Annotated in this window: 200 protein-coding genes, 1 tRNA gene and 2 pseudogenes (2 of these 203 running past the window's edge); 88 read left to right on the forward strand and 115 right to left on the reverse strand. The window is 71.0% G+C overall.

The genetic code is table 11. The annotated features are described in order from the left end of the window. From pheT to infC, 7 genes are all read right to left on the reverse strand, one after another. On the reverse strand, positions 1-603 hold the 5' end (the start) of the coding sequence (gene pheT, locus AB5J55_RS07785; RefSeq protein WP_369269942.1) for a phenylalanine--tRNA ligase subunit beta. The gene continues 1,911 nt to the left of window position 1, outside the view; the window shows 603 of its 2,514 coding nt (coding positions 1-603); the start codon lies at positions 601-603; the stop codon falls past the left edge of the window. Further along, positions 603-1,724, reverse strand: coding sequence for a phenylalanine--tRNA ligase subunit alpha (gene pheS, locus AB5J55_RS07790; RefSeq protein ID WP_363035999.1), 1,122 nt, complete (start codon positions 1,722-1,724; stop codon positions 603-605). The genes pheT and pheS overlap by 1 nt, the downstream gene beginning before the upstream one ends. Before the next feature lie 147 nt (positions 1,725-1,871). Beyond that, complete coding sequence (locus tag AB5J55_RS07795; protein ID WP_369269943.1) at positions 1,872-3,008, reverse strand: ATP-binding protein; 1,137 nt, start codon at positions 3,006-3,008, stop codon at positions 1,872-1,874. 53 nt (positions 3,009-3,061) lie between these two features. Further along, on the reverse strand, positions 3,062-3,910 hold the full coding sequence (locus AB5J55_RS07800; protein ID WP_369269944.1) for a TrmH family RNA methyltransferase: 849 nt from the start codon (positions 3,908-3,910) through the stop codon (positions 3,062-3,064). A gap of 101 nt (positions 3,911-4,011) precedes the next feature. Beyond that, complete coding sequence (gene rplT / locus AB5J55_RS07805; protein ID WP_030744620.1) at positions 4,012-4,395, reverse strand: 50S ribosomal protein L20; 384 nt, start codon at positions 4,393-4,395, stop codon at positions 4,012-4,014. A 101-nt stretch (positions 4,396-4,496) separates the two neighbouring features. Further along, entirely contained in the window at positions 4,497-4,691 is a 195-nt protein-coding gene (gene rpmI / locus AB5J55_RS07810; protein ID WP_003977225.1) for a 50S ribosomal protein L35, read from the reverse strand. Between the two features lie 110 nt (positions 4,692-4,801). After that, positions 4,802-5,476, reverse strand: coding sequence for a translation initiation factor IF-3 (gene infC, locus AB5J55_RS07815; protein ID WP_369276123.1), 675 nt, complete (start codon positions 5,474-5,476; stop codon positions 4,802-4,804). 392 nt (positions 5,477-5,868) lie between these two features. Here infC and AB5J55_RS07820 point away from each other — a divergent pair, with 392 nt between their 5' ends. After that, the gene (locus AB5J55_RS07820) at positions 5,869-6,237 is read left to right on the forward strand and encodes a DUF1844 domain-containing protein (RefSeq protein WP_369269945.1); all 369 of its coding nucleotides are present in this window, start codon (positions 5,869-5,871) and stop codon (positions 6,235-6,237) included. Positions 6,238-6,259: 22 nt separating this feature from the next. Here AB5J55_RS07820 and AB5J55_RS07825 read toward each other — a convergent pair whose 3' ends face one another. Beyond that, positions 6,260-6,991 (reverse strand): SseB family protein, encoded by a 732-nt coding sequence (locus AB5J55_RS07825; RefSeq protein ID WP_369269946.1) that lies wholly within the window; start codon positions 6,989-6,991, stop codon positions 6,260-6,262. Positions 6,992-7,139: 148 nt separating this feature from the next. Here AB5J55_RS07825 and AB5J55_RS07830 point away from each other — a divergent pair, with 148 nt between their 5' ends. Beyond that, a complete protein-coding gene (locus tag AB5J55_RS07830) occupies positions 7,140-8,051 on the forward strand; it encodes a serine hydrolase (RefSeq protein WP_369269947.1) in 912 nt (303 codons plus the stop codon). On the opposite strand, the gene mycP is transcribed toward AB5J55_RS07830, so the two are convergent. After that, entirely contained in the window at positions 8,048-9,211 is a 1,164-nt protein-coding gene (mycP, locus tag AB5J55_RS07835) for a type VII secretion-associated serine protease mycosin (protein ID WP_369276124.1), read from the reverse strand. The genes AB5J55_RS07830 and mycP overlap by 4 nt on opposite strands. A gap of 104 nt (positions 9,212-9,315) precedes the next feature. Next, positions 9,316-10,128: a hypothetical protein gene (locus AB5J55_RS07840; RefSeq protein ID WP_369276125.1), complete on the reverse strand. Its 813-nt coding sequence runs from the start codon at positions 10,126-10,128 to the stop codon at positions 9,316-9,318. A 1,321-nt stretch (positions 10,129-11,449) separates the two neighbouring features. Between AB5J55_RS07840 and AB5J55_RS07845 the strand changes: the two genes are divergently transcribed. Beyond that, positions 11,450-12,652 carry an amino acid deaminase/aldolase gene (locus AB5J55_RS07845; RefSeq protein ID WP_369269948.1) on the forward strand — a complete coding sequence of 401 codons (1,203 nt, stop codon included), beginning with the start codon at positions 11,450-11,452 and terminating at the stop codon, positions 12,650-12,652. 82 nt (positions 12,653-12,734) lie between these two features. On the opposite strand, the gene AB5J55_RS07850 is transcribed toward AB5J55_RS07845, so the two are convergent. The 3 genes from AB5J55_RS07850 to AB5J55_RS07860 are packed head-to-tail and all read right to left on the reverse strand — an operon-like array spanning position 12,735 to position 16,278. Continuing rightward, on the reverse strand, positions 12,735-13,535 hold the full coding sequence (locus AB5J55_RS07850; RefSeq protein ID WP_369269949.1) for a 3-oxoacyl-ACP reductase: 801 nt from the start codon (positions 13,533-13,535) through the stop codon (positions 12,735-12,737). Continuing rightward, positions 13,532-14,905, reverse strand: a complete 1,374-nt coding sequence (locus tag AB5J55_RS07855; protein ID WP_369269950.1) for an aldehyde dehydrogenase — start codon at positions 14,903-14,905, stop codon at positions 13,532-13,534. The genes AB5J55_RS07850 and AB5J55_RS07855 overlap by 4 nt, the downstream gene beginning before the upstream one ends. Before the next feature lie 8 nt (positions 14,906-14,913). After that, a complete protein-coding gene (locus tag AB5J55_RS07860) occupies positions 14,914-16,278 on the reverse strand; it encodes a glutamine synthetase family protein (protein WP_369269951.1) in 1,365 nt (454 codons plus the stop codon). Between the two features lie 86 nt (positions 16,279-16,364). Between AB5J55_RS07860 and AB5J55_RS07865 the strand changes: the two genes are divergently transcribed. The 3 genes from AB5J55_RS07865 to AB5J55_RS07875 all read left to right on the forward strand — a co-directional run bounded on the left by AB5J55_RS07865 (position 16,365) and on the right by AB5J55_RS07875 (position 19,444). Next, positions 16,365-17,111: a FadR/GntR family transcriptional regulator gene (locus tag AB5J55_RS07865; protein ID WP_369269952.1), complete on the forward strand. Its 747-nt coding sequence runs from the start codon at positions 16,365-16,367 to the stop codon at positions 17,109-17,111. 168 nt (positions 17,112-17,279) lie between these two features. Continuing rightward, entirely contained in the window at positions 17,280-18,725 is a 1,446-nt protein-coding gene (gene eat, locus AB5J55_RS07870) for an ethanolamine permease (protein ID WP_369269953.1), read from the forward strand. Between the two features lie 26 nt (positions 18,726-18,751). Next, positions 18,752-19,444, forward strand: coding sequence for a gamma-glutamyl-gamma-aminobutyrate hydrolase family protein (locus tag AB5J55_RS07875; protein ID WP_369276126.1), 693 nt, complete (start codon positions 18,752-18,754; stop codon positions 19,442-19,444). Between the two features lie 216 nt (positions 19,445-19,660). Here the strand turns inward: AB5J55_RS07875 and AB5J55_RS07880 are convergent, their stop codons facing one another. After that, the gene (locus AB5J55_RS07880; RefSeq protein ID WP_369269954.1) at positions 19,661-20,584 is read right to left on the reverse strand and encodes a LysR family transcriptional regulator; all 924 of its coding nucleotides are present in this window, start codon (positions 20,582-20,584) and stop codon (positions 19,661-19,663) included. 70 nt (positions 20,585-20,654) lie between these two features. Here AB5J55_RS07880 and AB5J55_RS07885 point away from each other — a divergent pair, with 70 nt between their 5' ends. Next, positions 20,655-21,779: a TDT family transporter gene (locus AB5J55_RS07885; protein WP_369269955.1), complete on the forward strand. Its 1,125-nt coding sequence runs from the start codon at positions 20,655-20,657 to the stop codon at positions 21,777-21,779. On the opposite strand, the gene AB5J55_RS07890 is transcribed toward AB5J55_RS07885, so the two are convergent. The 4 genes from AB5J55_RS07890 to AB5J55_RS07905 form a co-directional block, all read right to left on the reverse strand. Continuing rightward, positions 21,691-22,413 (reverse strand): helical backbone metal receptor, encoded by a 723-nt coding sequence (locus AB5J55_RS07890; protein ID WP_369269956.1) that lies wholly within the window; start codon positions 22,411-22,413, stop codon positions 21,691-21,693. The genes AB5J55_RS07885 and AB5J55_RS07890 overlap by 89 nt on opposite strands. Next, the gene (locus AB5J55_RS07895; RefSeq protein WP_369269957.1) at positions 22,413-22,982 is read right to left on the reverse strand and encodes a helix-turn-helix domain-containing protein; all 570 of its coding nucleotides are present in this window, start codon (positions 22,980-22,982) and stop codon (positions 22,413-22,415) included. The genes AB5J55_RS07890 and AB5J55_RS07895 overlap by 1 nt, the downstream gene beginning before the upstream one ends. A gap of 533 nt (positions 22,983-23,515) precedes the next feature. Next, positions 23,516-25,339 (reverse strand): ABC transporter permease/substrate binding protein, encoded by a 1,824-nt coding sequence (locus AB5J55_RS07900; RefSeq protein ID WP_369269958.1) that lies wholly within the window; start codon positions 25,337-25,339, stop codon positions 23,516-23,518. Continuing rightward, the gene (locus tag AB5J55_RS07905; RefSeq protein WP_369269959.1) at positions 25,332-26,408 is read right to left on the reverse strand and encodes a glycine betaine/L-proline ABC transporter ATP-binding protein; all 1,077 of its coding nucleotides are present in this window, start codon (positions 26,406-26,408) and stop codon (positions 25,332-25,334) included. The genes AB5J55_RS07900 and AB5J55_RS07905 overlap by 8 nt, the downstream gene beginning before the upstream one ends. A gap of 171 nt (positions 26,409-26,579) precedes the next feature. On the opposite strand from AB5J55_RS07905, the gene AB5J55_RS07910 reads away from it, so the two are divergent. From AB5J55_RS07910 to AB5J55_RS07920, 3 genes are all read left to right on the forward strand, one after another. Further along, entirely contained in the window at positions 26,580-27,509 is a 930-nt protein-coding gene (locus tag AB5J55_RS07910) for a 5'-3' exonuclease H3TH domain-containing protein (RefSeq protein WP_369276127.1), read from the forward strand. 170 nt (positions 27,510-27,679) lie between these two features. Next, the gene (locus AB5J55_RS07915; RefSeq protein ID WP_369269960.1) at positions 27,680-28,525 is read left to right on the forward strand and encodes a siderophore-interacting protein; all 846 of its coding nucleotides are present in this window, start codon (positions 27,680-27,682) and stop codon (positions 28,523-28,525) included. Between the two features lie 243 nt (positions 28,526-28,768). Then, positions 28,769-30,325 (forward strand): amino acid permease, encoded by a 1,557-nt coding sequence (locus AB5J55_RS07920; RefSeq protein ID WP_369269961.1) that lies wholly within the window; start codon positions 28,769-28,771, stop codon positions 30,323-30,325. 33 nt (positions 30,326-30,358) lie between these two features. Here the strand turns inward: AB5J55_RS07920 and AB5J55_RS07925 are convergent, their stop codons facing one another. Continuing rightward, positions 30,359-30,940, reverse strand: coding sequence for a GNAT family N-acetyltransferase (locus tag AB5J55_RS07925; protein ID WP_369269962.1), 582 nt, complete (start codon positions 30,938-30,940; stop codon positions 30,359-30,361). A gap of 67 nt (positions 30,941-31,007) precedes the next feature. On the opposite strand from AB5J55_RS07925, the gene AB5J55_RS07930 reads away from it, so the two are divergent. After that, positions 31,008-31,982, forward strand: coding sequence for an RluA family pseudouridine synthase (locus AB5J55_RS07930; RefSeq protein WP_369269963.1), 975 nt, complete (start codon positions 31,008-31,010; stop codon positions 31,980-31,982). On the opposite strand, the gene AB5J55_RS07935 is transcribed toward AB5J55_RS07930, so the two are convergent. From AB5J55_RS07935 to AB5J55_RS07960, 6 genes are all read right to left on the reverse strand, one after another. After that, the gene (locus AB5J55_RS07935) at positions 31,976-33,451 is read right to left on the reverse strand and encodes a cytochrome P450 (RefSeq protein ID WP_369269964.1); all 1,476 of its coding nucleotides are present in this window, start codon (positions 33,449-33,451) and stop codon (positions 31,976-31,978) included. The genes AB5J55_RS07930 and AB5J55_RS07935 overlap by 7 nt on opposite strands. A 112-nt stretch (positions 33,452-33,563) precedes the next feature. Then, a complete protein-coding gene (locus AB5J55_RS07940) occupies positions 33,564-34,184 on the reverse strand; it encodes an ATP/GTP-binding protein (protein ID WP_369269965.1) in 621 nt (206 codons plus the stop codon). After that, entirely contained in the window at positions 34,165-34,569 is a 405-nt protein-coding gene (locus AB5J55_RS07945; protein ID WP_328428876.1) for a DUF742 domain-containing protein, read from the reverse strand. The genes AB5J55_RS07940 and AB5J55_RS07945 overlap by 20 nt, the downstream gene beginning before the upstream one ends. Then, positions 34,566-34,973: a roadblock/LC7 domain-containing protein gene (locus tag AB5J55_RS07950; RefSeq protein WP_328428875.1), complete on the reverse strand. Its 408-nt coding sequence runs from the start codon at positions 34,971-34,973 to the stop codon at positions 34,566-34,568. The genes AB5J55_RS07945 and AB5J55_RS07950 overlap by 4 nt, the downstream gene beginning before the upstream one ends. Next, positions 34,970-36,568 (reverse strand): sensor histidine kinase, encoded by a 1,599-nt coding sequence (locus tag AB5J55_RS07955; protein WP_369269966.1) that lies wholly within the window; start codon positions 36,566-36,568, stop codon positions 34,970-34,972. The genes AB5J55_RS07950 and AB5J55_RS07955 overlap by 4 nt, the downstream gene beginning before the upstream one ends. A gap of 325 nt (positions 36,569-36,893) precedes the next feature. Further along, entirely contained in the window at positions 36,894-37,529 is a 636-nt protein-coding gene (locus AB5J55_RS07960) for a TetR/AcrR family transcriptional regulator (RefSeq protein ID WP_369269967.1), read from the reverse strand. Positions 37,530-37,722: 193 nt separating this feature from the next. On the opposite strand from AB5J55_RS07960, the gene AB5J55_RS07965 reads away from it, so the two are divergent. The 6 genes from AB5J55_RS07965 to helR all read left to right on the forward strand — a co-directional run bounded on the left by AB5J55_RS07965 (position 37,723) and on the right by helR (position 48,037). Then, entirely contained in the window at positions 37,723-38,547 is an 825-nt protein-coding gene (locus AB5J55_RS07965) for an urea amidolyase associated protein UAAP1 (RefSeq protein ID WP_369269968.1), read from the forward strand. Then, entirely contained in the window at positions 38,544-39,146 is a 603-nt protein-coding gene (locus tag AB5J55_RS07970) for an urea amidolyase associated protein UAAP2 (protein ID WP_369269969.1), read from the forward strand. The genes AB5J55_RS07965 and AB5J55_RS07970 overlap by 4 nt, the downstream gene beginning before the upstream one ends. Continuing rightward, positions 39,143-42,685, forward strand: coding sequence for a 5-oxoprolinase/urea amidolyase family protein (locus AB5J55_RS07975; RefSeq protein ID WP_369269970.1), 3,543 nt, complete (start codon positions 39,143-39,145; stop codon positions 42,683-42,685). The genes AB5J55_RS07970 and AB5J55_RS07975 overlap by 4 nt, the downstream gene beginning before the upstream one ends. After that, positions 42,672-44,375: an allophanate hydrolase gene (gene atzF / locus AB5J55_RS07980; protein ID WP_369269971.1), complete on the forward strand. Its 1,704-nt coding sequence runs from the start codon at positions 42,672-42,674 to the stop codon at positions 44,373-44,375. The genes AB5J55_RS07975 and atzF overlap by 14 nt, the downstream gene beginning before the upstream one ends. Positions 44,376-44,538: 163 nt before the next feature. Next, positions 44,539-45,741, forward strand: coding sequence for a glycosyltransferase (locus tag AB5J55_RS07985; protein WP_369276128.1), 1,203 nt, complete (start codon positions 44,539-44,541; stop codon positions 45,739-45,741). A gap of 100 nt (positions 45,742-45,841) precedes the next feature. Next, a complete protein-coding gene (gene helR, locus AB5J55_RS07990; RefSeq protein ID WP_369269972.1) occupies positions 45,842-48,037 on the forward strand; it encodes an RNA polymerase recycling motor ATPase HelR in 2,196 nt (731 codons plus the stop codon). A 132-nt stretch (positions 48,038-48,169) separates the two neighbouring features. Here the strand turns inward: helR and AB5J55_RS07995 are convergent, their stop codons facing one another. From AB5J55_RS07995 to AB5J55_RS08045, 11 genes are all read right to left on the reverse strand, one after another. Then, the gene (locus AB5J55_RS07995; protein ID WP_369269973.1) at positions 48,170-51,022 is read right to left on the reverse strand and encodes a DEAD/DEAH box helicase; all 2,853 of its coding nucleotides are present in this window, start codon (positions 51,020-51,022) and stop codon (positions 48,170-48,172) included. Positions 51,023-51,137: 115 nt separating this feature from the next. Beyond that, a complete protein-coding gene (gene tatC, locus AB5J55_RS08000; protein WP_369269974.1) occupies positions 51,138-52,088 on the reverse strand; it encodes a twin-arginine translocase subunit TatC in 951 nt (316 codons plus the stop codon). A gap of 47 nt (positions 52,089-52,135) precedes the next feature. Next, positions 52,136-52,432, reverse strand: coding sequence for a Sec-independent protein translocase subunit TatA (gene tatA, locus AB5J55_RS08005; RefSeq protein WP_369269975.1), 297 nt, complete (start codon positions 52,430-52,432; stop codon positions 52,136-52,138). Positions 52,433-52,692: 260 nt separating this feature from the next. After that, positions 52,693-52,887, reverse strand: coding sequence for a hypothetical protein (locus tag AB5J55_RS08010; protein WP_328428866.1), 195 nt, complete (start codon positions 52,885-52,887; stop codon positions 52,693-52,695). 20 nt (positions 52,888-52,907) lie between these two features. Beyond that, complete coding sequence (locus tag AB5J55_RS08015; protein WP_369269976.1) at positions 52,908-53,201, reverse strand: hypothetical protein; 294 nt, start codon at positions 53,199-53,201, stop codon at positions 52,908-52,910. Positions 53,202-53,249: 48 nt separating this feature from the next. Then, positions 53,250-54,266 carry a helix-turn-helix transcriptional regulator gene (locus AB5J55_RS08020; RefSeq protein ID WP_369269977.1) on the reverse strand — a complete coding sequence of 339 codons (1,017 nt, stop codon included), beginning with the start codon at positions 54,264-54,266 and terminating at the stop codon, positions 53,250-53,252. Positions 54,267-54,285: 19 nt separating this feature from the next. After that, positions 54,286-55,239 (reverse strand): WYL domain-containing protein, encoded by a 954-nt coding sequence (locus AB5J55_RS08025; RefSeq protein WP_328882758.1) that lies wholly within the window; start codon positions 55,237-55,239, stop codon positions 54,286-54,288. A gap of 168 nt (positions 55,240-55,407) precedes the next feature. Next, positions 55,408-55,779 (reverse strand): FKBP-type peptidyl-prolyl cis-trans isomerase, encoded by a 372-nt coding sequence (locus tag AB5J55_RS08030; protein WP_351019895.1) that lies wholly within the window; start codon positions 55,777-55,779, stop codon positions 55,408-55,410. Positions 55,780-55,835: 56 nt separating this feature from the next. Further along, positions 55,836-56,816, reverse strand: a complete 981-nt coding sequence (locus AB5J55_RS08035; protein WP_369269978.1) for an FKBP-type peptidyl-prolyl cis-trans isomerase — start codon at positions 56,814-56,816, stop codon at positions 55,836-55,838. A 166-nt stretch (positions 56,817-56,982) separates the two neighbouring features. After that, the gene (gene pafA / locus AB5J55_RS08040; protein WP_028801611.1) at positions 56,983-58,344 is read right to left on the reverse strand and encodes a Pup--protein ligase; all 1,362 of its coding nucleotides are present in this window, start codon (positions 58,342-58,344) and stop codon (positions 56,983-56,985) included. Positions 58,345-58,353: 9 nt separating this feature from the next. Continuing rightward, positions 58,354-59,613 (reverse strand): MFS transporter, encoded by a 1,260-nt coding sequence (locus AB5J55_RS08045; RefSeq protein WP_369269979.1) that lies wholly within the window; start codon positions 59,611-59,613, stop codon positions 58,354-58,356. Between the two features lie 148 nt (positions 59,614-59,761). On the opposite strand from AB5J55_RS08045, the gene AB5J55_RS08050 reads away from it, so the two are divergent. After that, positions 59,762-60,778, forward strand: coding sequence for a LacI family DNA-binding transcriptional regulator (locus AB5J55_RS08050; RefSeq protein WP_369269980.1), 1,017 nt, complete (start codon positions 59,762-59,764; stop codon positions 60,776-60,778). Between the two features lie 102 nt (positions 60,779-60,880). Here AB5J55_RS08050 and prcA read toward each other — a convergent pair whose 3' ends face one another. The 6 genes and pseudogenes from prcA to arc form a co-directional block, all read right to left on the reverse strand. Beyond that, a complete protein-coding gene (gene prcA / locus AB5J55_RS08055; RefSeq protein WP_369269981.1) occupies positions 60,881-61,657 on the reverse strand; it encodes a proteasome subunit alpha in 777 nt (258 codons plus the stop codon). Positions 61,658-61,716: 59 nt separating this feature from the next. Then, entirely contained in the window at positions 61,717-62,562 is an 846-nt protein-coding gene (prcB, locus tag AB5J55_RS08060; RefSeq protein WP_369269982.1) for a proteasome subunit beta, read from the reverse strand. Continuing rightward, positions 62,514-62,697 (reverse strand): annotated as a pseudogene (locus AB5J55_RS08065) (endonuclease domain-containing protein); the annotation flags it as partial. The pseudogene AB5J55_RS08065 and the gene prcB, both read right to left, overlap by 49 nt. 167 nt (positions 62,698-62,864) lie before the next feature. Then, positions 62,865-63,083 carry a ubiquitin-like protein Pup gene (locus AB5J55_RS08070; RefSeq protein WP_328428856.1) on the reverse strand — a complete coding sequence of 73 codons (219 nt, stop codon included), beginning with the start codon at positions 63,081-63,083 and terminating at the stop codon, positions 62,865-62,867. Between the two features lie 199 nt (positions 63,084-63,282). Next, on the reverse strand, positions 63,283-64,794 hold the full coding sequence (gene dop, locus AB5J55_RS08075; RefSeq protein ID WP_369269983.1) for a depupylase/deamidase Dop: 1,512 nt from the start codon (positions 64,792-64,794) through the stop codon (positions 63,283-63,285). A gap of 244 nt (positions 64,795-65,038) precedes the next feature. After that, positions 65,039-66,805 (reverse strand): proteasome ATPase, encoded by a 1,767-nt coding sequence (gene arc, locus AB5J55_RS08080; protein WP_369269984.1) that lies wholly within the window; start codon positions 66,803-66,805, stop codon positions 65,039-65,041. Between the two features lie 245 nt (positions 66,806-67,050). Between arc and AB5J55_RS08085 the strand changes: the two genes are divergently transcribed. After that, positions 67,051-67,356, forward strand: a complete 306-nt coding sequence (locus AB5J55_RS08085; RefSeq protein ID WP_369269985.1) for a ferredoxin — start codon at positions 67,051-67,053, stop codon at positions 67,354-67,356. 58 nt (positions 67,357-67,414) lie between these two features. Here the strand turns inward: AB5J55_RS08085 and AB5J55_RS08090 are convergent, their stop codons facing one another. From AB5J55_RS08090 to AB5J55_RS08100, 3 genes are all read right to left on the reverse strand, one after another. Further along, on the reverse strand, positions 67,415-67,993 hold the full coding sequence (locus AB5J55_RS08090) for a hypothetical protein (RefSeq protein WP_369269986.1): 579 nt from the start codon (positions 67,991-67,993) through the stop codon (positions 67,415-67,417). A 295-nt stretch (positions 67,994-68,288) separates the two neighbouring features. Beyond that, the gene (locus AB5J55_RS08095) at positions 68,289-69,191 is read right to left on the reverse strand and encodes a tRNA (adenine-N1)-methyltransferase (RefSeq protein WP_328882750.1); all 903 of its coding nucleotides are present in this window, start codon (positions 69,189-69,191) and stop codon (positions 68,289-68,291) included. 74 nt (positions 69,192-69,265) lie between these two features. Then, positions 69,266-70,804 (reverse strand): site-2 protease family protein, encoded by a 1,539-nt coding sequence (locus tag AB5J55_RS08100; protein ID WP_369269987.1) that lies wholly within the window; start codon positions 70,802-70,804, stop codon positions 69,266-69,268. Between the two features lie 175 nt (positions 70,805-70,979). On the opposite strand from AB5J55_RS08100, the gene AB5J55_RS08105 reads away from it, so the two are divergent. Both AB5J55_RS08105 and AB5J55_RS08110 read left to right on the forward strand, forming a co-directional pair. Continuing rightward, positions 70,980-71,993 (forward strand): RecB family exonuclease, encoded by a 1,014-nt coding sequence (locus AB5J55_RS08105; RefSeq protein WP_369269988.1) that lies wholly within the window; start codon positions 70,980-70,982, stop codon positions 71,991-71,993. Between the two features lie 15 nt (positions 71,994-72,008). Further along, positions 72,009-72,680 carry a response regulator transcription factor gene (locus AB5J55_RS08110; RefSeq protein ID WP_030053339.1) on the forward strand — a complete coding sequence of 224 codons (672 nt, stop codon included), beginning with the start codon at positions 72,009-72,011 and terminating at the stop codon, positions 72,678-72,680. A 94-nt stretch (positions 72,681-72,774) separates the two neighbouring features. Here the strand turns inward: AB5J55_RS08110 and AB5J55_RS08115 are convergent, their stop codons facing one another. The 4 genes from AB5J55_RS08115 to metH all read right to left on the reverse strand — a co-directional run bounded on the left by AB5J55_RS08115 (position 72,775) and on the right by metH (position 80,878). Next, complete coding sequence (locus AB5J55_RS08115) at positions 72,775-74,355, reverse strand: ABC transporter substrate-binding protein (protein ID WP_369269989.1); 1,581 nt, start codon at positions 74,353-74,355, stop codon at positions 72,775-72,777. 99 nt (positions 74,356-74,454) lie between these two features. Next, positions 74,455-76,059 (reverse strand): ABC transporter substrate-binding protein, encoded by a 1,605-nt coding sequence (locus AB5J55_RS08120; protein ID WP_369269990.1) that lies wholly within the window; start codon positions 76,057-76,059, stop codon positions 74,455-74,457. 444 nt (positions 76,060-76,503) lie between these two features. Next, a complete protein-coding gene (locus AB5J55_RS08125) occupies positions 76,504-77,199 on the reverse strand; it encodes an HAD family hydrolase (protein ID WP_369269991.1) in 696 nt (231 codons plus the stop codon). Positions 77,200-77,359: 160 nt separating this feature from the next. Continuing rightward, the gene (metH, locus tag AB5J55_RS08130; protein WP_369269992.1) at positions 77,360-80,878 is read right to left on the reverse strand and encodes a methionine synthase; all 3,519 of its coding nucleotides are present in this window, start codon (positions 80,876-80,878) and stop codon (positions 77,360-77,362) included. A gap of 295 nt (positions 80,879-81,173) precedes the next feature. Between metH and AB5J55_RS08135 the strand changes: the two genes are divergently transcribed. The 4 genes from AB5J55_RS08135 (at position 81,174) to AB5J55_RS08150 (ending at position 86,352) form a co-directional block, all read left to right on the forward strand. Beyond that, positions 81,174-81,938, forward strand: coding sequence for an IclR family transcriptional regulator (locus AB5J55_RS08135; protein ID WP_328882743.1), 765 nt, complete (start codon positions 81,174-81,176; stop codon positions 81,936-81,938). A 322-nt stretch (positions 81,939-82,260) separates the two neighbouring features. Beyond that, positions 82,261-83,055, forward strand: coding sequence for an MIP/aquaporin family protein (locus AB5J55_RS08140; protein ID WP_369269993.1), 795 nt, complete (start codon positions 82,261-82,263; stop codon positions 83,053-83,055). A 96-nt stretch (positions 83,056-83,151) separates the two neighbouring features. Then, complete coding sequence (gene glpK, locus AB5J55_RS08145) at positions 83,152-84,696, forward strand: glycerol kinase GlpK (protein WP_369269994.1); 1,545 nt, start codon at positions 83,152-83,154, stop codon at positions 84,694-84,696. A gap of 39 nt (positions 84,697-84,735) precedes the next feature. Next, the gene (locus AB5J55_RS08150) at positions 84,736-86,352 is read left to right on the forward strand and encodes a glycerol-3-phosphate dehydrogenase/oxidase (protein ID WP_328882740.1); all 1,617 of its coding nucleotides are present in this window, start codon (positions 84,736-84,738) and stop codon (positions 86,350-86,352) included. A 181-nt stretch (positions 86,353-86,533) separates the two neighbouring features. Here the strand turns inward: AB5J55_RS08150 and AB5J55_RS08155 are convergent, their stop codons facing one another. Continuing rightward, positions 86,534-87,403, reverse strand: a complete 870-nt coding sequence (locus tag AB5J55_RS08155; RefSeq protein ID WP_369269995.1) for a TIGR03620 family F420-dependent LLM class oxidoreductase — start codon at positions 87,401-87,403, stop codon at positions 86,534-86,536. Positions 87,404-87,476: 73 nt separating this feature from the next. Beyond that, positions 87,477-87,809, reverse strand: coding sequence for an ArsR/SmtB family transcription factor (locus AB5J55_RS08160; RefSeq protein WP_369269996.1), 333 nt, complete (start codon positions 87,807-87,809; stop codon positions 87,477-87,479). Between the two features lie 97 nt (positions 87,810-87,906). On the opposite strand from AB5J55_RS08160, the gene AB5J55_RS08165 reads away from it, so the two are divergent. Then, positions 87,907-88,578 carry a FadR/GntR family transcriptional regulator gene (locus AB5J55_RS08165; protein ID WP_369269997.1) on the forward strand — a complete coding sequence of 224 codons (672 nt, stop codon included), beginning with the start codon at positions 87,907-87,909 and terminating at the stop codon, positions 88,576-88,578. A gap of 140 nt (positions 88,579-88,718) precedes the next feature. On the opposite strand, the gene AB5J55_RS08170 is transcribed toward AB5J55_RS08165, so the two are convergent. Beyond that, positions 88,719-89,024: a hypothetical protein gene (locus AB5J55_RS08170; RefSeq protein ID WP_369269998.1), complete on the reverse strand. Its 306-nt coding sequence runs from the start codon at positions 89,022-89,024 to the stop codon at positions 88,719-88,721. A gap of 245 nt (positions 89,025-89,269) precedes the next feature. On the opposite strand from AB5J55_RS08170, the gene AB5J55_RS08175 reads away from it, so the two are divergent. Then, entirely contained in the window at positions 89,270-90,241 is a 972-nt protein-coding gene (locus AB5J55_RS08175) for a PAC2 family protein (RefSeq protein WP_369269999.1), read from the forward strand. Between the two features lie 90 nt (positions 90,242-90,331). On the opposite strand, the gene AB5J55_RS08180 is transcribed toward AB5J55_RS08175, so the two are convergent. Beyond that, on the reverse strand, positions 90,332-91,306 hold the full coding sequence (locus tag AB5J55_RS08180; RefSeq protein ID WP_369270000.1) for an SMP-30/gluconolactonase/LRE family protein: 975 nt from the start codon (positions 91,304-91,306) through the stop codon (positions 90,332-90,334). A 310-nt stretch (positions 91,307-91,616) separates the two neighbouring features. Here AB5J55_RS08180 and AB5J55_RS08185 point away from each other — a divergent pair, with 310 nt between their 5' ends. After that, a complete protein-coding gene (locus tag AB5J55_RS08185; protein ID WP_369270001.1) occupies positions 91,617-93,341 on the forward strand; it encodes a S8 family peptidase in 1,725 nt (574 codons plus the stop codon). A 35-nt stretch (positions 93,342-93,376) separates the two neighbouring features. After that, complete coding sequence (locus AB5J55_RS08190) at positions 93,377-93,991, forward strand: hypothetical protein (RefSeq protein WP_369270002.1); 615 nt, start codon at positions 93,377-93,379, stop codon at positions 93,989-93,991. Between the two features lie 81 nt (positions 93,992-94,072). Here AB5J55_RS08190 and mshC read toward each other — a convergent pair whose 3' ends face one another. The 4 genes from mshC to AB5J55_RS08210 all read right to left on the reverse strand — a co-directional run bounded on the left by mshC (position 94,073) and on the right by AB5J55_RS08210 (position 97,579). Then, complete coding sequence (gene mshC, locus AB5J55_RS08195; protein WP_369270003.1) at positions 94,073-95,302, reverse strand: cysteine--1-D-myo-inosityl 2-amino-2-deoxy-alpha-D-glucopyranoside ligase; 1,230 nt, start codon at positions 95,300-95,302, stop codon at positions 94,073-94,075. 118 nt (positions 95,303-95,420) lie between these two features. Continuing rightward, entirely contained in the window at positions 95,421-96,239 is an 819-nt protein-coding gene (locus AB5J55_RS08200) for an SCO1664 family protein (RefSeq protein ID WP_369270004.1), read from the reverse strand. Next, positions 96,203-96,793 carry a DUF3090 domain-containing protein gene (locus AB5J55_RS08205; RefSeq protein WP_362381002.1) on the reverse strand — a complete coding sequence of 197 codons (591 nt, stop codon included), beginning with the start codon at positions 96,791-96,793 and terminating at the stop codon, positions 96,203-96,205. The genes AB5J55_RS08200 and AB5J55_RS08205 overlap by 37 nt, the downstream gene beginning before the upstream one ends. A gap of 99 nt (positions 96,794-96,892) precedes the next feature. Further along, positions 96,893-97,579, reverse strand: a complete 687-nt coding sequence (locus tag AB5J55_RS08210; protein ID WP_369270005.1) for a histidine phosphatase family protein — start codon at positions 97,577-97,579, stop codon at positions 96,893-96,895. Between the two features lie 62 nt (positions 97,580-97,641). Between AB5J55_RS08210 and corA the strand changes: the two genes are divergently transcribed. Then, on the forward strand, positions 97,642-98,640 hold the full coding sequence (gene corA / locus AB5J55_RS08215; protein WP_369270006.1) for a magnesium/cobalt transporter CorA: 999 nt from the start codon (positions 97,642-97,644) through the stop codon (positions 98,638-98,640). Between the two features lie 13 nt (positions 98,641-98,653). Here the strand turns inward: corA and AB5J55_RS08220 are convergent, their stop codons facing one another. Together AB5J55_RS08220 and AB5J55_RS08225 are read right to left on the reverse strand one after the other, a co-directional pair. Next, the gene (locus AB5J55_RS08220) at positions 98,654-99,442 is read right to left on the reverse strand and encodes a ferritin-like domain-containing protein (RefSeq protein ID WP_369270007.1); all 789 of its coding nucleotides are present in this window, start codon (positions 99,440-99,442) and stop codon (positions 98,654-98,656) included. Positions 99,443-99,692: 250 nt separating this feature from the next. Continuing rightward, on the reverse strand, positions 99,693-100,748 hold the full coding sequence (locus tag AB5J55_RS08225) for an LLM class F420-dependent oxidoreductase (RefSeq protein WP_369270008.1): 1,056 nt from the start codon (positions 100,746-100,748) through the stop codon (positions 99,693-99,695). Between the two features lie 196 nt (positions 100,749-100,944). Between AB5J55_RS08225 and AB5J55_RS08230 the strand changes: the two genes are divergently transcribed. Both AB5J55_RS08230 and AB5J55_RS08235 read left to right on the forward strand, forming a co-directional pair. Beyond that, on the forward strand, positions 100,945-101,928 hold the full coding sequence (locus tag AB5J55_RS08230; RefSeq protein WP_369270009.1) for an aldo/keto reductase: 984 nt from the start codon (positions 100,945-100,947) through the stop codon (positions 101,926-101,928). Further along, a complete protein-coding gene (locus AB5J55_RS08235; protein WP_369270010.1) occupies positions 101,925-104,201 on the forward strand; it encodes a helix-hairpin-helix domain-containing protein in 2,277 nt (758 codons plus the stop codon). Before AB5J55_RS08230 ends, AB5J55_RS08235 begins: the two co-directional genes overlap by 4 nt. Before the next feature lie 148 nt (positions 104,202-104,349). Here the strand turns inward: AB5J55_RS08235 and AB5J55_RS08240 are convergent, their stop codons facing one another. Beyond that, complete coding sequence (locus tag AB5J55_RS08240; protein WP_369270011.1) at positions 104,350-105,084, reverse strand: hypothetical protein; 735 nt, start codon at positions 105,082-105,084, stop codon at positions 104,350-104,352. Positions 105,085-105,131: 47 nt separating this feature from the next. On the opposite strand from AB5J55_RS08240, the gene AB5J55_RS08245 reads away from it, so the two are divergent. Then, positions 105,132-105,320 (forward strand): DUF5703 family protein, encoded by a 189-nt coding sequence (locus AB5J55_RS08245; RefSeq protein WP_005485166.1) that lies wholly within the window; start codon positions 105,132-105,134, stop codon positions 105,318-105,320. Between the two features lie 120 nt (positions 105,321-105,440). Here the strand turns inward: AB5J55_RS08245 and AB5J55_RS08250 are convergent, their stop codons facing one another. From AB5J55_RS08250 to AB5J55_RS08260, 3 genes are all read right to left on the reverse strand, one after another. Continuing rightward, on the reverse strand, positions 105,441-106,298 hold the full coding sequence (locus tag AB5J55_RS08250; protein ID WP_369270012.1) for a chaplin: 858 nt from the start codon (positions 106,296-106,298) through the stop codon (positions 105,441-105,443). A gap of 147 nt (positions 106,299-106,445) precedes the next feature. Beyond that, positions 106,446-106,679, reverse strand: a complete 234-nt coding sequence (gene chpH / locus AB5J55_RS08255; protein WP_048584573.1) for a chaplin ChpH — start codon at positions 106,677-106,679, stop codon at positions 106,446-106,448. A 157-nt stretch (positions 106,680-106,836) separates the two neighbouring features. Next, complete coding sequence (locus AB5J55_RS08260) at positions 106,837-108,162, reverse strand: M20/M25/M40 family metallo-hydrolase (protein WP_369270013.1); 1,326 nt, start codon at positions 108,160-108,162, stop codon at positions 106,837-106,839. Between the two features lie 188 nt (positions 108,163-108,350). Between AB5J55_RS08260 and AB5J55_RS08265 the strand changes: the two genes are divergently transcribed. The 4 genes from AB5J55_RS08265 (at position 108,351) to AB5J55_RS08280 (ending at position 114,382) form a co-directional block, all read left to right on the forward strand. Then, positions 108,351-108,435 (forward strand) — tRNA-Leu (locus AB5J55_RS08265). Between the two features lie 271 nt (positions 108,436-108,706). Continuing rightward, positions 108,707-112,573, forward strand: coding sequence for a Pls/PosA family non-ribosomal peptide synthetase (locus tag AB5J55_RS08270; protein WP_369270014.1), 3,867 nt, complete (start codon positions 108,707-108,709; stop codon positions 112,571-112,573). Between the two features lie 77 nt (positions 112,574-112,650). Then, complete coding sequence (locus AB5J55_RS08275) at positions 112,651-113,994, forward strand: M1 family metallopeptidase (RefSeq protein ID WP_369270015.1); 1,344 nt, start codon at positions 112,651-112,653, stop codon at positions 113,992-113,994. 13 nt (positions 113,995-114,007) lie between these two features. Next, the gene (locus AB5J55_RS08280) at positions 114,008-114,382 is read left to right on the forward strand and encodes a YchJ family protein (RefSeq protein ID WP_369270016.1); all 375 of its coding nucleotides are present in this window, start codon (positions 114,008-114,010) and stop codon (positions 114,380-114,382) included. A gap of 10 nt (positions 114,383-114,392) precedes the next feature. Here AB5J55_RS08280 and AB5J55_RS08285 read toward each other — a convergent pair whose 3' ends face one another. Beyond that, complete coding sequence (locus AB5J55_RS08285; protein WP_369270017.1) at positions 114,393-115,094, reverse strand: FadR/GntR family transcriptional regulator; 702 nt, start codon at positions 115,092-115,094, stop codon at positions 114,393-114,395. A gap of 136 nt (positions 115,095-115,230) precedes the next feature. Here AB5J55_RS08285 and AB5J55_RS08290 point away from each other — a divergent pair, with 136 nt between their 5' ends. The 5 genes from AB5J55_RS08290 to AB5J55_RS08310 all read left to right on the forward strand — a co-directional run bounded on the left by AB5J55_RS08290 (position 115,231) and on the right by AB5J55_RS08310 (position 120,452). Continuing rightward, on the forward strand, positions 115,231-115,749 hold the full coding sequence (locus tag AB5J55_RS08290; RefSeq protein ID WP_369270018.1) for a gluconokinase: 519 nt from the start codon (positions 115,231-115,233) through the stop codon (positions 115,747-115,749). 47 nt (positions 115,750-115,796) lie between these two features. Further along, entirely contained in the window at positions 115,797-117,194 is a 1,398-nt protein-coding gene (locus tag AB5J55_RS08295; RefSeq protein WP_369270019.1) for a GntP family permease, read from the forward strand. A gap of 10 nt (positions 117,195-117,204) precedes the next feature. Continuing rightward, entirely contained in the window at positions 117,205-117,978 is a 774-nt protein-coding gene (locus AB5J55_RS08300; protein WP_369270020.1) for an SDR family oxidoreductase, read from the forward strand. 14 nt (positions 117,979-117,992) lie between these two features. Continuing rightward, positions 117,993-119,021, forward strand: a complete 1,029-nt coding sequence (locus AB5J55_RS08305; protein WP_369270021.1) for an L-idonate 5-dehydrogenase — start codon at positions 117,993-117,995, stop codon at positions 119,019-119,021. A 180-nt stretch (positions 119,022-119,201) separates the two neighbouring features. Continuing rightward, the gene (locus AB5J55_RS08310; protein WP_369270022.1) at positions 119,202-120,452 is read left to right on the forward strand and encodes a hypothetical protein; all 1,251 of its coding nucleotides are present in this window, start codon (positions 119,202-119,204) and stop codon (positions 120,450-120,452) included. On the opposite strand, the gene AB5J55_RS08315 is transcribed toward AB5J55_RS08310, so the two are convergent. From AB5J55_RS08315 to AB5J55_RS08330, 4 genes are all read right to left on the reverse strand, one after another. Further along, on the reverse strand, positions 120,435-121,058 hold the full coding sequence (locus tag AB5J55_RS08315; protein WP_369270023.1) for a cytochrome b/b6 domain-containing protein: 624 nt from the start codon (positions 121,056-121,058) through the stop codon (positions 120,435-120,437). The two genes, AB5J55_RS08310 and AB5J55_RS08315, sit on opposite strands and share 18 nt — an antisense overlap. Continuing rightward, entirely contained in the window at positions 121,042-121,731 is a 690-nt protein-coding gene (locus tag AB5J55_RS08320) for a molybdopterin-dependent oxidoreductase (protein ID WP_369276129.1), read from the reverse strand. The genes AB5J55_RS08315 and AB5J55_RS08320 overlap by 17 nt, the downstream gene beginning before the upstream one ends. 174 nt (positions 121,732-121,905) lie before the next feature. Then, entirely contained in the window at positions 121,906-123,459 is a 1,554-nt protein-coding gene (locus AB5J55_RS08325; RefSeq protein ID WP_369270024.1) for an APC family permease, read from the reverse strand. A 36-nt stretch (positions 123,460-123,495) separates the two neighbouring features. Then, the gene (locus AB5J55_RS08330; RefSeq protein WP_369270025.1) at positions 123,496-124,446 is read right to left on the reverse strand and encodes a hypothetical protein; all 951 of its coding nucleotides are present in this window, start codon (positions 124,444-124,446) and stop codon (positions 123,496-123,498) included. Between the two features lie 319 nt (positions 124,447-124,765). Between AB5J55_RS08330 and AB5J55_RS08335 the strand changes: the two genes are divergently transcribed. From AB5J55_RS08335 to AB5J55_RS08350, 4 genes are all read left to right on the forward strand, one after another. Beyond that, positions 124,766-125,665: a DMT family transporter gene (locus AB5J55_RS08335; protein ID WP_369270026.1), complete on the forward strand. Its 900-nt coding sequence runs from the start codon at positions 124,766-124,768 to the stop codon at positions 125,663-125,665. A gap of 33 nt (positions 125,666-125,698) precedes the next feature. Continuing rightward, positions 125,699-126,217: an NUDIX hydrolase gene (locus AB5J55_RS08340; protein WP_369270027.1), complete on the forward strand. Its 519-nt coding sequence runs from the start codon at positions 125,699-125,701 to the stop codon at positions 126,215-126,217. 615 nt (positions 126,218-126,832) lie between these two features. Then, on the forward strand, positions 126,833-127,225 hold the full coding sequence (locus tag AB5J55_RS08345; RefSeq protein WP_369270028.1) for a YidH family protein: 393 nt from the start codon (positions 126,833-126,835) through the stop codon (positions 127,223-127,225). Then, on the forward strand, positions 127,222-127,551 hold the full coding sequence (locus AB5J55_RS08350; RefSeq protein ID WP_369270029.1) for a DUF202 domain-containing protein: 330 nt from the start codon (positions 127,222-127,224) through the stop codon (positions 127,549-127,551). The genes AB5J55_RS08345 and AB5J55_RS08350 overlap by 4 nt, the downstream gene beginning before the upstream one ends. Positions 127,552-127,575: 24 nt before the next feature. Here AB5J55_RS08350 and AB5J55_RS08355 read toward each other — a convergent pair whose 3' ends face one another. Beyond that, on the reverse strand, positions 127,576-128,556 hold the full coding sequence (locus AB5J55_RS08355) for an NADP-dependent oxidoreductase (RefSeq protein WP_369270030.1): 981 nt from the start codon (positions 128,554-128,556) through the stop codon (positions 127,576-127,578). Positions 128,557-128,669: 113 nt separating this feature from the next. On the opposite strand from AB5J55_RS08355, the gene AB5J55_RS08360 reads away from it, so the two are divergent. The 3 genes from AB5J55_RS08360 to AB5J55_RS08370 all read left to right on the forward strand — a co-directional run bounded on the left by AB5J55_RS08360 (position 128,670) and on the right by AB5J55_RS08370 (position 131,421). Beyond that, a complete protein-coding gene (locus AB5J55_RS08360; RefSeq protein WP_369270031.1) occupies positions 128,670-128,966 on the forward strand; it encodes a hypothetical protein in 297 nt (98 codons plus the stop codon). A gap of 200 nt (positions 128,967-129,166) precedes the next feature. Then, positions 129,167-130,201: a phosphotransferase family protein gene (locus AB5J55_RS08365; protein ID WP_369270032.1), complete on the forward strand. Its 1,035-nt coding sequence runs from the start codon at positions 129,167-129,169 to the stop codon at positions 130,199-130,201. A gap of 5 nt (positions 130,202-130,206) precedes the next feature. Beyond that, positions 130,207-131,421, forward strand: coding sequence for an acyl-CoA dehydrogenase (locus tag AB5J55_RS08370; RefSeq protein ID WP_369270033.1), 1,215 nt, complete (start codon positions 130,207-130,209; stop codon positions 131,419-131,421). 52 nt (positions 131,422-131,473) lie between these two features. Here the strand turns inward: AB5J55_RS08370 and AB5J55_RS08375 are convergent, their stop codons facing one another. The 3 genes from AB5J55_RS08375 to AB5J55_RS08385 are packed head-to-tail and all read right to left on the reverse strand — an operon-like array spanning position 131,474 to position 134,542. After that, positions 131,474-132,067: a TetR/AcrR family transcriptional regulator gene (locus AB5J55_RS08375; protein ID WP_369270034.1), complete on the reverse strand. Its 594-nt coding sequence runs from the start codon at positions 132,065-132,067 to the stop codon at positions 131,474-131,476. 40 nt (positions 132,068-132,107) lie between these two features. After that, positions 132,108-133,772 (reverse strand): class I adenylate-forming enzyme family protein, encoded by a 1,665-nt coding sequence (locus AB5J55_RS08380; RefSeq protein WP_369270035.1) that lies wholly within the window; start codon positions 133,770-133,772, stop codon positions 132,108-132,110. Further along, a complete protein-coding gene (locus AB5J55_RS08385; protein WP_369270036.1) occupies positions 133,769-134,542 on the reverse strand; it encodes an SDR family oxidoreductase in 774 nt (257 codons plus the stop codon). The genes AB5J55_RS08380 and AB5J55_RS08385 overlap by 4 nt, the downstream gene beginning before the upstream one ends. 162 nt (positions 134,543-134,704) lie before the next feature. Here AB5J55_RS08385 and AB5J55_RS08390 point away from each other — a divergent pair, with 162 nt between their 5' ends. Further along, positions 134,705-135,940 (forward strand): exo-beta-N-acetylmuramidase NamZ domain-containing protein, encoded by a 1,236-nt coding sequence (locus tag AB5J55_RS08390; RefSeq protein WP_369270037.1) that lies wholly within the window; start codon positions 134,705-134,707, stop codon positions 135,938-135,940. A gap of 108 nt (positions 135,941-136,048) precedes the next feature. Further along, positions 136,049-137,365 (forward strand): serine-threonine protein kinase, encoded by a 1,317-nt coding sequence (locus AB5J55_RS08395; RefSeq protein ID WP_369270038.1) that lies wholly within the window; start codon positions 136,049-136,051, stop codon positions 137,363-137,365. 15 nt (positions 137,366-137,380) lie between these two features. Here the strand turns inward: AB5J55_RS08395 and AB5J55_RS08400 are convergent, their stop codons facing one another. Further along, positions 137,381-140,164, reverse strand: a complete 2,784-nt coding sequence (locus AB5J55_RS08400; RefSeq protein ID WP_369270039.1) for a penicillin acylase family protein — start codon at positions 140,162-140,164, stop codon at positions 137,381-137,383. Positions 140,165-140,430: 266 nt separating this feature from the next. On the opposite strand from AB5J55_RS08400, the gene AB5J55_RS08405 reads away from it, so the two are divergent. Further along, positions 140,431-141,036, forward strand: a complete 606-nt coding sequence (locus AB5J55_RS08405; protein WP_369270040.1) for a hypothetical protein — start codon at positions 140,431-140,433, stop codon at positions 141,034-141,036. Between the two features lie 95 nt (positions 141,037-141,131). After that, positions 141,132-141,860, forward strand: a complete 729-nt coding sequence (locus tag AB5J55_RS08410) for a 3-keto-5-aminohexanoate cleavage protein (protein ID WP_369270041.1) — start codon at positions 141,132-141,134, stop codon at positions 141,858-141,860. Here AB5J55_RS08410 and AB5J55_RS08415 read toward each other — a convergent pair. Next, complete coding sequence (locus AB5J55_RS08415) at positions 141,806-142,537, reverse strand: hypothetical protein (RefSeq protein ID WP_369270042.1); 732 nt, start codon at positions 142,535-142,537, stop codon at positions 141,806-141,808. The two genes, AB5J55_RS08410 and AB5J55_RS08415, sit on opposite strands and share 55 nt — an antisense overlap. Positions 142,538-142,688: 151 nt before the next feature. Between AB5J55_RS08415 and AB5J55_RS08420 the strand changes: the two genes are divergently transcribed. Continuing rightward, complete coding sequence (locus tag AB5J55_RS08420) at positions 142,689-143,756, forward strand: RNA ligase (ATP) (RefSeq protein ID WP_369270043.1); 1,068 nt, start codon at positions 142,689-142,691, stop codon at positions 143,754-143,756. 147 nt (positions 143,757-143,903) lie between these two features. Here the strand turns inward: AB5J55_RS08420 and soxR are convergent, their stop codons facing one another. Then, positions 143,904-144,404: a redox-sensitive transcriptional activator SoxR gene (gene soxR / locus AB5J55_RS08425; RefSeq protein WP_369270044.1), complete on the reverse strand. Its 501-nt coding sequence runs from the start codon at positions 144,402-144,404 to the stop codon at positions 143,904-143,906. Positions 144,405-144,520: 116 nt separating this feature from the next. Here soxR and AB5J55_RS08430 point away from each other — a divergent pair, with 116 nt between their 5' ends. Next, a complete protein-coding gene (locus AB5J55_RS08430; protein ID WP_369270045.1) occupies positions 144,521-144,982 on the forward strand; it encodes a MaoC family dehydratase in 462 nt (153 codons plus the stop codon). Between the two features lie 24 nt (positions 144,983-145,006). Here the strand turns inward: AB5J55_RS08430 and AB5J55_RS08435 are convergent, their stop codons facing one another. The 3 genes from AB5J55_RS08435 to AB5J55_RS08445 form a co-directional block, all read right to left on the reverse strand. Continuing rightward, entirely contained in the window at positions 145,007-145,630 is a 624-nt protein-coding gene (locus AB5J55_RS08435) for a TetR/AcrR family transcriptional regulator (RefSeq protein ID WP_369270046.1), read from the reverse strand. A 134-nt stretch (positions 145,631-145,764) separates the two neighbouring features. Further along, complete coding sequence (locus AB5J55_RS08440) at positions 145,765-146,052, reverse strand: YiaA/YiaB family inner membrane protein (protein WP_369270047.1); 288 nt, start codon at positions 146,050-146,052, stop codon at positions 145,765-145,767. Between the two features lie 59 nt (positions 146,053-146,111). After that, the gene (locus AB5J55_RS08445) at positions 146,112-147,263 is read right to left on the reverse strand and encodes an acyl-CoA dehydrogenase family protein (RefSeq protein ID WP_369270048.1); all 1,152 of its coding nucleotides are present in this window, start codon (positions 147,261-147,263) and stop codon (positions 146,112-146,114) included. Positions 147,264-147,367: 104 nt separating this feature from the next. On the opposite strand from AB5J55_RS08445, the gene AB5J55_RS08450 reads away from it, so the two are divergent. From AB5J55_RS08450 to AB5J55_RS08460, 3 genes are all read left to right on the forward strand, one after another. Next, on the forward strand, positions 147,368-148,009 hold the full coding sequence (locus AB5J55_RS08450; protein WP_369270049.1) for a TetR/AcrR family transcriptional regulator: 642 nt from the start codon (positions 147,368-147,370) through the stop codon (positions 148,007-148,009). A 57-nt stretch (positions 148,010-148,066) separates the two neighbouring features. Then, complete coding sequence (locus AB5J55_RS08455) at positions 148,067-148,777, forward strand: ArsR/SmtB family transcription factor (protein ID WP_369270050.1); 711 nt, start codon at positions 148,067-148,069, stop codon at positions 148,775-148,777. Between the two features lie 422 nt (positions 148,778-149,199). Then, on the forward strand, positions 149,200-150,150 hold the full coding sequence (locus AB5J55_RS08460; protein WP_369270051.1) for a DMT family transporter: 951 nt from the start codon (positions 149,200-149,202) through the stop codon (positions 150,148-150,150). On the opposite strand, the gene AB5J55_RS08465 is transcribed toward AB5J55_RS08460, so the two are convergent. The 12 genes from AB5J55_RS08465 to AB5J55_RS08520 all read right to left on the reverse strand — a co-directional run bounded on the left by AB5J55_RS08465 (position 150,142) and on the right by AB5J55_RS08520 (position 164,308). Then, positions 150,142-151,464 (reverse strand): MFS transporter, encoded by a 1,323-nt coding sequence (locus AB5J55_RS08465; protein ID WP_369270052.1) that lies wholly within the window; start codon positions 151,462-151,464, stop codon positions 150,142-150,144. The genes AB5J55_RS08460 and AB5J55_RS08465 overlap by 9 nt on opposite strands. A gap of 193 nt (positions 151,465-151,657) precedes the next feature. Beyond that, positions 151,658-152,737 (reverse strand): Zn-dependent alcohol dehydrogenase, encoded by a 1,080-nt coding sequence (locus tag AB5J55_RS08470; protein WP_369270053.1) that lies wholly within the window; start codon positions 152,735-152,737, stop codon positions 151,658-151,660. Positions 152,738-152,748: 11 nt separating this feature from the next. Further along, positions 152,749-154,137 (reverse strand): aldehyde dehydrogenase family protein, encoded by a 1,389-nt coding sequence (locus tag AB5J55_RS08475; protein ID WP_369270054.1) that lies wholly within the window; start codon positions 154,135-154,137, stop codon positions 152,749-152,751. A gap of 84 nt (positions 154,138-154,221) precedes the next feature. Continuing rightward, entirely contained in the window at positions 154,222-154,674 is a 453-nt protein-coding gene (locus tag AB5J55_RS08480; protein WP_369270055.1) for a DUF3574 domain-containing protein, read from the reverse strand. A gap of 30 nt (positions 154,675-154,704) precedes the next feature. Beyond that, on the reverse strand, positions 154,705-156,042 hold the full coding sequence (locus AB5J55_RS08485; RefSeq protein WP_369270056.1) for an ABC transporter ATP-binding protein: 1,338 nt from the start codon (positions 156,040-156,042) through the stop codon (positions 154,705-154,707). 163 nt (positions 156,043-156,205) lie between these two features. After that, entirely contained in the window at positions 156,206-157,075 is an 870-nt protein-coding gene (locus tag AB5J55_RS08490) for a class F sortase (RefSeq protein ID WP_369270057.1), read from the reverse strand. Continuing rightward, complete coding sequence (locus AB5J55_RS08495) at positions 157,065-157,664, reverse strand: hypothetical protein (protein WP_369270058.1); 600 nt, start codon at positions 157,662-157,664, stop codon at positions 157,065-157,067. Before AB5J55_RS08495 ends, AB5J55_RS08490 begins: the two co-directional genes overlap by 11 nt. Before the next feature lie 100 nt (positions 157,665-157,764). Further along, positions 157,765-159,003, reverse strand: a complete 1,239-nt coding sequence (locus tag AB5J55_RS08500) for an MFS transporter (RefSeq protein ID WP_369270059.1) — start codon at positions 159,001-159,003, stop codon at positions 157,765-157,767. A gap of 41 nt (positions 159,004-159,044) precedes the next feature. Next, positions 159,045-160,472: a CitMHS family transporter gene (locus AB5J55_RS08505; RefSeq protein ID WP_369270060.1), complete on the reverse strand. Its 1,428-nt coding sequence runs from the start codon at positions 160,470-160,472 to the stop codon at positions 159,045-159,047. A 139-nt stretch (positions 160,473-160,611) separates the two neighbouring features. Continuing rightward, positions 160,612-162,849, reverse strand: a complete 2,238-nt coding sequence (locus tag AB5J55_RS08510; protein WP_369270061.1) for a molybdopterin oxidoreductase family protein — start codon at positions 162,847-162,849, stop codon at positions 160,612-160,614. A gap of 218 nt (positions 162,850-163,067) precedes the next feature. Next, entirely contained in the window at positions 163,068-163,682 is a 615-nt protein-coding gene (locus tag AB5J55_RS08515) for a TetR/AcrR family transcriptional regulator (protein ID WP_328882672.1), read from the reverse strand. Then, a complete protein-coding gene (locus AB5J55_RS08520; protein WP_369270062.1) occupies positions 163,679-164,308 on the reverse strand; it encodes a hypothetical protein in 630 nt (209 codons plus the stop codon). The genes AB5J55_RS08515 and AB5J55_RS08520 overlap by 4 nt, the downstream gene beginning before the upstream one ends. 161 nt (positions 164,309-164,469) lie before the next feature. Here AB5J55_RS08520 and hmgA point away from each other — a divergent pair, with 161 nt between their 5' ends. From hmgA to AB5J55_RS08535, 3 genes are read left to right on the forward strand one after another with little or no spacing between them, the layout of a single operon-like run. Then, positions 164,470-165,822: a homogentisate 1,2-dioxygenase gene (gene hmgA, locus AB5J55_RS08525; RefSeq protein ID WP_369270063.1), complete on the forward strand. Its 1,353-nt coding sequence runs from the start codon at positions 164,470-164,472 to the stop codon at positions 165,820-165,822. Between the two features lie 27 nt (positions 165,823-165,849). Continuing rightward, positions 165,850-166,599 (forward strand): GntR family transcriptional regulator, encoded by a 750-nt coding sequence (locus AB5J55_RS08530; protein WP_369270064.1) that lies wholly within the window; start codon positions 165,850-165,852, stop codon positions 166,597-166,599. Between the two features lie 26 nt (positions 166,600-166,625). Beyond that, on the forward strand, positions 166,626-167,774 hold the full coding sequence (locus AB5J55_RS08535; protein WP_369270065.1) for a type ISP restriction/modification enzyme: 1,149 nt from the start codon (positions 166,626-166,628) through the stop codon (positions 167,772-167,774). Here AB5J55_RS08535 and AB5J55_RS08540 read toward each other — a convergent pair. Beyond that, the gene (locus tag AB5J55_RS08540) at positions 167,771-168,484 is read right to left on the reverse strand and encodes a TetR/AcrR family transcriptional regulator (protein ID WP_369270066.1); all 714 of its coding nucleotides are present in this window, start codon (positions 168,482-168,484) and stop codon (positions 167,771-167,773) included. The two genes, AB5J55_RS08535 and AB5J55_RS08540, sit on opposite strands and share 4 nt — an antisense overlap. Positions 168,485-168,547: 63 nt before the next feature. Here AB5J55_RS08540 and AB5J55_RS08545 point away from each other — a divergent pair, with 63 nt between their 5' ends. Next, the gene (locus AB5J55_RS08545; RefSeq protein ID WP_369270067.1) at positions 168,548-169,519 is read left to right on the forward strand and encodes an ATP-binding cassette domain-containing protein; all 972 of its coding nucleotides are present in this window, start codon (positions 168,548-168,550) and stop codon (positions 169,517-169,519) included. Beyond that, positions 169,516-170,298 (forward strand): ABC transporter permease, encoded by a 783-nt coding sequence (locus AB5J55_RS08550; RefSeq protein ID WP_369270068.1) that lies wholly within the window; start codon positions 169,516-169,518, stop codon positions 170,296-170,298. The genes AB5J55_RS08545 and AB5J55_RS08550 overlap by 4 nt, the downstream gene beginning before the upstream one ends. 293 nt (positions 170,299-170,591) lie before the next feature. Here the strand turns inward: AB5J55_RS08550 and AB5J55_RS08555 are convergent, their stop codons facing one another. From AB5J55_RS08555 to AB5J55_RS08565, 3 genes are all read right to left on the reverse strand, one after another. Then, positions 170,592-170,861: a hypothetical protein gene (locus tag AB5J55_RS08555; RefSeq protein ID WP_328882664.1), complete on the reverse strand. Its 270-nt coding sequence runs from the start codon at positions 170,859-170,861 to the stop codon at positions 170,592-170,594. Positions 170,862-170,987: 126 nt separating this feature from the next. Further along, positions 170,988-171,818, reverse strand: a complete 831-nt coding sequence (locus tag AB5J55_RS08560; RefSeq protein WP_369270069.1) for an anti-sigma factor — start codon at positions 171,816-171,818, stop codon at positions 170,988-170,990. After that, positions 171,815-172,357, reverse strand: coding sequence for a sigma-70 family RNA polymerase sigma factor (locus AB5J55_RS08565; RefSeq protein WP_190073442.1), 543 nt, complete (start codon positions 172,355-172,357; stop codon positions 171,815-171,817). The genes AB5J55_RS08560 and AB5J55_RS08565 overlap by 4 nt, the downstream gene beginning before the upstream one ends. A 209-nt stretch (positions 172,358-172,566) precedes the next feature. Between AB5J55_RS08565 and AB5J55_RS08570 the strand changes: the two genes are divergently transcribed. From AB5J55_RS08570 to AB5J55_RS08585, 4 genes are all read left to right on the forward strand, one after another. Next, positions 172,567-174,102, forward strand: a complete 1,536-nt coding sequence (locus tag AB5J55_RS08570; protein ID WP_369270070.1) for a DUF4331 domain-containing protein — start codon at positions 172,567-172,569, stop codon at positions 174,100-174,102. Between the two features lie 115 nt (positions 174,103-174,217). Further along, positions 174,218-175,792, forward strand: coding sequence for a tetratricopeptide repeat protein (locus AB5J55_RS08575; RefSeq protein WP_369270071.1), 1,575 nt, complete (start codon positions 174,218-174,220; stop codon positions 175,790-175,792). Continuing rightward, positions 175,789-177,531: a nickel transporter gene (locus tag AB5J55_RS08580; protein WP_369270072.1), complete on the forward strand. Its 1,743-nt coding sequence runs from the start codon at positions 175,789-175,791 to the stop codon at positions 177,529-177,531. Before AB5J55_RS08575 ends, AB5J55_RS08580 begins: the two co-directional genes overlap by 4 nt. A 63-nt stretch (positions 177,532-177,594) precedes the next feature. Then, on the forward strand, positions 177,595-179,223 hold the full coding sequence (locus tag AB5J55_RS08585) for a serine/threonine-protein kinase (RefSeq protein WP_369270073.1): 1,629 nt from the start codon (positions 177,595-177,597) through the stop codon (positions 179,221-179,223). 2 nt (positions 179,224-179,225) lie between these two features. Here AB5J55_RS08585 and AB5J55_RS08590 read toward each other — a convergent pair whose 3' ends face one another. Continuing rightward, positions 179,226-180,035 carry an SGNH/GDSL hydrolase family protein gene (locus AB5J55_RS08590; protein WP_369270074.1) on the reverse strand — a complete coding sequence of 270 codons (810 nt, stop codon included), beginning with the start codon at positions 180,033-180,035 and terminating at the stop codon, positions 179,226-179,228. 315 nt (positions 180,036-180,350) lie between these two features. Here AB5J55_RS08590 and AB5J55_RS08595 point away from each other — a divergent pair, with 315 nt between their 5' ends. The 7 genes from AB5J55_RS08595 (at position 180,351) to AB5J55_RS08625 (ending at position 190,073) form a co-directional block, all read left to right on the forward strand. Further along, on the forward strand, positions 180,351-181,559 hold the full coding sequence (locus AB5J55_RS08595; protein WP_369270075.1) for a S8 family peptidase: 1,209 nt from the start codon (positions 180,351-180,353) through the stop codon (positions 181,557-181,559). Between the two features lie 133 nt (positions 181,560-181,692). Further along, entirely contained in the window at positions 181,693-182,118 is a 426-nt protein-coding gene (locus AB5J55_RS08600; protein WP_369270076.1) for a hypothetical protein, read from the forward strand. A gap of 1 nt (position 182,119) precedes the next feature. Then, the gene (locus AB5J55_RS08605; protein ID WP_369270077.1) at positions 182,120-183,217 is read left to right on the forward strand and encodes a GNAT family N-acetyltransferase; all 1,098 of its coding nucleotides are present in this window, start codon (positions 182,120-182,122) and stop codon (positions 183,215-183,217) included. Between the two features lie 392 nt (positions 183,218-183,609). Then, complete coding sequence (locus AB5J55_RS08610) at positions 183,610-184,473, forward strand: glycosyltransferase family 2 protein (protein WP_369270078.1); 864 nt, start codon at positions 183,610-183,612, stop codon at positions 184,471-184,473. After that, on the forward strand, positions 184,470-185,492 hold the full coding sequence (locus tag AB5J55_RS08615) for a glycosyltransferase family 2 protein (RefSeq protein WP_369270079.1): 1,023 nt from the start codon (positions 184,470-184,472) through the stop codon (positions 185,490-185,492). The genes AB5J55_RS08610 and AB5J55_RS08615 overlap by 4 nt, the downstream gene beginning before the upstream one ends. Then, positions 185,489-186,289 carry a polysaccharide deacetylase family protein gene (locus AB5J55_RS08620; protein ID WP_369270080.1) on the forward strand — a complete coding sequence of 267 codons (801 nt, stop codon included), beginning with the start codon at positions 185,489-185,491 and terminating at the stop codon, positions 186,287-186,289. Before AB5J55_RS08615 ends, AB5J55_RS08620 begins: the two co-directional genes overlap by 4 nt. Continuing rightward, positions 186,282-190,073, forward strand: coding sequence for a lipopolysaccharide biosynthesis protein (locus tag AB5J55_RS08625; protein ID WP_369270081.1), 3,792 nt, complete (start codon positions 186,282-186,284; stop codon positions 190,071-190,073). Before AB5J55_RS08620 ends, AB5J55_RS08625 begins: the two co-directional genes overlap by 8 nt. Before the next feature lie 21 nt (positions 190,074-190,094). Here AB5J55_RS08625 and AB5J55_RS08630 read toward each other — a convergent pair whose 3' ends face one another. Beyond that, positions 190,095-191,507, reverse strand: a complete 1,413-nt coding sequence (locus AB5J55_RS08630; protein WP_369270082.1) for a xylan 1,4-beta-xylosidase — start codon at positions 191,505-191,507, stop codon at positions 190,095-190,097. A 169-nt stretch (positions 191,508-191,676) separates the two neighbouring features. On the opposite strand from AB5J55_RS08630, the gene AB5J55_RS08635 reads away from it, so the two are divergent. Both AB5J55_RS08635 and AB5J55_RS08640 read left to right on the forward strand, forming a co-directional pair. After that, positions 191,677-192,789, forward strand: coding sequence for a DUF5925 domain-containing protein (locus tag AB5J55_RS08635; protein ID WP_369270083.1), 1,113 nt, complete (start codon positions 191,677-191,679; stop codon positions 192,787-192,789). Positions 192,790-192,812: 23 nt separating this feature from the next. Continuing rightward, positions 192,813-193,583 carry a DUF72 domain-containing protein gene (locus AB5J55_RS08640; protein ID WP_369270084.1) on the forward strand — a complete coding sequence of 257 codons (771 nt, stop codon included), beginning with the start codon at positions 192,813-192,815 and terminating at the stop codon, positions 193,581-193,583. Positions 193,584-193,736: 153 nt separating this feature from the next. On the opposite strand, the gene AB5J55_RS08645 is transcribed toward AB5J55_RS08640, so the two are convergent. After that, on the reverse strand, positions 193,737-194,105 hold the full coding sequence (locus AB5J55_RS08645; protein WP_369270085.1) for a GntR family transcriptional regulator: 369 nt from the start codon (positions 194,103-194,105) through the stop codon (positions 193,737-193,739). Positions 194,106-194,176: 71 nt separating this feature from the next. Here AB5J55_RS08645 and AB5J55_RS08650 point away from each other — a divergent pair, with 71 nt between their 5' ends. Together AB5J55_RS08650 and AB5J55_RS08655 are read left to right on the forward strand one after the other, a co-directional pair. Further along, on the forward strand, positions 194,177-195,106 hold the full coding sequence (locus AB5J55_RS08650) for a GNAT family N-acetyltransferase (RefSeq protein ID WP_369270086.1): 930 nt from the start codon (positions 194,177-194,179) through the stop codon (positions 195,104-195,106). After that, positions 195,087-195,590: a DUF402 domain-containing protein gene (locus AB5J55_RS08655; RefSeq protein WP_369270087.1), complete on the forward strand. Its 504-nt coding sequence runs from the start codon at positions 195,087-195,089 to the stop codon at positions 195,588-195,590. The genes AB5J55_RS08650 and AB5J55_RS08655 overlap by 20 nt, the downstream gene beginning before the upstream one ends. Here AB5J55_RS08655 and AB5J55_RS08660 read toward each other — a convergent pair. Further along, entirely contained in the window at positions 195,587-196,213 is a 627-nt protein-coding gene (locus AB5J55_RS08660; RefSeq protein WP_369276130.1) for a class I SAM-dependent methyltransferase, read from the reverse strand. The genes AB5J55_RS08655 and AB5J55_RS08660 overlap by 4 nt on opposite strands. A 149-nt stretch (positions 196,214-196,362) precedes the next feature. On the opposite strand from AB5J55_RS08660, the gene AB5J55_RS08665 reads away from it, so the two are divergent. Further along, complete coding sequence (locus tag AB5J55_RS08665) at positions 196,363-196,500, forward strand: hypothetical protein (protein ID WP_369270088.1); 138 nt, start codon at positions 196,363-196,365, stop codon at positions 196,498-196,500. Between the two features lie 27 nt (positions 196,501-196,527). On the opposite strand, the gene AB5J55_RS08670 is transcribed toward AB5J55_RS08665, so the two are convergent. Beyond that, on the reverse strand, positions 196,528-196,989 hold the full coding sequence (locus AB5J55_RS08670; RefSeq protein ID WP_369270089.1) for a GNAT family N-acetyltransferase: 462 nt from the start codon (positions 196,987-196,989) through the stop codon (positions 196,528-196,530). Positions 196,990-197,130: 141 nt separating this feature from the next. On the opposite strand from AB5J55_RS08670, the gene AB5J55_RS08675 reads away from it, so the two are divergent. Further along, positions 197,131-198,168, forward strand: coding sequence for a lytic polysaccharide monooxygenase (locus AB5J55_RS08675; protein WP_369270090.1), 1,038 nt, complete (start codon positions 197,131-197,133; stop codon positions 198,166-198,168). A gap of 72 nt (positions 198,169-198,240) precedes the next feature. Here AB5J55_RS08675 and AB5J55_RS08680 read toward each other — a convergent pair whose 3' ends face one another. Both AB5J55_RS08680 and AB5J55_RS08685 read right to left on the reverse strand, forming a co-directional pair. Beyond that, positions 198,241-199,110: an esterase/lipase family protein gene (locus AB5J55_RS08680; protein WP_369270091.1), complete on the reverse strand. Its 870-nt coding sequence runs from the start codon at positions 199,108-199,110 to the stop codon at positions 198,241-198,243. A 173-nt stretch (positions 199,111-199,283) separates the two neighbouring features. Continuing rightward, on the reverse strand, positions 199,284-199,730 hold the full coding sequence (locus tag AB5J55_RS08685; protein WP_369270092.1) for a MarR family winged helix-turn-helix transcriptional regulator: 447 nt from the start codon (positions 199,728-199,730) through the stop codon (positions 199,284-199,286). 100 nt (positions 199,731-199,830) lie between these two features. Here AB5J55_RS08685 and AB5J55_RS08690 point away from each other — a divergent pair, with 100 nt between their 5' ends. Next, the gene (locus AB5J55_RS08690; protein ID WP_369270093.1) at positions 199,831-200,205 is read left to right on the forward strand and encodes a cupin domain-containing protein; all 375 of its coding nucleotides are present in this window, start codon (positions 199,831-199,833) and stop codon (positions 200,203-200,205) included. Between the two features lie 17 nt (positions 200,206-200,222). On the opposite strand, the gene AB5J55_RS08695 is transcribed toward AB5J55_RS08690, so the two are convergent. Continuing rightward, the gene (locus AB5J55_RS08695; protein WP_369270094.1) at positions 200,223-201,200 is read right to left on the reverse strand and encodes a hypothetical protein; all 978 of its coding nucleotides are present in this window, start codon (positions 201,198-201,200) and stop codon (positions 200,223-200,225) included. After that, complete coding sequence (locus tag AB5J55_RS08700) at positions 201,197-204,649, reverse strand: DNA polymerase III subunit alpha (RefSeq protein WP_369270095.1); 3,453 nt, start codon at positions 204,647-204,649, stop codon at positions 201,197-201,199. Before AB5J55_RS08700 ends, AB5J55_RS08695 begins: the two co-directional genes overlap by 4 nt. A gap of 156 nt (positions 204,650-204,805) precedes the next feature. Between AB5J55_RS08700 and AB5J55_RS08705 the strand changes: the two genes are divergently transcribed. Then, the gene (locus AB5J55_RS08705) at positions 204,806-205,846 is read left to right on the forward strand and encodes an ABC transporter permease (protein ID WP_369270096.1); all 1,041 of its coding nucleotides are present in this window, start codon (positions 204,806-204,808) and stop codon (positions 205,844-205,846) included. An 88-nt stretch (positions 205,847-205,934) separates the two neighbouring features. Here the strand turns inward: AB5J55_RS08705 and AB5J55_RS08710 are convergent, their stop codons facing one another. The 5 genes from AB5J55_RS08710 to AB5J55_RS08730 all read right to left on the reverse strand — a co-directional run bounded on the left by AB5J55_RS08710 (position 205,935) and on the right by AB5J55_RS08730 (position 211,551). After that, entirely contained in the window at positions 205,935-207,017 is a 1,083-nt protein-coding gene (locus AB5J55_RS08710; protein WP_369270097.1) for a S1 family peptidase, read from the reverse strand. A gap of 276 nt (positions 207,018-207,293) precedes the next feature. Further along, a complete protein-coding gene (locus AB5J55_RS08715; RefSeq protein WP_369276131.1) occupies positions 207,294-208,160 on the reverse strand; it encodes a slipin family protein in 867 nt (288 codons plus the stop codon). 156 nt (positions 208,161-208,316) lie between these two features. Beyond that, positions 208,317-209,222 carry a S1 family peptidase gene (locus AB5J55_RS08720; protein WP_369270098.1) on the reverse strand — a complete coding sequence of 302 codons (906 nt, stop codon included), beginning with the start codon at positions 209,220-209,222 and terminating at the stop codon, positions 208,317-208,319. A 229-nt stretch (positions 209,223-209,451) separates the two neighbouring features. Further along, complete coding sequence (locus AB5J55_RS08725) at positions 209,452-210,234, reverse strand: DUF1684 domain-containing protein (RefSeq protein ID WP_369270099.1); 783 nt, start codon at positions 210,232-210,234, stop codon at positions 209,452-209,454. Positions 210,235-210,306: 72 nt separating this feature from the next. Continuing rightward, positions 210,307-211,551 (reverse strand): DUF5685 family protein, encoded by a 1,245-nt coding sequence (locus AB5J55_RS08730; RefSeq protein WP_369270100.1) that lies wholly within the window; start codon positions 211,549-211,551, stop codon positions 210,307-210,309. Between the two features lie 320 nt (positions 211,552-211,871). Here AB5J55_RS08730 and AB5J55_RS08735 point away from each other — a divergent pair, with 320 nt between their 5' ends. After that, positions 211,872-212,309 (forward strand): cell division protein SepF, encoded by a 438-nt coding sequence (locus AB5J55_RS08735; protein WP_328882623.1) that lies wholly within the window; start codon positions 211,872-211,874, stop codon positions 212,307-212,309. Positions 212,310-212,346: 37 nt separating this feature from the next. Here AB5J55_RS08735 and AB5J55_RS08740 read toward each other — a convergent pair whose 3' ends face one another. Then, positions 212,347-213,537, reverse strand: a complete 1,191-nt coding sequence (locus AB5J55_RS08740) for an acyl-CoA dehydrogenase family protein (RefSeq protein WP_369270101.1) — start codon at positions 213,535-213,537, stop codon at positions 212,347-212,349. Between the two features lie 127 nt (positions 213,538-213,664). Next, positions 213,665-215,266, reverse strand: a complete 1,602-nt coding sequence (locus AB5J55_RS08745) for an MFS transporter (protein WP_369270102.1) — start codon at positions 215,264-215,266, stop codon at positions 213,665-213,667. A gap of 435 nt (positions 215,267-215,701) precedes the next feature. On the opposite strand from AB5J55_RS08745, the gene AB5J55_RS08750 reads away from it, so the two are divergent. After that, positions 215,702-216,739, forward strand: a complete 1,038-nt coding sequence (locus AB5J55_RS08750; RefSeq protein WP_369270103.1) for a phosphatase PAP2 family protein — start codon at positions 215,702-215,704, stop codon at positions 216,737-216,739. Positions 216,740-216,822: 83 nt separating this feature from the next. On the opposite strand, the gene AB5J55_RS08755 is transcribed toward AB5J55_RS08750, so the two are convergent. Further along, the gene (locus AB5J55_RS08755; RefSeq protein ID WP_362380911.1) at positions 216,823-217,038 is read right to left on the reverse strand and encodes an I78 family peptidase inhibitor; all 216 of its coding nucleotides are present in this window, start codon (positions 217,036-217,038) and stop codon (positions 216,823-216,825) included. 469 nt (positions 217,039-217,507) lie between these two features. Here AB5J55_RS08755 and ctaD point away from each other — a divergent pair. Continuing rightward, positions 217,508-219,184, forward strand: a pseudogene (ctaD, locus tag AB5J55_RS08760) (cytochrome c oxidase subunit I); the annotation flags it as partial. Here ctaD and AB5J55_RS08765 read toward each other — a convergent pair. The 4 genes from AB5J55_RS08765 to AB5J55_RS08780 form a co-directional block, all read right to left on the reverse strand. Continuing rightward, positions 219,081-220,121, reverse strand: a complete 1,041-nt coding sequence (locus tag AB5J55_RS08765; protein ID WP_369270104.1) for a helix-turn-helix transcriptional regulator — start codon at positions 220,119-220,121, stop codon at positions 219,081-219,083. The pseudogene ctaD and the gene AB5J55_RS08765 sit on opposite strands and share 104 nt — an antisense overlap. A gap of 17 nt (positions 220,122-220,138) precedes the next feature. Continuing rightward, positions 220,139-220,531: a hypothetical protein gene (locus tag AB5J55_RS08770; protein WP_369270105.1), complete on the reverse strand. Its 393-nt coding sequence runs from the start codon at positions 220,529-220,531 to the stop codon at positions 220,139-220,141. Positions 220,532-220,600: 69 nt separating this feature from the next. Continuing rightward, a complete protein-coding gene (locus AB5J55_RS08775; protein ID WP_369270106.1) occupies positions 220,601-221,896 on the reverse strand; it encodes an ABC transporter substrate-binding protein in 1,296 nt (431 codons plus the stop codon). Then, entirely contained in the window at positions 221,871-222,455 is a 585-nt protein-coding gene (locus AB5J55_RS08780; RefSeq protein WP_369270107.1) for a hypothetical protein, read from the reverse strand. The genes AB5J55_RS08775 and AB5J55_RS08780 overlap by 26 nt, the downstream gene beginning before the upstream one ends. A 156-nt stretch (positions 222,456-222,611) precedes the next feature. Between AB5J55_RS08780 and AB5J55_RS08785 the strand changes: the two genes are divergently transcribed. The 3 genes in view from AB5J55_RS08785 to AB5J55_RS08795 are tightly spaced (at most 11 nt apart) and all read left to right on the forward strand, a layout consistent with a single transcriptional unit that may run on beyond the window. Next, positions 222,612-223,088, forward strand: a complete 477-nt coding sequence (locus tag AB5J55_RS08785; RefSeq protein WP_369270108.1) for a hypothetical protein — start codon at positions 222,612-222,614, stop codon at positions 223,086-223,088. Between the two features lie 11 nt (positions 223,089-223,099). Then, the gene (locus tag AB5J55_RS08790; protein WP_369270109.1) at positions 223,100-225,799 is read left to right on the forward strand and encodes an ATP-binding cassette domain-containing protein; all 2,700 of its coding nucleotides are present in this window, start codon (positions 223,100-223,102) and stop codon (positions 225,797-225,799) included. Then, positions 225,796-226,353 carry the 5' portion of an ABC transporter ATP-binding protein gene (locus AB5J55_RS08795; protein WP_369270110.1) on the forward strand. It continues 120 nt past the right edge of the window, so the window shows 558 of its 678 coding nt (coding positions 1-558); it begins with the start codon at positions 225,796-225,798; its stop codon lies beyond the right edge, outside the window. The genes AB5J55_RS08790 and AB5J55_RS08795 overlap by 4 nt, the downstream gene beginning before the upstream one ends.

The following is a 226,353-nucleotide window of genomic DNA, read 5'->3' on the forward strand; positions in this document are numbered from 1 at the left end:
GAGGGCCGGGTCGCGCAGCGGGAGGCCGTAGGCGATGGCGGCCTCGCGGGCAACGCCGCGGATGGACAGGCAGTCGCCGCGGTTGGCGGTGACGGCGATGTCCAGGACCTCGTCGACCAGTTCCAGCAGCTCGATGGCGTCCTTGCCGACCTCGGTCTCCGGCGGCAGCACGATGATGCCCTTGGTGCCGTCGTCGCCCATGCCCAGTTCGTCGCTGGAGCAGATCATGCCGTGGGACGTCTTGCCGTACGTCTTGCGCGCGGAGATGGAGAAGCCACCCGGCAGTGTGGCGCCGGGGAGAACGACCACGACCTTGTCGCCGACCTGGAAGTTCCGCGCGCCGCAGACGATCTCCTGCGGCTCACCGGTGCCGTTGGCCTGGCCGACGTCGACGGTGCAGAAGCGGATCGGCTTCTTGAACTCCGTCAGCTCCTCGATGGTCAGCACCTGGCCGACGACGAGCGGGCCCTTGAGGTCGGCGCCGAGGTGCTCGACGGTCTCGACCTCCAGGCCGGCCGACACGAGCTTCTCCTGGACGTCGCGGCCGGTTTCCGTCGCCGGCAGGTCGACGTACTCCCGCAGCCAAGAAAGCGGGACCCGCATCAGATCTCCATCCCGAACGGCCGGGTGAACCGGACGTCACCCTCGACCATGTCTCGCATGTCTTCGACGTTGTGGCGGAACATCAGCATCCGCTCGATGCCGAACCCGAAGGCGAAGCCGCTGTACTTCTCCGGGTCGACGCCGCAGGCCTTGAGCACCCGCGGGTTGACCATGCCGCAGCCGCCGAGCTCGATCCAGCCCTCGGAGGAGCAGGTACGGCAGGGCCGGTCGGGGTTGCCGACGGACTCGCCGCGGCAGACGTAGCAGACCATGTCCATCTCGGCGGACGGCTCGGTGAACGGGAAGAAGTTCGGCCTGAGCCGGGTCTTCATGCCCTCGCCGAACAGGGCCTGGACCATGTGGTCCATGGTGCCCTTGAGGTCGGCCATGGTCAGGCCCTCGTCCACGGCCAGCAGCTCGACCTGACGGAAGACCGGGGTGTGCGTGGCGTCCAGCTCGTCGGTGCGGTAGACCACGCCGGGGCAGATCACGTACACCGGCAGCTCACGGTCCAGCAGCGAGCGGATCTGCACGGGCGAGGTGTGGGTGCGCAGCACGACGCCGGACTCGGTGCCGCCGTCGGGGCCCTGCACGAAGAACGTGTCCGCCTCGCCGCGCGCCGGATGGTCCGGGCCGATGTTGAGGGCGTCGAAGTTGAACCACTCGGCCTCGACCTGGGGGCCCTCGGCGACCTCGTAGCCCATGGCCACGAAGACGTCCTCGATGCGCTCCGAGAGCGTGGTGAGCGGGTGGCGGGCGCCGGCCGGTACGCGGTCGTAGGGCAGCGTGACGTCCACCGCCTCCTCGACCAGCACGCGCTGGTCCCGCTCGGCCTCCAGCTCGGCCTGACGGCCGGCGAGCGCCTTGTTCACGGCGCCGCGGGCCTGGCCGACGCGCTTGCCGGCCTCGGCCTTGGCCTGCGGGGGCAGGGCGCCGATCTCGCGGTTGGCGAGCGCCAGCGGGGACGTGCCGCCGGTGTGGGCGACCTTGGCCTCCTGGAGCGCGTCGAGGGAGTCCGCGGCGGCGAAGGCGGCGAGCGCCTCGTCCCGCATGCGCTCGATCTCTTCCGGTTTCAACGCCTCGACCTCGACAGGGTCGTACGACTTATTCGGTGCCGACATCTCTTCCCGTGCTTCCGATTGGCTGGCTGAAGGTCCCCGTACCGACTCGTGGACAGATCGTCACGGTTTTTGGGACACAAAGGTGCCAAAGGCCGAGTCTAACGGGGTTGAGGAATGCGAATGCGCCCGTGGGGCCGGGGCCGGATCTCAGGTGAGGTACGCCGGTGCCGCCACGGGCAACGTAAATCGGAACTGCGCGCCGCCGCCGGGGGCGCGGCCGACCTCGATGGCGCCGCCGTGAGCCTCGACGATGCCCTTGACGATGTAGAGCCCGAGGCCCGTGCCGCCGCGCTTGCTGCCCCGCCAGAAGCGGGTGAAGACGCGGTTCATGGACTCCTCCGGGATGCCGGGCCCCTCGTCGCTCACCGTGACCGACGTGCCGGTGTCCTCGCCCTCGCGGGGGGACGCCGTGGCCGTGATGTCAATGGTGACCGTTCCGTCGCCGTGCCGCACGGCATTTTCGATGAGGTTGCTGAGCACCTGGTCGATCTTGTCGGGGTCGGCCCACAGGGCGGGCAGCGGCTGCTCGACGCGCAGCAGGAACCGGTCGGCGGGCTGGCCGGCGGCGACGTACGCCTGGATGTGCCGCCCGACGGCCGCGCCCATGTCGACGGGCTGGCGGCGCACCTCGAGGCGGCCGGAGTCGATGCGGGAGATGTCGAGCAGCTCCGCGATGAGCCGGGTAACCCGGTCGGCGTCGGCGTCGACGGTCTCCAGCATGAGCCGCTTCTGGTCGTCGGTGAACCGTGCCCACTTGGCGAGGAGCGTGGCGGTGAAGCCCTTGACGGACGTGAGCGGCGAGCGCAGCTCGTGCGCGACGGTGGCGATCAGCTCGGCGTGACTGCGCTCGGTGCGGCGGCGGGCCTCGGTGTCACGCAGGGAGACGACGACGCGGCGGACGGGCCCGACCGGCTCGCCACGCACGTACCGCACCGAGACGAGCACCTCACGGCCGCCCGGCAGGAGGAGATTGCGCTCGGGCTGCCGACGGCGAATGGCGAGCCCGCCGTACGGGTCCGTCAGCTGCCACCAGCGCCGCCCCTCCAGGTCCTCTAACGGCAGCGCCTTCTCCAGCCGCTGCCCGAGGGCGTCGGCGGCTCGGACGGCCGTGATGCGCTCGGCGGCGGCGTTGAAGCAGATGACGTGCCCGTGCTCGTCGGCGACGACGAGGCCGTCGGGCAGGTCGTCGGGATCGATACCGAGCTCGGCGAGATCACCGGGCCGGGACGCGGACGGCCGCCGCACCTCACGTGACCCCGGTGCGCTGCTCGTGCCGACACTCATCCCCGTACCCCACCTCTCACGACGGCTGAGGGGCCCCCGAGCTGGTCACCCTACTAGCTCTCGGTGACGGTGCGGCACCCTGCGGAGGCGCGCTGTGCGCGGGCCGACGCGTAGAGACATACGGCTGCGGCGGTCGCGAGGTTCAGGCTCTCGGCCTTCCCGTGGATGGGGACGCGCACGACGGCGTCGGCCAGCGCCCGCGTCTCCTCCGGGAGCCCCCAGGCCTCGTTCCCGAACACCCAGGCGGTCGGCCCGCCCATGCTGCCCTTGTCGAGCTGGTCGTCGAGATCGTCCGTACCGGCCCCGTCGGCGGCGAGAATCCGCACACCGGCGTCCTTGAGCCCGGCCACGGCCCGCTCGACGGGCACGCCGACGGCGACGGGAAGGTGGAACAGCGACCCGACGGAGGCTCGTACGGCCTTGGGGTTGTAGAGATCGACGGACGCGTCGGTGAGGACGACCGCCTCGGCGCCGGCGGCGTCGGCGCACCGCAGCACGGTCCCGGCGTTCCCGGGATCCCGTACGTTCGCGAGCACGGCGACGAGCTTGGGCCGGGCGGCGAGGATCTCCTCGAACGGGGTGTCGATGAACCGGCAGACGCCGACGAGCCCCTGAGGCGTGACGGTGGTCGAGACGTCGGCGATGACCTGCTCGGAGGCCAGGTGGACACGGGCGCCCGCGTCCCGGGCCTCCCCCACGATGTCGGCGTACCGCTCGGCGGCCTCCAGCGTGGCGAACAGCTCGACCAGCGTGCCGTCGTGCGCGGCCGCCTCCCGCACGGCCTGCGGCCCCTCCGCGAGGAACAGCCGCTCCTTGCCCCGGAAGTTCCGCTTGGCCAGCCGCCGGGCGGCGGAGACCCGGGGGGAACGGGGGGAGATCAGCTCGGGGGTGGCGGGGGGCATGGGTTCACCTTGGAGTTCTGAGGGTCGCGGACACAGCGGGACCCGCAGGCCTTCTCAGCCTGCGGGTCCCTCAGTCACGTCGGCTGGGCCGAGCGTCGGCGTCAGGCCGCCTTGGGGGCGTTGACGTCCGCCGGCAGCGCCTTCTGGGCAACCTCGACGAGCGCGGCGAACGCGTTCGCGTCGTTGACGGCCAGCTCGGCGAGGATCTTGCGGTCGACCTCGACGTTGGCGGCCTTCAGGCCCTGGATGAAGCGGTTGTACGTGATGCCGTTGGCGCGGGCAGCGGCGTTGATGCGCTGGATCCACAGCTGGCGGAAGTCACCCTTGCGCTTCTTGCGGTCGTTGTAGTTGTAGACCAGCGAGTGGGTGACCTGCTCCTTGGCCTTGCGGTACAGGCGCGAACGCTGACCGCGGTAGCCGGAGGCCTGCTCGAGGATCGCCCGGCGCTTCTTGTGGGCGTTCACTGCCCGCTTGACGCGTGCCACTTTTTAACTCCTTGTAGCGGGGCCGCGGTTGGACTCACACGACCCGGTATCGATTGGGTCCCGGTCAGAGATCAGGCGCGAAGTGGTTCCGCGCCCCGATGTCACTTGCCGAGAAGCTTCTTGATCTTCGCGGCGTCGCCCGGGGCCATCTCGGCGTTGCCGGTCAGGCGGCGCGTCACGCGGGACGACTTGTGCTCGAGCAGGTGGCGCTTGCCGGCGCGCTCACGGAGCACCTTGCCGGAGCCGGTGATCTTGAAGCGCTTGCTGGCACCGCTGTGCGACTTGTTCTTCGGCATAGCGCCGTTCTCTCCTCGTCGGTGGCGTTCCGGTGCCCGGTCGTGAAACCGGGCACGGTGGAACGTCGCTGTTGTATCGGTTACGTCCTGGGGACTCGCGTCCCCCGGGATCACGCCTCGGCGGAAGCCTCGGCAGGTGCCTCGGTATCCACGGCATCCTCGGACTCCGCGGCGTCCTCGGACTCCGCAGCGTTCTGCGACTTGCCGGGGTTGGCCTTCGCGTCTGCCTTGCGGGCTTCCTGAGCCTGGCGGGCCTCGGCCATCGCCTCGGTCTTCTTCTTGTGCGGACCGAGAACCATGATCATGTTGCGGCCGTCCTGCTTCGGGTTCGACTCCACGAACCCGAGGTCCTCGACGTCCGTCGCGAGCCGCTGCAGCAGTCGGTAGCCCAGCTCGGGCCGGGACTGCTCGCGACCACGGAACATGATCGTGATCTTGACCTTGTCGCCCTGCTTGAGGAACCGGACGACGTGACCCTTCTTGGTGTCATAGTCGTGCGGGTCGATCTTCGGCCGGAGCTTCATCTCCTTGATGACCGTGTGCGCCTGGTTCTTGCGCGCCTCACGGGCCTTCATGGCCGACTCGTACTTGAACTTCCCGTAGTCCATGAGCTTGCACACAGGCGGACGGGCGTTCGCCGCGACCTCGACCAGGTCCAGGTCGTACTCCTGCGCAAGCTCCAGTGCCTTGGCCAGCGGGACAATGCCCACCTGCTCGCCACTGGGACCGACAAGTCGCACCTCGGGAACGCGAATCCGGTCGTTGATGCGGGGCTCGGCGCTGATGGATCCTCCTCGGTTAGCACCACACGGCGGTCTGGCGGACAGCCGCGTATGTCTCTTCTAGACAGACCTAACCGCGCCGAAGCACAAAAAATGCCCCGGACGATCACAGGCGGGGCTCCTAAGCACTACCGGAGCACCGCCGCGATGACCGCGGGGCGCACTTTCGGGCGACTCCATCGTCCGTACGGAACGATGGTGGCCGCCTGACCGGGGTGACCCGCCGTCCCGGGGGACGGTCAGGTGGGAGATCGGAGCCTCCACTTGTGGGCCGGACACCCTTACTGCTCATGGGTCGTCCAGCCGGTCGTCACACAAGGTTAGCAGCTCCGGAAGGGAAGGGCTAACCGAGGCCAACTGGGGGCCGGGCCGCCACGGCACCTATCGTGTCAGGCATGAGTGAGACCTCCCCCTCCGGCTCCGCCGAGCAGCCCGACTTCAACGAGATGACCCGCGACATCGCCGAGGTCCCGGCGGTCGAGGTGATCGTGACGGTCGCCGTCAACCTGATGAGCGCCGCCGCCGTGAAGCTCGGTCTGACCGAGGAGGGCGACAAGTTCAAGGACCTGGACGAGGCACGCAAGCTGGTGCACGCCCTCGCCGGTCTGCTGGACGCGAGCGCGACCGAGATCAGCTCGTTCCACGCGGCGCCGCTGCGCGACGGTCTGAAGTCGCTGCAGCTGGCCTTCCGAGAGGCGTCGATCGTCCCGGACGAGCCGGGCCAGGGCCCGGGCGAGAAGTACACCGGCCCGGTCTACGGCTAGCCCGGCGGCGGGTCCGTCCGCCTCATCCGCGTACGAACAGGGGCTCGCCCGGTGGCGTCGCCTCGGCCGGCAGCAGTGCCAGGTCGAGGCCGTGCACCAGGCGGGCCCTCAGTGTTGCGTCGGCGGCGAGGCGCTCCGCCACCGCCCGCGCGGCCTGGGCCGGGGGCGCGGACGGGTCCAGTACGAGGGCGAGGGTGCCGTCGGCCTGCCCCGGGCCGAGGTGGGCGCGCAGGACGGCGGGCTCGGCGGCGACGGCGGCGCGCACGGCCGCCAGGACGGCCGGGTCGGTGAGCGGGTCGGTCGTCGTACGCCCCTCGGCGAGCGCCAACAGCGAGCGCCCCGACAGCTCGAACGGCACCGGGCCGGCCATGTCCAGCACGATCGTGTCCGCCTTCTCATGCGCCGCGGCCTGCAGGGCCTGGTGCAGGGGTACCGCGACGGGGCGGGCCGCCGGGTCCCAGCGGGCGAGCGACTCGGTGGAGGTGAAGGCGGGCAGAGCGGTGCGCTCGCCGGCCTTCAGGGTCGGTACGGCCATGTCGCTGGTCTTCTCGTGGCGCAGCCCGTCCTCGTCCTCCTCGACCTCGCCGAGCACGGCCACGACGGGGACGAGCAGCCGGGCACCCTTGAGCGCCTCCAGGACCGGGCCCTCGGCGGCGCGGTCCTCGGCCCAGTCGGCGAGCGCGGCGCTCAGCCGGGGGTCGGCGGAGCCGTCGTCGTCGGAGAAGGGAGAGTCGGGAATGTTCTTGTTCGCCACGGTCACCGACCCTATCGGGGGGATGCTGCTGCGCTTGTGCGGCCCCGGAAACCTCGCTGTGACGCCCTCACCGGATTCTCAGTTTTCCCTGACACACATCTAACGTCCGTCTAACGGCCCGCACAGTCGCCGCCCCGACGATCGCGGGATGGAGTCCTCCAGAGCCCGCCGCGGCCGCCGCAAGCTGCTGTATGGCGCCCTCGCCACGGTCGCCGTTGTGGGTGCCACGGCCGCCGGGACCGTGTACGTGCAGGCGCGGGCACACTCCGGGACGAGCGCCGTATCGTCGGCGGCGACGCCGTCGGCGAGCGAGGAGGCTTCGGTGAAACCTGTGGCGCAGCCGACGGTGGACTTCGACGAGCTGCTGGCGACTGCCATGGGGGCGGTGGACATCCCCGAGGGCGTCCAGGTGTCGGTGGCGGTGCTGGACATGACGTCCGGTGAGAGCGCCTCGTACGGAAACGGTGCCTTCGACACGGCAAGCATCGTCAAGGTCGACATCCTGGCGGCGCTGCTGCTCCAGGCGCAGGACGCGGGGCGGCGGCTGACAGCGGCGGAGAAGTCGTACGCGACCGCGATGATCGAGAACAGCGACAACGCCTCCGCATCGGAGCTGTGGCGGGCGATCGGGGAGGCGCAGGGGCTGGACGCCGCGAACGAGCGGCTCGGGCTCACCGGGACCGAGGGCGGTGACGGGATGCTGTGGGGGCTGACGCAGACCACCGCCGCCGATCAACTCCGGCTGTTGCAGCAGGTGTTCGGGGAGGACTCGGAGCTGAGCGAGGCCTCGCGGGCGTATCTGCGGGGGCTGATGGGGGACATCGCCGTCGACCAGCAGTGGGGGGTGTCGGCCGTGGCCGACGGCTCGGCGTGGGCGTTGAAGAACGGCTGGCTGCCGCGCACCGCCACCGGGCTGTGGGACATCAACAGCATCGGGCGGGTGACGGTGGACGGCCAGACGTATCTGGTGGCGGTGCTGTCCGACGGCAACTCGACGAAGCCGAAGGGGATTTCGCTGGTCGAGACGGCGGTCGAGGCGGCGGTGTCGGTGTTCGGCTAGAAGTCGCGGCGTCCGCGTCGGCCACGCCACACCACGACCGCCGAGACCAGCAGCAGGCCGCCGGCGCCGCCCGCCAGCGGGGCCGTCCAGCTCGACGCGTCGTCGCCCGACTCGGCGGCGTCGGGACCCGAGCCGAAGTACTCCTCGCCGTACGCCGCCGGCTGGAGCTTCTCCCGCTCCATGCGGGAGGCCTCCTTGATGGCGGCGGCCGGGTCGATGAAGCCGTAGCCGCGGGAGTCGTCGCGGCCGTCGGCGGGGGCGTTGCGTGCCGTGTCCTCGAGGAGCTTCTTGATCTGCGCCGGGGTCAGGCCGGGGTGGGCGGACTTGACCAGGGCCGCGGCTCCGGAGACGAAGGCGGCCGCGGCGCTCGTGCCCCAGCCCTCGTAGTACTTGTGGTCGGGGTCCGCGATGACGACGTTGACGCCGGGGGCGCTGACGGTGGCGTACCAGCGGCGGGTGGAGAAGGAGGCGCGGGTGCCGAACTTGTCGACGGCGGTGGCGGCGATGACGCCCGGGTAGGCGGCCGGGTAGGAGATGTGGTCGCCCTTCTCGCCGCCGTTGCCGGCCGAGGCGACGACGACGGAGCCCTTCTTCAGGGCGTACTGGACGGCCTCGTCCTCGCCGGCCTCGGGGTGGGCGGACTTGGAGTCGTCGCCGAGGGAGAGGTTGATGACGTCGGCGCCGTGGTCGGCGGCCCAGCGGATGCCTTCGGCGAGGGCGTTGCCGCGGCTGCTGCGGGCCTTGGCGCGGGCGGGGTCGCCGTCCTCAAGGATGACGCGGACGGGGAGGATCTTGGCCTCGGGGGCGATGCCCATGACGCCGTCGCCGTTGCCCGCTCCGTGTCCGTGCCCGGCGATGATGCCGGCCATGGCGGTGCCGTGCCGGGCCCAGGCGCGGTCGCCGCGTTCGGCTCCGAAGCCGACCATGTCCTTGCCTTCGAGGACGTTGCCGGCCAGGTCGGGGTGGTCGGCCTCGACGCCGGTGTCGAGGACGGCGACGGTGATGCCCTTGCCCTTGGTGGTCTGCCAGGCCTCCTCGGTGTGCATGGCGTCCAGGGCCCACTGCTGGGCTCGTATGGAGTCGGCGTGCGCGGCGGTCGGAGGCAGGACGGCGAGGCAGGCGCCGAGGAGGACGGCGAGGGAGCCGGTCCGGCGGGTCATGAAGGTCTTCACAGTCCTGGTCACGGCGCCGGCCGCCGCACTGTTCATGCCGGTGCTCATGTCGGTCCTCGTACCGGTGCTCGTGCCGGCGTTGTCGCCGGTGTTCATGACGGCTGCTCCGTGGACGTGCCGACGTTCTTGCGCAGGGAGCGTTCGACGCGGTCGGCGAGACCCTGTGCCTCGTGGCCGAGGCCGGCCTGGGCGACGGCCGTGGTGTCGCCTGACTCCATGGCCTGCCTGGCGGGCTCGGGCTCGTCGACGGTGCGGTCGTCGGCCCAGCCGGAGACGGCGTAGACGACGACCGGCGCGTCGGTGAGGACGGAGACGGTCCAGGAGGCACGCTGTTCGTCGCCGAATCCGGCGGCCTGGGTGCCCTTCGCGGCGTAGGGGCGGGGCATCAGGTCCGTACGGCGGTCGAGGCCCTCTTTGGTGAAGCGGGTGTCGAGCGAGCGCATGGCGGTGGCGTCGGCCGTGGTGAAGAGCAGGCCGACCGTGGTGACGTAGCTCTGGGTGGCGTCGATGTAGGTGGCGCGCAGGAGGCGCTCGCAGCCCACGGTGGACAGGGCCTTGCGCAGGAGCGGGTCGAAGGCTTTCGCGCAGCCCGTGTCGGGGGCCACCGCGATCCGCGTCCAGGTCCGGTCGGCGCCGCCGGGGCCGGCGCCCCGCCCGATCACGGTGGGCGGGAACAGCTGGTCGACGGGAACGCTGTGCCACAGGCTTCCGGACGCGGCGAAGGTGTCCTGCGTGCCGCCGTCGCCGGGGTCGCCGATCAGCCAACTCCCGGTCACCGCACCGCCGATGAGCCCCAGCCCGAGCACGACACAGGCGGCTGCCACGGCGACCCGCGGCCTGATCCGCAGCCCGAGGGTCCGCGGTCGCGCCTGCTCGTCGTACCCCTCGGGCTGCCCGAACGACACGACCGGGCGCCCGGCACCCGGGGTCCCGCCCGGCGCCATCGGGGCGCTCCAGGAGAGCGACGGGTCCGGTGAGAACGCGGCGGAGCCGTGGCCGTTCATGGCGGGGCCGGCGTGCGTGGAGTGCTGGGTGTCGGGCGAGGACCCGGCGGGGGCCGAGGCCGCGTGTCCGCGTGCCTGCGACCCGTCTCCTGCCGAGGGCCGGTGTGCTGGACGCTGCGGGGGCAGCGGGACGGAATCGGGGCGGCGAGGGGGCTCGCCGGGGGCGGATCCGGGGCGGGTGGCGGGCTTGGGGGGCATGCCGACGGAGCTCTGCGCGGGGCTGGGAGCCGCGTGCGGGGGCATGGGGCCGGGGCCCTGCGCCGGTCCGGTGGACGGCTTCTGGGGCATGCCGGCAGAACCCGGCGCCGGTCCGGAGCTCGCCTGCGCGGGCATACCGCTGGAGCCTTGCGGGCGCCCGGTGCCCGGCTGGGCGGGTGTACCGACAGAGCCGTGCGGCCAGCTGGAACCGGACTGTTCGGGCGTACCGACAGCTCCTTGCGCCCTGTCGGAGCCCGCCTGCGGACGCTCGGCCGACTGGGGGCGTTCGGCGTACGGGCGGTTGCCCTGCTCCGGCGATGCGGGCGGGGTCGTTCGGATCGGGCGGAGTCTGAAGGTGGTCTCCGCTGCCGTCTCCGCGGGGGCCGCCGTGCGGCGGGGCGGGGCGGGACGCTCGGGCGGGCGGGGCGTGGTGTCGCCGGGCGCGCTCTCACGGTGCAGCGATCCGCCGCTTTCCTGGCGTCCGGCCGCCGGCGGGGTGTCCGGGAAACGTGCCGAGGCCCGGGGCGGCGGGGGGGCCGTGGCAGCGGTGTCCACGGCGCTGGGGTTCTGGAGGGGCTGCGCGCCGGAGGCGGCGGGGCCGCCGTCCTGCTGCTCACCCTGTGTGTCTGCGGACGTCGGTGGCTCCGCGGGTCTCGGCGGGGTCGACGGGCGGGGCGGGGTGGCGGGCGGCGGCGGTGTCGAGGGGAGTGGGGGGATGGGGGCGCGCCGTGCTTCCGTGCTCATGCACCCCCCGTTTCCTCGTGTCCGGGCCCGTCCTGGTACGCGGGACCGTCGTGCCGTTTTCCCTGTGCCGGGCCCGGCGCGGACTCGTCCGACCAGGCACGCATACCCGCACAGATGGAGCGTCATCCCGGCGCGCCGAGCGGCCGGGGGTGTTCCCCACATGCGTGCGCGTCACTCTACGGGTTGATCCCGGGCGAACGGGAACCAGTCCGGGACCCCGTGTGCATCTGCCCGGAACATCCCCCTACCCTGCGGTAATCCTGCATGGCAGGCTTCGTTCATGACTGCGCGCGCCGCCGACCGGGCCCGTTACGACCGGGCCACCGCCCATCTCGACGCCCCTCTCGCGATCGTGGACCTGGACGCCTTCGACGCCAACGCCGACGATTTGCTCCGCCGGGCCGGCGGGAAGCCGATCAGGGTCGCCAGCAAGTCCGTACGCTGCCGGGCCCTGCTCGAACGCGTCCTCGCGAGGGACGGCTTCGCGGGCGTGATGTCCTTCACCCTCGCCGAGTCCCTGTGGTTGGCCCGCTCCGGGTTCGACGACGTCCTGCTGGCCTATCCGTCGGCCGACCGCGCCGGGTTCGCCGAGCTGACGGGTGATCCCAAGCTGGCCTCCGCCGTCACCGTGATGATCGACGACCCGGCTCAGCTGCGGCTCATCGACGAGGCCCGCGGCGGCGGGCAGGAAGTGGTGCGGGTCTGTCTGGAGTTGGACACCTCGCTGAAGCTGTTCGGCGGCCGGGTGCGCGTCGGCGCCCGGCGTTCGCCGCTGCACTCCCCCGCCCAGGTCGCCGACATGGCCCGTGCCGTCGCCCGGCGGCCCGGGTTCGAGGTGGTCGGGATCATGGCGTACGAGGGGCACATCGCCGGGGTCGGGGACTCCTTGGCGGGGCGGCCGCTGCGGTCGCGTGCCGTACGGCTGATGCAGGCCGCCGCCCGCCGGGAGCTCGCCGAGCGGCGGGCCGAGGTGGTGCGGGCCGTCCGGGCCGTGGCCCCGGGTCTGGAGTTCGTCAACGGCGGCGGGACCGGCAGTGTGCAGTTCACGGCCGCCGAGGACTGCGTCACGGAGATCGGGGCCGGGTCGGGGCTGTACGTGCCGCGCCTGTTCGACAACTACACGTCCTTCAGCGGGCGTCCGGCCGCGCTGTTCGCCCAGCCCGTCGTGCGCCGACCGGGGGTCGGGGTGGTGACCGTCCTCGGCGGCGGCTACCCGGCCTCGGGTGCGGCGGGGAGCGACCGGCTGCCGGTGCCGTATCTGCCGGAGGGCCTGCGGTACGACCCTCAGGAGGGGCCCGGCGAGGTGCAGACGCCGCTGCTCGGCTCCCCCGCCGACGATCTCCTGCTCGGCGACAAGGTGTGGTTCCGGCACGCGAAGGCCGGTGAGCTGTGCGAGCGGTTCGACACGCTGCATCTGGTCGAGGGCGACGCGGTGACGGCGACCGTGCCGACGTATCGGGGTGAGGGGCACACCTTCCTGTGAGCCGGACCGCCCCGGCGGCGGTGCGGGCGACGGCTTCGGAACCGCCGTCCGGGCGCACCGCCGGGGTTGTCCGCCGGGCGGCCTACAGCGGTGTGACGTACGCCCCGGAGATTCCGCCGTCGACCAGGAAGTCGGTGGCGTTCACGAACGAGGAGTCGTCACTGGCCAGGAAGGCCACGGCGGCGGCGATCTCCTCGGCATCGGCGAAACGGCCGACCGGGATGTGGACGAGCCGGCGCGCGGCGCGCTCGGGGTCCTTGGCGAACAGCTCCTGCAGGAGCGGGGTGTTGACCGGTCCCGGGCACAGGGCGTTGACCCGGATGCCGTCGCGGGCGAACTGGACACCCAGCTCGCGGGACATGGCCAGCACGCCGCCCTTGGAGGCCGTGTACGAGATCTGGGACGTGGCGGCGCCCATCCTCGCCACGAAGGACGCCGTGTTGATGATGGAGCCCTTGCCCTGCTGCCGCATGTAGGGGATCGCGGCCTTGCAGCACAGGTAGACGGAGGTGAGGTTGACCTCCTGGACGCGCTTCCAGGCGTCCAGGCCGGTCTCCAGGATGGAGTCGTCGTCGGGCGGCGAGATACCGGCGTTGTTGAAGGCGATGTCGACGCTGCCGTAGGTGTCGTACGCCGTCCTGAACAGCGCCTCCACCTGCTCGGGGTCGGTGACGTCGACCTTGACGAAGGTTCCGCCGACCTCCTCCGCGGCCGCCTTGCCGCGCTGCTCGTCGACGTCACCGCAGACGACGTGGGCGCCCTCGGAGGCGAGCCGGCGGGCGGTGGCGAGGCCGATGCCGCTGCCGGCGCCGGTGATGACGGCCGTGCGGCCGACCAGCCGACGGCAGATGTTCTCCTGAGCCTGAGGCTGTGCCTGAGTCACTGTGCGGGGCCCTCCGTGCTGATGAAGACGTTCTTGGTCTCGGTGAAGGCGGTCAGGGCGTCCGGGCCCAGCTCGCGGCCGATGCCGGACTGTTTGAAGCCGCCGAAGGGGGTCCAGTAGCGGACGCTGGAGTGGGAGTTGACGGACAGGTTGCCGGCCCGGACCGCCTGGGAGACGCGCAGGGCGCGGCCGACGTCACGGGTCCAGATGGAGCCGGAGAGGCCGTAGTCGGTGGCGTTGGCGAGGCGGACGGCGTCGACCTCGTCCTCGAAGGGGAGGACGACGGCCACGGGGCCGAAGACCTCCTCGACGGCCACGCGCGCGTGCGGGTCGACGCCGGTGAGGACGGTGGGCGGGAACCAGAAGCCGGGGCCCTCGGGGGCCTTGCCGCGGATGCCGTCGAGGTCGTCGGTGACGTACGAACGGACCCGGTCCAGCTGGACCTTGGAGATCAGCGGGCCCATGTCGGTCTTCTCGTCGGCCGGGTCGCCGACGGTCACCGCCTCGATCGCGGGGCCCAGCAGCTCCAGGAACCGGTCGTAGGCGGAGCGCTGGACGAGGATGCGGGTGCGGGCGCAGCAGTCCTGGCCGGAGTTGTCGAGGAAGGACATGGGGGCGGCGGCCGCGGCGGTTTCGAGGTCGGCGTCGGCGAAGACGATGTTGGGGCTCTTGCCGCCGAGTTCGAGGGTGACGCGCTTGAGCAGGGCCGAGCCCTTTGCCAGCACCTGTTTGCCCACGGCCGTCGACCCGGTGAAGACGATCTTCGCGACGCCCGGGTGCTCGACGAGGGCGTTGCCCGCGACAGGGCCGTGGCCGGGCAGGACTTGGAAGAGGCCTTCGGGAAGGCCTGCCTCCAGGGCGAGTTCGGCCAGGCGCAGGGCGGTCAGGGGAGTCGTCTCGGCGGGCTTGAGGATGACCGCGTTGCCGGCCGCCAGCGCCGGGGCCGTGCCCCAGGCCGCGATCGGCATCGGGAAGTTCCAGGGCGCGATGACGCCGACGACGCCGAGCGGTTCGAGGATCGTCACGTTCAGCCCGCCGGGAACCGGGATCTGCTGTCCGGTCAGCCGCTCCACTCCCCCGGCGGCGTAGTCCAGCAGATCGCGGACGTTGCCCGCCTCCCAGCGGGCGTTGCCGACGGTGTGCCCGGCCTCGCGGACCTCCAGCTGGGCGAGTTCTTCGAGGTGTTCGTCGACCGCGACGGCGAACCGGCGCAGCAGCCGGGCGCGATCGCCGGGCGCGAGCGCGGCCCATCCGGACTGCGCCTTCGTGGCCCGTACGACGGCGGCGTCCACGTCGGCCGCGGTGGCGGCCGGGATGGTGGCGACGACCTCTTCGGTGGCCGGATTGAGTACCTGAAGCTGGTCGGACAAGGAGGGCCTCACATGCGTTCGAAGGAGCGGCGCAGCTCCCAGTCGGTGACCGCGGCGTCGAAGGCGTCCAGCTCGACGCGCGCCATGTTGCGGTAGTGCGCGACGACTTCGTCGCCGAAGGCGGCCTTGGCGATCGGGCTCTTCTCCCAGAGCTCGGCGGCCTCGCGGAGCGTGGTGGGGACGTGCTCGAAGTCGGCGGCGTAGGCGTTGCCGGGGCAGGGCTCGGGCAGCTCCAGCTTCTGCTCTATGCCGTACAGGCCGGCCGCGACCAGGCCGGCCACGGCGAGGTGCGGGTTGACGTCCCCGCCGGGCAGCCGGTTCTCGAAGCGCATCGAGCGGCCGTGGCCGACGACGCGCAGGGCGCAGGTGCGGTTGTCGTAGCCCCACGCGACCGCGGTCGGGGCGAAGGAACCGGGCTGGAACCGCTTGTAGGAGTTGATGTTGGGCGCGTACAGCAGGGAGAAGTCCCGCAGCGCGGCGAGCTGCCCGGCGAGGAAGTGGCGCATGACGTCCGACATGCCGCCTTCGCCGTCCCCCGGCATGGCGTTGTTTCCGGCCGTGTCCGCGAGGGAGAGGTGGATGTGGCAGGAGTTGCCCTCGCGCTCGTTGTACTTGGCCATGAAGGTGATCGAGACGCCCTCCTGGGCGGCGATCTCCTTGGTGCCGGTCTTGTAGACCGCATGCTGGTCGCAGGTGACCAGGGCGTCGTCGTACTTGAACGCGATCTCGTGCTGGCCGGGGTTGCACTCGCCCTTGGCGGACTCGACGGTGAGGCCGGCGGCGGCCATTTCGTTGCGGATGCGGCGAAGCAGGGGCTCGATCCGGCCCGTCCCCAGCACCGAGTAGTCAATGTTGTACTGGTTCGCCGGCGTGAGCCCTCTGTAGTTCGCGTCCCAGGCCTGCTCGTAGGTGTCCTTGAAGACGATGAACTCCAGCTCGGTGCCGACCTTGGCGGTGTACCCGTGCTCGGCGAGGCGCTCCAGCTGGCGGCGCAGGATCTGGCGGGGAGCGGCGACCACGGGCGAGCCGTCGCTCCAGGCGAGGTCGGCGACGAGCATGGCCGTGCCGGCGTTCCAGGGGACGCGGCGGAGCGTGGCCAGGTCGGGGTGCATGGCGAAGTCGCCGTAACCGCGGTCCCAGGACGACATCTCGTAGCCGTCGACGGTGTTCATCTCGGTGTCGACGGCGAGGAGGTAGTTGCAGCCCTCGGTGCCGTGGTGGAGGACCTCGTCGAGGAAGAAGCGGGCGGCGAACCGCTTGCCCTGGAGCCGCCCTTGCATATCGGGGAAGGCCAGGACGACAGTGTCGATCTCACCGCTCGCGACGAGGGCGTGCAGCTCCTCGACGCTCAGCGGGGGTGTGCGGTCTGCCACGGGAGAGCCTCCATTCGGCTACTTCGGTCAGCCGGGAGCCATAAGGTATTGCTGATGACCATTGCTTGGGAAGGGGGTACGGCCACATGTCGCAGGCGGACACGGAGCACGGGGCGCCCGGGGCCGACGACCGGCTGACGTCGGTCCTGCGGCCGGTGCGGGCCGGCAACGGCTTCGAGGAGGCCCTGGAGCAGATCCTCCAGGTGGTCCGGCTCGGCCTGGTGCCGGGCGGCGAACGGCTGCCCGCGGAGCGCGAGTTGGCGGACCGGCTGGGGATCAGCCGGGTGACGCTGCGCGAGGTGCTGAAGGTGCTCCAGGACCAGGGGCTGGTGGAGTCGCGGCGCGGGCGCTACGGCGGAACGTTCGTGCTGCCGCGGCCCGTGACACCGGGCGAGGAGGAGCTGCGCCGCCGCCTGAAGGACGTCGACGTCGAGGACACGCTGCGCTTCCGCGAGGTCCTGGAGGTGGGCGCGGCCGGCCTGTGCGCGGCGCACGGCCTGGACGACGAGCAGGCCGACCGGCTCCGCGCGGCCCTGACCCGCACGCATGACGCCCCGCTCGCCGAGTACCGCCGCCTGGACACGCTGCTGCACCTCACGCTCGCCGAGCTGTCCGGCTCCCCCACACTCACCGCCCAGTACGCGGCCGTACGCGCGACGGTCAACGACCTGCTCGACTGCATCCCGCTCCTCGTCCGCAACCTGGAGCACTCCCAGCGCCAGCACACCGCCCTGGTGGAGGCCGTGATCGAGGGGAACGCCGAGTGCGCGCGGGAGATCATGCGCGAGCACTGCGGTGGGACGGCGGCGCTGCTGCGCGGCTTCCTGGGCTGAGCGCGGCCAGGCCCACCGACGAGTGGATTTACAGGCGATTAACGCAAGGGTATTGCCTTCGAGCGGCCGACACCGCAAAGGTATGCATCCATTCCATTGAGCCGGAGCCCGGTCGACCCCACCGTGCCCGGAACTGCACCGGTGTCCACCGCACGTGGGGAGTTGGCCATGTCCCTCGAATCCACAAGCACACCCGCCGCCGCTGAGGCGGACGACTATCTCAAGCGCAGAGCACTGCGCCGCGGCAGCGCCGGCTGGGTGCTGCTGACCGGCCTCGGCGTCGCGTACGTCGTCTCCGGCGACTACTCCGGCTGGAATTTCGGCCTGGCGGAAGGCGGCTTCGGCGGCCTGGCGATCGCCATGGTGCTCATGGGCGCGATGTATGCGTGCATGGTCTTCGCCCTCGCCGAGCTGTCCTCGATCCTGCCGACGGCGGGCGGCGGCTACGGCTTCGCCCGCCGTGCCCTGGGCCCCTGGGGCGGCTTCCTGACCGGCACGGCAATCCTCATCGAGTACGTCCTCGCGCCCGCCGCCATCGTCATCTTCATCGGCGACTACGTCGAGTCGCTGGGTCTGTTCGGCCTGGAGTCCGGCTGGCCGATGTACCTTGTCTGCTTCGCGATCTTCCTCGGCATCCATCTCTGGGGCGTCGGCGAGGCGCTGCGCTTCAGCTTCGTCGTCACCGGCATCGCGGTGGTCGCCCTGATCGTGTTCGCGCTCGCGGCGCTGCCCGACTTCTCCTTCGGCTCGCTCGACGACATCCCGGTCGACACCTCGGCCGCGGGGTCCAGCTCCTGGCTGCCCTTCGGGCTGCTCGGCATCTGGGCGGCGTTCCCCTTCGGGATGTGGTTCTTCCTGGGCGTCGAGGGGGTGCCGCTGGCCGCCGAGGAGACCAAGGAGCCGGCCCGTACGCTGCCGAAGGCGATCCGCTGGTCGATGGCCATCCTGGTGGTGCTGGCCGTGGTGACCTTCGTCGCGGCGGCCGGCGCACGCGGCTCCGCGGCGATCCAGGAGGCGGGCAATCCGCTGGTCGAGGCGCTCCAGCCGGACGGCGAGGCGACGACGCTGAGCCGCATCGTGAACTACGCGGGCCTGGCGGGCTTGGTGGCGTCGTTCTTTTCCCTGATCTACGCGGGCTCGCGCCAGCTGTTCGCCCTGTCCCGCGCGGGCTACCTCCCCCGCTTCCTGTCCCTGACCAGCCGCCGCAAGGCGCCGTACCTGGGCCTGCTGGTGCCCGGCACGATCGGCTTCCTGCTGGCGGCGGTGTCGGGTGACGGCGCGCGGATGCTGAACATCGCTGTGTTCGGCGCGACCATCTCCTACGCGCTGATGTCCCTGTCGCACATCGTGCTGCGCCGCCGGGAGCCGGAGCTGGCACGGCCGTACCGCACACCGGGCGGGGTGCTGACGTCGTCGGTCGCCCTGGTCCTGGCCTGCGCGGCGCTGGTGGCGACGTTCCTGGTGGACGTGACGGCGGCCTTGATCGCGCTGGCGGTGTACGTGGTGGCCGTCGGGTACTTCGGCCTCTACAGCCGTAAGCGGCTGGTGGCCAAGGCACCGGAGGAGGAGTTCGCGGCGCTGGCGGCGGCCGAGGCAGAGTTGGCACGGGACTGAACGCTTCGCTGTGAAGGAGTACGAGCATCGTGGGCAGGCCGTTGATCGGGGTCAGCACCTATCTGGAGTCCGGTGCGCGCTGGGGTGTGTGGGAGCTGGAGGCTGCGCTGCTGCCGGTCGGCTATCCGCGGCTGGTGCAGCGGGCGGGCGGGCTGGCCGCGATGCTGCCGCCGGACGACCCGGCCCACGCCGCGGCCGCTGTGGCCCGCCTTGACGGACTGGTCATCGCGGGCGGCCCGGACGTCGAGCCGCTGCGGTACGGGGCCGAGCGGCATCCCCGCACCGGGCCGCCGGCGCGGGAGCGGGACGCCTGGGAGCTGGCCCTGATCGACGCCGCGCTCGCGGACCAGGTTCCGCTGCTGGGGATCTGCCGGGGGATGCAGCTCCTCAACGTCGCCCTCGGCGGCACGCTCGTTCAGCACCTGGACGGGCATGCGGAGGTCGTGGGTGTCTTCGGCAGCCACACCGTCAAGCCGGTGCCGGGAACCCTGTACGGCGGGGTTGTGCCTGAGGAGATGTCGGTGCCGGCGTATCACCACCAGGCCGTGGATCGGCTGGGCGAGGGGCTTGTCGCGTCGGCGTATGCGGAGGACGGGACGGTGGAGGCGGTGGAACTGCCGTCGGCGGAGGGGTGGGTGCTGGGGGTGCAGTGGCATCCGGAGATGGGGGTGGATGTGCGGGTGATGGGAGGGTTGGTGGAGGCGGCGGCGGGTGCGTGACGGAGGATTCTCGCCCCCGCTGCCCCTACCCGTCCCGTACTTGGGGGCTGCCGCCCCCAGACCCCCCGCTGTCGGCCTGAACGGCCTCGTCCTCGAACGCCGGACGGGCTGGAATGCCTGGACCGGCGCGACAAGGCGCAGGCCCCGAAATTCAGCCTCCGGCGTATGAGGAGCGCAGGCCCAGGGAGCAGCGCCCCCTGGCCGGGGTCGAAGGACCTACCCCCGAGTCAGCGACAGCAATTCCCTCGCCGGCCCCACCGGCCGGTGCCCCGTCGGCCACACCGCCCGCAGGTCCCGCGCCAGGGACACCCCCGCCACCGGCACACTCACCAAGCGCCGCATCGAAAGCTCCTCACCCACCGCGAGTTCGCTCAACACCGCAGGCCCCGCGCCACTCACCGCCGCGGCCTTGACCGCGGTCGTCGAGGACAGCTCGATCAGCGGCCGCGCCAACCCGCCCAGCGCCACGTCGAGGACCTGCCGCGTGCCGGAACCCTTCTCACGGAGGATCAGCGCAGTCACCGCAAGCTCGGACGCCTCCAGCGGGCGCCGCCGCCGGGCCCAGGCATGACCCGGCGCTGTCACCACGATCAGGTTGTCGTGGGCGATGACCACGGAGTCCAGCCCGGAGGGGACGGTGAGCCCCTCCACGAACCCCAGGTCCGCCTCGCCGGCCAGCAGCCGCTCCGCGACGGCCGCCGAGTTCCCGGCGAGCAGGGACACCGCGGTGTCCGGGCGCTGCGCGCGCAGGGCGAGGAGCCACCCCGGCAGCAGGTACTCCGCGATCGTCATGCTGGCGGCCACCCGCAGCCGCGAGTCCCGCCGGTCCCGCAAGGCCTGCGCCCCCACGTCGAACGCCTCCGCGGCCTCCACGATGCGCCGCGCCCAGTCCGTCACCAGCGCCCCGGCGTCCGTGAGCCGCGACCCTCTGGGCGACCGGTCCACCAGCGCCACCCCCAGCTGGCGTTCCATCGACCGGATCCGGCTGCTCGCCGCCGGCTGAGTGATCCCCAGCTCACGCGCCGCCCCACCGAGACTCCCGAGCCGCGCCACCGCCAGCAGCAACTCCAGCGCGCCGAGATCCGGAACGCGATGTGCCAGGGTTCCCGCGCGAAACTGCCCCTCCGCCGCCTCTGTCATAAGCCCAGTTTATGTGCTCATAGAGGCAAACTCCCTGGTCGTGGACCACACAGCACGCGACGCTGAGCACATGGTCACCGCTGTCCGTCATCTCGGACCCAATTGGTACGCCGCCGTCATGGGCACCGCCGCCGTCGCCACCGCCGGAGCCGGGCTGCCGGTCCACGTCCCCGGTCTGCGTACCGTCTGCACGGCCGTCTGGGCGCTCTCCCTCGTCCTCCTCGCCACCCTGCTCGCGGCCCGCGCCCTGCACTGGATCCACCACCGTGACCAGGCCCGCGCCCACCTCCTCGACCCGGCCACGGCGCCCTTCTACGGTTGCCTCGCCATGGCCCTGCTGGCGGTCGGCGGCGGTGCGATCACCGTCGGGCGGGACTGGATCGGGACCGGGGCAGCCGTCGCGCTCGACGCCGTGCTGTTCAGCGCCGGTACGGTCATCGGGCTGGCTGCCGCGATCGCCGTGCCGTATCTGATGGCCGTACGCCATCGCATCGAGCCCTCGCAGGCCACGCCCGTGTGGCTGCTGCCGCTCGTCGCGCCCATGGTGTCCGCCGCGCTCGGGCCGCTGCTCGTGCCGCATCTGCCGGCCGGGCAGGCCCGGGAGACGCTGCTGCTCGCCTGCTTCGCGATGTTCGGGCTCAGTCTGCTCGCCACCCTGCTGATGCTGCCGATCGTCTTCGCACGGCTGATCACGGGCGGTCCCCTGCCCCTCGTCCTCACTCCGACGCTGTTCCTGGTACTGGGTCCCCTCGGGCAGTCCACCACCGCCGTCGGCATCTTCGCGGACGTCGCCCCGGGCGTGGTCCCGGATCCGTACAGCGAGGGTTTCGGCATTCTCGCCGTCCTGTACGGCGTCCCCGTCATGGGCTTCGCGCTGCTGTGGTTCGGGCTCGCCACGGCCCATGTCGTGCGCGCCCGGCGGCACGGCATGGGCTTCGCGATGACATGGTGGGCGTTCACCTTCCCGGTCGGCACATGCGTGACCGGCGCCGAGGCACTGGGCAGGCACACCGGGCTCGTCGTCTACGAGGCGCTCGCCGTCGGGCTGTACGCCGTACTCGTCGGCGCCTGGATCGTGACCTCCGTGTGCACCGCGCGCGGTCTGCTCAGCGGCGCGCTGCTCGCAGGGCCTCGGACAGCGTCCGTGGTGCGTCGGCAAGTGACGGGCCGTACCACGTCAGGTGCCGTCCGCTGACCAGCGCGCAGGGCAGGCCGGCAAACGCCTCCGGGCCGTCGTCGGCGGTGAAGCGGTACGGCTCGTCGGGGAGGACGACGACGTCGGGGGCCGCTGCGCGCAGGTCGTCCAGGGGGATGCGCGGGTAGCGGTCCTCGTGCGCCGCGTACAGGTGGTCCACGCCAAGGCGGGCCAGGACGTCGCCCGCGAAGGTGTCGCGGCCCAGCACCATCCAGGGGCGCCGCCAGATCGGGACGACGGCCGTCGTACGGCGGTCCGGGGGCGGGAGTGACGACCATGACTGCTCGGCCTCGTCCAGCCACCGTGGGCGGGCCTCCACTCCGCATGCCGCCAGGACCCGCGCCAGCTCACCGAAGGCCTGCGGCACGTCCCGTACCTCGGTCACCAGAACCTCGATGCCGGCCGCGCGCAGGGCGGCGAGGTCGGGCTCGCGGTTCTCCTCCTCGTTGGCGATCACGAGGTCGGGGGCGAGGGCGACGATGCGGTCGACCTTGGGGTTCTTGGTGCCGCCGACACGGGTGACGTCCAGGCCTGCGGGGTGGCTGCACCAGTCCGTGGCGCCGACGAGGACGCCGGGGGCGGCCGAGGTGGCGACGGCCTCGGTCAGCGACGGCACCAGCGAGACGACGCGCATCAGCGCCCCGGCCGGTCCCGGACCGCCTCGATGTGTTCGGCCACCGCGACGACGACCACGCGCGTGTCCGGCACGGTCGCCCGCCAGCGGTGGCGCACCCCGCCGGTGAGGTACAGGGTGTCGCCGCGGCCGAGGCGGTACGCGCGGCCCTCCGCCTCGATCTCGACGGCACCGTCGGCGACGTACATCAACTGGTCGTTGCGGTACTGGAATTCACGGCCCGCGTCATGGTCGCCGGTGAACTCCGAGGCGTGCATCTGGTGGTGACCCCGCACCAGGGAACGCACCCGGGGGTCGGGCCCCCACTCGCTGCCATCGGCTCGAACCACGTCGACACTGCATGCCGGGTCGGCTGCGGCGAGGAGTTCGACGGCGGTCGTGCGCAACGCGTCGGCGACCTTTTCGAGGGAGCTTCTGCTGGGGCGTGCCCGGTCGTTCTCGACCTGGCTCAGGAAGGGCACCGACAGGCCGCTGCGCTCGGCCACGACGGCGAGGGTGAGCTCGAGAGCGCGACGGCGCCGGCGCACGGCCGCGCCCACCCGAAGGGGCTGTTCTTTGTGGTCGCCCATCGCTCCGGCTCCCTCCTTCGCTCGTCGGTCCACGGTCCTCGCGCCCGCCGCCCGGCGCACACCTTCTGTTGAGTTCTCTGCACCCTACGCATGTTCGGCAAACCGTTTCATGCGCCTGTCACATCGACGACACGTCGGGGGGAGTACGACCCACCGGTTCGCGCCAGTGGATCGGCTCCGCCGATATGCCGGGTACCCTCGTGCCGCCCCTGACTCCCGCTCAGCACGCGAGAGTCGTTGTTCGGTTCAATGCGTCGGGGCTGCCCGTGCTCCCTCGCCTCATGCGGGGTGAAGCGCCTGGTCAGCTGGGTTGTGTGGGGGTGCAGGACCGGCCTTGAAATCGGTGCCGGGAGCGCGGAGTTGGCAGGGCCGGGCTCGGGTGGTGGGGTAGCGCTGCGTGGTTGGCCGGATCCTTTTCGTAGGCATGCCATGTGCCTATGCGGGCCCGCATACCGCGAGGGGTGGGTCCGTCGTACGCAGGGGAAGACGTACGGCGAGACCCACCCCTCGGGCGGCGGTCCGGGGCTGTCAGGTCACCCGGCCGCCTGGCTCTTCTGCGACCCGGCGACCGGAGCCCACTTGTCCACCAGGCCCGGGTTCTGCTTCAGCCAGGAGCGGACGGCGTCCTGCTCCTTGCCCTTGCCGGCCTTGGTGATCTGCGACTCCAGGCTGGTGAGCTGCTTCTCCGTCATGGAGAAGTCCTTCAGCCACTTGCCGACCTCGGGGTTGTCGTCGGCGAAGCCCTTGCGGGCGAGCGTGTGCACGCCGTCGCCCTTGCCCCAGGCACCCTTGGGGTCCTTGAGCTTCGTCAGGTCGTAGTCGCTGTACGCCCAGTGCGGCGACCAGAGCGTGACGGCGATGGGCTCCTTCTTGGCGTACGCGCGCTTGAGCTCGGCCAGCATCGCGGGCGTCGAGCCGTCGACGACCTCGTACGAGTCCTCCAGGCCGTACTCCTTGAGGACCTTGTCCTTGAGCAGGCCCATCATTCCGGCGCTCGGCTCGATGCCGATGATCTTGCCCTTGAACTTGGAGGCGTTGTTCTTGAGGTCCTCCATGGAGTCGACGCCCTTGACGTACGACGGGACGCTGAGCTCCAGTGAGGTGGGGCCGTACCAGGAGCCGAGGTCCTCGAGCTGCTTGCCGTACTTCGTCCAGTACTCGGCGTGCGTGGTGGGCAGCCAGGAGTCCGTCTCGAAGTCGATCTGGCCGGTGGCGAGGCCCGTGTAGAGAGGGCCTGCGGAGTACTGGCTGGTGGTGACCTCGAAGCCGCGGCGTTCCAGCAGCTCCTTCCACAGGAACGTGGAGGCGATGCCCTCGTCCCAGGGGATGTAGCCGAGCTTGATCTCCTTGCCCTTGCCGACGTTCGTGGCGGAGGCCTCGGCGGTGCCCGCGGAGGGGCCGAAGACACCCAGGCCGCCCGCGACCAGGGCCAGGACGGCAACGCCCGCGACGGCGACGACCGGGCGGGGCCGGTGGTTCCAGACCTTGACGCCGCCCGTGGCGCGGGCCTTGGCGGCGGCACGGCGGCCGAGCGGGGAGATCTGGGCGCCGAGTGCGCCGGTGATGCGGTCCAGGTAGATGGCGAGGACGACGATGCCGACGCCCGCCTCGAAGCCGAAGCCGATGTCGAGCTGGCCGATGGCCTCGTTGACCGCGCCGCCGAGGCCGCCGGTGCCGACCATGCCGGCGATGACGACCATCGACAGGCTCAGCATGATCACCTGGTTGATGCCGGCCATGATGGTCGGCAGGGCGAGCGGCAGCTGGACCCGCAGCAGGGTGTCGCGCGGCGCGGTGCCGAACGCCTCGGCGGCCTCGACCAGTTCCGCGTCGACCTGGCGGATGCCGAGCTCGGTCATGCGGACGCCGGGCGCGAGCGCGAAGATCAGGGTGGCGATGACGCCGGCGGCGGTGCCCAGGCCGAAGAAGAGGATGGCCGGGATCAGCAGCACCATCGACGGCATCGTCTGGAGCAGGTCCAGGACGGGCCGTACGGCCGCGCTGACCGCCTTGGAGCGGGCCGCCCAGATGCCCAGCGGGATCGAGATCACCAGGGCGATCACGGTCGCGACCAGCACCAGGGCCAGCGTCGACATGGCCTTGTCCCACAGTTCGAGCGAGTCGACCAGTGCGAAGCCGGCGAAGGCCAGGACGCCGGGGACCAGGCCGCGCAGCCACCAGGCCAGCACGGCGAGGATGCCCGCGAGGAGCAGGGGTTCGGGGGCGGTCAGGACCGCGTTGACGGCGTCGTACATGCCCTCGACGACCGCCTTGATCGCGTCGAAGAGCCAGGACATGTGGGTGACGAGCCAGTCCACGCCGGAGTCGACCCAGTCGCCGAGATTCAGCCTAGGCACGGGCGGCCACCTTCCCGTCCGGGGTGTCGCAGGGCGCGGGATCGGCACTCTCGTCGCCGAGGAAGCCGACCAGCCGCTGCCGCGGCACGACGCCTATGACCTTGTTGTCCGCGTCCACGACCGAGACGCGGTGCGACAGCCGGGCGCTGATGGCGCACAGCTCCGCGAAGGTCGTCTCGCCGGTCGCGGTCTCGCAGGCGCACAGGGGGGCGTCGGCGGTGACCGTGCTGTCCATGAGGGCGCTCGCGGTGAGCACGCGGGAGCGGTCGACGTCCTGGATGAAGGAGGCGACGTAGTCGTTCTCCGGGCGCAGGAGGATGTCCTCGGCCGTGCCGGTCTGCACGATGCGGCCGTCGCGCATGACGGCGATGCGGTCGCCCAGGCGCATGGCCTCGTTGAGGTCGTGGGTGATGAAGACGATCGTCTTCTTCAGGGAGCGTTGCAGCTCCAGCAGCTGGTCCTGCATGTCGCGGCGGATCAGCGGGTCGAGCGCGCTGAAGGACTCGTCCATGAGGAGCAGGTCGGCGTCGGTGGCGAGCGCGCGGGCGAGGCCCACGCGCTGCTGCATGCCGCCGGACAGCTCGTCGGGCCAGGACTTCTCCCACCCGGCCAGACCGCACAGGGCCAGCGCCTCGCCGGCGCGCTTCTCGCGCTCGGCGCGGGGCACGCCCTGCACGGCCAGGCCGTAGGCGGCGTTCTCCAGCACACTGCGGTGCGGGAAGAGCGCGAAGTGCTGGAAGACCATGCTGATCTTCTTCGCGCGGACCTCGCGCAGCTCGCGGTCACTGATCGCGGTCAGGTCCTGGCCGTCGAAGCGGACGTGACCCGCGGTCGGCTCCAGCAGCCCGTTGAGCATGCGCAGCAGCGTGGACTTGCCGGACCCGGACAGGCCCATGACGACGAAGATCTGGCCCGGCTCCACGGTGAAGGAGGCGTCGATGACGGCGGCGGTGGTGCCGTCCGCGCGCAGTTCCTCCCGGTCGGTTCCCTGGCGGAGCCTCGCTACGGCCTCGTCCGGTCGTCTGCCGAACACCTTGTAGAGCTGTTCGGCTTCTAGCCTGGATGACACGTGTACCTCTTGTCTCGACGGCAAAGGAAGGGAGTGACGGGCGCAACAGTTGAATACGCAAGCGACGTCACTCCGGGAGCGCGCCTGCCCGCCTTCCCCGGACACAAACGCGCAAGTGGTCCAGGCCACAGCCGCTGTCGGTCGGGGCCACTGTCAGTGCGGTACGGCATGATGCGTGGCGTGACCGGACGACTGATGCTCCTCGACACCGCCTCGCTCTACTTCCGCGCCTACTTCGGCGTCCCGGACTCGGTGAAGGCCCCGGACGGCACGCCGGTGAACGCCGTGCGCGGGCTCCTCGACTTCATCGACCGCCTGGTCAAGGACCACCGCCCGGACGCCCTGGTGGCCTGCATGGACGCCGACTGGCGGCCCCAGTGGCGGGTCGATCTGATCCCCTCCTACAAGGCGCACCGCGTCGCCGAGGAGCGCGAGGCGGGACCGGACGAGGAGGAGGTGCCCGACACCCTGTCGCCGCAGGTGCCGGTCATCGAGGAGGTCCTGGACGCCCTCGGCATCGCGCGCGTGGGGGTCGAGGGGTACGAGGCCGACGACGTGATCGGCACGTTCACCGCGCGGGCGAAGGGCCCGGTCGACATCGTCACCGGCGACCGCGACCTGTACCAGCTGGTGGACGACGCGCGCGGGATCCGGGTGCTGTACCCGCTCAAGGGCGTGGGCACCCTCCAGCTCACCGACGAGGCGTGGCTGCGGGAGAAGTACGGCGTGGACGGCCGCGGGTACGCGGATCTGGCGCTCCTGCGCGGCGACCCGAGCGACGGCCTGCCGGGCGTGCCCGGGATCGGCGAGAAGACGGCCGCGAAGCTGCTCGCCGAGTTCGGCGACCTGGCCGGGATCATGGCGGCGGTCGACGACCGGAAGGCGAAGCTCACGCCCTCGCAGCGCAAGCGGCTGGACGAGTCCCGGCCGTACGTCGCCGTCGCCCCGACGGTCGTGCGGGTCGCGGCCGACGTCCCGCTGCCCGACGTCGACACGACGCTGCCGCGTACGCCCCGGGATCCGGCGGGGCTGGACGAGCTGGCGGTTCGGTGGGGCCTGGGCGGGTCGCTGCAGCGGCTGCTGGTGACCCTGGGGGCGTGAGGACACCGGGGGCGCACAGGGCGTCCCGATCGCGCGCATGGGGCTCGTGGCGTGGGGAAGTCGGTCCCTGCGTGCGCGACATGCACCATTTCATGAACGTTCATAGCGGCATTCGCCAGGGGGAGATGCTAACTTAGGTAAACCTAAGCTTGGAACGAGGGAGGCCAGTGATGGCACTACGCCCTGCCCGCAAGCCGCGGAAGCCCCACAGCGCGCAGGTCATCCGCACCGAACGGCTGACCCCGCACATGCAGCGTGTGGTGCTGGGTGGCGACGGGCTCGCCGAATTCGCGGCGGACACGTGCACCGACCATTACGTGAAGATGCTGTTCTCCCCCACGGGCGTGAGCTATCCCGAGCCCTTCGACCTGGAGCGCATCCGCGAGGAGCTGCCGCGCGAGCAGTGGCCGGTGACGCGGACGTACACCGTGCGCGCGTGGGACCCCGAGCACCGTGAGCTGACGCTGGACTTCGTGCTGCACGGCGACGAGGGCCTGGCCGGCCCGTGGGCGATGCGCGCCCAGCCGGGCGAGACCGTGCGCTTCATGGGCCCCGGCGGCGCCTACGCCCCCGATCCGGAGGCCGACTGGCATCTGCTCGCGGGGGACGAGAGCGCGCTGCCCGCGATCGCCCGCTCCCTCGAATCGCTGCCCGGCGGGGCCAAGGCGTACGCCTTCGTGGAGATCGCCGGGCCCGAGGAGGAGCAGAAGATCGACTCCGACGTCGAGGTCGTCTGGCTGCACCGCGGCTCGCGTCCCGTCGGCGAGGCCCTGGTCGAGGCCGTGCGCACGCTGGAGTTCCCCGAGGGCCGGGTGCACGCGTTCGTGCACGGCGAGGCGCACTTCGTGAAGGAACTGCGTCAGCTGTTGCGGGTCGAGGGCGGCATGCCCCGCGAGGACTTGTCGATCTCCGGCTACTGGCGCCTCGGTCACGACGAGGACGGCTGGCAGGCCTCCAAGCGGGACTGGAACGCGCGGATCGAGGCGGAGCAGGAGGGGTCGGCACCGGCTGCGTAGGCCTGCGCACCACCAAGGGGCGGCACCTTCGAAGGTGCCGCCCCTTCACTGTGCCCGGACGCTCGCGAGTCTCCTGCCCGGACGTTCGCGAGCACCCTCCCCGGACGATCGCGAGGCGCTCGGCGGCGTGAGGACTTGGGCCCGCCCCGGACATGCCCACGTCATGCGGACGAAACAGCCCGTCCCTAATTTCTGTCGCCCGACAGGAACTCTCGCGCCGCTGTGCGAAAGCAGGTTGCCGCCATGACGAGCACCATCCCCGCCGACGTCCGCCCCGACCCACCGCACGACCCCGACGCGGGCTCCCTCGCCGCGTTCGGCTACCGGCAGGAACTGCATCGCAGTCTCGGCCGGTACGCGTCCTTCGCTGCGGGCTTCTCCTTCATCTCCGTACTGACGACCGTCTTCCAGTTCTTCGCGTTCGGGTACGCGTTCGGCGGCCCCGTCTTCTTCTGGGCCTGGCCGGTGGTGCTCGCCGGGCAGCTGCTGGTGGCCGCCTGCTTCGCGGAGCTGGCCGCGCGCTATCCGATCTCGGGCGCGATCTACCAGTGGTCGTCACGGCTGTCGAACGTCACCTTCGGCTGGTTCGCCGGCTGGGTCATGGTGATCGGGCAGATCGTGGTGGTCGCGGCGGCGGCACTGGCCCTGCAGATGGTGCTGCCCGCACTCTGGTCCGGCTTCCAGCTGATCGGCACCGACCCCGCGCCGACTTCGGCGGACGGCGCGGCGAACGCGGCGCTGCTCGGCGTCGTCCTGCTGACGCTCACCACGCTGGTGAACCTCCTCGACAACCGCGTCATGTCGGTGATCAACCGGGTCGGTGTGACCGCCGAGATCATCGGCGCCGTACTGATCGTCGTGCTGCTGCTGACCCACTCCGAGCGCACCCCCGGCATCACCTTCCACACCACGGGCGCCGAGTCGGGCCTGCTGGGCGCGCTGCTGGTCGGCTCGTTCACGGCGGCGTACGTGCTGATCGGCTTCGACAGCGCGGGCGAGATGAGCGAGGAGACACACCACCCGCGCCGCACCGCGCCCCGCACCATCCTCACCGCGCTCGGTGCCGCCGGCCTGCTCGGTGGCCTGCTCGTCCTCGGCGGACTGCTCGCAGCGCCCAGCCTCACCGACGGCCGGCTGGCGGTCGACGGCCTGAGCTACGTCCTGACGAGCAGCCTGGGCGACGGCGTGGGCAGGGCCCTGCTGGCCGACGTGGTCGTGGCCATCACCGTGGCGACCCTCGCCATCCAGACGGCGGCCTGCCGGATGCTGTTCTCGATGGCCCGCGACGGCCAACTCCCCTTCTCCCGCCGCCTCGCCCGGGTCAATCCGCGCACCGGGATGCCCGGCGCACCCGCCGTGGTGGTCGGCGCCCTCGCGGCCGCCCTGCTGCTGCTCAACTTCGCCTCGCCGGAGGCGTTCCTGGCCATCGGCACGACCTGCATCGTGCTGCTGTACCTGGCGTACGCGATGGTCACCGGCCCGCTGCTGGTGGCGCGCCTGCGCGGCCGCTTCACCGCCGACGGCACTGACGAGACGGGCAACCCCCTGTTCTCCCTGGGCCGCTGGGGCATCCCGGTCAACGCACTCGCGCTCCTGTACGGCCTCGTCATGACCGTCAACCTCGCCTGGCCGCGGGCGGCGGTGTACGACCCGGCGGGCGGGCACTGGTACTTCCAGTACTTCACCGTGCTGTTCCTGGGCGTGACGGTGGTCGCCGGAGTGGGATTCCGGGCTTACCGCCGGCGCGGCGCGGTCTCGACGGCCGTACCGGAGGCGGCGGTTGGGGAAGCGGCCGGATAGCCGGGCGCGTGGCCTGCGCGTCGAAGCGTTTGGTCAGTCGCCCTGCACGCGCGCGTGCAGATGCATGTCGTGCCAGCCGTCCCGGTGCAGGGCGGAGCTGCGCTTGGTGCCCTCCAGGAGGAAGCCGGCCTTGCCGGCGACACGGCAGGACGCCTCGTTGCGGATCGCGTGCAGCAGTTCGAGGCGATGGAAGCCGATGTCGTCGAGCGCCCAGCGGGCCAGGGTGGTCGCGGCGCGTGCCGCGACGCCCCGGCCCCGGGCCTCGGCGGTGGTCCAGTACGCGACCTCGGCCGTGCCGTCGTCGAGGCGGATCTCACGCAGGGCCACGCGCCCGAGCAGCCGGTCGCTCTCCGCGTCGACGACGGCCCATTGCGGTGCCCGCTCCTCGGTCCAGGCGGTCAGCCACTCCTCGATCCAGCCGCTGACCTCGGCCACGGAGTCGGCGGCCCGCGCGTGCCACTGGTGCATCACCGGGTCCTGGAAGGCGGCGTGCACGGCGGGCGCGTCCTCGGGCCGCCACGGGCGCAGGAGCAGGCCGTCAGCGGTGGGGAGCGTGGGCTGCGGGATGCGGGCGAGGGTTCCGACGGGCAGGACGGGGCTGGTCAGGAAGGGCATGTGCGGGATCCTGCCAATCCGAGCGGACAGGCCCAACGGGTTTTCCGGCGCCGTACGCTTGACCGCGATGAGACGCCGCCCCCAGCCCCCGCCCTCTCCCCTGCCGCAGCGCGATGGGATCGACGCCGTGCGGGTGCGCCTGCCCTTCGACGGGGCCTGGGCGACCGTGCGGGAGCATCTGGTGGAGCGGCTCGCGGGGGCCGGGCCCGGCATCGTCGCAAGGATGTTCGAGGCGGGGCGGGTCGTCGGGGCGGACGGAAAGGCGCTGGCGCCGGACGCGGCGTATGCGCCGGGGATGTTCGTGTGGTTCCACCGGGAGCTGCCCGCGGAGGTGTCGGTACCGTTCGCGGTGGACGTCGTCCATCGCGACGAGCACATCGTCGTCGCCGACAAGCCGCACTTCCTCGCCACCACTCCGCGCGGCGGCCATGTCACCCAGACCGCGCTGGCGCGGCTGCGCCGGGAGCTGGGCATCCCGGCCCTGGGCGCCGCTCACCGGCTCGACCGGCTCACCGCCGGACTGGTCCTGTTCACGGTGCGGCCCGAGGAGCGCGGCGCGTATCAGACGCTGTTCCGGGACAAGCTGGTGCGCAAGGAGTACGAGGCGGTGGCGCCGTACGATCCCGCGCTCGCCCTGCCCCGGACCGTGCGCAGCCGCATCCTGAAGGAGCGCGGGGTGCTCGCCGCCCAGGAGATCGAGGGCGAGCCGAACGCCGTCACCGGGGTCGAGCTCGTCGAGCACCGAGCCGACGGACTGGCCCGCTACCGGCTGGCGCCCGCCACCGGGCAGACGCATCAGCTGCGGGTCCATATGAGCGCCCTGGGCGTACCGATCCTCGGCGACCCGCTCTACCCGGCGGTGACCGCCCCCGTCCCGGCCGACGACTTCCGGCGCCCGCTCCAACTGCTGGCGCGAGCCCTGGAGTTCACCGACCCGGTCACGGGGACGGAACACCGGTTCCGCAGCACGAGGACCCTCGAAGCCTGGGCCTCGTACGGCGACTGGGCGGCTGACGAGCCGCATACCGAGTCGGCTCAGTAACCGCGCCACCACACCAGGAAGCGCCGCCAGGCGCCCTTCGGGCGGACCGGTTGCGGGGTCGGCACGGGCTGTTGCGGTGCGACCGGCTGGGCTGCCGGTGCGCCGGCCGGCTGTGCCTGCGGGGTGCCCACGTGCCAGGTCGGGCGCTGCGGCGAGACCGGGGCGCGACCGGGCCGCTGCTTGATGTCCTGCGGCGGCTTCGGCGCGAAGCGGGCCGGCATCTCCACCAGGTGGGCCGAGGCGATCGACTGCCGCCACTGCAAGTCGTCCTCGTCGCAGTCGAGTTCGACGTCGGGCAGACGCATCAGGAGCGCGTCGACGCCGACTTCGGCGATCGCACGGCCGATGTCCGCGCCGGGGCACTCGTGCGGTCCGCCACCGAAGGCGAGGTGGGAACGGTTGCCCATCATGTTGGCGGACAGGTCGGGCCGCACCCGCGGGTCGACGTTGCCCGGGGCGGGGGCGAAGAGGAGCCCGTCGCCCTGGCGGATGCGCTGGCCGCCGAGCTCGGTGTCCTGCTTGGCGAAGTAGGCGAAGACGGTGCTGAACGGCGGTTCGTCCCACAGGGACTGCTCGACCGCCTGGGGAACCGTCATCTGGCCGCCGCTGAGCTGGGCGCGGAACCGCGGGTCGGTGAGGACCACACGCAGCACGTTGGCCAGGAGGTTGGTGGTGGCCTCGTAGGCCGCGATGAGCACGACCCGCAGGTGCTGGCCGATCTCGTCGTCGGTGAGCCGTGCCGGGTGGTTGATGAGGTGGGTCGCGAAGTCCTCCTCCGGCTGGGCCCGGCGCTTGGCCGTGAGCCGCATCAGCGCGTCCATGATGTACGCGTTGCTGGCGATCGCGGTCTCGGTGCCCTTGAGCATGTCGCGGGCGGCCTCGACGATTCGGTCGTTGTACTCGTCGGGCATGCCGAGGATCTCGCACATCACGGCCATCGGGAGGTGCTCGGCGAACTGGCTGACCAGGTCGGCGCGGCCCTCCTCGCAGAAGCGGTTGACGAGGCGCTGCGTGGAACGGTTGATGTGCCGGCGCATACCGCGGTGGTCGATGGTGGACATGGCGCCGGTCACCGCGCTGCGCAGCCGCAGGTGTTCGTCGCCTTCCGCGTGGGAGCAGATCGGCTGCCAGGCGATGTGCGGCATCAGCGGGTGATCGGGCTTGACCCGGCCCTCCAGGAGCGGGCTCCAGATGCGGCTGTCCCGGCAGAACTGCGAGGGCGTGCGCACCATGTGCAGGTTCTCGGTGTGGCCGAGGACCACCCACATCGGCACGTCGTCGTGGAGGAGCACGGGCGCCACCGGGCCGTGCTGCTCGCGCAGTTGCTCGTACAGCTCGCTCAGGTCCTCCGCCTCGTGGAGCCGGTGCAGTCCGCCGGGGCCGAGTCCGAGACCGTGGGCGGGGCAGCCGGGCGGCGGGGTGGACAGGGAGTCGTGCGTACCGGTCGTGGAATGGGATTCAGGCATCACAGGGGTCGCTCCGAAGTGGATCCGGTGTCAGGGGAGTCAGGGCGGATGCGGATGCAAGGGGTTGCAGGAGTCGCCGGATGCACGGGCGTGGGATCGATCCGGCGGACGGGACCTACCTGAGCGCGCCCGACATGGCGAGCGAGTGCAGGAAGCGCATCAGGGTCATCAGGACGTCACGGCTGGAGGCCCGGCGGCGTACGTCGCACTCGACGATGGGGATCTCCGGGTCCAGGTCGAGGGCCGCACGCAGGTCGTCGACGGGGTAACGGGGCGCGTCGGGGAAGGAGTTGACGGCGACGACGAACGGCACGCCGCGCTCCTCGAGACGCCCTATCACGTCGAAGCTGACTTCCAGCCGACGCGTGTCGATCAGCACGACCGCGCCCAGCGCGCCCTCGAACAGCCCGTTCCACAGGAACCAGAAGCGCTCCTGGCCGGGGGTGCCGAAGAGGTACAGCACGAGCTGGTCGGTGATGCTGATGCGGCCGAAGTCCATCGCCACCGTCGTGGCCGTCTTGGTGTCCGAGCCGAAGTTGTCGTCGACACCGATGCCGGCCTGCGTCATGGTCTCCTCGGTCGTCAGCGGCCTGATCTCGCTGACAGAGCCGACCATCGTCGTCTTGCCGACCCCGAAACCGCCCACGATCACGATCTTGACCGCGGCCTCGGCCGTGTGCGGCAGCTGGTCCTCGGTCCGTGGACCGGGGATGGTGTCAGAGCCTTTGAAGTCCATGCATCACCGCTTCGAGAAGGGACCGGTCGGCGACGGACTGGCGCACGAGGGGGGCGCGCGCCGTCACCAGGTCGGCCGTCAGCATGTCGGTGAGCAGGACCGTCATCGCGCTGAACGGCAGATTCAGGTAGGCCGAGAGTTCGGCCACGGACAGAGGGGTCGTGCAGAGCCGGAGCAGCGCCGTCTGCTCGGGCGCGGAGGAGGGCGACGGGACGGCGCTCGCCACGATTAAGGTGACCAGGTCGAGCTCGGCGCGCTCGGCACCGTCCTTCCCCGCCACCACGAAGAGCCGTTCCGGGTTCTTCTTCACTCCCGGCCGGGGTGGCGGTGGCGGCGGGGGCAACGGCTCCTTGGGAAATCGCCGCTGGCGTTTCGGAGGAGTCATACGGTCTGCCCGTTGCGCCTCGACGGACTGGTGAGATGGGCCCCGATGCGGCTGACGAGGTCCGACATGCGGTTGCTCATCAGTCCGGGTTCGGCGAACGTGTCGGAGAGCACGGCGAGATACGCGTTGGCGCCGGCGGCCATCAGATAGAAGTAGCCGCCGTTGATCTCGATGAGGACCATCTTCATCTTGCCGTCGCTGTTGGGGATCTCCGTGGCGACGGCGGTCGCCAGGCTCTGCAGACCGGCACAGGCCGCGGCGACGCGGTCGGCGGTGTCCGGGTCGCCGCCGTAGCGGGCGATGCGCAGTCCGTCGGCGGAGAGCACCACGATCATCTCGATGCCCGGTACGCCGTCGTGGAGCTCCTTGAGCATCCAGTCGAAGTTGGCGCGCTGCTGGATCACTTGAGGTCCCCCTCGTCGTCGGCCTCGGTACGGGCCGGTCGGCCCGGCTGGGTTCGCGGCTGGAGTGTGTAGGGGTCGGGCTTGTCCTTGAGTCCGTTCCAGAACGCCTCGACCCACGCACCGGGTGCGGGCTCGTCCACCGCCGGCTCGGGCTCGGGTTCCGGCTTGGCCGTCGACCAGATCGTCGGCCTGCCCTCCCGTTCGGCCTGCTCGATGGCCGCCTGCTCGGCGATCCGCTTGCTGAGCGGGGTCTTGACCCGGCTGCGGCGCTGCGGCAGCCCGTTGGCGGTCCACTCGGTGACCACGGGGACGTCGTCCTCCATGGAGACCGCGGCCGGGATCTTCGGGCTGGTGGGCCGCCGCTTCTTGGGGGTGCGCTTGGGACCTTCGAGGGCGCCGGGGCTGAGGTCGGGCGCGGCGGCGGCGCCGATGCCGTGGGCGTAGCCGGGCGCGGGGTCGGTGGTCAGCATCTCGCGCGGGATGATGAGGACCGCGCGGACCCCGCCGTACGCGGAAGTGCGCAGGGAGACCTGCATGTTGAACGCCGTGCACAGACGGCCGACGACAGCGAGACCCAGCCGCGGGGACTCGCCGAGCTCCTGGAGGTCGCTGCCCTCCTTGGCGCGCTCCAGCATGTTCTCGACCCGGGCGCGGGCCTCCTCGCTGAGGCTGACGCCCGCGTCCTCGATCTCGATCGCGATGCCGGTCTGCACCTCGGTGGCGGTGACGTGCACCTCGGTCTGCGGCGGTGAGTACCGGGTGGCGTTGTCGAGGAGTTCGGCCGCGGCGTGGATGACCGGCTCGACGGAGATGCCGCGCACGTTGACCGCGACGATGGAGTCCAGCTTGATGCGGCGGTACTCCAGGATCCGGGACATGGCGCCGCGCAGCACGCTGTAGAGCTGGACCGGGTTGGGCCACTGCCGACCGGGGCGGCCGCCGCCGAGCACGGAGATGGAGTCGGCGAGCCGGCCGATCAGCATGGTGCCGTGGTCGATGCGCAGCAGGTCGTCGAAGACCTCGGGGTTACGGCCGTGGTCCTCCTCCATCTCCCGGAGTTCCTCGGACTGCTGGTGGACGATCGACTGGACGCGGCGGGCGATGTTGACGAAGGACCGCTGGGCGGAGTCGCGCAGGGCTTCCTCGCGGTCGACGATGTTGAGCATCGACTTCACCAACTCCACCTGTGCCGGTGGGAGTTGGGCGTAGGAGGGGTCGATCAGGGCGAGGTCGCGAATCACCTCATGGGGTGAATGGTCGCAGCGCAGCCGGTAGATCGCCGCGGGCGTGATCTCCGTGGCGAGGCGCTTCATCTCCTCGTCGTGGGAGGCGATACGCCGTTCCAGGTACGCAGTGTGACGGGCGTGCTCGGCCCGCACGTCCCGCAGGGCGCGACCGCGGCGCACCGCTTCGGCCACGGCTGCCAGCACCAGCAGCATGGCAACGGCACCGCTCACACCGACGGCCGTCCGTGCCGGTTCAGCCACCACGGCGACGGCTGCTCCGATCGCCGCGGCCATCAGTATCGCCGGGAGCAACAGTGCGCGCGCGTACGGCAGTTCACGGCGACTGGGCGGGGATTGAACGCTCACCATGTGGGCCCTCTGAAACGAATCGGGTGGGTGTAGGGGGAGCTTGCAGTGGGGTACGTCATGGGTATGTCGGGATCTTCTGCATGTTTGGGAACAAGCGCACGATTACACCTCAACTCGGTGCGCTGCGGGCGAGCTTAGTCCGACCGGATCATCGCCGTGTCATATTCAGCAAGCACCTGAAACAGGGCGCGCGGCAGTAGTACCCTCAACCCCATTTATACGCTCGGATTACATTCGTACACGGTGCGTCACGGCGTATGGGCGTGCGAAGAATACTCACCGTGACGGGTGAAGATCGGGTTCCGGTCGGCGGTCGGCGACCGGTTCAGATCCCGGCGATGCGCAGCGCCGCATCGGCCGTGGCCTCGGCGAAGACCGACACCGGGCGCTCCGGGTCGGACCGGTGGACGAGGATGACACCCTCGATCAGACCGAACAGCAGATCCGTACGCAGCTCCAGCTCGCTCTTGGCGAGTGCGCCGCCTGCGGCCGTGGCGGCCAGCAACTGGCGGTAGGCGTCCTTGAGTTCGGCGCGCACGGCGTGGAAGCCGGCGAACCGCTCGGCACGCACCTCGGGCAGCAGGTAGAGCCCGCCGAGGTTGTGCGGTCCGCCGCACAACAGCTCCACGTCCGTGCGGCACAGCTCCCACAGCCGGTCCTCGGCCGGGGCCGAATCGTCGGCGAGGAGCTCGCGGGCATACGCGAGCGAGGGCGTGACGGTGGATTCCAGGAGCTCGGCGAGGAGTTCCTCCTTGCCGGAGACGTAGTGGTACATCGACGCCTGCCGCATGCCCGCCCGCTCAGCGACGGCACGGGTGGTGGTGGCGGCGTAGCCCCGGGTGGTGAACAACTCCGCGGCGGCGGCGAGCAGTTCGTCGCGCGGCGAGAGGCCGCTGTCCGGCCGCTGCGCCGCCCGCGGCCTGCCGACCCGGCGACCCGCCGGTCCACCCGCTGTTCCCATGCGTTCGATCCTCGCACACGGCCCCGGCCGGGAGATCTTCCCGCGCGGCGCGGCCGCCTGGGGGCGATCTCCGTGAGGGCTCGGTAACCGACCGGCAACACCCGGGCAATGCCCGTGACGCGCCGTGCTCCTAATTTCTGTCGCGCGACAGAAATGAACCCGCAGGCCCACTCCCGAGCCGGAGGTCCCGCGAATGGCGACAGCGACCACGTACGGAGCCCGTGACCATGCCCGTGCCCAGGAAGGGGCCCGCGCCGAGGCGATGCCCGTCGTCCCGGCCACCGACTGGCCGGACCCGCCCTGCGAGGCGGGCCATCTGGTGTGGGCCGAGACGGTGGCGGGCGGCAACTACACGCACCGGGTGCTCGCCCGCGGCACGGAGCTGCGGCTGACCGACCTGCGCGGCGACGCCTGCGCGCATCTGCTGCTGTTCGTGGCCGACCGCCCCTGGGAGCGGCTGAACGTCGCCGACACGGTGAAGGTGCAGTGGAACGCCTACCTCGGCGAGGGCCGCCTGCTGCTCTCCGACCAGGGCCGCGTCCTCGCCTCCGTCGTCGCCGACACCTCCGGCCGGCACGACGCCCTGTGCGGCACCTCCACGCTCGTACGCAACACCGGGCGGTACGGCGACGGCACCCCGCAGTCCCCCTCCCCCGCCGGCCGCGAACTGTTCAAGCTGGCCGCCGCGAAGAACGGCCTGGAGCCCCGGGATCTGCCGCCCTCGCTGTCCTTCTTCCAGGGCGTGGAGGTCCGCGAGGACGGCACCCTGGACTTCACCGGCTCGGCCGGACCCGGCGCGAGCGTGACCCTGCGCGCCGAGCAGGACGTGACCGTGCTGATCGCCAATGTGCCGCATCCAGTCGATCCCCGCGCCGAATACGTCAGCACCCCGCTGGAGGTCCTCGCCTGGCGGGCCGGGCCGACCGCGCCCGGCGACCCCCTGTGGGACGCCACGCCCGAGGGCCGCCGCGCCCTCCTCAACACCGCCGAGTTCCTTGCCGCGAGGGGGCTCGCATGAAGACCGTCGTTGCCGCCCGCGCCGCCTGGTCGCACGTCGTCCGCGCAGGCGAGACGCTCACCATCACCGACCTGCACGGCAACCAGGCAGTCGACTTCCTCGTCCACGACGCCCACGACACATCGGTCCGCTACAGCGCCCCCGACACCATCCACGCCCAGGGGAGCATCTTCCTGACCACGGGCAGTGTGCTGATGTCGAACGAGCACACCCCGCTGATGACGGTGGTCGCGGACGACGTGGGCCGCCACGACACGGTCGGCGGCGCCTGCTCCAAGGAGTCGAACACGCTCCGGTACGGCCACCACACCTGGTCGCAGCACGCCTGTGTGGACAACTTCCTCGCCGAAGGCGCCAAGCACGGACTCGGCAAACGCGACCTCGTCTCCAACATCAACTGGTACATGAACGTGCCCGTCGAAAAGGACGGCACGCTCGGCATCGTCGACGGCATCTCGGCACCCGGCCTGTCCCTGACCCTGCGCGCCGAGCGCGACGTCCTGGTCCTGGTCTCCAACTGCCCCCAGATCAACAACCCCTGCAACGGATTCGAGCCGACGTCCGTGCAGATGACGGTCACGGAGGCGGGCAGCGCATGAGCTTCGACACGCTACTGGTCGCCAACCGGGGCGAAATAGCGGTCCGGATCATCCGCACGGCACACGAACTGGGCCTCAGGACAGTGGCGGTGTACTCCGACGCCGACCGGTCCGCGCCCCACGTCCGGCTCGCCGACCAGTCCGTACGGCTCGGCCCCGCACCCGCGAAGGAGTCGTACCTCGACGCCGACCTGATCCTGAAGGCGGCCAAGGACAGCGGGGCCGGGGCGATCCACCCCGGGTACGGCTTCCTGTCGGAGGACGCGGCGTTCGCCCGGCGCTGCGAGGACGCCGGGATCGTGTTCGTCGGCCCGACGCCCGAGCAACTGGAGCTGTTCGGAGCCAAGCACACGGCGCGGGCGGCGGCGACGGCGGCGGGCGTACCACTGGCACCGGGGACGGGTCTGCTCGGGTCGCTCACCGAGGCCCTCGAAGAAGCCCAGGTCATCGGCTATCCCGTCATGCTCAAGGCAACCGGCGGCGGTGGCGGAATCGGCATGTCGGCATGTCGCTCCGCCGACGAACTGACCGATTCCTGGGAGCGCGTCCAGCGTGTCGCCGCCGCCTCCTTCTCCTCGGCCGGTGTCTTCCTGGAACGGCTCGTCGAGCACGCCCGCCACATCGAGGTCCAGGTCTTCGGCGACGGCGAGGGCGCGGTGGTGACCTTCGGCGACCGGGACTGCACGCTGCAGCGCCGCAACCAGAAGGTGCTGGAGGAGGCCCCGGCGCCAAGCCTCCCGGCCCTCATACGCGATCAACTGGCCTCCGCCGCGCATGACTTGTGCGCCTCGGTCGGCTACCGCTCCACCGGAACCGTCGAGTTCGTGTACGACGCCGCCCGCGAGGAGGCCTACTTCCTCGAGGTCAACACCCGCCTTCAGGTGGAGCACCCGGTCACCGAGGAGATCTACGGCGTCGACCTGGTCGCCTGGATGCTGCGCCTGGCGCGGGGCGAGCGGGACGTCGTCCGCGACCCGGGCACCCCGCGCGGTCACGCCGTCGAGGCCCGCCTCTACGCCGAGGACCCCGCGCGCGATCACCGGCCCGGCGCGGGCCTGTTGACGCGGGTGGAGTTCCCGAACGGGGTGCGGGTCGACGGCTGGGTCGAGACGGGCACCGAGGTGACGACGTCGTACGACCCGATGCTCGCGAAGATCATCGCGTACGGCCCCGACCGCGCGCACGCGCTGCGCCGGCTGGACGAGGCGCTGGCCCGCACCCGGATCGACGGGATCGAGACGAACCTCGGCCTGGTGCGCGCGGCGCTCGCCGACCGCCGTTTCCGCTATGCCACCCACTCGACGGCGACCCTCGCGACCGTCACCGACCCGACGCCCCGCATCGAGGTCGTCGCCGGCGGCACCCTCACCACCGTGCAGGACTGGCCGGGCCGCACCGGCTACTGGCAGGTCGGCGTGCCGCCCAGCGGCCCGATGGACGACCTGTCCTTCCGACTCGGCAACCGGGCTCTGGGCAACCCCGAGGGCGCCCCGGGGCTCGAATGCACGCTCCAGGGGCCGGCGTTGAGGTTCACGCACGCCACCACCGTGTGCGTGACGGGCGCCCCGGCCACGGTCACCGTCGACGGTAGGGCGGCGGTGCAGTGGGAGCCGGTGACGGTGCCGGCGGGAGCCGTACTGGAGGTCGGAGCGCCGGCCGAGCACGGTCTGCGGACGTACGTCCTCGTCGCGGGCGGTCTCGACGTCCCCGCGTTCCTGGGCAGCGCGAGCACCTTCACGCTCGGGCGCTTCGGCGGCCACGGCGGACGCACGCTGCGGACGGGCGACGTACTGCACGGCGGGGCGGTCACCGAGGGAACCCCGGTTCCCGTGCCGGACCGCCCGTCCTTCGGCTCCGCATGGCAGGTGGCCGCCGTCGAAGGGCCGCATGCCGCCCCGGAGTTCTTCACCGAGGACGACATCCGCGACTTCTACGCCGCCGACTGGAAGGTGCACTTCAACTCCGCGCGGACCGGCATCCGGCTCGTCGGTCCGAGGCCTCGCTGGGCGCGCACCGACGGCGGTGAGGCGGGCCTGCACCCGTCCAACATCCATGACACGCCGTACTCCGTCGGAGCCGTCGACTACACCGGCGACATGCCGGTGCTGCTCGGCCCGGACGGCCCGTCGCTGGGCGGGTTCGTGTGCCCGGCGACCGTGATCAGCACCGAGCGCTGGAAGCTGGGCCAGCTGCGCCCGGGGGACACCGTGCGCTTCCTGCCGGTGGACGTGGCCGGCGCCCCCCGCCCGGCTCTCGTGGACGGCGGCATCCTCGCCCGCGACGGCGATGTGACGTACCGGCGCAGCGGTGACGACAATCTGCTGGTCGAGTTCGGGCCGATGCAGCTGGACCTGGCCCTGCGCATGCGCGTCCACGCGCTGATGGAGACGGTGGCCGGGGCGGGCCGGGACGGCATCGCCGACCTGACCCCGGGCATCCGCTCGCTCCAGATCCGCACCGATCCGAACCGGCTGCCGCAGCATGAACTCCTCGCCGAGGTGCGGGAGATGGTCGCATCGCTACCGCCCACCGATGAGCTCGTCGTCCCCTCCCGCACCGTCCATCTCCCCCTCTCCTGGGACGACCCGGCCACCCGCGAGGCGATCGCCCGCTACATGGCGGGGGTGCGCGACGACGCGCCCTGGTGCCCGTGGAACATCGAGTTCATCCGCCGCGTCAACGGCCTGGCGTCGGTGGAGGACGTGTACCGCACGGTCTTCGACGCGGAGTACCTGGTCCTGGGGCTGGGCGACGTGTACCTGGGCGCCCCGGTGGCGACCCCGCTGGACCCCCGCCACCGTCTGGTGACCACCAAGTACAACCCGGCTCGCACCTGGACGGCGGAGAACTCGGTCGGCATCGGCGGGGCGTACCTGTGCGTCTACGGCATGGAGGGGCCGGGCGGCTACCAGTTCGTGGGCCGTACGACCCAGGTGTGGTCGGGGTGGCAGCAGCGCGGGGCCTTCGAGCCGGGGTCGCCCTGGCTGCTGCGGTTCTTCGACCGGATCAGATGGTATCCGGTGGGCGCCGAGGAACTCCTGGAGCTGCGGGCGGACCTCACGTCCGGGCGGTTCGTGCCGCGCATCGAGGAGGGCACGTTCTCGCTCGCCGAGTACCGGGCCTTCCTCGACGAGCACGCCGAGTCGATCGCGGAGTTCAGGGCCCGGCAGCAGACGGCCTTCGCGGCGGAGCGGGACGCGTGGGAGGCGGCCGGCGAGTTCGCGCGGGCGGATGCTGCCGTGGCGCCCGCCGCACCCCCGGCCGAGGTGACCGTGCCGGCCGGCGGCCGGCTCGTCGAGGCCGAGTTCGCGGCGTCCGTCTGGCAGGTGAACGTCCGGCCGGGTGACGAGGTGACGGCCGGACAGCCGCTGCTCGCCCTGGAGGCGATGAAGATGGAGTCCAGGGTGCACGCGCCGATCACCGGCGTGGTCGCCGAGATCCTGGCCGGGCCCGGGGACCAGGTGGAGGCGGGAACTGCTCTGGTGGTCCTCGCGCCCGCCCGAGGAAGCGACCCGTCAAACGAGCTTGCAGACAGGTGAGTCGAAAGTCGAGGAGCACCGCATGTCCACCACTGTCTCCCGCGTCCGCGCGGCCTACGCCCGCATCGACGCCACGGGCCGCCCCGAGATCTGGATCGGCCTGCGCCCTCAGGAGGAGGTGGAGGCGCAGGCCCGGCTGATCGACGAGCGGGTGTCCGGCGGGGAGAGACTCCTGCTCGCGGGGCGCCTGTTCGCGGCCAAGGGCAACATCGACGTCGAGGGCCTCCCGACGACGGCGGGCTGCCCTTCGTACGCCTACGATCCCCAGGCCGACGCGCCCGTCGTCGCCCGGCTGCGGGCGGCCGGTGCGATCGTGCTCGGCACCACCAACCTCGACCAGTTCGCGACGGGCCTGGTCGGCACCCGCTCCCCCTACGGTGCCGTCCGGGGCGCCCATGACCCGGCCAGGATCAGCGGCGGCTCCAGTTCCGGCTCGGCCGTCGCGGTGGCACTCGGAATCGTCGACTTCGCGCTCGGCACGGACACGGCCGGCTCGGGCCGGGTCCCGGCCGCCTTCAACGGCATCGTCGGCCTCAAGCCCACCCGGGGCCTGGTGCCGACGGCGGGCGTCGTCCCGGCCTGCGCGTCGATCGACTGCGTGACGGTGTTCGCGCGGACGCTTCGGGAGGCCGAGCAGGCACTGTCGTTCATGGCGTCCCCGCCCGCCCGCGCCCTGCCCGCGCTCCCCGGACGGGCGCCGGGGCCCTGGCGCATCGCGGTCCCGCCGACGCACCAGCTCGGCGAACTGGACGAGGGCTGGGCCGAGGCCTACGAGGCGGCCGTACGGCAGCTCGCAGCTGCGGGCGCCGACATCCGCCCCCTCGACCTCACCCCCTTCACCGAGGCCGCCGCGATGCTGTACGAGGGCGCCTTCGTCGCCGAGCGCTACACGGCCGTGGGGAGCTTTGTCGACAAGGCGATGGCCGAGGCCGACACGGCCCTCGATCCCACCGTCGCCGGCATCATCACCGGCGCCCGCGACATCCCGGCCCACCGGCTGTTCGCCGACCAGGACCGACTCGCCGCCCTGCGCGCCCGCGCCGAGGCCGAACTCGCCGACGCGGACGCCCTGTTGCTCCCCACCGCGCCGGGCCACCCGACCCTCGCCGAGGTGGCCGCGGACCCGCTCGGCGCCAACGCCCGGCTGGGCCGCTTCACCAACTCCACGAACCTGTTCGACCTGGCGGCGGTCGCCGTCCCGGCCGGTGAGGTGAACGGCCTGCCCTTCGGCGTGATGCTGCTCGGCCCCGCGTTCACGGACGACCGGCTGGCCCGGATCGCCGGCCTGCTCCAGCCGGAGGTCCGCCTCGCGGTGGTCGGGGCGCACCTCACGGGCCAGCCCCTCAACCCGCAGCTTCTCGCCCTGGGCGCCCGTTTCGACCGTACGATCGCCACGGCCCCCGTCTACCGGCTGCACGCACTGCCCACGTCCCCGCCCAAGCCGGGCCTGGTCCATGTCGGCCCCGGCGCGGGAGGAGCGGCGATCGAGGCGGAGGTGTGGCGGCTCCCGGCGGAGGGGCTCGGCCGGCTCCTCGCCGGCCTGCCCCGGCCGATGGCCCTGGGGCGCGTGGAACTGGCGGACGGCAGCCACGTCCCGGGGTTCCTGTGCGAGCCCGCGGCCCTGGCGGACGCCGAGGACATCACGTCGTACGGCGGCTGGCGGGGGTATCTCAGGGGCGACCGCGCCTGAGACCACGGAGGGCATCTGAAAACACGAAGGGCAAGGAGGTAACGCTCTCCTTGCCACTATTAACTTATAACGCATTGGGGGGCTTGCGGCAAGGCCCCCCTCGTGCCGCAGAATCTCCCGCCTAAGGCCAAGACCTGCGGAAACGGGGAGTCACGTAGTGCGTGTGTTGTTGTCGACCTATGGGTCGCGCGGAGATGTCGAACCGCTCGCGGCACTCACGGTGCCCCTGCGGGAACTCGGCGCCGAGGTGCGGGTGTGCGCGCCGCCGGACGAGGACTTCGCGCGGCGGTTGGCCGAGGTCGGTGTATCGATGGTGCCGGTCGGACCGTCGGCGCGTGAGCTGACGCAGGCAGTGCCGCCGCCGTCGATGCCTGAGCGCGCGGCCCAGGTGATCGCCGCGCAGTTCGAGGCGGTCACCGCGGCGGCCGAGGGCTGCGACCTGCTGGTGGCGACCGGCATGATGCCGGCTGCGGCCGGTGCCCGGTCGGTGGCCGAGAAGCTGGGCATCCGCTCCGTGTCCGTGACCTTTCAGCAGCTCACGCTGCCGTCGCCGCACCGCCGGCCGCTGGCGTACCGGGGCCGTCCGTTCCCGCCGGAGGTGACCGACAACCGGGTGCTGTGGGACCTGGACGCCCAGAGCATCAACGAGTTGTTCCGGGAGGCGCTCAACACGAACCGGGCGTCGAACGGCCTGCCGCCGGTGGACGACGTCCGCGACCACGTCTTCGGCGACAGCCCCTGGGTGGCGACGGACCCGGTCCTGGACCCGTTGCACGAGATGCCGGGCCTCGACGTCGTCCAGACCGGTGCGTGGGTCCTGCCCGACGTCCGTCCGCTCCCGGCCGACCTGGAGGCGTTCCTGAACGCCGGCACCGCGCCGGTGTACGTGGGCTTCGGCAGCATGCCCATGCATGCCGCGGCGGACGCCGCCCAGGTGGCCATCGACGCGGTTCGCGCGCAGGGCCGCCGCGTCCTCGTCTCCCGCGGCTGGGCCGATCTCGCCCTGATCGACGACCAGGACGACTGCTTCGCCGTGGGTGAGGCCAACCACCAGGCACTCTTCCGGCGCGTGGCCGCCGTCATGCACCACGGCGGCGCGGGTACGACGTCCACGGCCGCCCGGGTCGGCGCGCCTCAGGTCGTGGTGCCCCAGCTGGCCGACCAGCCGTACTGGGCCGGCCGTGTGGCCGACCTGGGCATCGGCACGGCACACGACGGTCCGACGCCGACCTTCGACTCCCTGTCGGCCGCGCTCGAAACGGCCCTGACCCCCGACACCCGCACCCGCGCAGCCGCCGTGGCGGCGACGATCCGCACCGACGGGGCGGACGTGGCCGCGAAGCTGCTGCTCGACATGGTCGGCTGACCCTGGCCGCCCGCGTCCGCGTGAACCACGCGTGTTCTTCCCAGGCGCCGCCTTTCGCCGCGCGATGGTCGCCATCGACCGCACATTCGGAGCAACTGCCATGACATACCTGACCACCAGCGCGTTCAACCTTCCCGACCGTCTCTCCCTCAAGGCAGACCCGAAGCTGATCGCAGCCGACGAGCAGCACTTCGCGGCCATCGCGCGGTGCCTCGAGGAGACGACCGCCGACCTGACCGACCGCCTCGACGCCGCGCGCAGGGCGCCCGGCGGCATGGGCCGGGACGCCATGGACCGGGACACCGAGATCCACCGGCTCACCGCCCGCCTGCGCACCCTGCACCGCTTCGGCCTGGACCTGTGCCTCGGTCACATGGTCGGCGCCGACGACTCCGAGCCGGTGTACGTGGGGCGGCTCGGCCTGACCGACAGCACGGGCCGGCGGCTGCTGCTCGACTGGCGCTCCCCGGCGGCCGAGCCGTTCTTCGGAGCCACCCACGCCGACCCGATGGGCCTGGCGAGCCGTCGCAGGTACCGCTGGACCCGCGGCCGGATCAGCGACTACTGGGACGAGGTGTTCACCCCGGACGGGTTCGCCGGCCACCATGCCTCGCTCGACGACCAGTCCGCCTTCATCGCCAGCCTCGGCAGCGACCGGTCGCCACGGATGCGGGACGTGCTCGGCACCATCCAGGCCGACCAGGACGCCATCATCCGCGCGGGGTCGCGCGGCGCCCTCGTCGTCGACGGCGGCCCGGGTACGGGGAAGACCGTCGTCGCCCTGCACCGCTCCGCCTACCTCCTGTACTCCGACCCCCGGCTCGGTCACCGCCGGGGCGGCGTGCTGTTCGTCGGTCCGCACCGGCCGTACCTGGACTACGTCTCCGACGTCCTTCCCAGCCTCGGCGAGGAGGGCGTGCAGACCTGCATCCTGCGTGACCTCGTCGCCGAGGGAGCCGCGGCAACCGCCGAGGCCGACCCGGAGGTGGCCCGCCTGAAGTCGTCCGCGGACCTGGTGAAGGCGCTCGAGAAGGCCGTCAGGTTCTACGAGGAGCCGCCCACGAAGGGCATGACGGTCACGACCCACTGGTCCGACATCTGGCTGAGCGCCAACGACTGGGCCGTGGCGTTCGAAGCGGCGGAGCCCGGTACTCCGCACAACGAGGCGCGCGAGCAGGTCTGGGAGGAACTGCTCACGATCCTGGTGGACAAGCACGAGGCCGACGCCTCCGGTGACGACGCAGCCGTCTCGGCCGACCTGCTCCGCAGGTCGCTGAGGCGCAACAGGGAGCTGCTCACGGCCTTCAACCGCGCCTGGCCCCTGCTCGAGGCGGCCGACCTCGTCTCCGACCTGTGGTCGGTCCCCGCCTACCTGCGGCTGTGCGCTCCCTGGCTCAGCCGCGACGAGGTGCAGAAGCTGCAGCGCGCGGACGCCCAGGCCTGGACGGTGTCCGACCTGCCGTTCCTGGACGCGGCCCGGCAGCGCCTCGGCGACCCGGAGGCGGCACGGAGCAAGCGCCGGCACGCGGCCGTCATCGCCGCCCAGCGCGAGCGCATGACCCAGGTCGTCGACAACCTGATCGAGGCCGTGGCCAACTCCGGCGCCGACGGCGACGACGGCATCGGCCTGGTGACCATGCTGCGCGGCGAGGACGCCCAGGTCAGCCTCGTCGACGAGTCCGAAGTCTCCACGGCCGACCCGGACCTGCTCGCCGGCCCGTTCGCTCACGTCGTCGTGGACGAGGCCCAGGAACTCACCGACGCGGAGTGGCAGATGCTGCTACTGCGCTGTCCGTCCCGGAGCTTCACCATCGTCGGCGACCGCGCCCAGGCCAGGCACGGGTTCACGGAGTCGTGGCAGGAACGGCTCAAGCGGATCGGTCTCGACCGGATCGACCTGGCTTCCCTGAGCCTCAACTACCGGACACCGGAAGAGATCATGGCGGAGGCCGAGCCGGTCATCCGGGCGGCGCTCCCGGACGCCAATGTGCCGACGTCCATCCGCAGCGGTGGGGTTCCCGTCGCACACGGATCCCTGTCGGACCTCGGCTCGATCCTGGACAACTGGCTCACCGAGCATGCCGAAGGCACCGCCTGCGTCATCGGCGCCCCCACGTTCGCCCCGACGGACCGCGTCCGGTCCTTGACCCCGGAGCTGTCAAAGGGCCTGGAGTTCGACCTGGTCGTGCTGGTCGACCCGGACGAGTTCGGCGACGGGATCGAGGGAGCGGTGGACCGCTATGTGGCGATGACGCGGGCGACCCAGCAACTGGTGATCCTTGAGGGCTCGTCTTGAGAACGGACGGGTGACTCGTCTTGAGAACGGACGCATGACATGCCGGGAAGCGGCGCGGGGCTGCATTGATATGCGGCTCCGCCGCGCGGGCGCGACCAGCCGCGACGACCCCGCACCCGCCCGGCGAACGCGTCACCCCACCGACGAGTAGGCAACAACCCCCCGCAGCAACCCATCCACAGCCTTGCGTGCACTCTTGGCCACAGTTGAGCCCTCCGCAGGAGACGCCGCCGCGATCTGCCCCAGCACATCGATCACCTGCTTGCACCACCGCACAAAGTCCCCCGCCGGCATCTCCGCCTCACGCAACACCTCGTCCAGCCCCTTACCGCTGGCCCACATGTACGCGGCCCAGGCGAAGCCGAGGTCGGGCTCACGCTGCCCGACGCCCTCGGACTGGGTGATCCGGAACTCCTCCTCCAGGGCGTCCAGCCGCCCCCAGATGCGGACCATCTCACCGAGGGCGGCCTTGGCCTTGCCCGACGGCAGCTTCGGGGCCATGGCGTCGTCCGCGGCCCTCGACTCGAACACCAACGCCGAGACACAGGCGGCCAGTTCGGCCGGGCTGAGGCCCTCCCACACCCGCTCGCGGACGCATTCGCTGGCCAGCAGGTCGAGTTCGCCGTACAGCCGCGCGAGCCGCTTGCCGTGTTCGGTGACCTCGTCGCCGCGCAGATAGTCCAGCTCGGTCAGCAGCGCGACGATGCGGTCGAAGGTCCGCGCGATCGTGTTCGTACGGCCTTCGATACGGCGTTCCAGCTGCGAGGTGTCCCGCAGCAGCCGGTGGTAGCGCTCGGCCCAACGGGCGTGGTCCTCGCGGTCGTTGCAACCGTGGCAGGGGTGCGCGCGCAGGGCCTTGCGCAGCCGCTCGATCTCGCGGTCGTCGGCCGCCTGGGAGCGCCGCTTGCGCTGCCGCTCGGGTGCGATGTGCCCGGCCTTGGTGCGCAGCGCGGAGGCGAGGTCCCGACGGGACTGCGGGGAACGCGGGTTGAAGGACTTCGGGATCCGCATCCGCTCCAACGCCTCGACGGGCACCGGGAAGTCCATCGAGGCGAGCCGCTTGACCTGCCGTTCTGCGGTCAGGACCAGCGGGCGCGGGCCGTCGTGGTGCTCGAAGCCGCGGTGACCGTTGGACCGCCCGGCCGGCAGCCCGGGGTCCAGCACCAGCGCGAGACCGGCGTACTTGCCCGTCGGCACATGGATGACGTCGCCCGGCTTGAGTTTCTCCAGTGCGACCGCTGCCTCCGCGCGGCGCTCCGCCGCCCCCTGCCTGGCCAACTCGTTCTCGCGGTCCTTCAGTTCGCGGCGCAGGCGCGCGTACTCATCGAAGTCCCCGAGATGGCAGGTCATGGACTCCTTGTAACCCGACAGCCCCTCCTCGTTGCGCTGCACCTGCCGGGAGATCCCGACGACCGACTTGTCGGCCTGGAACTGCGCGAACGACGTCTCCAGCAGCTCGCGCGAGCGGTGCCGGCCGAACTGCTCGACGAGGTTGACCGCCATGTTGTACGACGGCTTGAAGCTGGAGCGCAGCGGATAGGTGCGGGTGCCCGCGAGCCCCGCCAGGTGGTCGGGGCTCATACCGCGCTGCCACAGCACGACGGCGTGGCCCTCGACGTCGATGCCGCGCCGGCCCGCACGGCCGGTCAGCTGCGTGTACTCACCGGGTGTGATGTCGGCGTGCTGCTCGCCGTTCCACTTGACGAGCTTCTCCAACACCACCGACCGGGCGGGCATGTTGATGCCCAGCGCGAGGGTCTCCGTGGCGAACACGGCCTTCACCAGTCCGCGGACGAACAGTTCCTCGACGACCTCCTTGAAGGTCGGCAGCATGCCCGCGTGGTGAGCGGCTATGCCGCGCTCCAGGCCTTCCAGCCATTCGTAGTAGCCGAGGACGTGCAGATCCTCGGTCGGGATGGCGGCGGTGCGCTCCTCGACGAGGGCGCGCACCCTGTCCCTCGCCTCCTCGTCGTTCAGCCGCAGTCCGGCGTGCAGACACTGCTGGACGGCGGCCTCGCAGGCGGCGCGGCTGAAGATGAAGGTGATGGCGGGCAGCAGGCCCTCGGCGTCGAGCCGTTCGATGACCTCGGGTCGCCCCGGCGTCCACACCCGGGACCGCTGTCGGCGCTCCCGCTCACGGTCGGCCTCGCGCATGGCGCGCCCGCGTCTGCGGTCCTGGTACGAAGGTCTGCTCGCCTCCATGCGGGCCAGCCGCGTGAGGTCGGGGTTGACGGCCTTCTTGTGGCCCTCGCCCTCCTCGAACAGGTCGTACATCCGCCGCCCGGCGAGCACGTGTTGGAACAGCGGCACGGGCCGGTGCTCGGAGACGATCACCTCGGTGTCGCCGCGGACGGTGTCGAGCCAGTCGCCGAACTCCTCGGCGTTGGACACGGTCGCCGACAGCGAGACCAGCGTGACCGACTCGGGGAGGTGAATGATCACTTCCTCCCACACGGCCCCGCGGAAGCGGTCGGAGAGGTAATGCACCTCGTCCATGACCACATGGCCGAGGCCGAGAAGGGTCTGCGACCCGGCGTACAGCATGTTCCGCAGTACCTCGGTGGTCATCACGACCACCGGGGCATCGGAGTTGATGCTGTTGTCGCCGGTGAGCAGACCGACCATGCCGTCGCCGTAACGGCGACACAGGTCGGCGTACTTCTGGTTCGACAGCGCCTTGATGGGCGTGGTGTAGAAGCATTTTCTGCCCTGCAACAGGGCGAGGTGGACGGCGAACTCGCCCACGATCGTCTTGCCCGAGCCGGTGGGCGCGGCCACCAGCACGCCCTTCCCCGCTTCGAGCGCCTGGCACGCCTCGATCTGGAAGGGGTCGAGGCCGAAGTCGTACATCTCGCGGAATGAGGCGAGCGCCGTGGCCTGCTCGGCAGCACGCCTACGCGCTGCCGCGTACCGCTCGGCCGGTGAGAGGTCCTCTGTCATCGTGCTTTCGAGCGTACCGGGCGCCACTGACAACAGGACGATCATTATCCGGATCGTCCCTGGACAAACTCGCGATCCACGCAGCTCACGGCTGCGAAGCGGAAGCGGCCGGGCACGCCCTGTAGGCGCCCGGCCGCACTGTTCCTGGATTCCGCCTCGGTCAGGTCACGTCGTCGTAGCCGTTGACCCGCTCGGTGGTGGCCTGCTCGGGCAGCGCCCGGCTCGCGGACACCGTCTCGACCTCGCCGATGCTCTCGGGGGTCAGATCGAGGTCGGACGCCTCGTCGTCGGCGGGCGCCATGGCTTCGCGGCGGCTCCTGCGGCGGTCGTTGAGCAGGGAGACGAAGACCGCGCCGAAGTACAGGATCCAGATCGGTCCGGCGAGGGCCATCATCGTCAGCGGGTCGGTGCTCGGGGTCGCGATCGCCGCGAACACCGTGATGCCCATGATCATGCCGCGCCACCAGCCGAGCATGCGCTTGCCGGTGATGGCGCCGGTGAAGTTGAGCATCACCAGCAGCAGGGGCAGCTCGAAGGAGAGACCGAAGACGATCACCATGCGCGTGACGAGGTCGAGCAGGTCGTCCAGCGGCAGCAGGTTGTCGACGCCGAACGGCGTGAACTCGATCAGGACGGTGGCGGTCTTGGGCAGCACCTTGTAGGCGAAGAAGGCGCCGGCGAGGAAGAGCGGGAAGCCCGTGGCGACGAACGCGTAGGCGTACTTCCGCTCGTGCTTGTGCAGGCCGGGGGCGACGAACGCCCACAGCTGGTACAACCAGACCGGTGCGGCGAGCACGATACCGGCCATCAGGGACACCTTCAGGGCCAGCGTGAACGGCGCGAGCAGACCGTTGATCGTGATCTGCGCACACGGGTTCTGATCGCGTGACGTCTTGGCCAGTTCCTCGAACGACTTCGGGCAGCCGACCGACTCGAGGACCGGCTTGGTGAAGAAGTTGATGATGTCCTGATAGAAGAAGGCAGCGACGACCGTGATGACCACGATCGCGAGCAGCGCTTTCGCGAGCCGGTTGCGAAGCTCACGAAGGTGCTCCGCGAGGGGCATCCGCCCCTCGGGATCCTTCTCCTCTTTGCGGGCAGACTTCAGCAACCCACGTTCCCATCTCGTGCGGCGGGCCGGAGGTCACCGGCCCTGCGTCAGCGCTTGGTCGTGTCCGTGGGCTCGTTGACCGGGCGCGAGCTGGTCACGTCGCCGGGAGAGGCCTGGATCACGCGCTGAGCCGGGGGCTGCTGGTCGTCGCTGGTGTTGTTCGGCGGGTCGGCCGGGGCGGCGGACTTGTTGCCGTCGTCCTTCATCGCCTTCGCCTCGCTCTTCAGGATGCGCGCGGACTTGCCGAGCGAGCGCGCCATGTCCGGAAGCTTCTTCGCGCCGAACAGCAGGATGATGACGACGAGGATGAGAATGATCTCGGGGGCTCCGAGCCTTCCGAACATAAGTCTTTACCTTCTCACCGAGGCTACTGGGGTGGGGTGCTGTCCGATCGGTCGGACATGTGTCCGAACGATCGCGTTGACAGCGATCGTAACGCTCAGGGGTAAACGTCAGGCAATCCCCGTGCGTACTCCCTGTCCGCGGACCGGGCCTCGTTCTCCGGGCCGCGACCAGCAGCGTACCTGTCCGAGACGTCAAGTTGACAGGGCGAAGTGGCCCAAAACGCATGCGGGGAGGGACTCACACCCAATCCTTGGCAGGGCTAGAGCGTGTCCACAGCCCGAGCCGCGCTCATGCTCGCCCGCTCCAGGTCCTCCGCCGCCCTGCTGATGCGCCGCGCGGAGTCCGTCACCTGCCGGCCGAGGCGCTGCGCCTCCAGGAAGACCCGCACGGCGAGCACACCGAGAACGGCGAGACCCAGGAAACCCACAGCTACCGCGAACATCGGCCAGAACATGACGCCGAGCCTAGACCGTCCTACAGCGTGGAGTGCAGCCGCAGGGTGCTGACCCCGCCGCCGGTCAGCAGCTCGACGATCCGCTCCCCGGCCGGCTTGCGGACGGACGAACCGCACTCGGGGCAGGTGAACGAGTAGAACGTCGTACGGCTGCTCGCGCCGATGGCGAGGCGCAGGGCGCTCGCGGCGAGCTCGAAGCGGCCCCGGCAGTCCGGGCAGCCCGCCCTGAACTTCACCGGGGTCACGCTTCTCATCCCGGCGAACGCGGACGCCACCGTCATTCCCACCGCACCGGACGTCGCCGACTCGCTCAAAGCCCTTGCTCCCCTTCTTCGTGGTCGCTCGCCTTCGGGGGCGCTGTCCTACTGTCCGTCGTGAGCCCGGTGCGCCCCGTGCTCGCCCTGCACCTCGACCCCGTCGTACGCCGCCAGCGCCTCGCGGGCCGCCTGCCGGGCGCTGTCGGCCAGCGCCGCCGGTGAGACGATCCGGCCGTCGCGCCCGAGCCGCAGTGCGAGGCGCCGCAGCGACGTGGGGTCGGGGGTGCGCAGAGTGATACGCAGCCCGCCGTCGGCAAGCTCATCGGCGCTGTCGTGCGGGTAGTACTCGGCGACCCAGCGCCCGCCCGGGCCGACCTCGACCACGACCTCCGGGTCCTCCGCGGCAGGCTGCACGAGCCCCTCGGACAGGTCCCGCAGCTCGACCTCGGGCGGCGCGGACGGCTCGTCCAGGATCCTGATCTCGGCGACCCGGTCGAGACGGAAGGTGCGGCGCGCCTCGGAGCGGCGGCACCAGGCCTCGACGTAGGTGTGGCCGACGCTGACCAGGCGGATCGGGTCGATCTCGCGCTCGGTGACCTCGTCGCGGGCCGGTGAGTAGTAGCGGATCCACAGGCGGCGCCGCTCGGAGATGGCTCGGTCGACGTCGGCGAAGACGCCGCCCTCGGACTCGAAGGTCACCGACAGCCGGGAGCTGGCGCCGGCCGCCTCCCCGGCCGCTGCCTCCACCTTGGCGGTCGCCCGCAGGAGCGCCTGCCGGTCGCTCTCGCGCAGTCCGGGCAGCGTGGACACCGCGCGGGCCGCCACCAGCAGCGCGGTCGCCTCGTCGGCGGCGAGCCGCAGCGGCTCGGCGACGTCGTCGGGGTTGTGCCACCAGATGCGCTCGCCGTCGGTGTCGATGTCGAGCAGGTCACCGCCGCGGAAGCTGGTGCCGCACATGGGCAGCACGTCGAGGTCCGAGACCAGCTCGTCCTCGGAGATGCCGAAGGCACGCGCGACGTCCTCTACGCGGGCGCCGGGCCGCTCTCTGAGATAGGTCACCAGGGAGAGCATCCGCCTGGTCTGGTCGATGGCGTTGACGGGCCTGACCGGTTTGCCTGCCACTGTGTCGCTCCGCTCCCCCTCAGCCCTTGGCCACGGCACGCAGCCGGTCCACCACGTCGGCCCGCAGCTCCGCGGGCTCCAGGACCACCACGTCCGGTCCGAACTCCACCAGCCAGGCATCCAGCCCGTGGCCGTACGGAATCTCCAACTCGTCCCAGCCGTCCCCGAGTTCCCTGACCGAGGTGGCCTTCGCCCGAAGGGGGTAACCGGCGTCCGTGCGCAGCCGGATCCGCGCGGAGCGATCGGCGGTCTCCCCCGCCCAGCTCATGACCGTCTCCCGGACGGTGACGACGTCGGGGACCGGTGCGGTGAACCGCGAGCCGCGCGAGCGCACCTTGCCCGTGATGCGGGACAGCCGGAAGACCCGCTCGGCGCCCCGGTCGCGGTCCCAGCCCGCGAGATACCAGTGGCCGCGCCAGCACTCCAGCGCCCACGGCTCGACGTGCCGGGGCTCGGGGCGGGCGGCGGTGGCCTTGCGGTAGTCGAAGACGACCGGGCGCCGGTCGCGGCACGCCAACATCAGGGGCTCGAACGCGGCCTCGTGCACCGGAATACGGGGCTCCAGGGCGCCGTGCGCCTCGTACGGATCGACGTCCTCCGGCAGCCCTGCCGCGCGCAGCTTCTGCAGTGCGCCGCTGGCCGCGCCCGCGAGGCGGACCTGCTGCCACACCTTGGCGGCCAGGCCCAGGGCGGCGGCCTCCTCGGCGTCGAGGGTGATGGGAGGCAGCCGGTTGCTGTCCCGGCGGGCGAGATAGCCGACCTCGCCGTCGAGGTTCTCCACGGTCTCGATGACCAGGCCGAGCTCGCGCAGATCATCCTTGTCGCGCTCGAACATCCGGTTGAAGGAGTCGTCGGAGCCGGCTTCGAGGTAGGCCTCGATGGACTCACGCAGCTCGCGCTTGCTCAGCGGCCGCCGCGTCCCGAGCAGACACAGCGCCAAATTCATGAGCCGCTCGGCCTTGGCAATGGCCATCGACGCCCTTCGCCTTCCCTATGGTGCTTACGACCGATGACCGTACCGCCCCGCGGCGGCCCGGCAAAAGCCGAGGGCCCATGCCCGGACAGGCATGGGCCCCAGGTAGTCGGGTCCGGTCGTGCGCCGATCAGACGCGACGAGCCGGACGCCGACCGGACGCGACGATCAGACGCCGAGCAGGTCGACGACGAAGATCAGGGTCTCGCCGGGCTGGATCGCCGGGGTCGGGCTCTGATTGCCGTAGGCGAGGTGGGCCGGGATGGTCAGCTGGCGACGGCCGCCGACCTTCATGCCCTGCACGCCCTGGTCCCAGCCCTTGATGACGCGGCCGCCACCCAGCGGGAAGCGGAACGGCGTACCGCGGTTCCAGCTGGCGTCGAACTCCTCGCCCGTGCTGAAGGCGACACCCACGTAGTGCACGGTGACGGTCTGACCCGCCTGCGCGACGGGGCCGTCGCCCTCCCAGATGTCCTTGATCTCGAGGTCCGCCGGGGGCTCGCCGCCCGGGAAGTCGATCTCGGGCTTGTCGATGCTCACTTCATCACTCCTTGTTGCGTGACCTGGGTCGCGAAACGACCCCACGGACACCTCGGTCAGACGACGTCGAGGATATCCACCACGAAGACCAGTGTGTTCTTGGACAGCTCGCTGTTGGGGTTGGAGCCGTAGGCGAGGGCGGGCGGGATCACCAGCAGCACCCGGTCGCCCACGTTCTTTCCGACGAGGCCCTTGTCCCAGCCTGGCACGACGGAGCCGGTGCCGATCTGGAAGGCGGTCGCGCCGCCGTGGTCCCACGAGGAGTCGAACTTCTTGCCGTCCTCCCATTTGACCCCGGTGTACTGCGCCACGAGCCCCTGGCCGGCCTCGACCTTCTTGCCGTCGCCCTTGATCAGCACCTGCTCCTTGAGGTCCTTGGGGGCCTTGGTGTTCTTGGGGATGGTGATGGTCGCCGCCTTCTGCGACGTGGCCTTCACCTCCGGCAGGCCGGCCTCGGTGGCCGCCTGCTCGCCCTTGGCCTCGCCCTTGGCGTCGACGGTGCCGGCACCGGCCACGTCGACCACCCAGATCAGTACGTCCTTCTGGTTGATACCGGAGGACGGGTTCAGCGATTCGCCGATCAGATCACCCGCGGTGCCCTGCACAAGGACCCGGCTGCCCGGCTTCTTCCCCTTGACCGCGTCGAGGACCTTCGCGGGCAGCTGCTGGCTCGGCTTGCCGATCTGTTCGACGGACTGCCTGCGCGGCGTGCTCTCACCGGTCGACGCGGCCGCCCAGGTGCCCCCCAGTTCCTGGTCCTCGCCCCACTTCTCGACGGTCCAGTCCAGGCGGACGAAATCGGACGCCTTGGCCGCGGTTCCGCTACCCTCCGAGACCGTCTCGACCACGGTCTTCCCGGACGGGTCGCCATCCTTCGGCACGGAGATCTTGGGCTTCTCCCCGACCTTGCCGTCGACCTGGGCAACCCCTGCCGACTCGCCCCCGTCGCTGTCGCTGTCCGATCCGCACGCGGCGGTGAACAGCAGGGCGGGAACGGCCAGCAGCGCCGCGACACGGCGTTTCGTGTTGTAGTTCATCAGTCCCACTGGGCTCGGGGGTGGCGGGCAATGGCCGCCACTCTACGACGAACATGCGCTCGGCACCGGTCGTCGCCCGACACGCCGACGCCCGGTGCCCGGAGGTGGTGATACCTCCGGGCACCGGGCGTTCTGTACGGGCGCAGCCGGGGCGGCCGCGGCCCGCTCACATACCGGCGATCAGTTTCTCCACCCGGTCGTCCACCGAACGGAACGGGTCCTTGCACAACACCGTGCGCTGCGCCTGGTCGTTGAGCTTGAGGTGGACCCAGTCGACCGTGAAGTCACGGCGCTGTTCCTGGGCCCTGCGGATGAAGTCGCCGCGCAGCCGGGCCCGCGTGGTCTGAGGCGGCACGGACTTGCCCTCGAAGATCTTCAAGTCGTTGCAGATACGGGCTGCTTGACCCTTCTTCTCCAGCAGGTAGTACAGCCCACGACGGCGGTGGATGTCGTGGTAGGCGAGGTCTATCTGCGCGACCCGCGGATGCGACATGGTCATGTTGTGCTTGGCCCGGTACCGCTCGATGAGCTTGTACTTCATGACCCAGTCGATCTCGGTACCGATCCGGTCGAGGTCCTCGGCCTCGATCGCGTCCAGCGTGCGGCCCCACAGCTCCAGGACCTGCTCGACCGTCCCTGTACGGATGCCGCGGCGCTCGCAGAAGTCCACGGCCTTCTCGTAGTACTCGCGCTGCACCTCCAGCGCCGATGCCTCCCGGCCACTGGCCAGGCGCACCTTGCGCCGCCCGGTGATGTCGTGGCTGACCTCGCGGATCGCCCGGATCGGGTTCTCCAGGGTCAGGTCGCGCATCACCGTGCCCGCCTCGATCATGCGCAGCACCAGGTCGGTCGCGCCGACCTTGAGCAGCATGGTCGTCTCGGACATGTTCGAGTCGCCCACGATGACATGCAGGCGCCGGTAGCGCTCGGCGTCCGCGTGCGGCTCGTCGCGGGTGTTGATGATGGGCCGGGAGCGGGTCGTCGCCGAGGAGACGCCCTCCCAGATGTGCTCGGCCCGCTGACTGACGCAGTACACCGCGCCCCGCGGGGTCTGCAGCACCTTGCCGGCACCGCACAGAAGCTGCCTTGTGACCAGGAACGGGATCAGAATGTCCGCGAGCCGGGAGAACTCCCCATGCCGTGCGACGAGATAGTTCTCGTGGCAGCCATAGGAGTTACCCGCCGAGTCGGTGTTGTTCTTGAAGAGGTAGACGTCGCCCGCGATTCCCTCCTCGTGCAGGCGTCGTTCCGCGTCCACCAGGAGTCCTTCGAGAATGCGCTCGCCTGCTTTGTCGTGGGTGACCAGTTCGGTCACGTTGTCACATTCGGGTGTCGCGTATTCCGGATGCGATCCCACGTCGAGATAGAGGCGGGCGCCGTTTCGCAGAAAGACATTGCTGCTTCGGCCCCATGACACGACACGGCGGAAGAGGTACCGCGCCACCTCGTCAGGCGACAGGCGGCGCTGTCCCCTGAACGTGCACGTGACGCCGTACTCGTTCTCCAGCCCGAAAATGCGGCGGTCCATGACTGAACATTACGCCCGATCCCCTGAGCTGAAACGGGGTTCGACAGCACGGTTTGGATCATTTTCCGATGAAGCCGCAACGACCGCACCCCTGGCAGGAGCTGCGAGGACCCGCCCCGTGGCCAACAGGACCAGCAACGACACGGCTCCCGCGGCCCCCGGCACGGCGAACCCCCACAGCGCCCCGCCCGCCTCGACGACCGGTCCCGCCAGGCCCGTTCCGACCGACGCGCCCACGGTGAACGTCGTCACAAGCCAGGAGAACGCCTCAGTGACCGTCCCGCGCGGGGCATGCCGGTCCACGAGCACGAACGCACAGGCGATGCACGGCGCGAGGAACACCCCCGCGAGCACGGCCAGCAGCGTCATAGCGACCACACCGGGCATCAGCGTCAGCGGCAGGTAACACACCGCCAGAAGCGCCACCAGCCAGCGCAGTCGCCGCGCGGGCTCACCGCCCCACTGCCGCGCCCCGTACACCATGCCGCCGATGAGCGCGCCCAGCCCCAGGCCCGCCATCAGCCAGCCGTACACGACGTCACCGCCGTGGTCGTCCGCGTACGACACGGCCGCGACCGCGATGGACCCCATCGCCACGCCGACGAACAGGAAGGCGGCGAGGAGCGCCAGCAGCCCGGCCGAGCGCAGCGCGCCCAGCCAGTGCGCCTCACGCGGCGCCGACCGCCATGTACGCGAGGGCTGCGACACGACCACCGACAGGGCGCCCAGCACCCCGATCACGTTCAGGATCAGCAGCGCCGCCTGCGCCGACCACAGCGAGGCGCACAGGGTGAGCAGCAACGGACCGATGGTGAACATGACTTCCTGCGCCACCGCGTCCATCGCATACGCGGTGTGCACCTGTCCCTCCTTGTGGAGGACGGAGGACCACAGCGCCCGCAGACCGCCCTCCAGGGGCGGCGTGAACAGTCCGGAGGCGGCCACGGCCGCATACGCGAGCGGTAGCGAGCCGAGGCCCACGAAGGCGAACACGCCCATCGCGAGCGCCGACGCGACAGCGGCGGGCAGCTGCACCCGCGGCTGTCCGTGCAGGTCCACCAGCCGCCCCAGCAGCGGCTGTCCCACGGCATTGGCAACCCCGTACACGGCCGCCAGGCCACCGGCCATGCTGTACGAGCCGCCCTCCGCGCGCACGAACAGCACGATGGCGAGCGCGGCCACGGCGTTCGGCAGCCGGCCTATGAGCGTGCCGACGAGCAGCCGGGCGGCATGCCTCGCCCTGAGGACCTCCAGGTATGCGCCGGTCATCGGCAGCGCCGCCCCTCCGGTAAGTTTTACGTATAACGTCCTTCGTCATACGTACCATGTGCGCTGTTCACGAGTCCAGACAGCGGAGTGAGCCGCAGGGCTTCAGCGCCCGGAGGCGAACGACCAGGAACAAGAGAGCAGGCGGACGGTGGCACACGGCAGCACCCGCCCCACCAGCCGGGACGTCGCCCAGGCGGCGGGCGTCTCACAGGCCGCGGTCTCCCTCGTCCTCGGCGAGAAATGGCGCGGCCGGGTCTCCGAGGCCACCGCCGAACGCGTCCGCGAGGCCGCCCGCGAACTCGGCTACCGGCCCAACCTCGCCGCCCGCAACCTACGGCTCGGCCACACCCGCACCGTCCTCCTCGTCGTCCCCGCCCTCACCACCGAGTTCTTCGCCGGCGTCTACACCGGCGCCGCCCGCATCGCCGCCCACCACGGCTTCGGCGTCGTGCTCTACCCCTCCCCCGAAGGCATCGGCCCCGCCCGCGACCCCTTCGCCTCCGCCCAGGCCGCCCTCGACGGCGTCATCGCCTCCTCCATGGCCGCCGACGCCCTCACTGCCATCCGTGGCGACCAGCTCCCCCTGGTCATGCTGGACAGCGACCCGGACGGCAGCCTCGGGGCGGCAACGGTGAACCTCGACATCACGGACGGCGTCCGTCAGGTCGCCGATCACCTGCTGCGCCTCGGCCACCGGCGCTTCCTGCACCTAGCAGCGGACGTGCCCTCCTGGACCTTCGACGTACGGGCGAGTGAGCTCGCCGCACGCATCGGCGAGGAGCCCGGCACCTCACTGCTCACCGTCCGCGCGCCCATCTCCATCGAGGGCGCCCGCACCGCCGCCGAGACTGCCCTCTCGGCCAAGGGCCCCCGCCCCACGGCCATCGTCTGCGACGACGACAAACTCGCCGCCGGCGCCTACAAAGCCGTACGCCGCCTCGGCCTGCGCATCCCGGACGACATCTCCGTGACCGGCCTCGACGACCTCGCCCTCGCCACGGCCATCGACCCCGAGCTGACCACCGTCCGCCTGGACGCCGAGCTCTTCGGGGAACGCGGCATGCAGGCCCTCCTGGCGGTCCTGGAAGGCCGTGAGCCCGAGGAGGGCGACATTCCGGTCGAGCTGGTCGTAAGGGGCTCCACAGCGCCGCCCAGCGCCCCCTGAAGGCCCACGGGAACGCCTGTGCCCCGGCCGAGCGGGCGGCCGGGGCACAGTACGGGCGAAGAAGAGGTCGGGACTGCTCCTCGGTGGGGTCGGACGGTCGGGCTACTCCTCGGAACTGCCGGAGTCCTCCGAGTCGGAGTCCTCCCCGTTGTCGGCGCTCTCGGCCTCGGTGGCCGCACCCTCGGCCGCCAGCAGCCGGGCCAGCTGACGGCCCACGATGCGCTTGAACTTGCGCGACTGCGGACGCGTACGGTCCAGCACCGCCACCTCGAGCCGCTCCGCGGGAATCTCCCGCTGCGTGCCGTTCGACTCACGTGACAAAGCCTGGACGGCCAGCTTCAGCGCCTCGGCAAGACTCACGCCGTCCTGATGACGCTGATCGAGGTAATTACTGATCAACTCGGCATTGCCGCCGACCGCGACCGAGCCGTGCTCGTCCACGATCGAGCCGTCGTGCGGCAGCCGGTAGATCTGGTCACCCTCAGGCGTCTCACCGACCTCGGCGACGACCAGCTCCACCTCGTACGGCTTCTCCGCCGCGGAAGAGAAGATCGTGCCCAGCGTCTGGGCGTAGACGTTGGCCAGACCACGCGCGGTCACGTCATCACGGTCATAGGTGTAACCACGCAGATCGGCGTAGCGCACCCCGCCGATCCGCAGGTTCTCGTACTCGTTGTACTTGCCGGCGGCCGCGAAACCGATCCGGTCATAGATCTCGCTGAACTTGTGCAGCGCACGGGACGGGTTCTCGCCGACGAACACGATGCCGTCGGCGTACTGCAGCACGACCAGGCTGCGACCACGCGCGATGCCCTTGCGGGCGTACTCCGCCCGGTCGGCCATGGCCTGCTGGGGTGAGACATAGAACGGCGTCGACACCGGTTATCCGTCCCTTTCTGTCGAAGTCACAGGATCACCTTGCTAAGACCGAACCGCCGCTACAGCAGCGCGGCCCGCGGGCCGTCGGGCTGCTCCAAGCGCCGCGCCAGGATGGAACGGGCGATCTCGGAGGACTCGTCATCGCCCAGTCGACGGAAACCGTCCTCGGTGATCACGGTGACGATCGGGTAGATCCGGCGGGCGACATCGGGACCACCGGTCGCCGAGTCGTCGTCAGCCGCGTCGTACAGGGCCTGCACCACGAGCGTCGTGGCCTCGGCCTCGTTCAGGTCATCACGGAAGAGCTTCTTCATGGCGCCACGCGCGAAGATCGAACCGGAGCCGGTGGCGGCGTACCCATGCTCCTCGGAACGACCACCGGTCACGTCGTAGGAGAAGATCCGCCCCCTCTCCCGGTCGACGTCGTACCCCGCGAAGAGCGGTACGACAGCCAGCCCCTGCATGGCCATGCCCAGGTTGGACCGAATCATGGTCGACAGCCGGTTCGCTTTGCCCTCCAGCGAAAGCTGCGCACCCTCGACCTTCTCGAAGTGCTCCAGCTCCAGCTGGAACAGCTTCACCATCTCCACGGCCAGGCCGGCGGTGCCGGCGATACCGACGGCCGAGTACTCGTCGGCCGGGAACACCTTCTCGATGTCGCGCTGGGCGATCACATTCCCCATGGTCGCCCGCCGGTCACCCGCCAGCACGACGCCCCCCGGGAACGTCACGGCCACGATGGTCGTGCCGTGCGGCGCCTCGATAACGCCCTGTGTGGGCGGCAGTTGGCGGTTACCGGGCAGCATCTCGGGCTGGTGCTCGGAGAGAAAGTCCATGAAGGAGGACGACCCAGGCGTCAGGAAGGCAGCTGGTAGACGCCCGGTGCTACGAGTGTTGGCTTCCACGCGATTCCTTCCAGGTAATCGGCAGCTCGGTTCATCGCTTCGGGATCGTTCCCTCAACAGGCCGAGGCCGGAATAGCAGTTGAAGCACAGTACGCCACGGACCCTACCCGTCTTGTGGCGGTGATCCACATGAACGGGAAGCCCCTTGAAACAGATCGCGCGGAGCTCGTCCGAGCGGCAACCGGCTGGTCACCCGAAGGCTGCGCGCGGCTTGGACCCGCCGCACCGCACGCAGCGCTTCATCTCCGACTCGCCGACCACCGCTCCACCCCGTCTACCTTCGGATCGAAGGAAGGCGCGGTCTACTGCCCGCCCTTTTGAACGAAGGACCGCACGAAGTCCTCCGCATTCTCCTCGAGGACATCGTCAATCTCGTCCAGGACCGAGTCGACGTCGTCGCTCAGCTTCTCCTGCCGCTCCTTGAGGTCCTCGGAGGCCTGCGTCTCCGCGGTCTGCTCCTCGACTTCCTCGGTGGAACGCGTGGCCTTCTGCTGTCCGCCGCCGGTGTCCTTGGTTGCCATATCCCTCACCCCGCTCAGTTCGCCCGACATGGTCGACAGGTCGGCTTTCCTGCCGATCGGTGATGATCAGACCCTACAAGCCGGGTCTGACATCGGCCCCGCAGTTTCTCCAACGTACGGGGGCCATCTCGATGATTCCCGGACGCCGGGTTTTCCACCCTGCTCGGCCGACGTCCGGCTGACACCGCCCGAGTACCCCTCAGCCGCCCGAGAGGACCCTGACCAGGTCTTCCGCCGTGCGACAGCGGTCCAGGAGCTCCTTGACGTGATTTCGCGTTCCGCGAAGCGGTTCGAGGGTTGGGACCCGCTGGAGGGAGTCCCGGCCGGGCAGGTCGAAGATCACCGAGTCCCAGGAGGCCGCGGCGACATCGTCGGCGTACTGCTCCAGGCAGCGCCCGCGGAAGTACGCGCGCGTGTCCTCCGGCGGCTTCGTACGGGCCCTCTCGACCTCGTTCTCGTCCAGCAGGCGCTTCATGCGGCCGCGGGCCGCGAGGCGGTTGTAGAGGCCTTTCTCGGGGCGTACGTCGGCGTACTGGAGGTCGACGAGGTGGAGCCGCGCGGCGTCCCAGTCGAGGTCGTCGCGGCGCCGGTAGCCCTCCATGAGCTCTCGCTTGGCGACCCAGTCCAGCTCGCCGGCCAGGCTCATCGGGTCCCGCTCCAGGCGGTTGAGGGTGTCCTCCCAGCGGGTCAGGACGTCCTTGGTCTGCTCGTCCGCGTCGGCGCCGAAGCGTTCCTCGACGTATTTGCGGGAGAGCTCGTAGTACTCCATCTGGAGCTGTACCGCGGTCAGAGTGCGCCCGCTACGGAGCGTGATCAGGCGCTTCAGGGACGGGTCGTGCGACACCTGATGCAGTGTGCGCACGGGCTGGTCCACGGCCAGGTCGACGGCGATGAAGCTGTCCTCGATCATCGACAGGACCAGGGCCGTGGTGCCCAGCTTCAGGTACGTCGAGATCTCCGACAGGTTCGCGTCGCCGATGATCACGTGCAGTCGGCGGTATTTCTCCGCGTCCGCGTGCGGCTCGTCGCGCGTGTTGATGATCGGGCGCTTGAGGGTCGTCTCGAGGCCCACCTCGACCTCGAAGTAGTCGGCTCGCTGGCTGAGCTGGAAGCCGTGTTCATGGCCGTCCTGGCCGATGCCGACGCGGCCGGCGCCGGCGAAGACCTGGCGGGAGACGAAGAAGGGCGTCAGGTGGCGCACGATGTCGGAGAAGGGGGTTTCCCGCTTCATCAGGTAGTTCTCGTGCGTGCCGTAGGAGGCACCCTTGTTGTCGGTGTTGTTCTTGTAGAGGTGGATGGGCTGGGCGCCGGGCAGCTGGGCGGCCCGCTCGGCGGCCTCGGCCATGATCCGCTCGCCGGCCTTGTCCCAGAGGACGGCGTCGCGGGGGTTGGTGACCTCCGGGGCGCTGTATTCGGGGTGTGCGTGGTCGACGTAGAGCCGCGCCCCGTTGGTGAGGATGACGTTGGCGAGGCCGATGTCCTCGTCGGTGAGCTGGCTGGAGTCGGCGGCCTCGCGGGCGAGGTCGAAGCCTCGCGCGTCCCGCAGCGGGTTCTCCTCCTCGAAGTCCCAGCGGGCCCGGCGGGCCCGGTGCATCGCCGCCGCGTAGGCATTGACGATCTGGGATGAGGTGAGCATGGCATTGGCGTTGGGGTGGCCGGGGACGGAGATCCCGTACTCCGTCTCGATGCCCATTACTCGCCGTACGGTCATGCGGCCCTCCTTGCCCGGCGGCGCCCTCGGTCGGGGGCGCCGCTCAAGTACCGCTGGCGCTCCGATGCGTGTGCGGTGCCCGTCCCCGCACTGCGCGACTCGGCGGTACCGAAGAGCCTAGAACGCCTTTGCGCTGGTGGGGAGATCATTTGCGTCATTGCGTTGCTCGCCTTTGTTCCGGCGGTGGCCGGAAAAACAGTCGGCTGCGGGTACCCGGTGGGGGCACCCGCAGCCGCCCTGTCTTTTACAGGTACTGACCGGTGTTTGCCACCGTGTCGATGGAGCGTCCGGTGTCTGCGCCCTGCTTTCCGGTGATGAGGGTGCGGATGTAGACGATCCGCTCGCCCTTCTTTCCGGAGATCCGGGCCCAGTCGTCGGGGTTGGTGGTGTTGGGCAGGTCCTCGTTCTCCTTGAACTCGTCCACGCAGGCCTGGAGGAGGTGGGAGACGCGGAGACCCTTCTGGTTGTGCTCCAGGAAGTCCTTGATCGCCATCTTCTTGGCGCGGCCCACGATGTTCTCGATCATGGCACCGGAATTGAAGTCCTTGAAGTAGAGGACTTCCTTGTCGCCGTTGGCGTAGGTGACTTCCAGGAAGCGGTTCTCCTCGGATTCGGCGTACATCTGCTCGACGGCCGTCTGGATCATGCTCTGGACCGTCATGGCCTTGTCGCCACTGTGCTCACCGACGTCCTCGGGGTGGAGCGGGAGGCGCTGGGTGAGGTACTTGCCGAAGATGTCCTTGGCGGCTTCGGCGTCCGGACGCTCGATCTTGATCTTCACGTCCAGGCGACCGGGGCGCAGGATTGCGGGGTCGATCATGTCCTCGCGGTTGGAGGCGCCGATCACGACCACGTTCTGCAGTCCTTCGACACCGTCGATCTCGGCGAGCAGCTGGGGGACGATGGTGTTCTCCACGTCCGAGCTGACACCGGAGCCGCGGGTGCGGAAGAGGGATTCCATCTCGTCGAAGAAGACGATGACGGGGGTGCCCTCGCTGGCCTTCTCGCGTGCACGCTGGAAGACGAGGCGGATCTGCCGCTCGGTCTCACCGACGTACTTGTTGAGCAGCTCGGGACCCTTGATGTTGAGGAAGAAGCTCTTGCCCTGGGCCTGGCCGGTGACCTCGGCGACCTTCTTGGCCAGCGAGTTGGCGACGGCCTTGGCGATGAGCGTCTTGCCGCATCCGGGGGGCCCGTACAGGAGGACGCCCTTCGGCGGCCGCAGTTCGTGCTCCTTGAACAGGTCCGGGTAAAGGTAGGGGAGCTCGACCGCGTCACGGATCATTTCGATCTGGTTGCCCAGACCGCCGATCTGTTCGTAGCCGATGTCCGGTACTTCTTCGAGGACGAGCTCTTCGACCTCGCTCTTGGGAACGATCTCGTAGACATAGCCGGAGCGGGGTTCGAGCAGCAGGGCGTCGCCGGGACGGATGGTGACGTCCAGCAGCGGCTCGGCGAGCCGTACCACCCGTTCCTCGTCGGTGTGCCCGAGCACCAGGGCGCGCTCGCCGTCCTCGAGGATCTCCTTGAGGGTGACGATGTCCCCGACGCGCTCGAACTCCATGGCTTCGACCACGTTGAGCGCTTCGTTGAGCATTACTTCCTGGCCGCGCCTGAGGTCGTCGAGTTCGACGCTCGGGCTGACGTTCACGCGGAGTTTGCGGCCGCCGGTGAAGATGTCGGCCGTGCCGTCCTCGTTCTGCGTCAGGAAGACACCGAAGCCGGCCGGTGGCTGTGCGAGCCGGTCGACTTCCTCCTTGAGGGCCACGATCTGGTCGCGGGCCTCACGGAGCGTGTTGGCGAGTCGCTCGTTCTGTGCGGACACGCCGGCCAGATTGGTCTGCAGCTCGACGATCCGCTCTTCGAGAATCCTCGTGTGCCGCGGAGAGTCGGCGAGCTTGCGTCGCAGGACGGCGATCTCCTGCTCAAGGTAGGCAATCTGCCCGGCCGGGTCGTCGGACCCCCGTCCCGGGCGGATGCCGCGGTTCATGTCGTCGTCGTGGGCTGCCACGGTCCTCACCTCCTCCAAGGGGAGCTGGACGCTTCCAGACCCTACCTGGGTGGGTGTCGATTGAAACCCCTAGATCACAAAGACTGTCGGGGTGTGTCCGATCTTCACCCTTGCGCTCTCCCTCACGCCAGGGGAATACCCACCGAACATGATTGGAAAGCCGCCGCAGGTAGGCTCGAAGCGTTCAACACCCTTCAGAGCTGGCCGGATTCCCGTCCGGCTCGGCGGACGAAACGGTAGGAGAGATGAGCGTGGAACAGGCGGCCGGGGTCGAGGGTCAGGCGCTGGAGGTCTGGATCGACCAGGATCTCTGTACCGGTGACGGCATCTGTGCCCAGTATGCGCCCGAGGTGTTCGAGCTGGACATCGACGGCCTGGCCTATGTGAAGGGCTCGGAGGACGAGCTGTTGCAGGCCAAGGGGGCCACAACGCCCGTGCCGCTGCCGCTTCTCACGGACGTGGTGGACTCGGCGAAGGAATGTCCGGGCGACTGCATCCACGTGCGTCGCGTTTCGGACAAGGTCGAAGTGTTCGGTCCGGACGCCGAGTGACCTTGCGCGCACGGGGTGTTACGACTGTCTGATTTCTCACACGTGCCGGTGGCATGGGTCAGACGCTGTGGGCACCGGCGGGTGTCGAGCGGACGAACGAGCCGTTCTTCCACTGCCACTTCGCGCTGTCCTTCACGTCGGGGCAGCAGCGCGGCACGTCGTCGGACGAGTAGCTGAGCAGCTCGGCGACGACGGCTCCGTCACGGACGGCGAGGTCACTGACGGTGATGCTGTCCTTCGGGTTCACGAGGGTCGCGACGATGCGGGGCGCGGCCGCCTCGGTGCCGCGGGTGAGGACGTAGACGCCGTCGGGCGGGGTGCCCATGGGGGCGTCGCAGTGCACGACGGCCACGGTTTCGGGGCTGCCGTCGCCGTCCAGGTCCCCGCTGGCCTTCTTGACCACGACCGCCTTCACCGGGCCGCATTCGAGGGGGAACTCGACGCTCGCGGGATCGGGGGGCGCGACGGCCGCTGGGGCGTTCTTCGCGTCCGGGCCGGCTGTCTGGGCCGCCGTCGCCGAGTTGGGCTGCAGAACCGAGGAGAAGGCCACGACACCGGCGACCGCCGTGGCGGTGGCGAGCCAGTGGATGGGGCGGGTGTGAGTGTGTGCCAGTTCCGGGACGGCGGATTGCTGCACTAGGAGCGTCTCCTGTGAGGGCTGTGCCGGTGGGGGTGGCCAGCATGGTGCCACACGTCACAGTGCGGGGGAACGGCGGGGTGTGGAGTTCCGGTGCCGGTGTGGTGGTTGGGGGTGCGTGGGGGGCGTGCGGGTGTTGTGCGGCGTTCGGACGAGCAGGTTGTCGTCTCGTGGATTTGTTGGCTTGTGGGTTTGTGGGCTTGTGCGTCAACAGAAAGGCGCTGTGGTCGAGTTCCGGCGGCGTTCCGGGAACTCGACCACAGCGCTTCTGCGTTGATCGCGGCACAGGGCCGCCTCAGCGGCGGTTGCCTCCGTCGGCGTTGGGGCCTTCGTAGTCCTCGCCGTAGGCGCCCTTGGCGGGGCGGCGGCGGCGCATGGGCGGCTCCACTCCGTCGGCGAGGCGGCGGGCGGTGAGCAGGAAGCCGGTGTGGCCGATCATCCGGTGGTCGGGGCGGACGGCCAGGCCCTCGACGTGCCAGTTGCGGATCATCGTCTCCCAGGAGGTCGGCTCGTTGAAGCAGCCGATCTCGCGGATGGACTCGACGGTCCGGGCGAGCTGGGTGGTGGTGGCGACGTAGCAGCAGAGGATGCCGCCGGGGACGAGCGCCTTGGAGACGGCCTCCAGGCACTCCCAGGGGGCGAGCATGTCGAGGATGACACGGTCGACGTCGGTGTCGGACAGGTTGTCCTGGAGGTCGCCGACGGTGAGCTGCCAGGCGGGGTGGGGGCCGCCGAAGTAGCGCTCCACGTTCGCCTGCGCGATCTCGGCGAAGTCCTCGCGGCGCTCGTAGGAGTGCAGCATGCCCTGGTCGCCGATGGCGCGCAGCAGGAAGCTGCTGAGCGAGCCGGAGCCGACGCCGGCCTCCACGACGCGTGCGCCGGGGAAGATGTCGGCGAAGGCGAGGATCTGCCCCGCGTCCTTGGGGTAGACCACGGCGGCGCCGCGGGGCATGGACAGGACGTAGTCGGGGAGCAGGGGGCGCAGCGCGAGGTAGGCGACGTTCCCGGTGGTGCGGACAACGCTGCCCTCGGGAGCGCCGATCAGTTCGTCGTGCGGGAAGGAACCCTTGTGGGTGTGGAAGTTCTTCCCGGCCTCGAGCGTGAACGTGTAGTGGCGGCCCTTGGGGTCGGTCAGCTGAACCTGGTCCCCGACCTTGAAGGGCCCGCGCCTGCGGGCGGCACCGGTCGGTTCGGACATGTGAACAGCCTACCGGCGTTTCGGGGGGCCGCCGACCACCGGGAATCGGCGGGCACCGCTTCGCAGAGCCGTGTTCAGTTCGGGCGGGCCATCGCCTTCACGAAAGCGCGCTCGACATCCGCTGCCGACAGCACGCCGTAGATCTCGCCGGTCTCCTCGACGACCAGGTACTCGGTGGCGGGGGTGGCGCGGAGGGCGTCGAGGAGTTCCTCTCCGGCCAGTTCGGCCGAGACGCGCATGCCGTCGGTCAGGTCCTGGGCGAGTCCGCTGACGGCGACCCAGGGGCGGCGGTGTTCGGGTACGCCGACGATGGCCGCCTCGCGGACGAGGGAGAGGGGGTTGCCGTCGGCGTCGACGACGACCAGGGCGCGGGCGCCGGCGTCGTTGGCGCGGCGCAGGGCCTCGGACAGGGGGGTGTCCGTCTCGACGGGGACGGCGCGGCGGGTGAGGGTGCGGGCGCGCAGGTCGGGGAGGTGCTCGCGCAGGCGGGCCATGCGCAGGCTGTTACCGGCACCGGTCCAGATGATCGCGGCGAGGATGGCGGCCAGCAGGGCGTCCATGACGGTGTCCATGCCGACGTTGTCGACGGCGTCGGAGCCGAGCGCGCCGGACTGGGTGAGCCAGGGGAGCCCGACGAGGACGGAGACGGCGAGGGCGCGGCCGATCCAGGCGGCGGCGATGGTGCCGGTCATCGGCCTGCCGGTGATCTTCCAGACGACCGCGCGGAGCATGCGGCCACCGTCGAGGGGCAGGCCGGGGAGCAGGTTGAAGGCGGCGACGATGAGGTTGGAGATCATCAGGCCGGCCAGCAGGACGCCGGGGACGGTGCCGGGTTCGACGGCCTGCAGGGCGCCGTAGAAGACGCCGGAGAGGACGAGGGAGAGCAGCGGGCCGACAAAGGCCAGCACGAACTCGCGTCCCGGCGTCTCGGCCTCCTTCTCGATCTCGGAGACCCCGCCGAAGAACTGGAGCTGGATACGGCGCACGGGCAGCTTGAAGCGCAGCGCGGCGACGGTGTGGGCGAGCTCGTGGACGAGGACCGAGGCGTAGAAGGCGACCGCGAAGAAGAGGGAGACGAGGTAGCGGGCGGCACCGAGTTCGGGCAGCACACGGTCGAGCTGTCCGCCGAACACCCAGGTGATGAGCGCGGCGACCAGGAACCAGCTGGGGGCCACGTAGACGGGCACGCCGAACGGCCGGCCCATGAGGAGCCCGCCGCGGGGGTCCTTATGGCGCTGCGGCGGACGGCCCTTGGTGGTGCCGGAGTGGGCGAGGGGGCGGTCGGGGTGGGTGTCGTGGTGCGGGTGCCGGTCGCTGTGGGAGGCCTGCGTGAACGGGCTGTCGGCGTCGCTACGGTCGGGGGTGTGCGGGTCGGTGGCGTCGCCGGGGGCGGAGGGCGCCTCGTCGCGGGACTGGGAGGAGGTCGGTGCCGCGGGGCCGCGAGTGGTGTCGCCGCTGTCGTCTGTGCCGCTCGCGTCGTCCTTGGGCTGCTCGTCGGACGGGGTCGGGTCGGGACTTGTGGGTTCGGTGGCCGGGGCCTCACGGTCTGCTCGGCGCTCGGTCGACTCGTCGGTGCCGGACCGCGGCTGCCCGCTCCCGCCGCTCTCGTCCACGGTGTCCCCTCGTTCGAAGCGTCTTCCGCGCCTGCCGGGCGGATGGGTCTCGGGTCGATGGTATGCGGCCGTCTCGCCGCGTTTCGCCCCGGCACCCCCTCTGTTTCCCCGTCCGCCCCGGCCGTAACGGCCGGGGCTGGGTCACTGTCAGTGGTGGGCCGTAAGGTCTGTGGTCATGGAGACGAGCACGGAGGGTGCCGCGGCGGGCTGCGGCAGTGACGCCGCGCCGGTGGCAGAGCCGGTGACGGACGAGTACCCGGTGGGGGCGGACAGTACGGCGACGGTGGCCGACGCGGGTGAGAGCGCGGCCACAGCGGGCGGCACGGCCGTGCGCCCGGCGATAGCGCCGGCCTCGCTGTCCCCTTCCCGTGCCAGTGACTTCATGCAGTGCCCGCTGCTCTACCGGTTCCGGGTGATCGACCGGCTGCCCGAGAAGCCGAGCGCGGCGGCGACGAAGGGCACGCTGGTGCATGCGGTGCTGGAGCGGCTCTTCGACGCCCCGGCCGCCGAGCGGACCGCGCCGCGCGCCAAGTCCCTCATCCCGGGCCAGTGGGACCGGCTGCGGGAGAGCAGGCCGGAGGTCGTGGAGCTGTTCGCGGACGATCCCGAGGGCGAGCGGCTGGCGACCTGGCTGGGTGAGGCGGAGCGGCTCGTGGAGCGGTGGTTCGGTCTGGAGGATCCGACCCGGCTGGAGCCCGCCGAGCGGGAGCTGTTCATCGAGGCCGAGCTGGACTCGGGGCTGCGGCTGCGCGGCATCATCGACCGCGTCGACGTGGCGCCGACGGGCGAGGTGCGGATCGTCGACTACAAGACGGGCAAGGCGCCCCGGCCCGAGTACGCCGAGGGTGCGCTGTTCCAGATGAAGTTCTACGCCCTGGTCGTGTGGCGGCTGAAGAAGGTGATCCCCCGCCGGCTCCAGCTCGTCTATCTCGGCAGCGGTGACGTGCTGACGTACGACCCGGTCCTCGCCGACCTGGAGCGGGTCGAGCGCAAGCTGCTGGCGCTGTGGGAGGCGATCCGGGTGGCGACCGAGACGGGCGACTGGCGTCCCCGGCAGACGAAGCTGTGCGGCTGGTGCGACCACCAGGCCCACTGCCCGGAATTCGGCGGCACTCCCCCGCCGTATCCGCTGCCGGTCAGGGCGGGCGAGTCCGACGGCGGTGCGCAGGGCAGAATGGGGCCGGACTAGGCGAAGGAGACTCACGTGGCCATCCGCGTCCTACTGGTCGACGACCAGCCCCTGCTGCGTACCGGCTTCCGGATGATTCTGGAGGCGGAGCAGGACATCGCGGTCGTGGGCGAGGCCGGTGACGGCCTCCAAGCTCTCGACCAGGTGCGGGCCCTGCAGCCCGACGTGGTTCTGATGGACATCCGCATGCCTCGGATGGACGGGGTCGAGGCGACGCGGCAGATCACCGGTCCCGGGCGGGACGGCCCGGCGAAGGTGCTGGTGCTGACCACGTTCGATCTCGACGAGTACGTGGTGGAGGCGCTCAAGGCGGGAGCCAGCGGCTTCCTGCTGAAGGACGCCCCGGCCAACGAGCTGGTGCAGGCGATCCGGGTGGTCGCCGGCGGCGAGGCGATGCTCGCGCCGAGCATCACGCGCCGGCTGCTCGACAAGTACGCCACGCATCTGCCGTCGGGCGACGAGCCGGTTCCGGACACCCTGCACACGCTGACCGAGCGCGAGGTGGAGGTGCTGAAGCTGGTGGCGCGGGGCCTGTCCAACGCCGAGATCGCCGCCGACCTCTTCGTCAGCGAGACCACCGTCAAGACGCATGTGGGCCACGTCCTGACCAAGCTGGGCCTGCGGGACCGGGTGCAGGCCGCGGTGTACGCGTACGAGAGCGGGCTGGTGCGTCCCGGCGCCCAGTAGGAGCCTGTACGACGACGAAGAGGGCGCCCCTTCCTGAGAAGGGGCGCCCTCCGCGTAGTCACTGCGTGAACAGGTACGTCGCTTACGACGACCCTCAGCCCTTGCTCAGCTCCCAGAAGCGGAACACGGTGGAGGCGTCGAGGCAGTACTCCAGGCCGTAGACGTTGTCGCGGACGACCGCGTACTGCTTGGCCTGCCAGACCGGAAGGACGGGGAGTTCCCGGGCCACGATGTCCTGGAGCTGGTTGAACTCGTCGTCCGTCGCGGCGCGGTCGCTCTCGGCGGCGGTGCGCGGGATGAGCGTGCCGGTGATGGCGTCGTTGCTGTAGTTGTTGCTCAGCACGTTGCCCTTGCCGAAGAAGGGGGCCGTGAAGCTGTCGGCGTCCGGGTAGTCCGGGATCCAGCCCTTCACGTACACGCCGTACTTACCGTCGGCGATGTCCTTCTCGTACTGGTCGAACGCGACGGACTGCACGTCGGCGTCGAACAGACCGCTGTCGTTGAGCTGCTTCGCGATCGTCTCCAACTCCTGGTCGGTGGCCGGGCCGTAGCGCGACGGGGTGGACCAGAGGGTGAGCTTGACCTTGCCGTCGATGCCCTCGTCCTGCAGGGCCGCGGCGGCCTTCGCCTTGGAGGGGCGGGCGCCGTAGGTGTCGAAGAAGGCCGTGTTGTGGCCGCTGATACCGGCCGGGATGATCGAGTACAGCGGCGTGGCCGTGCCCTGGTAGACGTCCTTGATGAGGGCGTCACGGTCGATGAGGTAGGCCATGGCCTTGCGGACGCCGAGCTTGCCGGCGACCGGGTCGTCCATGTTGAAGACCAGGTGCTGGACCTCGGCGCTGCTGCCCTCGACGACCTCCACACCGGAGTCGCCGCCGGACTTCTCGACGTCGGCGATGCCACCCGCGGTGAGGCCGCGGTAGGCGATGTCGATTTCGTTGGCGCTCAGGGCCTTCTTCAGGGCGTCCTGGTCGCCGTGGAAGAACTTCAGGGTCACGCCGTCGTTCTGTACCTCGGCCGTGCCCTTGTAGTTCTCGTTGACGGAGAAGACGGCCTCGTCGTCGCCGAACTTGTCGAGCTTGTACGGGCCGGAGCCGACCGCCTGGTCGTCCTTGCGCAGGCCGCTCGCGTCGTACTGCTCCTGGTCGACGATGGAGCCGGCGCCGGAGGCTATCTTGCTCGGGAACGTGGCGTCGGGGGTGTTGAGCTGGAAGACGACCGTCTTGTCGTTCGGCGTCTCGACCTTGTCGAGCGTGGGGAACATGACGGCGGGGCCGTCGGGGTCGTTGATCTTCAGCATGCGGTCGAAGGAGAACTTGACGTCCTCCGAGGTGAGCGCGTCACCGTTGCTGAACTTCAGGCCGTCCTTGAGCGTGCACCTGTAGACCGTCGTCTGCGTGTCGGAGAAGGCGCACTGCTCGGCGGCCTCGGGCTGCGGTTCGGTGGCGCCCTTGGGGAAGCTGAGCAGCGACTGGAAGACGTTGTTGAACAACAGCCAGGAGCCGGGGTCGTAGCCGGAGGCGGGGTCGGTGGCGAGGACGTCGTCCGACATTCCCATGACCACCGAGGTACCGGTCCCCCCGGTGCCCGCGGTCTCGGTTCCACAGCCGGTCAGCAGGCCGGAGGCCAGCCCTGCCACGACGGGCAGGACCGGCCACTGGTTGCGCATGTTCACTTACAAGTGCCTTGTCGTCGGTTGTGAGGTACCCGGGCACCCGTCCTGGATCCCGGGCCGAGCCGGCGCCCTGGTCGTGGCCGCCGGGCACGGGTGAGGTCAGCCGCTCACGCCACGGCCGAGCTCCCACAGCTGAAGGGTCGAGGAGGAGTTGAGCACGTACGCGGTGCCCGTGACGTCGTCGCCGGCGGCGACGAACTGCTTGCCCTGCCACAGCGGCAGCACGGGCACGTCATCGGCGACGATGTCCTGAATGTCCGTCAGGCTGCCGGACGCCGACAGCCGGTCGGCGACGCGGCGGGACTCCGGGATGAGGGTGTTGCGGATCGTGCTGTTGGCGTACGGCGAGCCGAGGAAGTTGTCCTTGTCGAGGAACGGCGCGAGGTAGTTGTCGGCGTCGGGGAAGTCCGGGAACCAGCCCATGCCGTAGACCTCGTACTCGCCCTTCTGCTCGGCGGGTCGGAACGTCGCCCAGGGGGCGCCCTTGATGTCGACGTCGAACAGGCCGCTGTCGTTCAGCTGCTTCTTCAGCAGCTCGAACTCCTTCTTCGTGGCCGAGCCGTAGTGGTCGGTGGTGTAGTGCAGCGTGAGCTTCACCGGGGTGGTGACGCCGGCCTTCTCCAGCATGGACTTGGCCTTGGCGGTGCTCGGGTCGCCGTACTTGTTGAAGAACGCGTTGGAATGGCCCGTGATGCTGGCGGGCACCAGCGAGTACAGCGGTTCGGCCTGGGAGCCGTAGACCTTGGAGACGAGTTCGCCGCGGTCGATGACCTGTGCCATGGCCTGGCGGACGGCCTTCGTCCGCACCGACGCGTCGTTGGTGTTGAAGGCCAGGTAGCGGATTTCCAGACCGGACATGTCGACGAGGTCGACGGCGTCGTCGGAGTCGGCCGACAGCTTCTGGATCTGCTCGGGCGACATGGTGCGGGTCATCAGGTCGATGTCGCCCTTGTCGAGGGCGGCGCCCATCTCGTCGGCGTCCGCGAAGTTGCGCAGTTCGACCTTTTCGTTGTTCACCTTCAGACTCCCCTTGTAGTCGGGGTTCTTGGTGAACACGGCGGAGACCAGCTCGTCGTTCTTGACCTCGGCCTGGAGGGTGTACGGGCCGGAGCCGTCGAGCTCGAAGCCGTCGCGCAGCTTGTCCTTGGCGTAGATGTCCGGGTCGACGATGCCCGCGACCGGGGTGGACAGCTTGAACGGGAAGGTGGCGTCGGCGGTCTTGAGGTGGAAGATGACCTCGCGGTCGCCCTGGGTCTCGACGGTGTCGATGGTGGACAGCAGGGCGAAGACGCCGCTGTCGGCCTTGAGGGCGCGGGCGCGGTCGATGGAGTACTTCACGTCGTCCGCGGTGACGGGGTCGCCGTTCGCGAACTTCAGGTCCTTGCGCAGGGTGCACGCGTAGCGTTCGTTGCCGCTGTCGGTGAAGCCGCAGGTCTGGGCGGCCTCGGGCACCGGTTCCCCTTCGCCGCGCGGCTGGATCATCAGGGTCTGCACGGTCTGGCGCAGGATGTTCCAGGTGCCGACGTCGTAGGCGTAGGCCGGATCGAGCGGTGCGGGAGCGTCCTTCGAGGCAGTGAACGCGTCCGTGGTGCCGACGACGATCGCGTCGCCGCTGTCGCTGCCGCTGTCGGTTCCACCACAGGCGGCGAGAACCGGCACAAGCAGGCCGATGACGGCCGGCAGCACCAAAGTCTTGCGGTTCATGCTCGGGCTTCTCCAGCTGTCGACTCCGTGTACCCGGCATGCAGGGGTGTCGCGGCGGATCACGGGGTAAGTTCGATGTTCTCGCAACGAGATTAGTCCGCGCCCGCAGGAGGGTTCGCCGCGACCGGAGTTGAGCCCCCATCACGCTGTGGAGCCGGTCGCGAACGCACCGGAAACCTTGGACCGGAAGGATTCGTGCACCGATCCATCAATCGGGACACAAAGGTGCGCCCCAAGCCCTCGACACAGGGGGTGCTGCACATGGCGCGTCACCTGTCGACCCCACAGGCAGTGGTGAACGTCACAATCTGAACGGTCCTGGCGTGCACCGGAATTCAGCCATCCGCCGCCACTCGAATTCCCTTGCGGAATTCCCGCGCTATCGGTGTTGCACGCTGGGTGAACACCGGCCCTATTTCCGTTGTCGGACGTTGTCAGTCGTCGTCAGACAGTGATCAGGCCGCGCAGAAATGCCAGATCGACCTCTTCCAACGAGGTCACCACGGTGCGCCGGGCTGCCGGGGTGATCGGCGCAACCGACGGAACGGCCACCACGTGACAGCCGGCGGCCTCGGCCGCGGCGACGCCGGTCGCGGTGTCCTCGACGACCGCGCATCGGGTGGGATCGGCGCCCAGTCCGGCGGCAGCGAACAGGTAGGGGTCCGGGTGCGGCTTGGTGCGCTCGACCTCGTCGCCGGCGACGGTCAGCGCGAAGTGCTGGGGGCCGAGCGAGGTGAGCACTCGGTCGATGATGCGCCGGTGCGAGGCGGAGACCAGGGCCGTGGGGATCTCGTACGCGGCCAGCTCGGCCAGCAGCCGGGCCGCGCCCGGCATCAGCGGCAGCGCGCGGTCGATGCGGTCCTCGAAGCCCTGGTTCAGCAGCAGCGTGAGCTCGGCGAGGGGGATGTCGGCGCCGGTGGCCTCGATCAGGAATCCGGCGCTACGGCTCATCGGGCCGCCGACCACAACATGGCGCCAGGTGTCGTCGAGGGTGTGGCCCAGGCCGGCGAAGACCTCGACCTCGACGTCCCACCAGAAGCCCTCGGTGTCCACCAGGGTTCCGTCCATGTCGAGGAGAACAGCCTGCAGGGCCGAGCCGTCGGCCGTACGGGTTACTGGTGCGGGGACCGTGCTGGTCATCCACGTACCTCCTTGAAGGGACGATCAGGCCGGTTCCCACGGAGGGAACCGGCCTGCGGTGGACCGTCCAGTGTACGACCTGCACAGACGAAGCGCCTGGTTTGACAGGTGTGCCTCGGGGCACACCTGTTACCCGCCCGCAATCGGGCCGGGGGTCGCCTCAGCGTGCGTTGAAGTACTTCGCCTCGGGGTGGTGGATGACGATCGCGTCCGTGGACTGCTCGGGGTGCAGCTGGAACTCCTCGGACAGGTGGACGCCGATGCGCTCCGGCTGGAGCAGGTCGGCGATCTTGGCCCGGTCCTCGAGGTTGGGGCAGGCGCCGTAGCCGAGGGAGAAGCGGGCGCCCCGGTACTTCAGCGCGAACATGTCCTCGATGTCGGCCGGGTCGTCACCGGCGAAGCCCAGCTCGGAACGCACGCGCGCGTGCCAGTACTCGGCGAGCGCCTCCGCCAACTGCACGGACAGGCCGTGCAGTTCGAGGTAGTCCCGGTAGGCGTTGGCCTCGAACATCCGGGCCGTCTCCTCGCCGATCCGCGAGCCCACGGTGACGACCTGGAGGCCCACGACGTCCGTCTCGCCCGACTCCTGCGGGCGGAAGAAGTCCGCGAGGCACAGCCGCCGGCCGCGGCGCTGACGCGGGAAGCTGAAGCGGGTGCGTTCGTTGCCGTGCTCGTCCAGCAGGATCAGGTCGTCGTCCTTGGAGACGCACGGGAAGTAGCCGTAGACCACGGCCGCTTCCAGCAGGTTCTCCGTCTGGAGCTTGTCGAGCAGGCCACGCAGTCGCGGGCGGCCCTCGGTCTCGACGAGTTCCTGGTACGACGGTCCGTCGCCGCTGCGGGTCTCCTTCAGGCCCCACTGGCCCTTGAAGAGGGCGCCCTCGTCGAGCCAGGACGCGTACTCCTTGAGCTGGATGCCCTTGATGACGCGGGTGCCCCAGAACGGCGGCTCGGGGAGCGGGTTGTCGGTGGCGACGTCGGAGCGGACGTGGCCCTCCTCGGGGCGCTCGTCCAGTACGGCCGTCGCGGCGGCGCTCTTGACCCGGCGCTGCTTGAGCTCGGGCAACTGCACGCCGGGCACGCCCCGCTTGACGCCGATGAGGGCGTCCATCAGGCGCAGGCCCTCGAACGCGTCGCGGGCGTAGCGGACTTCGCCCTCGTAGACCTCGTGCAGGTCCTGCTCGACGTAGGCGCGCGTGAGGGCGGCGCCGCCGAGGATGACGGGGTAATCGGCCGCGAGACCGCGCTGGTTGAGCTCCTCCAGGTTCTCCTTCATGATCACCGTGGACTTCACCAGCAGCCCGGACATGCCGATGACGTCGGCCCGGTGCTCCTCGGCGGCCTCCAGGATCGCCGAGACGGGCTGCTTGATGCCCAGGTTGACCACGTTGTAGCCGTTGTTGGACAGGATGATGTCCACCAGGTTCTTGCCGATGTCGTGGACATCGCCGCGGACCGTGGCCAGCACGATGGTGCCCTTGCCGTCGGCGTCCGTCTTCTCCATGTGCGGTTCGAGGTAGGCGACGGCGGACTTCATCACCTCGGCGGACTGGAGCACGAACGGCAGCTGCATCTGGCCGGAGCCGAACAGCTCGCCGACGACCTTCATGCCGTCCAGAAGCGTCTCGTTGACGATGTCGAGGGCGGAACGGGCCTGGAGGGCCTCGTCGAGGTCGGCTTCCAGGCCGTTCTTCTCGCCGTCGATGATGCGACGCTTGAGGCGCTCCTCCAGCGGGAGGGCGGCGAGTTCCTCGGCCTTGCCGGCCTTCAGGGACTTGGCGGTGGCGCCCTCGAACAGGGCCATGAGCTTCTGCAGCGGGTCGTAGCCCTCGGCGCGGCGGTCGTAGATCAGGTCCAGGGCCGTGCGGACCTGCTCCTCGTCGAAGCGGGCGATCGGCAGGATCTTCGACGCGTGCACGATCGCCGAGTCCAGGCCCGCCTTGACGCACTCGTCCAGGAAGACGGAGTTGAGCAGGATGCGGGCGGCCGGGTTCAGGCCGAAGGAGATGTTCGACAGGCCGAGGGTGGTCTGGACGTCCGGGTGGAGCCGCTTGAGCTCGCGGATCGCCTCGATGGTGGCGATGCCGTCCTTGCGGGACTCCTCCTGACCGGTGCAGATGGTGAAGGTCAGGGTGTCGATGAGGATGTCGGACTCGAGGATGCCCCAGTTCGTCGTCAGGTCCTCGATCAGCCGCTCGGCGATCTCGACCTTCTTCTCCGGGGTACGGGCCTGGCCCTCCTCGTCGATGGTCAGCGCGATCAGCGCGGCGCCGTGCTCGCGGGCGAGCTTGGTGACCTTCGCGAAGCGGGACTCGGGGCCGTCGCCGTCCTCGTAGTTGACGGAGTTGATGACCGCGCGCCCGCCGAGCTTCTCCAGACCGGCCTGGATGACGTCGACCTCGGTGGAGTCCAGGACGATCGGCAGCGTGGAGGCGGTGGCGAAGCGGCCGGCCAGTTCCTCCATGTCGGCGACGCCGTCCCGGCCGACGTAGTCGACGCACAGGTCGAGCATGTGGGCGCCCTCGCGGATCTGGTCGCGGGCCATCTCCACACAGTCGTCCCAGCGCGCGTCCAGCATGGCATCGCGGAACTTCTTCGAGCCGTTGGCGTTGGTGCGCTCGCCGATGGCCAGGTAGGAGGTGTCCTGGCGGAACGGGACCGTCTGGTAGAGGGAGGCGGCGCCGGGCTCGGGCTGCGGGCTGCGCTCCACGGGCGTGGCCTCCCGGACCCGCTCCACGAGCTGCCTGAGGTGCTCGGGGGTGGTGCCGCAGCAGCCGCCGATGAGGTTCAGGCCGTAGTCCCGTACGAAGGTCTCCTGGGCGTCGGCCAGGCCCTCCGGGTCGAGCGGGAAGTGGGCGCCGTCCTTGGTGAGGATCGGCAGGCCTGCGTTCGGCATGCACAGCAGCGGGGTGCGGGAGTGCCGGGCGAGGTAGCGCAGGTGCTCGCTCATCTCGGCCGGGCCCGTCGAACAGTTCAGGCCGATCATGTCGATGCCGAGCGGCTCCAGCGCGGTCAGCGCGGCGCCGATCTCGGAGCCGAGCAGCATGGTGCCGGTGGTCTCGAAGGCCATGGAGACCAGCAGCGGCACCTCGGCGCCGGTCGCCTCCATGGCGCGGCGGGCGCCCAGGATCGACGACTTCGTCTGCAGGAGGTCCTGCGTGGTCTCCACGATCAGGGCGTCGGCGCCGCCGGCGAGCAGGCCTTCGGCGTTCGCCTGGAAGCCGTCGCGCAGCGTGCCGTAGCCGATGTGGCCGAGGGTCGGCAGCTTCGTGCCGGGTCCGATCGAGCCGAGCACCCACCGCTGGCGGCCGTCACGGGCGCCGAACGCGTCGGCCGTCTCGCGGGCGATACGGGCGCCCGCCTCGGACAGCTCGTACACCCGGTCGGCGATGTCGTATTCGGCCATGGCCGAGTGGTTGGCGCCGAACGTGTTCGTCTCGACGCAGTCCACGCCCGCGCCGAAGTACTCCTCGTGCACGGAGCGGACGATGTCGGGGCGGGTCAGGTTGAGGATCTCGTTGCAGCCCTCGAGGTTCTCGAAGTCCTCGAGTGTGGGCTCCTGGGCCTGCAACATGGTGCCCATCGCTCCGTCGGCGACCACCACTCGGGTGGCGAGCGCCTCGCGGAGCGCGGACACACGGGTCCGGCTGTCGGCGGAAGGGGTCGGTGGCAACGAGGCCATGTAAGGGCTCCCTGGAGTGCGACGGCTGTCGGCTTTGCGCCCTTTACGGATCCGTCCGCAGTGGGCGCACGCCGCCAGCGTAGCCGGGACCGCCGTCGAACGGTCAGGCGGTCCACGAGGCGGGACGAGGATGACGGCAGGGTCGATCTTCGGCCACGGGCGAGGCAACACCGGTGGACCGATAACCGCCGACCATTAGCGGGAGGTCGGCATCGACCGGTAGTGTTCGACATTGCCGAACGGCGGCAGCGACGTCGCACGGTCGACGCTCGAAGGGGACGGAGGCAGCACGGCGATGGCACGGAACATCCAGTCGCTCGAACGGGCGGCCGCGATGCTGCGGCTCCTCGCAGGCGGTGAGCGACGGCTCGGCCTGTCCGACATCGCCTCGTCGCTGGGCCTCGCCAAGGGCACCGCCCACGGGATTCTGCGCACCCTCCAGCAGGAGGGCTTCGTCGAGCAGGACGACGCCTCCGGGCGCTACCAGCTGGGCGCCGAGCTGCTGCGCCTGGGCACCACCTATCTGGACGTGCACGAGCTGCGGGCCCGTGCCCTGGTGTGGACGGACGACCTCGCCCGCTCCAGCGGGGAGAGCGTCTACCTGGGCGTGCTGCACCAGCAGGGCGTACTGATCGTCCACCACGTCTTCCGCCCCGACGACAGCCGGCAAGTGCTGGAGATCGGCGCCATGCAGCCGCTGCACTCCACCGCCCTGGGCAAGGTCCTGTCGGCGTACGACCCGGTCGCGCACAGCGAGGCGATCGAGGCCGACCGCAAGGCCTTCACCGACCGCACCGTCTGCGAACTGGACGCCTTCGAGCACATCCTCGACATGACACGCGCGCGTGGTTACGCGGCCGACGTCGAGGAGACCTGGGAGGGCGTCGCCTCCGTCGCCGCCTGCATCCACGACCGGCGCCGGATGCCGGTCGGCTCGGTCGGCATCACCGGCGCCGTGGAGCGGCTGTGCCGGGACGGCGAGCTGCGCCCGGAGCTGGTGGCGGCGGTGCGGGACTGCGCCCGCGCGGTGTCGCGGGACCTGGGCGCCGGGCGGTTCTGAGAAGCCGAACGGAGCGAGATTCGGGCGCCGGGACGTCGTAGGACGTTCCGGTGCTTTGCCATTCCCCGCCACTGTCGCCACCGGTGTCGACAAATCAACACAAGCAACAACGATCGCACATTCGACGACGTGACTCTTGACGCATGTGTGACGCCGGGGCAAGCTCCCGTCCATCGGTCGGCATTGTCGAACACCTACCGGCAATACGCGCTAGAGTGTGACAACGCCAAGGGCCGGCGCCGCTCTCACCCGAGGGCGACGCGAACCACCGGAGGGACCCGGAGGTTCGGCTTCCCCTGGACGAAGGACAAAGGAGTCGCGGGTGTCCAGCTCCGACATCTTCATCGGCGAGACCATCGGTACCGCCATACTCATCCTGCTCGGCGGTGGCGTCTGCGCCGCTGTGACGCTGAAGGCCTCCAAGGCCCGCAACGCCGGCTGGCTCGCCATCACCTTCGGGTGGGGCTTCGCAGTACTCACGGCGGTCTACACCTCGGCGCCGCTGTCCGGCGCCCACCTGAACCCGGCCGTGACCGTCGCGCTCGCGATCAAGGACAACGACTGGAGCAACGTCCCGACGTACTTCGCCGGACAACTGCTCGGCGCCATGATCGGTGCGGCTCTGGTGTGGGTCGCCTACTACGGCCAGTTCCACGCCCACCTCACCGACAAGGAGATCGTCGGCGGTCCGGGTGCGCAGGCCACGTCGGCCAAGGCCGTCGAGGCCCAGGAGAAGGGCGCCGGCCCGGTCCTGGGCATCTTCTCCACCGGTCCCGAGATCCGGAACGCGGTGCAGAACCTCCTCACGGAGATCATCGGCACCGTCGTGCTGGTGCTCGCGGTCCTCACGCAGGGCCTGAACGACAGCGGCAAGGGCCTCGGCACCCTGGGCGCCCTGATCACCGCACTCGTGGTCGTCTCGATCGGCCTGTCGCTCGGCGGCCCGACCGGCTATGCGATCAACCCGGCCCGTGACCTCGGTCCGCGTATCGTCCACGCCCTTCTGCCCCTGCCCAACAAGGGTGGTTCCGACTGGGGCTACGCCTGGATCCCGGTGGTCGGTCCGCTGATCGGCGGCGCCATCGCGGCAGGCATCTACAACGTCGCTTTTGCTTAGGAGTACGAGCTTCACCCGTTCGAGTGAGAAGCACCGAAACTCTCAGCACGCGCCGTACGTAAAGCCCCATAACCACGGAACTTCCAGGAGCCAACAGTGACCGACGCCCACACCGCCGGGCCCTTCATCGCCGCCATCGACCAGGGCACCACCTCGTCCCGCTGCATCGTCTTCGACCGCGACGGCCGGATCGTCTCCGTCGACCAGAAGGAGCACGAGCAGATCTTCCCGAAGCCGGGCTGGGTCGAGCACAACGCCAACGAGATCTGGACCAACGTCCAGGAGGTCGTCGCCGGAGCCATCCAGAAGGCCGGCATCACCCGCGACGACATCAAGGCCATCGGCATCACCAACCAGCGCGAGACGACCGTGCTGTGGGACAAGAACACCGGTGAGCCCGTCCACAACGCCATCGTCTGGCAGGACACCCGCACCGACGCCCTCTGCCGGGAGCTCGGCCGCAACGTCGGCCAGGACCGCTTCCGCCGCGAGACCGGCCTTCCCCTCGCCTCCTACTTCGCCGGCCCCAAGGCCCGCTGGCTGCTGGACAACGTCGAGGGCCTCAAGGAGCGCGCCGAGGCCGGCGACATCCTCTTCGGCACCATGGACACCTGGGTCATCTGGAACCTGACCGGCGGTGTCAACGGCGGCAAGCACGTCACCGACGTCACCAACGCCTCCCGCACCATGCTGATGAACCTGCACACCATGGCGTGGGACGAGAAGATCGCCGAGTCGATCGGCGTGCCGACCCAGATCCTCCCCGAGATCCGCTCGTCCGCCGAGGTCTACGGCGAGATCACCGGCGGCAAGCTGGGCGACCTGCTCGGCGGCATCCCGGTCGCCTCCGCGCTCGGCGACCAGCAGGCGGCCCTGTTCGGCCAGACCTGTTTCTCCGAGGGCGAGACCAAGTCGACGTACGGCACCGGCACCTTCATGGTGATGAACACCGGTGACAAGCTCATCAACTCCTACGCGGGTCTGCTGACCACGGTCGGTTACAAGATCGGCGACCAGGACACGGTCTACGCGCTCGAGGGCTCGATCGCCGTCACCGGCTCCCTGGTGCAGTGGATGCGCGACCAGATGGGCCTGATCTCCACCGCCGCCGAGATCGAGACGCTCGCGCTGTCGGTCGAGGACAACGGCGGCGCCTACTTCGTGCCGGCCTTCTCCGGCCTGTTCGCCCCGCACTGGCGCTCCGACGCCCGCGGTGTGATCGCCGGCCTGACCCGGTACGTCACCAAGGCGCACCTCGCCCGTGCCGTCCTGGAGGCCACCGCCTGGCAGACCCGGGAGATCGCCGACGCCATGACGAAGGACTCCGGCGTCGAGCTGTCCACCCTCAAGGTCGACGGCGGCATGACCGCCAACAACCTGCTGATGCAGACCCTCTCGGACGTCCTGGACGCACCCGTGGTGCGCCCGATGGTCGCCGAGACCACCTGCCTCGGCGCCGCCTACGCCGCCGGTCTCGCCGTCGGCTTCTGGAACAGCACCGACGACCTGCGTGCCAACTGGCGCCGGGCCGCCGAGTGGACCCCCCGCATGGACGCGGAGACCCGCGACCGTGAGTACAAGAACTGGCTCAAGGCCGTCGAGCGGACCATGGGCTGGCTCGATGAGGACGACGAGAACTGACCACAGCTCTCGAACTCTGATGAGGAGTAAGAACCCGAAATGACCAGTCAGACCACCCTGCAGTCCGTGCCTGCCCTCGGTACGCACCCGGCCTCCGGCTCCAACCCGAGCCGCGCCGAGACCCGGGAGCAGCTCGCCAAGGCGTCGTACGACCTTCTCGTGATCGGCGGCGGCATCCTCGGCATCTCCACCGCCTGGCACGCCGCGCAGTCCGGCCTCAGGGTGGCTCTGGTCGACGCCGGCGACTTCGCCGGCGCCACCTCCTCCGCCTCCTCCAAGCTGCTCCACGGCGGTCTGCGCTACCTGCAGACCGGCGCGGTGAAGCTGGTGGCGGAGAACCACTTCGAGCGCCGTGCGGTCTCCCGCCAGGTGGCCCCCCACCTGGCGAACCCGCTCACGTTCTACCTCCCCGTGTACAAGGGCGGGCCGCACGGCGCCGCGAAGCTCGGGGCGGGCGTCTTCGCCTACTCCGCGCTCTCCGCGTTCGGTGACGGCGTCGGACACCTCCTCTCCCCCGCCAAGGCGGCGCAGGACGTGCCCGAGCTGCGCACCGACAACCTCAAGGCCGTGGCCGTGTACGGCGACGACCAGATGAACGACGCGCGCATGGCGCTGATGACGGTCCGCGGGGCCGTCGAGGCGGGCGCCGTCGTGCTCAACCACGCCGAGGTCACCGGCCTGCGCTTCACCAAGGGCCGGGTGACGGGCGCGGACCTGAAGGACCGTACGACCGGTGACGAGTTCGGCGTCAACGCCCGCCTCGTGCTGAACGCGACCGGCCCGTGGGTCGACCACCTGCGCAAGATGGAGGACCCCAATGCTGCGCCGTCCATCCGCCTGTCGAAGGGCGCGCATCTGGTCCTGAAGCGGACCGCGCCCTGGAAGGCGGCGCTCGCGACCCCGATCGACAAGTACCGCATCACCTTCGCGCTGCCCTGGGAGGACATGCTCCTGCTGGGCACCACGGACGAGGAGTTCGAGGGCGACCCGGCGGACGTTGCGGTCACCGAGAAGGACATAGCTCAGATCCTGGACGAGGCCGCGTTCTCCATCCGGGACCAGCAGCTGGACCGCGATCTCATCACGTACTCCTTCGCGGGTCTGCGCGTACTGCCGGGCGGCCCCGGTGACACGGCGAAGGCCAAGCGCGAGACGGTCGTGACCGAGGGCACGGGCGGCATGCTGTCCGTCGCGGGCGGCAAGTGGACCACCTTCCGGCACATCGGCCGCACGATCATGAAGAAGCTGGAGGCGCTGCCGGGCCACCCGCTGGGCGACGACTTCGAGCCGATCGCCTCGCTGCCGAAGAAGCTGCCCCTGCCGGGTATCGCCAACCCGCGCGCGGTCGCCCACCGTCTGCTGACCGACCGCCCGGCGCCGGGTCCGCGCATGGCGGCCGACACCGCCAAGCACCTGGCCACGCACTACGGCTCGCTGGCCTTCGACATCGCCCGCATCGCCAACGAGAACCCGGAGCTGGGCGAGCGCGTCCACCCGGACGCCCCGGAGATCTGGGCCCAGGTCGTCTACGCCCGGGACAACGAGTGGGCCGAGACGCAGGACGACGTGCTGCGCCGCCGTACGACGCTGACGATCCGGGGTCTGGCGACGGACGACGTCCGGGCGAAGGTGCAGGACCTGCTCGACAAGAAGTGACCTCGCAAGCGCCGAGGGAGGGTTTCGCCGGATGAGCCTCCCACGGCGCCAGGTCCGGCCAACTCCCCTGACCAGGCCGGACCGCACGAGGGCGGCCCCTTCCGCACCGGGGCCGGCCACTAGCGGAAGGGGCGGTTCCATGCCGACGGAGCCGCCCCTTTCGTCTCTCGGGTTGCGTCTCTCAGGGAAGCAGCGCCTCGCCGAGACGCCTCCAGTGCGCCGACGCGGATCCGCCCGGCTCGATGCCGATCACCTGGACGGCGACATGATCGGCCCCCGCCGCGACATGGGCCCGGAGCTTGTCGGCCACCGTGTCCACGTCTCCCCAGAACACCAGGTCGTCCAGGAAGCGGTCGCTGCCGCCGTGCTCGATCTCCTCGTCCGAGTAGCCGAGCCTGCGGAACTTGGCGAGGTTGTACGGGGTGTTGAGATACGGCCGCAGATGCTCGCGTGCGGTCGCGCGCGCCCGGGCGGGGTCCGGTTCGAGGAGCACCGGGTGCTCGACGCCGAGGAAGGCGTCCGGGCCGAGGATCTCCCTCGCGGCTGCGGTGTGGGCGGTGTTGACGTGGTAGGTGTGCGCGCCGAGCGAGCGGTCCCGGGCCAGGGCGAGCATCTTCGGGCCGTACGCGGCCAGGACGCGCCGTACCGGGGTCTGCGGGGCGGGAACGGGTGACTCCTTTGCGAGGGCGTCCAGCTCGTCGAGGTAGTCGGCCATCGCCGTCAGCGGTTTGACGCCCGGCCTCTTGAGCCCGCCGAAGCCCAGGCCGAGCACATGCCGGTCCGGGTAGGCGTCGGCGAGCAGCGCGCTCGCGCCGTACGTCGCCCGGGCCTCGCGGGACCAGATCTGGGCGATGCCGTTGACGACGTGCAACCGCTCGGTGCCGGCGAGCAGATGGCCGGCGTGGGTGAGGGCCTCGCGGCCGCCGACTTCGGGGACCCACAGCGCCCGCCATCCCCGTTCCTCCAGCTCCTGGGCCGAGTCGCGTACCTGTGTGGCCGGCTGGTGCTCGAAGTCGAAGGTGTAGATACCGAACGTTCCCAGGTTCATCATGGATCGGAATATCGCAGATTCTCGATATGAGGCGCAACAGACACGCCGCGTCCGGCGCGAATCACGCCAACGACTAGAGGGTCTCCCCGAGTTGTGAGACCAGCCCGGCGATGCGGTCCTCGTCGCGCCGGTAGTGGGTCCACTTCCCCACCCGCGTCGCCCGCACCAGCCCCGCCCGCTGCAACTCCGCCAGATACGCCGACACCGTCGACTGGGCCAGCCCAGCCTTGGCCTGGATGTGGCTCACGCACACCCCGACCTCGCCGGGATCGGCGATGGCCTCGTCCATGGGGAAGTGCCGCTCGGGCTCACGCAGCCACAGCAGCAGCTGCAAGCGCACCGGATTCGACAACGCCCGCAGGGCGCTGACCAGGTCGGGGTCCGGTGAGGTCGCTGCGTCGGCCATGGGTCCGGAGTATAGGTCGCCCACTCGATCGACCCCGCATAATGGCGTCAGACATCGGATGTCTTGGACGACATCCTGAGCGGCAGGGAGGCCGGCCATGGCAGTCACCGACGAGGCGATCGAAAAGATCAAGGGCATGATCGTCTCCGGCGCGCTCCGCCCCGGCGACCGGCTCCCCAAGGAGAGCGAACTGGCCGCCGAACTCGGGCTGTCCCGCAACTCCCTGCGGGAGGCCGTGCGCGCCCTGTCGCTGATCCGGATCCTGGACGTACGGCAGGGCGACGGCACGTACGTCACGAGCCTGGATCCGCAACTGCTGCTGGAGGCGCTGAGCTTCGTCGTCGACTTCCACCGCGACGACACGGTGCTGGAGTTCCTCGCCGTGCGCCGCATCCTGGAGCCGGCGGCCACTGCGATGGCCGCGTCGCGGATCAGCGAGCAGCAACTGAACGCGCTGACGAACCAGTTGGACAGGCTCGGCAACGATCCGTCTGTGGAGGAGTTGGTCGCCTGCGACCTGGAGTTCCACCGGGGCATCGTGCAGAGCTCGGGAAACTCGGTGCTGTGCTCGCTGCTGGACGGCCTGTCCGGACCCACCACACGAGCGCGCATCTGGCGCGGCCTCACCCAGGAGGACGCGGTGAGCCGGACCCTGCACGAACACCGGGCGATCCTGGAGGCGCTGCGGGACCGCGACGCGGAGGCCGCCCGGTCGTGGGCGACGGTCCACATCGCGAGCGTGGAGCAGTGGCTGCGGTCCACGCTGTGAGTCGGGGCGGGGGTTCAGGGGCCCCGTCCGTCGGGCGGATGTGCCGAGGGGGCGCGCCCAGCACCGGCAGCCGTCGATCCGGGGGGACGCATGCCTCGAAGACCGCGCCGATCTCCCCCTCCCGGCTCGTCGCCTCTGCGTCACCCCTGCGGGGTCGGTCTCGGCGCCCCACCAGGCCACCGGCAGCGGATACGGGCCGCCGGCCGCCGCGCCCGCACCTTCGCGTCCCACTGCCGTCGAACGGCGACGGCGAGCCGGTCGGCGACCACCGCGGGGTCCCGTCGTCGGCCCCCAGCGGCTCCCGCCGGCAACAGGGCCGCGCCCACCGCCGCCAGGTCCTCGACACACGGAGCGACCAGCCGTGCCCCCAGCGTGCCCGCGGCGGACACGGTCAGGTGGACGATCCCGGCGCGCCGTCCGCGCGACCTGGCAACAACTCCGCGCACCCGACGAAGAGTTCCGCAGGTCGGTTATGCCGGGAGCGGGTTGCGGCCGCTGCCACACGAGTGGGTGACAGGGCCGGTCAACCGCACCCTTCGGCCGGAGACAGCTCGGATGACTGCGGGGTGTTCCGGGGTGGTGTACGGGGCAGTGATCCGTTCACTCCCCCATGCAAGGGGGCTGCGGGCGCCCCCGTCGCACGCCGTAAGGTTGGGTCGTCAGGCGAGGGCACGTCGGAAGGAGGCACTGGGTGATCGAGCTCGAGGGGGTTCCCGAGCTGATCGACCCGGTCATGGTGGCCGCGTTCGAGGGCTGGAACGATGCCGGCGACGCCGCCTCCACCGCGGTCGCGCATCTGGACAGGGAGTGGAAGGGCGAAGTGTTCGCGGCGCTGGACGCCGAGGACTACTACGACTTCCAGGTGAACCGCCCCACGGTGTGGATGGACGACGGAGTGCGCAAGATCACGTGGCCCACGACAAGGTTGTCGGTGGTCCGCATCAGCGGCGAGAAGCCGCGGGATCTCGTACTCGTCCGAGGTATCGAGCCGTCCATGCGCTGGCGCTCGTTCTGCAACGAGCTCCTCGGCTTCGCGCACGAGCTGGGCGTGGAGCTGGTGGTCATCCTGGGCGCCCTGCTCGGCGACACCCCGCACACGCGTCCGGTCCCGATCAGCGGGACCACGTCCGACTCGGACCTGGCCCGCCGCATGGATCTGGAGGAGACCAAGTACGAGGGCCCGACGGGCATCGTCGGCGTCCTCCAGGAGGCGTGCACGCACGCGGGCGTACCCGCGGTGTCGCTGTGGGCCGCCGTACCGCACTACGTCTCGCAACCGCCCAACCCGAAGGCGACGCTGGCCCTCCTCAACCGCCTGGAGGACCTGATCGACGTACGCATCCCGCTGGGCGAGCTGCCCGAGGACGCGCGCGCCTGGCAGGTCGGCGTGGACCAGCTGGCCGCCGAGGACAGCGAGGTCGCGGAGTACGTGCAGTCGCTGGAGGAGGCCCGGGACACGGCGGAGCTGCCGGAGGCGTCGGGCGAGGCGATCGCCCGCGAGTTCGAGCGGTATCTGCGCAGACGGGACCCGTCGGCGGGCGGGCACGCCACGGCGGACGGGGAGGCCGGACCCTTCCTGAAGGACAACCCGGGCGGCCGGACGAAGCCGCCCAAGCCGCCGCGGCCGAGCGGCACGGACGACGACGAGTCGTCGGAGGAGTGAGGACGAGGGCGGTGCGCCGGGCGCACCGCCCTCGCTCGCCTCACGGGGAAGGAACTCGTCAGGCCGGCACGGAGTTCATGCGACGGAGGATCACGCCGGCACGGAGATCACGTCGTACGTCGTCTCCGGTGTCGGCGTCGTGGTGAAACGCGCGTTGGGCAGGTAGAGGCGGCCCTTGTACGCGGCCACCGTGGTCGGTACGTCGAAGAGCGGGTCGGTGATCCGGCGCTGGAAGGCGCCGCTGCGGCCGTCGGCGGCGAGCCGGAACACGTCGATGGCGTTCTGCCGGTTCTGGACGACGTACAGCGTCCGCCCGGTCAGCAGCAGCCCGTCGCCGTTGGTGAGCGGGGCCGCGGCACCGAGGTCGACCAGTTCGGTGACGCCGGTGCGCGGGTTCACGCGGTGCAGACCGCCGACCCCGGACTGCACCACCAGGAGTGCGGAGCCGTCGGGGGTGCCGGTGATGCCGTTGGCGTTGACGACCTCGCCGGGGACCTGGCTCCAGGCGCCGCTGAGGGGAAGCGTCACGACCTCGTCCGCGTCCGGCAGTTCGCCGCGCCGGCCGAGCGGCAGGGCGTAGAGCGCGGGCTGGTAGGAGTCGGTGAACCAGGCCGTGCGCGAGGTCAGGAACACGTCGTTGGCGAAGGTCGGGGTCGCCGTGGTGAGGACGTACGAGGCGAGGATCCTGCCGCTGCGGGCGTCCACGACGCGGGCGCCCTGGCCGCGTCCGGCGACGAACAGGCGTCCCCGGTGATCGAGTTTGAGGCCGACCGACGGCGTGCCCGGCCCGGCCGAGATGACGGAACCCTCGCCGGTGCGCAGGTCGGCGCGGTGGATCGAGCCGTCGCCGAGGGAGCCGAGGTAGGCGTACGGCCCGCCGCCGATGGTGATGCCCTCCGGGCGGAACCCGTTCGGGAGGTGGATCACGGCGGGCCGGGTCGTTCCGGCCGCCGTGGCAGGGGCGCCTGCGGACCCTACGAGTACGGCACCGGCGGTGGCGGCGCCGGCCGTGAGAAGTGCGCGGCGGGTGGGACGAGGTGCGAAGGAGCGGTGCTCGGGGGCCACGGTGCGTCCTTCCGCGGACAGGACCGGCCGTCGGCCGGTCCAACGGTCAACTGACTCCTCCACCCCACCACACGCCGACCGCCCCCGCAGCCGTAGACAGCCTCTCGACAGCGACTGGACACATCTGACCCGATTCCCGCGTGACATCTGTTTCCAGCCGGATTGCACACGTTGCCCAATTCAACTTGATTCCAAACCGAGTTGGCGAAAGCGGTCTGGACGGAACGCTCCGCGAGTGCTTGGTTGTCCTCCGAAGGCGCGCCGCACCACCCGCACTTGCCACCCGCAGGACCGAAGGGAGCGGCAGACGATGACCGACCAGGCACAGTCGGCGCAGGGCCCGGGAGCGTCCGGGCCGGGGCCCGACGGAGCGGGATTCACCTATCGAGGAGCCGAGCAGGAACTGATCGTCGTCGCCCGGCCCGAGGCCCGGCTGCGTGCCCGGGCCGAGGGCGTTCGGTCGGTGGCGGGCGCCGACGTCTCGGCTCTCAACATGTTCCTCACTGACGAACAGCTGGCACTGGAGCCCCTGTTCGGCAGCGAGGAACGGCACCAGCAGGCCGCCGACACACAGGACGTGCCCGACCTCGCGCTGTTCTACCGGGTGCGCGGCGGTGAGAGCCGCGCCGAGGAACTGCGCGCCCGGATCGCCGCGCTGCCGGGGATCGACACGGCGTACGTGAAGCCGGGTGCGGTGCCCGCCTCCCTCGGCCGGATCGGGGAGGACGGCGGGCGTCTGAAGGAGGGCACGCCGGTCACGCCCGACTACAGCGGCCGCCAGGGCTATCTGCGGCCCGCGCCCGAAGGCGTCGACGCCCACTGGGCCTGGCAGCGGCCCGGCGGCACCGGTCAGGGCGTGACCGTGATCGACGTGGAGGGCTCCTGGCAGCTCGGCCACGAGGACCTGGCCGCCAAACTGGCCGGCGTCGTCGTCGGCACCCCGCTGACCGACCTCGCCTGGCGCAACCACGGCACCGCCGTGATCGGTGTGATCGGCGGCGATCGCAACGAGTACGGGGTGACCGGCATCGTGCCGGACACGGTGACCGCGGCCGCGTCCTTCCATGGCCTCGGCACCGCGGCCGCGATCCAGGCGGCTGCCGACCGGCTGAGCCCCGGCGACATCGTGCTGATCGAACTGCACCGCCCGGGACCCCGGTTCGAGTACGCCGAACGCGACGACCAGCGCGGCTACGTCGCTCTCGAATGGTGGCCGGACGACTTCGCCGCCGTCCGCCACGCCACCGCCAAGGGCGTCCTCGTGGTCGCTGCCGCGGGCAACGGCTCCGAGTCGCTCGACGACGCCCTCTACGAGCGCCGCCCGGACGGTTTCCCCGAGTCGTGGCGCAACCCCTTCAACCCCTCCAACCCGTCCTCCGGGTCGGTCCTGGTCGGCGCGGGCGCCCCGCCGCCCGGCACCCACGGCCGCGATCACGGCCCCGACCGCTCACGGCTGGCGTTCTCCAACTACGGCGCCCGGGTGGACGCGCAGGGCTGGGGGCGCGAGGTGACGACGACCGGCGGCTCCTGGGACCGGCCCGGCGATCTGCAGGGCGGGCCCGAGGAGATCGCCTGGTACACCGACACGTTCTCGGGGACGTCGTCCGCCTCCCCGGTCGTGGTCGGCGCGCTGGCCGCGCTGCAGGGCATGCTCAAGGTGGCCGGCCAGCCGCCGATGTCCCCCGAGCGTGCGCGCGCCGTGCTGCGGGCGACGGGTTCCCCGCAGCAGGACGCGCCGGGCCGGCCCGCCTCCCAGCGGATCGGCAACCGGCCCGACATCAAGGCGGCCGTCACTCATCTGCTGCCGCAGGCGGTCGGCTCCGGCCGGGCCGAGCGGTACTGGGACGAGCTGCTGCCGTATCCGCGTGAACTTCCGCCCCGGCTCCGGCTGTTCGTGGCCGGTGCGTGGCGGAACCTCAACCACCCGTCCCCGGAGATCCGCCAGGCGGTCCACACCGCCTTCGCGGGGGGACGGCCCGATGTCCGAGTGTGGTTCTCGGACGACGAGATCGTCGGCCTGGTGATCACCGGCTGACGCAGCCCATCACATCAAGGGAAGGTGACACCCGTATGAGCACCACCCCGCAGATGAGTCACATGGGAGAACAGCAGGGCCAGCAGTTCCCGAGCACGTCGCCGTACCAGCAGCAGCCGTACGGGCAGCAGCAGAGCCACGGCCAGCAGCAGCCGTACGGCATGGGCATGAGCGGTTCGCTGGAGCAGCTCCAGCAGCTCGGCCAGCAACAGCCCTACCAGCAGCTGCTCCAGCAGCTCGGCCAGCAGTTCGGTCAACAGCAGTCCCAGCAGCAGCCGGGCCAGCAGCAGTTCGCCGGCCAGCAGCAGAACCCGCAGCAGGACCAGCAGGCACAGCAGGCCGAGCAGCAGATGCAGCAGCAGTTGCAGCAGGTCGCGCTGGCGGCGGTGCAGCAGGTCGTCCAGCAGGTCCAGGCGCAGGCTCTGGCCTCCGGCGTGGCGAACGGCTTCATCGACATCGTCCACCCGCTGCAGGGGCAGCCGCATCAGATCTTCCTGCGCATCAACAACCAGTTCCGGGTCCTGAACAACCCGAACCCGCAGATCCACCAGCAGATCCAGCAGGCCTTCGCGTTCGGCCACCAGGTGATCGGCATCTGGGACACCCAGTCGCCGAGCGTGCTGCGCAGCGTCCGGATCCAGCGACTCTGACGGGCGCCTGAACAAACGCGTCGGGGCGCTTCCACCCGTGGGGAGGAAGCGCCCCTCTCGTGTCCGGGGTTGCCGGGGCGCCTAGAGAGCCACGCCCAACAGCGCGTCCACAGCTCGCGATACGACGCCGGGGGCACCCGGGTCCGTGCCGCCGCTCGCCTCCTGTGCGGCGGCCCAGCGGTCGACCGCGGTGAGCGCGGCCGGGGCGTCCAGGTCGTTCGCGAGGGCCTCGCGGATCTCCTCGACGAGCGCCTCCGCGGGCGGCCCGTCGGGCCGGGACACGGCGGCACGCCACCGGTCGAGGCGGGCCACGGCGTCCTCCAGCACCCGATCGGTCCACTCCCAGTCGGCCCGGTAGTGGTGGGCGAGGAGGGCGAGCCGGATGGCGGCGGGGTCGACACCGTCGCGGCGCAGCTGGGAGACGAAGACGAGATTGCCCTTGGACTTGGACATCTTCTCGCCGTGCAGCGCGACCATGCCGGCGTGGACGTAGGCCTTGGCCATGGGGAACTCGCCGGTGAGCACCTGGGCGTGCGAGGCGCCCATCTCGTGGTGCGGGAAGGCGAGGTCGGAGCCGCCGCCCTGGACGTCGAAGCCCATGCCGAGGTGGTCGAGGGCGATGGCGACGCACTCGATGTGCCAGCCGGGCCGGCCGCGTCCGAGCGAACCGCCGTCCCAGCTGGGCTCGCCCGGGCGGGCGGCCATCCACAGCATCGGGTCGAGCGGGTTCTTCTTGCCCGGCCGCTCCGGGTCGCCGCCGCGCTCGGCGGACAGCAGCCGCATGGCGGCGGCGTCGAGGTTGGACACCTTGCCGAAGTTCGGGTCGGACTCCACGGAGAAGTAGATGTCGCCGTCGAGTTCGTACGCGGCACCCGCGTCCCGCAGCCGCTCCACGAGCGGCACGATGCCGGGTATCGCCTCGACCGCGCCGATGTAGTGCCGCGGGGGCAGCATGCGCAGGGCGGTCATGTCCTCGCGGAAGAGGGCCGTCTCCTTCTCGGCGAGGGCGGCCCAGTCGATGTCGTCACGCTCGGCCCGCTCCAGGAGCGGATCGTCGATGTCGGTGACGTTCTGGACGTAGTGAACCTGCCGCTTGGTGTCGAGCCACACGCGCTGCACGAGGTCGAACGCGTTGTAGGTCGCCGCGTGCCCCAGGTGAGTGGCGTCGTACGGCGTGATGCCGCAGACGTAGATACGGGCGACGGGACCGGGGTCGAGGCTGACCAGGCCCCCGGTCGCGGTGTCGTGGATCCTCAGGTCGCGGCCCTGACCGGGCAGGGCGGGGACCTCAGAAGCGGGCCAGGCATACATGTCATGAGCCTAACCGGACGGATGTTCCGTACACGAACCGGACCAGGCCGGATGGCCGGTGAGACGTTCTTGCGCGATCCCGGCCGCTGTGCTGCGAGCGATACCGGAGAGTGTGCTCCTACACGGGCGGCCAGGGAATGGCCGGCCACTCCCCGCTCGGCTCCGGATGCTTCCCGGACCTCAGCAGCGCCTCGACACGCGCGCGCGTGGCTTCCACCTCGGTGGCCGTGATCAGCCCGGCCAGGCGCACGGCGAGCTCACCGCCCGCCTCCAGCCCCTTGCGCAGGGAGCCGAGCACCTCGACGGCCTCCGCGGTCAGCGGCTCACCCGCCCAGCCCCACAGCAGGGTCCGCAGCTTGTTGTCGACGTTGAACGTGACACCGTGGTCGATGCCGTACAACCGGCCGCCCTCGGTGGGCAGCAGGTGCCCGCCCTTGCGGTCGGCGTTGTTGATCACGGCGTCCAGGACGGCCAGGCGCCGCAGCCGCTCGTCGTCGGCGTGCACCAGCAGCGCGGTCCTCCCCTCGCCGACCTCGGCGAAGCCGATGGCCTTCCAGCCGGGCTCGGGCTCCTCGCCGTCGACCAGGGCCAGCAGCTCGGCCCCGGGCGTCACCTCGATCCACAGCTGGACCATGCCCTCGCCGTACGGCCCGTCCCGCAGCACGGTGGGCGGCACGAGCCCCCAGCCGGTCGCCTCGGCGACCTCGTACGCGGCGACCTCGCGCTGCGCGAGCGTCCCGTCGGGGAAGTCCCACAGCGGCTGCTCGCCGGCGACCGGCTTGTAGATGCAGGACGCCTCGTGCCCGTCGTGGGCGACCGTGCAGAACAGCGCGGCGTTGGACGCCTCGCGGATGCGGCCGCGCACGGTCAGCTCACCCTCGGTGAGCAGCTCCACCGAGGTCACGCTCCGCGGCGGTATCCGTTCTGGCGCGGACATACGTGTCCTTCCGGGTCGAGCGGGAGGCTGCACAGCGGACACGGCGGCCGCCCCGCGTTGACGACGTCCAGGGCACGCTTGGCGAAGGCTCGCGCCTGCGCGCCGGTGAGCCGGACCCGCAGCATCGGGGGCCCGTTCTCCTCGTCCTGCAGCAGCCGCTCCTCGGCCTCGGCGAGGTCCTCCTCGGAGTCGGCGTCGAGTTCCACGAGGGCCTGCGCCTCGACGATCATCCGCTGCTCCTCGCCGTCCCAGGCAAGGGCCATGGTGCCGACGCGGAACTCCTCCTCGATGGGGGTGCCCAGCGGTTCGGTGTCGGCGATCTCGGAGGGCGCCATGGCGGGGACGGAGGCGCTGCCGCCACTACGCCGTACGACCTCGTCGAGCAGCTCGTCCATGCGCTCGGCGAGGGCGGCGACCTGGGTCTTCTCCAGGGCCACGCTGGTCACCCGGGAGCCTGCGGTGGCCTGGAGGAAGAACGTACGGCGCCCGGGCAGTCCGACCGTACCGGCCACGAAGCGGTCCGGGGGGTCGTAGAGGAACACCTGACGGGACACGTCCTGTCTCCATTGGAATCGTGAGTACGGCGAATCGCGGGTCGGCGCAGTCGTGAGTACGGCGCTGCTTCGACCGCTTCACCCTACTGCGCCGGACGATCACGGTGCGCCCGCGCCGCCCCCGACCGTCGCGTCACCGGCCGGCGGCTCCTCGCGCGGGGCGAGGGACGTGAAGTCACCGGTGTCCCCGAGGCGTACGAGAAACGGCCTCAGGCGGGTGTAGCGGATCGCTGTGATGGAACACGGTTCAACGGAAATCCTTTGGAAGAGGTCGAGATGAAGACCCAGTGCGTCCGCGACAAGGGACTTGATGATGTCGCCGTGCGAGCACATCAGGTACACGGCGTCACCGCCGTGATCGCGCTCCACGCGCGCGTTCCACTCGCGTACGGCCTCGGCGGCCCGGGTCTGCATCGCCCGCATCGACTCGCCGCCCGGGAACGCGGCCGCCGACGGGTGCGCCTGGACGACCTCCATCAGCGGCTCGTCCTTGAGTTCGGCGAGCTTGCGGCCGGACCAGTCGCCGTAGTGGCACTCCCCGATCCGCTCGTCGGTGTGCGCGGTGAGTCCGGGCCGGGCTTCGAGGAGCGGCCGCATCGTCTCCTGACAGCGCTGGAGCGGGCTCGTGACGACCTCGGACAGCGGCAGCTCGGCGAGCCGTCCGGGCAGTGCGGCGGCCTGCTCGGCCCCGCGCTCGTCGAGGGCGACGCCGGGCATCCACCCGGCGAGCAGTCCCTCGGTGTTGGCGGTGGAACGTCCGTGCCGGACCAGGATCAGCGTGGGCATGACGCCCAGGGTAGGCGCACGACGGGGTGCGTTCGTGGCCGGACGGCGGGAGAATACGCTCCGTGATCGTCGACTGCGCCATCTACCGGGACGGGCGCCGGACACCGGGGCCGGGGGACTTCTCCGACGCCCTGGATCTGTGCCGCCTCCAGGACGACGCGTTCGTCTGGATCGGCCTGTACGAACCGACGGCGAAGGAGTTCGACAAGGTCACCGAGGAGTTCGGACTGCATCCGCTGGCCGTGGAGGACGCGCTGAACGCGCACCAGCGTCCCAAGCTGGAGGTGTACGACGACTCGCTGTTCATGGTCCTCAAGCCGGTCGGTTACGAGCCGGAGAGCGACGTGGTCACCTCCGGCGAGGTGATGGTCTTCATCGGCGACTCGTTCGTGGTGACCGTCCGGCACGGCGAGGAGGCGCCGCTGGGGGCGGTACGGCGCCGTCTGGAGCACGAGCCGGAGATGCTCCGGCACGGTCCCACGGCGGTGCTGTACACGATCGCCGACGCCGTGGTCGACCACTACGTGGACGTGGCGGACGAGTTGGGCACGGACCTGGCGGAGCTGGAGGCGGATGTGTTCTCGCCGACCGGCGGGGGCGCACGGCACACGGCGTCCCGCATCTACAACTTCAAACGGCAGATCGTGGAGTTCCGCAGGGCCACCGGCCCGCTGGCGCAGCCCTTGTCCCGGCTGGCCGGTACGGGTCTGCTGGGCTCGCGGGTGCCCTTCGTGCACGACAAGGCGCAGCCCTTCTTCCGTGATGTCAGCGACCACCTCACGCGCGTGAACGAGTCGGTCGAGGGCCTCGACCGACTCGTCTCCGACATCCTCTCGGCGCACCTCGCACAGACGAGCGTCCGGCAGAACGACGACGTGCGGAAGATCTCCGCATGGGCGGCCATGGCCGCGGTCCCCACGATGATCGCGGGGATCTACGGCATGAACTTCGAGCACATGCCGGAGCTGACCTGGCGGTGGTCGTATCCGGCGCTGATCGCGGGCATGGCCGCCCTGGAGGTGCTGCTGTACCGGCTGTTCAAACGCCGGGGCTGGCTGTAGGGACCGGATGCGGTCAGGCGAACTCGGGCGCGGACGTGGCGGGTCCGCCGAGGGCGTCGCGTCGTTCCGGCATCCTCAGGGACACCATGCGCCGCCAGCCCGCGAGCCGCTCCCAGAGGTACATGGCGTGGATGCCCGCGGCGAGCACGGCCGCTTTGGGGCGGGACCAGCCGAGGATGCGCCCCATGTGGTCCATGACCGCGAGGCTGACGTCCCGGTAGACCCCGATCTCGGCGAGCGCGCACTCGCGCAGCGTCCGCTGGATCAGCCTGCCGCGGCCTGCTGCCGCGAAGCGCAGCAGTTCCTCATGGGTGTACGCGAGGTGATTGTCCTCGTCGTTGGAGATCATCCGCACGGCCTTGCCGACGACCGGGTGGTCGGCGAAGTACTTCCTGAGCATCACCATCTGGTCGGCGGCCCGCTGCTCGGTGACCCGGCTGTGGGACAGGTAGACGATGATGTCCTCGACCGTGAGCGGTTGCTCGGACTTGAGCTTCTCGTGGGCGAGACCGATGCCGTGCTGCTCCAGCAGCATCGTGTAGTCGGTCTCGGGCGGGACGGGGACGGGTTCGAGGCCGCGCTTCTTCATCAGGGCGTTGAAGATCCGCCCGTGCTTGTCCTCGTCAGCCCCGTGCCGGGTGATCTTGGGCGCGAGCGCGCGCTGGCTCTCCGGGACGAGCGCGGCGATACGCGCGTTCTCCCAGCCGCCCTGGGTCTCGCCGCTGGCCGCGATGGAGCAGAACAGGCGGAAGGACTCGTCGTTGTCGATGATCTCCTGGAACAGACTCTTGGCCGAAAGCATCGTGGGGCACCTCTCTGCAGGACGCCGCAGGATTCCGCAAAGAACGAGTCAAATGCGGTAAGAGAGGTGCTGCAACAGCTGTGTCGGACAACTCCGCCAAAAGAATGACGATCGGGGTCACGACGCGGGCGTAACCGCTTGGACACGCGCGCGTTGTTCTGCATGACGGCCGTGGCGGGGAAGACCCCCGAGCCCCCACCACGGCCGCTGAAACTTGGCAGGTCCTACGGTCTGCCGGTGACGCCGGGCGTCACGCGAGCCCGGCGCGCTCCAGGGCCTCGGTGCCGGCCCGGAGCGAGGCGAGCCGCTCGTCGAGCGTGAAGCCCGCGGGCGCGAGGGACAAGGTGGTGACCCCGGCCGCGGCGTAGGCCTTCATCCGGTCGGCGATCCGGTCGACGGAACCGAGCAGCGCGGTCCGGTCGATCAGGTCGTGCGGTACGGCGGCCGCGGCGCCCTGCTTGTCGCCGGAGAGGTACTTGGTCTGGATCTCGGCGGCTTCCTTCTCGTACCCCATGCGCTGGGCGAGCTGGTTGTAGAAGTTCTGCTTGGGGCTGCCCATGCCGCCGACGTACAGCGCGGTGTAGGGGCGGAAGGTGTCGGCCAGCGTGGCCACGTCCTTGTCGTCGCCCACGGCGAGCGGCAGGGTCGGGCAGACGTCGAACCCGTCGAGGGTCTTGCCGGCCTTCTCGCGTCCGGCGCGCAGGTACTTGATCGTCGTGTCCTCCAGGTGCTCGGCGGAGGGGAAGATCAGCAGGGCACCGTCGGCGATCTCGCCGGTCTGCTCGAGGTTCTTCGGGCCGATGGCGGCGATGTACAGCGGGATGTGCTCACGCTGGGGGTGCACGGTCAGCTTGATCGGCTTGCCGGGGCCGTCGGGGAGCGGCAGCGTCCAGTGCCGGCCTTCGTACGAGAGGCGTTCGCGCGTCATGGCCTTGCGGACGATCTCGACGTACTCACGCGTGCGCGCCAGCGGCTTGTCGAACTTGACGCCGTACCAGCCCTCGGAGACCTGCGGCCCGGAGACGCCGAGGCCGAGCCGGAAACGGCCGCCGGAGAGCGAGTCCAGGGTCGCGGCCGTCATGGCCGTCATCGCCGGCTGGCGGGCCGGGATCTGGAAGATGGCGGAGCCGACGTCGATGCGCTCGGTCTGGGCGGCGACCCAGCTCAGCACGGTGGCCGCGTCCGAGCCGTACGCCTCGGCGGCCCAGCACACGGCGTACCCCAGCCGGTCGGCCTCCTGCGCGACGGCGAGGTTGTCCGCGTCCATTCCGGCACCCCAGTAGCCGAGGTTGATCCCGAGCTGCATGGCCGATCCCCTTACCGATCAGTAACGTCCCTTGTGGGCCCGACCTTAGCGCGGGGGACGTCCCGCGGGGAGGCCAGTGTGGCGGGCGTCGCCCCGGAGGCGGCTGCACAGCCGTCGGTATCGCCGGTCACCGTCCGGAAAACTGGTTATCCACAGGCCCCCACACGGCAGGTTCTGGCCAGTAATCTCGGCGTTCATGGAGCAGAGGCATCTCGGCCGCACCGGCCTGCGCGTGTCCCGGATCGGGCTCGGCACCCTCACGTGGGGCAGGGACACCGACGAGCACGATGCGGCCGACCTCTTGAAAACCTTCTGGGAGGCGGGCGGCACCCTCGTCGACACGGCCGACGTGTACGGCGACGGGGAGGCCGAGTACCTGCTCGGCCGGCTCATGGAGGGGCTCGTCCCGCGCCGGGACCTGGTCATCTCGACGAAGGCGGGCAGCGTTCCCGACCCGGACCGCCGCTTCGACGGCTCGCGCGGCCATCTGCTCTCCGCGCTGGACGCCTCATTGGCCCGGCTCGGCACGGAGTACGTCGACGTCTGGCACATCCACGCCTTCGATCCGTACACGCCGCTGGAGGAGACCCTCCATGCCCTCGACCTGGCCGTCAGCAGCGGGCGCGCCCGCTATGCCGGCGTCTCCAACTTCTGCGGCTGGCAGCTCGCCAAGGCGGGGACCTGGCAGCTCGCGGCGCCGGGCATACGCACCCGGCTGGCGAGCACACAGCTGGAGTACTCCCTGCTCCAGCGGGGCGTGGAGCGCGAGGTGTTGCCGGCCGCGCTGGACCTGGGCATCGGCATGCTCCCCTCCTCCCCGCTCGGCCGGGGCGTACTGACCGGCAAGTACCGCAACGCCACGCCGCCCGACTCACGCGGCGCCTCGGAGCATCTGGCGCCCTTCGTCGCGCCGTACCTCGACGACACGGCGAGCCGCATCGTGGACGCCGTGCAGACGGCCGCCGACGGGCTGGCCGTGACCCCGCTGCAGGTCGCCCTCGCCTGGATCCGCGACCGCCCCGGCGTGGCCGCGCCCATCATCGGCCCGCGCAACGCGCAGCAGCTCACGGCGGCATTGTCAGTGGAGGCCCTTAGTCTTCCTGACGAGATCTGCCGGGCGCTCGACGATGTGTCGGCGCCCGTGCACCGCTATCCCGATCACGACTGGAGCACGCTGTGAGCACGGAGCCGCCCGAGACCACGGGGAACACCGAGCCGGGGCCGACGAGCGCCGGAGGTGCCGGGGAGCGGCCAACCGGGGAGGCGGGGGCCGACAGGGGCGACGCGGTGGACCGGGGCTCCGACGCCGGGGGCGAATTGGCTTCCGAGGACCGCCTGGCCGCGGAAGGCGAAGGCGCGGGCGAGAGCCCTGCCGTCGCGGCGGACGGTGGTGATGGGGAAGCCGCCGTCCAGGACTCCGCGGCCAAGGACGGCGACGACGGGGCGCAGTTGTCGGAGGCCGAGGCCGAGATCGCCGCTCAGCGGATCGAGCGGGAGCGGATCGAGCGGCGCAAGGCCGAGCGGCAGGGGCCCGTGGAGAGCGGGGCCAAGCTCAGCGGGAAGGCCGCCGATCTGCTGGCCGCCGTACGGGCCGTGGAGAGCGGCGCGAAGCCGCCGGCCACGGTCTTCAGCGAGCCGGAGCCTCCGCGCCGCCCGGCCCCGGAGCCGGTGCGTCCGCCGCGGCCCGTGGCGGCCGACGCGGCCGCGGCTCCGGCGCCGGAGGCCGTCGAGTCGGTGCGGCAAGTGCTGGCCGACGGTGGTGCACCGGAGGCTCTCGCCCCGCAGGCCGCCGCGGTCCTCGGCGAAGCCGCGGGTGACCAACTGCGTGCGGATCCCTGGCAGTTGCTGCGGATCGGCGGCGTACGGCCGGAGCAGGCCGACGGGTTCGCGCGGGCGCTGCTCGGCGCGGAGTGCGGACCCGACGACGAGCGGCGCGGCCGGGCGGTCACGGTCTGGCTGCTGGAACAGGCGGCGCTGGCCGGGCACACGGCCCTGGAGCTGGCGACGCTCACGGCCGCGCTGAACCAGCGGGGCGTGCCCGACGCCGATGCCGCCGTGCAGAACACCCTGGCCGAGGGCGAGGCCCTGGCCTTCCAGGACGCCCTGGACGCGCCCGGCGCCCCGGCCCGGCCGGACGACCAGGCCGAGGAAGGGGATGAGGAGCGGCCGGTCCGTGTCCTGGTCGGTCTGGAGCGGTACGCCCTCGCGGAGGAGAGCCTCGCCGACGGACTCGCCCGCCTGATCAACTCGGCGCCGAAGCAGGACGGTTCGGCCGAGGACTGGGAGCGGGTCGCGGCCGGCGCGGGCGCCGCCGCCGACCTGGTCCGCGCGGTGGCGGCCCATGGCCTGGTCCTGCACACCGGCGGGGAGGCGTCCCTGTCCGAACCGGCGGCGCTGCTGCACGCGGCGCAGGCTCTCGGGCTGCGGGCCTGGGCGGCCACCCACAGCCCGATCGGGCGGGTCCGCTTCGCCGCACGGCTGGGCGAAAGCGGCGCACCCGGCGTCGCCACCGTGGCCGGTCTGCTCTCCGGCGCCGAAGGGCCCGGCCGGGACGCGGACGGTGCGTTCGACCTCGATCTGCTCGTCGTACTGGACGCACCGCAGGTGGATGTCGAGACGGCCGCCCTGCTCACGGAGTCGTTGCCGGACGGGGCGCGGCTGGTGCTGGCCGGGGATCCCGCGGTGCTGTGGTCGGCGGGGCCCGGGCGGGTGTTCGCCGACCTGCTGGCGGCGCGGAGCTGTCCGCAGATCGCCTCGAGGCAGCCGGATCCCGGCCCGCTGGGCGAGTTGGTGTCCGGGATCGGCATCGGTGAGCTCAACCAGGTCGAGGCACCCGGCAAGGAGGTCGTGATCGTGCCGGTGCGGGACGCGGGCGAGGCCGTGCACCGCACCGTGCAGCTCGTCGCGGACTCGGTGCCGCGCGCGTTCGGTGTCCCCGCCGAGGAGACCCGGGTGATCACGCCGGGCCACGGCGGCGCGGCCGGCACGCGCGCGCTCAACACCGCCCTCAAGGAACGCCTCAACCCCGGCCCCGGCCGCTTCGGCGGCTTCGACCCCGGTGACCGCGTGGCCTACTCCCCCGCGCCGGGCCGTATGGTGCCGGGTCAGGTGGTGAAGGCCGACGCCGAGGGACTGCACCTGTCCTGCGAGGGCGAGGCCGTCGTCGTACCGAAGGAACGGGTGGAGCAAGCAGTACGGCACGGCTGGGCCCTGACCGCACACCAGGCCGCGGGCGCCCGCTGGCCCGCGGTGGTCGTGGTCCTCCCCGGCGACGCGGCCCAGGCCCTCAGCCGCCCCTGGGTCTACACGGCCTTCAGCCGAGCCGACCGCCACCTCTCCGTGGTCCACGGCGTGGAGCAGGCCCTCCCCCGAGCCGTCGCCGAGGTCCCCGCGAAGCCGCGCACGACCCGCCTCCCCGTCCTGCTCAGCACGCAGGTGCCGGCGCAGGGCTGACCGGCCTCGGCCGACCCGGAGACGCGGGGGTCGCGCACACGAAGGCGAGGCGGCGGCGGTCACGGTGTTCATCCGTGACCGCCGCCGCCTCGAAACAACCGCGCCCCGCTTCGGTAATCGCCGCAGCGATCCACCTCAGCGAGCCATGTCAGCGATCCGCGTCCAGTGGCTCCAGATCGTCTTCCTCGTCCAGATCCCTGTCGAGCTCGTCCTCGAGGTCCTCGTCGCCGTCGCTCTCGTCGGCGTCCTCGTCCTCCGACTCGTCGACGTCGTCCAGGTCCTCGTCGAACACCGTGCTGACGTCGAAGCGGCAGACCACCCGCTGCGGATCGACCCCCTCGAAGGGCGCCTCCAGCCATTCCCCGGGTTCGGGCTGCTCGTCCGACGCGGTCACCCAGAGCGTGGAGTCGCCCTCCTCCAGGCCGAACTCCTTGTGCCGGGAGGCGATCTCGTCCGGCTCGAACTCGCCGAAGAGGATGCCGAGCGCCCCGTGCACCGTGCCGGAGGCATCCGCGTCCGAAGCGTCGTCGTAGTCCGCCGCCTCGATCCGCTCGGCATGCGCCCGCAGTCGCTGCGGCTCCACCACGACGTAGTCGCGGCGGATCAGCACGCTCACAGCGCTCGGTTCCTCGGGTCCCGTGTACGGCGGCAGCGCGTCCTCCGTACCGGGGATCTCGAAGGGCGTGACCTCGTCGTAGCGGTCGTAGAGCAGCTCGTCGTAGACCTCGGCGGCTGCGGCCAGCTGGTTGAACGCCTCGTAGACGGCCGGGTCGTCCTCACCCGACCGACGTTCGACCGCGGCCAGGTGGCGGTCGAGCGCGGTCTTGACCGCCTCGGCGGCGGCGCGTACCTCGGCAGCGGTGGGCTGCACAGCATCAGACATAGTGCAGACGCTATCCGTACCGGGCCCCAGCCCGCACAATAGATGCGATGCCGGAATACGAATTTGTCGACGTGTACGTACCGCGCGGGGTCTCCCGCAAGGACGCCACACGCCTGCTGACGGACCATGCCGAGTACGGACACTGGGAGTTGGACCGCCTGAGCCTGCTGCGCGACGGCAGCCGCAGGGTGCGGCTGCGGCGCCGGATCATCCGCCAGGTGCGGGCCACATGGTGAGCTGAGAGGCCACACAGCGAGACAGGGACCGCAGGACGGACAGGACAGCAGAAGAGGAAACACACGGAGCGGGCCCCGCCGACGCGGGGCCCGCTCCGTTGCGTGCCGGACGCCTACGTCCTACGCCGAGGGCCGTGCCTTGCGGTACAGCACCGCGCCCGCGAGCAGCGCCCCCGCACCGACCGGCAGGGCGAGGCCCATCGGCAGGTCGACACCGGTCTGGGCGAGCTCGGCGTCACCCTGGGGCTGGGTGACGAAGTGGGCGCCCGGGTGGTTGCCCTGCGAGGAGCCGCCCGGAGTCAGGCCGCCCGCGCCGGGCGGCGTGCCCGGGGAGCCGGGGTTGCCCGGCTCGTCGGGGTTGCCGGGGTTGCCCGGGTTACCCGGCTGCTCGGGGTTTCCGGGGTTCTCCGGATTGCCGGGGTTCCCAGGGTTGCCCGGCTGCTCAGGGTTGCCGGGGTTTCCAGGGTTCCCGGGATTGCCCGGCTGTTCCGGCGACCCGGGCGGGTTCTCGTGACCGCCGCCCGGCGGGGTGTGACTCCCGCCGCCGTTGTTGGAGCAGTCGTTGTCCTCGGCGGAGTTGCCGATGCCGATGATGTCGACGGTGTTGCCACACACGTTGACCGGCACATGGATCGGCGCCTGGACATGGTTGCCGGAGCCGACACCGGGCGAGTCGGTGGCGTGCCCGCCGGCCGACGCCCCCGAACCTTCGTGGCCGCCGGACGAACCGCCGCCCTGGTTGCCACAGCTGTTGCCGCTCGCCGGGTTGAGCACCCCGACGACGTCGACCGTGTTGCCGCAGACGTTGACCGGCACGTGCACCGGCGCCTGCACCGTGTTGCCCGACAGCACGCCGGGCGAGTTCGCGCTGGAGCCGTGCGCACCCGAGCCGGTCGCGTGGGCGGCGCCGCCCGCGGCGGCGACGATGCCGGTCGCGGCCGCCACGGTCATCAGGCCCTTGCGGGTGACCTGTCGCATTCGCTTCTTACCTGCCTTCGACCTTGTTCCGAAAATACGACGCCGGAAATCCACCGACGCTGTAGAAAAGGCCGGTCGGCCCCGGAGCGCATGGCACGCGCTCCGGGGCCGACGGGCTCAGCCCCATTCACGGGGCGAGGCACAACGTCACTTGTTGATGCAGGTGTTGCCGAAGGCGGGGTTCAGCAGCCCGATCACCGAGATCGTGTTGCCGCAGACGTTCACGGGGACGTGAATCGGCGCCTGAACGACGTTGCCCGACAGGACACCCGGGGAGTGCACGGCAGCACCCTGGGCACCGGAGTCGGCGACGGCGAGGCCCGCGCCCGCGAGAACCAGCCCACCAGTGGCAGCCGCAGCGGCGACGACCTTCTTGATCATTATTCCTCCTTGTTGGCAATGCGATCACAAGTAGCTGATCGCATCACCTGTAACGAGGAGGAACTAATAGGGCTACGACCCTATGAGTGTGTTCACTCTCCCCGGGCACGCCCAGTACGTCTGGCCGAATACTGAAGTGTCGTTTCAGTTGGCCAATTCAGGACGCATCGATGAACCTGTCGAGCACTCGGACCCCGAATTGCAGGCCGTCCACCGGCACCCGCTCGTCGACGCCGTGGAACATGCCCGCGAAGTCCAGCTCCGGCGGCAGCTTCAGCGGCGCGAAGCCGAACCCGCGGATGCCCAGGTCGTCGAAGGACTTGGCGTCGGTTCCGCCGGAGAGCATGTAGGGGATCGCCTTCGCGGCCGGGTCCTCGGCCACCAGCGCGGACTGCATCGCCGCCACGAGCGGCCCGTCGAAGCCGGTCTCGACGGCCTTGTCGGCGTGCACGTCCTCGCGCCGCACGCTCGGCCCGAGGATCTTGTCGAGGTCGGCGAGGAACTCCTCCTCGAATCCGGGCAGGAAGCGGCCGTCGACGTGCGCGGTGGCCTCGCCCGGGATGACGTTGACCTTGTAGCCGGCGCCTAGCTGCGTCGGGTTGGCCGTGTTGCTCAGGGTCGCGCCGATCAGCTTGGCGATGCCGCCGAGCTTGGCGAGGGTGCCCTCCATGTTCTCCGGGTCGAGCTCGGTGCCGAGGGCGTCGCCGAGTTCGTCGAGGAAGGCCCGGGTGGTCTTGGTGACCCGCACCGGGAACTTGTGCCGGCCCAGCCGGGCGACCGCCTCCGACAGCTCGGTGATCGCGTTGTCCCGGTGGATCATCGAACCGTGCCCCGCCGTGCCGGCCACGGTCAGCTTCATCCAGTGCATGCCCTTCTCGGCCGTCTGGATCAGATAGAGCCGCCGCTCCTCGCTCACGGTGAACGAGAACCCGCCCACCTCACTGATCGCCTCGGTGACGCCCTCGAAGAGGTCCGGGTGCTTGTCGACGAGGAACCGCGCGCCGAACTTGCCGCCGGCCTCCTCGTCGGCGAGGAACGCGAGCACGATGTCCCGCGGCGGCCTGCGGCCACTGCGCAGCCGGTCGCGTACGACCGCCAGCGTCATCGCGTCCATGTCCTTCATGTCGACGGCCCCGCGCCCCCACACGCACCCGTCGGCGACCTCGCCGGAGAAGGGGTGGTGCGTCCAGTCGTCCGCGTTGGCCGGCACGACGTCGGTGTGGCCGTGGATGAGCAGCGCGGGCCGGGAGGGGTCCTCCCCCGCGATCCGCGCCACGGTGGAGGCGCGTCCCGGGTGCGACTCGAAGATCTTCGGCTCGAGGCCCACCTCGGCGAGCTTCTCGGCGACGTACTCGGCCGCCTTGCGCTCACCGGGACCCGAGTGGTCGCCGTAGTTGCTGGTGTCGATCTGGATCAGCTCGCGGCAGAGGTCCACGACCTCGTCCTCGCCGGTGACGCCCCTGGCCGTGTCCGTCTCGCTCACGCTGCTTCCTCCCGCGCTGTCGCTGCTGGTCGTCCCCCTCATCCTCCCTCTCCCACCGTCCCCGCCCAAGACCGGCCGCTGCCCGTCACACACCGTTCACGCCGCGACGGGGGGTGATCGGGCACCCCTCGAAGCCTGGTAATGTTTTCTCTGTCGCCGCGAGGGAAGCCCCGCGCGACAGACACCTTGTCCGGGTGGCGGAATGGCAGACGCGCTAGCTTGAGGTGCTAGTGCCCTTTATCGGGCGTGGGGGTTCAAGTCCCCCCTCGGACACGCGAAACAGCGAGGGCCGTGACCATGAGGTCACGGCCCTCGCTCGTTGTGTGGGGGAAGTCTCGTTCCGTCGAAGATCACCAGGTCAGCGCCTGCTCCCCCACCCCCGCATCGCCCCGAACGGCTGCTCCAAGTGGCGTATCGAAGGGCCCGAACCTAGCTTCGTACTAAAATTTCCGGCTTGTTACGGAGCTGGCGCCGGACAACCCCAGGCAGACCTGCGGGCCCGCCAGCGCCCCGGAGGCTTCCGGGATCGAGACGCGAGGACCGGATGGCAGCCATACAGGAGAGCAATGCTCTCGGCCTGCTCGACGAAGAGCTCGGCGCAGAGATCCACCAGCGGTTCGGTGACACGGCACGTTTCTCCTCAGGCCCGGCGGCCTCCCCGCGCACGCTCGTCGACGTCTTCGAGGCGTCCGTGCGGTCCCACCCGGACGAGCCGGCGCTGGACGACGGCGCGACCAGCCTTACCTACCGTGCGCTGGCCGTCGAGGTCGAGCGGCTGCGGCGCAAGCTCGGCGCGGCCGGGGTCGGGCTCGGCGACCGGGTGGGCGTGCGGGTGCCGTCCGGCACCAATGACCTCTACGTGGCGATCCTCGCCGTGCTCGCGGCCGGTGCCGCGTACGTCCCCGTCGACGCCGAGGACCCGGACGAGCGGGCAGAGCTGGTGTTCGGGGAGGCGGAGGTGCGGGCCGTCGTCGGCGCCGGGCACGAGATCACCGTGCACGGCACGTCCGAGTGCCCCGCCGCCCGTCCCGGCGTCGAGCACGACGCGTGGATCATCTTCACGTCCGGCTCCACCGGGAAGCCCAAGGGTGTCGCGGTCTCGCACCGCAGTGCCGCCGCGTTCGTTGACGCCGAGGCCGCGCTGTTCCTCACCGAGGAGCCGATCGGGCCCGGGGACCGGGTCATGGCGGGGCTGTCGGTCGCGTTCGACGCGTCCTGCGAGGAGATGTGGCTGGCGTGGCGGTACGGGGCCTGTCTGGTGCCGGTGCCGCGTGCGCAGGTCAGGAGCGGTGCCGATCTCGGGCCCTGGCTGGTCGAGCAGGAGATCACGGTCGTGTCGACCGTGCCCACGCTCGCCGCGCTGTGGGAGCCCGAGACCCTCAACGACGTACGCCTGCTGATCTTCGGCGGCGAGGCCTGCCCGCCCGAGCTGACGCAGCGGCTGGTGACCGAGGGGCGCGAGGTCTGGAACACGTACGGCCCGACCGAGGCGACCGTCGTCGCCTGTGCGTCGCTGATGAGCGGTGCGGAGCCGATCCGGATCGGGCTGCCGCTGGACGGCTGGGAGCTGGCCGTCGTCGACGAGGCCGGAGAGCCCGTTCCGATGGGCGCCAGCGGGCAGCTGGTGATCGGCGGGGTCGGGCTGGCCCGGTATCTCGACGCCGAGAAGGACGCGGAGAAGTACGCGCCGCTGGAGTCGCTGGGCTGGGAGCGGGCGTATCGCAGCGGTGACCTCGTCAAGGCCGAGCCGGAGGGGCTGGTCTTCCTCGGGCGGGCCGACGAGCAGATCAAGCTCGGCGGGCGGCGGATCGAGCTCGGTGAGGTGGACGCCGCGTTGCAGGCGCTGCCGGGTGTGGCCGGTGCGGCTTCCGCCGTGCGGACCGCTCGCAGCGGCAACCAGCTGCTCGTCGGGTACGTCGTCACGCAGGACGGCTGGGATCACGCCGTCGCCGTCGAGAAACTGCGCGGCGCGCTGCCCGCCGCGCTCGTGCCGTTGCTGGCGCCGGTCGAGGAGCTGCCGACCCGTACCTCGGGCAAGGTGGACCGGAACGCGCTGCCCTGGCCGCTGGAAGGCCCGGAGACCGGCGGTCCGGCGGAGCAGCTCTACGGCACCGAGGCCTGGCTCGCAGAGCAGTGGGCCGAGGTGCTCGGCATCCCCGTGTCCGGCGCATCCGACGACTTCTTCGCCATCGGCGGCAGCAGTCTGGCCGCCGCACAGCTGACGACTCGGCTGCGGATGCGTTATCCGAGCGCGGCCGTGCTGGACATCTACCAGCAGCCGGTCCTGCGGAAGCTGGCCCGGCACCTCGAGAAGTCCGCGCACGACGACGGGGCGGAACGATTCGTGGCGCCGGTGCCCCGGCGCGCGCAGGTGGTGCAGCTCCTTCTTCTCGTTCCGCTGTTCACGCTGCTCGGCCTGCGCTGGACGGTCCCGCTGGCCGCGCTCGGGAATCTGCTGCCCGCCTACGGGTGGCTGCCGACGGGCCCCTGGTGGCTCGTCGCCGTCGGAGCGGTCGTGCTGTACAGCCCGCCGGGGCGGCTCGCGGTGGCCGCCGCGGGTGCGCGGCTGCTGCTCAGGGGCGTGAAGCCCGGACGTTACGCGCGCGGTGGCAGTGTGCACCTGCGGTTGTGGGCGGCCGAGCGGCTGGCCGAGTTCAGCGGGGCGACCTCGCTGACCGGGGCCTGGCTGGAGCGGTATGCCCGGGCGCTGGGCGCCAAGGTCGGGCCGGACGTCGACCTGCACTCGCTGCCGCCGGTCACCGGGCTGCTCAAGCTCGGGCGCGGCGCGGCCGTCGAGTCCGAGGTGGATCTGTCCGGCTACTGGCTGGACGGGGACCGGCTGGAGATCGGCACGGTCAAGGTGGGCGCGCATGCCGTCGTCGGCACGCGCAGCATGCTCTTCCCCGGCGCCCGGGTCGGCAAGCGGGCCGAGGTGGCGCCCGGTTCCGCGGTCACCGGGCAGGTTCCCACCGGTCAGCGGTGGGCTGGCGCCCCGGCGGTCAAGCTGGGCAAGGCCAAGCGCAACTGGCCGAAGGAACGGCCGCGGCGCGGGACGTACTGGCGTGTCATGTACGGCATCACCGGCTTCGCGCTGAGTGCCCTGCCTGTGCTGGCGGGCGTGGCGGCGTTCCTGGTGGGCCGGGTGTTCTTCACGCCGGACGCGCCCCTGACGGGCGCCGCGCTGGCCCTCGTACCGGCGACGCTCGCCTTCGGGCTGGCGTACGCCGTGCTGATCCTGATCGGCGTACGGCTGCTGAGCCTCGGTCTGCGCGAGGGGACGCATCCCACGCACAGCCGGATCGGGTGGCAGGCCTGGACGGTCACGCAGCTGATGGACCGCTCGCGCGAGACCCTGTTCCCGCTGTACGCCGGGCTGGTCACGCCGGTGTGGCTGCGGCTGCTCGGGATGCGGATCGGGCGGGGTGCGGAGGTGTCGACCGTGCTGGCGCTGCCCAGTCTGACCACGGTCGGTGAGGGCGCGTTCCTGGCCGACGACACGCTGACCGCGCCGTACGAGCTCGGTGGCGGCTGGATGCGGATCGGGCGGGCGGAGATCGGGCGGCGGGCCTTCCTCGGGAACTCGGGGATGACGGCGCCGGGGCGGACCGTGCCGGAGGGCGGCCTGGTCGGCGTGCTGTCGGCGACGCCGAAGAAGGCGAAGAAGGGCACGTCGTATCTGGGGCTGCCGCCGGTGAAGCTGCCGCGCAGCGCGGCCGACGGCGACCAGAGCCGTACGTACGATCCCCCGGCCCGGCTGCTGTGGGCGCGCGCTCTCGTGGAGCTGTGCCGGATCGTGCCGGTGTTCTGCTCCGCGGGGCTGGCGGTGCTGACCATCGCGGCGCTGTGCGCGCTGGGGGTCTGGGCGCCGCTGCTGTCGGGGCTGGTGCTGCTCGGGGCCGGTGCCTTGGCGGGGCTCGTGTCCATCGTCGCGAAGTGGGTGCTGGTGGGCCGGCACCGCAGCGGGGAGCATCCGCTGTGGTCCGGGTTCGTGTGGCGCAACGAGCTGGCGGACACGTTCGTCGAGGTGCTCGCCGTGCCGTGGCTGGCGGGTTCGGTGCCGGGGACGCCGGTGATGACGGTGTGGCTGCGCGGGCTCGGGGCGCACATCGGCAGGGGCGTGTGGGTGGACAGCTACTGGCTGCCCGAGACCGACCTGGTGACACTTGAGGACGCCGCCACCGTGAACCGGGGCTGTGTGCTCCAGACACACCTCTTCCACGACCGGATCTTGCGGACGGATACTGTGGTCCTCCGTGAGGGCGCGACGCTGGGTCCTGGCGGGATCGTCCTTCCGGGCAGCGCGATCGGGGCCCGTACGACACTGGGTCCCGCGTCGCTCGTCATGGCGGCGGAGTCCGTCCCCGACGACACCCGTTGGCTCGGTAATCCGATCGAAGCATGGCGTCCCTGAGCGCGGCCCACTCGGGGCCGGTGGGCAGTGGGCCGGCACGGAGCGGCAGCAGTACGGCGCAGGGAGCACAGACAGCAGTGGCAGTTCAGCAGACGGCAGGCGCGGACCCGTACTTCCCGGAGCACGGCGATCCCAGGTACCGGGTGCACCGGTACGAGTTCGCGCTGGACTACCGCCCGGGCCCGAACCGGCTCTCCGGGGCGGCCCGGATCAACGCCATAGCGGGACGGGCGCCGCTGACCGAGTTCGTGCTGAACCTTGCCGACTTCAAGATCGGGCGGGTCCGGGTCGAGGGACGGCAGCCGCACTACACCCACCGCGGAGGGCGGCTGCGGATCCGCCCCGCCAAGCCGATCCGTGCCGGGGCGGCCTTCACGGTCGAGGTGCACTGGTCGGGCAACCCCAAGCCGGTGAACAGCCCCTGGGGCGGGCTCGGTTGGGAGGAGCTGGAGGACGGGGCGCTGGTGGCGAGCCAGCCGATCGGGGCGCCGTCCTGGTACCCGTGCAACGACCGGCCCGCCGACAAGGCGTCGTACCAGATCTCGATCACCACGCCGTCGGCGTACGCGGTGGTCGCGGGCGGGCGGCTGCTGACCCGTACGACGAAGGCGTCCACGACCACCTGGGTGTACGAGCAGTCGGCGCCGACGTCCAGCTATCTGGTCGGGCTGTCGATCGGCAAGTACCAGACTGTGCTGCTGGGCGACCCGGGCCTGGGCGGGATTCCGCAGCACGGGCACATCCCGGCGCATCTGCTGCCGGAGTTCTCGCGGGACTTCGCCCGCCAGCCGCAGATGATGGAGCTGTTCCAGGAGCTGTTCGGGCCCTACCCCTTCGACGAGTACGCGGTCGTGGTGACCGAGGAGGAACTCGATGTGCCCGTCGAGGCGCAGGGCCTGTCGCTGTTCGGCGCCAACCACGTGGACGGGGCGCGGGGTTCGGAGCGGCTGGTGGCGCACGAGCTGGCGCACCAGTGGTTCGGCAACAGCGTGTCCATCGCCGACTGGCGGCACATCTGGCTGAACGAGGGGTTCGCGAAGTACGCGGAGTGGCTCTGGTCGGAGCGCTCGGGCGGGCGTACGGCGCAGCAACTCGCCGCCGCCGCACACCGGTTGCTGTCGTCGATGCCGCAGGATCTGCGGCTGGCGGATCCGGGGCGCAAGTCGATGTTCGACGACCGGCTGTACGAGCGCGGCGGCCTGACCCTGCACGCCGTGCGCTGCGCGCTCGGGGACATCGCCTTCTTCCGCATGCTGCGCGGCTGGGGCCAGCTGCACCGCAACGGCACGGTGACGACCCAGGCCTTCACCTCGTACGTGGCCCGGTTCGCGACCGAGCCGGTGGAGGAGTTGTTCGAGGCGTGGGTGCACGGGGCTGCGCTGCCTCCGTTGCCCGGGGCCGAGACGCGGGCGGCGGGCTAGCACAATGGCGGCCATGACGACGCGTTCCTGCCCGTGCGGGCTGCCCGAGGCCTACGACAAGTGCTGCGGCCGCTACCTGTCCGGTGCCGCTGCCGCGCCGACCGCCGAGGCGCTGATGCGGTCGCGCTACAGCGCGTTCGTCAAGGGGGACGCGGCCTATCTGCTGCGGACCTGGCATCCGCGGACGCGGCCCGCGCGGCTGGACCTCGATCCGGGGATGCGGTGGACCGGGCTGGAGATCCTGGAGACGGCGAACGGTTCGGCGTTCCACGCCACGGGGACGGTGACCTTCCGGGCCTCGTACCGGGGTGGGTCGCTGCATGAGCGGAGCCGGTTCGAGCGGGTCGACGGGGCGTGGGTGTACGTGGACGGGGAGTTCCTGAGCTAGGGCCTGCCGTTCACGGGGCCAGGATGTCCAGTTCCTGGAGGGCGCCCATGGTGATCTCGCGGGTCAGGTGTTCCGCCCGGACCGCGTCGCCGGCGCGGACCGCCTCGGCGACCTGGACGTGCAGGGTGACCGCGGAGGGGTCGGGGTCCTCGAACATGACCTCGTGGTGGGTGCGGCCGGCGAGGACCTCGGCCACCACGTCACCGAGGCGGGCGAACATCTCGTTGCCGGAGGCGTTGAGGATGACGCGGTGGAAGGCGACGTCGTGGACGAGGTAGCCCTCCAGCTGGTGGCCGCGTGAGTGGGCGACCATGCCGAGGGCGCACTCGGTGAGTTCGGCGCACTGGTCGGCCGTGGCGTACTTGGCGGCCAGTCCTGCCGCCACCGGTTCGATGGCCGAGCGCAGGACCGTGAGTGAGCGCAGCTGCTGGGGGCGGTCGGAGCCGGCCAGGCGCCAGCGGATGACCTGGGGGTCGTAGACGTTCCACTCGGACTTCGGACGGACCGTCACGCCCACGCGGCGGCGGGACTCCACTAGGTACATGGACTCCAGGACGCGGACCGCCTCGCGCATCACCGAGCGGGACACGTCGAAGCGCTGCGCCAGTTCGTCCGTGCGCAGGACGCTGCCCGGCGGGTACTCGCCCGCGGTGATCGCGGGGCCGAGGGTTTCCAGTACTCGGCCGTGCAGCCCCCGGCCCGTTGTGCTCATGCACTCAGCGTACGGGGCAAGTCACGCGATCAAAAAGTCAGACTTATACGTCACACACTCTTGAATTCGTCGTACCTAATGAGTTTCATTGCGTCGACATCACGTGTCGACGAGGACAGCAGACAGTGAGGCAGCGATGAGTACCCCCCATGTCGTCGTGGTCATGGGCGTCGCGGGCACCGGGAAGACCACCATCGGTCCCCTGCTCGCGGCCCGGCTCGGCGTCCCCTACGCCGAGGGCGACGACTTCCACCCGCCGGCCAACATCGCCAAGATGTCGGCCGGCACCCCGCTCGACGACGACGACAGGTGGCCGTGGCTCGACGCCATCGGCACCTGGGCGCACGAACGGGCAGGGCTCGGCGGGGTGGTCAGCTGCTCGGCGCTGAAGCGGTCGTACCGGGACCGGCTGCGGGCCGCCGCACCGGACCTGGTGTTCGTGCACCTGGCGGGCGACCGCGCCCTCATCGAGGACCGGATGTCGCACCGGCAGGGGCACTTCATGCCCACGGCACTGCTCGACTCCCAGTTCGCCACGCTCCAGCCGCTCCAGGAGGACGAGGCGGGAGTCGTCGTGGACGTGTCGGGCAGCCCCGAGGAGATCACCGGACGGGCCGTGTCGGCCCTGACGGCCCTTCCCGAGCCGACCGCGTAACCCTTCTCGCCCCCTTCCCCAATCCCCCGTACCTGTAAGGGAACCCCGTGACCAGACTCAGCGTCGAGATGCTGGCAGCGGACACCGTCGAGCCCATCACCTCGGCCGGCCACGCTCAGCTGGGCATCGCCGTCCTGGCGGGCATCGCCGTCATCGTGCTGCTCATCACCCAGTTCAAGCTCCACGCCTTCCTGTCGCTGACCCTCGGGTCACTGGCGCTCGGCGCGATCGCCGGGGCGCCGCTCGACAAGGTCATCACCAGCTTCTCCGCCGGGCTCGGCACCACCGTGGCCGGCGTGGGCGTGCTGATCGCCCTCGGCGCGATCCTCGGCAAGATGCTCGCCGACTCCGGCGGCGCCGACCAGATCGTCGACACCATCCTCGCCAGGGCAAAGGGCCGTTCGATGCCGTGGGCGATGGTGCTGATCGCCTCGGTGATCGGTCTGCCGCTGTTCTTCGAGGTCGGCGTCGTCCTGCTGATCCCCGTCGTGCTGATGGTCGCCAAACGCGGCAACTACTCGCTCATGCGCATCGGCATCCCGGCCCTCGCCGGTCTCTCCGTGATGCACGGGCTGGTGCCGCCGCACCCCGGCCCGCTGGTCGCGATCGACGCGGTCGGCGCCAACCTGGGTGTGACGCTGGCGCTCGGCGTCCTCGTCGCCATCCCGACCGTGATCATCGCCGGCCCGGTGTTCTCGCGGTACGCGGCCCGCTGGGTCGACGTCCCGGCGCCCGACCGGATGATCCCCCAGCGGGTCTCCGAGGACCTGGAGAAGCGGCCCGGCTTCGGTGCCACGCTGGCCACCATCCTCCTGCCCGTCGTCCTGATGCTCTCCAAGGCGCTGGTCGACATCGTGATCGACAACCCCGAGAACACCGTCCAGCGCGTGTTCGACGTCGTCGGCTCCCCGATGATCGCGCTCCTCGCCTCCGTACTCGTGGGCATCTTCACGCTGCTCAGGCCCGCCGGGTTCGGCAAGGAGAGGGTGTCGCCGCTCGTCGAGAAGAGCCTCGCGCCCATCGCGGGCATCCTGCTGATCGTGGGCGCCGGCGGCGGCTTCAAGCAGACGCTGATCGACACCGGCGTGGGCCAGATGGTCCTGGACATCTCCAAGGACTGGTCGATCCCCGCGCTGTTGCTGGCCTGGCTGATCGCGGTGGCGATACGGCTGGCGACGGGCTCGGCGACGGTGGCCACGGTCTCGGCGGCCGGTCTGGTCGCCCCGCTCGCGGCCGACATGTCGACGACCCACACCGCCCTGCTCGTCCTCGCCATCGGCGCCGGCTCGCTGTTCTTCAGCCACGTCAACGACGCCGGGTTCTGGATGGTGAAGGAGTACTTCGGCCTGAACGTCGGCCAGACCATCAAGACCTGGTCCGTCATGGAGACGATCATCTCGGTGGTCGCCGGCGGTCTGGTCCTGCTGCTCTCACTGATCATCTAGGGGTACGGGCATGAGCCACCCGCTCTTCGACATCAGCGGCCGCACCGCGCTGGTCACGGGCTCCAGCCGGGGCATCGGCCTCGCGCTCGCCCGCGGGCTTGCGGAGGCCGGCTGCACGGTGGTCCTCAACGGACGCAACGGCGAACGCCTCGGCGAGGCCGCCGCCGAACTGGCCGCCGGCCTGCCCGGCGACCGGATCCACACGGCCGCGTTCGACGTGACCGACGGCGCGTCGGTGGCCGCCGGGATCGCGGACGTCGAGGAGCGGGTCGGCCCGCTCGACATCCTGGTCAACAACGCGGGCATGCAACTGCGCGCACCCCTGCTGGAGTTCACCGACACGGACTGGCACCGCATCCTGGACACCAACCTCACCAGCGCGTTCCTGGTGGGCCGGGAGGCCGCCCGGCGGATGACGGAACGCGGCCACGGGAAGATCATCAACATCTGCTCGCTGCAGAGCGAGGTGGTCCGCCCCGGCATCGCGCCCTACGCCGCCACCAAGGGTGCCCTGAAGATGCTCACCAAGGGCATGTGCGCCGACTGGGGCCCCTACGGCGTGCAGGTCAACGGCCTCGGTCCCGGCTACATCGTGACCGAGCTGACCGGGCCCCTCGTCGCGGACGAGGAGTTCAGCGCGTGGGTGCGGCGCCGGACCCCGGCCGGACGCTGGGGCCGTACCGAGGACCTGGTGGGCGGGGTGCTGTTCCTCGCCTCGCCGGCCGCGGACTTCGTCGGCGGGCAGGTGCTGTACGTCGACGGCGGCATGACGAGCGTGCTGTGAAGGAGGCCTCGGGGATGCTCGGTTGCGTGATCCACGGTCCGGGCGATCTGCGGGTCGAGGAGCTGCCGGTGCCGGCCCCCGGGCCCGGGCAGGCGCTGGTGGCCGTGCGCTACGGCGGGGTCTGCGGCTCCGACCTGCACTACTGGCTCCACGGCGGGGTCGGGGACTTCCGGTTGAGGGAGCCGATGGTGCTCGGGCACGAGGTGGTCGGGACGGTCGTGTCGTACGGCTCCCCGGGCGACTCGGGCCCGGCTGCCGGTACGGCCGTCGCGGTGCACCCGGCCACGCCCTGCGGGGTCTGCCCCGAGTGCGTGGACGGGCGGCGCAACGTCTGCCGGGACACCCGCTACCTGGGCAGCGCGGCGCGCTTTCCGCATGTCCAGGGCGGGTTCGCCGCTCAAGTCGTCGTACCGGTCGACCAGTTGAGGCCGCTCCCGGCCGGCCTCGGTCTGCGGCGGGCGACGCTCGCCGAGCCGCTGTCCGTCGCGCTGCACGCGGTGCGGCGGGCCGGCGACCTGGCCGGGAGGCATGTCCTCGTGACCGGTGCCGGGCCCATCGGCTGTCTGGTGGTCGCGGCGGCGAAGGCGGCCGGGGCGGGGCGGGTCACGGTGACGGACCTGCTGCCGACGGCACTTGAGTACGCGCGGATCGCCGGCGCCCAAACCCTCGTACGGGCGGATGATCCGGACGATGCCGGCCGGCCCTCCGAGGTGGACGTGGCGATCGAGGCCTCGGGGGTGGCCGCGGGGCTGGACACCTGTCTGCGGCTGGTGCGGCGCGGTGGCGTCGTGGTGCAGCTGGGGATGCTGCCGGCTGGGCGCAGTCCGTTCGCGGGGAACCTCGTCGTGAGCCGGGAGATCGAGCTTCGGGGCGCGTTCCGCTTCGACACGGAGTTCGACGGGGCGCTGGAACTGCTCGCGGCCGAGGCCTCGTTCGACGGGCTGGTCAGCGCGGTGGTGCCGGTGCGGGAGGCCGAGGCGGCGTTCACGCTCGCGGCGGACCGGAGCAGTTCGTGCAAGGTTCTGTTGGACTTCGAAGGCTGAGCGACCTGGGTGTCCGACGGTCCCGCGCGGCTTCCGTTTCCCGGGATAACGGCTCGCGGGTACCTGAACTCGCCCTGACGATCACATGAAGCGACTTCCCCGAGAGTGTTCTGGGCCCGATGATGAGGTGACCTCCGGAGGCTGCCGCTGCCGTCGGGGGCGTGAACATCGGGGGGTGTCATGGCGGTTTCCCTCGGGATGCGTATCTCGGGGCTGCTCGTGGTCGGGGCGGTGGCGGTGGCCGCCGCGGCCTTCACGACTGACGGGGGCGGCACTGCGGACGGCAGGGGCGGCGAGGGCACCATCGTGACCGCCGGGCCGTCCGAGCGCGGCGGTGGGCCGACGGAACCGGCGGATCGCTCCGCTCCGGTGGCACAGCAGTCGCCCAACGGCCGGGCGGGCGAGAACGCGTCCGGGCCGACCGCTGTCCCCAGCGGGTTGCCGGGCGGGATCGTGGGCGCGAGTCCCAGCCCTTCGCCGACCCCGTCCCCGAGCGGCAGGGGCACCGTGGTCCTCCAAGCGCCGCCCTGGCTCCCGCCCGGCCCGACTTCGCCCGACTCCGACGGCACACCGGATCCGGCGAGCGTCTACGACCTGCTCCGCGCACCGGAGCGCTGCGAGTCCGCCCTCGGGAAGATCCCGCAGGGGGCGACGGAGGCGGAGTGGCAGCTGCTGCGCGGGCTGTCCGCGGCCTGTCTGGCCGTACAGGGCCGGGGCGGTGACTGGGACGCGGCGGCCGGGGCCCATGCCGAACTCGCCGGGCGCGTCGACACCTGCAAGGGACGCGCCGCGTACGCCGTGCTGGGCGGACTGCTGGACTTCCACCGGCGGCACCCGGGCGGCACCGTGCGGCTCGCGGCCACACCGGGCGGCACACCGGCGTGCGGCTACCGGATCGCGGGCGTCGACACGGGCGGCGACGGCGAGGCACGGCCCGGCGACACGATCGGCATCGAACTGACCGGCACCTACTTCGACCATGCCGAGCTGCTGCGGGACGCGAGCGTGAGCATCGGCGGGCCGGCGGTACCGGGTCTGCCCGTACTGAAGTCCGAGTCGGGTGACCGTGTGGTGCTGTCCGTTGCCGTACCGGCCCTGGAGCCGGGCCCGGTCGAGGTCGCCGTCCGGCACGCGGGCACCGAGGTCCGGCTGCCGGCCGCCTTCACGGTCACCGGCCCGGACACGGTGGAGGAGCCGGGCACGGGGCCGACCGATGAACCGGGGGCGTCGGCCGGAACGGCGGTGTCGGATCTCGGCGGATGGGTGTCCCCGCTCGGCGCGGAGGTGCCGGATCTCGGCGGATCGCTGTCATCGCCCGGCTCGGAAGTGCCCGCCGGTGGCGGATCGGCGGCGCGCCCCAGCCCAGCGACCCCGACCCTCGCGGAGCCCTTCAGCCAGTCCCCGTACCGCCCGTCATGGCCGCCACCGTGAATGCTCCCGCTCCGCCCACTCCCGGCTGACCGAGCCCGTCCGCATGCCCCGGCGGGCCTCCGGGTCGCCCAGGGCCATGCCGATGTGGCCGGCGAGGACGATGCCGATGGTGAGGGCCAGCCAGTCGTGGACGAAGGTCGCGCCGGTGCGCCACTCGAGGGGAGTGAGGTGGGTGAACCACATGATGAGGCCCGTGCCGACCATCACCAGCGTCGCGCCGGCGATCCACGCGGCGTAGATCTTCTGCCCGGCGTTGAACTTGCCCGCCGGACGGGACGCGGGCCGCTTGTCGCGGTGCAGGGCGGCGCGCAGCCAGACGCGGTCGTGCGGGCCGAAGCGGTTGAGGAAGCCGAGGTCGGCACGGAAGCAGCGGGAGGCGAGGCCGGCGAGGACCGGCACGGGCAGGGCGAGGCCGGCCCACTCGTGGACACGGACCACCAGCTCGCGGCGGCCGACGAGTTCGGCGAGCTGCGGGATGTACAGACAGGCCGCCGTCACCACGCACACGCCCATCAGCGCGGCCGTCGTGCGGTGCACCCAGCGGGTCGCCGGGCCGAAGCGCCGCACGCCCGTGGACCGGATGGGGGCGTCAAGTCGTAGGCTCATCGTCGCGTCCGTTCGAACGGCCGACCCAGGCGTCGACGTCGTAGCCCCGTTCCTCCCAGTAGCCCGGTTTCACGTCCTCGGTGACGGTGATGCCGGAGAGCCACTTGGCGGACTTGTAGAAGTACATGGGCGCCACGTAGAGGCGGACCGGGCCGCCGTGGGCGTGGTTCAGGTCCTTGTCCTGCATGCGCAGGGCCACCATGACGTCGGCGCGGCGGGCCTGGTCGAGGGTGAGGCTCTCGCTGTAGGCGCCGTCGAAGCAGGTGAAGCGCACCGCGCCGGCCCCCTTGCGCACTCCCGCGGCGTCGAGGAGCCGGGACAGGCGCACGCCCTCGAAGGGGGTGTCGGGAACCCGCCAGCCGGTGACGCACTGGACGTCGCGCACGAGCCGGGTCTGCGGGAGGGCGCGCAGGTCGGCCAGGGTGTAGGTCCTGGGGCGGTCGACCAGGCCGTCGACGGTGAGGCGGTAGGTGGTGGCGTTCTTGCGGGGGACGGAAGAGGTCACCGAGTAGTAGCGGAAGCCGCCGCCGTTGGGCAGCAGGTCGGTCAGGCCGGTGGGGTCCTTGTCGGACGCACTCGCGAGGAAGGACTCCATCCCGCGCTGCAGCACGGGCGCGGTGACCACGCCGAGGGCGCCCAGACCGAGGGTGCCGAGCAGGACGCGGCGGCCGATCGGCTTGCCCTCGGGCCCGCCCTGCTCCTCGTCCTGTTCTCCGCCCTCGTGCTCGGGCTGTTCGCGGTTCACGTACTCATTCGAACACCCGCGACCCCGGCCGGACCAGGGATCGCGGGTGCTCGTCAGAGTTCCGTAATCACTTCTTACGCGGCTCCTGGGCACAGCCTGCCGCTACGGCGTCTCCGCCGCCGCCTTGTCCAACTGGAACGCCTCGTTGCCGAGCCCGATGCGGGCGTGCCGCTCGGGCGCGCGGGAGCGCAGGAGCAGGCCCTGGAGCACGCCCACCACCAGCGCGAGGACGATGACGGCGGGCAACGCCCAGTTCAGGGCCGAGTCCGGGCCCGCGCCGATCAGGACGTCGAAGTCCTTGACGGTGTAGACGACGATGAACAGCAGCCCGACGACCGAGAGCCCGGAGGCGGCCAGCCGCCAGAACTGGGCGGCGACGGCCCCGCGGCGCACGAAGAAGGCGATGACGGAGACCGACGCGGCGGCCATCAGCGCGGCGACGCCCAGCGCGCCGAGGTTGCCCATCCAGGTGAACAGGTGCAGCACCGGGGCGGTCGGGTCGCCGGTCGGCTTGTCGTCGGTAAGCGCGAAGGCGGCGACGACCACGAGGGAGATCACGGTCTGCAGCACCGAACCCGTGCCGGGGGCGCCGCTCGCGCCGCTGGTACGGCCGAAGGCGGACGGCAGCAGGCCCTCGCGGCCCATGGCGAAGGCGTAGCGGGCGACGACGTTGTGGAAGCTGAGCATCGCCGCGAACATGCCGGTCACGAAGAGCACGTGCAGGACGTCGGTGAAGCCGGCGCCGAGGAGGTCCTCGGTGAGAAAGAACAGCAGGCCGGCGCTCTGCTCCCCGGCGGTGCCGACGATGGCGGAGGGTCCCGCGGCGACAGTGTACGCCCAGCAGCTGATCGTGTAGAAGACGGCGATGCCGCCGATGGCGAGGAACATCACGCGGGGCACGAGGACGTGCGGGCGGCTGGTCTCCTCGGCGTAGACGGGCGCCTGCTCGAAGCCGAGGAAGGCGGCGACGCAGAAGCACAGTGCGGTGCCGATACCGGCGCCGGTGAGAGTGTCCGGGTTGAAGGCGTGCAGCGACAGGCCCTCCTTGGCGGGATCGGCGATCGCGGCGACGTCGAAGATGACCACGAGGACGACCTCGATGATCAGCAGGACGCCGAGCACGCGCGCGTTGAGGTCGATCTTCAGCCAGCCGAGCCCGCCGACCAGGAGGACGGCCGCCAGCGCCGGTATCCACCAGGCGACCTCCGTGTCGAGGTAGGTGGCGAACAGCCCGGAGACCTCGAAGCCGAAGATGCCGTAGATGCCGACCTGCAGGGCGTTGTAGGCGACGAGCGCGACCATCGCGGCGCCTGCTCCTGCGGTGCCGCCGAGGCCGCGGGAGATGTAGGCGTAGAAGGCGCCGGCGTTGTGGACGTGCCGGCTCATCTCGGCGTATCCGACGCTGAAGAGCGCGAGGACGAGGCCGAGGATCACGAAGAGCAGCGGCTGCCCGACGACACCCATCACCCCGAAGGTCGTGGGCATGACACCCGCGACCACCATGAGGGGTGCCGTCGCGGCGAGCACGGACAGCAGCAGGCCCGTCGTACCCAGCCGGTCGGCGCGCAGGGCCCGGTCCTGTCCCTTGAACGTACTGATCCCGCCGGTGCCGGTGCCGGCGGGGGCGCTGCTCGTGCTGGAACTGCCCGTGGTCATCGGGGACCGTCCTTGGGTCGACTGCGGTTGGGGGCGTTACGCCGTGCCGAGCGCGGTGTCGCGTGCGGCGCGGAAGGCGGGATACGGCTCGCGGTCCGGGTACGACCACGGCGACGCGGTGGCGTGCTCGCCGATGCGGTGGAACAGGGCGGCGGCCTCGGCGCCGCGGCCCTCGCAGACCTTGGCGTGGGCGAGGTAGTTCAGGTCGATCAGACGGCGCGGGTGGCCCTCCTGCTCCCACTCCAGCCACCAGTCGAAGGCGGCCCGCATCACCTGCCGGGCCCGGCGGCCGGCCCAGTGCCCGGAGGTGGCGGCGTCGGGCTGCTCGCGCCCCGCCCCCGCGAGGACGCGGTAGCGCTCGGCATGGGCGATGACCGGGAGGACGGCGAGCGGGGAGTCGGCGGGGGCCCGCTCGGCGGCCGCGTTGGCGAAGTCGTAGACCTCGTGCAGCGGGTCGGGACCGGCGCCGGTGTGGCGTTCGGCGAGCCGGGCGACCATCAGGTGGTGGGCGTGGTGGTGGTCGGCGTACCGGGCGCCGACCTCGGCGAACAGGCGCCGCACCGCCTCCTCGGCGCCCAGCGCGCTCTCCAGCATGAGCAGGCCGAGCCAGGGCGTGGGGTCGGCGGGCGCGAGCGTGGCGGCGGCATGGCAGGACTCACGGGCGCGGACGGGCTTCTCCTTGCCGCGCAGGGCGCGCTGGACCTGGGCGAGGGCGAGCAGAACGGCGGCGTCGGCGGAGTCGGGCTCGGCGAGCAGCCAGTCGCGGGTCCAGGGCACGCAGTACGGCTCCTGGGCGAGGACGGTGACGCGGTGCCCTCGGCGGTCCCAGTCGTCGCCGGTCCGGGCGAGCAGTGAGCGGGCCGTCTGCCATCTGCCCTGGGCGAGCGCGGTGCGGGCGGCAGCGAGCTCGGCGTCGTCCAGGGCCGCGTCGAAGGTGTGGGATGCGCGCTTGCGGCCGCGGCCGAGGGGTGGCGGGGGTGGGGACACCGGTTCTGGGTTCTGTCGGGGAAAAATGTGGCCTGTCATCGAGCGATCACGCACAGCAAACCCGCAGCCAATGGTTCGCGTCAAGGGCCGCCGAGGCGTTACACGCGTCAACTGGTGTTACTGGTGGTGCAGTTGATGCATTCAATACCCATGCACCTTGCCTTAAATGTCGGAATTGTTCAGAGTGTGTGGCGTACGTCATGGCGTAACCCGGGCAGGCATCGCACGATGGCAGGACGCGCATGCCGGGCCTGGGGCCGCTACAGTCGGCCCCTACGCACCCCGTCCCCCACCCGGCAGGATGAACGAGGTACGCAGCGTGTCGCTTCAGATCCTGATACTCGCCGTGAGCGCCGCATGCTGCCTGGGCTTCGGCTTCGTACTGCAGCAGAACGCGGCCCAGAAGGCGCCACTGAAGGATTTCCTCTCCCCCCGGATCCTCCTCGACCTGATGAAGGTGCCCCGCTGGCTGGGCGGCATCGGGCTGATGGTGGTCGGCATGGCGCTCGGCGCGATGGCGCTGGGTCAGGGTGAGATCTCCCTCGTGGAACCGCTGCTGGCGACGAACCTGCTCTTCGCGCTCGCGCTCTCCCGCCGCCAGACCAAGCAGCCGCTGGGCCGCCAGGGCTGGACGGGACTCGCACTGCTCGCGGGCGGCGTGACGGCCTTCATCGTCGCCGGACAGCCACACGGCGGGACGGCGCCCAGTGGTGACTTCAGGCAGTGGCTGATCATCGGCGTCATGGTGGGGGCGGCCCTGCTGCTCACGGCGTACGCCAAGCGCTCGCGGCTCAGCGCGGGCCCCGCGCTGCTGGCCACGGCGGCCGGTCTGCTGTACGGCGTGCAGGACGCCCTCACACGCGTGACCGGGCAGCGGTTCGCCGAGGGCGGCATGGCGGAGATCCTGACCAGCTGGCAGCCGTACGCCGTCGTGGCGCTCGGCATCACCGGGCTGATCCTCGTCCAGAGCGCGTTCGAGACGGCGTCCCTGCGCATGTCCCTGCCGGCCCTGACCGCGGCACAGCCGCTGGCCGGCATCCTCTGCGGCGTCGGCTTCCTCGGCGACCGGCTCCGCGCCGACGCGGGCGCGCTGGCCTGGGAGGCGGCGGGGCTCGCCGGGATCGTGGTGGGCATCATCATGCTCGGCACGCATTCGGCGATGCCGAGCGGCGTGAAGCAGCCGCGGCAGGTTGCTGTGGCGGCGGTTCCGGCGCGCTGACCGTGCGGGCGGCCGTCCTGGTTGGATGGCCCCATGAGCGCTGCTGACGAGGTTCTCGACATCGTCGACGAGCACGACCGGGTCGTCGGACGGTCCCGACGCGGCGAGGCCTACGCCAAGGGGCTGCGCCACCGGTGCGTCTTCATCGAGACCCGGGACTCGCAGGGCCGCCTCTTCGTACATCGCCGCACGCCCACAAAGCTGGTCTTTCCCTCGCGGTACGACATGTTCGTCGGCGGAGTCGTCGGCGCGGGCGAGTCCTACGACGACGCCGCCCTGCGCGAAGCCGAGGAGGAACTCGGCGTGAACGGGCTCCCCCGCCCCACCTACCTCTTCAAGTTCCTCTACGACGACGGCGCCGGGCAGACCTGGTGGTCAGCGGTGTACGAGGTGCGCTGCGAGCTGCCGGTGAGCCCGCAGGTGGAGGAGGTCGACTGGCACGACTTCCTGCCGGAGTCCGAGGTCGAGCGGCGGCTGGCGGAGTGGGCGTGGGTGCCGGACGGGCTGGCGGCGTACGAGCGGCTCAGGGCCCACCGGGCGGCCGCCGGCTGATCCGCCCGGGGACGGCCCGCGAGCGCGTCGGCGAAAGCCCGCTCCTGGTCGGCGTGATGTCCAGGCCGGCCGGCACGGTGCGGGGGCTGTACCGCCCGTCACAGAGCGCCGGCGGGCTGCTTGGCCCGGCCGCGGTTCCGCTGAGCGGGCCGCGGCCCCGCACCGCCCACGTGGGTCCGTCCCCGTACTGGTGGTCCAGGAGCTGCGCCGCCACGTCGGGCGCCGTGTCCTCGTTCCACGCCCGCCGCCCTGAGCGCACCGGATGTCCGAGCCACCGCCTCCGCCCCGGGCGCGTCCGCGTCGCCGAAGGCCGGCAGCAGCAGGAGCATCCGCAGTCCTGGATCCACGACACCCGCCGCGCCGGCCGGGGCGGACCCGGCCACGGCGACCAGCTCGGGCCAGGACAGCCCCGGCCCGCTGTGACGACCGTCGAGCGAGGCCAGGTAGGCGTGCCGGTCCCGGTCGGGGTGGGGGATCAGGTAGTCGCGTGCCGGCGTCGTCCGGGATGTCCGGGCATCGACTACCCGGCCAGTGACGTGGGAACTTCCATGGGCCGAACCGTAGCGGGTGGCACGGACAGCGCCCCCTGACCGCCGCCCGGATAGGGTCGTGCATGTGATCGAGTTCGTACGGAACGTCCGGCTGTGGTTTGCGCCGCAGGAAGTTCGGCAGGAGGGCGGGACGCCCGACTACCGGTTCTCGCTGGCCAACGAGCGCACCTTTCTGGCCTGGCTGCGTACCGCGCTCGCGCTCGTCGGCGGTGGCTTCGCGGTGGACCAGTTTCTGCCGGATCTGCGCTGGGGCTGGCGCGTCGGGCTGGCGCTCGCGTTGCTCGCGGCCGGCGTGCTGTGCTCGTTGCGTGCGGTCAATCACTGGGTGCGCTGCGAGCGGGCGATGCGGCGGGGCGAGGACCTGCCGGTGTCGCGGTTCCCGGCGGTGCTGAGCCTGGTGGTCGCGGTCGTGGCCATCGCGATGGTCGTCGTCGTGCTCGTGGGGTGGGAGGGGTGAGCCCCGGGGCGGTCGCGGAGCCCCTCAGGGATCCGGGGCTGCAGCCCGAGCGGACGCGCCTCGCGTGGCGCCGTACGACACTGTCCGGCACCGTGGCCGCCGTACTCGCCGTGAAGACCGCACTGCACGGCGGCGTCTCGGTGGTCGGCCTCGTCGTCTGCGCCCTGTGCATCGGGCTGTGGCTGGCCTTTCTGGCGCTCGCCCACCGCCGTATCAGCGTCCTCGCCTCGTCCGCCGAACCGGCGGCCCTCGCGCCCCGGCATGCCACGGCCACGGTCCTGTTCACCGTGGCCCTGGCCCTCTGCGGCGCCGCCCTGGTGCTCTGAGACCCGCTCTCGGCTACGACCCGATCACTGCGGCCCCTGCCACAGCCCCTCCGGCGCCACCGGCTCCTCCTCCGTCTCCCAGGCCACCGTGACCACGATCTTGCCCCGGGTACGGCCCTCCTGGTTGAGCCGGTGCGCGTCCGCCGCCCGCTCCAGCGGGAACGTCTGCGAGACGTGCACGGACACCACGCCCTCCTCCGCCAGCTCGGACAGCCGCAGCAGGTCCGCCGCGTCGGGGCGGACGAAGTAGTAGCGGCCTCCGTAGTCGAAGACGTCCGGGTCGGCGATCGACACCAGGCGGCCCTCGGGAGCCAGCAGGTTGGCCGAGGCCTTCAGCGCGTCACCGCCGACCGTGTCGAACGCCGCGTCCACCCCCTCGGGCGCCAGCCCCCGCACCCGCTCGGTCAGGCCGTCGCCGTACTCGACCGGCTCACCGCCGAGACCGCGTACGAAGTCGTGGTTGTGCGCGCTCGCCGTACCGATCACCCGGGCACCCAGATGGCGGGCTAGCTGGACGGCGATCGAGCCCACACCGCCGGCCGCCGCGTGCACGAGGACCGTCTCGTCGCGCTTGACCTGGAGGACCTTGGTCAGCACCTGGAGCGCCGTCAGCCCCACCAGCGGCAGACCGGCCGCCTCCTCCCAGGTGAGGTTGCGGGGCTTGCGCGCGAGGGTGCGGACGGGCGCGGCGACGTACTCGGCGAAGGTGCCGCGCGAGAGGACGTCCTCACGTACGTAGCCGATGACCTCGTCACCGACGCCGAACTCCGTGACGGACACACCCGGCTGGACGACGACTCCGGAGACGTCCCAGCCGGGGACGACCGGGAAGACCGGCTCGAGCATCCGGTCCATGTAGCCCTCGCGGCACTTCCAGTCGACCGGGTTGACCGCTGCCGCCCGCACCTTCACCAGCACGGAGTCGGGGCCGACGCGCGGATCGCGCACATCCCCGTATGCGAGCTCGTCGGCCCCGCCGTAGCGTGTGTAGCTGATGCCCTTCATGGGTTCGACCCTCCGGGGTGGGAGGGCGCCACGCAAGCCCGAATAACCCGATATGCGCCGTTCGCGTGGCAGCCTGTCCGACGTCACAAACCGCACCTTCGAAGGTGAGCACCATGACCACCATGCACGTGGAACATCCCTCCCACACGCACACCCACGGTCCGGACTGCGGGCACACCGCGGTGCCGCACGGCGACCACACCGACTACGCGCACGACGGTCACCTGCACCGCGAGCACAGCGGCCACTGGGACGAGTGCGAGACGGACGGGCACGTCGCGCACGAGGGCCACACCCATCAGCACGGCGGCGACTGCGGACACGAGAGCGTCCTGCACGGCGACCACGTCGACTACCTGCACGACGGCCACCGGCACGCCGCCCACGCAGGCCACTGGGACGACCACTGAGCCCACGGGAGCCCGCGGGCGGCTTGGTCCGACCCGCCCCGTACTGGCCGAGAACGCACTCCCGACAGCTCCCCGACGCACCGCGCGGGGAGCTGTCGGCCTATCGTGGCCCCGATCACGTTCGGCTCCCCCACTGGACGACATACCGACTGGTCGGCATCATGAGTCAGGTCTCGTTAACCTGCCTTTAGGAGCCCCGTATGAGCCCCGACCATCCGCCCGGACTCGATCTCGAACGGCTGCGCGGCCTGCTCGAGCGCGAGCGGCCCGGTCTGGCGCACGGTCCGCTGACCGGCCGGCTGATCGAGGGCGGACGGTCCAACCTCACGTACATGGTCTCCGACGGCACCTCGCAGTGGGTCGTACGACGGCCCCCGCTCGGCCACGTCCTCGCCACCGCGCACGACATGAAGCGCGAGCACCGGGTCATCAGCGCGCTGCACCCGACGGACGTGCCGGTGCCGCGGCCGGTGCTGCTGTGCGAGGACGAGGAGGTGCTCGGATCGCCGTTCTACGTCATGGAGTTCGTCGAGGGCACCCCGTACCGCACCGCCGACCAGCTCGCCCCGCTCGGCGCGGAGCGCACCCGGGGCGCGGTGCTGTCGCTGGTGGACACCCTCGTCGAACTGCACGCGGTGGACCCCGCGTCGGTGGGTCTTGAGGACTTCGGCCGGCCCGAGGGCTTCCTGGACCGGCAACTGCGCCGCTGGGGCAAGCAGTTGGACGCCTCCCGCAACCGTGAGCTGGCCGGCATCGACGAGCTGCACGCGACGCTCGGCCGCCAACTGCCGACCTCTCCCGCGGCGACGGTGGTCCACGGCGACTACCGGCTGGACAACGTCCTCATCGGCGACGACGACAAGATCAAGGCGATCCTCGACTGGGAGATGTCGACGCTCGGCGACCCGCTCACCGACCTGGGCCTGCTGGTGATGTACAGCATGCCGCTGGGCATGGCGGACTCCCCGGTCTCCACGACCGCCGAGGCGCCCGGCCATCCGGCGCCGGCCGAACTGATCGAGCGGTACGCCGCGCGCTCGGGACGCGACGTCTCCGCGGTCTCCTGGTACACGGCGTTCGCCTGGTTCAAGCTCGCCGTGATCCTCGAGGGCATCCACTACCGCTACACGCTGGGCCAGACGGTCGGCCGCGGCTTCGACCGCATCGGCGCACTGGTCCCGGTCTTCATCGAGCACGGCCTGAGCACTCTTCAAGACGGAATCCAGGAGGGCTGACGGACATGGACTTCGCGTTCGACGCGCGCACCGAGGAACTGCGCGCCAAGCTCCTCGCCTTCATGGACGAGTACGTCTATCCCGCCGAGGCGGTGGCCGAGGAGCAGCGGGCCGAGCTGGCGTCCCCGTGGGACACGCCGGCCGTGGTGGAGGAGCTCAAGGCCGAGGCGCGCAGGCAGGGCCTGTGGAACCTCTTCCTGCCGGACCAGGAGTACGGGGCCGGGCTCACCAACCTCCAGTACGCCCCGCTCGCCGAAATCACCGGTCGCTCCCCGCACCTGGCACCGACGGCCACGAACTGCGCGGCGCCCGACACCGGGAACATGGAGGTGCTGTCCCAGTTCGGCGACGAGCAGCAGAAGAAGCAGTGGCTGGAGCCGCTGCTGGCCGGTGAGATCCGCTCGGCGTTCGCGATGACCGAGCCGGACGTGGCCTCCTCGGACGCCACGAACATCACCACGCACATCGAGCGGGACGGCGACGAGTACGTCATCACCGGCCGCAAGTGGTACATCTCCGGGGCGATGAACCCGGACTGCAGGATCCTCATCGTGATGGGCAAGACGGACCCGGAGGGCGAGGACATCCGCCGTCAGCAGTCCATGGTCCTGGTCCCCCGCGACACCCCGGGCGTCACGATCAAGCGCGCCATGCAGGTCTTCGGCTACGAGGACCACTCCCACGGCGGCCACGCCGAGGTGGTCTTCGACCACGCGCGCGTGCCGGTGTCCAACCTCATCGGCGAGGAGGGCGGCGGCTTCGCCATCGCCCAGGCGCGGCTCGGTCCGGGCCGTATCCACCACTGCATGCGGCTGATCGGCATGGCCGAGCGGGCGATCGAGCTGATGTGCCGCCGGGCGGTGTCCCGGAACGCCTTCGGCAAGGCGCTGGCCCAGCAGGGCGTGGTCCACAACTGGATCGCCGACGCGCGGGTGACGGTCGAGCAGCTCCGTCTCCTGGTCCTGAAGACGGCCTGGCTGATGGACACCGTCGGCAACAAGGGTGCCCACACGGAGATCCAGTCCATCAAGATCGCCACTCCGCGTGCGGTCGTCGACATCCTCGACCGGGCGATCCAGTTGCACGGTGCGGGGGGTGTCAGCCAGGACTTCCCGCTCGCGGAGCTGTACGCCGGCGCGCGGACCCTGATGATCGCCGACGGGCCGGACGAGGTGCATCAGCGGTCGCTGGCGCGGCGGGAGTTGAAGAAGTACCTGTAACGGGACGTATGCGAGGGGCGGCCGCGAGAGCGACCGCCCCTTACCCGTGGCCTCAGGGACGCAGGGCGCGCAGCAGCAGGTCCGCCAAGTGGTCCGCGACCTCCTGGGGGCTCATCGTGCCGTCGGGGCGGTACCACGTCGACAGGTGGTGGACGGAGCCGAAGTGGTAGTCCACTACGAGGTCCGCCGGGGTCGCCGTGGAGAAGACGCCCGTCTCCTGGCCCTCCTCGACGAGCGCACGGAAGCGCTCGTGGTAGCGCCGCCGCTCGGCGCGCACCTGCTTGTTCTTCTCCGGGCTGAGATGGTGCATCGACCGGAAGAAGATCATCGCGTCGTCGAGGTTCTCGATGGTCGTCACCACGACGTCCGCCGCCGCCCCCCGCAGCCGCTTCTCGATGGGCTCGTCGGCCCCCGCGAAGGCGTCCAGCCGCTCCTGCTGAACGCGCAGCACGCGCGCGTACACCTCGTGCAGGAGGTCGTCCTTGGAGCCGAAGTAGTGGTAAAGCGCCCCCTTGGTGACGCCGGCCGCCTCGACGATCTCCTGCACGGAGGTGCGGTCGTAGCCGCGCTCCGCGAAGAGCCGGGTGGCGGCGGCGAGCAGCCGCTGCGGGACGGGCGTACCGTCACCGTCCGTCGTCCTGGCCACTGTGCCGCCACCTGCCCTTCCGAGATTTTCCTGCTTGCGTCTAGCCGTCGTTCGCCCGGGAACGAAGTTCCCGACGGAGGATCTTCCCACTTGCCGTCTTGGGCAAGTCGGGCAGGATCTCCACCTGCCGCGGATATTTGTAGGCGGCCAGTCTCTCCTTGCAGTAGGCGGCGAGTGTGTCGGGGTCCGTTTCCGCACCCGGACGGAGGCTGATGTACGCCTTGACGGTCTCCCCGCGGTACCCGTCGGGCACCCCCACGACGGCCGCCTCGCGCACCGCCGGGTGCGTGTAGAGCACGTCCTCGACCTCGCGCGGCCAGACCTTGAAGCCCGACGCGTTGATCATGTCCTTCTTGCGGTCGACGACGTACAGCCAGCCCTCGGCGTCCATGAAGCCGATGTCGCCGGTGCGCAGTTCGCCGTCGGGGAAGGTCTCGGCGGTGGCGTCGGGGCGCCGCCAGTAGCCGGGCACGACCTGCGGCCCGCGCACCACGATCTCGCCCTGCTCGCCGAACGGCACCTCCTCGCCCCGGTCGTCGACGATCCGTACGACCGTCTCCGGGCCCGGCAGCCCCACGGCCAGCGTCCCCGAGGCCGGGTCGACGGGGGCCTCCAGGCCGGGCGGCACCGACGCGCAGGGGGCGGTGCACTCGGTGAGGCCGTACCCGTTGCGGATGTACGGCCCGAAGCCGGCCCGGAACTTCTCGACCAGGGCGGGCGGCACGGGGGCGCCGCCCGAAGAGATGTTCACGAAGGAGGAGAAGTGCTCCGGGGTGACGGCCGGGTGGGCGGCCAGCGCCATGAAGGCCGTCGACGGGCCGACCGTGTAGTGCGGCCGGTGCTCGGCGAACGCGTCCAGCACGACGCCCGCGTCGAAGCGGTACGTGAGCACCAGCGTGCCCGCGCTGTTGAGGCATGCGCCGAGCTGGCACACCATCCCGGTGATGTGGAACAGCGGCGCCAGCGCGTAGTACACGGGCGCGTCCGGCAGACCGAGCCCCGTCCGCTGCCGTTCGGCGTTGTACATGACGTTGCCGTGCGTGTTGGTCGCGCCCTTGGGGGTGCCGCTCGTACCCGAGGTGTAGCTGATCAGCGCGATGTCGGACGGGCCGAGGTCACGCCCCTGCGGCGCCTTGTGGCCGGCGCGGGCGACGGTCGTCAGGTCGTCGGCGTCCTCGGCCCCCGGCAGCCGCTCGAAGGTCAGCACGCGCGCGTCGCCCCGCGTCTGGAAGTCCAGCTCACAGCCGGTGAGCACGATCCGCACCGGCGAGTCGGCCGCCGTCTCGCGCAGATACGACTCCCAGGCCCGGTCCGAGCAGATCAGCGCGGCCACTTCCCCGTCCCGCAGGACATGGCCGACCTCCCCCGACTTGTACATGGGGTTGACCGGCACGACGACCGCCCCCGCCTTCCAGGCGCCGAGCAGGGCGATCACGAAGTGCGGGGAGTTCTGCAGCAGGATCGCCACCCGGTCGCCGCGCTCCAGGCCACGGGCGGCGAGGTGCCCGGCGACGGAGTCGCTGAGCTCGTCGACCTCGCGGTAGGTCAGGCGGCCGTCGAAGTAGGCGAGGAAGACACGCTCCGGGGTCTCGGCGACGGCCCGGCGCAGGGCGTGCACGAGCGAGTCGGCCGGTGCTATCGGGGCGCGCTGGACGTCGGTGAGCAGGGCCACCCAGGGCTTGGCCGCGTACGGGGATTCGGTCACCGGGCTTCCTCCCACTTCTGCTGGAGGTGGTTCATGTTGGTCAGCCAGCGGTCCGGCTCGGCGGCGCGCGTCTGGTAGTACCCGGCGACCTCGGGGTGCGGCAGGATCAGGAAACGGTCCTCCGCCATGCCCTTGAACAGGGCGTCCGCCACGTCCTCCGGCGCGATGGCGGTGGGCTTGAGCACCAGGTCACCCGCGCTGCCGGTGGCGTCCAGCATGTCGGTGCGCACGCCCTGCGGGCAGATGGCGTGCACCTTGACGCCGCGGTGGCGGTACGTCAGCGACAGGTACTCGGCGAAGGCGTAGGCGCCGTGCTTGGTGACGGCGTAGGGCGCGGCGCCGATCATGGTGAGCAGTCCGGCGGCGGAGACGGTGGAGACGAAGCGTCCGCTGCCGCGCTCCAGCCAGGCCGGGAGAAGTTCGTTGGCGGCACGCACGTGTGCCATCACGTTGACGTCCCAGGACGTGGACCAAGCCTTTTCGTCGAGCGGCTGTCCGGGGTCGTCCCCCCCGAACGCGACACCGGCGTTGGCGCAGTAGACGTCGACCGTGCCACCGAGCGCGTCCCGGGCGTCGGCCACGACGGCGGACGCGTCACCGGCGACCGCGATGCCGCCGATCTCGTCGGCGACTGCCTTGGCCTTCCCGGCGTCCAGATCGTTGACGACGACACGAGCCCCCTCGGCGGCGAAGCGCCGGGCCAGCGCAGCCCCGATGCCACCCCCAGCCCCGGTCACGACGACTCCGGCACTCTGAACGGCTTCCACCATCGGTCTCCTTCGACTGCGGCTCTGCTACGACGCCAGACTAACCGGTCGGTATGTCACACGGAAGGGCGACTGCGGCACCCTCAGGGGCGCGGGGTACGGCGCGAGCAACCCCAGACAACCCGCACCTTCCACACAAGCCGCGGGAGCAATACCGTGCCCCCCATGCGCCTATCCAGACGAGCTCTCCTCGCAGCGACAACGGCAGCAATCTCCCTCCCCACAGCCACCGCATCCCATGCAGCCGAGCGCCGCCGCAGACAGACCGGCTTCGAGCGGCTCGCAGCCGACGGTTACTCGGTCCTCGAAGGCCAGAAGGTCGGAATCGTCACCAACCCCACCGGCGTAACCCGCGACGTCCGCCACATCGTAGACGTCATGCACGCCGACGAAAGGGTGAACCTGACGGCCGTCTTCGGCCCCGAACACGGCTTTCGCGGCACCGCGCAGGCAGGCGGCTCCGAGGGCCGCTACGACGACCCGGCGACCGGTCTGCCGGTCTACGACACGTACCTGAAGAGCGGCCGGCCCCTCGCCGACATCTTCACCGCGTCCGGCGTGGACACGGTGGTCTTCGACATCCAGGACGCGGGCGCCCGCTTCTACACCTACATCTGGACGCTCTACGACTGCATGGAGGCGGCTCAGCTGGCCGGCAAGCGCTTCGTCGTGCTGGACCGGCCGAACCCGGTGACCGGACGAGCGGCCCAGGGCCCCGTCCTCCACGAGGAGTTCGCCACCTTCGTCGGCCGCAAGCCCATCTCCCAGGCGCACGGCATGACGGTCGCCGAGCTGGCTCGGCTGTTCAACGGGGAGTTCCTCACCGCCCCGGTGCCACTGGAGACCGTACGGATGACCGGCTGGAAGCGGTCCGAGTTCTACGACGCCTGGGACCTGCCGTGGGTGCCGCCGAGCCCGAACATGCCGACGCCGGACACCGCCCTCGTCTACTCGGGCACCTGTCTCTTCGAGGGCACGAACCTCTCGGAGGGGCGCGGCACCACCCGCCCCTTCGAACTGCTGGGCGCGGAAGGCATCGACGGACGCTGGGCGGCGGCCGCGAACGAACTCCGCCTCCCCGGGGTGCGCTTCCGAGAGGCCTACTTCGCGCCGACGTTCTCCAAGTTCCAGGGCAAGACCATCGGCGGCGTACAGATCCACGTCGACGACCGCGCCGCATACGACCCCGTCCGCACCGGCATCGCCCTGCTGGTGACCGCCAAGAGGTCGTGGAGCGGCTTCAGTTGGCGTGCGGACAACTGGATCGACAAGCTCACCGGCTCCACCCAGGTCCGCACGATGATCGACGCGGGCGCGAGCGCCGACGAGGTGGTGGCGGGCTGGCAGGGGGAGCTGGCGGCGTTCCGGCGGGTGCGGCGGGAGTACCTCCTGTACAAGTGAGTGCCCCGCAACCGGGTTACACGGATGGGTGACGACGTATGGCCAATCCCGCCCGGTAGCAGGACGATGCGCCCGTATCGCACCACTTCGGGGGACGAGGGGCCCGTCATGGCGGAACCGGCAGTGAGCGTGACTCCTTACTGGGAGCTGACCTTCGACGCGGACGGCGATCCGGACTCCCGGACGCGGGACCGGCTGCTCGCCGGGGTGGGACGGCACAACGTCCGTGATCTGATCGTCTTCGCGCACGGCTGGAACAACGACCGCTCGGTGGCGACCCGGCTCTACGACCGCTTCTTCGCGCCGATCCCGCAGCTCGCCCCGGCGGCGAAGATCGGGTACGTGGGCGTGGTCTGGCCGTCGATGAGGTTCTCGGACGAGCCGATCCCGGACTTCCCGCGTGCGGTGGCGGCCGAGCTTCCGCGGCGGCCTGTGCTGGACAAGGACACCCGGCACGCGTTGCTGGAGACCTTTCCCGGCCGGGCGACCGTGATCGATCAGATCGCGCGGCTGTTGGACCAGCAGCCGCGCGAGGAGGCCGAGTTGCGGGAGTTCGGGCGGCTGGTGCGGATGCTGGTGGACGTCGTTCCGCCGGGGCCGCAGGCGCTGTTCGCGGCGGACACGCTGGCGGAGGGCGTGCCGCAGAACGCGCCGGACATGCTCTCGGGGTCGGTGGCGGCGGTGTGCGAGGAGTTCGCGCAGGCGCTGGCGCATCTCGAAGCGCCGGACGGTGCGGCCTCGTTCTCGCTGCCGAACCCCTGGGAGGGCGCGCACGAACTGTTGCGGCAGGCCACGTACTACGCCATGAAGCGGCGGGCCGGGACGGTGGGTGAGCGCGGGCTCGGCCGGGTGGTGGGGCAGCTGGCCGCACGGGCTCCGCAGGCGCGCGTGCATCTGGTCGGGCACAGCTTCGGAGCGCGGCTGGTGTCGTTCGCGCTGCGCGGGCTGCCGAAGGGCGTGCGCACGGTGAAGTCGGTCACCCTGCTCCAGGGCGCCTTCTCGCACTACGCGTTCGCGTCCCGGCTGCCGCACGACGCGCGCGCCGGTGGGGTGTTGGAGGGCCAGCACAACCGTATCGACGGACCGCTGGTGTGCTGCCACTCGCGGCACGACTCGGCCCTGTCGACGATGTATCCGCTGGCCTCCCGCATGGCGGGGGACGCGCGTGGGGTCGCCGCTGTCGACGTCGGCCGGGCGCTGGGCGCCAAGTGGGGTGCGATGGGGCACGGCGGGGTGCAGGCGGTGCCGGGGACACGGTCGTTCAAGCTGGCCGACGCGCTGAAGGCGAACCTGCCTGCCTCGGGGTGCGTGAACATCGACGCGGCGGCGGTCGTCAGGCGCGGGGGGCCGCCGGCGGGGGCGCACAGCGACATCGTGCACCGGGAGCTGGCGCAGGTGGTGCTGGCGGCGGGCCGCATCAAGTGACCCGCCGCCTTCCCGTCACCGGTGTGACGTGAACTCCACCACCTGCTGATACGTCGGCCGGTTCTGCCAGCTGATCCTGCCGTGCTTGATGCCGCCCAGGGTGCGCTGGACGATCGAGTCGGCACACCACTGGTCGCCCGCCGAGCACTGGTCGTCGCCGGGGTAGACCTGGGCCGCGGTCTTGCCGGCCGCCTCCTTCAGGGTGCCGATCAGGAGGTCCCGGCAGGCGCTGAGGCTGCCGGCCCCGCAGTACTTGCGGTCGAGCGGGCCCTGCACCGACTCACCGAGCACGGCGCGGAGGTCCTTGTCGACGTAGGACCACCAGCCGTACTGGAAGGCGCTTCCGGCGTGCGCGCCGGTCGGGCCGTGGGTGGCCGACGGGGACTCGTCGATGGGCAGGTTGTCCGTCATCGCGGCATACAGCTCGCTGCCGAGGCCCGGTTCGAACTGGGCCTTCACCAGCAGCGGCCACCACGCGTCCAGGATCCGGATCGCGTCGGCGTCGGCGTACTTCTTCGAACCGGCCGCCGTCTCGGTGCGCCTGCCGCCCGCCGCCAGCCACGTCTGCAGCTTGCCCACCGCCGCCGCGGCCGTGGAGTCGGTCACCGGGGAACCGGTGACGACCTTGAGCAGGTCCGGGAGTACGTCCTGGGCCCGCAGGTCGGCAAGGCCCGCGTCGGCCATCGCCTTCACCAGCGAGGCCCGGGTCACGCCGCCCGCGTCGACGAGCCTGCGCACCCGGTCCTCCAACAGGTTGCCGCGGTGGACCGAACCGTCGCCCCAGGGTGCGGTCGTGTAGTCCTTGGCCTGCTTGTTGTTCCAGGAGACGTAGTAGTCCTGGTCGATGGAGTTGGGGTGGGCCGAGGGCGGGGTGTACTGCGCCGTGTTCGTCGCCGGGTCCCAGTTCCGCCACTCGTAGGCCGACTGTGCCCACACCGGGAACTCCGCGTCGACGCCGGTCGCCCGCACCGGGTTGTCGCCGCTGTTGTAGTAGGCGGTGTGCTCGGAGTCGGCGTAGAACCAGTTGAAGGTGTAGTTGATGTGCTGCACCGCCTTCTGGAAGTCCTCCGGGCCCTTGACGTAATCGGGGTCGTTCAGCATCTGGAAGCCGATGATCGAGTCGGCCTCGTGCAGGTAGGACGAGCGAAGTGTGGTGTAGGCGACCTTCTTGCCGCCGACGGTGGCGCGGTGCGTGACGGGGCCGTACTTCGTCCGCCAGACCCGCATCGTGTACGAGCCCGCCGGCGTGCTGTCGGCGGTCGTCGGCTTCCAGGCGTTCTTCTGCTCGATCTTCTCCATCGCCGTGCAGGTGCCGCGGTAAAGGTAGTGGTGGTCGTCCTGGCAGAGCTCGACGGCGTAGGTGTCGATGATGTCCTGGCCGGAGGTCGTGGCGCTCCATGCGTAGTCCTGGCCGCGGCCGAGCTCGACGTACATGCTCAGGCCCGCGAAGGAGGCGCCGCGGGCGCTGATGCCGGGGCCCTGGATCTCCTGGAGCAGGAGGAGCTGGGGTGCGAAGTAGCCGGTCTGCGGGCCGAAGACGGCGACCGGGTGGCCGCTCGCGGTGTGCTCGCCGCTCACCACCAGGGCGTTGGACATGCCTCGCTTCGCCGAGGTCATGGCGGTCTCGGCGGCCTTGGTGGAGGCGCCGGTCGCGGCGGAGCCGGCCGCGCTGCCGGCACGGTCGTACACGAGCTGTTCCTCGGCGACCGAGCCGGCGTCGGGCAGGGCCTCGCCCTGTGGGTTCTCGGGTTTGGTGGCGTACGGGAAGCTCTTGTCGTGGACGGTGACGACGGCCTCGGGGTCGTTGCGCTCGCGGAACGACTCCCAGAGCTCGGTGCCGTCGGCCACGCCGTACTTCTCCTGGGCGGCCAGCAGGGAGATCGCGTTGTCGACCTCGCCGCCGCCCCCTGAGCCGAAGAGGGCACCGATGACGGAGCCCAGCGCGACCATGTCGGTCAGCTTGAAGTGCTCGATCGTGCCGGCGTTGGTGACGGAGTCCTTGTGACCGGTCAGGACGTACTCGCCGGGGAAGTAGCGGCCCCTGTCGGAGGCGTCGATGTAGGCGTTGATGCCGTCGAGATAGGCCTTGGCGTCGGCGAGTGCCAGCTGCCCGCGTTCGCCGTTCGAGGCGACGGCGTTGTCGATCTGCGCCTGGAGATCGGCCTCGGTGTACGGCGCATGACGCCAGAACTGCTGCTCCAGACCCTGGTTGGAGGGCGCGCCGCCCGCGAAGGAGGTCAGCTGCCCGCGTCCGACGTGCCGGAAGACGTCCATCAGCCACAGTCTGTCCTGGGCGGCCGCATAGCCGGCGCCGAACTCCGTGCCGTATCTGGTGGTACCGGTGATGTGCGGCACACCCGTCTTCTTGTCACGGACGATCGTCACGTCGCCGCGCCCGGCGGGATTCACGGTGGAGGCGACTTGATCGGACGGGACGCCGAACGAGGCATCGTTGAAGAAGTTGTTGATCGTCGCGTTGGTGAGGCCGGTGTGGCCCCTGGCCAGGTCGGCATAGGGACCCAGCTGGTCGGAGGCATGATCGGGCATTGTGCCGAAGGCCTGGTTGAGCAGGATCTGGGCGAGGGTCGCGTTGCCGTTCTGGCCCGGCGGCAGGATGTCGGAGCACTGGTTCCCGCAGTGGTCGGCGGCCGCCGCCGCCTCGGGCGCGGCGACCGCCGGGGAAAGTGGCGATAAAAGACCGGCGATCAGAGCGCATATGGACGCGGTCTTCAGGAACCCGTGGAATCTGCCGGGAGTTCTCAGTCCGACTAGGGCGTTGCGTGGGGTACGCCGTGGCATGGCCGCTCCTACCGACGAGGGTGAGCCGGGATGTTACCGGCGGTATCCCCGAGATTGAAGATGAACATGCGTCCCGTTTGGGAGTCACCAGGAAGCGCGATGGAGGCCACACGAGGGAGCGCCATGAGGGCCATCAACAATCGGATGGAGCGGGGATGGAGCCGAATCGCTTGTCGATACGTCTATTCGTCAACGTCGCACGAAGTCCGTGCGACGACGCCGAAGTGACCGAAGTACAGGTGCAGGTGTGACGGAGGTGCAGGGCGATGGCCGGTTTCCGGAGTCTGGCGAGACAGGTGCGCGACCCGCGGTGCGATCTGGCGCTTCGGCGCTACTCGCTGCGTAAGTGCCTTGAGCGTTTCGCTCCTTACGGGCACAGGGCGACCTGGGACCACTTGTGCTCCCGGGCAGGGTTCGGTCCGGAGGACCGGTCCCCCGATCCGGCGCGGCTCGTGGCCGCGTTGGACGAGCTGGAGGAAGCGCGTTCGGTCTGGCTGGCCTACGAGGTCGAGTTCGCCGAGCGACGCAGGAAGGAAAAGCACGACGGACTGCGCAGGCCGGGCAGCGTGGACGACTGGCACCGGCTGACCTGGGGCGGTTTCGGAGTCGCCTGGTGCGACAACCCCCGGGTCCACCCCGATGAACCGCTGGCCGAGGTGCTGCGCCGACTGATCTCCGCGCTGGAGCGCGATCCGGGCTGCGAGTGCCCGGTGTGCGGCGGGGAGCGACTGATCTGGCAGTACGACCTGGCCCATGAACCGTCGTCGGGCCCGGTCTGCACGGACTGCGGAATCGTGGTGCCGCGTCCGGTTCTCACGCCCGAAGCGCTGGCGGCGTCGCGGCGCGAGCGGCGGTTGCTTGTGTCCGCCTAGTACGACGGGGGTGCGCCGGGGATGCCGCACCCCCTTTTGCCCACCCGTCATGCCGCGTGGGCCCCGGTGTCAGTGGTGACTGGCACCATCGAGGCATGATCCAGGTGTGTCTGAACGGGTCCCGAGGAGCGGGCGACGGTGCGGTGGTGCCGCTCTCGCCGGATGCGCTGGCCGACTCCGCGGCCGAGGCCGTCGCGGCCGGGGCCACGGACATCCATGTCCACCCCAAGACCCCCTGCGGGCAGGACAGTCTGTCGCCGCGCGTGCTCGCGCCGACGCTGGAGGCGATACGGGCCCGGGTGCCGGTGCCGATCGGTGTGACGACAGGGGCGTGGGCGGAACCGGACCCCGAGGCCCGGCTGGAGCGCGTACGCAGCTGGAGGGTGCTGCCGGACCACGCCTCGGTCAACTGGCATGAGGAGGGCGCCGAGGAGATCGCCGCGGCGCTGATCGAGCGAGGCGTGGGCGTCGAGGCCGGCATCTGGTCCGGCACGAACGGGGCGGCCCGGTTCGCCGCTTCGCCGCTGGGGCCGAGGGTGCTGCGGGTGCTGGCGGAGGTGACGGACACGTCCGCCGAGACGGCCGAGGAGACCGCGCGTGCGCTGCTGACCGACCTGGGCCCGGCGTTCGGGCGCCCCGTGCTGCTGCACGGGGAGGACGGTGGAGCGTGGCCGGTGCTGCGGCTGGCGGGGCGGCTGGGGCTGGCGACGCGCATCGGCCTGGAGGACACGCTGGTCCTGCCGGACGGGGAACGGGCGGCATCCAACGCTCAGTTGGTCGCCGAGGGGCTCGTCCAGTACGGGTGGGACCAGCGCTCGTCGTGAGGGAGGGCGAGGAGTCCGGTGCGGGCCGCGAGGTCCGGCTCGCCCTGGGCACGGAGGCGGGCAGGGGCGTGTGTGGCCAGCCAGGACTGGAGTTCGGCGACAGCCGCGTCCTCTCCGTCACCGACCCAGAACGACAGGGGTGAGGCGTCACTGAGCAGGTCGTCGAGCCAGTGACGTACGCACTGCACGACATGGGCATCGGCCGTGGGATGCCTGATCCATCCGTCGAGGAAGGTCGTGACGTCACCGGAGACCGCCGTGACCATGTCGAAGATGTCCGCGATGCCATAGGGCGGCTCAGGGGTGACGAGGGCGTCCTGCCACCAGGCGAGCAGGAACACGTCGAGGGCGTCCGCCTGCGCCGTCGGCCAGGAGCGCCAGTCCACCCGGGAGAGTCCGTGCCCCCACCACAGGAAGTCCAGGCTGCCGTCCGCCATGGCCCGCGCGCACTGCGGCAGCAGGCGCCGCATCACCGCGGCGTGATCCTCGAAGTGGTCCGGGGACTTGTAGACGAACCGGCGCAGCAGATCGGCGGGCACGCGCGTGTACGGCCTGCGCAGGTATGCCGTCTCCTCCGGGTCGAAGCAGCGACCACAGCCGGTCTCGGTGGGGCTGGCGAAACCGTTGAAGACGGTGTCGATGTCCGCGAGGGCGGCATCGAGGGCGGGCGAGGGCATGGAAGACCGTCCCGTCAGGACTCCGTGCACGGCGGCGGGCCGCCGGCCGAAGATCGCGACGATAGCAGGCGCTAATCCCGTCGCTCCATCCCTTTCCCGTCCGGACAGTTGGGGGCGATGAAACCCGTCTGAGCAACACCGAGGAGCCCTCATGTCGACGCTGCGCGTCACCGCCGAAGTGCTGACCGTCCACGAACATCCCAACGCCGACGCGCTGGAGCTGGCCCAGGTGGGTCTGTACCGTGCCGTCGTCGCCAAGGGCGCGTACCGCACGGGTGATGCCGCCGTGTACATCCCCGAGCAGTCCGTGCTGCCGGCCGGGCTGATCGAGGAGCTGGGGCTGACCGGGCGGCTGGCGGGGAGCAAGGCCGACCGGGTCAAGGCGGTGCGGCTGCGCGGTGAGCTGTCGCAGGGGATCGTGTGCCGACCCGACGCGCTGGCCGGCGTCGATCTGGCGCGGGCGGCCGCTGAGGGTGCCGACTTCGCCGAGCGGCTCGGGATCACCAAGTGGGTGCCGCCCGTCCCGCCCACGATGTCCGGCGACGTGGAGTCGGCGCCGGATCTGCTGTCCTGGGTCGACATCGAGAACATCCAGCGGTATCCGGGCATCTTCGAACCGGGTGAGCCCGTCGTGCTGACAGAGAAGCTGCACGGGTCGGCGTGCCTTCTGACGTATGTCGCCGACGAGGAGCGGGTGTACGTGTCCTCCAAGGGCTTCGGGTCGAAGTCGCTGGCGCTGAAGGAGGACCCACGGAACCTGTACTGGCGGGCGGTGCAGGCGCACGGCGTCGCCGAGGTCGCGGCTCGCGTGGCCGAGCGGTTGGGCGCGCGGCGGGTGGGTGTCTTCGGTGAGGTGTACGGCGCGGGGGTGCAGGACCTGACGTACGGGGCCGACGGGCGTCGGGAGACCTTGGGGTACGCCGTGTTCGACGTGTCCGCGGAGATCGGCGGCCGCGTGCAGTGGCTGGACGCGGCGGAGGTGCTGAAGGGCGAACTGCCTTTGGTGCCACGGCTGTTCGAGGGTCCGTTCGACATCGATCGGGTACTGGAGGTCGCCAGCGGCCGGGAGACCGTATCCGGGCGGGAGCTGCATCTGCGGGAGGGCGTGGTGATACGTCCGGTTGCCGAGCGGTACAGCGCGGTGACCGGCGGACGGGCCATCGCGAAGGCGGTCAGTCCGGCGTATCTGACGCGCAAGGGCGGGACCGAGTACGAGTGACTCGGGCTCCGCCGGTTTGCGGGTGTTCGACGTCGGGCTGAGCCCGGGCGCTCACCCGCGCCGGCGGGGTGCGGCTCTCTGCGGGACGGGCGCCGCGCCAGTTGCTCGGCGTCAGCCCCCCCCGGCCGCCTACGTCGGCCTCTGCCCCTACCTTCCAGCCCCGCCGCCATTCCCCCCGTTCCCCCGGCCTCCCCCTTGCTCCACCATCAGGCGCGATCCCGCCCGGCGTTCGCCGAAGGCGTCGTTCGGGTTGGAGAGGATGCAGGTGTCCAGGGAGAGGCAGCCGCAGCCGATGCAGTCGGTCAAGTGGTCGCGGAGGCGGTTCAGTTGCTTGATGCGTTCGTCCAGTTCCGAGCGCCAGGCCTCCGACAGGCGTGCCCAGTCCTCGTGGGTGGGGGTGCGCTCCTCGGGGAGTTCGGCGAGGGCGTCGCGGATCGTCGCCAGCGGGATGCCGACGCGTTGGGCGGCGCGGACGAAGGCGACCCGGCGGAGGGTGTCACGGGTGTAGCGGCGCTGGTTGCCGGAGGTGCGGCGGCTGCTGATCAGGCCCTTGGACTCGTAGAAGTGCAGGGCGGAGACGGCGGCGCCGCTACGGGCGGCGAGCTGGCCGACCGTGAGCTCGTGGATCTTCTCGGGGATCTGGGGCACCCCTCAAACCTACCTACCGCGGCACGGCCCCGGTCCGTTGACAGGGGCTCCTCGGCCTAGCATGCTAAGCAGTTGCTTAGACATGGCTTGAGACACGCGACGCGAGAGGCCGGGACATGGCAGAGCCGAGGATCTTCACGGGCGCCGACGACCTGAAGGCTGCAGTGGGTGAGCAGCTGGGGTACACCGACTGGGTGGAGGTCGACCAGAAGCGGATCGACCTGTTCGCGGAGGCGACCGGCGACCACCAGTGGATCCACGTGGATCCCGAGAAGGCCGCCGCGGGACCCTTCGGGACCACCATCGCCCACGGGTACCTCACCCTGTCCCTGCTCCCCCTCTTCGGACCCCGGCTCATCGCGGTCGAGGGTGTGAAGATGGGCGTCAACTACGGGACGAACAAGGTCCGTTTCCCCGCCCCGGTGCCGGTCGGCTCCCGACTGCGCGCCACCGCCACCATCACCGGCGTCGACGACGTCACGGGCGGCGTCCAGGTGACCGTCGCCTTCACCGTGGAGCGCGAGGGCGGGGACAAGCCGGTGTGCGTCGCCGAGTCCGTCTCCCGCTACTACTTCTGAGCCGCGGCCACCGCTGAGCGCGGGCTACTTCGCCCCCACCATCCGCAGCACGAGGTCGGCGTACAGCGCGCCGACCTCGTCGGGCGTCCACGGGCCGTCGACGTTGAACCAGCGGGCCACGTCGATGCACAGCGAGAGGACGGCGAGGGTCGTACCCTTCACGTCCAGCACGTCGAAGGCACCGGCGGCCACGCCGTCCTCGATGATCGCGCGCACCTCGGCGTCGCACTGCCGGCGCAGCGCGAGGATCTCGTCGCGGGCGTCCGGGCCGAGCGAGTCCAGCTCGTACTGCACGACCCGCGCGGTCGTACGTCCCCCGGCGTGCCAGCGGACGAAGGAACTCACCGCGTCGGCGAGCCGCTCGTTCGGCGTGCCGTCCCGGCGGGCCGCCGTCTGCAGGATCTCCAGCGCCTTTTCGTGGCCGATCCTGCTGATGCGGTGGAGCAGCTCTTCCTTGGTCTTGTAGTGGATGTAGAGCGCGGCCGGGCTCATACCGGCGCGGCCCGCGATGTCACGGGTCGTGGTGGCGTGGTAGCCGCGCTCGGCGAAGGCCTCCACGGCGGCGATCAGCAGCCGCCGGGCCGCGTCGGGCGTGACCTCACCCCACGCCGACGTCTCGCCGCCGGCCGTGTCCTCCGCCGTACTCATCGCTCACTCGCCCCTCTCGCTGACAGAGCCACCACCATACCGCCGATACTGAGCGAGCGCTTAGTGAGGCGGCCGGGAGGGGCCTGAACGAGCCGGACCCGGCCGGACCCAGCCGGTCCCGCACCCGCCGGGGCTCAGATCTTCTCGAAGGGGTCGTGATCGGCGAGCAGCTTCTCCAGCCGGGCCTGGTCGACCCGGCTGACGATCTGCCCGGCCTCCTGACGGTCCCGGATGACCTTGGCGAGCGTGAACGCCGAGGTCACCAGGTAGAGAACCGCGATCGCGAGGAAGCCGCGGACCCAGGCGTCGGCGCTCAGCTGGTAGATGCCGATGCCGGTGGCGGCCATGGCGACCGCGAAGGACGCGACGGCCTGACCGTGGAAGGCGGCCGTACTCTGCTGCTTGACCGGTGTGTCACTCATGGGCCAAGGGTCGGCGAACGTGCCCCGCGCCACATCCGCTGAACTACTCAGCCACGTACTCAGAACGCTGAAACCCCGGTCAGCGCCCGCCCGATGACCAGCTTCTGGATCTGACTCGTGCCCTCGTACAGGGTCATCACACGGGCATCGCGCAGCAGCTTGCCCGCCGGGTACTCGTCGATGTAGCCGTAGCCGCCGAAGACCTGCAGGGCGTTGTTGGCGGCACGGACGGCGGCCTCCGAGGCGAACAGCTTGGCCTTGGAGGACTCGACGGCGAAGGGCAGCCCGCGGTCGATCAGGTCGGCGACCCGCCAGGTCAGCAGCCGCGCCGCGTCCACGTCGACGGCGATGTCGCTGATCAGCTCCTGGACCAGTTGGTGCCGGGCGATGGACTTGCCGAACTGTTCGCGCTCACCGGCGTAACGGACGGCCGCGTCCAGGGCGGCCTGAGCTATGCCCACGCACCCGGCGGCGACCGACATCCGTCCCTTGGCCAGCGCCGACATCGCGACCGAGAAGCCCTTGCCCTCCTCCCCCAGCATGGCCGCCGCGGGCACCCGGACGTCCTCGAGGACCAGCTCGGCAGTGGCCTGACCGCGCAGGCCGAGCTTGCCGTGGATGGTGCGGCGGGTCAGGCCCGGAGTGTCGGTGGGGACCAGGAAGGCGGAGACGCCCTTGTGGCCGGGCGCGTCGGTGGAGCGGGCGAAGAGCAGGACGACATCGGCCCAGGTGCCGTTCGTGATGAACATCTTGGTGCCGTTGAGGACGTAGTCGCCGCCGTCGCGGACCGCCCGCGTGGCGAGGTTGCCGGCGTCGGAGCCGGTGCCCGGCTCGGTGAGGCCGAAGCAGCCGACCTCCTCACCGGAGGTGAGCCCGGGCAGCCAGCGGCGCTTGTGCTCCTCGCTCCCCCAGGCGGCGATGGTCTTGGCGACCAGGCCGAGGGAGACCGACACGATCCCGCGCACCGAGGAGTCGCCCCGGCCCAGCTCCTCCGTGACCAGGCAGTACGCCAGGTGGTCGCCGCCCGAGCCGCCGTACTCCTCGTCGATGGTCAGGCCCAGGAAGCCGACCTCACCGAGCTTCTTGACGACTCCGCGGTCCACCTCCTCGGCCCGGTCCCACGCGACGACGTGCGGGGCGATTTCGCGGCCCACGAAGTCGCGGGCGAGTTGCCGGACGGCGGTCTGCTCGTCGCTGAGCTCCAGATTCATGCCGAGTCACCCCACAGAGAACGGACTTCGACGGCCGTACATTGAAAGCCGTACATTTAAATTAGCACTGCTAGTTTCTGTCCGGCAGCCCTACTATGTGCGCCATGGCCCGACCGCGCAAGCCCCTCCTCAGCTACGACCGGATCGTCGCGACGGCTCGCGAACTCGTGGACGCCGAGGGCCTCGCGGCCGTCTCCACGCGTCGGCTCGCCGCCGAGCTGGGCGTGAGCGGGCCCTCCCTCTACAACCACTTCCGCACGAAGGACGAGATCCTGGAGGCGGTCGCCGACTCGGTCAGCGCGCAGGTCGATCTGTCGATGTTCGACGACGGCCGGGAGTGGCGCACCGCGCTGCACGACTGGGCCGTCTCCTACCGGGCCGCCCTGCGCGACCACCCGAACATCGTCCCGGTCCTCGCCCGCGGCCCCGGACGCCGCCCGGCGGCGCTGCGACTCGCCGACGCCGTCTACGGCGCGATGGTCGAGGCGGGCTGGCCCCCGGCCCAGGCCACGTCGATCGGTGCGCTGATGCGGTACTTCATCATGGGCTCGGCGCTCGGTTCGTTCGCCGGGGGCTTCGTGGACGACGCGAGCGCGTACGACCCCGCCGACTATCCCCACCTCGGGCAGGCCCATCTCCTCGCCGAGCTGCAGGAGAAGATCGACGAGCGCGCCTTCGACACGGGCCTGACGGCGCTGCTGGACGGTCTCGCGCGGCAGTACGAGCAGGTCGGGCGGGCCACGTAGGCACGCCCGCTGATACTTCGGCCGGCGCCGAAGTGTCCGTGTCGCATGCTGGGACCCATGACCACCAGGGATCCCCAGGCTTCGCAGCTGGCCCGCCTCGCCGGTCTCCTCGCCGACGAGACCCGGGCGGCCTGTCTGCTGGCGCTGCTCGACGGGCGGGCGTGGACCGCAGGTGAGCTGGCCCGGCACGCCGGGGTCGCCGCGTCGACGCTGAGCGAGCATCTGGGCAAGCTCGTCGCGGGCGGGCTGCTCACCGAGGAACGGCAGGGACGGCACCGGTACGTGCGGCTCGCCGACGCGCGGGTCGCCCAGCTGGTGGAGGACCTCGCCGCGCAGGTCGGCCCGGGGACGGACCGTCGGCCCCGGAACCTGCGGGAGTCCAGCGCGGGCTCGGCCATGGCCCGGGGCCGCACCTGCTACGACCATCTCGCCGGACGGCTCGGCATCGCCGTCACCGACGCGCTGACCTCGCGCGGGCTGCTGCGGCAGGACACGGGGTTCGCGCTGACCGACGCGGGGCTCGGCTGGTTCGACGCCGTCGGCATTCCGCTCGACCGTGCCGGTCGCCGCCCGCTGGCCCGGGCCTGCCTCGACTGGACTGAGCGCCGCCCTCATCTGGCCGGGGTCGCGGGCGCCGCTCTGTGCCGGCACGCGCTGGAGGTGGGGTGGTGTGCGCGGATCGGGTCGGAGCGGGCCGTGAAAGTGACTCCGTCGGGTGAGCGGGCGTTGGGGGAGCTGCTCGGTGTGGATGCGGGGGCGTTGCGGTGAGGCGGGCGGGCGCGGGGTGGTGTGCGGTGCTGCCGGGTGCGAGTGCGGGTGCTGTCGGGTGCGTGGGGGGTGTGCTGTGTCGTGTGCCGGGTGCGGGTGCGTGGGGGCTGGTCGCGCAGTTCCCCGCGCCCCTTGGTTGGTTCAGTGGACGCCAGGTTGTCAGGCGCCGCCCCCGACCCTCGGTGGGTCACCACACGCCGGACTGTCAGGCGCCGCCCCCGACCCTCGGTGGGTCACCACACGCCGGACTGTCAGGCGCCGCCCCCGACCCTCGGTGGGTCACCACACGCCGGATTGCCGGGCGCCGCCCCGCCCCTCGTTTGGTGAGCAGACGCCGGATGGTCAGGTGCCGGCCGCCCGCCCCATCGCCACGTCCGAAATCCGCGAGCCCTCGCCCTCCCTTTCCTCCTAGCCTCGGGAGCATGATGAGCACCTCCTCCGCCCGCCCCGCCCGTCGTGCCGAGCTCCTTGCTGCCGGTGCGGCCACCGTGACCGTCGTGCTGTGGGCCTCGGCCTTCGTGTCCATCCGCAGTGCGGGGGCCGAGTACTCGCCCGGTGCGCTCGCGTTGGGGCGGCTGCTCGTCGGCGCGCTGGTGCTGGGGGGCATCTGCCTCGTCCGGCGGGAGGGGCTGCCGCCGCGGGCGGCCTGGCCCGGCATCGCGATATCGGGCCTGCTGTGGTTCGGCTTCTACAGCGTCGTGCTGAACTGGGGCGAGCAGCAGGTGGACGCCGGTACGGCGGCTCTCGTGGTGAACATCGGGCCCATCCTGATGGCCCTGCTGGCCGCCCGGGTGCTCGGCGATCCGATGCCGCCGCGGCTGCTGGCCGGAATGGCGGTGTCGTTCGCGGGCGCGGTGACCGTGGGGCTGTCGATGTCGGGCGGAGGTGGCTCCTCGTTGCTCGGCGTGGTGCTGTGCCTGCTCGCCGCGATCGGCTACGCGGGCGGTGCCGTGGCGCAGAAGCCGGCGCTCGGCCACGCGAGCGCGCTGCAGGTGACGACGTTCGGGTGCCTGGTCGGGGCGGTGCTCTGCCTGCCGTTCGCCGGGCAGCTGATCGGCGATCTGGCCGACGCCTCGCTGTCGGCCACGCTCAACATGGTCTACCTGGGCGTCTTCTCGCTGGCGCTGGCCTTCACGACCTGGGCGTACGCCCTGGCCCGTACGACCGCCAGCCGGATGGGCGCGACCACGTACGCGGTGCCCGCGCTGGTCGTGCTGATGTCCTGGCTGACGCTGGGCGAGGTGCCGGGGCTGCTCACCCTGGCGGGCGGGGCGCTGTGTCTGGCCGGGGTCGCCGTGTCGCGCTCCCGCGCTCGGGCCGCCCGGGTCGTGGCCGGTGTGCCACAACCCGAGCAGACCCGCGAGTCAGCGTGAACGCGCCCTGTCCGCAAGGACCTTGATGGACAGCAGGGCGACCACCGCCAGGCCGATGATGTAGCCCGAGACCGCCATGGAAGTGCCCGTGGCCTCCAGCAGCAGCACCATGACGAACGGGGCGAGACCCCCGCCGAGCACAGCCGCGATCTGGTAGCCGAGGGAGGCGCCCGTGTACCGCATCTCGGGCGTGAACAGCTCGGCGAACAGGGCCGCCTGGGGGCCGTACATGATGCTGAGGAAGCAGCTGGCGACGAACGTGCCGACGGCCAGCCACAGCAGTGAGCCGGTGTCGATCAGCAGGAACAGCGGTACGGCCCACAGCGCGATGCCGGCCGCGCCGATCGCGTAGATACGGATGCGTCCGAACTTGTCGGAGAGCGCGGCGGCGGCCGGGATCAGCACCAGCTGGGTGAGGCTGATGCAGAGGGAGACGGTGAGGACGGCGCTCTTCTTCATCCCGAGTTCGCGGGTCGTGTAGTCGAGCACGCCGGTGATGATGATGTAGAAGGTCGCCGTGTTCACGGCGAAGGAGCCTCCGGCGAGGAGCACCGTACCGAGGTGGTCGCGCAGGATCGTACGCAACGGGGAGGACTGCTCGGCCTTCTGCTCCTCGGCCAGCTTCTTCTCCGCCTCCCGGAATTCGGGGGTCTCCTCCACGCGCGTGTGGATGTACCAGGCGAGCACGAGGACGAACAGGCCGACGAGGAACGGCACCCGCCAGGCCCAGGCCGCGAACTCGGAGTCGGTGGTGAACGCGCCGGCCAGCAGGAACACCGTGTTGGCGGTCACCACGCCGATGGGGACGCCGAGCTGGACGAAGCTGCCGTAGATGCCGCGCTTGCCCTCGGGGGCGTACTCGGTGGCCATCAGCATCGCGCCGCCCCACTGGGCGCCTACGGCGATGCCCTGCAGCACGCGGAAGAGGACCAGCAGGATCGGGGCGGCGACGCCGATCGTGTCGTAGGTCGGGAGCAGGCCGATGCCTGTGGTGGCGAGGCCCATCAGGGTGAGCGCGAGGACCAGCATCGGCTTGCGGCCGCGCTTGTCGCCCAGCTGGCCCGCGACGATGCCGCCGATGGGTCGGGCCAGGAAGCCGACGGCGAAGGTCGCGAAGGACGCGAGCACCCCGGCGGTGGGGCTGCCGGCCGGGAAGTACAGGTCGCCGAGAACGAGAGCGGCTGCGATACCGAAGACGAAGTAGTCGTACCACTCCACGGCTGACGCGAGAGCGGCGGCGGTGGCGACGCGGCGGCGGTTGCCGACGGCGGGCGCGGTGGGGGTGAGCGGCTGGGCGGAAGGTGCCGTGTCCATGCGTGCACACTCCGATGGGTGCTGGGGACGGAACGGGGGGTGGCTCAGGTTCCGGGGAACGTACTGACCGGACGGTATGTACGTCAACGGTCGTACAGCAGGAGTTTTTGCCTGCACATGGCACACAGAGCGGGTTCCGGGCATGCCTGCGGCCCCGGCCTCGCACGGAGGCCGGGGCGCGCGGAAAGCAGGGCTAGAACACCACGAGCGCCCTGCCGCCCTTCCCCGCGAGCATGTTCTCGAAGGCCGCCGGGATGCCCTCCAGGCCGATCCGTTCCGTCACGAGCGCGCCCAGGTCCAGGCGGCCCGCGCGTACGTGCTCGGCAAGGACCGGCACGTCCCGCGCCGGGTCGGAGTTGCCGTAGACGCAGCCGGAGAGGGTCCGGCCCCAGTGGAAGATCTCCAGGGCGTTGAAGGTGACCTGCTGGTCCTTGCCGCCGATGCCGACGACCGTGGTGCGGCCGCCGCGGCGGGTCGAGTCCCAGGCCGTGCGGATCGTGGCCGCGCGGCCCACGCACTCGACGGCCACGTCCACGCCCTGCTTGTCCGTCAGTCCCCGGATCGCGCGGGCGGTGTTCTCGGAGGCGACCACATAGTCGGTGGCTCCGGCCGCGCGCGCCAGTTCCTCCTTCGCCGGGGACACGTCGACCGCGACGATGCGCCCGGCACCCGCGATCCGGGCCGCCTGCAGTGCCGCGAGGCCCACTCCCCCGACGCCGTACACCGCGACCGTCTCGCCGGGCTGGACCCGCGCCGAGTGGTGGACGGCGCCGTAGCCGGTGAGGACCGCACAGCCGAGGAGGGCGGCGTCGGTGAGGGGGATGCCGGCCGGGAGCGGCAGGACGCAGCCCGCCGGGACGACCGTCTCCTCGGCGAACGCGGCGACGTTCAGACCGGGGTGGAGGTCGGTGCCGTCGGCGGTGCGGGCGTACACGTCGGCGGCGCCGTTGAGGGCGTTGGCGCACAGCCAGACCTCACCGAGCGAGCAGGCGTGGCAACTGCCGCAGGACGGGGCCCAGTTGAGGACGGCCTCGGCGCCGGGCACGACATGGGTGACGCCCTCGCCGACGGCGACGACCGTGCCGGCGCCCTCGTGGCCGAGGACGGCGGGGACCGGCACCCGCATGGTGCCGTTGGACAGGGACAGGTCGGAGTGGCACACCCCGGCGGCGGCGAGACGGACGCGGACCTGGCCGGGGCCTGGGTCGGGAAGCTCGATGTCCGTGATCTTCAGCGGGGCGCCCACTTCGGGCAGGACGGCTGCGCGTACCACGTGAACGCTCCTCAGAACTGCAGGGACTTGGTCTGGAGGTACTCGGCGAGACCGTGCGAGCCGAGCTCGCGGCCGACGCCGGACTGCTTGTAGCCGCCGAAGGGGGCGAGCGGGTTGAAGCGGCCGCCGTTGATGTCGACCTGTCCGGTGTCCATACGGCGGGCGAAGGCCACCGCCTCCGCCTCGTCCCCCGCCCAGACCGCGCCGGCGAGGCCGTACACGGTGCCGTTGGCGATGCGCAGGGCGTCCTCCTCGTCCTCGTAGCGCAGGACGGACAGGACCGGGCCGAAGATCTCCTCCTGGGCGATCGTCATCTGCGGGGTCACGTCGGCGAAGACGGTCGGAGAGACGAAGTAGCCCTGCTCGCGGGGCGATTCGGGGCCGCCTGCCACCAGCCGCGCGCCCTCGGCCACACCCTTCTCGATATAACCGCGCACCCGCTCCTGCTGCTTGGCGTTCACCACCGGGCCGATCCGCTCGCCGTACTTCGCGGCGGCGGCCGCGGCCAGCCCGACGGCCTCGTCGTACTGGTCCCGGTGCACCAGCATCCGCGTCCAGGCGCTGCACGTCTGCCCGGAGTTGGACATGACGTTGGCGACACCGACATTGACCGCCTTGGCCAGGTCGGCGCTCGGCAGGATGACGTTGGCCGACTTGCCGCCGAGCTCCAGGGCCACCTTCTTGATCGCCGCGCCGGCGACCGCGGCGATCTGCCGGCCGACCGCCGTGGAGCCGGTGAAGGAGACCAGGTCGACGCCCGGGTGCTCGGCGAGCGCCTGGCCCGCGACCGGGCCGAGGCCGGTGACCAGGTTGAAGACGCCCGCGGGGACGCCGGCCTCGTGCACCGCCTCGGCGAACAGCTGGGCGACCAGCGGGGTGTCCTCGGCGGGCTTCAGCACGACCGTGCAGCCGGCGGCCAGTGCCGGGGCGACCTTGGCGACGATCTGGTGGAGCGGGTAGTTCCAGGGCGTGATCGCACCGACCACGCCGATGGGCTCGTGGTGGACGGTGGAGTTGCCGACCTTCTCCTCGAAGGCGTACGTCGCCGCGAGCTCGGCGTAGCCGCCCGCGACCGCGATCGGCAGGCCCGCGTGCACGGTCTGCGAGAGCTTCAGCGGCGAGCCGAGCTCGGCGGTGACCGTCTCGGCGATCTCGTCCTTGCGGGCCTCCAGGGCGTCCCGCAGGGCGGTCAGCCGGGCGGCCCGTGCCGCGGGCGGGGTGGCGGCCCAGACCGGTAGGGCGGCCCGGGCGGCCCGTACGGCGGTGTCGATGTCGGCGGCCGTACCGGCCGGGACCTGGCCGATGACCTGCTCGTCGGCCGGGTTCACGACGTCGATGGTGTCCGGGCCGGCGGCGGGGCGCCACTCGCCGTCGATGTACATGCCGTCGTGCGCCTTCATGGTGCGTCCTCCCGGGCTGGGCCGTGTCGTCGTGAGACTCATAAACTAGCGGCGATAGTTTTCGGGCGCCAGGCTCCCCCGGCTTCAGAAGTCCGCTCTGGCCCTGTCGTCCACCCTAGCCACGGCCTCCTGGCCGAACTGCTTCGCATAGGCCCGGCGGATCTCCTCGATCTTCCCGTCGTTCGCGGTCGCCCGCCCCACCGGGTACAGCAGGATCAGCTCGTACGACCGCTCCTTCTCGATCGCCCCGCTCGCGTCCCGCCACTGCCCGCGCCCGCTCTGCACGGTCAGGCCGTCCGGGAAGTCCGGCGTGACCTCCTTGTCGACGAACGCCATGAACTGCCGGTCGGTGACGGCCGGGCCGCCGTCGGGGCGCGCGGTGCCGAAGAAGAGCTGCGTCTCGACGTACGGCTCACCCCGCGACGGCGCCGAGGCGGCTCCGTCGTCGAGGGTGGCGTACGCGGTGGGCGCACCGACGGCCAGCAGCAGACCGGACACCGCCAAGGCGGTCCTGGTTCGGGTGAGTTGCACGTTCATGCACCCATAGCTACCTATGCCCGAGGTGTCTCATTCATCCAAATCCGGCAGTCGTGCCGGGGCCGGGCAGATGCGGTCGCCGTGCTGGTCGAAGACGAAGAGGTGGGCGATGTCGACGAGGAGCGGGACCTGCATGCCGTGCCGGAGGTCGATGTCGGGCGTGGTGCGCACGATGAGATCGCCGGGCAGCCGGCCCTCGGGCGGCGCCAGGTCGGCAGCCGCGTCGGCCGGATGCTCCAGCGTCACCACCGGCCCGGCACGCAAGGCGCCCGCCCGGCCGCGGAGCCGCTCCAGCACCGTGCCGGCGTCGCGGCGGCGGCGCCGGACCGGCGGGACGGGGCGCGGCGCCTCCAGGTCCGGTACGACGGCCGGCTGGGAGCCGGTGTTGAAGTGGACGAGGACCTCGTGCCCCTGGAACTCCACGTGCTCGACGAGGCCGGTGATGTGCACCTCGCCGGGGCGAGCGGTGGCGGGCGAGGCGATCCGCACCGCCTCCGAGCGCAGACCCACGATCACCTCGCGGCCCTGCTGGACGCGCAGCAACTGGTGGTCCAGGGAGAGGGGTTCGGGCAGTCGGAGGTACTGCTTGCCGAGGCTGACGGTCATCGCGCCGTCCAGCGGGGCGCGGACGAGGCCGCGCAGGAGGTTGATGCGCGGGGTGCCGATGAAGGCGGCGACGAAGACGTTGCGGGGCAGGGCGTACACCGAACGCGGGGTGCCGACCTGCTGGAGGACGCCGCCGCGCAGGACGGCCACCCGGTCGCCGAGCGACATCGCCTCGGCCTGGTCATGGGTGACGTACACCGTGGTGACGCCCAACTTCCGGGTGAGAGCGGAGATTTCGGCGCGCAGGTGGTTGCGCAGCTTGGCGTCGAGGTTGGACAGCGGCTCGTCCATCAGGAAGGCGGTGGGGTGGCGGGCGATGGCCCGGCCCATGGCGACGCGCTGGCGTTCGCCGCCGGAGAGCTGGGCGGGAAAGCGGTCGAGGAGGTCCTCGATGCCCAGCATGCGCGCGGTGGCGTCCACACGCGCGCGGGGATTCTCGCCGGGCGACTCGATGCGCAGCGGGAAGCCGATGTTGTCCCGGCTGGTCATGCTCGGGTAGAGGGCGAAGTTCTGGAAGACCATCGCCATGTGCCGGTCGGCGGGCAGCAGGTCGTTGGACCACTCGCCGTCCAGCAGCAGCTCGCCCTCGTCGATCTCCTCCAGCCCGGCGATCATCCTCAGCACGGTGGACTTGCCGCAGCCGGAGGGCCCGAGGAGGACGAGGAACTCGCCGGGCTCGATGTCCAGCGAGAGCCGGTCCACGACCCGGAAGCCTCGCGTGTACGACTTGCTCACCTGGTGCAGGGATATGGCGCGTGTCATGACGGCTGCCCCCGGGGGCTCATTTGCTCCGCGGTCGAACGCCTCGTGCGGGTCGTACGGGGCGTATGAGTCACGGAAGTTAACGGAATGTGTGCGGTTGGGGGAAGGGACTGGGCGGAATCGGGCGTCGCGGTCCGGCAGATGAGAAAGCGGACGGCCAAATTCAGCGCTTGTCGGCCGCCGCGCGCGGCTCACGGGTCGCGATGAGATGGGCGAAGACGACGACGTTGCCCGAGTAGCCGGTCCGGCGGTCGTAGTTGCCGCCGCAGGTGATCAGCCGCAGCTCGGGGCGGCTCCGGGCGCCGTACACCTCCCGGTTGGGGAACTTGTCCTTCTCGTACGACTTGATGGAGTCCACCTTGTAGACGGCGGAGCGGCCGTCGGCGCGCCTGACCTCGATGCGTTTGCCGCGCTTCAGCTCGCCGAGCCCGCCGAAGACTGCGGGGCCGGTATTGGTGTCGAGATGGCCCACCGCGATGGCGGTGCCCTGCTCGCCGGGTGACGGCCCGTCGGCGTACCAGCCGGCCACCTCGGGCTCGTCCTCGGGCGGTGCGGGCAGTCGCCGCTCGCTGTCGAGGCGCAGGTCGATGAGGGTGGCGTCGACGCCGATGTAGGGGATGACGAGGCGGGTCGCACGGGAGCGGGGCAGGGGGTGGGGCGTGGCCGGACGCTTGGCCGCCTTCTCCTTGTCGGCGGGGCTCGGGGGTGGCGGGGAGGGACTGCCGGCCGCGCTTGCGGGCGGGGTCTGCGTTTCGGAGGGAGCGGGTTGCCGGGGCGACGCCTCGTGGGCGGGGGCGCCCGCATCCGCGGCGCCGGGGCGGGAGTCGGCGCCCGATCCGCCGGCACCGGAACCGGTGCCGGCGGATCGGACCTCGGAGGCCTCGGGGGAGCCCGGAGCGGCCGTATCCACTCCGGGCCGCTCGTGGTCGCACCGGACGCCGACCACCACCAGCGCGGCGGCCAGTACGGCCGTCCTCGTCAGACGGTAGGCGCGCCTGCGGTACCAGGGCCTGCGTCGTCTCCTACGCGCCATGCGTACGACGACGGAGCCGGAACCACATCACCCCGCCCACCGCGGCAAGGCCGACGACGCCGGCGCCGGCGACCGTGGTGAACGCCTCGTCGCGAGCGATCCCGCCGCCGCCGGCCGGCGGACCGCCCTGCGGGCCGGGCGAGGGCGTCGACATCGAGGACCGGCAGTCGACCGTGAAGCTCTTCTCCCGCTCGGGGGCCGTGGCGCCCGTGTACGTCCAGTAGAGCCGGTACTGCCCGTCGGGCAGCGTCAGGTCCGCGGAGTGGCCGGCGCCGTTCGCCAGGTTGATGGTCCCGGTGAGTCCGGCACCTCCGCCGACCGGGGGTTCGGCCGCGATGCGGTAGGTGGCGGTCGTCACCTCTTCGAAGTTGACGGCGTCGAGGTAGAACCGGCAGACCCGCGGCTCGTCGATCGCGTCTCCGTACGGCGTGCGCGCGACCCCGTCCCACGGCGCCGTGTGGATCTTGATGGTGGCATTCTCCTGAGCGCCCGCCGTCGGCACCCCCGTGAGCGGCGTGAGCGCGGCAGTGAGCGCCGTGACGGCGGCGATACGCAGTCCGGCGCGGCGTGGAAGAGGCGTGGTGGGCATGCGAGTCCTCCGAGTCAGACGATTTTCGTACAAATCGCGCTTTGCCTGACTCTCTTTCACATGCGCGCGACGAATCGGGGGAGCATCGCCCTACGACCCGTCAGATACCACTCCTTCGCCGCAATGCCGGTCTGGCTCCGCCCCGCTCACCGCCGTCCTCCGCCTCCCCCGCCGGCCTCGCCGGCGCCCGCAGCGCGACGCCCGCCGACAGCAGCAACAGCGCCCCCAGCATGACGAACGGCGCCGCCACGCCCGCGAGACCCGCGATCAGGCCCGCCGACGCGGGCGCGGCGACCTGCCCGAGGCGGTTGCCGGTCAGCCGCAGGGCGAGGGCCGTGGAGCGGGCGCCGTCGGGGGCCGCCTGGACGACCGTCGTCATGGACAGCGGCTGTCCGACGCCGAGGCAGAAGCCGAGCACCGCCAGGATCAGGGCCAGCGCCCACACCGGCACCGGCAGCGCGATCCCGGCGCACAGCAGGGCCGCCAGCAGACAGGTCACGGTCAGCAGCAGGGTCCGGCCGAGGAGCCGCAGCAGGGGCGTCAGGACCAGGCGGCAGGCGATGGTGGCCGCCGCGCGCAGGCTGAGCAGGAGGCCGATCAGGGACGGAGCGATGCCCCGGTGCTCGCCGACCACCGGGAGGTAGGCGGTGAGGATGTCGGTCGCGGACAGCACGGCGAGGCTGATGAAGATGCCGGCGGGCACACCCCGGGCGCGCAGGATGCCCCGGACGGGGACGCGCTCGCCCTGGTCCTTGCCGGACTCGGCCGTCGTACGGCTCTCTATGCGCCACAGCGAGGTCAGCGCGACCGCCCCGCCCGCACCGGCTACCAGCAAGGCGAGTGCGCTGGTCCCCGCCATGTCCCGGCCGCCGATCAGCGCGCCCGCGGCGATCGGGCCGATCAGCTGGCCGAGAGAGGCGCCGATCGTGAAGTGGCCGAAGTTGCGGTCCTGTTCGTGCGGGGCGGACTGGCGGGCCACCAGCGACTGGGCGCCGATGACGAAGCAGAGGTGGCCGAGGCCCATGACCCCGCTCCAGATCGCCATCGCCCACAGCGAGTCCGCGAGGCCGCTCATGGCGCAGCCGCCGGATATCAGGACGACGCCGACGGGCAGCAGCGGCGCGCAGCGGCCATGGTCGGTGCGGCGGCCCAGCGGGACGGCGACGAACAGCGGGAGCAGGGCGTACACCCCCGCGATCACGCCGATCGCCCGTTCGTCGGCGCCCAGCGCGAGGGCCCGGTAGGAGACGGCGGGCCGGGCCATCGACACCGCCCCCTGCGCGAAGCTGAAGGCGATGACGAGGCGGAGCAGCCAGCCGCGGTTCCCACCGGGCGCCATGATCGTGTTCCTCCCGGACTTGAAGGTGCTTGCTCGCGGGGTCAGATGATTCCGAAGAGGATTCCCGCCGCGAGGATGATGAGGCAGGTGAGCGCCGCCCACTTCACCACGAACTTGGTGTGGTCGCCGAACTCCACCTTGGCCATGCCGACCAGGACGTACACGGCCGGGACGAGCGGGCTCGACATGTGCAGCGGCTGTCCGACCAAAGAGGCGCGGGCCATCTCCAGCGGGGTGACGCCGTGCGCAGCGCCGGCCTCGGCGAGGACCGGCAGGACGCCGAAGTAGAAGCCGTCGTTCGACATGAAGTAGGTGAGCGGGAGGCTCAGGACGCCGGTGACCAGGGCCATGTGCGGGCCCATGCCCTCGGGGATGACGTCCACCATCCACTTGGCCATGTGGTCCACCATGCCGGTGCCCTGGAGGACGCCGGTGAAGACGGCGGCGGCGAAGACCATGCCGGAGACGTTGAGGACGTTGTCGGCGTGGGCGGCGAGGCGGGCCTTCTGGTCCGGGATGTGCGGGAAGTTGACCGTCAGGACGAGCGCGGCGCCGAGCAGGAACAGCACCGGGATCGGCAGCCACTCCATGATCATGGCGGTGAGCAGAGCACCCGTGAGCAGCGCGTTGAACCAGTACAGCTTGGGACGCAGCGTGGGCCGGTTCGGGTCGAGGACCTGGAAGCGCTCCGCGTCGCCTTCCTCGTCGTCGCTCTCGGCGTCCGTGCCGGAGCCGGCGCCGCCGGTGGCCTTGCCCGTGCCGGAGGCACCGGAACCGGAACCGGCGCCGACGAGAACCGTCTCGGTCTCCTTCTCCTCGGCCTTCTCCTCGACCAGGACCTGGTCCAGCGTGAGCACACCCAGGCGCTTGCGCTCGCGCAGTCCGAGGAAGTACGAGAGGACGAAGACGGCCACGAGACCGACGGCGAGGGCCGGGATCATCGGGACGAAGATGTCGCTGGCGTCGAGCTTGAGCGCGGTGGCGGCGCGAGCGGTGGGGCCGCCCCACGGCAGCGTGTTCATCACGCCGTTGGCCATCGCGGCGACACCGGTCATCACGACCAGGCTCATCTTCAGGCGCTTGTACAGCGGGTACATCGCCGAGACGGTGATCATGAAGGTGGTCGAGCCGTCGCCGTCGAGCGAGACGATCGCGGCGAGGATCGCCGTGCCGACCACGATCCGCATCGGGTCGGCCTTGCAGAACTTCAGGATTCCCCGAACGATCGGGTCGAAGAGGCCGACATCGATCATCACACCGAAGTAGACGATCGCGAACATGAGCATCGCCGCGGTGGGGGCGAGGTCGGTGACACCGTCGAGGACGTAGTCACCGAGCTTGGCGCCCTTCCCGACGAAGACGCAGAACAGCGCCGGGATCAGCACGAGCGCCGCGATCGGCGACATCTTCTTCATCATGATCAGGACCAGGAAGGTCGCGATCATGGCGAAGCCAAGGATGGTCAGCATGAGTGGATACCTAACGTTCGCCCTTGAACGACCCACCAGGGCCGGCGGTGCGTTGACGTTAGGTCCCGTCAAGCGGCGTTAACAAGACGTTGACATGCGAGCAATAAGCGCAAAACTGCTGGTCACAGCTTTGCACTGCTCACAGCGCTGATCCCGTGGCGAGTTTTACGGGTACGCCGTTGAGGACCGCGTTGCCCGAGAGCGGGTCGAGCAGGCTGCCGTCGAGGAGCTGGTTGACGTTGACGCCGGGGTCCTTCAGCGCATGGTTCAGCCGGGTGCCGGGGCGGTTGTGGCCCCAGCCGTGCGGCAGGCTGACGACGCCGGGGCGGACCGCGTCGGTGACCTCGGCCTTCGTGACCACCTCCCCGCCGGCGCCCTTCACGCGCACGGGCGCCCCGTCCCGCAGCCCCAGCCGCTCGGCGTCCTCGGGGTGGATGTGCAGGGTGCAGCGGTTGGTGCCGCCGGTGAGGGCGGGCACGTTGTGCATCCAGCTGTTGTTGGAGCGCAGATGGCGTCGGCCGACCAGGACGAGCCCGTCGGTGCGCTCGCGCAGGGCCGCCCGCAGGCGGGGCAGGTCGTCGGCGATGGGCCGCGGCAGCAGCTCCACCTTGCCGCTGACGGTCTTCAGCGGCTGCGGCAGCCGGGACTTCAGCGGGCCGAGGTCGATGCCGTGCGGATGCGCGAGCAGCTTCTCCAGGGTGAGCCCGTCCGGTCGTACGCCGAAGCCGTCGCCGTACGGGCCGAGGCGCAGCATCATGTCGAGGCGCCGCTCAGGGCCGTTCACGCCGGTGAGCTGCGCGGCCAGGTCCTTCGGATCGCGGCCGTGGACCGGGGAGTGCGGCTCCTTGACCGCCTTGCCGAGGGTCTGGTCGATGACCAGCGTGTCGACCGCGGCCGGGTCGGCGCCGTGCATGCCGGTCGCGGCCAGGATCAGCCGGGCCAGGATCTCGGCCTCGGCCATCCGGCCCGGCTCCAGCGGGACGGCGGGACGGGTGTAGCGGACCTGGTTGCGTACGGCGAGGGTGTTGAAGGCGAAGTCGTGGTGCGGGCTCTGCGAGGGCGGGGGCGGCGGGAGCACGACGTGGGCGTGGCGCGAGGTCTCGTTGAGGTACGGGTCGACGCTGACCATGAAGTCGAGCGAGTCGAGGGCCTTGTCGAGGCGGTCGCCGTCGGGGGACGACAGGACCGGGTTGGCGGCGATCGCGATGAGGGCCCGGATCGGCTCGCCCTCCTCGGTGGCCGTGTCGATCTCCTCGGCGAGCGCGGACAGCGGCAACTCCCCCTTGGCCTCGGGGTGCCCGCTCACCCGCGACTGCCAGCGCCCGAGCGCGAAGCCGTGGCCGGGTCCTGCGGGGCGGGGCGTCTTGTCGGTGGCCGCCTGCGGGAAGAGGGCGCCGCCGGGGCGGTCGAGGTTGCCGGTGAGGATGTTGAGGACGTCGACGAGCCAGCTGGCCAGGGTGCCGTGCGGGACGGTGCAGCTGCCGATGCGGCCGTAGACGGCGGCGGTGGGGGCGGCGGCCAGCTCGCGGGCGAGGGCACGGATGGTGGCGGCGTCCACGTCGCAGGCGTCCGCCACGGCTTCGGGGGTGAAGTCCCGTACGGCGTCCGGGAGTTCGTCGAGCCCCTGGAGGTGCGGTGCCAGCTCGCCGGGAGCCACGAGCCCCTCCTCGAAGAGGACGGACGCCATCGCCGCGAGGAGCAGCGCGTCGGTGCCGGGCCGGATCGCGATGTGCCGGTCGGCGAGCTTGGCGGTGCGGGTGCGGCGCGGGTCGATGACGGTGAGGGTGCCGCCGCGGGCCTTGATCGCCTTCAGCTTGCCCGGGAAGTCGGGGGCGGTGCACAGGCTGCCGTTGGACTCGAGGGGGTTGGCGCCGATGAGGAGCAGATGGTCGGTGTGGTCCAGGTCCGGCACGGGGATCGCGAGGGCGTCGCCGAAGAGCAGGCCGCTGGAGACGTGCTTGGGCATCTGGTCGACCGTGGAGGCGGTGAAGATGCTGCGGGTGCCCAGGCCGGCGAGCAGGACCGGCGGGTAGAGCGCGCCGGCCACGGTGTGCACGTTGGGGTTGCCGAGTACGACGCCCACCGAGTTCGGCCCGTACCGCTCGACGACCGCCCGGACACCGGCGGCGACCGCGTCGAAGGCCTCCTCCCAGCTTGCCTCGCGCAGCTCGCCGTCCTTGCGCACGAGCGGGGTGCGCAGCCGGTCGGGGTCACCGTCGACGGCCCCGAAGGAGGCGCCCTTGGGGCAGATGAACCCCTGGCTGAACACGTCGTCGCGGTCACCGCGGGCGCCGGTGACCGCGGTCCCCTCGATGGTGAGCGTCAGGCCGCAGGTGGCCTCGCACAGGGGGCAGATGCGCAGTGCGGTGCGGGACACGGGTCCTCCCGGGGGTGGCGACGGCGGTGGCGCGCGGGCGAGGCTGAGCATACCGACCGGTATGCACGGAGGGGAGTCCTAGCCGGGGGTGAGGTCGGAAATTCGCCAGCCGTCGGCCCGCCGGACGGCCCGGCGCCTCGGTCCGGTAGCCGCGTCAGCCCACCCGGGCGTCGACCCTGCGCCCGACAGGGCTGCCGATGCGGCACCTGGGCAGGGGGTCAGTCCAGCACCCGCGCCAGATACGCCCGCAGCATCTCGCGCGCCTCCTCGATGATGCGCTCGTCGCCCTCCGGGGCCACCCGGAACGCGAGGTGGACCAGGGTGTCGGCGGTTTCGACGGCGATGAGGAAGATGCGGCGGAGGTCTTCGTCGGGTTCGCGGCCGAGGTAGCCGGCGAGCAGGTCGGTGAGAGCGTCGGCGACGCGGTGGTTGGGCTCGCCGCGGGTTCCGACGGGGATCTGGTTGCCGAAGTCGACGAGGGAGAAGCCGGGCGCGGTGCGCTTCATGGCGATGTACTCGTCGAGCACGGCGTCCATCGCCGCACGCCAGCCCCCGTCGCCGGCCTCCTTGAGGCGCTCGGTGACACGGGCGGCGTAGCGCTCCAGGTTGCGCTGGGCCAGGGCGTCGGCCATCTGGCGCTTGTTGCCGAAGAACCGGTAGACCGAGCCGATGGGGACGCCGGCGCGCTGGGCGACGGCCCGAGTGCTCAAGTCGTCGTAGCCGACCTCGTCGAGGAGGTCGGCGCAGGCGTCCAGGATCCTGGTGAGCCGTTCGGCGCTGCGCCGCTGCACAGGCGCCCGGCGAAGCGTGTCTGGGTGGGGCACGGTCTTCATGATGCCTTTCCGCCTCGGTCCGGTGAACCTCGACCCCCTGTACGGAAGCGGGTACCCGGCGCGCTCAGTGCCGCGGGGGACACTGTCGACGCCGGCGCCGGTGCCGGGGTCGTCTCCGCCTCCGATGCCGTGATGTCGGCCGTGCTCTCGACGGGGTGGTCGTCCACGGCCCACGCCGTGCCGTCGTCCGCGTACAGCCGGACGGTGACCTGGTGCGTGCCGCGCGGGACGAGCTCCGCCGGGAGACGGTGGTCGGGGCTGCGCAGCCTGGCGACGAGGCGGTCGTCGACGTAGAGGTGCGCGAGCCCCCGACCCGCGACCGCCCGCTCCGGCGTACCGGCGGGCGAGAAGCGGAAGTTGCGGACCGTCAGCCGTACGCCCCAGCCCCGGTCGCCGCCGTCCGGGTCCGGCTGCACCTCGATGCCGACCTCGGGGGCGTCGCCCTCGCCCACCTCGCGAAAGTGCCGCCCCTGGTCGTCGGTGTCGTCGAGGACCTTGCCCACCGGCGAGGGCGAGACTCCGTCCGCACCCTGTTGCCGCGCGTCGCCGGAGCCGCAGCCCGCGGATCCGGTCAGCAGCAGGACGCAGACCGCGAGCGCGGCGAGCAGGGTCCGCGTCCACGACATGCCCGGGAGACTAGAACACCGGTCCGACAGCCGGATCCCCCTGGAGTCGGGTTCCCGTCCCTTTCCCGTAGTCCCCGCAGAGGAGGTCCGGCGGATCACTTGCGCCGACGAAATCGCAATCCTACGGTGAACCATAGGAATCAGATCTCGAGGGAGCGATCATGAGCGATGGGGGTACCTCCCGCGCGAGCGTGTTCGAGCGTGAGGGAGCGCGGAAGACCGCGGAAGGGCTGACCTACCTCTCCGGTTTCGGCAACGAGCACAGCTCGGAGGCGGTGCCCGGCGCCCTTCCCGAGGGCCGGAACTCACCCCAGCGCGCCCCGCTGGGGCTGTACGCGGAGCAGCTGAGCGGCTCGGCGTTCACCGAGCCGAGGGCCCACAACCGCCGCTCGTGGCTGTACCGCATCCGCCCGTCGGCCGCCCACCCGGCGTTCACACGCACGGACAACGGCGCGATCCGTACGGCGCCCTTCACTCAGTGCGAGCCGGACCCGAACCGGCTGCGCTGGAACCCGCTGCCCGAGCCCGCCCCCGGAACCGACTTCCTGGCCGGCCTGGGGACCCTGGGCGGAAACGGCGACGCCACCCAGCGCACCGGCATGGCTGTGCACCTGTATCACGCCACCTCTTCGATGGACCGCGTCTTCAGCGACGCCGACGGCGAGCTGCTGATCGTGCCGGAGCAGGGCGGGCTGCTGCTGCGTACGGAGTTCGGGCTGTTGCATGTGGAGCCGGGACATGTGGCGCTGGTTCCGCGTGGGGTGCGCTTCCGTGTGGAGCTGCTGGATGCCTCCGCCCGCGGCTATGTGTGCGAGAACTACGGGGCACCCTTCCACCTGCCCGACCTCGGCCCGATCGGCGCCAACGGCCTCGCCAACGCACGGGACTTCAAGGCGCCGGTGGCCGCGTACGAGGACGTCGAGGGCCCGGTCGAGGTGGTGAACAAGTTCTGCGGCAACCTCTGGACGGCCACCTACGACCACTCACCCCTCGACGTGGTCGCGTGGCACGGCAACCATCTGCCGTACATCTACGACCTGCGCCGTTTCAATGTGATCGGCACCATCTCCTACGACCACCCCGACCCGTCGATCTTCACGGTGCTGACGTCCCCGTCGGACACACCGGGCCTCGCGGGCGTCGACTTCGTCGTGTTCGCCCCGCGCTGGCTGGTGGGCGAGGACACCTTCCGGCCGCCGTACTTCCACCGGAACGTGATGAGCGAGTACATGGGCCTCATCGAGGGCGCCTACGACGCGAAGGCGGAGGGCTTCGTGCCCGGTGGCGGGTCGCTGCACAACATGATGTCGGCGCACGGCCCGGACCGGGAGACGTTCGACCGGGCGAGCGCGGCCGAGCTGAAGCCGCAGAAGATCGACGACGGTCTGGCCTTCATGTTCGAGACGCGCTGGCCGGTCACCCTGACCCCGCACGCGGCCCGCGCCGAGCACCTGCAGGAGCGCTACGACGAGGTGTGGCACGGCATGGAACGGCACTTCCGCCCCTTGCAGTAAAGATCCCCGACCGGTACGGATGGCCCCGTGACCTCCTTCGCCCCGGACTCCATCGTCCTGAACCGCAAACTGCCGCTCTGGTACCAGGTGTCGCAGTCACTGCGCGCCTCGATACTGGGCCGCCGGCCGCAGGACCCGCTGCGTCTGCCCACCGAGGAGCAGTTGGCGGAGCACTACGGCGTGAGCGTGCTGACCATGCGGCAGGCGCTGAAGGAGCTGGAGGACGAGGGCCTGATCACGCGTCACCGCAGACGCGGCACCTTCATCGAGCCGGACGCCCTCCCGGGCGCCCCCGTGCGGCTGCTCGGCTCGGTGGACGCGATCGTGGCCCAGCAGTCCGGCATGGTCACCGAGCTGCTGGACCACGGCACGGCACCCGTGCCCGCCGAAGTCGCCGAGTTCTTCCCGGGCGTCGACGAGGTGGCGACGTACCACCGTCTGCGCAGTGAGGAGAAGTCGGGCGAGCCGACCAACCACGCCCGCAACTACGTCCGCCCCGAACTGGCCGCGCGCATCGACCTGGACGACCTCGTCCGCTGGCCGATGACCAAGGTGCTGCGGGACGTCGTCGGGGCGGACATCAGCCGCATCACGGACACGGTGGAGGCACGGCTGGCCGACCCCGAGACGGCGAGGCTGCTCCAAGTCCCCTTGCTGAGCCCGATCCTGCACTACACGGGGGTGACGTACGACGCGCAGGGCCGGGTCCTCGACGCCGCGGTCATCCACTACCGCGGCGACCGCTTCTCCTTCACGGTGACCCTGGACGCCACCTGACCCATGTGTCCCAGCCAGGTCGTACGATGCCCAGCGTGACGCACGACGACGCTCCGCTGCTCGCGGACCTCATGCCGTGGTCCGTCGCACCGCCGCGGCTCGGCCGGGGGTGGCCGACGGGCCCCGACGCGGCGTCCCTGAAGGCCCGCTGGGACGCCTTCGTGAAGGCCGAGGGCCCGGACCGGGACGCCCTGCTGGAGCCGACGCGCTCCCGCACCCTGCACTCGGCGGTCGGACAGCTGCCCGGCCACTCCACCGGCACGGAGAAGCTGATCCGCGCCTCGGGCCCCTGCCCGGAGCCGGTACGGGTGCTGCACGCCCCGTTCGACGAGCAGTGGCTGATCCCCGACCACCGCCTGATCGACGCGGCCCGCCCCGAGCTGTGGCGGGTGGCGGACGAGCGGCAGGTATTCGTGCTGGAGACCCCCGACTCCCCGCTGCTGGCGACCTCTCTGCTGCCGCTGCTGCGCCCGGGCCGCGTCCGCCCGCTGTACCGCCGCCCCGGGGGCGTGGAACCCAACCTGGCCCCGGGCCTGCTGCGGCACCTCGCCGCCCGGCTGGGCCACTCCCCCGCACCGGCGGACGTGCTCGCCTGGATCCTGGCCGCCGCCCGCCCCGACCTCACCGTCCCGCTCACGCACGACCCCGAACTCTGGGCGCGCGGCGTCGAGTCGGGCCACCGCATGCTGTGGCTGATGCGCCGTGACGGGGACCGCCCGAAGCTCCCCGGCGGCCGTCGCCCCTACGTCCGCGCCCCGCTCCCGGTCAGGCCCCTGACCCTGCACTACGACCGCGACGAGGAGACCCTCCACCTCGACGAGGGCCGCATCTCCCCCGTACCACCGGAGGCCTGGGACTTCGAGGTGGCCGGCGCGAGGGTTCTGGAGCAGTGGTTCACCGCCCGGGTCATGGAGCCCGAGACGGGCACGCTGGCGGCGATCCGCCCGGCGACCTGGCCGCAGGGGTGGACGTCGGAGCTGCTGGAACTGATCACGGTCCTGGCGCTGCTCGCGGAACTGGCACCTCAGCGGGACGAGTTGCAGGCGACGGCACCGATCACGGCTGCGGAGCTGCGGCAGGCAGGCGTCCTGCCGGTGCCGGACGCAGCGCGGCGCCCGGCGTCGGTATTGGACCATCACGAGGAGGGCCCGGAAGGCCAGTTCGCGTTGATCTAGTTCTTGGGTGCGAACGCGTCGAGCATCCTGCTCAGCATCAACTCGAACGCCCCGTCGAGATCGATCGGCCCCTGATCCTCCGTGAACGCCGCCGCCATCCTCGGATAGGCCCCCGTGGCCACCTGACTCCCGAGGTAGGCGATGCGCACCGCGTTCTCCTGCTCCTCCGACCAGGGCAAGGACCGCGTCCGCTCGGCGGTGGCCAGCTCGGTCGCGACGTACGACGTGACACACCCGTTCAGCATCCCGATGAGCTGCATCTTCATGCCGTAGGCCGCGTCCAGCGGATCCAGGCAGGCCAGACAGTGCTCGAGATAGCGCAGGGCGTTCGGGCTGAAGCCGTAGACCGGTGACATCAGCCGCGTCATCCACGGGTGCCGATGCATCAGCCCCCGTGTCTGGTGCGCCACCCGGCGCATGTCGGCCTGCCAGTCCCCGCCCGGCTCCCAGAGCTCGTGCTCCCCGGCGGCGGCGTCCACCATCAGCTCGTAGAGGTCCTCCTTGCGAGGGACGTAGTTGTAGAGCGACATCGTCCCGCAGCCCAGCTCGCCGGCCACGCGCCGCATCGACACCGCGTCCAGCCCCTCGGCGTCGGCGATCCGCACCCCCGCCGCCGCGATGTCGGCGCGGGTGAACGCCGGTTTCGGCCCGCGCCCCGTCCGCTCGGGTCGGGACCAGATCACCCCGGGTTCGGCCGCCTTGCCCGCCATCGATCATCACCTCGGCCACCATCCTAGTTACGTACAGCGTACGTAGTGCGCTATGGTCGACCCATGACTTCTACGTACGCTGTACTTAGTGAAGGCCTGAAGAAGCGATTCGGCGAGGTCCACGCCCTGCGTGGACTCGATCTGGCCGTCGCGCAGGGCACCGTCTGCGGCCTCCTCGGCCCGAACGGCGCGGGCAAGACGACGGCCGTACGGCTCCTCACCACGCTGCTGCGCCCGGACGCCGGGTCGGCCCGGATCGCCGGGCACGACCTGCTGCGCGATCCGGCGGCCGTCCGCCGCAGCATCGGCGTCACCGGCCAGTACGCCTCGGTCGACGGCGAGCTCACCGGCCGCCAGAACCTCCGGCTGTTCGCCCGGCTGCACCGGGTGCGCGGGCCGGCCGAGCGGGCCGGCGAGCTCCTGGACCGCTTCGGGCTCGCCGAGGCGGCCGACCGCCCGGCGTCCACCTACTCGGGCGGGATGCGGCGCCGCCTCGACCTGGCGGCGAGCCTCGTGCGCCGCCCCGACGTGCTGTTCCTGGACGAGCCCACGACCGGCCTCGACCCCGCCAGCCGCAACCGGATCTGGGACGCGGTGCGGGAGCTGACCGCGGAGGGCACGACCGTGCTGCTGACCACGCAGTATCTGGAGGAGGCCGACCAACTCGCCGACGACATCGCCCTGGTGGACCGGGGGCGGGTCGCGCACTCGGGCTCGCCGGCGCAGTTCAAGTCGGCCATCGGCGCACATGTCGAGGTGGTCGTCACCGAAGCGGACGCAATGGTGAAGGCGGCGGCCGTGCTGGACCAACTCACCGGCGCCGAACCGTCGTTCGACCACGAACGGCGAGCCGTCGCCGCGGTCACCCGGGACGCCACACTCACGCTCCCCCGTCTCGTACGCGAACTCGACGCGGCGGGCGTGCCGTTGCTGGACGCGAGCCTCAAACCGCCGACCCTCGACGACGTGTTCCTGCAACTCACCCAGGAATCCCAGGACACCCAGGACATTCAGGAAGAGGAGCGTGCGGCATGAGCGCCCTGGCGTACGACGGCGGCGCGATGCTGGGCCGGCAGCTGCGGCGGCTCCGCAACAACCCGGGTCTGCTGATCCTGACCCAGACCATGCCGATCACCATGCTGCTGTTCTTCGGCTACGTCCTCGGCAGCGCGCTGGCCATGCCCGGCGCCGAGTACCGGTCCTTCCTGGTGCCCGGCCTGCTGGTGGCGACCGCGGCCAACGGGCTCATGACCGGCATGTTCCAGGCCGCGCAGGACACCCACCGCGGTGTGATGGACCGCCTGCGGACGCTGCCGGTGAGCCGGGCCGCCGTACCGCTCGGCCAGGCGGCCGCGGATCTGCTGGTGACGGCCGCCGGGACGGTGCCGTTCCTGCTGGTCGGGCTCGCGGTGGGCTGGCGGATCGAGGGGTCCGCGCTCGAAGCGGCGGGCGCGGTGGGGCTGTTGCTGCTGTTCCGGTTCGCGACGACGTGGGTCGGGATCTTCCTGGGGCTGCTGACCCGGAACGAGGAGGCCGCCGGTCAGCTGGGCGGAGCTACCTTCATCCTGCCGCTGCTGTCCAACGCGTACATCCCGACCGACGGCCTGCCGGGCTGGCTGCGCACCCTCGCCGAGTGGAATCCGATCAGCGCGGTCACCACGGCCCTGCGGGACCTCTTCGGCAACGCGCCGGTACCGGACGGTGCCGCCTGGCCGGTCGCCCATCCGGTCGCCGGGTCACTGACCTGGTGTGCGGTTCTCATAGCGGTGTTCGCACCGCTCGCGGTACGCCGGTGTGCGCGCGGGGAGCGGTGACGTTCTGCGACTGAACGACGCGACGACCGCGCCGGCGGCCCGATGGGTCGCCGGCGCGGTCGTCGGCTTGTGCGGGGTGGCCCGTCAACGTCCGTACAAGACCGATGTGTTACGTGGGGCGGACGTGGGCCGAGAAGCGGGGTGGGTGGAGTTCGGGTTCGGTCCCGCGCCGGGGTAGCACTCCGAGGCGCCGCTGCTGCCGTGGGGATGACGGCGGCGACAGCGCGACACCGGGTCGGAGTGGGTTGCCGAGCGCGGGCTTTCCGAGGTCGTTCGAGGAACGCCGGTGCGAGTCAGCGTCCGCCGAACAGCGAACGACGCAGTCGACGCAGCGGGGCGAAGAGCGAGACACGACGGACTCGCGCACCCCGGTCGCTGCGCGCGTGCGTGGTGTCACGACTGGTCAGCTCACGCATCAGCGAGGTCGCTTCGGCCGCCTCCGTCTGCGGTACGGCGGGACCCGCCAGCACCGAGAGATGGCGGTCGAGGCGCGAACTGGTCGCGCTGCTCCCGCAGGTGATCGCAGGGACCCTGGCCCTGCTGCGCACTGTTATCTGATCCATGTCACTCCCCACCCGTACGAGTCCACCCGGCCCGGGCAGGTTAACCCTATCGCCCCGGTGGGGCACTCGTGTATCGCGGTCACAGGATTCACCTTCCCCGTAAGGGTGTTGACGACTCGTCCGTGATTACTCTCCGAATCCGACCGATTTCAGGGCGAGTTGGACAACGGGCTGGCTGGTGGGTTGCGGAGACCCTCCGTCCGGCTCCACGGTCACAGCCAGTGACGTCGCCGACTTGTCGAGACCGGACGCCAGCAAGGGCGTGTCGCCGTCGAAGAGCCCGAGGGAGCGCGGTTGCACATCGGGGCGCATCTGCCAGAGCTGGTGCACCCGGCCGCTCGGCAGATCGCCGTAGCCGCTCAGAGTGACGATCGCGCGCCCCTCCGATGCGGAGGCGACCACTCCGATCGTCCGCCCCTCAGCGTCCTCGCCGGAGGTCGCCCGGGCGTCGGATGCGGCGAGAACGTTAGCGATCTCACTTGCCCGCGCGCGCTGCGCGTCCAGCTGATCCTGCGTCTTGGTCGCCTGGACGGCGAAGAGGGACGCGACGACGAGGGCCGCGGCGGCCGTGAGGGTGGCGAACGGCGCCAGCAAGGGGCGCGTCCTGGTCGCACGGGTGCGCGGCGGCGGCTGGTTCCCCCACACATGCGGCGGCAGCTGGCCGGCACGCGCGCGTGCCGGCTCCCGGACGGCTTCCCGTCCGGCGGACTCCTGCGGAGTCGTCCGTACGGCGGCCAGCACCCGGTCGCGCATCGCGGCGGGCGGCGCGGCGGCCGTCGACCAGGCGAGGCGCACGGCGTCCTCGGACAGGGCGCGCACCTCGGCGGCGCACAGGGCACAGTTCCTCAGGTGCTTCTCGAAGCGGTACCGCTCGCCGGGTTCCAGGGCGTCGAGGGCGTAGGGGGCGGCGAGGGAGTGCAGGTCCTCGCGCCGGAGCAGTCGGTCGACGAAGCTCACGCGACACCTCCCAGGCACTTGCGCAGCTGGGTGAGTCCGTCGCGCATCCGGGTCTTGACCGTGCCGAGCGGCAGGGAGAGCCGCTCGGCCACTTCACGGTATGTGTAGCCGTCGTAGTAGGCGAGGGTGACGGACTGACGTTGCAGTGCCGTGAGCCGCTCCAGGCAGCGCCGCACCCACTCGCGTTCGAGACCGGCCTCGACCTCCTCGGCGACATGATCGAACGCGGGGTGGTTCGCGCGCAGCGCCTCGCGCTGCTCGCGCTCGCCGGCCGCGCGGGCGCTGCGCACCCGGTCGACGGCGCGGCGGTGGGCGAGGGTGAGGATCCACGACAGGGCACTGCCCCGACCGGGGTCGAACTTCGCGGCGGACCGCCACAGTTCGAGCAGCACCTCCTGCGCCACCTCCTCCGACTGGGCGGGGTCGCGCACGACCCGCCGTACGAGCCCGAACACCGGCCCGGAGACCAGCCCGTACAGCTCCTCGAACGCCTTCTGGTCCCCACCCGCCACGAGCACCAGCAGCTCGTCCGCCTCCAACTCGTCTCCCCCTCCAGCCAGACCGCATCTCGGCCGCCTTGTCCCACGAGGTATTCGCAACGAACACACCTCCGGATGGGGTTACGGATCAACGGACCGAAAAAGCGGGTCGAGCGGCCGAAAAATTTGTTTTCGAGATCGACCAATCCGGCCCGCCCCCGGCTCCGAATCCCGGTGCGTCAGGCAAGTTGGCACTGAGGACGGACGGCATGACACCTAATTCCAGGAGCGGTGCGGGACGCAAGGGCCTCGCGACCCTCGTATGCGGTGCGCTGGCCGCCGGGGGGCTCGCAGCCGCCGGCGTGACCGCGCTGGAACCGGGGGCGGCCTCCGCCTCCAGCCACCGCGAGGCCCCGCTGATCTCGGGGACTCCGCAGTACGACAACACGGACGTGTACGCGTTCGTCAGCCCGGACAAGCCGGACACGACGACGATCGTCGCGAACTGGATACCGTTCGAGGAGCCCGCCGGCGGACCGAACTTCTTCACGTTCGCCGAGGACGCCCAGTACGACATCCACATCGACAACAACGGTGACGCGCAGGGCGAGCTGCTGTACCGCTTCACCTTCAAGACGCACGTCAAGAACAAGAAGACGTTCCTGTACAACACGGGTCCGGTCGAGAGTCTGGACGACCCCGACCTCAACATCACACAGACGTACGACGTCGAGCTGCTCAAGCTCAAGGACCAGCACCTGGTGTCGAAGACGAAGGTCGCCAACGACGTACCGGTGGCGCCGTCGAACGTCGGCAAGGCGTCGATGCCGGACTACGCCAAGCTGCGCGAACAGGCCGTGCACAAGCTCGCGGGCGACGCCACTTCGTTCGCCGGGCAGGCCGACGACCCGTTCTTCCTGGACCTGCGCGTCTTCGACCTGCTGTACGGCGGGAACCTCTCCGAGGTCGGCAACGACACGCTCAAGGGCTACAACGTCAACTCCATCGCCCTTCAGGTCCCGAGCCACATGATCGCCGAATCGGCGGACCAGCCGATCGTCGGCATCTGGTCGACGACCCAGCGCAAGAACGCGCAGGGCCACTTCGAGCAGGTCTCGCGCCTGGGCAGCCCGCTGGTCAACGAGGTCGTCAACCCCATCAAGGACAAGGACAAGTTCAACGCGTCCTCGCCCTGGGAGGACGCCCAGTTCCTGAAGAACGTCACCAACCCGGAGCTGCCGAAGCTCATCGAGGCGATCTACAAGATCCCGGCGCCCGACGAGCCGCGCAACGACCTCGTCGACGTCTTCCTCAAGGGCGTGAAGGGCCTCAACCAGCCCCCGCACGTCACGCCTTCGGAGATGCTGCGCCTGAACACCTCGATCAAGCCGACCGCCGAACCCAAGCGGCTCGGTGTCCTCGACGGCGACAACGCCGGCTTCCCGAACGGCCGTCGCCTCACCGACGACGTGATCGACGCCTCGCTCCAGGTCGTCGAGGGTGAACTGCTCGGCGCCAAGAACGACCTGGGCGACGCCGTCGACAAGAACGACAAGGACTTCGAGAAGGCCTTCCCGTACGTCGCCCTCCCGACCGAGGGTTCCCGCGGCCCGCTCGCCAAGGGCACGGACGGCGAGACGGACGTCCGCAGCCAGCTCGGCGACGCGCTGCAGCCGGCGGGGGCCTCCGGCGGGACGGACGACATGACGCTGATCGCCGGTTCGGCAGGCGCCGGAGCGCTGGGCATCCTGCTGATCGGCGGGGCCCTGCTGTGGTGGCGCCGGATGCGGGACCGGGCGTACTAGGCGCTCCGTACCCCCCCCAACTGGCGCGGCCCGCGCAGTACTCATCCCCCACGGCGCGGGCCGCGCCGCCGCACGCAGCAACCACCGTCGCAGGAAAGCCGATTGAGGAGAGGGCATGGCCTCGCGTACGAACGACAGCGCGCCGGAGAACGAGGAGCAGCGCGTGGCCGCCGTACGGCGGGCACGGCAAGCCTTTCAGCCCGTTCGGCGTTTGAGGACGAGGCCCGTTCAGGGCCGAAGCGGGGGTCTTGGGGCGGCAGCTCCCAGCGGGGTCGAAGGGGCGGATCCCCTGGAGGACGGGAAGGGCAGGGGCGGCGGGGGCGAAACCCGCACAGCCGCACTGCGTCGCGCCGCCGCAGCCGCCCGCCGCAGCCGCACGCTCCACCTCGCCGGCTGCGCCACCCTGCTGGCCGTGGCACTCACCGCCGGCTCGATCGCCCTCGGCGCCGCCCGCGACAACGCGAGCCAGAGCCTCGCCCCGGCGGCGGCCGCAGTGTCGCCGGGCCTCCTCGCCACCGGCGACCTCGACTCGGGCATCTCATCCCTCCAGGCCCACCTGCACGACCAGCCGAAGGACTTCGGCAGCTGGGCCACCCTGGGCCTCGCCTACGTCGAGCAGGCCCGCACGAAGGGCGACCCCTCCCGCTATCCCCAGGCCGAGCAGGCCTTCAAGCGCTCACTGGAGCTGGACCCCGACAACGACCAAGCCCTGGCCGGCCGGGCCGCCCTCGCCGCCGCGCGCCACGACTTCGAGGACGCCCTGAAGTACGCCGACCAGGCCCTGAAGATCAATCCCTACAGCGAACGCGCCCTGTGCACCCGCATCGACGCCCTCGTCGAACTCGGCCGCTACCCCGATGCCGCCAAGGCGGCCGACACCGCCGACGACCGCCGCCCGGGCGTCCCGGTCTTCACGCGGTACGCGTATGTGCGCGAACTGCGCGGCGACGTGACCACGGCCGAGCGCGTGCTGCAGCAGGCGCTCTCCTCCGCAGTGGCCCCCGGCGACATCGCCTTCGTCGCCACCCAGCTCGGCCAACTCGCCTGGAACCAGGGCGACTACGACACCGCCCTCACCCACTACGCCCGCGCCCTCGCCGCCGACGACAACTACGTCCCCGCGCTCGAAGGACGCGCCCGCGCACAGGCCGCGAGCGGCGACAGGGCCGGCGCGATCAAGGCACTGAAGGACGTCGTGTCCCGGTACCCGCTCCCGGGCCCGCTCGTCGAACTCGGCGAGCTGCACGAGGCGGCCGGCGACCGGACCAAGGCCGACGACCAGTACGCCCTCGTCGACGCCTGGACGGCACTCGCCCGCGCCAACGGCGTCAACGCCGACCTCGACACCGCCCTCGCGGCGGCCGACCACGGCGACAAGGCCTCCGCCCTGCGCGCCGCCCGCGCCGAGTGGAACCGCCGCCACACCGTGCACACCGCGGACGCCCTCGCCTGGGCACTGCACGTCAACGGCAAGGACGAGGAAGCCCTGCCCTACGCCCGCAGGGCCACGGCCACCGGCTACCGCAGCGCCGCGTTCCTGTACCACCGCGGGATCATCGAGCGCGCCACGGGCAACGCGGACAACGCCCGCGAGCACCTCCGGGCCGCGCTGAAGCTGAACCCCGGCTTCTCGCCGCTGGGCGCCGAGGAAGCCCGTACGGCCCTCAAGAACCCGAAGGCGGCCAAGTGACCCTCCGTCGTCCGCTCGCCTCCTGCGCCGCCGTCCTCACGGCGGCCTGCGCGCTCGCGCTGTTCTCCTCCCCTCCCGCGAGCGCGCACCCCCTCGGCAACTTCACCGTCAACCGCTACGACGGCCTCGTCGCCACCCCGGGCGAACTGCGCGTCCATCACGTCGAGGACCTCGCCGAGATTCCGGCGACCCAGGCCGAGCCGGACATCGAGAAGGCCGGCATGACGGCATGGGCCCGGCAGCGGTGCGAGGACGCCGTGCGGGGCAGCGATGTCACCGTGGACGGCCGTACGGTCGAACTGGCGCTGAACAGCAGCCACGCGCGCGTGCGGCCCGGTCAGGCGGGGCTCGACACCCTTCGCGTCGAGTGCCGGCTGACGGCGCCGCTGCCCGAGAACGCCGGCGACGCCGCACTCGAACTCGGCTTCCGCGGCGCGGGCGCGGAGTCCGGCCCCGGCTGGCGGGAGATCACGGCACGTGGCGACCGTATGACGCTCACCGCCTCGGACGTGCCGAAGGAGTCGGTCTCCCGCGAACTGACCGAGTATCCGGAGGAGTTGCTCTCCTCTCCGGCGGACACCACGGCCGCGTCCCTGCGGGTGCGCCCCGGCGGACCGGCCCTCGCCGAGGCGGAACAGAACGCCCCCGCGTCCTCCGTCCTGCCGCGCGGAGCCGACCGCTGGACGCGTGCCCTGGACGGCCTGGTCTCCCGCCACGACCTGACCGTCGGCTTCGCCGCCCTCGCGCTGCTCCTGGCGATCTTCCTCGGCGCGATGCACGCACTCGCGCCGGGCCACGGCAAGACCTTGATGGCGGCGGTGGCGGCGGCCCGCGGCGGCCGCGCCCGGATGAAGGACGTCCTGCCCCTGGCCGCCTCGGTGACGGTCACGCACACCCTGGGCGTGGTCGCTCTCGGCCTCCTGGTCACCGCCGGTTCGGCGGCGGCACCCTCGGTCATCACCTGGCTGGGCATCGCGAGCGGCGCCCTGGTGATCGCGGCGGGCGCGACACTCGTACGCCGGGCCTGGCACATCCGGGGCCACGGCCGCCTCCACACGCACGGGCACGAACACGCGCACGACCATGACCATCCCCACGGGCACGAGCACGACGACCACACCCACCCGCACGACCACACCGACGGACACGAGCACACCGACGAGGCCGACCACACCCACGAGCGCCAACCAGTCCTGGTCGCCGCCCACACCGCGACACCGACGGCCACTCCCACGCACGGACACGTCCATGCGCACGCCCCCGCCGGCCACACCCACCAGCAGGGACACGAGCACGACCACGGTCACGACCACCCCCACACGCACGGTCACCCCCGCACCCGCGGCCCTCTCACCCACACCCATGGCGGTTTCACCCACACCCACTCCACCGCCCCCACCCTGCGCGGCACGATCCTGCTCGGATTCGCCGGTGGGCTCGTGCCCAGCCCCTCCGCGGTCGTCGTGCTCGTCGGCGCGGCGGCGCTCGGGAAGGCGTGGTTCGGGCTGCTGCTCGTCGTCGCGTACGGCGTCGGGCTCGCGCTCACCCTCACCGCGGCCGGGTTCGCCGTCGTGAGGCTGGGTACGGGAGTGACGCGGGTGCTGGACAGGCAGCCCCGCTGGATGGCGCACCCCCTGACGGTCTTCGTCCGCAGGACCGCTCCACTGGGATCCGCGGTGCTCGTCGTGCTGATCGGGGCCGGATTGGTTCTCCAGGGGGCGGCATCCGCACTCGGCTGAGCTACTTTTGTGGAGAAATCACGCGGAGTGCAGATTTCGCTCGGATGCGAATGGGGGACGCCCGTGTCCGAAGAACCGGGCAGTGAACGTCTGATCGCGGGCCGCTACCGCCTTCTGTCCCCGCTCGGCGAGGGCGGCATGGGCACCGTGTGGCGGGCCCGCGACGAGCTGCTGCACCGCGAGGTCGCGGTCAAGGAGGTGCGCGCGCCGCACGGGCTGCCGGGCCCGGAGGTCGAGCGGATGTACGCCCGGCTGGAGCGCGAGGCGTGGGCGGCGGCGCGGGTCGCCAACCGCAATGTCGTCACGGTGTACGACGTGGCCACGCAGGACGGCCGCCCCTGGATCGTGATGGAGCTGGTTCGCGGCATCTCGCTGGCCGAGCTGCTGGACGCCGAGGGCCCGCTGAGCCCTCAGCGCGTCGCGCACATCGGCGCCGAGGTGCTGTCCGCGCTGCGGGCCGCGCACGAGGCCGGGGTGCTGCACCGGGACGTGAAGCCGGCGAACGTGCTGCTGTCGAACGACGGCCGGGTCGTCCTGACCGACTTCGGTATCGCCATGGTCGAGGGCAGCTCCGCGCTGACGATGACCGGCGAGGTCATCGGCTCCCCCGAGTTCCTCGCCCCGGAGCGGGCGCTGGGCCGCACGCCGGGCCCGGAGTCCGACCTGTGGTCCCTCGGCGTGCTTCTGTACGCGGCGGTGGAGGGCAACTCCCCGTTCCGCCAGACCACCCCGCTCAGCACACTGCGCGCGATCGTCGACGAGGAGCTGCCCCCGCCCCACCGGGCCGGACCGCTCGCCCCCGTCATCGAGGGCCTCCTGCGCAAGGACCCGGCCGAGCGGCTGCCTGCCGACCGGGCCGAACAGGACCTGCGGGTCATCGGTGCTGGAGGGACACCGCGCGCGGGCGCCGTACAGGCGACTCCGTACACACCGACCATCGCGGCCCACCGGACTCCGCCGCAGACCGCCCCCACGGCCCCTGTACCGCCGCCCGGCCCCACTCGGCCCACGGCGGCCGCCGCGTCCGGCCCGCACACCGCTCCCGTCCGGCCCGAGCGCAACCGTCGCGCCGCCATCGCGCTGATCGCGGGCATCGCCGCCATCGCACTGGCAGTGGCAGGGCTGACGTACGCCCTCCTCAACCGCGGGGACGGCAACGGCGGGGACGCGGGCGGCCAGGAGACCACCACCACCCAGACGGGCGAGGGGACTTCACCGACCGAGACGGACGACGAGGACGCGACCGACGGGGGCCGGACTCCGACGCCCAGTCCGAGCAGCAGTCGTACGACTCCCGCGCCGCAGTCCGTGAAGGTGTCGCTGGCGGGCGCCGACACCGAGTACTCCGGGTCCTGTCCGCCGCCGGACGGCCAGGCACCCGCCTTCACGGCGACGTTCACGGTGGGGCGGCTGCCGGCCCAGGTCAGCTATCGCTGGGTGTCGCAGGACGGCGAGGTCATGGACCAGGGCTGGAAGACCCTGTCCTTCCCGGAGGGCGGGGGGCGGACCAAGCAGGACAGGGCCTTCGTGACGACGTACGACGACAGCGGGACGTTCGAGAACGAGATCAGTGTCGAGGTGCGCGACCCGGTGGAGACGAAGTCCAACTCGGTGCCGTTCTCGGTGACCTGTGAGACGGAGACCCCGACGGACGGGGTCTCACCAACGCCTACCGGATCGCCCGGCTCCTAGGTTCAGGCCGCGGCGTTCAGAACCGGCAGATAACCACCCGACTGGCCCGCGGCCGTCGGGTGGTACGACTCCGGGATGTTGAGCCAGTTCACGGAGTGCATCCATGAACTGCCGGAGCACAGCTCGTGCCCGGTGAAGGTGGGCCGTACGTCGCCGAAGGTGAACCCGTGGTCCAGGGCACGCTTCTCGGTGGCGGCGTTGATGTAGTCGGCGGCGTCGTTGAGCGCCCTGCGCTTGGTCTCGGACAGGCCGATGCAGCCCGACGCGCCCAGCTTGTAGAAGCGGGGGTAGCCGAGCACGACCACATGGGCGGACGGGGCCTTGGTGCGGATGGCCGTGTACACGTTGTCGAGCCTGCCGGGCAGCGTCGAGTCGACGAACGCCTTCGCGGTGTTGATGCGGGAGACGCAGGCGCTGTCGCCCTGGAGCACACAGGTCGTCATGATGTCCGCGAAGCCGGCGTCGTTGCCGCCGATGGAGATGGACACGAGTGCGGTGGCGGAGCTGAGCGGGCCGAGCTGACTGGCCGTGACATCACCCGTTTGAGCGCCCGAGCATGCCGTGAAGTCGAATGACGAGGGTGAGTTCGCGGCGGCCCAGAGGTACGGGTACGCCTTCGTGCTGCGCTTGCAGTCGCCGCTGGAGCCGATGTAGCTGCCCGCGCCGAGGCCCGAGGAGTAGGAGTCGCCGAGGGCCACGAAGCCGCCTGCGGCGGCGCTGTCGGCGGCCTGCGCTGTCGCGGCCCCGGTGAGGGCCGTGCCGACGGCGAGGAGGAGTGAGGCGACGTATACGGAAAGTCGGGAACGTCTCATGGAACCTCCCTATAGCAGGATCTCTGCCTTAACCGTCGTACCAACTACGCGTGTTGACGGGAAGTGTCCATGCCAAGACTTTCCCGGTCATCACGACCTCCACCCTGCGGGTTCGCCATGTGTTCCATTTCGTGTGCATGACAGGATTGTTGACAGACCGTCAACTCCCTTGTCCGTCACCTCGGGGACCACAGATCCTTTACCTCGGCCCCGGAACAGGAACGCGCCGTTCCAGGGCCGTGCGTGCGACCGCGCACGCACCCCCCACATGTGCGCGCACCACCTGCGCACCGCCTTGAGGAGGACTCCCTCGTAATGGCACAACTGCGTAGCAACAAGCTCCGGTTCGCCGCGATAACCGGCCTGACGACCGCCGCCCTCGTCGGCGCACTCACCTCCCTCCCCGCCCAGGCCGCCCCGGCCGAGGGGAAGGTCCTGGCCGCCGGCTCCCCCACGGCGATCAAGGACAGCTACATCGTCACGCTGAAGAAGAGCGCCGGCCTCAAGGCGTCCTCGGCCGCCGGCAAGGACCTGGTCAAGGAGTACGGCGGCTCGGTGAGCAAGACGTTCACCAAGGCGCTGAACGGCTACACCGCCAGCCTCTCCGCGACCGAGGCCAGACAACTCGCCGCCGACCCGGCCGTGGCGTCCGTCGAGCAGAACCAGCGCGTCCAACTGGCCGACACCACGCAGACCAGCGCCCCCTGGGGCCTGGACCGCATCGACCAGTCCGCGCTTCCGCTCTCCGGCACGTACACCTACCCGGACAGCGCGGGCAGCGGCGTGACCGCCTACGTCATCGACACAGGTGTGCGCATCACCCACCAGCAGATCAGCGGCCGTGCCAGTTACGGCTACGACGCGGTCGACGGCGACACCACCGCCTCCGACGGCAACGGCCACGGCACCCACGTGGCGACCACCATCGCGGGCTCGACCTACGGCGTCGCCAAGAAGGCGAAGATCGTGGCCGTGCGCGTGCTCGACAACGCGGGCTCCGGCACCACCGCGGGCGTGATCGCGGGCATCGACTGGGTGACCAACAACCACTCCGGTCCCTCGGTCGCCAACCTGTCCCTCGGCGGCGGCGCCTCCACCTCGCTCGACACGGCCGTGCGCAACTCCATCTCCAGCGGCGTGACCTACGCCGTCGCGGCCGGCAACAGCAGCGCCAACGCCTCCTCGTACTCCCCGGCCCGCGTGACCGAGGCGATCACCGTCGGCGCCACCACCAGCTCGGACGCCCGGGCGAGCTACTCCAACTACGGCTCGGTGCTGGACATCTTCGCCCCCGGCTCCTCCATCACGGCCGGCTGGTACACCAGCGACACCGCGACGAACACCATCTCCGGTACGTCGATGGCGACCCCGCACGTCGCGGGCGCGGCGGCGGTCTACCTGGCGAACCACACCTCGGCCACGCCGGCCACGGTCGCCTCGGCCCTCACGTCCGGCGCCACCACCAACGTGGTCACCAGCCCCGGCACCGGCTCGCCCAACCGGCTGCTGAAGCTCGTCCCGTAACAGCACACCCGTACGACCAGAACCAACCGTTCCCCGGAGACGCCCGCCGTCTCCGGGGAACGTCTTGACGGCCCCCACGAAGCTGAGCGACATTGAAGCCCGGCATCCGGCGCTTCGGGGGGCAAAGTCGCCAATGCAGACCTTAAGTAGCAAGACAGGTGCGTCTCAGGACGCCGAGCGGGAGCGGTCAGGACCGGGGAGGGACCTGACACCGCTGCTCGCCGGCGCCGCGACGGCCGTGGGGGGATTCGGCGCGGTTCTCGCGCTCGTCGGCTCGCAGTCACCGCTGCGCGGCCCGTTCACGCTGTTCTTCCTGCTCGCGGCACCGGCCGTGGCGATCGCCGCGGCGCTGCGCGGACTGGAACCCTTCGGCAGAACCGTGGCCGCGGTTGCGGGCGCGGTCGTCGTCAACATGCTGGTGGCCCAGGGCATGCTGGCCGTGCACCGCTGGTCGGTCCGCGGCGGGATCGTGGCCGTGACCGCGATCAGCGCCCTCATTCTCCTGCTGGTTCTGGTGCGGCGGCTGCGCGGCCGTACGACGCGAAGGCGGACTGACTGACGTGAACATCAGCGTGTACCGCCCGGGCGAGCTCAGCTCCGCCGACCGGGCGGCGTGGACATCGATGCAGTCCAAGGCCCATCTTCAGGGTTCGCCGGAGCTGGCCAACCCCTTCCTCTCGCCCGAGTTCGCGCTCGCGGTCGGCCGCTGCCGGCGCGGGGTGCGGATCGCCGTCGTGCGGGAGGGCGGCGAGCCGGCGGCGTACTTCCCGTTCCAGCGGACGGCGGCCGGAGTCGGCCGGGCCATCGGGCTCGGCGTCTCCGACGCCCAGGGGGTGGTGCACCGGCCCGGGTTCACCTGGGACGCGCGGGAGCTGCTGAAGGCGTGCGGACTCGCCGTTTGGGAGTTCGACCACCTGGTGGAGGGCCAGGCGGCGTTCGAGGAGGCGGCGTCCGGCACGTTCCCGTCCCCGGTCATGGACATCGACCAGGGGTACGAGGCGTACCTGAGCCAACTGCGCGAGCGGTCACCGAAGTTCACGAAGTCGACGCTCGCCAAGGAGCGCAAGCTCGGCCGGGATCACGACGGCGTGCGCTATGTGCACGACGAGCGCGATCCGGCGGCCCTGCGCACGCTGATGGCCTGGAAATCCGCTCAGTACCGCAGGACCGGGCGCAGCGACCGGTTCTCGCACGAGTGGATCACGGGACTGGTGGAGCAGCTGTTCCACACCCGTTCCGAGCCGTTCGCGGGGATCCTGTCGGTGCTGTACGCGGGCGGCAAGCCGATCGCGGCGCACTTCGGGCTGCGCACCGAGCGGGTGCTGGCCTGCTGGTTCCCGGCGTACGACCCGGCGTTCTCGAAGTACTCCCCGGGGCTGGTCATGCATCTGCGCATGGCCGAGGCCGCCGCCGCCGACGGCATCGCGTATCTCGACCTCGGCCGGGGCCAGAAGGAGTACAAGGACTCCCTGAAGACACGTGAGCTGCTGGTGTCGGAAGGGTGGGTGACCCGGCGTCACCCGGTCGCGTTCGGGCACCGGGCACGCCGTGCTCCGGTCCGGGCGCTGCGCAACACCGTCCAGACACGGCCGGAGCTGTTCGAACCGGCCGACCGGTTGCTGAAGAGCATGGGGAAGATCCGCTCGGGACGTCGGTGACGATCAAGGCAACCAGGCCGGTTACGGTCAAAAACAACAAAAACGTGAGAGCTCGTTCCAGCTCTTGCCATACAGTCTCAATCATCAATACCGTCGTACATCTCACTCGCATCGGACTGTCAGCAAGCGGCTCTAGGGGAGGGCTCAGGACCGCGACAGTCCCGGCGCGGGGCGCGGTAGGGGGGTGCTCGGTGACGGTGTCCGCACTTGTGACCGAGTCGTGCCGCGCGACCGGCTGCCGATTATCGGTGGTCGGCCAGATATGCCAGCTCACCATGCGTGCACGGAGATCCCATTCATCCGTGCCGTAAGTGAGAACCCCCCTTTCGAACCGGACACAATGCCGGGCCGCCCAGGGGCGGGCGGTCCACCGGACGAGAGGGACCAGACTCATGAGTTCTTTTCTGCGCCCGGCTGTCGCGGACCAAGGTCCGTCCACAGCCGGCAAGTACCGGCCGATCTCCACGCACCTGGCCATCGCGCCACCGGTCAGCGTGGTGATCCCGGCCATGAACGAGGCGGAGAACCTTCCGTACGTCTTCAAGACACTGCCGGACTGGATACACGAAGTGGTCCTGGTCGACGGCAACTCCACCGACAACACCGTCGAAGTGGCCCGCGAGCTGTGGCCTGACGTCAAGGTCGTGCGGCAGCGCGGCAAGGGCAAGGGGGATGCCCTGATCACCGGGTTCGAGGCGGCCACCGGCGACATCATCGTGATGGTCGACGCGGACGGCTCGGCCGACGGCCAGGAGATCGTCAGTTACGTCTCCGCCCTGGTCTCGGGCGCGGACTTCGCCAAGGGGTCCCGCTTCGCCAACGGCGGCGGCACGGACGACATGACGCCGATCCGCAAGCTCGGCAACTGGGCGCTGTGCACGGCCGTCAACCGCAAGTTCGGCGCCCGCTACACCGACCTCTGCTACGGATACAACGCGTTCTGGCGGCACTGCCTCGACAAGATCGACCTCGACTGCACCGGCTTCGAGGTGGAGACCCTGATGAACATCCGGGTCGTCAAGGCGGGCCTGAAGGTGCAGGAGATACCGAGCCACGAGTACCTCCGCATCCACGGCACGAGCAATCTGCGGGCCGTGCGGGACGGGCTGCGGGTGCTCAAGGTGATCCTCAAGGAGCGCTCCAACCGGCGTGCGCTGCGCCGCCGCACCGCCGCGGCGCACTCCCCGACGCTCGGCTCGGTGTCGTCGGTTCAGCCGGCTCACCCGGTTCACTCGGTCCGGGGAGAGGCGTCTTGAGCGGTCCCGACATCTCCGTCGTGATCTGCGTGTACACCGAGGACCGCTGGGAGGACATCCTCGCGGCGGTCTCCTCGGTGCGGGCGCAGTCGTATCCGGCCCTGGAGACGCTGCTGGTCGTCGACCACAACGAGGCGCTCCTGGACCGGCTGACCAAGGAGTACAAGGAAGCGACCGATGTGCGGGTGTTCGCCAACGCGGGCCCCCGCGGCCTGTCCGCGGGGCGCAACACCGGCATCGCCGCCTCGTACGGCGAGGTCATCGCGTTCCTCGACGACGACGCGGTGGCCGAGCGGGACTGGCTGAAGCACTTCGCGGCCGGGTACGCCGACCCGCACGTCATGGCCGTCGGCGGGCGCACCGAGCCGATCTGGGCGTCGGGGCGGCGGCCGGCCTGGTTCCCGGAGGAGTTCGACTGGGTGGTCGGCTGCACCTACCGCGGCCTGCCACGCGGACGCGTGAAAGTGCGCAACGTCCTCGGCGGCAACGCCTCCTTCCGGCGTACGGCGTTCGACTTCGCGGGCGGCTTCGCCAGCGGCATCGGGCGTGACGGCGACCGGCTGCCGCTGGGCTGCGAGGAGACGGAGCTGTGCATCCGGCTCACCCGGGCCCGGCCCGAGGCGGTCCTGCTGATCGACGACCGCGCGGTGATCCACCACCGGGTGCCCTCGGCGCGCGAGCACTTCCGGTACTTCCGTACCCGCACCTACGCCGAGGGGCTGTCGAAGGCGCTGGTGGCCCGAAGTGTCGGGGCCGACAAGGGACTCGAGTCGGAGCGCCGGTACGCCACCCGGGTCCTGCCGGCCGGGGTCGGGCGCGGGCTGCGGGACGCCCTGCTCGCCCGGCCGGGCGGTGCCGGGCGGGCCGGCGCGATCGTCGCCGGGGTGCTCACGGCCGCGGGTGGGTACGTGGTGGGGAGTGTCCGGGTCCGCCGGGGCGGCGTTGCGTACTCGGTGGCGGGGACCGGAGCGGGAGCCGGCAGCGAGGGGGCAGCCGGCGTCGAGGGGGGCAGCAGATGACCGACACGCGCGTGCCGATCCTGATGTACCACGCCGTCTCCACCTCGCCGAACGACGCCACCCGCGATCTGTCGGTGGCGCCGGAGGCGTTCGCGGAGCAGATGGCGCTGATCGGCGATCTGGGCCTCACGCCCGTCAGGACCGCCGACCTCGCCGCACGCTGGCGCTCGGGCAAGCCCTTGCCCGAGCGACCGGTGCTGATCACCTTCGACGACGGCTACGAGGGCGTGCACCGGCACGCCCTGCCCGTGCTCGCCAAGCACGGCTTCGCGGCCACGGTGTTCGTCTCCACGGGCTGGCTGAAGGGCCCGCACGACATGGGCGGCGGCCTGGACACCATGCTCGACTGGGACCAGGTCGGCGAACTCGCCGAGGCCGACGTCGAGATCGGCGGCCACAGCCACACGCACCCCCAGCTCGACCAGCTCCCGGACGACGGGCTGCGCTCCGAGCTGATCCTGTGCAAGGAGATCATCTCGGACCGGCTGGGCACCGTCCCGGCCTCGTTCGCCTACCCGTACGGGTACTCCAGCCGCCGGGTGCGCGAGGCGGTGCGCGAGACGGGTTACGCCCAGGCGCTCGCCGTCAACAACGGTCTGGCGCGGCGCGGGCAGGGGCCGTACGCGCTCACCCGCCTGACCGTGCGCCGGACCACCTCGATCGAGGAGTTCGGGCGGATGGTCGAGGGCCGTGCGATCGCCCGTACCTTCGCCAGGGACCGTGCCCTCACCAAGGGGTACGCCGTCATCCGCAGAGCCCGACAGGTCCGCCGGAAGGCCATCCGTTCCCGTGTCTGACACGACGACCACGACCGAGCCCGCATCGACCGACGCGCCGGCGCCCGAGCAGTCGGGGCGCCGCCTTCGCCTGCCCGGCATGGGCGGGTCCTCCGGGGGCAGTCAGCTGTTCCGCAACGCCTACGCCCTGATGATCAACACCGGTGTCTCGGCGGTACTGGGGCTCGGCTTCTGGCTGGCCGCCGCCCGCTACTACTCCGAGTCCGCGGTCGGCCAGGGGTCCGCCGCGATCGCCGCGATGAAGTTCCTCGCGGGTCTCACCGCGGTGACCCTGACGGGCGCGCTGGCCCGCTTCATCCCGGTCGCGGGACGTACGAGCGTTCGCCTGATCTTCCGGACGTACGCGGGCAGTTGCGTGGTCGTGGCCCTGGCCGCGGTGGTCTTCCTGCTGACGCTGGACCTGTGGGGGCCGTCGTACCGGTTCCTGAACGGGCCGGTCAACGGGCTGTTCTTCGTCGTGGCCGTCATCGCCTGGAATCTGCTCACGCTGCAGGACGGCGTGCTGACCGGGCTGCGCAGCGCGGTGTGGGTGCCGGTCGGCAACACCGTGTTCTCCGCGGTGAAGCTGGGTCTGCTGGTGGCCTTCGCGGTGGCGATCCCCACCGCCGGTGTCTTCGTGTCGTGGGTCGCGGCGATCGCGGTGTCCGTACTGCCGCTGGGCTGGCTGGTGTTCCGGCGCCTGGTGCCGCGCCATGTGAAGGCCACCGAGGACCGCATCAGTCCCCCGTCCCTGAAGGAGATCGGGAAGTTCCTGGCCGGCGACTACACCGGCTCCCTGTTCTCCCTCGCCGTGGTCTATCTGATCCCCGTGATCGTGGCCGCGCAGGTCTCCGCCGAGGACAACGCGTACTTCTACATCACGGCCACCATCGGCGGCACGGTCAATCTGCTCGCCATCAACATGGGCGCCTCCCTCACGGTCGAGGGCTCGCACGACCCGGGGCGGCTGGCCGCCAACACCCGTGCGGCGCTGAAGCGCATGGCGCGGATCATGGTGCCGGTCGCCACGATCCTGTTCTTCGGGGCGCCCTGGATCCTGGGCGTCTTCGGCCAGGGCTACGCGGACGCGGCCACACCGCTGCTGCGCTGGTTCGCGGCCGGCGCGCTGCTGCGGGTCGTGATGGAGACGTACTTCGCGGTCCTGCGCGCGCAGAGCCGCACCGCCGGACTGGCCTGGCTGCAGGGCCTGCTGTGCGCCCTGGTACTGGGTCTGACGCTGCTGCTGCTCCCCCGCATGGGCCTGACCGGCGCCGGTGTCGCCGAGATCGTGGCCCTTGCGGTGATCGTCGCGATCGCCGCGCCCAAGCTGTTCAAGACGGTGCGGGCGACCTCGGCCGAGGTTCCTGCGGGCGCGGCTCCCGACGGTGATCTCGCCGACCTGGGGGCCCGCGAGGTGGCCGAGGGGGCGCGCAAGCGGGGGCCCGCCTGGGCGCTCGACACCGACACGCTCGCCCTCGGCATCCACGTCGACCTCGACCACCTGGAACGCCGGCCCGATGTCCGCCCCGGTCCCGGTACACCGCCCACGGGCACCCCGCCGGTACGCCCGGACCACCGCCCGGCCTGGGCACGCACACCGGAAGTGGGACTGCCGGTCGAAGAGCGGGAGCCCGGCTCGGAGGCGTCGCTGGGGCCCGCCGAGGTGGACGCCCCGTTCGACGAGGCCGCACCGCAGGAGCGCGAGGAGGCTGCCGTACGGGAAGAGCCGCCCATGCACGAAGAGGCCGTACGACAGCCCGCGGCGCCCGCGCTCACCTGGCGTGACCGGCTGCTGCCCACCCGCATCGGGGTCGTCCTCGGCTGTCTGCTGATCGCCTCGCTGCTGCTGTACTGGGTGCCGGCGCTGCGGCTCGGCGAGACCGACTTGGACGAGATGGGCGGGCTCGGCCTGATCTCCGTGCTGCCGCTCCCCACCCTGGTCGGGGCCGCGCTGCTGACGGTGGTGTTCGCCTCGCTGCTGTGGCTGGGCCGCGAGCATCGGGCGCTGCTGCTGATCACGCTGCTCGCGACGGTCGTGTCGCTGCACGCCCTGCCCGCCCTGATCGAGACCGAGCCGCGGTTCGCGACGGCCTGGCAGCACCTCGGCTTCCTCGACTACATCGACCGCACCGGGTCGGCGGTGCCCGACCTGGACGCGCGCTGGAGCTGGCCGGGCTTCTTCGCGGTGGCCGCGTTCGCCGCGAAGGCCTGCGGAGTCAGCGATCTCAGCGAGGTCATCCGCTGGTGGCCGCTGGCCGTGCAACTGCTCTACCTGGTCCCGATGTTCCTGCTCGTGCGCTCGATGCGGGCGAGCTGGCGTGCCAAGTGGACCGGTATCTGGATCTTCGTGCTCAGCGGCTGGGTGGGCCAGGACTACTTCTCGCCGCAGGGCTTCACGTATCTGCTGTATCTGGTCTTCGCGGCGATCCTGCTGGTCTGGTTCCGCGCGCCACGCGTGATCTGGACGAAGCGGCGGCCCGGCGAGGTCGAGGTCGAACCGACGGACCGGCGACAGCGGGCCGTGCTGCTGATGGTCGTGATCGGCCTGTTCGCGGCGAGCGTCCCGGCCCACCAGCTCACGCCGTTCGTGATGCTGGGCGTGCTGACGGCGCTCGTCCTGATCGGCAAGTCCGAACTGCGCGGCCTGCCGATCCTGTTCGGCGTCATGGTGACGGTCTGGATCGGCTTCATGGCCGAGCCGTACTGGTCCGGACACTTCGACGAGCTCTTCGGCGGGGTCGGCGGCGTCGGCTCCAATGTGTCGTCGTCGGTGTCGGGCCGCATCGAGGGCGGCAGTTCGACGCACAAACTCGTCCTCTACACGCGCGTGCTGCTGGCCGGCGGTGTGATGGCCTTCGCCTGCTGGGGCTGGTGGCGCAGGCGCTTCCACAACTACCGGGAGCGCTCGCTGCTCGTCCTGACCTTCGTGCCGTTCCTGGGCTTCGGCATGCAGTCGTACGGCGGTGAGATGGCGCTGCGCGTCTTCATGTTCGCCCTGCCCGGCGCGGCCCTGCTGGCCGGACTCGCCCTGTTCCCGCGCACCGGCATCACGGCGAAGGAGCGCGACAAGGACCGGGTGAGCCTCGCGCCGCTGGCCGCGCTCATGGCGGGCCTGGTGCTCATGGGCGGCTTCCTGGTGGCCCGCTGGGGCAACGAGCCGTTCGAGCGGATCCGACCCGGCGAGGTCGCCGCCATGGAGTACGTGTACGCCCATGACGATCCGACGGTGCGGCTGCTGTGGCTGAGCAACGACCCGGTCAACGTCGTGACGCCGTCGATGCCGTGGGGCTCGCAGGACATGGAGAAGGTGGAGTACCTGCCGACGCTGGCGCCGACCGACCCGGTGCTGGTGTCGGGGCTGGTCAAGGCGCTCAAGGACGCGGGCCCGAACTCGTATCTGATGATCAACCGGGGTCAGGTCACCTATCTGCGGATGGACGTGGGCTATTCGGCGACCTGGGAGCCGCGGCTGATCCAGAACCTGGACAAACGTCAGGAGCTGGAGAAGGTCTTCGCCAACGCCGACGTGACGATGTACGCGCTGCGCAAGCAGCCGGCCGGCGAGGTCCCGAAGGCCGATCCCGGGCCGATCGGGCCGCAGGTGACCTGGACGCCGTGGTCGGTGGTCGGGGGGCTCGCGGCGCTCGCGCTGATCGTGCTGCTGATGGCCCGCGAGCTCGTCCGGGTGGCGATGGCGCCCAGCGTGCGGCAACTGCGGTGGCTGCAGAGCAGCTTCTGGTTCTCGCTGCCCCTGCTGGCGGTGCTGCTGGCCTCGCTGGTGCAGCGGTTCCTGACGATCAAGTGAGGACGGTGACGGTCAAGTGGCTCAGCGATTGAGCCACTTGACCTCGTACGCCTGCAGCTCGACCTTCTCGCCGTCGATCTTCGCGCTGGTCTGCCGGTCGAGGGTGTTCACGACGAGGACCGCCCTGTCCGTGGCCAGGACCCGCACGTCGGGCTTGTCCACGGACACCTTCCTGTACTCGGTGCCCGGCCGGAACTCCTTGCCGAAGCGGGCGACCAGGTCGTACATGGGCAGCTTCTCGCCGCCGCCCGCGGTGTCGGTCGGCGTCCACAGGCAGCCGGCGCATTCGGTGCCCCGCTCCTCCTGCGGGTTCCAGTAGAAGGCGGAGGAGGCGCCGCCCTTGGCCAGCGCGATCATCCCGGTGGCCTGTACGGCGACCCGGCGGGCCTCGGACCAGCCCTTGCGGTCGTCGTTGCCGTCGGCGGGCTCGACGTAGTACTCGGCCCACCACAGCGGCAGGTCACCGGTCTGCCGCCGCACCCACCGGCTGACGGCCGTGAACTTGTCGGTGGCCGTGAACTCGTCGGGCAGCAGTTCGTCGTCCCGGGTGTAGCTGGAGCCGTCCACGACGACGAAGTCGGCGCCGGTCCTGTGCCGGTTCCAGTACTCGAAGGCGTCGATCGTGCGCTGGTCCATGGCGCCCCAGGAGCCCTTCAGCTCCGTCGAGGCCTCCTCCGCACGCGGGTCGACGCTGTCCATGACGAGGTACGGCCCGCCGACCATGATGTCGGGGTTGACCTTCTTCAGCGCCTTGTAGATCAGGTTGTAGAGCCGGGTGTAGCCCTCGTAGTCCCAGCGGGCCTCGGCGTCGTTCCAGAAGCCCTTGAACTCGTTCCACACGATGAAGTGCCGTACGTCCGGATAGCGCTTGGCGACGGTCACGGCGAGCGCGGCGAAGTCCTCGAAGTGCTCGGGCTCGGGCGGCGTCTCCAGGGCGGCCTGGCTCCAGTTCGTGTTGTCGACACCGGCCTTGCCGCCCTTCATCCAGTCGGGGGCGCAGCACAGGGTGACGACGGGGGTGCTGCCGGAGGCGCGGATGAAGTCGATACGGCGGTCCATCGCCTCGAAGTCGTAACGCCCCTCGACCGGCTCGGGGTTGTCGGAGCCCCAGCCCATGATGTGCTGGATCTGCGGCAGTCCCCCGGCGTCCGCGAGCCGTCCCTCGACGCGCTTGACGGCGGCGGAGTCGCCCTCGTCGGCGCTGTACTGGGTGTGCGTGAACCCCCAGCCGACCTCCGGATTCCCGGCGTCGGGCGTGGCGGTCGGGTTGCCGTGCACCTTGTCGCCGTCGCGTGAGGTGCCGTCGGTGTTCACACCGTTGCCCGGCAGCGTGTTGAGAAGCGTCACCACCAGTGCCAGAGCCGCCGCGCCCACCCCGAGCAGCGCGGTGAGCCGCCACCGCCCTGCCCCCGAATTCCACCCATGACGTCCCATCAAGGACAACGGTAACGGCGGCGGCAGCCGCGCGGGCAGGTTTCGGCAGTGCACGGTCCTGTAACAGGGTCGAGGGGACGCACCGGGGCGCCGGCACACGCCGGCCCGGGTGGCAGGCATCGTCCGTTGGCGGGGTGTGGCATGGAAACCGGGTGCACGGGCCCGCCGCGTGACGGATCATGGCCGCATGTCTGCGAACCCACACGACGCTCTGCCGATCCGGCTCAACGTCGACGACAGCGACTCGCCGTCCGACGTCGTCGACGCGCTGTTCCTCGGCCGCTTCGCGACGGGCGAGCAGCCGTACTCGCACGCGGCGAACATCGACCGCGTACGGTCCGGGGTGACGCTCCTGCCGCCGGGTGCCCGCGTGCTGCGCACCGCCCGTGACGACGACCGCAGCGCGACGCTGGCGGAGGGCGACGGCTGGACCGTGCTGATCTCCCGCTGGAACCGGGGCGCCGACGTCACGGTGACGGCGACCAGCGAGGAACTGGCGGAGCGCGTCCTGGGCGAGGCGACGGACGGCGCGGCGGACGAGCCCGAACCGCAGCCGGAGAACGTCACCATGGGCTTTTGGTACGTCTCCCCCAGGCGCGGCCCGCACCGCACGACCCGGCAGATCTCCGCGGGCACGTGGGACGAGGTGCGGGCCAACTACACCGCGCCGGTGGCGGACGCGATGGACCGCCTGATGAAGACGACCCCGGAGGACATCGCGGGCCGGCTGCTCCTGCTGCACGGCCCGCCGGGCACGGGCAAGACGTCGGCGCTGCGCACGCTGGCCCGCTCCTGGCGGGACTGGTGCCAGGTGGACTGTGTCCTCGACCCGGAGCGGCTCTTCAGTGACGTCGGCTATCTGATGGACATCGCGATCGGCGAGGAGGACTCGACGGGCAAGGGCCGCTGGCGGCTGCTGCTCCTGGAGGACTGCGACGAGCTGATCCGCGGCGAGGCGAAGCACACGGCGGGCCAGGCGCTGTCGCGGCTGCTGAACCTGACGGACGGCCTGCTCGGCCAGGGCCGCAACGTCCTGGTCGGTGTCACCACCAACGAGGACCTGGAGCGCCTCCACCCCGCCGTCGTGCGCCCCGGCCGCTGTCTGGCCCGCATCGAGGTGGGTCCGCTGACGCGCCGGGAGGCGACCACCTGGCTCGGCACGGAGGAGGGCGTCGGCCGTGAGGGCGCCACGCTGGCGGAGCTGTACGCGCTGAAGCGCGGCACGTCCCCGACGTCGCTGCCGGACCCGCGGGACGGGGCGGACGCGGGGCTGTACCTCTAGCCTTCGGGTGCTTTGATGGTCGTATGACCCTGTTCGTCGGGACGTCGGGGTGGCAGTACCGGGACTGGCGGGGTGATCTCTACCCCGCCGATGTGCCCATGCGGCTGTGGCTGGAGGAGTACACGCGGCACTTCGCCACGGTGGAGATCAACAACGCCTTCTACCGGCTGCCCACGCGGGAGAACTTCGAGGCCTGGCGTGAGCGGGTGCCGGGGGACTTCGTGGTCGCGGTGAAGGCGAGCCGCTATCTCACCCACATCAAACGTCTCAAGGATCCCGAGGAGCCGGTCCACCGTCTGATGTCCCATGCGGCGGGCCTGGGTGACCGCCTGGGACCGGTCCTCCTCCAACTCCCGCCGACCCTGCGCGCCGACCCCGCCCTCCTCGACGCCTGCCTGTCCTGCTTCCCGTCCGGGACGCGGATCGCGGTCGAGCCCCGCCACGAGTCCTGGTGGGTGTCCGGCACCCGCGAGGTGCTGGAGACCCGGGGTGCCGCCCTGTGCTGGGCCGACGTCCAGGCCCGCCCGGTGACCCCGCCGTGGCGCACCACCGACTGGGGGTACGTCCGCTTCCACGAGGGCCGCGCCCACCCCTGGCCCCGCTACGGCCGGCGCTCCCTGGAGACCTGGGTCGACCGCATCGCGACGACCTGGTCCGACGCCGAGGACATGTACGCGTACTTCAACAACGACCCCGGCGGGGCGGCGGTGGCGGACGCGGTGGTCTTCGGGCGCGCGGCAGCGCGGGCGGGGCTGACGGTGACGCGAACGCCGGAGTTCGCGGCACGGCGCTGACCAAACGGGTCGGGCGAAGTTCACTCCGGTTCGGAGGTGTCCCGGAAGGGGCGCGGGGCGGTGTTCGATTCGCGGCTCCGCCGTGCCGGCGGGACCAGCCACGACGGCGCCGCGGCCGACCACCCGCCCGACTCCGCACTTCCGGCGGAGCGCTCAGCCGCTGTAGGCCGCCCGCAGGGCATCTTGCACCGCGGCCAGCGCATCCGCCTGCGTCAGCCCCAGCCGACGAGCACGCTCGACGTACGTCTGGGCGGCCGCCGCAAGCTCCCGTTCCGCCGCGGAGCCCGCCGCGGCCACGAACGTGCCGTTGCGCCCGCGCGTCTCGATCACCCCGTCGCTCTCCAGCGCGCGGTACGCCTTGGCGACCGTGTTGGCCGCCAGGCCCAGCGACTCCGCCAGCCCGCGTACGGTCGGCAGCCGGTACCCCACCGGCAGCACCCCCGAGCGTGCCTGCTCCGAGATCTGCGCCCGCACCTGCTCGTACGGCGCGGCACTGTCGTCGATGTGGATCTTCAATGTCACAAGCCGATTGTCCCGTACCCGCCGGAAAATGAGAGGCCCCCCGGCACATCGCCCGCGTAGCGTGCGGCCCCATGACCGTCTCCGTCCGCGATCTGCGTCCTGAAGTCCGAGCCGATGTCGAGGGATTCGTCGGTGTCTGGCACCGCGCTCTCCCGTATCTCGTGGTCACCCCGGAGGCCGTCGTCCACGGCGCCACCCGTGCCCACCCCGACGCCCATGCCCGGCCTCTCCTTGCCGAGGAGAACGGCGAGATCATCGGTACGGCCCAGGTCGGCATCGCCCACGACAGCCCGGAGCCCGGGCAGGGCTTCGTCAACGTGTACGTGCACCCGGAGCGCACGCGCCGCGGCGCCGGCGCGCTCCTGCTCCGCGCCGCCGAGGAACACCTGGCCGCCGTGGGCGCGACCGCGCTGTTCGCCTGGGTGCTCGACGAGCCGGGCAACCGCGCCTTCGCCGAACGGCACGGCTATCGCGCGAGCCGCTCCGCCCACTTCCTGCGCCTCGACCTGGCGAACGGCACGCTGCCGCCGCTGCAGGCACTCCCGCCCGGTGTCGAACTGCGCACGGCAGCCGACTTCGCGGACGATCCCCGCCCGCTGTTCGAACTGGACGCGGAGACGACCCTGGACGAACCCGGCGACGTCGACGCCGAGTTCACGGACTACGAGGCCTGGCTGGAGGAGACCTGGCGGCATCCGCTGAACAGCCACGAGCTGACCTCGGTGGTCCTCGTCGACGGCCGCCCCGCCGCCTTCAGCGCCGCCCGCACGGACGGCGCCACCCGCTACGGCACCACCATGACCGGCAGCGCCCGCGCCTTCCGCGGCCGCGGCCTGGCCAAGCTGGCCAAGAACGACTCGCTGCATCGCGCCCGCGCCGCCGGGTACACGGAGGCGTTCACGGGCAACGACGCCGGCAACGGCCCGATGCTCGCGATCAACAAGTGGTTCGGCTACGAGGTCTGCGCGACGGAGGTGCGCCATGTCCGCGAACTCGGCTGAGCAGGGACGCCCGCTGGACGTGGTCCTGGTCAAGGGCGGCCGTACGAAGATCCGCTACGCGGCCGAGCTGGTCGCCGACGACGGCACCCGGATCGCCGTCCGGGCCCCCTGGTCCGGCGACGGGGTCCGTGACTTCGGCTTCGTCCGCTTCGAGCCGGGCGACGTCTTCACGGAGTACTACTGGCGCGACCGCTGGTACGCCGTGAAGGAGGTCCGGGACGTTTCGGGTGCCCTCAAGGGCTGGTACTGCGACGTCACCCGCCCGGCCACGCTGTCCGGCACCGAGTTGGTCGTCGAGGACCTCGACCTGGACCTGTGGCGCTCCGCGGACGGCACGGACGTACGCCGCCTGGACGAGGACGAGTTCGCCGAGAGCGGTCTGGTGGAGAAGGATCCCGAGGCGGCAGCGGCGGCCGTGGCGGCCCTGGACGAGCTGGAGGTGTTCGCCACCGTCGAGGGCGGTCTGGAGTCCCTGCTGGCCTAGGCCCTCGCCACCACGGCGTACCGCTCGTCGTCCACGGCCTTCCCCCACAGCGACTCGTCGTCCGACAGGCGCTCCACGCGCACCTGCCCGACGAGCGGGGCGAGCAGCCCGGTGAGCCGGTCCGCCGGCATGCCGACGGCGTCGACCGTGCCCCACACGCCCTCGACCAGCACGAACCGTCCTCCTGGGCGCAGCAGCCCGCGCCAGTGCCGCAGGACCCGGCCCGGGTCGGTCAGCGCCCACAGGACGTGCCGTACGAGCACGACGTCGAACCGCTCCTCCCCCACCGGCGGCGCCGCCGCGTCACCGACGAGGAACGCCGCGTCACGCCCGGCCAGCTTGGCGCGGGCGAGGTCCACCATCGCCGGGGACCGGTCCACTCCCGTCACCCGGTGTCCCTGTTCGGCGGCGAGGAGCGACAGGCTGCCGGTGCCGCAGCCGAGGTCGAGGACGTCGGACGCGTGCTCGGGCAGCCAGGAGCGCAGCCGGGAGGCCCAGGCCCGGCGCACCTCGGGGTCGCGCAGGCCGTGGTCCGGCTCGTCGTCGAAGGAGGCGGCGGCCGCGTCCCAGTCCGTGCCCCTGTCCGGGTCCGCTCCTGTGATGGCGTGTTCACCGTTCGTCATGTCGGTCATGCGGCCAAGAGTGACACCCGCCACTGACAGTCGAATCGTGACAGCGGCCACTGACAGGACCAGCGGCGATGAGGAACTCTCCCCGAACGGGTCTACCCCCTTGAGATCGAGGAACTCGGTGGATCCTGAAGGAGGCAGCCATGCGCCGCGTAACCGTGCAGAAGCCCCTGAAGAGGAAGTCGGACGCCCGCCTGGTCCGTGAGGAGGCCGACGAGCGCCCCTCGGGACGACCCGAGGTCCGCAAGGACATCGCACGCACCTGGTGGCCGGACGGCTGAAACGCCCCGCCGGCCCCATGAGACACGTCAGTCGAGCCGCTTGCGGTAGTGGACGCGGTCGTACGGCCCTTCCACGCGACGCTCGATGACCTCGTAGCCGTACTTCGGGTAGATCTTCTGGTTCTCCCACATCAGCGCGTTCGTGTAGAGCCTGACCTCGGGCAGACCCAGCGCACGCGCGTGTGCGTCCACGAAGTGCAGCAGCCGTCGCCCCACGCCCTGCCCTTGGGCGTCGGGGTGGACGGCGATGTTGTCGAGGTACAGGTGGTCCTCGTACGCCTCGACCACGACGAGCCCGACCACGCGCCCCGTGCCGGGTTCCTCCGTGACGAACACCTTCCCCTCGGCCACGTTTGCCGTGTGGTCCCTCTCCATGGGCTGCGGGACCCTGCCGATCCGCTCGATGTAGTGGCGGTAGGCGGCATCGGTGACGGCTTTGACGGCCGGCACGTCGGCGGCGACGGCGGGCCGGATCTGCTCATCGGTCATGCCAGGAACCGTACCTACCTGATCTCCGCCTGAGCACTCCCTTAAGGCGACCCTAAAGATCGCCGCGAACCCCCTGCGCCAGGCGTTTTCGCGGTTTCTTGGATCCGGCACTCATCAGTTTCGGTTCCGAGGAGATCCCCCATGCCCGCACGCCGCAAGGCCGCCACCGTCGCCGCCCTGGGCCTGACCCCGCTCGCCCTCACCGCCCTCGCCACCGCGCCCGCGTCGGCGCACGGCTCGATGGGCGACCCGGTGAGCCGGGTCTCGCAGTGTTACGCGGAGGGCCCGGAGAGCCCGAACTCCGACGCGTGCAAGGCGGCGGTCGCGGCGGGCGGTACGCAGGCCCTCTACGACTGGAACGGCATACGCATCGGCAACGCGGACGGCCGGCACCAGGAGCTGATCCCGGACGGCAAGCTGTGCAGCGCCAACAGCGAGGCGTTCAAGGGCCTCGACCTGGCCCGCTCAGACTGGCCGGCGACGAGCGTGAGCAGCGGGTCGTACACGTTCAAGTACCGCGTGACGGCACCGCACAAGGGCACCTTCAAGGTCTACATCACGAAGCAGGGGTACGACCCGTCGAAGCCGTTGGCCTGGGACGACCTGGACCTGGCGAACCCGGTGGCGACGTCCACCGACCCGGCGGCCTCGGGCGGCTTCTACACCTTCTCCGGCACCCTGCCGCAGCGCTCCGGCAAGCAGTTGCTGTACGCGGTCTGGCAGCGCTCGGACAGCCCGGAGGCGTTCTACTCCTGCTCGGACGTCGCCTTCGGCGGCGCGAGCGGGGGCGGTTCGGGCAGCGGCGACGGTGGCGGGAGCACCGGCACCTCGGGCGGCGGCGGCAGCACCGGCGGCGGGGCCGCGCCCGCCCCGAGCGCCTCCGCGCCCTCCGAGGAGCAGATCGAGGACGGTGCCGACAAGTCGACGATCGAGCACAACGGCCACGGTGACCAGGACGCCAGTACATCGGCGGAGCCGGCCGCGGCGGCCGCGCAGGAGCAGTCCGCCCCCGCCAACCGGCCGAAGGCCGCCGGTGCCACCGAGAACCTCGCCGAGACCGGCGGGGACAGCAGCACGGCGTATCTGGCGATGGGCGGTGCGGCGGCCCTCGCGCTCGGCTCGGCGGTCCTGTTCGCGTCGGTGCGCCGCCGCGCGGCCGGCGCTCGCCACGGCCGCTGACCCGCGGCTCCGCCGCACCACAACTCCGGGGCCTGACCGGCGGCTCAGGCCGGTCAGGCCCCGGCGGCGTGCTCAGCCGATCACGGACGCACAGGTGGTGGGCGTGGCACGGGCAGGGTCGAGCGCGTTGACCACCTCGTGGAAGGCGATCCGGTCGGTCAGCCCGAGGAGCGCGTGCTCGGACAGGTCGACCGCGCACCGGTCCTGGATCAGGACGTTCTTCACGTCGGGGCCGTTCAGGAACTGAGTCCGGTACGGCGTGACCACCTCGTCGTACTTGGTGGCGATGACCGTGTAGCGGACGCCGGGGACGGTGTCGCCGCCCTCGTTGAGCTTGGTCATGAAGGCGGATCCGGCCATCTGCTGGGCCAGGGCGGGAGTGGCGGTGCTGAGCAGGTCCTCCGCGCCGGGGAAGTACGGCAGCAGGTTGGCGAGGCCTCCGAGGGTGGTGCCGTGGTTGTTGGGCGCGATGCCGACGAGGGCGTTCACCTTGGCGGCACCGCCGAGGAACTTGACGTAGTAGCGGGGCATCATGCCGCCCTGCGAGTGGCCGACGAGGTCGGCCTCGGCGGCGCCGGTGGCGGCGAGCACCTTGTCGACATAGGCGGACAGTTGCTCCGCCGACTTGTCGATGGGTCCGAGTGCGTGGAAGAACGGCACGCCGGGCAGCTGGCCGTAGTCGAGGGAGAAGACGCAGTAACCGCGGTTCTTCAGGTAGGGCGCCAGGCCCAGCCAGTTGTCCACGGAGTTCGCGAAGGTGCCGTGCACGAGGACGACGGGGCGGGGATGGGCGGCGGAGGGCTTGCAGGAGTAGTCGTTCCAACCACTGTGCGTGGTCGCCGCCGTTTCGGCCGCCTGGGCCGTGGTGGCGGGGACGACGGCGACCGCGGCGGCCAGCAGCAGCGCGGCCAGGGGTCTGAGCACTCGTTTCCAGGGCAGCATCGTGTGATCTCCTTGCGGCTCAAGGGAGTTGCGACGGCCTTACGCCCTGTGATCCGGATCACGAGGATGCTGTTCACTCGTCAAGTTACGGGCGAGTAGTAGACGTGTGAAGTTACGCGTCAGTAAAAACTTCCAGTGATAACCAGTGGCCGGTTACATCCACTGATGAACCATCACCAAGTGGGCCTGATGGGGCCGTGGGGCGCGATGCGCACCAACTGCCGCAACAGCGCCTGCACTTCGCTCTCGCCGAGCACGCCCACCCACGCCCGGACGGCGTCCGCGGCCGCCTCCTCGGCCGCACGGGTACAGGCCCACCCCCGCTCGGTCAGCACGACCAGCCGGGCGCGCGCGTCATCGGGATGCGGCCGGCGCTCGGCGTACCCCTTGCGCACGATCTCGTCGACGAGCTGACTCGCCGCCTGCTTGGTCACGCCGAGGTGGGCGGCGAGGTCGGTGGCCGTCGCACCGTCCGGGGCGAGCCGCGCGAACGCGAAACCGTGCGCGGGCCGCAGCCCCTCGAAGCCCCGGGCGACCACGCCTTGATGGATGCGTTGCGTGAGCTCGCCGGCGACGGCGAGCAGGGTGGCGGACAGGGCCATGGCTTCGGAGTTCTGCACGCAGGCATTGAAACACCCTTGACGTATTGGTCAAGCAGCTTAACCATAGAGGGATAGTCAAGCTGCTTGACCAATCATCACCTACTCAAAGGAGGCACCCATGCCCGTGATCCGCGCGTCCGAAGCCATCACCCACGAAATCCACGGCGCCCGTTTCGTCTCGTACGCCACCCCCGGCACCGGCAGCAAGGAGCTGTGCGCCTGGCGCGGCGAGATCCCGGCCGGGACCAAGGCACCGGCGCACACCGTCAACCGGGAGGAGATCCTCCATCTGCTCGACGGCGAGCTGCTGGTCACGCTCGACGACCGCACGGACCGGATCACGGCGGGCGACACCCTGATCATCAACCCGGGCGCGACCCTGACCGTCGAGAACCCGACCGAGCGGACCGCCGTCACCTGGGTCACCACCTCCATCGGCCTGACGGCGGAGCTGGCCGACGGCACGCGCATCGTGCCGCCCTGGGCCAACTGACGTCCGCACAAGGGGAGTCAAGCGGCCAGCGACCCCCCCGGCATCACCGCATGCGGCCCGAACTTCGCTCGCGCGCGGTCCGCGACCTCCTCGATGCGGCGGGCCTTCTCGTCGAGCGGGTCGAAGGTGAGCTGGTAGGAGGCCTGCTCGGCGGGGTCGAGGCCCTCCGCGCGCAGGGCGAGGGCGCGGACGCGGGCGCGCTGGAGACCGAGAGCCTCGTACATGTCGTACGCCGCCCTGGTCAGCGCCGGTGAGTGGGCCGTCGGCTCCTTCAGCGTACGGCTGCGGGTCGTCGAGGAGCGGTCGGCGTAGCGGACGGTGAGGGTCAGAGTGCGACAGACCTTGTCCAGGGCGCGCAGCCGGGAGCCCAGTTCCTCGGCGGCCGAGAGCAGGGCGCGGCGGTGCCGGTCGGGGTCCAGCTCGTCGCGGGTGAAGGGGCGTTCGGTGGCCAGCGAGCGCGACACGGCGTTCGGCACCACCCGGCCCCGGTCGATTCCGCCCGCCTTCTCGCGCAGCTCGCGGCCGGCCTTCGCGCCGATCAGGCGCTGAAGCGTGGACAGGGGTGCCGCGGCGACCAGGCCGAGGGTGTCGAGGCCGTACTCGCACAGGGTGCGGGCGATCGCGGCGCCGACGCCGGGCAGCGCGGCGACGGGCTTGCCGGCGAGGAACTCCGCGATGGCGTCCGGCTCCTCGGGAACGGCGCACGTCACCCCGGGCCGGGCGTCCCGCAGCGCCACGCGGGCCAGCATCGGGCCCGGCCCGGCGCCGATCACACAGTCGACCCCGTGGTGGGCGAGGGCGCGCACCCGGATCACCGACGCCAGTTCGACCGCGTCGCGCCCGAAGTACCGCTCGGCGCCCCGCAGATCGGCCAGTGCTCCGTCCGGTGGCAGCGCCTGAACGACCGGCGTGAAGTCCTCCAGCAGTCCGAGCAGCCCGGGCAGGGCCGCCTCGCCCGCCGGCGGCAGCTGGAAACGTACGCAGAGGATGGTCATCCCGCACTCCCCGGACTCTGGTGCCACAACTTCCGTACCTGTGAAGGCTCTTGACCCGCCGGTCGCAGATCGGCCCACGGGTGCATTTCGTATCCGGTCGGCATTTGGATTCGCCGGCCGTGCGTCGGATCGTCTCCGTCCCCCTCCGCCATGGGCTCCGCCAGTCGCGCCGCCACCACGTCCAGGCCGCCCTCGGCGCGCAGCTCGACCAGCTCGGCGAGGTTCCAGGCGGCTGAGCCCACCACGCTCAGACTGCGCGGACCACGGCGCTGCACCACCCCGCGCACCAGCAGCAGCCAGGAGTGGAAGACGGTGTGGGCGCAGGCGTCGTGTGAGTCGTCGAAGAAGGCGAGGTCCACCAGCCCCGTCCCGTCGTCCAGCGTGCTGAAGATGACCCGCTTGCCGGACCGGATCGGCGGCGTCTGGGTGGCCGCCTTGGCGCCCGCGACCAGCACCGTCTCGCCGTGCCGGGCATCGCGCAGGCGCCGTGCCGAGACGACGCCCAGCTCGTCGAGGAACGCCCGGTGGTCGTCCATCAGATTGCGCGAGGCGTCCATCGACAGCACACCCAGCTCGGCGCTGAGCCGCTCCGCCGAGCTGAGGTCGGGCAGCCCCGCCGCGGCCGTCTTGCGTCCGCCGGCCAGCGGCAGCTGTCCCCCGCCGCCACCCCGGGCACCCCGGTGCAGCTCGGTCAGGTGCAGTTGCAGATCACGCCGGTTGGCTCCGAAGGCGTCCAACGCGCCCACCTGCGCGAGCCGTTGAGCGAGGGGTCGGCTCGGCCGCCCCCGCTCCCAGAAGTCGAGCAGCGAGGCATACGGCTGCCCCTGCGCGATCCGTGCCGCCTCGGCCTCACTGATGCCATGCACGTCGGAGAGCGCGAGCCGCAGTCCCCAAGTCCCCCCACCCTTCCCAGATTCAGACACCAGTTCGATCCTGTGTGCGACTCCCGACACATTCACGTCCAACGGCAGGATCGGCACCCCACGCCGCCGCGCGTCCGCCAGCAACAGCCGCTTCGGATACATCCCGGGGTCGTGGGTGAGCAGCCCCGCATAGAAAGCGGCCGGGTGATGGGCCTTCAGCCAGGCCGACTGATAGGTCGGCACGGCGAAGGCGACGGCGTGCGCCTTGCAGAAGCCGTACGACCCGAAGGCCTCGACGATCTCCCAGGTCCGCCGGATGGTCTCCGCGTCGTACCCCTTGGCCGCCGCGTGCTGCGCGAACCACACCCGGATCCGCCCCTGCGACTCCGGATCGGACAGCCCGCGCCGCACCCGGTCCGCCTCGTCCCGCCCGCACCCGGTCATGATGTGCACGATGTCGATGATCTGCTCATGGAAGACGACGACCCCGTACGTCTCCCGCAGCGGCTCCTCCAGATCCGGGTGCGGATATCGCACCGGCGCCCGCCCGTGCCGCGCCTCGATGAACGGCCGCACCATGTCGGCGGCGACCGGACCGGGCCGGAAGAGCGAGATGTCGACGACGAGATCATGGAAGGTGGCCGGCTGAAGCCGCCCGACCAGGTCCCGCTGCCCCGGCGACTCGATCTGGAAGCAGCCCAGTGTCTCAGCGGACCGGATCAGCTGATACGTCGCCGGATCGCCGTCCCCCCGCTCGAAGTCGAGCGCGTCCAGATCGACCCGCTCCCCCGTGACCCGCTTCACCTCCGCGACCGCGTGCGCCATCGCCGACTGCATCCGCACGCCCAGCACGTCGAGCTTGAGCAGCCCGAGGTCCTCGACGTCCTCCTTGTCGAACTGCGACATGGGGAAGCCCTCGCCGCTGGTCGGCATGACGGGCGTACGGGAAAGCAGGGAAGCGTCGGACAGAAGCACCCCGCACGGATGCATGGCGATGCCGCGCGGAAGGGCGTCCAGCCCCTCCACCAGCTCCCACAACCTGCCGTACCTCTCCCGCTCCCCCGCCAGCTGCCTGAGCTCGGGCAGCTCCTCCAGCGCCGCCCGGGCATCGCGCGCCCGGATGTGCGGGAAGGACTTGGCGATACGGTCGATGTCGGCGGGGTCCATGGACAGGGCGGCACCCACATCCCGGATCGCGTGCCGCACCCGATAGGTCTCCGGCATCGACACTGTGGCGACCCGCTCGGTCCCGAACCGGTCGATGATCGCGCGGTAGACCTCCAGCCGGCGCGCGGACTCCACGTCGATGTCGATGTCGGGCAGCACCAGCCGGCGCTTGGACAGGAAGCGCTCCATCAACAGCCCGTGCTCCACGGGATCGGCGTGCGCGATGCCGAGCAGATGGTTGACGAGCGACCCCGCGCCGGAGCCACGGGCGGCCACCCGGATCCCCATCTTCCGTACGTCATCGACGACTTGGGCGACCGTCAAAAAATAAGAAGCGAACCCGTGGTGGGCGATGATGTCCAGCTCCTGGTGCATCCGCTCCCAGTACGCCCGCCGCCCGTCATGGCCGCGCTGCACCATGCCCGCCACCGCCCGCGAGGCAAGCGCCCGCTGGGCGGTGCGCTGCCCGGCACCGACGAGATACGGCTCGGGAAAGTGGACGCTGCCGATCCCGAGGTCGTCCTCGGGATCGACGAGACACTCGGAAGCGGTCGCCCGGGTCTGCTCCAGCAGCCGGTGTGCGGTGTCGCGCCGGAAGCCCGCGGCCTCGACGACCCGCTCGGCGACCTTCGCCATCTCCCCCGCGTCCTTGAGCCAGGCCTCGCCGGAGTCCAGCTCCTTGGTGGAGTCGATGGGCACGAGCCGTCGCGCGGCGTCCAGCACATCGGCGACCGGCCCCAGACCGGAATCCGCGTACCGGACGGCATTGCTCAGCACAGGCCGCACCCGCTGCTCGGCGGCGAAACCGACGGTCCGGGCGGCCAGCCGCAACGACCCCGGGCCGGTGCCCTTGCGCCCGTGCCAGACGGCCTCCAGCCGCAGGGAGTCGCCGTAGACCTCCCGCCAGGGCCCGAGCAGCCTGGCCGCCCGATCGGGACGACCGGCGGCGAGCGCACGGCCGACATCGGAGTCGGACCCGAGCAGAACGATCAGACCGTCCCCCCGGTTGTCCCCCCGGGGCAGCATCGGCGGCCCTTCTTCACCGTGCGCAGCCGAAACGATCCGGCACAGATCACCCCACCCGCGGGCCCCGTCCCGGGCAAGAAAGGTGACACGAGGCGTCGAGTCGTCGACAAAGGCGCCACCCCGCACCGGAGCCCGACGCCGCCGCCCCGCGGACTCACCCGCCTCCGAGAGACCGAAGTCCTCCACGGCCAGTTCCACGCCGAACAGCGGACGCACGCCCGCCTTCGCGCAGGCTTTGGCAAATCGAACAGCGCCCCCGAGCGTGTCGCGATCGGTGAGAGCCAGGGCGTCCATACCCCGCTCAGAGGCGCGCTCGGCCAGCCGCTCCGGGTGCGAGGCCCCGTACCTCAGAGAGAACCCGGAGACGGTGTGCAGATGCGTGAACCCTGGCACACGCACCTCCCGCACTCATGACTCGCTCGAACATCAGTTCCCAACTCTCCCACCCCCACCATAGACCATTTCCGGACCGTTTCTCGAACACTCGTGCGACATCCGTTCGGCCGCCTCCCACCTGCGCAAACGCCTGGCCACCCGGACTGTGGGGGCATGACGCAGACCCCCGGCGCCGACACCTCCCGCAGCCCCTTCCTCACCGAAGTGAAGGACGCCGTCACCCCGCGGGCCACGCTGCTCGTGACCGGCGTCGTCGGCCTCGCTCTGCTCTTCATCGCCTCCTACGTGGGCGCGCTCCACGACCCGAAACCCAAGAACGTGCCGCTGGGAGTCGTGGCACCCGAGGTCGCCGCCCAGCAGACGGTGGACCGGCTGGACAACCTGCCCGGCGACCCCCTGGACCCGCGCGTGGTGGCCGATGCGGCGACGGCAAGGAAGCAGATCCTGAACCGCGAGATCGACGGCGCCCTGCTGATCGACCCGAACGGCACCACTGACACCCTCCTGGTCGCCACCGGAGGCGGAAGGGTGCTGGCCGCCACACTGGAGTCCCTGGTCGCCACCCTGGAGAGATCCGAGGCACGCACCCTGCGCACCATCGACGTGGCCCCGGCCGACCGGCACGACGCCAACGGGCTCACGTCCTTCTACGCGACCGTGGGCTGGTGCGTGGGCGGCTACCTCTGCGCGTCGATCATGACGATCAGCTCGGGCGCCGGCCGCCCCACCCCGAGACGCTCGGTGATCCGCCTGATCGCCATGGCCCTCGTGGCGATCGTCGGCGGCCTGGGCGGCGCCCTGATCGTCGGCCCCATCCTGGGCGCGCTGCCGGGCAGCCTCGCCGCCCTCTGGGGCGTCGGCGCCCTGATCATCTTCGCGGTGGGCGCGGCCACCCTCGCCTTCCAGGCCGTCTTCGGCATGGCCGGCATCGGCCTGGTCATCCTGATCGTGGTGATCCTGGGCAACCCGAGCGCGGGCGGTGCCCTGCCACCCCCGCTGCTCCCACCGTTCTGGAGAGACATCGGCCCGGCCCTGCCCCCGGGCGCGGGCACCTGGGCCACCCGCTCGATCGCCTACTTCAGGGGCAACGACACCACCGCGTCCCTACTGGTTCTCTCGGCATGGGCAGCGGCAGGAACCGCGATCACACTCCTGGCGGCGACACTGCGAACAGGCGGCACCAAGACGCCGTAGCGGCACAAGGCCCAACAACCCCGCACTCACACGACGAAGAGTCCCGCCCCTCACAAGAGGGACGGGACTCAACAAAAGCGACGAAACGTCAGCCGATCTCGGTACCCGTGGCCGACAGCGCCTCGGTCACCGGCTGGAAGAACGTCTCCCCACCGGAGGTGCAGTCACCGCTGCCCCCGGAGGTGAGCCCGATCGCCTTGTCGCCGGAGAACAGCGAGCCGCCACTGTCGCCGGGCTCGGCGCAGACGTCGGTCTGGATCAGCCCGTTGACGATGTCGCCGTTGCCGTAGTTCACGGTGGCGTCCAGGCCGGTGACCTTGCCGTCGTGCACCTGGGTGGTCGACCCGCTCCGGGTGACCTCCATGCCGACGGTGGCCTCGGCGGCACCACTGATGGCCTGCGTGGAGCCGTTGTAGAGGTTGACCTCGCTCGGGTGGTCGACCTCGCCGGTGTACTTCACCAGCCCGTAGTCGTTGTCCGGGAAGCTGGACGTCTCGTTGGTGCCGAGCGCGTTGCCCTCGGAGTCCGACCAGTTCGTGATGCCCTCGGTGCAGTGCCCGGCGGTCAGGAAGAACGGCTCACCGCCCTTGACGACATTGAAGCCGAGCGAGCAACGGCCGCTGCCGTCGGTGATGGCGTCACCACCCGCGATGAAGGGCTTGAACTCCCCCTTCGACCGCTTGAGTTCGACCGTGGCACCCAGCCCGTCGACGACCTTGCCGAGCTTGCTCCACTCGGCCTTGGAGACCGTGCGGTCGGCGGTGACGACGACCTTGTTGGTCGCCGGGTCCGTCACCCAGGCGGTGCCCGGGATGGTCGCGTCCTGCTTGAGCGTCGCACGGGCGCTCTTCAGCTCGGCGAGGGAGTTCTCGACGACTCTGGCCTTGGCGCCGGCGGCCTCGACGGCATCGGCGGCGACCTCGTCGAGGACATTCACGACAAGGTTCTTGGTCTGCGCATCGTAGTAGGTACCGGCGGCGTCGGCGCCGAGGTCCTTGGCGAGCGTCGAGGCGAGCTTTCCGGCCGCGCCGACCGAGAGGGTCTTCGGCGCGGACGCCTCAGGCGACTCACTCGCGTTCGCACTCTGCAAGGTCACTCCCGCGGCGACCAGTGCGGCGATGCCCGCACCTGCCACGGCTGCACGCCGCTTGGGTATGCGTCGGTGCTTCAACTCACGTCCTCCTGTGGGGGGTCGGCCCGAGAGGTTGTGGGGACCTCACGAACCGGAAGGCGTACGGCTACGGAGGCGACTCACAACAAAAGCCACGCCCGTGCCGGTTGAACAACGCTCACTATTCCTAGGCTCACAGGGAGCGCACAAGGTCGACTTCAGGACGCGCGTAGAACACGGTTGCACGCCCCCGCCACCTTGACCGTGCACAGTCACGCGGGGCCTATTCGCACAGCAAACACTGCAAGCGAGGCAACCATACGCAGCGCGTAAGGTCTACTCCTGTCTCGAAATCGACCCTTCGGGGTCCGAGTCCAAGGGTGGTTCGAGGGGCGGAAGTTCCTCCTGCACGGCCCGCCGCGCACCGACGACCTCCGTCGGCACCTGTGTCCCCTTCTCCAGAAATCGCAACAACTCCACCGGAATCGGAAGAACCAGTGTGGAGTTCTTCTCGGCCGCCACCGCCATCACCGTCTGCAGCAACCGAAGCTGAAGGGCCGCCGGCGCATCGGCCATCTGATGTGCCGCCTCCGCCAGCTTCTTGGAGGCCTGGAGTTCCGCGTCGGCGTTGATCACCCGCGCCCGCCGCTCCCGGTCGGCCTCCGCCTGCCGGGCCATCGACCGCTTCATGGTCTCGGGCAGCGACACGTCCTTGATGTCCACCCGGTCGATCGTCACGCCCCACTCCACCGCCGGACTGTCGATCATCAACTCCAGCCCCTGGTTGAGCTTTTCGCGGTTGGACAGCAGATCGTCCAGCTCGCTCTTGCCGATGATCGACCGCAGCGACGTCTGCGCCATCTGCGAGACCGCGAACCGGTAGTCCTCCACCCGTACGACCGCCTCGGCCGGCGAGGTCACCTTGAAGTAGACGACGGCGTCGACCCGCACGGTGACGTTGTCCCGCGTGATGCCCTCCTGCGCGGGCACGGGCATCGTCACGATCTGCATGTTCACCTTGCGCAGCTTGTCGACGCCCGGAACGATCATCGTGAACCCGGGCCCGCGCACTTGAGGCCGGAGCCTTCCGAGGCGGAAGACCACGCCCCGTTCGTACTGCTTGACGACCCGCGCGGCCGCCGCCACATAGACCGCACCGGCGGACGCGAGCGTCACTCCCGCCGCCACCAGTTCCTCGACCATCACCGACCCCCAGGGTCCGACGTGGGCGCACTGCAGGGGAGTACTGCCTGCGCATCGACGGTAACCCCGGAGCGGGAACAAGGGCGAGCCCCCGCACGACAGTTGCGTGCGGGGGCTCACATGCTGTCCGGCTGCCGTTCAGGCCGAACCGAGGTGTCAGTAGACGCTGACGCCGTAGGCGCTGAGGGCCTCGGTCACCGGCTGGAAGAAGGTCGTGCCACCGGAGCTGCAGTTGCCGCTGCCGCCGGAGGTCAGACCGTACGCGGTGCCGTTGCTGCCGTAGAGCGAACCGCCGGAGTCGCCGGGCTCGGCGCAGACGGTGGTCTGGATCAGACCCGAGACGATGTCGCCGCCGCCGTAGTTGACGGTCGCGTTCAGGGCGGTGACCCGGCCGCTGTGCGTACCGGTGGTGGAGCCGTCACGGATGACGGTGGTGCCCACGCTCGGCGTGGCCGCGCGGGTGATGTCCACGCCGTTCGCGGTGCCGGGCCGGCTGACGGAACCGGAGTACCGCACGATGCCGTAGTCGTTGCCCGGGAAGCTGGAGCCGGCGGTCGAGCCGATGACCGTGGTGCGGCCGGAGTTGGAGTACCAGGTGCCCGCACCGTCGGTGCAGTGACCGGCGGTCAGGAAGTACTGGTTGCCGCTGCTGTCCTGGACGTTGAAGCCGAGCGAGCAGCGCCAGCTACTCGCATAGATGGCGTCGCCGCCCTGGATGAACTTGCTGAACTTGCCGGCGGTGCGCTTGATCGTGAGCGCGTCGGCGTTGGTGCCGGCCTGCTCCTTGATCTTCGCTATCTCCGCCTGGGAGACCGTGGAGTCCACGGTCACCGTGACGCGGTTGGTCTTGCTGTCGACGGCCCAGGCGGTGCCCGGGATGTCGGCCTTCAGCACGGAGCCGCTGGCGCTCTTGAGCTGGGCGGCGCTGAAGGTGCCGGGGGTCTCCGCGGCGGTCGCGTTGGGGATCGCGATCGCGGCTGCGGCCACGAGGCCGGTGGATACGGCGATCAGCCGGGTCCGTCTCGCAATGCCACTGCGGGGGGTGGTGCGCTCGATCCTCACGTTTCGTTCCCTCCAAGGGAAGTCGGGGGCCCGCGTGGGGTCGGGGCCCGTGAGGCGCAGTCAAACGGCCAGGATGTCCGGATTCCGAACATGCCGTGCCCCTGACAAGCGCTGAGGGGGAGTATTCGGCCGAACGGCGGGTAGCCGCAAGGGCGCCTTTCGGCCGTCAATCTTTGAACGATCTGTGCGAGTTGACCGCCCCTGTCCCGGTCAGCCCGCTCTCGGCACCTCAGCGCAGGTTGCGCTCCCCCGCCGGGATCGCGAGTCCGAGCGTGTTCCCCGGTGGCGGGAAGGGGCACACGAAGTGGTCGGCGAAGGCGCACGGCGGCAGCAGGGCACGGATGAAGTCGACCGTCGTACGGCCGTCGGCGCCGGGCGCGGCGGGCCGCAGGAACCGGAAGCGGTAGCTGCTGTCGCCGCTGGTCGCGTCGGCGAAGACGGCCCACAGCGAGCCGTCGCCCTCGACGGTGACCTGGAGCGTGAACTCCTCCCCGTCCAGGGCGAACGCCAGTTTTGCGCCGAGTCCGAGACCGCGCCGGCGCCCGTCGACGTTCTCGACCCGCACGGTCCGGTCCTCGCCGTACGGCGTGAAGTGCCCCGGCGCCGACCAGCGCGGATCGTACGGCGTGGCCTCGATGCCCCGGAACACCCGGCGCGCCTCGGAGGCGGGGTCGAAGTCGCGTACGCCCCACGCCCCGGCGCGCCTCAACACGACCAGCCGGCGCTCCCCGTACGCCACGCGCGCCCCGCCCGCCGGCCCCGGATCGGCCACGAGCCCGACCGCACCCTCGAAGGGCTGTCCGTCCAAGGTCAGCCCGTCCACCTCGGCGGCCGCGAGGACGACCTCGTCACCGCCGACGGCCCGTGCCCCGGGGATGTCCGGAAGTCGCCTCTCCGGATAGTCCTCCAGCCAGTGGGTCCCGGTCAGCGCGAGCGGCCCGTAGGGCGCCGAAACCGACGCGACGCGATGCTCGTGCCAGTGCTGCCAGACGTCGGCCGAGTCCGGGGTCATGCCGTCAACCCTTCCATACCGGGCTGAAGTTTCCGATATCGGACCCCAGGAGACCCCAGGGGCCCTGGTTACCTAGCAGCCGTCGCAGGGGCAGCAGTCGCCGCAGTCGCAGTCACGGCAGCAGCCCTCGCGCTTCTTACGGGACCACGGGCCCTCGTACTCCTTCGCGCAGCACAGCTTGCAGGTGCAGCACAGCAGCCAGAACATCCCGCAGCCGGCCCAGAACCCACGCCGCCCGCGCGGCTGGGGCGCCGGCCCACCACCGAACCCACCGAACCCACCGCCACCGCCACCGCCACCGGGCGCTCCCCCGCCACCGGCGTACGGATTCCCGCCCGCGTACGGGTTCTGCCCGCCGTACGGACTCTGCGGCGCCCCGTACGGCCCGGACCCCTGCCCGTGTCCCTGTCCGTGCTGATGCGGCTGACCGTACGGCCCCGGCTGATGGGACGCGCAGGTCGGCACCGTGCCGAACGCCCGGTCCACCGAGCGCCGCAGCTCGTGCACGAGCAGCAGGTGCGCGAGCTTGGCGTCGGAGAACTCGGCCTCGCGCAGTGCCAGCCGCACCCCGTGCACGGCGTCGTCGGCGAGCCGTCGCGCCTCGGCGAGCGAGGTCCCCGTGGCCGTCAGCGGGTTCCACGCACCCGCCGCGGCGTCGGCCGCCTGGTCCTCCACGGCGTCCAGGAGGTGTGCCAGCCGTCCGAAGAGGCGTCCGGCCTCGGCGAGCGGTTCGGTGTTGTCCGGCCGTCCGGCCAGGATCGCGGTGTGGGCGAAGGCGGCGGCGGTCGCCGTCTCGGTCGGTTCGGTGACCGCGAGGATCGGCGTCCCGGGGCCGGCGAGCGCCTCGATGCCGACCTGCCGGTCCACGGCGTCGACCAGTACGGCGGTGTCGAACCCGACGGCCGAGCCGCTGCGCGCGCCCGCGGCGCCCCACCCGGTGGCGACCCGGCGAGCGGCGAGCGCCAGCGGCCTGCGGGCCAGCAGCCCGTCCCCGTCGGCCACATGGTCACGCACCTTGGCCGAGGCCAGCACCAGCGAGACGGCTGCGGCGAGCCGGGCGCCCTCACCCTGTGCCACGGACGCGGTGCGCATCCCGCGCAGCGGGCACGGTCCCGCCGTACGCCGCATTCCGCTGTCCTTTTCGGCTTGAGCCTCCGTCAGAACGGAGATAAGGAGCCCGTCGTAGTTCGTCACGATCCGCGCGAACTGACCGTGGTCCCCACGCAACGAGAGGCACAACCCGCACAAATGCGCCATCCATTGACCGGTGAGCTGGTCTCCGAGCCGATGACGACAGGGCCTGACGATTCCGAACACGATGTCCCCCGTGGTTCTTACGACGCTGCAACGACGCTGAGCTGCCGCATCGTACCGACCGTGGCACAGATCGCCATGGCCGACTCGTTCACCCGTACGCACCCCGCATCACCCATACGCCGTGAAGAATCATATTTCACTCACAGTCAGCAGCCGTACGTGGCATGCCCCTTGGGGGACACGGGCTCTCGACGTATTCGCTGTGCACCAGTACCGTCACAAACCCCCCGCGCGGCGTCTATCCACTTGGCGCGACGTCCGCATCATGGATGACCATAGGGATGCGGAATGTAAGAAGACCGCTGTGAGAGGAGGCGTCCATGGGATCGGTGCGCAAGGCGAGTGCCTGGCTGGGCCTCGTTGACGACAACGATGACGAGCGTTACTACGACGACGACTACTCCGAAGGGACCGAGCCCGGGGATGCCTGGGTCACCGACCCGAGGGTCAAGGTGGCCACGGACGTCGCCGAGGAGAAGGGCCGCCGGATCGGCACGGTCACCCCGGACAGCTTCCGGGACGCCCGCGCCATCGGCGAGCTGTTCCGGGACGGGGTCCCGGTCATCATGAACCTCACGGCCATGGAGCCGGCCGACGCCAAGCGTGTCGTCGACTTCGCGGCGGGGCTCATCTTCGGTCTGCGCGGTTCGATCGACCGCGTGTCCAACCGCGTGTTCCTGCTGACTCCGGCCGACACGGAGATCATCAGCGGGGAGGCGTCGGCTCACCGTTCGGACGGCTTCTACAACCAGAGCTGAGGCAGGGCCGCTCATCGGCCCTGCCCCCTGGTGGGGTTCAGCGGAAGGCGTCGAGTCCGGTGAGTGCCTTGCCCAGCACGAGCTGGTGCATCTCGACGGTGCCCTCGTAGGTGAGCACCGATTCGAGGTTGGTCGCGTGCCGCATCACGGGGTATTCGAGCGAGATCCCGTTGGCACCGAGGATCGTCCGTGACGTACGGCAGATGTCGATGGCCTCGCGGACGTTGTTGAGCTTGCCGAAGCTGACCTGTTCGGGACGCAGGCGGCCGGCGTCCATGCGCCGCCCCAGATGATGGGCGAGCAGAATTCCCTTGTGCAGTTCGAGCGCCATGTCGGCGAGCTTGGCCTGGGTGAGCTGGAAGCCCCCGATCGGCCGGCCGAACTGCTCCCGCGACTTCGAGTAGTCGACAGCGGCCTCGAAACAGGAGCGCGCCGCACCCATGGCGCCCCACACGATCCCGTACCGGGCGTGCGAGAGACAGCTGAGCGGCCCCTTCAGCCCGACGACATCGGGAAGCACGGCATCGGCGGGCAGCCGTACGTCGTCCATGACCAGCTCACTGGTGACGGAGGCGCGCAGCGACAGCTTGTGCTTGATCTCCGGAGCGGAGAACCCGGCGCTGCCGGTCGGCACGACGAACCCGCGGATCCCCTCGTCGGTCTGCGCCCACACGACGGCGACGCCGGAGACGGACCCGTTGGTGATCCACATCTTGCGCCCGGTGAGCACCCAGTCGGACCCGTCACGCTTGGCGTAGGTCCGCATGGACGCCGGATCGGACCCGTGGTCCGGCTCGGTCAGCCCGAAGCACCCGATGACCTCGCCGGAGGCCATGCGCGGCAGCCACTGCTGCTTCTGCTCCTCGCTGCCGAAGCGATGGATGGCGTACATGGCGAGGGACCCCTGCACGGAGACCAGGGACCGGATGCCGGAGTCGGCGGCCTCGAGCTCCAGACAGGCGAGCCCGTACTGCACGGCGGAGGCGCCGGCGCACCCGTAGCCGCTCAGGGACATCCCGAGCGCACCGATCTCCCCGAGCTCCCGGGCGAGCTCACGGATCTCCGGCAGCTCGCCCTTCTCGTACCAGTCGGCCACGTACGGCAGCACCCGATCCGCGGCCCACTGCCGCACGGTGCTCCGAATCGCCAGATCCTCGGGCTCCAGGAGGTCGTCGATGCCGAGGGGGTCGGCGGGGTCGAACGGGGGCAACTTCGAGGACGCGGACATGGGAACACCCTCCGGCAACGACTAAAACTAGCGCCGCTAGTCACGGCTCGGCCCCGACGCTACGACGCGGTGCGGTGCACGTCCAGTACGACTCCCGGTTACGGCGGCCCGAAGAGGCGAAGGCTCGTCAGGCGGAGACGCGGGACTCCGCGACTTCCCGCGGCTTGGGCAACTCCACGGTCGGCGCATCGCACTGCATGACCCGCGGCAACCGCAACGCCATCACCGCACCCAGCAGCAACAGCCCCGCACTCACCAGCAACGTCACGTGCAGCCCGTGCACGAAGGAGTTCTGCGCCGCATGGCGCAGGGCAACCCCCGCCGACCCGCCCAGCTGGGCAGCGACCTCGTACGCCTCACCCAGCGAGTGCGAAGCGGCCGCGGAGGCCGATGCCGGGACACCCGACACGGCCGTCAGCCCGGGGGCGTAGGCCGCGTTCATCACGCTGCCGAGCAGGGCGATGCCGATGCCGGCGCCCAGCTGATACGACGTCTCGCCGATCGCCGCCGCCCCGCCGGCCTGCTCCTGCGGAGCCTCGCTCAGCATCGACTCGTACGCCCCGAAGAGCGTCGTCTCCAGCCCGAAGCCCAGCAGCACGAACCCGAACAGCAGCAGCCCGGGGTTGTCCTCGCCGCCCATGGCCGTGAGCAGCAACACCGCGACGGCCGTCACACAGAACCCGGCGCACACCATGCGCCGCGGCCCGAACCGCCGCAGCATCCGCGCGCCGGCCAGCCCGGCCGCCATCGCGGCGAACGTCAGCGGCAGCAGCCGCAGCCCTGTCTCCAGCGGCGACAGACCCAGCACCAACTGCAGGTACTGCGCCGCGATCAGCTCGAGCCCCACCAGGGCGAGCATCGCCAGCACGATGCACCCGACCGACGTACTGAACGCGGGCCGCGCGAACATCCCGAGGTCGACCAGCGGATACGCCCGCCGTCGCTGCCGTCGTACGAAGAGAACCAGCAGCACCACACCGAGCACCAGCGGCACCACGGTGAACAGGCTGCCCACCGGCTCTCCGCCGCCGAGCCGCTTGACGCCCAGCACCATGCCGAACAGCCCGGCCGCCGCGAGCAGCGCGCCGACCACGTCCCAGGGCCCCTTGCCGTCGCCCTTCGACTCGGGCAGCAGCAGGCGTCCCACCGGAAGGCTGATCAGCATCAGCGGGATGTTGACGAGGAAGACCGAGCCCCACCAGAAGTGCTCCAGGAGGAAGCCGCCGAGCAGCGGCCCGACCGCCGCGCCCACGGCGGCGACGGCGCTCCAGATGCCGATGGCGAGGGCGCGCTCGCGCCGGTCGGGGAAGACCTGGCGCAGGATCGACAGGGTCGCGGGCATGATCATCGCGCCGCCGACCCCGAGCAGGGCGCGGGCCAGGATCAGTACCTGTGGGTCGTGTGCGAGGGCCGCGAGGCCGGAGGCGACGCCGAAGAGGCCGTACCCCAGCAGCAGGACCCGTCTGCGGCCCACCCGGTCACCGAGCGTGCCGAAGAGGATCAGCAGCGAGGCGCAGACCAGGGGATAGATGTCGACGATCCAGAGCAGCTCTATCGCGCCGGGCCTGAGGTCCTCGGTGACAGCCGGCACTGCCACGTGCAGCACGGTCGCGTCGACCGCGACGAGCAGCAGGCTGACACAGAGGACGACGAGGACGACCCAGCGGTTGGCACCGGCCCCGGCCGCCCGACGGCGCAGCGCAGCGGCAGCCGTGGTCGTCCCGGACATGTACGTACCTCCCAGATGTTCCCTCGCCCTCGGCGGGGCACACGGGGTGGGGACTTCCCGTGACTCGGCCGGAGAGGAGCGGTGGTCTCCGGCCCGCGCAACGAAGGGCGAGTGACTCGTCAGCGTACGCGAGTCCGCGTCGGCGCCGAGTGGCGGACCTCTCAGACTCCCCACGAAGGCGTGTGTCGTACGCCACATCCGCCACCCCGGAGCGGTGAGCTCCAGGGGAATTCCACCCCATGATTCGGTGAACGAATTCATAAGCAGTAAAAAACGAACCAACAGAATGATCAAAGGAATTGAAGGATGTAGCGCCCGGTGATTACGGATTCCTTGGAAATAAACCCCCGCCTGAGAGGAATCCCACATCACATCGTCATCACAAAGCCGTGGAATCGCCGTTGAACTGCGCTCACTCGCTGTAACGTCGATTGGGTGTGTACCGAACGAAAGCTGACCCGTCTGGACCGGGTCTTCGCCAGGCTGGACCGGGAGCCGGAACGCCCGGCCCACATCGATGTGCCGCGGATGACGCGGCACAGGGTCGTGTTGTTCACCTCGACCCTGGCCTTCTACGTGGCCATCGTGTGGGCCATCCTCATCACCTCGTGGCTGGTCCGGCTCGACTGGCAGGTCATGTTCTTCCGCCCGTACCAGCAGTGGGCCGAGATCCACGCCTTCGTCGACTACTACGTGGTGCTCGGCCAGCGCGGCCCGACCGCCGTGATGGTCGCGGCCTGGCTGGGCTGGCGTTCCTGGCGGCAGCACACGCTGCGCCCGCTGCTCGCGCTCGGCGTCTCCCTGCTCCTGCTGAACGTCACGGTGGGTGCCGCCAAGATCGGCATGGGCCGCCTCGGCCCGCACTACGCGACGACCGTCGGCTCCAACGAGATGTGGCTCGGCGGCGATATATTTCCCAGCGGCCACACCGCCAACGCCGTGGTGACCTGGGGAATCCTGGCCTATCTGGCCTCGACCCCGAGAGCGCGCCGCTGGCTGTCGGCCCTGTCGGCGGTGACCTCGCTGGGCGTCGGCCTGTCCACCGTGTACCTCGGTACGCACTGGCTGAGCGACGTGCTGCTCGGCTGGGCCGCGGGCCTGCTGATCCTGCTCGCCCTGCCGTGGTTCGAGCCGCTGATCGCCCGCTCCGAGGCCCGGATCTTCGACGTGCGCGACCGCTGGCGCGAGCGGCGGGCCGGCGCGGTGGCGGTGCCGACCGCCCCGGTCGAGGCTCCGGTGCTGCTCAAGCCGCACCCCGTGGCCGTCGACGACGAGGCCGCGGCACGCGAGGTGGCCTCCCCGGCCCACTCGCCCCGGACGACCGTCCACCCACCCGTCTACCTGGCTCCCGGCCCGCACACGGCCCGTGGGGAGCGCACACCGGTCACCCCGGCCGGCAGCCGCCGCCCGCCGCACACGGAGCGCATCGCCCGCGGCCCGGCCCAGCCGGCCCGCCCTCTCACGGGCGGCTGACGGCCCGGCCGGGCGGGGCTCGGTACACACACACGGCGACGGCCCCGGTTCCTGATCTCAGGAACCGGGGCCGTCGCCGTTCGTCAGCCCTTCCAGGCCCGCGCCACCTGGCCGTCCTTCACCTCGAAGTTCATCCGGCCGCTCCGGTACTCCATGGTGATGATCGCCCCCGGCGGCAGCGAACGCACCGTCGACCACCCTCGGTCACGGGCCAGTCGCTCGGCCCGGTCGGCGTCGAGGCCCACATACGTGTCCGGGCTGTCCTGTGGTTCGGCAGGGGGTTTCGGAATGGGTGCCATGCCGCCACGCTAGGGCCTTCGCGCGGGATCGGGCCAGAGCGGACCGATGGCCTTTGTAGCTGCCATCCAGGTCACACGTCCCTCTCGGGTCACGCTTTTGTCACAGAACCACGACACGTGTTTCGGACACTCCGCGTCACACGGATGAGCGGATCCGTAGGCCTTCCGCAGGCATTCGATCGTAATTCCTGCGTGTCGCGAAGCCACGGCCAATAGCCCGGAGGAAAAGTTCCCGGGGAACTACCGCGGACTCCATTTCCCGCCGCCGCGGCATTAGCTGCTGCCGCAGCGGGTGCGCGGGCCGCGAGAGCCTGTGCCGCACAGAAAGTACATGCTTCCACCACAGAACCCCCGTACGCCCTCTGTCGGAGCGCCGCTGCCGCGAGCATCATGGCGTGAGCTCGCGTCGGCGCGTGCGGCGCGGGCTTCAGCGGGCCCGGGGCGCGACGAGCGAAGGGGCGAGCGAGCGATGGGGACGCACACCGCACAGGCCACGGCACGGTCCATGCGGAGCAAACAGCCGGGCGGCCGGGTGGTCGTCGACTGGCTGACCACCACGGACCACAAGAAGATCGGGCACCTCTACCTGATCACGTCGTTCGGGTTCTTCCTGGCCGGCGGTGTCATGGCCCTGCTGATGCGGGCCGAGCTGGCCCGGCCCGGGATGCAGATCCTGAGCAACGAGCAGTTCAACCAGCTGTTCACCATGCACGGCACGATCATGCTGCTGCTGTTCGCGACCCCGACCTTCGCGGGCTTCGCCAATGAGCTGATGCCGCTGCAGATCGGCGCCCCGGACGTGGCCTTCCCACGGCTGAACATGTTCTCGTACTGGCTGTTCCTGTTCGGCGGCCTGATCGTGATGGGCTCGCTGATCGTGCCGGACGGGCCCGCCTCCTTCGGCTGGTTCGCCTACGCGCCGCTCAACAGCCTGGAGCGCTCCCCCGGCATCGGGCCCGACCTGTGGATCATGGGCCTCGCGCTGGCGGGCTTCGGCACGATCCTCGGTGCGGTCAACTTCATCACCACGATCATCGGGATGCGCGCCCCCGGCATGACGATGTTCCGGATGCCGATCTTCGTGTGGAACACGCTGTTCACGTCGATCCTGATCCTGATGGCGTTCCCGGTGCTGGCGGCCGCGCTGCTGGTGCTGGAGGCGGACCGGCGGTTCGGCTCGGTGGTGTTCGAGGCGGCCAACGGCGGGGCGCTGCTGTGGCAACACCTGTTCTGGTTCTTCGGGCATCCCGAGGTCTACATCATCGCGCTGCCGTTCTTCGGCATCATCAGTGAGATCATCCCGGTCTTCTCGCGCAAGCCGCTGTTCGGCTATCTGACGCTGGTCGGGGCGACGATGGCGATCACCGGTCTGTCGATCGTGGTGTGGGCGCACCACATGTTCGTCACGGGCGCGGTGCTGCTGCCGTTCTTCTCGTTCATGAGCTTCCTGATCGCCGTCCCGACGGGCGTGAAGTTCTTCAACTGGTCCGGGACAATGATCAAGGGCTCGCTGTCCTTCGAGACCCCGATGCTGTGGGCGATCGGCTTCCTGGTGACATTCCTGTTCGGCGGGCTGACCGGGGTGATCCTGGCGTCGCCGCCGATGGACTTCCACGTCTCCGACTCGTACTTCGTCGTCGCCCACTTCCATTACGTCGTCTTCGGCACCGTAGTCTTCGCGATCTTCGCCGGGTTCCACTTCTGGTGGCCCAAGTTCACCGGGAAGATGCTCGACGAACGGCTGGGCAAGATCCACTTCTGGACGCTGTTCGTCGGCTTCCACACCACGTTCCTGGTGCAGCACTGGCTGGGCGCCGAGGGCATGCCGCGCCGCTACGCCGACTACCTCGCGGCCGACGGCTTCACCGTGCTGAACACGGTCTCGACGATCGGCGCGTTCCTGCTCGGCATGTCGACGCTGCCGTTCCTCTACAACGTCTGGAAGACCGCGAAGTACGGCAAGAAGGTCGAGGTCGACGACCCCTGGGGCTACGGCCGCTCCCTGGAGTGGGCCACCTCCTGCCCGCCCCCCCGGCACAACTTCAACGCGCTGCCGAAGATCCGCTCCGAGTCCCCGACGTTCGACCTGCACCACCCGGAGCACGCGTTGGAGGCTCCGCAGCCCGAGCCAAAGAGCGAGCAAGCCGACCCTGAGCGGTCCTGATCGCCTCGACCAGTTCGTCCGGCTCCACGACCTCGAACTCGAAGCCCAGCAGCATCACGTGGATCACCATCACGTCGAGACTCCCGGCGCCGGTGCGCAGGAGGCAGCTGTCGGGACCGTCCGCCTCCAGCTGCCCTGTGGTGGGCGAGATGCTCGCGGCGGCCTCCTCCAGGGGCACCAGCAGCCGGACGACGGCGTGCGAGGCGTACGCGCGCGTGGAGACGCCCTGCGAGACGTACGCGGCGAGGTCCTCGGCGGGCGGGTTGCGCGGGGTGAAGCGCGGGCCGTGCGGTGGCCTGGGGGTGATGCGGTCGACGCGGAACGTACGCCAGTCCTCGCGGTCGAGGTCCCAGGCGACCAGGTACCAGCGCCGCTCGCTGCACACCAGGCGGTGCGGCTCGACGGTGCGGCGGGTGGGGGCGCCCTCGTGATCGCGGTACTCGAAGCGCAGGCGTTCGGCGTCCCGGCAGAGGTTGGCGAGCTCTGTCAGGACGGCCGGGTCGACGGCGGAGGGCTGGGGGCCCCGCAGCATCGGCACGGTGAAGGCGTTCAGGGCGCCCACGCGGCGGCGCAGCCGGTTCGGCAGGACCTGCTCCAGCTTGGCGAGGGCCCGCACCGAGGTCTCGCCGATGCCCTCGATGCCCTGGCCCGCGGCCGTGCGCAGCCCTACGGCCACGGCGACCGCCTCGTCGTCGTCCAGCAGCAGGGGCGGCAGCTCGGCACCGGCGCCGAGCTGGTAGCCGCCGCCGGTGCCGGGGCTGGCGTTGACCGGGTAGCCCAGCTCGCGCAGCCGGTCGACGTCCCGGCGGATCGTGCGCGGGGTGACTCCGAGGCGGTCGGCCAGGTCGGCGCCGGACCACTCGCGGTGGGCCTGAAGCAGGGAGAGCAGCCGCAGGAGTCTTGCCGAGGTCTCCAACATGATCCGATTTTGCCTCGCTAGGGGCTCGGAAGTGCCCCTAACAGCGTTGCCGGCACCCGGGATTCGACGCTCAGGTTGCCTTGCCGGGTTTCGTACGGGACCCGGGAGGCGGAGGGGTGCACGTCCATGTCACCCGGCGCCAGACGGTGGTCCGACTCCTCCTCCGTCACGCTGGCGTACGCGTCCCAGTGCCCCTCCGGCAGGGCCACACTGCTGGGGAGCGCCGCGCGCAGCCGGCCCGTCGTGGCCGGGGTCAGGGGCAGGGTGACCTCCTCGTCGCCCTCGCGGTGGCGCAGCACGAGGTGGGCCGCCTCGGTGGCCACGACCGCGGTGACGTCAAAGGTCAGCCCGCCCGCCGAATCCGCGATGCAGTCGGCGCGCAGTGGTACTGCCTGCGACACGGGCGTCATGCGCTGCGGTTCCTCCCTCGGCTCTCGGCTCTGTCGGTTGGACCGGCGATACCGCCTTTTGGTTGCCCGTCACGGCTGGTACGACAGCTGCGGGACGTCGAAGCACGTGTTGTTCATGTCTCCTTGGGAGACCCAGCCCCGGCCGTCCTCCCAGCGGGCCACGGACAGACACGTCCGGCGGGTCTTCGGCGGCTCGGCCAGCCGCTCGAACCGGACCGGGATCAGCAGGCCGTCGGCGGTGTATCCCTGGCTGCGGTTCATGAAGTCGTCGACGCACGCGCGCGTGACACCCCGGCGGGCGCAGGCCTTCGCCGCGTCCGTGAACCACATGGCCGCCGCCCAGCCCTCCAGCTGCCACTGGGAGTGCGTCTTGAGCCCCTTGGCGGCGTCCCTGAACTCCCGTACGGCCTCCTGGCCGGTGTCCTCGTGGTTGCGGGACGATCCGGTGGCCCACAGGGCGTTGCGGCAGCGCGGGGAGTCCTTGTGGTCCTCGGCGACGGTGGACGTCCAGTTCTGGACGTTCGTGACCTTGGCGGTGACCTCGGCGCCGACGTCGTCCATCGCCTTGCACAGCTGGGCGTTGCCGTGGGTGTCGATGGCGTCGAAGACGAGGTCGGCGCCCTGCTCCTTCAGATCGGCCGCCACCGCGCGGAAGTTGGGCAGCGCGAAGTCGACCTGCTCGGTGACGACCTTGTAGCCCTCGGCCTTCAGCCCCCGCTCGACGAGCCGGGCGTAGGCGGCGGACGCGGACTGGTTGTACGAGACGACGGCTGCCGTACGGGCGCCGTGCTCGCGCTTGAAGTAGCGGTAGACCTCGGTGCCGCCGTACTGCTTGCCGTCCCAGCCGGTGGTGCCGTCACGGGGCGCGAGGCTGCCGTAGATGCCGTACAGGTGCGGGTAGGTGTCGTAGGCGGGGCCGATGGGCTGGCCGCCGATGTCGGGCACGCGTGCGCTTGAGACGCGGGAGGCGCCCGCGTAGTCCAGGGCGGTGGTGGCGACCAGGGCGACGACCTTCTCCTCGTCGATGAGCTTGTGGACGCACTCGTTGTTGCCGACACCGCTGCCGCCGTCGTCGCATTCGCGCACCTCGACGCGGCGGCCGTCGATGCCGCCGCGTGCGTTGAGGCGGTCGAAGTAGGCCTTGGCGCCGTCGCGCGGGCCGGTGAAGGCGTTGCCGCCGACCGGGCTGGTGGCGCCGGCGATGATGCCGACGCGGATCGGGGTGCGGTCGCCCGCGGGCGTGGTGGGGCCGCCCCGGTCCCGGTGCTCGAAGTCGCTCTCCGGGAGCCGGCTGCCGCACGCCGTACTCAGAGCCAGCACCACCACGGCGATCGCCGCCTCAGCACCCCGGGATCGGCGACCCATTGCCGCTCAACTGGACCAGCGCGCACAGTGTCTTCGCGGACACCTTCCAGGTGCCGTCCTGTTCGACGGCGGTGCCTGAAGCGTCGGGTAGGGCGGTCGCGCCCTTCAGCGTCAGGTCGTAGGTCACGTTCGCGCCGGTCGGCGAGGTGAACTCGACCTTGGAGACCTTCGCCTCGACCTGCCCGCCGCGCTCGTCACCGCTGAACGCCTGCAGGACCGGCCCCATCCGGTCGCCGTTCTCCAGGACGGTCTGCTTTTCCTCCATGGGCGTCGCCGGGTCGAAGAACTTCTGCCAGTTCTGCTTGATCTCCGTCTCGGCCGCCCCCGCGTCGGCGGGCGCCGTCGCGGCCGGCGACTGCTGCCCGCCCGGCTCGGTCTGCTCGACGGTGGGTGTCGGCGGGGTCTCGTTGCCGCCGCCTCCCTCGTCGTCGCTGCAGGCGGCCAGGGCCGGGGCGAGGAAGAGGAGCAGGGCCGCGGCCGTCGCGGTCCCCCGCCCCGTCGCCCGTGGGCCGTGCCGCCTGTGCGCGTTGCTCCGCCTGAGGTCGCTCCCGAGAACCATCTGGCTCACCGCCGGGTGTCGATCCGGGCCGTGCGCGCCCGGTGCTTTCAGGGTCAGCTTGCAGGAGGCATAGTGCAAGCCATTGGCTGACATGGACAGGCACATGCGCCGAAACCCGATGTGCGTGCCCCCGAACCCGACGCGTGGGAGCCAGCGATGCGGACAGCCCGACTGCGGACCGTGCACCCCGTCCTGTGGGCCGGCTGGGCCGCGCTCGCGGCCGGCGCGGTGCTGTGCGTCATCGGCTGGTACGGCGTCTCCGGCGAGCGCTTCGCCGAGCGGCAGCTGCCGTATCTCGCGTCCTGCACGGTCCCCGGCGCCGCGCTGATCATCGCCGGGTCGCTGCTGCTGACCCACGGCCGCGGCGCGCTCGCCGCCGCGCGCGTGGAGGAGCTGTACGGCCTTCTGGTGGCCGTGGAGCCGGCCGACGCCGATGAGTCCGGGCAGGCGGCCGCAGCGCCGACAGCGGTCAGCGCGGACCTGCTGATGGTGCCGGGCGGCACCCTCTGGCACCGCGCGGACTGCCCGCTGGTCGCCGGGAAGGCGGAGGCCGTACCGGTCGACGCGAAGCTGGTGCGCAGCGGCGAACTGGGTCCGTGCCCGATCTGTGAGCCCGCCGAAGCGGACGACTGAGGTCCGCGCCGGTGTCCTCCCTGACGTACGACCTCACGCTGGCCGGTCTGACGGTCGGCAGCGCCGCCGCGCTCAGCGGGATCGGCCTGGTCGTGACGTACCGGGCGACCGGCGTGCTGAACTTCGCGCACGGGGCGATCGCGATGGTGTGCGCGTATGCGCTGCGGCAGTGCGTGGTGGAGTGGGGCTGGCCGTTGTGGGCGGGCGCGGCGGTGACGCTGCTGGTGCTCGCGCCCGGCATCGGGATGGCGCTGGAACGGTTCGTCTTCCGGCCGCTGGCGGTCCTGGGCAGCGACCCGGCGCAGACCCTGGTCGCGTCCATCGGCGTCTTCGTGCTGCTGGTGGGCGGCGCGGTACTGCTGTGGGGCCAGGGGGCGCGGGACGACGCGCCGGAGCTGACGTCGGCGGAGCCCTGGGGCCAGCTGGCGGTGGCGCTGCTGCTGGCGGCCGGGGTGGGTGCGGTGATCCGCTGGACGCGCTTCGGCCGGGAGCTGCGTGCCGTGGTCGACGACCGTCAGCTGGCGGTCCTCGGCGGTATCGACGCGGACCGGGTGGCAGCGGCGGGCTGGGCGTTCGGCTCGTTCACGGCGGGCCTGACGGGCGTACTGCTGGCCCCGTACGTGCGCCTCGACCCGTACGGCCTGCCGCTGCTGGTCATGGAGGTGGTCGCGGTCGCGGTGGCCGCACGGATGCGCAGCCTGCCGGTCGCCGTGCTGACGGCGCTGGCCATCGGGGTGGCGCAGAGCCAGCTGACGCGGCTGCACCCGACGGGCTGGGGCGCCCCGCTCCTCCAGGCCGTCAGCACGAACCTCTTCGTCGTCGCCCTGCTGATCGCGGCCCTGGCCCTCCCAAAGGTCGGCACCCTCGACGCTCTCCCCCGCTCGGCCACCGCGCGCGTGCCGACCCCTCCGGGCGCCTGGATCGTGGCGATGGTCCTCTTCCTGCTCCCCCTGGGCTTCGCGGGCTCGGACCTGCATACGTCGGTGCAGGTGCCGGCGCTGGGCGTGGTGCTGCTCTCCCTCGTCGTCGTCACGGGCCGCAGCGGCCAGATCTCCCTCGGCCAGGCGGCGTACGCGGGCCTTGGCGCCCTGTTCACGGCCCTGCTGGCGGCGGGCCGCTTCCCGGGCCTCCCTCAACTGCCGGAGCTCGCGGCCCTCGCGGTGGCGGTCGTCCTGGTGGCCCCCCTCGGCCTCCTCACCGGCTGGCCGGCGATCAGCCGCCGGGGCCTGGCCCTGGCCCTGGCCACCTTCGCGGTCGGCGTCGGGGTGAGCCGCTTCGTCTTCGCCCAGCCCTACGCGATCTCGGGTCTGTCCCTCGGTCGCCCGGCGGGCTTCGAGAGCGACCGCGCCTACTACGTCCTGGAACTGACCCTCCTCGCAGCGGCCCTGCTGACGACCTGGCTGCTGCGCCGGGGCCGCACGGGCCGGGCCCTGGCGGCGATGCGGGACCACGAGTCCGGGGCGTCTGCGGCCGGCGTCCAGGTTCCCTCCCTCAAACTCCTGGCCTTCGTCTCGGGCGCCGCCCTGGCTGCCCTGGGCGGCGGAATGCTCGGCATGGGCCTGCGCGCCTTCGACCCGGCCGCCTACGACCCCGTCCGCGGCCTCCTCTGGTTCGCCGCGGTGGTGGTCCTGGGCGCCGACAGCACCCTCGGCGCCCTGGCCGCCGCGGCCCTCCTGGTCGGCCTCGACGCGGGCGCCCGTGGCGGCGTGGCGGCGGCCCTGATCGGCATCCTGGCGGTCCTGGTGGGCCGCTTCCCCGGCGGACCGTACGAGGCACTGCGGACGGCGGCGGGGAGGCTGCGGTTGCGGCGCGGGGCGAGGCTGACGGCGGTGGGGGTGGGGGTACGCAGACGGCTGCGGCCGGCGGAGCGAGGAACCACGCCTCGGCCGGCCCTGACGGGCCTGACCGCGTCGGGCGTCGCTGGGGTCGCGAGCCAGGAGGCCGCAAGCGGCGCTCAGCCCCGCGGTGCCGGTGGGAAACCGAACGCGGCCGAAGGCCGCGTGCCCACCCACCCACCGGCACTCATCACCCACCACCTCCAGGCCCGCTACGACAACTTCACCGCCCTGGACGACATCACCCTCACCGTCCACCCGGGCCAGGTCACCGCCATCGTCGGCCCCAACGGCGCAGGAAAAAGCACCCTGTTCCACTGCCTGGCCGGCACCCACCGCCCCACCCACGGCCAAGTCCTGCTCGGCACCCGCGACATCACCCACCTCCCCGCCCACGCCCGCACCCGCCTCGGCATCGCCCGCACCTTCCAGCAACTGGCCGTCTTCCCCTCCCTGACCGTGGCCGAGAACGTCCGCGTAGGCGCAGAGCAGGGACGGCTCCGAGACCCCTCGGCCGTGGAGCGGGCCCTCAGACTCCTGGGACTCGACGGACCCGTGAGGGCCCTGCCGGCCGCGGACCTCCCCACCGGCACCCTGAGACGCGTAGAGCTGGCCAGGGCCCTCGCGGGCAGCCCGCGCGTGCTGCTCCTCGACGAACCCGCCGCCGGCCTCGACACCGCCGAGGTCACCGCACTGGCCCGCGTCCTGAAGGCACTCGCCGCCGACGGCACCGCCCTGCTCGTCGTCGAGCACGACCTCGACCTGGTCGCCGACCTCGCCGACACCGTGCACGTCATGGCGGCGGGCCGCATCGTCGCCTCCGGCCCTCCGGACCGCGTACTCGACGCGGCAGGCTCCCAGGAGGCACCCGCATGACGACGATCTCCCTGCGCCACGCGCGCGTGCGTTACGGCCCCTTGGAGGCCCTCCACGGCATCACCCTCGCCGCCCCCGGCCCCGGCCTCACCGTCCTGCTGGGCCGGAACGGATCCGGCCGTACGACAGCGCTGCGCGCCCTGGCCGGAACCGTGCCCCTGTCCGGCGGCGCGGTCGTGTGGGACGGCACCGACGTGACCCGGATGCCCGCGTACGAGAGGGCCCGCCGCGGACTGTGCCTGGTCCCCGAGCGGCAGGCGGTGTTCGGCTCCCTCACCGTGCGCGAGAACCTCGAACTCGCGGCCCGGTCGTACGACGTCGCCCTTGACGCCTACCCCCGGCTCGAACCGCTCCTCGCCCGCCGCGCAGGCACCCTCTCGGGCGGCGAGCAGCGCATGCTGGCCTTGTCCCGCGCCCTGCTGGCACGCGCGCGTGTCGTGCTCGTTGACGAACCCGCGCAGGGCATGTCGCCCACGGTCGCCGCCCGCACGTACGAGCTTCTGAGCGAACTCGACGCCTGTGTGGTCGTCGCGGAGCAACGGGTGCCGCCCGGA

This window comes from Streptomyces sp. R11, from assembly GCF_041051905.1.
Taxonomy (GTDB): domain Bacteria; phylum Actinomycetota; class Actinomycetes; order Streptomycetales; family Streptomycetaceae; genus Streptomyces.

What these genes read in the sequence shown, in the direction of transcription:
- pheS (WP_363035999.1), bottom strand. Translation starts at nt 1,724, where the DNA reads ATGTCGGCACCGAATAAGTCGTACGACCCTGTCGAGGTCGAGGCGTTG.
- AB5J55_RS07795 (WP_369269943.1), bottom strand. Translation starts at nt 3,008, where the DNA reads ATGAGTGTCGGCACGAGCAGCGCACCGGGGTCACGTGAGGTGCGGCGG.
- AB5J55_RS07800 (WP_369269944.1), bottom strand. Translation starts at nt 3,910, where the DNA reads ATGCCCCCCGCCACCCCCGAGCTGATCTCCCCCCGTTCCCCCCGGGTC.
- rpmI (WP_003977225.1), bottom strand. Translation starts at nt 4,691, where the DNA reads ATGCCGAAGAACAAGTCGCACAGCGGTGCCAGCAAGCGCTTCAAGATC.
- AB5J55_RS07820 (WP_369269945.1), top strand. Translation starts at nt 5,869, where the DNA reads ATGAGTGAGACCTCCCCCTCCGGCTCCGCCGAGCAGCCCGACTTCAAC.
- AB5J55_RS07830 (WP_369269947.1), top strand. Translation starts at nt 7,140, where the DNA reads ATGGAGTCCTCCAGAGCCCGCCGCGGCCGCCGCAAGCTGCTGTATGGC.
- mycP (WP_369276124.1), bottom strand. Translation starts at nt 9,211, where the DNA reads ATGACCCGCCGGACCGGCTCCCTCGCCGTCCTCCTCGGCGCCTGCCTC.
- AB5J55_RS07845 (WP_369269948.1), top strand. Translation starts at nt 11,450, where the DNA reads ATGACTGCGCGCGCCGCCGACCGGGCCCGTTACGACCGGGCCACCGCC.
- AB5J55_RS07865 (WP_369269952.1), top strand. Translation starts at nt 16,365, where the DNA reads ATGTCGCAGGCGGACACGGAGCACGGGGCGCCCGGGGCCGACGACCGG.
- eat (WP_369269953.1), top strand. Translation starts at nt 17,280, where the DNA reads ATGTCCCTCGAATCCACAAGCACACCCGCCGCCGCTGAGGCGGACGAC.
- AB5J55_RS07880 (WP_369269954.1), bottom strand. Translation starts at nt 20,584, where the DNA reads ATGACAGAGGCGGCGGAGGGGCAGTTTCGCGCGGGAACCCTGGCACAT.
- AB5J55_RS07885 (WP_369269955.1), top strand. Translation starts at nt 20,655, where the DNA reads ATGGTCACCGCTGTCCGTCATCTCGGACCCAATTGGTACGCCGCCGTC.
- AB5J55_RS07890 (WP_369269956.1), bottom strand. Translation starts at nt 22,413, where the DNA reads ATGCGCGTCGTCTCGCTGGTGCCGTCGCTGACCGAGGCCGTCGCCACC.
- AB5J55_RS07895 (WP_369269957.1), bottom strand. Translation starts at nt 22,982, where the DNA reads ATGGGCGACCACAAAGAACAGCCCCTTCGGGTGGGCGCGGCCGTGCGC.
- AB5J55_RS07910 (WP_369276127.1), top strand. Translation starts at nt 26,580, where the DNA reads ATGCGTGGCGTGACCGGACGACTGATGCTCCTCGACACCGCCTCGCTC.
- AB5J55_RS07915 (WP_369269960.1), top strand. Translation starts at nt 27,680, where the DNA reads ATGGCACTACGCCCTGCCCGCAAGCCGCGGAAGCCCCACAGCGCGCAG.
- AB5J55_RS07920 (WP_369269961.1), top strand. Translation starts at nt 28,769, where the DNA reads ATGACGAGCACCATCCCCGCCGACGTCCGCCCCGACCCACCGCACGAC.
- AB5J55_RS07925 (WP_369269962.1), bottom strand. Translation starts at nt 30,940, where the DNA reads ATGCCCTTCCTGACCAGCCCCGTCCTGCCCGTCGGAACCCTCGCCCGC.
- AB5J55_RS07930 (WP_369269963.1), top strand. Translation starts at nt 31,008, where the DNA reads ATGAGACGCCGCCCCCAGCCCCCGCCCTCTCCCCTGCCGCAGCGCGAT.
- AB5J55_RS07940 (WP_369269965.1), bottom strand. Translation starts at nt 34,184, where the DNA reads ATGGACTTCAAAGGCTCTGACACCATCCCCGGTCCACGGACCGAGGAC.
- AB5J55_RS07945 (WP_328428876.1), bottom strand. Translation starts at nt 34,569, where the DNA reads ATGACTCCTCCGAAACGCCAGCGGCGATTTCCCAAGGAGCCGTTGCCC.
- AB5J55_RS07955 (WP_369269966.1), bottom strand. Translation starts at nt 36,568, where the DNA reads ATGGTGAGCGTTCAATCCCCGCCCAGTCGCCGTGAACTGCCGTACGCG.
- AB5J55_RS07960 (WP_369269967.1), bottom strand. Translation starts at nt 37,529, where the DNA reads ATGGGAACAGCGGGTGGACCGGCGGGTCGCCGGGTCGGCAGGCCGCGG.
- AB5J55_RS07965 (WP_369269968.1), top strand. Translation starts at nt 37,723, where the DNA reads ATGGCGACAGCGACCACGTACGGAGCCCGTGACCATGCCCGTGCCCAG.
- AB5J55_RS07970 (WP_369269969.1), top strand. Translation starts at nt 38,544, where the DNA reads ATGAAGACCGTCGTTGCCGCCCGCGCCGCCTGGTCGCACGTCGTCCGC.
- AB5J55_RS07975 (WP_369269970.1), top strand. Translation starts at nt 39,143, where the DNA reads ATGAGCTTCGACACGCTACTGGTCGCCAACCGGGGCGAAATAGCGGTC.
- helR (WP_369269972.1), top strand. Translation starts at nt 45,842, where the DNA reads ATGACATACCTGACCACCAGCGCGTTCAACCTTCCCGACCGTCTCTCC.
- AB5J55_RS07995 (WP_369269973.1), bottom strand. Translation starts at nt 51,022, where the DNA reads ATGATCGTCCTGTTGTCAGTGGCGCCCGGTACGCTCGAAAGCACGATG.
- tatA (WP_369269975.1), bottom strand. Translation starts at nt 52,432, where the DNA reads ATGTTCGGAAGGCTCGGAGCCCCCGAGATCATTCTCATCCTCGTCGTC.
- AB5J55_RS08010 (WP_328428866.1), bottom strand. Translation starts at nt 52,887, where the DNA reads ATGTTCTGGCCGATGTTCGCGGTAGCTGTGGGTTTCCTGGGTCTCGCC.
- AB5J55_RS08025 (WP_328882758.1), bottom strand. Translation starts at nt 55,239, where the DNA reads ATGGCCATTGCCAAGGCCGAGCGGCTCATGAATTTGGCGCTGTGTCTG.
- AB5J55_RS08035 (WP_369269978.1), bottom strand. Translation starts at nt 56,816, where the DNA reads ATGAACTACAACACGAAACGCCGTGTCGCGGCGCTGCTGGCCGTTCCC.
- pafA (WP_028801611.1), bottom strand. Translation starts at nt 58,344, where the DNA reads ATGGACCGCCGCATTTTCGGGCTGGAGAACGAGTACGGCGTCACGTGC.
- AB5J55_RS08045 (WP_369269979.1), bottom strand. Translation starts at nt 59,613, where the DNA reads ATGACCGGCGCATACCTGGAGGTCCTCAGGGCGAGGCATGCCGCCCGG.
- AB5J55_RS08070 (WP_328428856.1), bottom strand. Translation starts at nt 63,083, where the DNA reads ATGGCAACCAAGGACACCGGCGGCGGACAGCAGAAGGCCACGCGTTCC.
- dop (WP_369269983.1), bottom strand. Translation starts at nt 64,794, where the DNA reads ATGACCGTACGGCGAGTAATGGGCATCGAGACGGAGTACGGGATCTCC.
- AB5J55_RS08085 (WP_369269985.1), top strand. Translation starts at nt 67,051, where the DNA reads ATGAGCGTGGAACAGGCGGCCGGGGTCGAGGGTCAGGCGCTGGAGGTC.
- AB5J55_RS08095 (WP_328882750.1), bottom strand. Translation starts at nt 69,191, where the DNA reads ATGTCCGAACCGACCGGTGCCGCCCGCAGGCGCGGGCCCTTCAAGGTC.
- AB5J55_RS08105 (WP_369269988.1), top strand. Translation starts at nt 70,980, where the DNA reads ATGGAGACGAGCACGGAGGGTGCCGCGGCGGGCTGCGGCAGTGACGCC.
- AB5J55_RS08120 (WP_369269990.1), bottom strand. Translation starts at nt 76,059, where the DNA reads ATGAACCGCAAGACTTTGGTGCTGCCGGCCGTCATCGGCCTGCTTGTG.
- AB5J55_RS08125 (WP_369269991.1), bottom strand. Translation starts at nt 77,199, where the DNA reads ATGACCAGCACGGTCCCCGCACCAGTAACCCGTACGGCCGACGGCTCG.
- metH (WP_369269992.1), bottom strand. Translation starts at nt 80,878, where the DNA reads ATGGCCTCGTTGCCACCGACCCCTTCCGCCGACAGCCGGACCCGTGTG.
- AB5J55_RS08135 (WP_328882743.1), top strand. Translation starts at nt 81,174, where the DNA reads ATGGCACGGAACATCCAGTCGCTCGAACGGGCGGCCGCGATGCTGCGG.
- AB5J55_RS08150 (WP_328882740.1), top strand. Translation starts at nt 84,736, where the DNA reads ATGACCAGTCAGACCACCCTGCAGTCCGTGCCTGCCCTCGGTACGCAC.
- AB5J55_RS08155 (WP_369269995.1), bottom strand. Translation starts at nt 87,403, where the DNA reads ATGATGAACCTGGGAACGTTCGGTATCTACACCTTCGACTTCGAGCAC.
- AB5J55_RS08160 (WP_369269996.1), bottom strand. Translation starts at nt 87,809, where the DNA reads ATGGCCGACGCAGCGACCTCACCGGACCCCGACCTGGTCAGCGCCCTG.
- AB5J55_RS08165 (WP_369269997.1), top strand. Translation starts at nt 87,907, where the DNA reads ATGGCAGTCACCGACGAGGCGATCGAAAAGATCAAGGGCATGATCGTC.
- AB5J55_RS08185 (WP_369270001.1), top strand. Translation starts at nt 91,617, where the DNA reads ATGACCGACCAGGCACAGTCGGCGCAGGGCCCGGGAGCGTCCGGGCCG.
- AB5J55_RS08190 (WP_369270002.1), top strand. Translation starts at nt 93,377, where the DNA reads ATGAGCACCACCCCGCAGATGAGTCACATGGGAGAACAGCAGGGCCAG.
- mshC (WP_369270003.1), bottom strand. Translation starts at nt 95,302, where the DNA reads ATGTATGCCTGGCCCGCTTCTGAGGTCCCCGCCCTGCCCGGTCAGGGC.
- AB5J55_RS08200 (WP_369270004.1), bottom strand. Translation starts at nt 96,239, where the DNA reads ATGTCCGCGCCAGAACGGATACCGCCGCGGAGCGTGACCTCGGTGGAG.
- AB5J55_RS08210 (WP_369270005.1), bottom strand. Translation starts at nt 97,579, where the DNA reads ATGCCCACGCTGATCCTGGTCCGGCACGGACGTTCCACCGCCAACACC.
- AB5J55_RS08220 (WP_369270007.1), bottom strand. Translation starts at nt 99,442, where the DNA reads ATGCTTTCGGCCAAGAGTCTGTTCCAGGAGATCATCGACAACGACGAG.
- AB5J55_RS08225 (WP_369270008.1), bottom strand. Translation starts at nt 100,748, where the DNA reads ATGCAGCTCGGGATCAACCTCGGCTACTGGGGTGCCGGAATGGACGCG.
- AB5J55_RS08230 (WP_369270009.1), top strand. Translation starts at nt 100,945, where the DNA reads ATGGAGCAGAGGCATCTCGGCCGCACCGGCCTGCGCGTGTCCCGGATC.
- AB5J55_RS08240 (WP_369270011.1), bottom strand. Translation starts at nt 105,084, where the DNA reads ATGTCTGATGCTGTGCAGCCCACCGCTGCCGAGGTACGCGCCGCCGCC.
- AB5J55_RS08245 (WP_005485166.1), top strand. Translation starts at nt 105,132, where the DNA reads ATGCCGGAATACGAATTTGTCGACGTGTACGTACCGCGCGGGGTCTCC.
- AB5J55_RS08250 (WP_369270012.1), bottom strand. Translation starts at nt 106,298, where the DNA reads ATGCGACAGGTCACCCGCAAGGGCCTGATGACCGTGGCGGCCGCGACC.
- chpH (WP_048584573.1), bottom strand. Translation starts at nt 106,679, where the DNA reads ATGATCAAGAAGGTCGTCGCCGCTGCGGCTGCCACTGGTGGGCTGGTT.
- AB5J55_RS08270 (WP_369270014.1), top strand. Translation starts at nt 108,707, where the DNA reads ATGGCAGCCATACAGGAGAGCAATGCTCTCGGCCTGCTCGACGAAGAG.
- AB5J55_RS08280 (WP_369270016.1), top strand. Translation starts at nt 114,008, where the DNA reads ATGACGACGCGTTCCTGCCCGTGCGGGCTGCCCGAGGCCTACGACAAG.
- AB5J55_RS08285 (WP_369270017.1), bottom strand. Translation starts at nt 115,094, where the DNA reads ATGAGCACAACGGGCCGGGGGCTGCACGGCCGAGTACTGGAAACCCTC.
- AB5J55_RS08290 (WP_369270018.1), top strand. Translation starts at nt 115,231, where the DNA reads ATGAGTACCCCCCATGTCGTCGTGGTCATGGGCGTCGCGGGCACCGGG.
- AB5J55_RS08300 (WP_369270020.1), top strand. Translation starts at nt 117,205, where the DNA reads ATGAGCCACCCGCTCTTCGACATCAGCGGCCGCACCGCGCTGGTCACG.
- AB5J55_RS08305 (WP_369270021.1), top strand. Translation starts at nt 117,993, where the DNA reads ATGCTCGGTTGCGTGATCCACGGTCCGGGCGATCTGCGGGTCGAGGAG.
- AB5J55_RS08310 (WP_369270022.1), top strand. Translation starts at nt 119,202, where the DNA reads ATGGCGGTTTCCCTCGGGATGCGTATCTCGGGGCTGCTCGTGGTCGGG.
- AB5J55_RS08315 (WP_369270023.1), bottom strand. Translation starts at nt 121,058, where the DNA reads ATGAGCCTACGACTTGACGCCCCCATCCGGTCCACGGGCGTGCGGCGC.
- AB5J55_RS08325 (WP_369270024.1), bottom strand. Translation starts at nt 123,459, where the DNA reads ATGACCACGGGCAGTTCCAGCACGAGCAGCGCCCCCGCCGGCACCGGC.
- AB5J55_RS08340 (WP_369270027.1), top strand. Translation starts at nt 125,699, where the DNA reads ATGAGCGCTGCTGACGAGGTTCTCGACATCGTCGACGAGCACGACCGG.
- AB5J55_RS08355 (WP_369270030.1), bottom strand. Translation starts at nt 128,556, where the DNA reads ATGAAGGGCATCAGCTACACACGCTACGGCGGGGCCGACGAGCTCGCA.
- AB5J55_RS08360 (WP_369270031.1), top strand. Translation starts at nt 128,670, where the DNA reads ATGACCACCATGCACGTGGAACATCCCTCCCACACGCACACCCACGGT.
- AB5J55_RS08365 (WP_369270032.1), top strand. Translation starts at nt 129,167, where the DNA reads ATGAGCCCCGACCATCCGCCCGGACTCGATCTCGAACGGCTGCGCGGC.
- AB5J55_RS08370 (WP_369270033.1), top strand. Translation starts at nt 130,207, where the DNA reads ATGGACTTCGCGTTCGACGCGCGCACCGAGGAACTGCGCGCCAAGCTC.
- AB5J55_RS08385 (WP_369270036.1), bottom strand. Translation starts at nt 134,542, where the DNA reads ATGGTGGAAGCCGTTCAGAGTGCCGGAGTCGTCGTGACCGGGGCTGGG.
- AB5J55_RS08390 (WP_369270037.1), top strand. Translation starts at nt 134,705, where the DNA reads ATGCGCCTATCCAGACGAGCTCTCCTCGCAGCGACAACGGCAGCAATC.
- AB5J55_RS08395 (WP_369270038.1), top strand. Translation starts at nt 136,049, where the DNA reads ATGGCGGAACCGGCAGTGAGCGTGACTCCTTACTGGGAGCTGACCTTC.
- AB5J55_RS08400 (WP_369270039.1), bottom strand. Translation starts at nt 140,164, where the DNA reads ATGCCACGGCGTACCCCACGCAACGCCCTAGTCGGACTGAGAACTCCC.
- AB5J55_RS08405 (WP_369270040.1), top strand. Translation starts at nt 140,431, where the DNA reads ATGGCCGGTTTCCGGAGTCTGGCGAGACAGGTGCGCGACCCGCGGTGC.
- AB5J55_RS08410 (WP_369270041.1), top strand. Translation starts at nt 141,132, where the DNA reads ATGATCCAGGTGTGTCTGAACGGGTCCCGAGGAGCGGGCGACGGTGCG.
- AB5J55_RS08415 (WP_369270042.1), bottom strand. Translation starts at nt 142,537, where the DNA reads ATGCCCTCGCCCGCCCTCGATGCCGCCCTCGCGGACATCGACACCGTC.
- AB5J55_RS08420 (WP_369270043.1), top strand. Translation starts at nt 142,689, where the DNA reads ATGTCGACGCTGCGCGTCACCGCCGAAGTGCTGACCGTCCACGAACAT.
- AB5J55_RS08430 (WP_369270045.1), top strand. Translation starts at nt 144,521, where the DNA reads ATGGCAGAGCCGAGGATCTTCACGGGCGCCGACGACCTGAAGGCTGCA.
- AB5J55_RS08435 (WP_369270046.1), bottom strand. Translation starts at nt 145,630, where the DNA reads ATGAGTACGGCGGAGGACACGGCCGGCGGCGAGACGTCGGCGTGGGGT.
- AB5J55_RS08440 (WP_369270047.1), bottom strand. Translation starts at nt 146,052, where the DNA reads ATGAGTGACACACCGGTCAAGCAGCAGAGTACGGCCGCCTTCCACGGT.
- AB5J55_RS08445 (WP_369270048.1), bottom strand. Translation starts at nt 147,263, where the DNA reads ATGAATCTGGAGCTCAGCGACGAGCAGACCGCCGTCCGGCAACTCGCC.
- AB5J55_RS08450 (WP_369270049.1), top strand. Translation starts at nt 147,368, where the DNA reads ATGGCCCGACCGCGCAAGCCCCTCCTCAGCTACGACCGGATCGTCGCG.
- AB5J55_RS08455 (WP_369270050.1), top strand. Translation starts at nt 148,067, where the DNA reads ATGACCACCAGGGATCCCCAGGCTTCGCAGCTGGCCCGCCTCGCCGGT.
- AB5J55_RS08460 (WP_369270051.1), top strand. Translation starts at nt 149,200, where the DNA reads ATGATGAGCACCTCCTCCGCCCGCCCCGCCCGTCGTGCCGAGCTCCTT.
- AB5J55_RS08465 (WP_369270052.1), bottom strand. Translation starts at nt 151,464, where the DNA reads ATGGACACGGCACCTTCCGCCCAGCCGCTCACCCCCACCGCGCCCGCC.
- AB5J55_RS08475 (WP_369270054.1), bottom strand. Translation starts at nt 154,137, where the DNA reads ATGAAGGCGCACGACGGCATGTACATCGACGGCGAGTGGCGCCCCGCC.
- AB5J55_RS08480 (WP_369270055.1), bottom strand. Translation starts at nt 154,674, where the DNA reads ATGAACGTGCAACTCACCCGAACCAGGACCGCCTTGGCGGTGTCCGGT.
- AB5J55_RS08485 (WP_369270056.1), bottom strand. Translation starts at nt 156,042, where the DNA reads ATGACACGCGCCATATCCCTGCACCAGGTGAGCAAGTCGTACACGCGA.
- AB5J55_RS08490 (WP_369270057.1), bottom strand. Translation starts at nt 157,075, where the DNA reads ATGGCGCGTAGGAGACGACGCAGGCCCTGGTACCGCAGGCGCGCCTAC.
- AB5J55_RS08495 (WP_369270058.1), bottom strand. Translation starts at nt 157,664, where the DNA reads ATGCCCACCACGCCTCTTCCACGCCGCGCCGGACTGCGTATCGCCGCC.
- AB5J55_RS08500 (WP_369270059.1), bottom strand. Translation starts at nt 159,003, where the DNA reads ATGGCGCCCGGTGGGAACCGCGGCTGGCTGCTCCGCCTCGTCATCGCC.
- AB5J55_RS08505 (WP_369270060.1), bottom strand. Translation starts at nt 160,472, where the DNA reads ATGCTGACCATCCTTGGCTTCGCCATGATCGCGACCTTCCTGGTCCTG.
- AB5J55_RS08515 (WP_328882672.1), bottom strand. Translation starts at nt 163,682, where the DNA reads ATGAAGACCGTGCCCCACCCAGACACGCTTCGCCGGGCGCCTGTGCAG.
- AB5J55_RS08520 (WP_369270062.1), bottom strand. Translation starts at nt 164,308, where the DNA reads ATGTCGTGGACGCGGACCCTGCTCGCCGCGCTCGCGGTCTGCGTCCTG.
- hmgA (WP_369270063.1), top strand. Translation starts at nt 164,470, where the DNA reads ATGAGCGATGGGGGTACCTCCCGCGCGAGCGTGTTCGAGCGTGAGGGA.
- AB5J55_RS08535 (WP_369270065.1), top strand. Translation starts at nt 166,626, where the DNA reads ATGCCCAGCGTGACGCACGACGACGCTCCGCTGCTCGCGGACCTCATG.
- AB5J55_RS08540 (WP_369270066.1), bottom strand. Translation starts at nt 168,484, where the DNA reads ATGGCGGGCAAGGCGGCCGAACCCGGGGTGATCTGGTCCCGACCCGAG.
- AB5J55_RS08545 (WP_369270067.1), top strand. Translation starts at nt 168,548, where the DNA reads ATGACTTCTACGTACGCTGTACTTAGTGAAGGCCTGAAGAAGCGATTC.
- AB5J55_RS08550 (WP_369270068.1), top strand. Translation starts at nt 169,516, where the DNA reads ATGAGCGCCCTGGCGTACGACGGCGGCGCGATGCTGGGCCGGCAGCTG.
- AB5J55_RS08555 (WP_328882664.1), bottom strand. Translation starts at nt 170,861, where the DNA reads ATGGATCAGATAACAGTGCGCAGCAGGGCCAGGGTCCCTGCGATCACC.
- AB5J55_RS08570 (WP_369270070.1), top strand. Translation starts at nt 172,567, where the DNA reads ATGACACCTAATTCCAGGAGCGGTGCGGGACGCAAGGGCCTCGCGACC.
- AB5J55_RS08575 (WP_369270071.1), top strand. Translation starts at nt 174,218, where the DNA reads ATGGCCTCGCGTACGAACGACAGCGCGCCGGAGAACGAGGAGCAGCGC.
- AB5J55_RS08590 (WP_369270074.1), bottom strand. Translation starts at nt 180,035, where the DNA reads ATGAGACGTTCCCGACTTTCCGTATACGTCGCCTCACTCCTCCTCGCC.
- AB5J55_RS08595 (WP_369270075.1), top strand. Translation starts at nt 180,351, where the DNA reads ATGGCACAACTGCGTAGCAACAAGCTCCGGTTCGCCGCGATAACCGGC.
- AB5J55_RS08600 (WP_369270076.1), top strand. Translation starts at nt 181,693, where the DNA reads ATGCAGACCTTAAGTAGCAAGACAGGTGCGTCTCAGGACGCCGAGCGG.
- AB5J55_RS08610 (WP_369270078.1), top strand. Translation starts at nt 183,610, where the DNA reads ATGAGTTCTTTTCTGCGCCCGGCTGTCGCGGACCAAGGTCCGTCCACA.
- AB5J55_RS08620 (WP_369270080.1), top strand. Translation starts at nt 185,489, where the DNA reads ATGACCGACACGCGCGTGCCGATCCTGATGTACCACGCCGTCTCCACC.
- AB5J55_RS08630 (WP_369270082.1), bottom strand. Translation starts at nt 191,507, where the DNA reads ATGGGACGTCATGGGTGGAATTCGGGGGCAGGGCGGTGGCGGCTCACC.
- AB5J55_RS08640 (WP_369270084.1), top strand. Translation starts at nt 192,813, where the DNA reads ATGACCCTGTTCGTCGGGACGTCGGGGTGGCAGTACCGGGACTGGCGG.
- AB5J55_RS08650 (WP_369270086.1), top strand. Translation starts at nt 194,177, where the DNA reads ATGACCGTCTCCGTCCGCGATCTGCGTCCTGAAGTCCGAGCCGATGTC.
- AB5J55_RS08655 (WP_369270087.1), top strand. Translation starts at nt 195,087, where the DNA reads ATGTCCGCGAACTCGGCTGAGCAGGGACGCCCGCTGGACGTGGTCCTG.
- AB5J55_RS08660 (WP_369276130.1), bottom strand. Translation starts at nt 196,213, where the DNA reads ATGACGAACGGTGAACACGCCATCACAGGAGCGGACCCGGACAGGGGC.
- AB5J55_RS08665 (WP_369270088.1), top strand. Translation starts at nt 196,363, where the DNA reads ATGCGCCGCGTAACCGTGCAGAAGCCCCTGAAGAGGAAGTCGGACGCC.
- AB5J55_RS08670 (WP_369270089.1), bottom strand. Translation starts at nt 196,989, where the DNA reads ATGACCGATGAGCAGATCCGGCCCGCCGTCGCCGCCGACGTGCCGGCC.
- AB5J55_RS08675 (WP_369270090.1), top strand. Translation starts at nt 197,131, where the DNA reads ATGCCCGCACGCCGCAAGGCCGCCACCGTCGCCGCCCTGGGCCTGACC.
- AB5J55_RS08680 (WP_369270091.1), bottom strand. Translation starts at nt 199,110, where the DNA reads ATGCTGCCCTGGAAACGAGTGCTCAGACCCCTGGCCGCGCTGCTGCTG.
- AB5J55_RS08690 (WP_369270093.1), top strand. Translation starts at nt 199,831, where the DNA reads ATGCCCGTGATCCGCGCGTCCGAAGCCATCACCCACGAAATCCACGGC.
- AB5J55_RS08695 (WP_369270094.1), bottom strand. Translation starts at nt 201,200, where the DNA reads ATGACCATCCTCTGCGTACGTTTCCAGCTGCCGCCGGCGGGCGAGGCG.
- AB5J55_RS08705 (WP_369270096.1), top strand. Translation starts at nt 204,806, where the DNA reads ATGACGCAGACCCCCGGCGCCGACACCTCCCGCAGCCCCTTCCTCACC.
- AB5J55_RS08715 (WP_369276131.1), bottom strand. Translation starts at nt 208,160, where the DNA reads ATGGTCGAGGAACTGGTGGCGGCGGGAGTGACGCTCGCGTCCGCCGGT.
- AB5J55_RS08725 (WP_369270099.1), bottom strand. Translation starts at nt 210,234, where the DNA reads ATGACCCCGGACTCGGCCGACGTCTGGCAGCACTGGCACGAGCATCGC.
- AB5J55_RS08735 (WP_328882623.1), top strand. Translation starts at nt 211,872, where the DNA reads ATGGGATCGGTGCGCAAGGCGAGTGCCTGGCTGGGCCTCGTTGACGAC.
- AB5J55_RS08740 (WP_369270101.1), bottom strand. Translation starts at nt 213,537, where the DNA reads ATGTCCGCGTCCTCGAAGTTGCCCCCGTTCGACCCCGCCGACCCCCTC.
- AB5J55_RS08745 (WP_369270102.1), bottom strand. Translation starts at nt 215,266, where the DNA reads ATGTCCGGGACGACCACGGCTGCCGCTGCGCTGCGCCGTCGGGCGGCC.
- AB5J55_RS08755 (WP_362380911.1), bottom strand. Translation starts at nt 217,038, where the DNA reads ATGGCACCCATTCCGAAACCCCCTGCCGAACCACAGGACAGCCCGGAC.
- AB5J55_RS08765 (WP_369270104.1), bottom strand. Translation starts at nt 220,121, where the DNA reads ATGTTGGAGACCTCGGCAAGACTCCTGCGGCTGCTCTCCCTGCTTCAG.
- AB5J55_RS08770 (WP_369270105.1), bottom strand. Translation starts at nt 220,531, where the DNA reads ATGACGCCCGTGTCGCAGGCAGTACCACTGCGCGCCGACTGCATCGCG.
- AB5J55_RS08775 (WP_369270106.1), bottom strand. Translation starts at nt 221,896, where the DNA reads ATGGGTCGCCGATCCCGGGGTGCTGAGGCGGCGATCGCCGTGGTGGTG.
- AB5J55_RS08780 (WP_369270107.1), bottom strand. Translation starts at nt 222,455, where the DNA reads ATGGTTCTCGGGAGCGACCTCAGGCGGAGCAACGCGCACAGGCGGCAC.
- AB5J55_RS08785 (WP_369270108.1), top strand. Translation starts at nt 222,612, where the DNA reads ATGCGGACAGCCCGACTGCGGACCGTGCACCCCGTCCTGTGGGCCGGC.